209 protein-coding genes, 7 tRNA genes, 1 other RNA gene and 2 pseudogenes are annotated in these 228,593 nt (G+C 53.7%); 82 read left to right on the plus strand and 137 right to left on the minus strand.

Annotated elements, in window-relative coordinates; genetic code table 11:
• On the minus strand, positions 1-62 hold a 62-nt coding region (locus tag FDX22_RS30810; RefSeq protein ID WP_239699016.1), incomplete at its 3' end, for a hypothetical protein.
• Positions 63-214: 152 nt separating this feature from the next.
• Here FDX22_RS30810 and FDX22_RS02470 point away from each other — a divergent pair.
• Both FDX22_RS02470 and rplY read left to right on the plus strand, forming a co-directional pair.
• The gene (locus FDX22_RS02470; RefSeq protein WP_146716667.1) at positions 215-1,975 is read left to right on the plus strand and encodes a DEAD/DEAH box helicase; all 1,761 of its coding nucleotides are present in this window, start codon (positions 215-217) and stop codon (positions 1,973-1,975) included.
• A 124-nt stretch (positions 1,976-2,099) separates the two neighbouring features.
• Positions 2,100-2,384: a 50S ribosomal protein L25 gene (rplY, locus tag FDX22_RS02475; protein WP_045445132.1), complete on the plus strand. Its 285-nt coding sequence runs from the start codon at positions 2,100-2,102 to the stop codon at positions 2,382-2,384.
• A 122-nt stretch (positions 2,385-2,506) separates the two neighbouring features.
• On the opposite strand, the gene yejK is transcribed toward rplY, so the two are convergent.
• Positions 2,507-3,514, minus strand: coding sequence for a nucleoid-associated protein YejK (yejK, locus tag FDX22_RS02480; RefSeq protein WP_005129293.1), 1,008 nt, complete (start codon positions 3,512-3,514; stop codon positions 2,507-2,509).
• A 134-nt stretch (positions 3,515-3,648) separates the two neighbouring features.
• On the opposite strand from yejK, the gene FDX22_RS02485 reads away from it, so the two are divergent.
• The 6 genes from FDX22_RS02485 (at position 3,649) to narP (ending at position 9,980) form a co-directional block, all read left to right on the plus strand.
• Entirely contained in the window at positions 3,649-3,876 is a 228-nt protein-coding gene (locus FDX22_RS02485) for a YejL family protein (protein ID WP_096756447.1), read from the plus strand.
• A gap of 31 nt (positions 3,877-3,907) precedes the next feature.
• A complete protein-coding gene (gene yejM / locus FDX22_RS02490; RefSeq protein ID WP_115258003.1) occupies positions 3,908-5,668 on the plus strand; it encodes an LPS biosynthesis-modulating metalloenzyme YejM in 1,761 nt (586 codons plus the stop codon).
• 73 nt (positions 5,669-5,741) lie between these two features.
• Positions 5,742-5,818 (plus strand) — tRNA-Pro (locus FDX22_RS02495).
• A gap of 366 nt (positions 5,819-6,184) precedes the next feature.
• Complete coding sequence (locus tag FDX22_RS02500) at positions 6,185-6,475, plus strand: Bor family protein (RefSeq protein ID WP_146716668.1); 291 nt, start codon at positions 6,185-6,187, stop codon at positions 6,473-6,475.
• A 322-nt stretch (positions 6,476-6,797) separates the two neighbouring features.
• Entirely contained in the window at positions 6,798-9,062 is a 2,265-nt protein-coding gene (locus FDX22_RS02505; protein ID WP_146716669.1) for a nitric-oxide reductase large subunit, read from the plus strand.
• Positions 9,063-9,332: 270 nt separating this feature from the next.
• Positions 9,333-9,980, plus strand: coding sequence for a nitrate/nitrite response regulator protein NarP (gene narP / locus FDX22_RS02510; protein WP_115257955.1), 648 nt, complete (start codon positions 9,333-9,335; stop codon positions 9,978-9,980).
• 101 nt (positions 9,981-10,081) lie between these two features.
• Here narP and FDX22_RS02515 read toward each other — a convergent pair whose 3' ends face one another.
• From FDX22_RS02515 to napF, 15 genes are all read right to left on the minus strand, one after another.
• A complete protein-coding gene (locus tag FDX22_RS02515) occupies positions 10,082-11,131 on the minus strand; it encodes a cytochrome c-type biogenesis protein CcmH (protein WP_117343445.1) in 1,050 nt (349 codons plus the stop codon).
• Positions 11,128-11,685, minus strand: coding sequence for a thiol:disulfide interchange protein DsbE (dsbE, locus tag FDX22_RS02520; protein WP_096756440.1), 558 nt, complete (start codon positions 11,683-11,685; stop codon positions 11,128-11,130). The genes FDX22_RS02515 and dsbE overlap by 4 nt, the downstream gene beginning before the upstream one ends.
• The gene (locus tag FDX22_RS02525) at positions 11,682-13,637 is read right to left on the minus strand and encodes a heme lyase CcmF/NrfE family subunit (protein WP_146716670.1); all 1,956 of its coding nucleotides are present in this window, start codon (positions 13,635-13,637) and stop codon (positions 11,682-11,684) included. Before FDX22_RS02525 ends, dsbE begins: the two co-directional genes overlap by 4 nt.
• A complete protein-coding gene (gene ccmE, locus FDX22_RS02530) occupies positions 13,634-14,113 on the minus strand; it encodes a cytochrome c maturation protein CcmE (RefSeq protein ID WP_096756438.1) in 480 nt (159 codons plus the stop codon). The genes FDX22_RS02525 and ccmE overlap by 4 nt, the downstream gene beginning before the upstream one ends.
• On the minus strand, positions 14,110-14,322 hold the full coding sequence (gene ccmD / locus FDX22_RS02535) for a heme exporter protein CcmD (protein WP_096756437.1): 213 nt from the start codon (positions 14,320-14,322) through the stop codon (positions 14,110-14,112). The genes ccmE and ccmD overlap by 4 nt, the downstream gene beginning before the upstream one ends.
• Entirely contained in the window at positions 14,319-15,056 is a 738-nt protein-coding gene (locus FDX22_RS02540; RefSeq protein ID WP_096756436.1) for a heme ABC transporter permease, read from the minus strand. Before FDX22_RS02540 ends, ccmD begins: the two co-directional genes overlap by 4 nt.
• Before the next feature lie 82 nt (positions 15,057-15,138).
• Positions 15,139-15,798, minus strand: coding sequence for a heme exporter protein CcmB (gene ccmB, locus FDX22_RS02545; protein WP_045445367.1), 660 nt, complete (start codon positions 15,796-15,798; stop codon positions 15,139-15,141).
• Complete coding sequence (gene ccmA, locus FDX22_RS02550; protein WP_096756435.1) at positions 15,795-16,421, minus strand: cytochrome c biogenesis heme-transporting ATPase CcmA; 627 nt, start codon at positions 16,419-16,421, stop codon at positions 15,795-15,797. Before ccmA ends, ccmB begins: the two co-directional genes overlap by 4 nt.
• Positions 16,422-16,434: 13 nt before the next feature.
• Entirely contained in the window at positions 16,435-17,037 is a 603-nt protein-coding gene (napC, locus tag FDX22_RS02555; protein WP_096756434.1) for a cytochrome c-type protein NapC, read from the minus strand.
• 9 nt (positions 17,038-17,046) lie between these two features.
• Complete coding sequence (napB, locus tag FDX22_RS02560; RefSeq protein WP_096756433.1) at positions 17,047-17,496, minus strand: nitrate reductase cytochrome c-type subunit; 450 nt, start codon at positions 17,494-17,496, stop codon at positions 17,047-17,049.
• Positions 17,493-18,356 (minus strand): quinol dehydrogenase ferredoxin subunit NapH, encoded by an 864-nt coding sequence (gene napH / locus FDX22_RS02565; protein WP_115257950.1) that lies wholly within the window; start codon positions 18,354-18,356, stop codon positions 17,493-17,495. The genes napB and napH overlap by 4 nt, the downstream gene beginning before the upstream one ends.
• The gene (gene napG / locus FDX22_RS02570) at positions 18,343-19,038 is read right to left on the minus strand and encodes a ferredoxin-type protein NapG (protein ID WP_115257949.1); all 696 of its coding nucleotides are present in this window, start codon (positions 19,036-19,038) and stop codon (positions 18,343-18,345) included. The genes napH and napG overlap by 14 nt, the downstream gene beginning before the upstream one ends.
• A gap of 6 nt (positions 19,039-19,044) precedes the next feature.
• Positions 19,045-21,531, minus strand: a complete 2,487-nt coding sequence (gene napA / locus FDX22_RS02575; RefSeq protein WP_096756430.1) for a nitrate reductase catalytic subunit NapA — start codon at positions 21,529-21,531, stop codon at positions 19,045-19,047.
• On the minus strand, positions 21,528-21,791 hold the full coding sequence (gene napD, locus FDX22_RS02580; RefSeq protein WP_096756429.1) for a chaperone NapD: 264 nt from the start codon (positions 21,789-21,791) through the stop codon (positions 21,528-21,530). The genes napA and napD overlap by 4 nt, the downstream gene beginning before the upstream one ends.
• Complete coding sequence (gene napF / locus FDX22_RS02585; RefSeq protein ID WP_096756428.1) at positions 21,781-22,272, minus strand: ferredoxin-type protein NapF; 492 nt, start codon at positions 22,270-22,272, stop codon at positions 21,781-21,783. The genes napD and napF overlap by 11 nt, the downstream gene beginning before the upstream one ends.
• Positions 22,273-22,687: 415 nt before the next feature.
• Between napF and eco the strand changes: the two genes are divergently transcribed.
• Positions 22,688-23,185: a serine protease inhibitor ecotin gene (eco, locus tag FDX22_RS02590; RefSeq protein ID WP_096759370.1), complete on the plus strand. Its 498-nt coding sequence runs from the start codon at positions 22,688-22,690 to the stop codon at positions 23,183-23,185.
• A 100-nt stretch (positions 23,186-23,285) separates the two neighbouring features.
• On the opposite strand, the gene mqo is transcribed toward eco, so the two are convergent.
• Positions 23,286-24,947, minus strand: coding sequence for a malate dehydrogenase (quinone) (gene mqo, locus FDX22_RS02595; protein WP_135911709.1), 1,662 nt, complete (start codon positions 24,945-24,947; stop codon positions 23,286-23,288).
• Positions 24,948-25,225: 278 nt separating this feature from the next.
• Here mqo and FDX22_RS02600 point away from each other — a divergent pair, with 278 nt between their 5' ends.
• Positions 25,226-26,473: a SulP family inorganic anion transporter gene (locus FDX22_RS02600; protein WP_115257947.1), complete on the plus strand. Its 1,248-nt coding sequence runs from the start codon at positions 25,226-25,228 to the stop codon at positions 26,471-26,473.
• Here FDX22_RS02600 and mgtE read toward each other — a convergent pair.
• From mgtE to FDX22_RS02635, 6 genes are all read right to left on the minus strand, one after another.
• Positions 26,436-27,872: a magnesium transporter gene (mgtE, locus tag FDX22_RS02605; RefSeq protein WP_096756425.1), complete on the minus strand. Its 1,437-nt coding sequence runs from the start codon at positions 27,870-27,872 to the stop codon at positions 26,436-26,438. The genes FDX22_RS02600 and mgtE overlap by 38 nt on opposite strands.
• Before the next feature lie 151 nt (positions 27,873-28,023).
• Entirely contained in the window at positions 28,024-29,667 is a 1,644-nt protein-coding gene (locus FDX22_RS02610; RefSeq protein ID WP_146716671.1) for a multidrug ABC transporter permease/ATP-binding protein, read from the minus strand.
• Positions 29,668-29,742: 75 nt separating this feature from the next.
• Positions 29,743-30,393 (minus strand): DNA oxidative demethylase AlkB, encoded by a 651-nt coding sequence (gene alkB / locus FDX22_RS02615; RefSeq protein ID WP_096756423.1) that lies wholly within the window; start codon positions 30,391-30,393, stop codon positions 29,743-29,745.
• Positions 30,393-31,457 (minus strand): bifunctional DNA-binding transcriptional regulator/O6-methylguanine-DNA methyltransferase Ada, encoded by a 1,065-nt coding sequence (gene ada, locus FDX22_RS02620; protein WP_117343438.1) that lies wholly within the window; start codon positions 31,455-31,457, stop codon positions 30,393-30,395. Before ada ends, alkB begins: the two co-directional genes overlap by 1 nt.
• A gap of 79 nt (positions 31,458-31,536) precedes the next feature.
• On the minus strand, positions 31,537-32,592 hold the full coding sequence (gene apbE / locus FDX22_RS02625) for an FAD:protein FMN transferase ApbE (RefSeq protein ID WP_117343437.1): 1,056 nt from the start codon (positions 32,590-32,592) through the stop codon (positions 31,537-31,539).
• Positions 32,593-32,708: 116 nt separating this feature from the next.
• Positions 32,709-33,824, minus strand: coding sequence for a porin OmpC (locus tag FDX22_RS02635; protein WP_135911705.1), 1,116 nt, complete (start codon positions 33,822-33,824; stop codon positions 32,709-32,711).
• A gap of 740 nt (positions 33,825-34,564) precedes the next feature.
• On the opposite strand from FDX22_RS02635, the gene rcsD reads away from it, so the two are divergent.
• Together rcsD and rcsB are read left to right on the plus strand one after the other, a co-directional pair.
• Positions 34,565-37,234, plus strand: a complete 2,670-nt coding sequence (gene rcsD / locus FDX22_RS02640; protein WP_115257941.1) for a phosphotransferase RcsD — start codon at positions 34,565-34,567, stop codon at positions 37,232-37,234.
• A 16-nt stretch (positions 37,235-37,250) separates the two neighbouring features.
• Entirely contained in the window at positions 37,251-37,901 is a 651-nt protein-coding gene (rcsB, locus tag FDX22_RS02645; RefSeq protein WP_045445418.1) for a response regulator transcription factor RcsB, read from the plus strand.
• A 113-nt stretch (positions 37,902-38,014) separates the two neighbouring features.
• Here the strand turns inward: rcsB and rcsC are convergent, their stop codons facing one another.
• Positions 38,015-40,861 (minus strand): two-component system sensor histidine kinase RcsC, encoded by a 2,847-nt coding sequence (rcsC, locus tag FDX22_RS02650; RefSeq protein WP_137399816.1) that lies wholly within the window; start codon positions 40,859-40,861, stop codon positions 38,015-38,017.
• Between the two features lie 167 nt (positions 40,862-41,028).
• On the opposite strand from rcsC, the gene atoS reads away from it, so the two are divergent.
• The 6 genes from atoS (at position 41,029) to FDX22_RS02680 (ending at position 48,292) form a co-directional block, all read left to right on the plus strand.
• Positions 41,029-42,867 carry a two-component system sensor histidine kinase AtoS gene (gene atoS / locus FDX22_RS02655; protein ID WP_146716672.1) on the plus strand — a complete coding sequence of 613 codons (1,839 nt, stop codon included), beginning with the start codon at positions 41,029-41,031 and terminating at the stop codon, positions 42,865-42,867.
• On the plus strand, positions 42,864-44,249 hold the full coding sequence (gene atoC, locus FDX22_RS02660) for an acetoacetate metabolism transcriptional regulator AtoC (RefSeq protein ID WP_146716673.1): 1,386 nt from the start codon (positions 42,864-42,866) through the stop codon (positions 44,247-44,249). Before atoS ends, atoC begins: the two co-directional genes overlap by 4 nt.
• Positions 44,250-44,445: 196 nt before the next feature.
• A complete protein-coding gene (gene atoD / locus FDX22_RS02665; RefSeq protein WP_135911701.1) occupies positions 44,446-45,105 on the plus strand; it encodes an acetate CoA-transferase subunit alpha in 660 nt (219 codons plus the stop codon).
• Positions 45,106-45,107: 2 nt separating this feature from the next.
• The gene (locus tag FDX22_RS02670; protein WP_146716674.1) at positions 45,108-45,758 is read left to right on the plus strand and encodes a 3-oxoacid CoA-transferase subunit B; all 651 of its coding nucleotides are present in this window, start codon (positions 45,108-45,110) and stop codon (positions 45,756-45,758) included.
• A complete protein-coding gene (locus tag FDX22_RS02675; protein WP_115257935.1) occupies positions 45,755-47,077 on the plus strand; it encodes a TIGR00366 family protein in 1,323 nt (440 codons plus the stop codon). The genes FDX22_RS02670 and FDX22_RS02675 overlap by 4 nt, the downstream gene beginning before the upstream one ends.
• A 30-nt stretch (positions 47,078-47,107) precedes the next feature.
• The gene (locus FDX22_RS02680) at positions 47,108-48,292 is read left to right on the plus strand and encodes an acetyl-CoA C-acetyltransferase (protein WP_115257934.1); all 1,185 of its coding nucleotides are present in this window, start codon (positions 47,108-47,110) and stop codon (positions 48,290-48,292) included.
• A gap of 43 nt (positions 48,293-48,335) precedes the next feature.
• On the opposite strand, the gene gyrA is transcribed toward FDX22_RS02680, so the two are convergent.
• Positions 48,336-50,972 (minus strand): DNA topoisomerase (ATP-hydrolyzing) subunit A, encoded by a 2,637-nt coding sequence (gene gyrA / locus FDX22_RS02685; RefSeq protein ID WP_146716675.1) that lies wholly within the window; start codon positions 50,970-50,972, stop codon positions 48,336-48,338.
• Positions 50,973-51,130: 158 nt separating this feature from the next.
• Between gyrA and ubiG the strand changes: the two genes are divergently transcribed.
• The 4 genes from ubiG (at position 51,131) to yfaE (ending at position 56,011) form a co-directional block, all read left to right on the plus strand.
• On the plus strand, positions 51,131-51,859 hold the full coding sequence (gene ubiG / locus FDX22_RS02690; RefSeq protein ID WP_096756409.1) for a bifunctional 2-polyprenyl-6-hydroxyphenol methylase/3-demethylubiquinol 3-O-methyltransferase UbiG: 729 nt from the start codon (positions 51,131-51,133) through the stop codon (positions 51,857-51,859).
• A gap of 369 nt (positions 51,860-52,228) precedes the next feature.
• Positions 52,229-54,514, plus strand: a complete 2,286-nt coding sequence (gene nrdA, locus FDX22_RS02695; RefSeq protein WP_096756408.1) for a class 1a ribonucleoside-diphosphate reductase subunit alpha — start codon at positions 52,229-52,231, stop codon at positions 54,512-54,514.
• A 112-nt stretch (positions 54,515-54,626) separates the two neighbouring features.
• Positions 54,627-55,757 (plus strand): class Ia ribonucleoside-diphosphate reductase subunit beta, encoded by a 1,131-nt coding sequence (nrdB, locus tag FDX22_RS02700; protein ID WP_096756407.1) that lies wholly within the window; start codon positions 54,627-54,629, stop codon positions 55,755-55,757.
• On the plus strand, positions 55,757-56,011 hold the full coding sequence (gene yfaE / locus FDX22_RS02705) for a ferredoxin-like diferric-tyrosyl radical cofactor maintenance protein YfaE (RefSeq protein ID WP_096756406.1): 255 nt from the start codon (positions 55,757-55,759) through the stop codon (positions 56,009-56,011). Before nrdB ends, yfaE begins: the two co-directional genes overlap by 1 nt.
• A gap of 3 nt (positions 56,012-56,014) precedes the next feature.
• Here yfaE and FDX22_RS02710 read toward each other — a convergent pair whose 3' ends face one another.
• Complete coding sequence (locus tag FDX22_RS02710; RefSeq protein WP_117343430.1) at positions 56,015-57,205, minus strand: MFS transporter; 1,191 nt, start codon at positions 57,203-57,205, stop codon at positions 56,015-56,017.
• A gap of 218 nt (positions 57,206-57,423) precedes the next feature.
• Here FDX22_RS02710 and FDX22_RS02715 point away from each other — a divergent pair, with 218 nt between their 5' ends.
• On the plus strand, positions 57,424-58,302 hold the full coding sequence (locus FDX22_RS02715) for a LysR family transcriptional regulator (protein WP_096756404.1): 879 nt from the start codon (positions 57,424-57,426) through the stop codon (positions 58,300-58,302).
• 60 nt (positions 58,303-58,362) lie between these two features.
• Here FDX22_RS02715 and glpQ read toward each other — a convergent pair whose 3' ends face one another.
• Together glpQ and glpT are read right to left on the minus strand one after the other, a co-directional pair.
• Positions 58,363-59,430 (minus strand): glycerophosphodiester phosphodiesterase, encoded by a 1,068-nt coding sequence (gene glpQ, locus FDX22_RS02720; RefSeq protein ID WP_146716676.1) that lies wholly within the window; start codon positions 59,428-59,430, stop codon positions 58,363-58,365.
• Positions 59,431-59,433: 3 nt separating this feature from the next.
• Complete coding sequence (glpT, locus tag FDX22_RS02725) at positions 59,434-60,792, minus strand: glycerol-3-phosphate transporter (RefSeq protein ID WP_096756402.1); 1,359 nt, start codon at positions 60,790-60,792, stop codon at positions 59,434-59,436.
• Positions 60,793-61,066: 274 nt separating this feature from the next.
• Here glpT and glpA point away from each other — a divergent pair, with 274 nt between their 5' ends.
• The 3 genes from glpA to glpC are packed head-to-tail and all read left to right on the plus strand — an operon-like array spanning position 61,067 to position 65,131.
• The gene (gene glpA / locus FDX22_RS02730; RefSeq protein ID WP_146716677.1) at positions 61,067-62,695 is read left to right on the plus strand and encodes an anaerobic glycerol-3-phosphate dehydrogenase subunit A; all 1,629 of its coding nucleotides are present in this window, start codon (positions 61,067-61,069) and stop codon (positions 62,693-62,695) included.
• Entirely contained in the window at positions 62,685-63,944 is a 1,260-nt protein-coding gene (gene glpB / locus FDX22_RS02735) for a glycerol-3-phosphate dehydrogenase subunit GlpB (protein WP_117343427.1), read from the plus strand. Before glpA ends, glpB begins: the two co-directional genes overlap by 11 nt.
• The gene (glpC, locus tag FDX22_RS02740) at positions 63,941-65,131 is read left to right on the plus strand and encodes an anaerobic glycerol-3-phosphate dehydrogenase subunit GlpC (RefSeq protein WP_096756399.1); all 1,191 of its coding nucleotides are present in this window, start codon (positions 63,941-63,943) and stop codon (positions 65,129-65,131) included. The genes glpB and glpC overlap by 4 nt, the downstream gene beginning before the upstream one ends.
• Positions 65,132-65,256: 125 nt before the next feature.
• On the opposite strand, the gene FDX22_RS02745 is transcribed toward glpC, so the two are convergent.
• The gene (locus tag FDX22_RS02745) at positions 65,257-66,453 is read right to left on the minus strand and encodes a nicotinamide mononucleotide deamidase-related protein YfaY (RefSeq protein WP_115257928.1); all 1,197 of its coding nucleotides are present in this window, start codon (positions 66,451-66,453) and stop codon (positions 65,257-65,259) included.
• A 124-nt stretch (positions 66,454-66,577) separates the two neighbouring features.
• Positions 66,578-67,120, minus strand: a complete 543-nt coding sequence (locus tag FDX22_RS02750; protein ID WP_115257927.1) for a YfaZ family protein — start codon at positions 67,118-67,120, stop codon at positions 66,578-66,580.
• A gap of 316 nt (positions 67,121-67,436) precedes the next feature.
• On the opposite strand from FDX22_RS02750, the gene nudI reads away from it, so the two are divergent.
• From nudI to arnF, 8 genes are all read left to right on the plus strand, one after another.
• Positions 67,437-67,862: a nucleoside triphosphatase NudI gene (gene nudI, locus FDX22_RS02755; RefSeq protein ID WP_115257926.1), complete on the plus strand. Its 426-nt coding sequence runs from the start codon at positions 67,437-67,439 to the stop codon at positions 67,860-67,862.
• A 288-nt stretch (positions 67,863-68,150) separates the two neighbouring features.
• A complete protein-coding gene (gene arnB, locus FDX22_RS02760) occupies positions 68,151-69,290 on the plus strand; it encodes a UDP-4-amino-4-deoxy-L-arabinose aminotransferase (RefSeq protein ID WP_146716678.1) in 1,140 nt (379 codons plus the stop codon).
• A 2-nt stretch (positions 69,291-69,292) separates the two neighbouring features.
• Positions 69,293-70,276, plus strand: a complete 984-nt coding sequence (gene arnC, locus FDX22_RS02765; protein WP_135911694.1) for an undecaprenyl-phosphate 4-deoxy-4-formamido-L-arabinose transferase — start codon at positions 69,293-69,295, stop codon at positions 70,274-70,276.
• Positions 70,273-72,255, plus strand: a complete 1,983-nt coding sequence (gene arnA / locus FDX22_RS02770) for a bifunctional UDP-4-amino-4-deoxy-L-arabinose formyltransferase/UDP-glucuronic acid oxidase ArnA (RefSeq protein WP_146716679.1) — start codon at positions 70,273-70,275, stop codon at positions 72,253-72,255. Before arnC ends, arnA begins: the two co-directional genes overlap by 4 nt.
• The gene (gene arnD, locus FDX22_RS02775) at positions 72,252-73,154 is read left to right on the plus strand and encodes a 4-deoxy-4-formamido-L-arabinose-phosphoundecaprenol deformylase (RefSeq protein WP_146716680.1); all 903 of its coding nucleotides are present in this window, start codon (positions 72,252-72,254) and stop codon (positions 73,152-73,154) included. Before arnA ends, arnD begins: the two co-directional genes overlap by 4 nt.
• Positions 73,151-74,806, plus strand: a complete 1,656-nt coding sequence (gene arnT, locus FDX22_RS02780; protein ID WP_146716681.1) for a lipid IV(A) 4-amino-4-deoxy-L-arabinosyltransferase — start codon at positions 73,151-73,153, stop codon at positions 74,804-74,806. Before arnD ends, arnT begins: the two co-directional genes overlap by 4 nt.
• Positions 74,803-75,123 (plus strand): 4-amino-4-deoxy-L-arabinose-phosphoundecaprenol flippase subunit ArnE, encoded by a 321-nt coding sequence (gene arnE, locus FDX22_RS02785; RefSeq protein WP_146716682.1) that lies wholly within the window; start codon positions 74,803-74,805, stop codon positions 75,121-75,123. The genes arnT and arnE overlap by 4 nt, the downstream gene beginning before the upstream one ends.
• Positions 75,123-75,521, plus strand: a complete 399-nt coding sequence (arnF, locus tag FDX22_RS02790) for a 4-amino-4-deoxy-L-arabinose-phosphoundecaprenol flippase subunit ArnF (RefSeq protein WP_146716683.1) — start codon at positions 75,123-75,125, stop codon at positions 75,519-75,521. Before arnE ends, arnF begins: the two co-directional genes overlap by 1 nt.
• Here the strand turns inward: arnF and menE are convergent.
• From menE to FDX22_RS02830, 8 genes are all read right to left on the minus strand, one after another.
• Positions 75,469-76,881 (minus strand): o-succinylbenzoate--CoA ligase, encoded by a 1,413-nt coding sequence (gene menE, locus FDX22_RS02795; RefSeq protein ID WP_146716684.1) that lies wholly within the window; start codon positions 76,879-76,881, stop codon positions 75,469-75,471. The two genes, arnF and menE, sit on opposite strands and share 53 nt — an antisense overlap.
• Positions 76,878-77,840, minus strand: a complete 963-nt coding sequence (gene menC / locus FDX22_RS02800) for an o-succinylbenzoate synthase (RefSeq protein ID WP_096756387.1) — start codon at positions 77,838-77,840, stop codon at positions 76,878-76,880. Before menC ends, menE begins: the two co-directional genes overlap by 4 nt.
• Positions 77,840-78,697, minus strand: a complete 858-nt coding sequence (gene menB / locus FDX22_RS02805) for a 1,4-dihydroxy-2-naphthoyl-CoA synthase (protein ID WP_096756386.1) — start codon at positions 78,695-78,697, stop codon at positions 77,840-77,842. Before menB ends, menC begins: the two co-directional genes overlap by 1 nt.
• Before the next feature lie 14 nt (positions 78,698-78,711).
• Positions 78,712-79,470, minus strand: a complete 759-nt coding sequence (gene menH, locus FDX22_RS02810) for a 2-succinyl-6-hydroxy-2,4-cyclohexadiene-1-carboxylate synthase (RefSeq protein ID WP_146716685.1) — start codon at positions 79,468-79,470, stop codon at positions 78,712-78,714.
• The gene (gene menD, locus FDX22_RS02815) at positions 79,467-81,137 is read right to left on the minus strand and encodes a 2-succinyl-5-enolpyruvyl-6-hydroxy-3-cyclohexene-1-carboxylic-acid synthase (protein WP_117343414.1); all 1,671 of its coding nucleotides are present in this window, start codon (positions 81,135-81,137) and stop codon (positions 79,467-79,469) included. The genes menH and menD overlap by 4 nt, the downstream gene beginning before the upstream one ends.
• An 84-nt stretch (positions 81,138-81,221) precedes the next feature.
• Positions 81,222-82,520 carry an isochorismate synthase MenF gene (menF, locus tag FDX22_RS02820; protein ID WP_117343413.1) on the minus strand — a complete coding sequence of 433 codons (1,299 nt, stop codon included), beginning with the start codon at positions 82,518-82,520 and terminating at the stop codon, positions 81,222-81,224.
• A 104-nt stretch (positions 82,521-82,624) separates the two neighbouring features.
• On the minus strand, positions 82,625-82,930 hold the full coding sequence (gene elaB / locus FDX22_RS02825; protein ID WP_096756382.1) for a stress response protein ElaB: 306 nt from the start codon (positions 82,928-82,930) through the stop codon (positions 82,625-82,627).
• Between the two features lie 53 nt (positions 82,931-82,983).
• Positions 82,984-83,445 (minus strand): GNAT family N-acetyltransferase, encoded by a 462-nt coding sequence (locus tag FDX22_RS02830; protein WP_096756381.1) that lies wholly within the window; start codon positions 83,443-83,445, stop codon positions 82,984-82,986.
• 67 nt (positions 83,446-83,512) lie between these two features.
• Between FDX22_RS02830 and rbn the strand changes: the two genes are divergently transcribed.
• Positions 83,513-84,430, plus strand: a complete 918-nt coding sequence (gene rbn, locus FDX22_RS02835) for a ribonuclease BN (RefSeq protein ID WP_117343411.1) — start codon at positions 83,513-83,515, stop codon at positions 84,428-84,430.
• Positions 84,431-84,494: 64 nt separating this feature from the next.
• Positions 84,495-85,499: a chemotaxis protein gene (locus tag FDX22_RS02840; protein WP_096756379.1), complete on the plus strand. Its 1,005-nt coding sequence runs from the start codon at positions 84,495-84,497 to the stop codon at positions 85,497-85,499.
• A gap of 58 nt (positions 85,500-85,557) precedes the next feature.
• Here the strand turns inward: FDX22_RS02840 and nuoN are convergent, their stop codons facing one another.
• From nuoN to lrhA, 14 genes and pseudogenes are all read right to left on the minus strand, one after another.
• Positions 85,558-87,015 carry an NADH-quinone oxidoreductase subunit NuoN gene (gene nuoN / locus FDX22_RS02845; protein WP_115257911.1) on the minus strand — a complete coding sequence of 486 codons (1,458 nt, stop codon included), beginning with the start codon at positions 87,013-87,015 and terminating at the stop codon, positions 85,558-85,560.
• A 6-nt stretch (positions 87,016-87,021) separates the two neighbouring features.
• Positions 87,022-88,551 carry an NADH-quinone oxidoreductase subunit M gene (gene nuoM, locus FDX22_RS02850; protein WP_117343410.1) on the minus strand — a complete coding sequence of 510 codons (1,530 nt, stop codon included), beginning with the start codon at positions 88,549-88,551 and terminating at the stop codon, positions 87,022-87,024.
• Between the two features lie 251 nt (positions 88,552-88,802).
• Positions 88,803-90,644, minus strand: a complete 1,842-nt coding sequence (nuoL, locus tag FDX22_RS02855) for an NADH-quinone oxidoreductase subunit L (RefSeq protein ID WP_146716686.1) — start codon at positions 90,642-90,644, stop codon at positions 88,803-88,805.
• Entirely contained in the window at positions 90,641-90,943 is a 303-nt protein-coding gene (nuoK, locus tag FDX22_RS02860; protein WP_006683663.1) for an NADH-quinone oxidoreductase subunit NuoK, read from the minus strand. Before nuoK ends, nuoL begins: the two co-directional genes overlap by 4 nt.
• Entirely contained in the window at positions 90,940-91,494 is a 555-nt protein-coding gene (gene nuoJ / locus FDX22_RS02865; protein ID WP_096756375.1) for an NADH-quinone oxidoreductase subunit J, read from the minus strand. The genes nuoK and nuoJ overlap by 4 nt, the downstream gene beginning before the upstream one ends.
• Before the next feature lie 11 nt (positions 91,495-91,505).
• Positions 91,506-92,048: an NADH-quinone oxidoreductase subunit NuoI gene (gene nuoI, locus FDX22_RS02870; RefSeq protein WP_096756374.1), complete on the minus strand. Its 543-nt coding sequence runs from the start codon at positions 92,046-92,048 to the stop codon at positions 91,506-91,508.
• A gap of 14 nt (positions 92,049-92,062) precedes the next feature.
• The gene (gene nuoH / locus FDX22_RS02875; protein ID WP_003028063.1) at positions 92,063-93,040 is read right to left on the minus strand and encodes an NADH-quinone oxidoreductase subunit NuoH; all 978 of its coding nucleotides are present in this window, start codon (positions 93,038-93,040) and stop codon (positions 92,063-92,065) included.
• Positions 93,037-95,763 carry an NADH-quinone oxidoreductase subunit NuoG gene (gene nuoG / locus FDX22_RS02880; RefSeq protein WP_117343484.1) on the minus strand — a complete coding sequence of 909 codons (2,727 nt, stop codon included), beginning with the start codon at positions 95,761-95,763 and terminating at the stop codon, positions 93,037-93,039. Before nuoG ends, nuoH begins: the two co-directional genes overlap by 4 nt.
• 183 nt (positions 95,764-95,946) lie before the next feature.
• Positions 95,947-97,284: an NADH-quinone oxidoreductase subunit NuoF gene (gene nuoF / locus FDX22_RS02885; protein WP_096756373.1), complete on the minus strand. Its 1,338-nt coding sequence runs from the start codon at positions 97,282-97,284 to the stop codon at positions 95,947-95,949.
• Entirely contained in the window at positions 97,281-97,781 is a 501-nt protein-coding gene (nuoE, locus tag FDX22_RS02890; RefSeq protein WP_003028069.1) for an NADH-quinone oxidoreductase subunit NuoE, read from the minus strand. Before nuoE ends, nuoF begins: the two co-directional genes overlap by 4 nt.
• Positions 97,782-97,783: 2 nt before the next feature.
• Positions 97,784-99,586 (minus strand): NADH-quinone oxidoreductase subunit C/D, encoded by a 1,803-nt coding sequence (nuoC, locus tag FDX22_RS02895; RefSeq protein WP_096756372.1) that lies wholly within the window; start codon positions 99,584-99,586, stop codon positions 97,784-97,786.
• An 89-nt stretch (positions 99,587-99,675) separates the two neighbouring features.
• A pseudogene (nuoB, locus tag FDX22_RS02900) lies at positions 99,676-100,232 on the minus strand (NADH-quinone oxidoreductase subunit NuoB).
• 15 nt (positions 100,233-100,247) lie between these two features.
• The gene (gene nuoA, locus FDX22_RS02905) at positions 100,248-100,691 is read right to left on the minus strand and encodes an NADH-quinone oxidoreductase subunit NuoA (RefSeq protein ID WP_003028077.1); all 444 of its coding nucleotides are present in this window, start codon (positions 100,689-100,691) and stop codon (positions 100,248-100,250) included.
• Positions 100,692-101,317: 626 nt separating this feature from the next.
• Entirely contained in the window at positions 101,318-102,256 is a 939-nt protein-coding gene (gene lrhA / locus FDX22_RS02910) for a transcriptional regulator LrhA (protein ID WP_117343408.1), read from the minus strand.
• Positions 102,257-103,180: 924 nt separating this feature from the next.
• Here lrhA and alaA point away from each other — a divergent pair.
• Together alaA and yfbR are read left to right on the plus strand one after the other, a co-directional pair.
• Positions 103,181-104,398: an alanine transaminase AlaA gene (gene alaA, locus FDX22_RS02915; protein ID WP_096756369.1), complete on the plus strand. Its 1,218-nt coding sequence runs from the start codon at positions 103,181-103,183 to the stop codon at positions 104,396-104,398.
• A 207-nt stretch (positions 104,399-104,605) separates the two neighbouring features.
• Positions 104,606-105,205 (plus strand): 5'-deoxynucleotidase, encoded by a 600-nt coding sequence (gene yfbR, locus FDX22_RS02920; protein ID WP_115257908.1) that lies wholly within the window; start codon positions 104,606-104,608, stop codon positions 105,203-105,205.
• A gap of 120 nt (positions 105,206-105,325) precedes the next feature.
• Here the strand turns inward: yfbR and FDX22_RS02925 are convergent, their stop codons facing one another.
• The 4 genes from FDX22_RS02925 to yfbV all read right to left on the minus strand — a co-directional run bounded on the left by FDX22_RS02925 (position 105,326) and on the right by yfbV (position 108,939).
• On the minus strand, positions 105,326-107,158 hold the full coding sequence (locus FDX22_RS02925) for an SLC13 family permease (RefSeq protein ID WP_135911680.1): 1,833 nt from the start codon (positions 107,156-107,158) through the stop codon (positions 105,326-105,328).
• Between the two features lie 77 nt (positions 107,159-107,235).
• Positions 107,236-107,913 carry a sugar phosphatase gene (locus tag FDX22_RS02930; protein ID WP_117343406.1) on the minus strand — a complete coding sequence of 226 codons (678 nt, stop codon included), beginning with the start codon at positions 107,911-107,913 and terminating at the stop codon, positions 107,236-107,238.
• Positions 107,906-108,400, minus strand: coding sequence for a YfbU family protein (locus FDX22_RS02935; RefSeq protein ID WP_096756365.1), 495 nt, complete (start codon positions 108,398-108,400; stop codon positions 107,906-107,908). The genes FDX22_RS02930 and FDX22_RS02935 overlap by 8 nt, the downstream gene beginning before the upstream one ends.
• Positions 108,401-108,483: 83 nt before the next feature.
• The gene (gene yfbV / locus FDX22_RS02940) at positions 108,484-108,939 is read right to left on the minus strand and encodes a terminus macrodomain insulation protein YfbV (protein ID WP_045445597.1); all 456 of its coding nucleotides are present in this window, start codon (positions 108,937-108,939) and stop codon (positions 108,484-108,486) included.
• A gap of 340 nt (positions 108,940-109,279) precedes the next feature.
• On the opposite strand from yfbV, the gene ackA reads away from it, so the two are divergent.
• From ackA to yfcC, 3 genes are all read left to right on the plus strand, one after another.
• A complete protein-coding gene (gene ackA, locus FDX22_RS02945) occupies positions 109,280-110,482 on the plus strand; it encodes an acetate kinase (RefSeq protein WP_115257905.1) in 1,203 nt (400 codons plus the stop codon).
• A gap of 75 nt (positions 110,483-110,557) precedes the next feature.
• Positions 110,558-112,702 (plus strand): phosphate acetyltransferase, encoded by a 2,145-nt coding sequence (pta, locus tag FDX22_RS02950; protein ID WP_096756363.1) that lies wholly within the window; start codon positions 110,558-110,560, stop codon positions 112,700-112,702.
• A 214-nt stretch (positions 112,703-112,916) separates the two neighbouring features.
• Positions 112,917-114,437 (plus strand): putative basic amino acid antiporter YfcC, encoded by a 1,521-nt coding sequence (gene yfcC / locus FDX22_RS02955; RefSeq protein WP_117343405.1) that lies wholly within the window; start codon positions 112,917-112,919, stop codon positions 114,435-114,437.
• Between the two features lie 81 nt (positions 114,438-114,518).
• Here the strand turns inward: yfcC and yfcD are convergent, their stop codons facing one another.
• From yfcD to yfcF, 3 genes are read right to left on the minus strand one after another with little or no spacing between them, the layout of a single operon-like run.
• Positions 114,519-115,073 (minus strand): NUDIX hydrolase YfcD, encoded by a 555-nt coding sequence (gene yfcD, locus FDX22_RS02960; RefSeq protein WP_096756361.1) that lies wholly within the window; start codon positions 115,071-115,073, stop codon positions 114,519-114,521.
• Positions 115,074-115,129: 56 nt separating this feature from the next.
• Positions 115,130-115,681 carry a phosphodiesterase gene (gene yfcE / locus FDX22_RS02965; RefSeq protein WP_137399793.1) on the minus strand — a complete coding sequence of 184 codons (552 nt, stop codon included), beginning with the start codon at positions 115,679-115,681 and terminating at the stop codon, positions 115,130-115,132.
• A 55-nt stretch (positions 115,682-115,736) separates the two neighbouring features.
• The gene (gene yfcF, locus FDX22_RS02970) at positions 115,737-116,381 is read right to left on the minus strand and encodes a glutathione transferase (protein ID WP_146716687.1); all 645 of its coding nucleotides are present in this window, start codon (positions 116,379-116,381) and stop codon (positions 115,737-115,739) included.
• A 134-nt stretch (positions 116,382-116,515) separates the two neighbouring features.
• Between yfcF and yfcG the strand changes: the two genes are divergently transcribed.
• From yfcG to FDX22_RS02990, 4 genes are all read left to right on the plus strand, one after another.
• Positions 116,516-117,151 carry a GSH-dependent disulfide bond oxidoreductase gene (yfcG, locus tag FDX22_RS02975; protein ID WP_146716709.1) on the plus strand — a complete coding sequence of 212 codons (636 nt, stop codon included), beginning with the start codon at positions 116,516-116,518 and terminating at the stop codon, positions 117,149-117,151.
• A gap of 54 nt (positions 117,152-117,205) precedes the next feature.
• Positions 117,206-117,568, plus strand: coding sequence for a dihydroneopterin triphosphate 2'-epimerase (gene folX / locus FDX22_RS02980; protein WP_096756358.1), 363 nt, complete (start codon positions 117,206-117,208; stop codon positions 117,566-117,568).
• Between the two features lie 19 nt (positions 117,569-117,587).
• A complete protein-coding gene (locus FDX22_RS02985) occupies positions 117,588-118,481 on the plus strand; it encodes a TIGR01777 family oxidoreductase (protein ID WP_096756357.1) in 894 nt (297 codons plus the stop codon).
• A 70-nt stretch (positions 118,482-118,551) separates the two neighbouring features.
• The gene (locus FDX22_RS02990) at positions 118,552-119,070 is read left to right on the plus strand and encodes a GNAT family N-acetyltransferase (protein ID WP_146716688.1); all 519 of its coding nucleotides are present in this window, start codon (positions 118,552-118,554) and stop codon (positions 119,068-119,070) included.
• A 31-nt stretch (positions 119,071-119,101) separates the two neighbouring features.
• On the opposite strand, the gene hisP is transcribed toward FDX22_RS02990, so the two are convergent.
• The 7 genes from hisP to FDX22_RS03025 all read right to left on the minus strand — a co-directional run bounded on the left by hisP (position 119,102) and on the right by FDX22_RS03025 (position 125,188).
• Positions 119,102-119,875 (minus strand): histidine ABC transporter ATP-binding protein HisP, encoded by a 774-nt coding sequence (hisP, locus tag FDX22_RS02995; protein ID WP_096756355.1) that lies wholly within the window; start codon positions 119,873-119,875, stop codon positions 119,102-119,104.
• 7 nt (positions 119,876-119,882) lie between these two features.
• Positions 119,883-120,596, minus strand: coding sequence for a histidine ABC transporter permease HisM (gene hisM, locus FDX22_RS03000; RefSeq protein ID WP_146716689.1), 714 nt, complete (start codon positions 120,594-120,596; stop codon positions 119,883-119,885).
• On the minus strand, positions 120,593-121,279 hold the full coding sequence (locus FDX22_RS03005; RefSeq protein ID WP_096756353.1) for a histidine ABC transporter permease HisQ: 687 nt from the start codon (positions 121,277-121,279) through the stop codon (positions 120,593-120,595). The genes hisM and FDX22_RS03005 overlap by 4 nt, the downstream gene beginning before the upstream one ends.
• A 186-nt stretch (positions 121,280-121,465) precedes the next feature.
• Positions 121,466-122,248, minus strand: a complete 783-nt coding sequence (gene hisJ / locus FDX22_RS03010) for a histidine ABC transporter substrate-binding protein HisJ (protein WP_096756352.1) — start codon at positions 122,246-122,248, stop codon at positions 121,466-121,468.
• A 246-nt stretch (positions 122,249-122,494) separates the two neighbouring features.
• Entirely contained in the window at positions 122,495-123,277 is a 783-nt protein-coding gene (gene argT / locus FDX22_RS03015) for a lysine/arginine/ornithine ABC transporter substrate-binding protein ArgT (RefSeq protein WP_096756351.1), read from the minus strand.
• Positions 123,278-123,564: 287 nt separating this feature from the next.
• Positions 123,565-124,134: a UbiX family flavin prenyltransferase gene (locus FDX22_RS03020; protein ID WP_146716690.1), complete on the minus strand. Its 570-nt coding sequence runs from the start codon at positions 124,132-124,134 to the stop codon at positions 123,565-123,567.
• 40 nt (positions 124,135-124,174) lie between these two features.
• Complete coding sequence (locus FDX22_RS03025; protein WP_117343401.1) at positions 124,175-125,188, minus strand: LacI family DNA-binding transcriptional regulator; 1,014 nt, start codon at positions 125,186-125,188, stop codon at positions 124,175-124,177.
• Between the two features lie 340 nt (positions 125,189-125,528).
• Between FDX22_RS03025 and FDX22_RS03030 the strand changes: the two genes are divergently transcribed.
• Both FDX22_RS03030 and FDX22_RS03035 read left to right on the plus strand, forming a co-directional pair.
• On the plus strand, positions 125,529-126,932 hold the full coding sequence (locus FDX22_RS03030) for an MFS transporter (protein ID WP_146716691.1): 1,404 nt from the start codon (positions 125,529-125,531) through the stop codon (positions 126,930-126,932).
• 7 nt (positions 126,933-126,939) lie between these two features.
• Entirely contained in the window at positions 126,940-128,907 is a 1,968-nt protein-coding gene (locus FDX22_RS03035; protein WP_117343400.1) for a glycoside hydrolase family 127 protein, read from the plus strand.
• Between the two features lie 101 nt (positions 128,908-129,008).
• On the opposite strand, the gene purF is transcribed toward FDX22_RS03035, so the two are convergent.
• The 9 genes from purF to pdxB form a co-directional block, all read right to left on the minus strand.
• Entirely contained in the window at positions 129,009-130,526 is a 1,518-nt protein-coding gene (gene purF, locus FDX22_RS03040; RefSeq protein WP_096756346.1) for an amidophosphoribosyltransferase, read from the minus strand.
• Between the two features lie 33 nt (positions 130,527-130,559).
• A complete protein-coding gene (gene cvpA, locus FDX22_RS03045; protein ID WP_096756345.1) occupies positions 130,560-131,048 on the minus strand; it encodes a colicin V production protein in 489 nt (162 codons plus the stop codon).
• 234 nt (positions 131,049-131,282) lie between these two features.
• Entirely contained in the window at positions 131,283-131,954 is a 672-nt protein-coding gene (gene dedD / locus FDX22_RS03050) for a cell division protein DedD (protein ID WP_115257896.1), read from the minus strand.
• A complete protein-coding gene (gene folC / locus FDX22_RS03055) occupies positions 131,944-133,212 on the minus strand; it encodes a bifunctional tetrahydrofolate synthase/dihydrofolate synthase (RefSeq protein WP_115257895.1) in 1,269 nt (422 codons plus the stop codon). The genes dedD and folC overlap by 11 nt, the downstream gene beginning before the upstream one ends.
• 188 nt (positions 133,213-133,400) lie before the next feature.
• On the minus strand, positions 133,401-134,315 hold the full coding sequence (gene accD, locus FDX22_RS03060; protein ID WP_096756342.1) for an acetyl-CoA carboxylase, carboxyltransferase subunit beta: 915 nt from the start codon (positions 134,313-134,315) through the stop codon (positions 133,401-133,403).
• 149 nt (positions 134,316-134,464) lie between these two features.
• Entirely contained in the window at positions 134,465-135,124 is a 660-nt protein-coding gene (locus FDX22_RS03065) for a DedA family protein (RefSeq protein ID WP_096756341.1), read from the minus strand.
• 23 nt (positions 135,125-135,147) lie between these two features.
• Positions 135,148-135,960 carry a tRNA pseudouridine(38-40) synthase TruA gene (gene truA, locus FDX22_RS03070; RefSeq protein ID WP_096756340.1) on the minus strand — a complete coding sequence of 271 codons (813 nt, stop codon included), beginning with the start codon at positions 135,958-135,960 and terminating at the stop codon, positions 135,148-135,150.
• A complete protein-coding gene (locus tag FDX22_RS03075) occupies positions 135,960-136,973 on the minus strand; it encodes an aspartate-semialdehyde dehydrogenase (RefSeq protein ID WP_115257894.1) in 1,014 nt (337 codons plus the stop codon). Before FDX22_RS03075 ends, truA begins: the two co-directional genes overlap by 1 nt.
• Before the next feature lie 67 nt (positions 136,974-137,040).
• On the minus strand, positions 137,041-138,177 hold the full coding sequence (pdxB, locus tag FDX22_RS03080) for a 4-phosphoerythronate dehydrogenase PdxB (RefSeq protein ID WP_146716692.1): 1,137 nt from the start codon (positions 138,175-138,177) through the stop codon (positions 137,041-137,043).
• Between the two features lie 108 nt (positions 138,178-138,285).
• Between pdxB and flk the strand changes: the two genes are divergently transcribed.
• Positions 138,286-139,293: a flagella biosynthesis regulator Flk gene (flk, locus tag FDX22_RS03085; protein WP_146716710.1), complete on the plus strand. Its 1,008-nt coding sequence runs from the start codon at positions 138,286-138,288 to the stop codon at positions 139,291-139,293.
• Here the strand turns inward: flk and FDX22_RS03090 are convergent.
• Entirely contained in the window at positions 139,290-140,468 is a 1,179-nt protein-coding gene (locus tag FDX22_RS03090; RefSeq protein WP_096756337.1) for an MFS transporter, read from the minus strand. The genes flk and FDX22_RS03090 overlap by 4 nt on opposite strands.
• 236 nt (positions 140,469-140,704) lie before the next feature.
• A complete protein-coding gene (fabB, locus tag FDX22_RS03095) occupies positions 140,705-141,925 on the minus strand; it encodes a beta-ketoacyl-ACP synthase I (protein ID WP_096756333.1) in 1,221 nt (406 codons plus the stop codon).
• Between the two features lie 159 nt (positions 141,926-142,084).
• On the opposite strand from fabB, the gene mnmC reads away from it, so the two are divergent.
• Positions 142,085-144,088, plus strand: a complete 2,004-nt coding sequence (gene mnmC, locus FDX22_RS03100) for a bifunctional tRNA (5-methylaminomethyl-2-thiouridine)(34)-methyltransferase MnmD/FAD-dependent 5-carboxymethylaminomethyl-2-thiouridine(34) oxidoreductase MnmC (RefSeq protein WP_146716693.1) — start codon at positions 142,085-142,087, stop codon at positions 144,086-144,088.
• 53 nt (positions 144,089-144,141) lie between these two features.
• Here mnmC and FDX22_RS03105 read toward each other — a convergent pair whose 3' ends face one another.
• From FDX22_RS03105 to prmB, 6 genes are read right to left on the minus strand one after another with little or no spacing between them, the layout of a single operon-like run.
• A complete protein-coding gene (locus FDX22_RS03105) occupies positions 144,142-144,420 on the minus strand; it encodes a YfcL family protein (RefSeq protein WP_096756331.1) in 279 nt (92 codons plus the stop codon).
• A gap of 32 nt (positions 144,421-144,452) precedes the next feature.
• Positions 144,453-145,001, minus strand: coding sequence for an elongation factor P hydroxylase (locus FDX22_RS03110; protein ID WP_115257889.1), 549 nt, complete (start codon positions 144,999-145,001; stop codon positions 144,453-144,455).
• Positions 145,001-145,810 (minus strand): sulfite exporter TauE/SafE family protein, encoded by an 810-nt coding sequence (locus FDX22_RS03115; RefSeq protein ID WP_096756329.1) that lies wholly within the window; start codon positions 145,808-145,810, stop codon positions 145,001-145,003. Before FDX22_RS03115 ends, FDX22_RS03110 begins: the two co-directional genes overlap by 1 nt.
• A complete protein-coding gene (gene mepA, locus FDX22_RS03120) occupies positions 145,810-146,634 on the minus strand; it encodes a penicillin-insensitive murein endopeptidase (RefSeq protein ID WP_115257888.1) in 825 nt (274 codons plus the stop codon). The genes FDX22_RS03115 and mepA overlap by 1 nt, the downstream gene beginning before the upstream one ends.
• Positions 146,635-146,637: 3 nt before the next feature.
• Complete coding sequence (aroC, locus tag FDX22_RS03125) at positions 146,638-147,723, minus strand: chorismate synthase (RefSeq protein WP_096756327.1); 1,086 nt, start codon at positions 147,721-147,723, stop codon at positions 146,638-146,640.
• A 37-nt stretch (positions 147,724-147,760) separates the two neighbouring features.
• On the minus strand, positions 147,761-148,693 hold the full coding sequence (gene prmB, locus FDX22_RS03130; RefSeq protein WP_115257887.1) for a 50S ribosomal protein L3 N(5)-glutamine methyltransferase: 933 nt from the start codon (positions 148,691-148,693) through the stop codon (positions 147,761-147,763).
• Positions 148,694-148,859: 166 nt separating this feature from the next.
• On the opposite strand from prmB, the gene smrB reads away from it, so the two are divergent.
• A complete protein-coding gene (gene smrB / locus FDX22_RS03135; protein ID WP_096756325.1) occupies positions 148,860-149,411 on the plus strand; it encodes an endonuclease SmrB in 552 nt (183 codons plus the stop codon).
• Positions 149,412-149,518: 107 nt separating this feature from the next.
• Here smrB and sixA read toward each other — a convergent pair whose 3' ends face one another.
• The 4 genes from sixA to FDX22_RS03155 form a co-directional block, all read right to left on the minus strand.
• Positions 149,519-150,004, minus strand: coding sequence for a phosphohistidine phosphatase SixA (gene sixA / locus FDX22_RS03140; protein ID WP_096756324.1), 486 nt, complete (start codon positions 150,002-150,004; stop codon positions 149,519-149,521).
• Positions 150,005-150,212: 208 nt separating this feature from the next.
• Positions 150,213-152,360, minus strand: a complete 2,148-nt coding sequence (fadJ, locus tag FDX22_RS03145; RefSeq protein ID WP_146716694.1) for a fatty acid oxidation complex subunit alpha FadJ — start codon at positions 152,358-152,360, stop codon at positions 150,213-150,215.
• A complete protein-coding gene (fadI, locus tag FDX22_RS03150) occupies positions 152,360-153,670 on the minus strand; it encodes an acetyl-CoA C-acyltransferase FadI (RefSeq protein WP_115257885.1) in 1,311 nt (436 codons plus the stop codon). The genes fadJ and fadI overlap by 1 nt, the downstream gene beginning before the upstream one ends.
• Positions 153,671-153,846: 176 nt before the next feature.
• Positions 153,847-154,131: a YfcZ/YiiS family protein gene (locus FDX22_RS03155; protein ID WP_115257884.1), complete on the minus strand. Its 285-nt coding sequence runs from the start codon at positions 154,129-154,131 to the stop codon at positions 153,847-153,849.
• Positions 154,132-154,502: 371 nt separating this feature from the next.
• On the opposite strand from FDX22_RS03155, the gene fadL reads away from it, so the two are divergent.
• Entirely contained in the window at positions 154,503-155,783 is a 1,281-nt protein-coding gene (gene fadL / locus FDX22_RS03160) for a long-chain fatty acid transporter FadL (RefSeq protein ID WP_115257883.1), read from the plus strand.
• Positions 155,784-155,843: 60 nt separating this feature from the next.
• Here fadL and mlaA read toward each other — a convergent pair whose 3' ends face one another.
• Entirely contained in the window at positions 155,844-156,599 is a 756-nt protein-coding gene (gene mlaA / locus FDX22_RS03165) for a phospholipid-binding lipoprotein MlaA (protein WP_096756318.1), read from the minus strand.
• Between the two features lie 288 nt (positions 156,600-156,887).
• On the opposite strand from mlaA, the gene FDX22_RS03170 reads away from it, so the two are divergent.
• The 3 genes from FDX22_RS03170 (at position 156,888) to FDX22_RS03180 (ending at position 158,628) form a co-directional block, all read left to right on the plus strand.
• The gene (locus FDX22_RS03170) at positions 156,888-157,829 is read left to right on the plus strand and encodes a formate/nitrite transporter family protein (RefSeq protein WP_146716695.1); all 942 of its coding nucleotides are present in this window, start codon (positions 156,888-156,890) and stop codon (positions 157,827-157,829) included.
• A 75-nt stretch (positions 157,830-157,904) separates the two neighbouring features.
• A tRNA-Arg gene (locus FDX22_RS03175) sits at positions 157,905-157,979 on the plus strand.
• Positions 157,980-158,088: 109 nt separating this feature from the next.
• Positions 158,089-158,628 carry a DUF2058 domain-containing protein gene (locus tag FDX22_RS03180; RefSeq protein WP_096756304.1) on the plus strand — a complete coding sequence of 180 codons (540 nt, stop codon included), beginning with the start codon at positions 158,089-158,091 and terminating at the stop codon, positions 158,626-158,628.
• Positions 158,629-158,679: 51 nt separating this feature from the next.
• Here the strand turns inward: FDX22_RS03180 and pgtA are convergent, their stop codons facing one another.
• The 3 genes from pgtA to pgtC are packed head-to-tail and all read right to left on the minus strand — an operon-like array spanning position 158,680 to position 163,095.
• Positions 158,680-159,927 (minus strand): two-component system response regulator PgtA, encoded by a 1,248-nt coding sequence (gene pgtA, locus FDX22_RS03185; protein WP_115257857.1) that lies wholly within the window; start codon positions 159,925-159,927, stop codon positions 158,680-158,682.
• Entirely contained in the window at positions 159,917-161,926 is a 2,010-nt protein-coding gene (gene pgtB / locus FDX22_RS03190; protein ID WP_146716696.1) for a two-component system sensor histidine kinase PgtB, read from the minus strand. Before pgtB ends, pgtA begins: the two co-directional genes overlap by 11 nt.
• Complete coding sequence (gene pgtC, locus FDX22_RS03195; RefSeq protein ID WP_146716711.1) at positions 161,923-163,095, minus strand: phosphoglycerate transport regulator PgtC; 1,173 nt, start codon at positions 163,093-163,095, stop codon at positions 161,923-161,925. The genes pgtB and pgtC overlap by 4 nt, the downstream gene beginning before the upstream one ends.
• Before the next feature lie 391 nt (positions 163,096-163,486).
• On the opposite strand from pgtC, the gene pgtP reads away from it, so the two are divergent.
• The gene (pgtP, locus tag FDX22_RS03200) at positions 163,487-164,878 is read left to right on the plus strand and encodes a phosphoglycerate transporter PgtP (RefSeq protein ID WP_146716697.1); all 1,392 of its coding nucleotides are present in this window, start codon (positions 163,487-163,489) and stop codon (positions 164,876-164,878) included.
• Between the two features lie 114 nt (positions 164,879-164,992).
• On the opposite strand, the gene FDX22_RS03205 is transcribed toward pgtP, so the two are convergent.
• On the minus strand, positions 164,993-165,235 hold the full coding sequence (locus FDX22_RS03205; RefSeq protein ID WP_115257853.1) for a YfdY family protein: 243 nt from the start codon (positions 165,233-165,235) through the stop codon (positions 164,993-164,995).
• A gap of 439 nt (positions 165,236-165,674) precedes the next feature.
• Here FDX22_RS03205 and lpxP point away from each other — a divergent pair, with 439 nt between their 5' ends.
• Positions 165,675-166,595, plus strand: coding sequence for a kdo(2)-lipid IV(A) palmitoleoyltransferase (lpxP, locus tag FDX22_RS03210; RefSeq protein WP_115257852.1), 921 nt, complete (start codon positions 165,675-165,677; stop codon positions 166,593-166,595).
• A gap of 41 nt (positions 166,596-166,636) precedes the next feature.
• Here the strand turns inward: lpxP and FDX22_RS03215 are convergent, their stop codons facing one another.
• Entirely contained in the window at positions 166,637-167,251 is a 615-nt protein-coding gene (locus FDX22_RS03215) for a lysozyme inhibitor LprI family protein (RefSeq protein WP_115257851.1), read from the minus strand.
• A gap of 342 nt (positions 167,252-167,593) precedes the next feature.
• On the opposite strand from FDX22_RS03215, the gene ypdK reads away from it, so the two are divergent.
• Positions 167,594-167,665, plus strand: a complete 72-nt coding sequence (ypdK, locus tag FDX22_RS03220) for a membrane protein YpdK (RefSeq protein ID WP_010723117.1) — start codon at positions 167,594-167,596, stop codon at positions 167,663-167,665.
• Between the two features lie 67 nt (positions 167,666-167,732).
• Here the strand turns inward: ypdK and alaC are convergent, their stop codons facing one another.
• Positions 167,733-168,971 carry an alanine transaminase gene (gene alaC, locus FDX22_RS03225; RefSeq protein ID WP_115257850.1) on the minus strand — a complete coding sequence of 413 codons (1,239 nt, stop codon included), beginning with the start codon at positions 168,969-168,971 and terminating at the stop codon, positions 167,733-167,735.
• 387 nt (positions 168,972-169,358) lie between these two features.
• Here alaC and FDX22_RS03230 point away from each other — a divergent pair, with 387 nt between their 5' ends.
• Genes FDX22_RS03230 through FDX22_RS03240 form a run of 3 tightly spaced genes read left to right on the plus strand, consistent with a single transcriptional unit; the run spans position 169,359 to position 172,859 of the window.
• The gene (locus tag FDX22_RS03230) at positions 169,359-171,056 is read left to right on the plus strand and encodes a sensor histidine kinase (RefSeq protein WP_115259914.1); all 1,698 of its coding nucleotides are present in this window, start codon (positions 169,359-169,361) and stop codon (positions 171,054-171,056) included.
• A gap of 14 nt (positions 171,057-171,070) precedes the next feature.
• Entirely contained in the window at positions 171,071-171,805 is a 735-nt protein-coding gene (ypdB, locus tag FDX22_RS03235; RefSeq protein WP_117343681.1) for a two-component system response regulator YpdB, read from the plus strand.
• Between the two features lie 34 nt (positions 171,806-171,839).
• A complete protein-coding gene (locus tag FDX22_RS03240; protein WP_146716698.1) occupies positions 171,840-172,859 on the plus strand; it encodes a hypothetical protein in 1,020 nt (339 codons plus the stop codon).
• 78 nt (positions 172,860-172,937) lie between these two features.
• On the opposite strand, the gene glk is transcribed toward FDX22_RS03240, so the two are convergent.
• On the minus strand, positions 172,938-173,903 hold the full coding sequence (glk, locus tag FDX22_RS03245) for a glucokinase (protein ID WP_096756277.1): 966 nt from the start codon (positions 173,901-173,903) through the stop codon (positions 172,938-172,940).
• 204 nt (positions 173,904-174,107) lie between these two features.
• Between glk and FDX22_RS03250 the strand changes: the two genes are divergently transcribed.
• On the plus strand, positions 174,108-175,343 hold the full coding sequence (locus FDX22_RS03250; RefSeq protein WP_115257846.1) for an ion channel protein: 1,236 nt from the start codon (positions 174,108-174,110) through the stop codon (positions 175,341-175,343).
• Here FDX22_RS03250 and FDX22_RS03255 read toward each other — a convergent pair whose 3' ends face one another.
• The gene (locus tag FDX22_RS03255; protein WP_135911654.1) at positions 175,344-176,996 is read right to left on the minus strand and encodes an alpha-keto acid decarboxylase family protein; all 1,653 of its coding nucleotides are present in this window, start codon (positions 176,994-176,996) and stop codon (positions 175,344-175,346) included. It abuts the gene before it with no gap.
• A 189-nt stretch (positions 176,997-177,185) separates the two neighbouring features.
• Between FDX22_RS03255 and mgrA the strand changes: the two genes are divergently transcribed.
• Positions 177,186-178,184, plus strand: a complete 999-nt coding sequence (gene mgrA / locus FDX22_RS03260; RefSeq protein ID WP_096756274.1) for an L-glyceraldehyde 3-phosphate reductase — start codon at positions 177,186-177,188, stop codon at positions 178,182-178,184.
• A gap of 128 nt (positions 178,185-178,312) precedes the next feature.
• Positions 178,313-178,651, plus strand: a complete 339-nt coding sequence (ypeC, locus tag FDX22_RS03265; protein ID WP_096756273.1) for a DUF2502 domain-containing protein YpeC — start codon at positions 178,313-178,315, stop codon at positions 178,649-178,651.
• Between the two features lie 31 nt (positions 178,652-178,682).
• On the opposite strand, the gene FDX22_RS03270 is transcribed toward ypeC, so the two are convergent.
• Positions 178,683-179,921 carry an Nramp family divalent metal transporter gene (locus FDX22_RS03270; RefSeq protein ID WP_117343677.1) on the minus strand — a complete coding sequence of 413 codons (1,239 nt, stop codon included), beginning with the start codon at positions 179,919-179,921 and terminating at the stop codon, positions 178,683-178,685.
• A 344-nt stretch (positions 179,922-180,265) separates the two neighbouring features.
• Here FDX22_RS03270 and nupC point away from each other — a divergent pair, with 344 nt between their 5' ends.
• A complete protein-coding gene (gene nupC / locus FDX22_RS03275; RefSeq protein WP_115257842.1) occupies positions 180,266-181,468 on the plus strand; it encodes a nucleoside permease NupC in 1,203 nt (400 codons plus the stop codon).
• Between the two features lie 149 nt (positions 181,469-181,617).
• Here the strand turns inward: nupC and FDX22_RS03280 are convergent.
• Both FDX22_RS03280 and FDX22_RS03285 read right to left on the minus strand, forming a co-directional pair.
• Positions 181,618-181,693 (minus strand) — tRNA-Ala (locus FDX22_RS03280).
• 38 nt (positions 181,694-181,731) lie between these two features.
• Positions 181,732-181,807 (minus strand) — tRNA-Ala (locus FDX22_RS03285).
• 221 nt (positions 181,808-182,028) lie between these two features.
• Here FDX22_RS03285 and FDX22_RS03290 point away from each other — a divergent pair.
• A complete protein-coding gene (locus FDX22_RS03290; protein ID WP_096756266.1) occupies positions 182,029-182,391 on the plus strand; it encodes a YfeC-like transcriptional regulator in 363 nt (120 codons plus the stop codon).
• A 1-nt stretch (position 182,392) separates the two neighbouring features.
• Positions 182,393-182,785, plus strand: a complete 393-nt coding sequence (locus FDX22_RS03295) for a YfeC-like transcriptional regulator (protein WP_096756265.1) — start codon at positions 182,393-182,395, stop codon at positions 182,783-182,785.
• Positions 182,786-182,841: 56 nt separating this feature from the next.
• On the opposite strand, the gene gltX is transcribed toward FDX22_RS03295, so the two are convergent.
• Positions 182,842-184,257, minus strand: a complete 1,416-nt coding sequence (gltX, locus tag FDX22_RS03300; protein WP_096756264.1) for a glutamate--tRNA ligase — start codon at positions 184,255-184,257, stop codon at positions 182,842-182,844.
• A gap of 258 nt (positions 184,258-184,515) precedes the next feature.
• On the opposite strand from gltX, the gene FDX22_RS03305 reads away from it, so the two are divergent.
• The 4 genes from FDX22_RS03305 (at position 184,516) to FDX22_RS03325 (ending at position 185,071) form a co-directional block, all read left to right on the plus strand.
• Positions 184,516-184,591 (plus strand) — tRNA-Val (locus FDX22_RS03305).
• A 46-nt stretch (positions 184,592-184,637) separates the two neighbouring features.
• Positions 184,638-184,713 (plus strand) — tRNA-Val (locus tag FDX22_RS03310).
• Positions 184,714-184,759: 46 nt separating this feature from the next.
• A tRNA-Val gene (locus FDX22_RS03315) sits at positions 184,760-184,835 on the plus strand.
• A 102-nt stretch (positions 184,836-184,937) separates the two neighbouring features.
• A non-coding RNA gene (locus FDX22_RS03325) (RtT sRNA) lies at positions 184,938-185,071 on the plus strand.
• A gap of 146 nt (positions 185,072-185,217) precedes the next feature.
• Here FDX22_RS03325 and FDX22_RS03330 read toward each other — a convergent pair.
• The 4 genes from FDX22_RS03330 to FDX22_RS03345 all read right to left on the minus strand — a co-directional run bounded on the left by FDX22_RS03330 (position 185,218) and on the right by FDX22_RS03345 (position 189,459).
• Complete coding sequence (locus tag FDX22_RS03330) at positions 185,218-186,102, minus strand: LysR family transcriptional regulator (RefSeq protein WP_146716699.1); 885 nt, start codon at positions 186,100-186,102, stop codon at positions 185,218-185,220.
• 100 nt (positions 186,103-186,202) lie between these two features.
• Positions 186,203-187,459: a nucleoside permease gene (locus FDX22_RS03335; protein ID WP_115257840.1), complete on the minus strand. Its 1,257-nt coding sequence runs from the start codon at positions 187,457-187,459 to the stop codon at positions 186,203-186,205.
• A gap of 59 nt (positions 187,460-187,518) precedes the next feature.
• A complete protein-coding gene (gene xapA / locus FDX22_RS03340) occupies positions 187,519-188,352 on the minus strand; it encodes a xanthosine phosphorylase (protein WP_135911651.1) in 834 nt (277 codons plus the stop codon).
• Between the two features lie 180 nt (positions 188,353-188,532).
• Positions 188,533-189,459, minus strand: coding sequence for a LysR family transcriptional regulator (locus FDX22_RS03345; protein ID WP_115257838.1), 927 nt, complete (start codon positions 189,457-189,459; stop codon positions 188,533-188,535).
• 89 nt (positions 189,460-189,548) lie between these two features.
• Here FDX22_RS03345 and FDX22_RS03350 point away from each other — a divergent pair, with 89 nt between their 5' ends.
• A complete protein-coding gene (locus tag FDX22_RS03350; RefSeq protein WP_115257837.1) occupies positions 189,549-190,547 on the plus strand; it encodes a bile acid:sodium symporter family protein in 999 nt (332 codons plus the stop codon).
• Here FDX22_RS03350 and FDX22_RS03355 read toward each other — a convergent pair.
• The 3 genes from FDX22_RS03355 to zipA all read right to left on the minus strand — a co-directional run bounded on the left by FDX22_RS03355 (position 190,544) and on the right by zipA (position 193,840).
• Entirely contained in the window at positions 190,544-190,762 is a 219-nt protein-coding gene (locus FDX22_RS03355; RefSeq protein WP_045445890.1) for a DUF3820 family protein, read from the minus strand. The two genes, FDX22_RS03350 and FDX22_RS03355, sit on opposite strands and share 4 nt — an antisense overlap.
• A 1-nt stretch (position 190,763) precedes the next feature.
• The gene (gene ligA / locus FDX22_RS03360; RefSeq protein WP_146716700.1) at positions 190,764-192,779 is read right to left on the minus strand and encodes an NAD-dependent DNA ligase LigA; all 2,016 of its coding nucleotides are present in this window, start codon (positions 192,777-192,779) and stop codon (positions 190,764-190,766) included.
• 71 nt (positions 192,780-192,850) lie between these two features.
• Positions 192,851-193,840, minus strand: a complete 990-nt coding sequence (gene zipA / locus FDX22_RS03365) for a cell division protein ZipA (RefSeq protein WP_146716701.1) — start codon at positions 193,838-193,840, stop codon at positions 192,851-192,853.
• Positions 193,841-194,070: 230 nt separating this feature from the next.
• On the opposite strand from zipA, the gene cysZ reads away from it, so the two are divergent.
• From cysZ to crr, 5 genes are all read left to right on the plus strand, one after another.
• Positions 194,071-194,832 (plus strand): sulfate transporter CysZ, encoded by a 762-nt coding sequence (gene cysZ, locus FDX22_RS03370; RefSeq protein WP_115257834.1) that lies wholly within the window; start codon positions 194,071-194,073, stop codon positions 194,830-194,832.
• 163 nt (positions 194,833-194,995) lie between these two features.
• A complete protein-coding gene (gene cysK / locus FDX22_RS03375; protein WP_135911646.1) occupies positions 194,996-195,967 on the plus strand; it encodes a cysteine synthase A in 972 nt (323 codons plus the stop codon).
• A 383-nt stretch (positions 195,968-196,350) separates the two neighbouring features.
• Positions 196,351-196,608: a phosphocarrier protein Hpr gene (ptsH, locus tag FDX22_RS03380; RefSeq protein ID WP_002913505.1), complete on the plus strand. Its 258-nt coding sequence runs from the start codon at positions 196,351-196,353 to the stop codon at positions 196,606-196,608.
• A 45-nt stretch (positions 196,609-196,653) separates the two neighbouring features.
• Positions 196,654-198,381, plus strand: a complete 1,728-nt coding sequence (gene ptsI, locus FDX22_RS03385; RefSeq protein ID WP_115257832.1) for a phosphoenolpyruvate-protein phosphotransferase PtsI — start codon at positions 196,654-196,656, stop codon at positions 198,379-198,381.
• A gap of 40 nt (positions 198,382-198,421) precedes the next feature.
• Positions 198,422-198,931, plus strand: a complete 510-nt coding sequence (crr, locus tag FDX22_RS03390) for a PTS glucose transporter subunit IIA (protein WP_049841435.1) — start codon at positions 198,422-198,424, stop codon at positions 198,929-198,931.
• 138 nt (positions 198,932-199,069) lie between these two features.
• Here crr and FDX22_RS03395 read toward each other — a convergent pair whose 3' ends face one another.
• Complete coding sequence (locus FDX22_RS03395; protein ID WP_096756253.1) at positions 199,070-199,309, minus strand: cytoplasmic protein; 240 nt, start codon at positions 199,307-199,309, stop codon at positions 199,070-199,072.
• Positions 199,306-200,172: a pyridoxine/pyridoxal/pyridoxamine kinase gene (gene pdxK, locus FDX22_RS03400; protein ID WP_146716702.1), complete on the minus strand. Its 867-nt coding sequence runs from the start codon at positions 200,170-200,172 to the stop codon at positions 199,306-199,308. The genes FDX22_RS03395 and pdxK overlap by 4 nt, the downstream gene beginning before the upstream one ends.
• An 82-nt stretch (positions 200,173-200,254) precedes the next feature.
• Here pdxK and ptsJ point away from each other — a divergent pair, with 82 nt between their 5' ends.
• Both ptsJ and FDX22_RS03410 read left to right on the plus strand, forming a co-directional pair.
• Positions 200,255-201,547, plus strand: coding sequence for a transcriptional regulator PtsJ (ptsJ, locus tag FDX22_RS03405; protein ID WP_146716703.1), 1,293 nt, complete (start codon positions 200,255-200,257; stop codon positions 201,545-201,547).
• A 13-nt stretch (positions 201,548-201,560) separates the two neighbouring features.
• On the plus strand, positions 201,561-202,277 hold the full coding sequence (locus tag FDX22_RS03410; RefSeq protein WP_146716704.1) for a type 1 glutamine amidotransferase: 717 nt from the start codon (positions 201,561-201,563) through the stop codon (positions 202,275-202,277).
• A gap of 91 nt (positions 202,278-202,368) precedes the next feature.
• On the opposite strand, the gene cysM is transcribed toward FDX22_RS03410, so the two are convergent.
• The 10 genes from cysM to FDX22_RS03460 form a co-directional block, all read right to left on the minus strand.
• Positions 202,369-203,280, minus strand: a complete 912-nt coding sequence (gene cysM, locus FDX22_RS03415; protein ID WP_115257828.1) for a cysteine synthase CysM — start codon at positions 203,278-203,280, stop codon at positions 202,369-202,371.
• Between the two features lie 118 nt (positions 203,281-203,398).
• Entirely contained in the window at positions 203,399-204,496 is a 1,098-nt protein-coding gene (cysA, locus tag FDX22_RS03420; RefSeq protein ID WP_137399772.1) for a sulfate/thiosulfate ABC transporter ATP-binding protein CysA, read from the minus strand.
• Positions 204,486-205,361 (minus strand): sulfate/thiosulfate ABC transporter permease CysW, encoded by an 876-nt coding sequence (cysW, locus tag FDX22_RS03425; RefSeq protein ID WP_115257826.1) that lies wholly within the window; start codon positions 205,359-205,361, stop codon positions 204,486-204,488. The genes cysA and cysW overlap by 11 nt, the downstream gene beginning before the upstream one ends.
• Entirely contained in the window at positions 205,361-206,194 is an 834-nt protein-coding gene (gene cysT / locus FDX22_RS03430) for a sulfate/thiosulfate ABC transporter permease CysT (RefSeq protein WP_096756246.1), read from the minus strand. The genes cysW and cysT overlap by 1 nt, the downstream gene beginning before the upstream one ends.
• Positions 206,195-207,208 (minus strand): thiosulfate/sulfate ABC transporter substrate-binding protein CysP, encoded by a 1,014-nt coding sequence (gene cysP / locus FDX22_RS03435; protein WP_135911640.1) that lies wholly within the window; start codon positions 207,206-207,208, stop codon positions 206,195-206,197.
• Between the two features lie 157 nt (positions 207,209-207,365).
• The gene (gene ucpA / locus FDX22_RS03440; protein ID WP_096756244.1) at positions 207,366-208,157 is read right to left on the minus strand and encodes an SDR family oxidoreductase UcpA; all 792 of its coding nucleotides are present in this window, start codon (positions 208,155-208,157) and stop codon (positions 207,366-207,368) included.
• 198 nt (positions 208,158-208,355) lie between these two features.
• Positions 208,356-209,255 carry a Dyp-type peroxidase gene (locus FDX22_RS03445; RefSeq protein WP_146716705.1) on the minus strand — a complete coding sequence of 300 codons (900 nt, stop codon included), beginning with the start codon at positions 209,253-209,255 and terminating at the stop codon, positions 208,356-208,358.
• Between the two features lie 93 nt (positions 209,256-209,348).
• The gene (locus tag FDX22_RS03450; protein ID WP_146716706.1) at positions 209,349-209,924 is read right to left on the minus strand and encodes an RpoE-regulated lipoprotein; all 576 of its coding nucleotides are present in this window, start codon (positions 209,922-209,924) and stop codon (positions 209,349-209,351) included.
• Between the two features lie 60 nt (positions 209,925-209,984).
• A complete protein-coding gene (locus tag FDX22_RS03455; protein WP_115257824.1) occupies positions 209,985-210,434 on the minus strand; it encodes a DUF2919 domain-containing protein in 450 nt (149 codons plus the stop codon).
• Positions 210,421-210,846, minus strand: a complete 426-nt coding sequence (locus FDX22_RS03460; RefSeq protein ID WP_096756240.1) for a GNAT family acetyltransferase — start codon at positions 210,844-210,846, stop codon at positions 210,421-210,423. The genes FDX22_RS03455 and FDX22_RS03460 overlap by 14 nt, the downstream gene beginning before the upstream one ends.
• Positions 210,847-211,058: 212 nt before the next feature.
• Between FDX22_RS03460 and amiA the strand changes: the two genes are divergently transcribed.
• Both amiA and hemF read left to right on the plus strand, forming a co-directional pair.
• Positions 211,059-211,928: an N-acetylmuramoyl-L-alanine amidase AmiA gene (amiA, locus tag FDX22_RS03465; protein WP_117343548.1), complete on the plus strand. Its 870-nt coding sequence runs from the start codon at positions 211,059-211,061 to the stop codon at positions 211,926-211,928.
• A gap of 2 nt (positions 211,929-211,930) precedes the next feature.
• Entirely contained in the window at positions 211,931-212,848 is a 918-nt protein-coding gene (gene hemF, locus FDX22_RS03470) for an oxygen-dependent coproporphyrinogen oxidase (RefSeq protein WP_135911638.1), read from the plus strand.
• 87 nt (positions 212,849-212,935) lie between these two features.
• Here hemF and eutR read toward each other — a convergent pair whose 3' ends face one another.
• From eutR to eutS, 17 genes are all read right to left on the minus strand, one after another.
• The gene (gene eutR, locus FDX22_RS03475) at positions 212,936-213,988 is read right to left on the minus strand and encodes an HTH-type transcriptional regulator EutR (RefSeq protein WP_115257821.1); all 1,053 of its coding nucleotides are present in this window, start codon (positions 213,986-213,988) and stop codon (positions 212,936-212,938) included.
• A 48-nt stretch (positions 213,989-214,036) separates the two neighbouring features.
• A complete protein-coding gene (gene eutK / locus FDX22_RS03480) occupies positions 214,037-214,582 on the minus strand; it encodes an ethanolamine utilization microcompartment protein EutK (protein ID WP_146716707.1) in 546 nt (181 codons plus the stop codon).
• An 11-nt stretch (positions 214,583-214,593) separates the two neighbouring features.
• Positions 214,594-215,253 carry an ethanolamine utilization microcompartment protein EutL gene (eutL, locus tag FDX22_RS03485; protein WP_096756235.1) on the minus strand — a complete coding sequence of 220 codons (660 nt, stop codon included), beginning with the start codon at positions 215,251-215,253 and terminating at the stop codon, positions 214,594-214,596.
• 9 nt (positions 215,254-215,262) lie between these two features.
• Positions 215,263-216,159, minus strand: coding sequence for an ethanolamine ammonia-lyase subunit EutC (eutC, locus tag FDX22_RS03490; protein ID WP_096756234.1), 897 nt, complete (start codon positions 216,157-216,159; stop codon positions 215,263-215,265).
• A 20-nt stretch (positions 216,160-216,179) separates the two neighbouring features.
• Positions 216,180-217,541 (minus strand): ethanolamine ammonia-lyase subunit alpha, encoded by a 1,362-nt coding sequence (eutB, locus tag FDX22_RS03495; protein ID WP_096756233.1) that lies wholly within the window; start codon positions 217,539-217,541, stop codon positions 216,180-216,182.
• 11 nt (positions 217,542-217,552) lie between these two features.
• Positions 217,553-218,956 (minus strand): ethanolamine ammonia-lyase reactivating factor EutA, encoded by a 1,404-nt coding sequence (gene eutA / locus FDX22_RS03500; protein ID WP_115257819.1) that lies wholly within the window; start codon positions 218,954-218,956, stop codon positions 217,553-217,555.
• The gene (gene eutH / locus FDX22_RS03505; RefSeq protein ID WP_096756231.1) at positions 218,953-220,200 is read right to left on the minus strand and encodes an ethanolamine utilization protein EutH; all 1,248 of its coding nucleotides are present in this window, start codon (positions 220,198-220,200) and stop codon (positions 218,953-218,955) included. Before eutH ends, eutA begins: the two co-directional genes overlap by 4 nt.
• Positions 220,201-220,323: 123 nt before the next feature.
• Complete coding sequence (gene eutG, locus FDX22_RS03510; RefSeq protein WP_115257818.1) at positions 220,324-221,511, minus strand: ethanolamine utilization ethanol dehydrogenase EutG; 1,188 nt, start codon at positions 221,509-221,511, stop codon at positions 220,324-220,326.
• Positions 221,501-222,340 (minus strand): ethanolamine utilization protein EutJ, encoded by an 840-nt coding sequence (eutJ, locus tag FDX22_RS03515; protein WP_096756229.1) that lies wholly within the window; start codon positions 222,338-222,340, stop codon positions 221,501-221,503. Before eutJ ends, eutG begins: the two co-directional genes overlap by 11 nt.
• A gap of 12 nt (positions 222,341-222,352) precedes the next feature.
• Positions 222,353-223,756 (minus strand): aldehyde dehydrogenase family protein, encoded by a 1,404-nt coding sequence (locus FDX22_RS03520; RefSeq protein WP_096756228.1) that lies wholly within the window; start codon positions 223,754-223,756, stop codon positions 222,353-222,355.
• Positions 223,757-223,767: 11 nt separating this feature from the next.
• Positions 223,768-224,055 carry an ethanolamine utilization microcompartment protein EutN gene (gene eutN, locus FDX22_RS03525; RefSeq protein WP_096756227.1) on the minus strand — a complete coding sequence of 96 codons (288 nt, stop codon included), beginning with the start codon at positions 224,053-224,055 and terminating at the stop codon, positions 223,768-223,770.
• A 121-nt stretch (positions 224,056-224,176) separates the two neighbouring features.
• Entirely contained in the window at positions 224,177-224,470 is a 294-nt protein-coding gene (eutM, locus tag FDX22_RS03530) for an ethanolamine utilization microcompartment protein EutM (RefSeq protein WP_005121908.1), read from the minus strand.
• Positions 224,471-224,508: 38 nt separating this feature from the next.
• Complete coding sequence (gene pta / locus FDX22_RS03535; protein WP_146716708.1) at positions 224,509-225,525, minus strand: phosphate acetyltransferase; 1,017 nt, start codon at positions 225,523-225,525, stop codon at positions 224,509-224,511.
• The gene (gene eutT / locus FDX22_RS03540; RefSeq protein WP_137361928.1) at positions 225,522-226,325 is read right to left on the minus strand and encodes an ethanolamine utilization cob(I)yrinic acid a,c-diamide adenosyltransferase EutT; all 804 of its coding nucleotides are present in this window, start codon (positions 226,323-226,325) and stop codon (positions 225,522-225,524) included. The genes pta (FDX22_RS03535) and eutT overlap by 4 nt, the downstream gene beginning before the upstream one ends.
• 9 nt (positions 226,326-226,334) lie before the next feature.
• Positions 226,335-227,048: an ethanolamine utilization acetate kinase EutQ gene (eutQ, locus tag FDX22_RS03545; protein ID WP_137361929.1), complete on the minus strand. Its 714-nt coding sequence runs from the start codon at positions 227,046-227,048 to the stop codon at positions 226,335-226,337.
• Positions 227,026-227,505 (minus strand): ethanolamine utilization acetate kinase EutP, encoded by a 480-nt coding sequence (eutP, locus tag FDX22_RS03550; protein WP_096756223.1) that lies wholly within the window; start codon positions 227,503-227,505, stop codon positions 227,026-227,028. The genes eutQ and eutP overlap by 23 nt, the downstream gene beginning before the upstream one ends.
• Before the next feature lie 12 nt (positions 227,506-227,517).
• The gene (eutS, locus tag FDX22_RS03555) at positions 227,518-227,853 is read right to left on the minus strand and encodes an ethanolamine utilization microcompartment protein EutS (protein WP_096756222.1); all 336 of its coding nucleotides are present in this window, start codon (positions 227,851-227,853) and stop codon (positions 227,518-227,520) included.
• Between the two features lie 123 nt (positions 227,854-227,976).
• Between eutS and FDX22_RS30815 the strand changes: the two genes are divergently transcribed.
• Positions 227,977-228,138, plus strand: coding sequence for a hypothetical protein (locus FDX22_RS30815; RefSeq protein ID WP_186805276.1), 162 nt, complete (start codon positions 227,977-227,979; stop codon positions 228,136-228,138).
• A gap of 100 nt (positions 228,139-228,238) precedes the next feature.
• Positions 228,239-228,593 (plus strand): annotated as a pseudogene (locus tag FDX22_RS03560) (contractile injection system protein, VgrG/Pvc8 family); the annotation flags it as partial.

Here is a 228,593-nt window from a genome sequence, read left to right on the forward strand (position 1 = left end):
TCACGCCCGGCAATAGCGCGGCTGACGCCGAGTTGCTGAGCGATAAATTTATCAAGTCGCATGAGTGTGATTTTGCCTGTAACAATACGGAAATCGAGCGTTATGCCCGAAAAGTGGAGCCGTTTTCCGCTCAGTATAGCGGGCTAACAACTTCCCTCAAGGGAAAAAGATTCGTGGCATACTATTCATTGTTATTGTTTACCCTAGTGAGACCATGACTTTTACACTTCGCCCTTACCAACAAGAAGCCGTGGATGCCACGCTCAACCATTTTCGCCACCACCGCACACCTGCGGCCATCGTCCTGCCAACCGGGGCCGGTAAAAGCCTGGTGATTGCTGAACTGGCGCGTGTGGCGCGTGGGCGCGTATTAGTGCTGGCGCATGTGAAGGAGTTGGTCGCACAGAATCATGCCAAATATTGTGCGTTGGGGCTGGAAGCCGATATCTTTGCCGCTGGCCTGAAGCGTAAAGAGAGCCACGGTAAAGTGGTTTTCGGCAGCGTACAGTCGGTGGCGCGTAATCTGGAAGCGTTTCAGGGTGAATTTTCCCTGCTCATCGTCGACGAGTGCCATCGCATTGGTGACGACGAAGAGAGCCAGTATCAGCAAATTCTGACTCACCTGACCCACGTCAACCCTCACCTACGCCTGCTCGGACTGACCGCCACGCCTTTCCGCCTCGGTAAAGGCTGGATTTACCATTTTCATTATCACGGTATGGTGCGCGGCGATGAAAAAGCGCTTTTTCGCGACTGTATTTATGAGCTGCCGCTGCGCTACATGATTAAACACGGCTATCTGACGCCGCCAGAGCGCCTCGACATGCCGGTCGTCCAGTATGACTTCAGCCGCCTGCAAGCACAAAGTAACGGTTTGTTCAGCGAAGCTGACCTCAACCATGAGCTGAAAAAACAGCAGCGGATAACACCGCATATCATCAGCCAGATTGTTGAATTTGCCCAGACGCGTAAAGGCGTCATGATATTTGCCGCTACCGTGGAGCACGCGAAAGAGATTGTTGGTCTGCTGCCCGCAGACGATGCCGCACTGATCACCGGTGACACGCCTGGCGCAGAGCGAGATGTGTTGATTGAGGATTTCAAAGCCCAGCGCTTTCGCTATCTGGTCAACGTAGCGGTGCTGACCACCGGGTTTGACGCCCCACATGTCGATCTCATTGCGATCCTGCGCCCCACCGAGTCCGTAAGCCTGTACCAACAAATCGTCGGACGTGGGCTACGCCTGTCGCCGGGAAAAACGGATTGTCTGATCCTCGACTACGCGGGCAATCCTCACGATCTTTACGCCCCGGAAGTCGGTGCGCCAAAAGGAAAAAGCGACAACGTTCCGGTGCAAGTATTCTGCCCCACCTGCGGGTTTGCTAACACCTTCTGGGGTAAGACCACAGCCGATGGCACGCTGATCGAACACTTTGGCCGTCGCTGTCAGGGTTGGTTTGAAGATGATGACGGTCACCGTGAACAATGTGACTTCCGCTTTCGTTTTAAAAACTGCCCACAGTGCAATGCTGAAAATGACATTGCCGCTCGCCGCTGTCGGGCATGCGATACCATACTGGTCGATCCGGACGATATGCTGAAGGCGGCGCTCAGGCTCAAGGATGCGCTGGTACTGCGCTGTAGCGGCATGGCGTTACAGCATGGCCAGGATGACAAAGGTGAATGGCTGAAAATAACGTATTATGATGAGGATGGCGCCGACGTCAGCGAACGATTTCGTTTGCACACTCCCGCGCAGCGCACGGCCTTTGAACAGCTGTTTATTCGCCCACACACCCGCACGCCCGGCATCCCTATACGCTGGATAACCGCCGCCGACATCCTGGCGCAGCAGGCGCTGTTACGCCATCCCGATTTTGTGGTCGCTCGCATGAAAGGTCAGTACTGGCAGGTACGTGAAAAGGTCTTTGATTATGAAGGCCGCTTCCGACGGGCACATGAATTGCGCGGTTAATCGTACTTTTGATTGATGTACCCGTCATTTGAGGATAGAATCTCGCCCGCTTTTGCATACGCAAAGCAGATCACTTACCTGTTGCTGGGTCGCCTGTAGCAGGAATTATTAAAGAGAGATTTAAATGTTTACTATTAACGCTGAAGTACGTAAAGAGCAGGGTAAGGGTGCGAGCCGCCGCCTGCGTACCGCTAACAAGTTCCCGGCAATCATCTACGGTGGCGCAGAAGCCCCGATTGCTATCGAACTGGATCACGATTCAATCATGAACATGCAAGCTAAAGCTGAATTTTACAGCGAAGTTCTGACCATCGTTGTTGACGGTAAAGAAGTTAAAGTTAAAGCTCAGGCTGTACAGCGTCACCCGTTCAAGCCGAAACTGGCTCACATCGACTTCGTTCGCGCGTAATCGCCAACAAGTTGAAGAAAAACCCCGCCTCGGCGGGGTTTTTTTATGTCATTTTTAACCGATGACAACGTATGACATGTGGCCGGATAAGGCATTTACGCCGCCATCCGGCATCATCCATGTTATTTCCCGCCAGAAGTACGACGCTGCAACTGATCGCGCAGGTTAGGCGGCGTACCTTTAATGGTTAAGGTGTCCGTCGCCGGATCCCAGAAAATGCGTTCGCCCAGCAGCATGGCGTCGAAATTGATCGTTAACCCACCGCCGCTACCGGCAAACTTGGTTAACTGACGCAGCGTGCTGCGATCTGCCGGGAAGCTCTCTTCCAGCTCATAGCCTTTATCCGCGGTAAATTCACTGAAGCTGACTTCGCTGACGCCGGAAAGTTCTTTTGACAGGGACTCCAGTTCAATCTCTTCACCAGCCTGAAGCTGCTCGTTACAGTAGCTATAAACCTGCTGACGCACGTTCTGGCGTTCAGCTTTATCCAGTTGAGCTTCGGCAGTGAAGTCGTCTACCGCCTGCAGCAGGCCACGGTTTTGCGCTTTCGCATTCAGTCCTTCGCTGGCCCCGAGGAAATCCATAAAGAAATCGGCAACTTTACGTCCTACCCTTCCTTTCAGGAACGTCAGATACCGCGTGGACTCCGGGTTGGTTTCCCACTCGGTTAAATCAATACGCGCCACGATATCAGCATGATTGATATCCAGATAGTGCGTCGGGTTGATATCCAGATTTTCATTCACGCGCATGCTGCTTAAGTTGTTCAGCACCGCCACCAGCAGGTACTCTACCGCCAGGTAACGGTAATGACAGAACAGCACGATCCCGCCGTCAGCAAACGGATATTTCGCCAGCTCATCGCGCAGACGCCCGGTTGCAGCACGACTGAACGCCAGAAAATCCTCTTCGCCCTGACGCTGCAAACGCAGCGTTTGCGCCAGTTCGCTCTCTTCGCTAAACAGGCCATAGGCTTTATTCTTGGCGCTATATACCCGATGCAGCTCAGCCATCATCTCGACAACGGTCGCCGTCGGCTCCAGTAATGAATCGCGCAAGACCAGCTCAAGGTTCTGCTCATCACGCTTGATAAGCTGGTGCAGGGCAATCTGGTTGATATCCAGACTCATGATAAACTCTCCTTTAAGACCGGGCGGTATTCAACCACCTGCCGGGCAGTGACGCAATAGAAGATAAAAAAGCAGAAAAAAAACTGTCGCTACGGTAATATGTTGCCCTTTCATGAACAGACAGATTTCGATTTATGCCACAAATTTCCCGCTATAGTGACGAACACGTTGAACAATTGCTGAATGAAATGCTCAACGTACTGGAAAAACATAAGGCACCGACCGATCTTTCCCTGATGGTACTGGGAAACATGGTCACTAACCTTATCAATACAAGCGTCGCACCGGCCCAGCGCCAGGCGATTGCGAATTCATTTGCCCGCGCATTGCAGTCTTCGATAAACGACGACCAAGCGCACTAAGAGCCTGCTCCGGGGAAACGAACAACAGTTTATGGTAACTCATCGTCAACGCTACCGTGAGAAAGTCTCCCAGATGGTTAGCTGGGGGCACTGGTTCGCCTTGTTCAACATTCTGTTGGCCATGGTGCTCGGTAGTCGTTACCTGTTTGTCGCCGACTGGCCGACAACGCTTGCAGGTCGTGTTTATTCTTATCTGAGCGTTGTCGGGCATTTTAGCTTCCTGGTGTTTGCCGCCTATTTGCTGATCCTGTTCCCCCTGACGTTTATCGTCATGTCCCAGAGGCTGATGCGATTCTTATCAGCCATCCTGGCGACCGTGGGCATGACGCTGCTGTTGATTGACAGCGAAGTGTTCACCCGTTTCCACCTGCATCTCAATCCGATTGTCTGGGAACTGGTCATTAACCCCGATCAGAACGAAACGGCGCGTGACTGGCAGCTGATGTTCATCAGCGTGCCGATTATTCTGCTAATAGAAATGTTGTTTGCGACCTGGAGCTGGCAAAAGCTGCGCAGCCTGACGCGTCGCCGTCATTTCGCGAAACCTTTAGCCGCTTTCTTTTTCGTATCGTTCATCGCATCGCATGTGGTGTACATCTGGGCGGACGCCAATTTCTATCGGCCGATCACTATGCAGCGCGCAAACCTGCCGCTGTCTTACCCAATGACAGCGCGTAAGTTTCTGGAAAAACATGGTTTGCTGGATGCGCAAGAGTATCAGCGCCGCCTGATCGAACAAGGTAATCCGGAAGCGGTCTCCGTACAGTATCCGCTTAGCGATTTACGCTATCGTGATATGGGTACCGGCCAGAACGTCCTGCTGATCACCGTAGACGGTCTGAACTACTCGCGCTTTGAAAAACAGATGCCAGCCCTGGCGGAATTTGCCGGGCAAAATATTTCCTTCACGCGCCATATGAGTTCCGGTAATACCTCCGATAACGGTATTTTTGGCCTGTTCTATGGCGTGTCGCCAAGCTATATGGACGGCATTCTGGCAAGCAGAACGCCTGCCGCGCTGATCTCTGCCCTGAATCAACAAGGTTATCAGTTGGGGTTATTCTCCTCTGATGGCTTTACCAGCCCGCTCTATCGCCAGGCGCTGCTGTCAGACTTCTCCATGCCAAGCGTGCAGACACAATCTGACGAACAAACGGCGAACCAATGGATCAACTGGCTGGGCCGCTACGCGCAGGAAGATAACCGCTGGTTCTCATGGGTCTCCTTTAACGGGACTAACATTGATGACAGCAACCAGAAGAACTTTGCTAAACGCTACGCCAACGCCGCTCAGGACGTAGATGCGAACATTAACCGCGTTCTGGGTGCCCTGCGTGATTCGGGTAAGCTCAACAACACGGTGGTGATTATTACCGCCGGTCGGGGTATCCCACTGTCGCAGGATGAGAATCGCTTCGACTGGTCGCGCGGTCATCTTCAGGTTCCACTGATAATTCACTGGCCGGGTACACCCGCTCAGCGCATTAATAGCCTGACCGATCATACCGACCTGATGACCACGCTAATGCAGCGACTGCTGCACGTCAGCACACCGGCAAACGAATATTCGCAAGGCCAGGATTTGTTTAATGCCACGCGACGCCACTATTGGGTAACGGCCGCCGACAGCAGCACAATGGCGATTACCACTCCAGAAATGACGCTGGTGCTCAACAACAACGGTAATTACCAGACCTATGATTTACGCGGCGAGAAGATTAAAGATCAGAAACCACAGCTGAGCTTACTGCTACAGGTTCTGACGGATGAGAAACGTTTTATTGCTAACTGATTAATTATAAATCAGTTAGTAAACCATCCTCTTGCAATCGTGGTGGAAAGCAGTAGTATTAGCGCCATAGTGTCGGCACGTAGCGCAGCCTGGTAGCGCACCGTCATGGGGTGTCGGGGGTCGGAGGTTCAAATCCTCTCGTGCCGACCAAAATTCCCCAAAAAAACCAATCTTCTACGATTGGTTTTTTTATGTCTGCAATTTGCCGGGACTCAGCGCCCTCTTTCCTGGCCGGTGCCTGGCATAATTCACCCTGCTGACTTCTCTTCCAGCTGCTTGCATCTTTAATATCAACATTGTTTATTATTGCCGCTCATTAAAGTTGATATTTAATTAATGTTGTCAAACAGCAAATCGAGATTACAGTAATGACACAAATATTTTATTAATTTTTCACTTTAATAAACCCTGCTTAAACGTTAAGCATTTCATAGCAGAATGAATCGCTGGTCGGATATGTGCGAAATAAAATAAATAAGAACATGACATTTCTATCCTAACCCTACGATGGTAAAAATGAAAAAGTTAATGATGGCATTAGTGGCAGCTGTAGCGTTATCAGGTTGTGCACAGCAAACCTTTAAAATAAATAACGGCATTGCCGAAAAACCGACCCAAGAGATCAAACAGAGCTTTTTTGTTCACGGCATAGGCCAGTCGCAAACTATTGATGCAGCACTTGTTTGTGGTGGTGCAGACAAAGTTATCCGTACCGAAGTACAGGAATCGGGAATGGATGTTTTCTTGCGTATTATTACTATCGGTATCTACACACCTCGTGAGGCGAGAGTGTATTGCGCTAAATAATACGATGAGCAGGTGTTCGATGGATACCTGCTTAGCAATAATGTCCCTGCCATTATTTAACACGATTGAAAAATAGTGACGTAATAACTGAATAATTTTTGTGTCGTTAAGAAACACATTTAACGCTATCTGTTGATAGTGACACTTCCGTACTCGCCCCATCGACTTACTTATAAATCAAAATCAACGCATAACCCTCTTTATACACACAAAGTTGTATTTAAAATACATGTTTATATGTGTAAAGATATGTCAGGGGAAAGTACCTTCCCCCTCCTGCGTCGCGATGGCTCAGGCTTTGTACAATAAAAAAGGTTAGGTTATGCATTACTCAAAGCGTTTATGGCTAACGCTTCTCGTTATCTGCCTGGCGTCCTTTGGCGTGCTTCTGTGGCTGGGCGGCGAGATTTATCAGCAGGCTCCGCCTATTCCGGCACAAGTTATCACGACGGATAGTGAGCAGGTTTTCACCGGGGAACAAATTCAGGATGGGCAAGAAGCCTGGTTTAAATCAGGCGGTCAACAGCTGGGTTCCGTTTGGGGCCATGGCAGCTACGTTGCGCCTGACTGGTCTGCGGACTGGCTGCACCGTGAAGCGCTTGCCTTACGCGACATCATCGCCGAGAAAAAATATCAGCAACCGTTCGATGCGCTAACGCAAGAACAACAGCTGGTTGCGGGCGGCCTGATGAAACAGGAGATGCGCCATAATAGCTATGACGCGCTGCGTAATGTCATCATTATTACACCGGAGCGCGCCAAAGCCATTCGTGAGGTTGCCGCGCATTATGACGGTCTGTTCAGCGACGCGCCTGATTTCCACGCGCTGCGCGTTGACTATGCGATGAAGGAAAATACACTTTCCTCTTCTCTGGACCGGCAGGATCTCGGCGCCTTCTTCTTCTGGAGCGCCTGGGCTGCCACCACCGAACGCCCAGGTGATACCATCACTTACACCAGCAACTGGCCGCATGAAGCGCTGGTGGGTAATACGCCAAGTGCCAGCTTAGGCATCTGGTCTATTGCCAGCGTCATTCTGCTGCTGGGCGGTATTGGTGCCCTGGTCTGGTACCATTTCCGTAACGAAGAAGACGAAACCATTGTCTCCCCGGCCAGCGATCCGCTGTTCCGGCTGACGCTGACACCGTCGATGCGCGCAACCACAAAATATTTTTACGTGGTTATCGCCCTGTTTATGGTGCAAATTTTCCTCGGTTCGATGACTGCGCACTACAGCGTGGAAGGCCAGGATTTCTTCGGCATCCCGCTATCGAAAATCTTACCGTACACCGTACTGCGTAGCTGGCACACCCAGCTGTCAGTTCTGTGGATTGCTACCGCGTGGCTGGCAACCGGTCTGTATATCGCCCCGCTGATTTCCGGCAAAGAACCCGCATTCCAGCGTCTGGGCGTTAATATTCTGTTTGTTGCGCTGCTGATTCTGGTGGTTGGTTCGCTGGGCTTCGGCTGGTTGGGTGCAATGGGCTATCTGGATGCCAAACAGAACTTCTATATTGGTGCCCAGGGTCTCGAGTTCACCAACATGGGACGCATGTGGCAGTGGCTGCTGTTTATCGGCCTGATGATTTGGCTGGTGCTGGTGGGACGTGCATTATGGCCTGCCCTCACCCGTCCATCAGAAAACCGTGGTCTGATCATGCTGATGTTCCTGGCAGCCATTTGTATCGGCCTGTTCTACTCTACGTCCCTGATTTGGGGCTTTAAGACGCATTACGCCATTATTGAATACTGGCGCTGGTGGCTGGTTCACCTGTGGGTAGAAGGTTTCTTTGAAGTCTTCGCCACCGCCGTGATTGCGCTTATCTTCTGTCGTCTGGGTCTTATTCGTAGTAGCGCGGCGAACAAAGCAACATTGTTCTCGACCATCATCTTCCTGTTTGGTGGCATTCTGGGAACGCTGCACCACCTGTACTTCACTGGTGCACCGATCTCCGTTATTGCCTGGGGTTCAATTTTCTCTGCACTGGAAGTGGTTCCGCTGTCGCTGGTGGGGATTGAAGCTGCACACAGTTACTCACTGGCACGTAAAGCACCGTGGGTACAGCGTTACCGTTGGATGATCTTCTTCTTCGTGGCCGTGGCATTCTGGAATATGGTCGGCGCTGGCCTGCTGGGCTTCGCCATCAACCCGCCGATTTCACTGTACTACGTGCAGGGTCTGAACCTGACGGCAGCGCATGCTCATGCCGCGCTGTTTGGCGTATACGGTATGCTCGGTATTGGTCTAATGTTGTTCTGTCTGCGTGGTCTGCTGCCGGACAACCATTGGGTTGATTCTCTGTTGAAATGGGCATTCTGGTTGATGAACATCGGCTTAACGTGGATGGTCTTTGTCTCGCTGCTGCCGGTAGGGATTTATCAGTCATGGGCCAGCATTGATAAGGGGCTGTGGTACGCGCGCTCTCCGGAAGTGATTCACTCGCATATCGTTGAAACACTGGTCTGGCTGCGTGTCCCGGGCGACATCATCTTCGGTATCGGTGGACTGCTGCTGGCGCTCTTTGCGCTGAAACTGCTTACCAAAGCCAACGCTAAATCGATGACGCTGGCAAACGAGAAAAACTAAGCGCCATTTTTAAGATGACGCTCAGCAATTAAAAGGCAACCGCAGCGCCAGTCGTTGCGGTTTTTTTATTTCGTCTCGCAAACCGGCAGCACCTTGATTCAAGTCATAAAGAGTATTCTTTGTAAAAATTCCAATGAGAGCTTTTTGAGTCAGGATATACTATTTGCACCTGTAAAAAGTAGGGTCACGTTGCCTTATCATCTGCGTGATAAATCAGGATTATCCCATGCCCCGAAATATAACGAAATTAAGAGTGCTCAGGAGAAGAAGATGCCTGAATTAACACCTTTTAAGGTGATGATCGTTGATGACCACCCACTCATGCGGCGAGGAATCAGTCAATTACTGCAGCTGGATAGCGCATTTGACGTGGTTGCCGAAGCAGGCGACGGCGCGAGTGCTATCGATCTGGCAAACCGGCTTGACCTGGATGTGATCCTGCTGGATCTCAATATGAAAGGTATGAGCGGACTGGATACCCTGAATGCGCTGCGCCGGGATGGCATCACAGCACAAATTATCATTCTTACCGTATCGGATTCCGCCAGCGATGTTTATGCCTTAATTGATGCTGGCGCTGACGGTTATTTGCTGAAAGACAGCGATCCGGAAGTGTTGCTCGAAGCTATTCGCAGTGGTGCGAAAGGCGGTAAAGCCTTCAGCGAACGCGTCAGCAACTACCTGCGTGAACGTGAGCTATTTGGCGCAGAAGAAGATCCGTTCAGCATGCTGACCGAACGCGAACTGGATGTATTACACGAACTGGCACAGGGGCTGTCAAACAAACAGATCGCGTCAGTGCTGAATATCTCCGAACAAACAGTAAAGGTGCATATTCGCAATCTGCTGCGCAAACTTAACGTGCGTTCTCGCGTTGCGGCTACCATCCTGTTTTTACAAACACGCGGCATGCAATAACCAGATATTGCCCGATGGCGCTACGCTTATCGGGCCTACAAGTTGCGTGCATCGGTAGGCCGGATAAGACGCTTTGCGTCGCCATCCGGCATCTTCCACGCTTATTTCTCCTGCGGCGACAGCTGTTCCAGCGCTTGTTTAATGCTGCGCTCAATCACCGAGCGGCGGGTATCGTTGGCAGGTAATAATTTCAGCATCATCTCCCACGCGGCGACCGCTTCACCGAAGCGCTGCTGCTCAAACGCATTAAACGCATACATACTCAGCACACGGACGTTGGCATGATCGCTTCTGACTAGCTGGCGCAGCAGTTCTCCTCCCCGGCGGTTATCGTCCGGATCGGAGGAACGGGTCAACGCTTCCGCATAACCCAGCGCGGCATCGCTATTTTTCGGATCCAGCCGGTAAGCGTTAGCGTAGGCTTCGGTCGCCGTACTGGCATTGCCTAATACCATGCCAATACGCCCGAGCATGATCCAGCCTTCAACGTTTCCGGCGTCAGATTGCAGCCGCGTACGCAGCCCCAGCGCCAGGCGCGTCATATCCTCTTCATTCAGCGGCTCGGCTTTCGGATCCAACGCGCGTTCCAGCAACCCCGGAGCCTGGGCGGTGGCCTGCTGCCAAACTTTTACCTGCTTATAATTACCGGTGTGGTAATAGCTCACCGCACCCACCACAAGCGCCACCACCACGCCAGGTGCAAACAGCCACCATCCACCCCGCGTGCCATCCGGTGTGGTATCGTCAGGAAATTCTTCCTGCTTCAGGCGAACGCGACGACGAGAACGGGCGAAGATAATCCAGCCTCCCAGACCAATCGCCACCAGCGGCATCACCCACAGCAGTACGGTCAGTGGTGTCAGCGGCGGATCGTAGGTCACGAAGTTGCCATAACGCGCCACCATGTAATCGACGATCTCTTTCTGGCTTTTCCCTTCTTGCATCAGCTCATACACTTTCTGACGCAGGTCGGTGGCAATCATCGAGTTTGAATCAGCAATGCTGTTGTTCTGACATTTTGGACAACGCAGCTGCTCGGTAAGCTGGCGGAACTGCTGCTCCTGCGCTTCGTCCTTGAACTGCATCACATCGATAGTGGCCAACGCCGAACCTGAGACAATCAGCATCAGCACGCCCAGTAAAAACCTCATTGCGCGGCCTCCTTACTGTACTTATCCCACAACGGTTTGAGCTCGCTCTCCCACACCCTGGCGTTTAAATCACCGGCATGGCGGTAACGAATAATGCCTTTCCCGTCGATCAGGAACGTTTCCGGCGCGCCGTACACCCCCAGATCCAGACCCAGCATCCCGTCGCCGTCAAACAGGCTCAGCGCATACGGATTACCCAGCTCTTTCAGCCAGACGATAGCTTTCTGGCGATCGTCTTTGTAGTTCAGACCCACAACCCGAATGCCCTGCGCTGAAAGCTGGTTCAGATACTGATGTTCAGCGCGACAGGTCGGACACCAGGTCGCCCAGACGTTAAGCAATACCGGCTTGCCCTGCGTAAGCACATCGGCCTGATAATGCTGACCCGGGTTCTCCAGCGACTCCAGACGGAATGTCGGTACCGGTTTACCGATCAGCGCCGACTCCAGATTTGTAGGATCGTCGCCCTGCGCGTTACGTGCCAGCTGCCACAGCAACGCTGCGGCAATCACGAGAAAAATAATAAACGGAATTAACAGTGCGTTGCGCTTCATACAGCCTCCGGCGCTTTTTCTTGCCCGGCAGTGCGGGGACGCGTGCGCTGGCGATAGCGCGGATCAAACAGGCAGAACAATCCGCCCAGCGCCATCAGTAACCCTCCGGCCCATATCCAGCGAATAAACGGTTTGTAATACAGACGCACGGCCCATGCGCCGTTGTCCAGCTCCTCGCCCAGCGCCGCGTACAGGTCACGGGTAAATCCGCCGTCAATGGCCGCCTCGGTCATCATCGAGCTGGTGCTGTTATAAAAGCGTTTTTCCGCATGCAGCGTCGCTTCCGGTTTGCCGTCACGCGTGACGCCAATAATCGCGACACCGCCGCGATAGTTAGGACCGGTGATATCTTTCACTTCACGGAAGGTGAACTGGTAATCATGAATGCCGACACTATCGCCCGCCTTCATGCGCACATCGCGTTCAACGCTGTAGTTCTGGCTAAACGCAATACCGACGATAGTGACGGCAAGCCCTACGTGACCCGACACCATACCCCAGTAACTCGGCGTCAGCTTCGTGCCGCGTGAAATACGCAGAAATGCCTCAGACATGGCCAGCACAAATATCCAGCAGGCCATTGCCATGCCGACGACGGTCATCGCGGCAATGCGATCCTCAAACAACCACGGTAGCAGCACGGACATTACCAGCGTGGTGACAAAAGCGATAATCAGCAACGTTTTTAGTTTGCGCGGCCGGTCGCGTCCCCAGCGCACCAGCGGCCCAATCCCCAGCAACAGCGCGAACAGTGCCATCAGCCAGGTGAACATGGTATTAAAGAACGGCTCACCAATCGAAATACTGCCCAGCCCCAGCTGTTTATGCACCAGCGGCAGCAGCGTGCCCAGCAGGACTACCAGCATGGCGGCAATCAGCAAAACGTTGTTCCCCAGCAGCAGCGATTCACGCGACCACAGTGCGTTATTGACCCGCGAGCGAACCTTATGCCCACGTACCGCAAACAGCAGCAGTGAACCACCAATCACCAGCACCATAAAGGCCAGGATAAACATCCCGCGCGACGGGTCGGAGGCGAAGGCATGTACCGACACCAGCACGCCCGAGCGCACGAGGAACGTCCCCAACAGGCACAGTGAGAACGCGCAGATCGACAGCAGTAACGTCCAGGCCTTAAAGCTGGCGCGTTGCTCCGTAACGGCCAGGGAGTGCATCAGCGCCGTCCCCACCAGCCACGGCATAAACGAGGCGTTCTCTACCGGATCCCAGAACCACCAGCCGCCCCAGCCCAACTCGTAGTAAGCCCAGGCCGAACCGAGCACAATACCCAGCGTCAGAAACACCCACGCCGCCAGCGTCCACGGGCGTGAAAAACGGGCAAAGGTGCTGTCCAGACGCCCGCTCATCAGCGCTGCAATGGCAAAAGCAAAGGCAACGGAGAAGCCGACATAGCCCATATACAGCAGCGGTGGGTGGAAAATAAGTCCCGGATCCTGCAACAGCGGGTTCAGATCGCGCCCTTCTATCGGGAAGTCCGGCAGCGTGCGGGAAAACGGGTTGGAGGTAAACAGAATAAACAGCAGGAAGCCGACGCTAACCATCCCCATCACCGCCAGCACACGGGCGACGATATCCAGCGGCATACGCTGACTAAACAGCGCCACAGCAAAGGTCCAGCCACTCATCAGCAGCACCCACAGCAGCAGCGAGCCTTCATGCGCGCCCCACGTGGCCGCCACACGATACCAGACCGGAAGCTGGGTATTAGAGTTACTGGCGACGTAGGTCACGGTAAAGTCATTGACCACAAAGGCGTTAATCAACACCAAAAACGCGCCAATCACACAGATAAACAACAGCCAGGCAAAGGGCCGCGCAGAGGCCATCATCCGTACATCGCCGCGCGCAACGCCCCACAGCGGATAAACCGAGAGCAGCAATGCGACGCCAAGCGCCAGGCACAGCAGCCCGTTGCCAATTTCAGGCATCATGACGTTTTATCCTTATACACACTTTCCGGGCGACGATGGTTTTCCTGCATCGCTTTTTCGACTTCCGGCGGGGTGTAATTCTCATCATGTTTGGCGAGAACTTCTTTTGCCTGAACATGATTCCCCTCGCCCAGCTCACCCTGAACAACGACGCCCTGCCCTTCACGGAACAGATCCGGCAGGATGCCTTCATACGTCACATCCACCACGCCTTCGGCGTCATAGATGCTGAAATTCACCTTCAGCGATTGCGGGTCACGCTTTACACTGCCCGGCATGACCATGCCACCCACGCGCAGGCGTTGGCCGACTTCTGGCATCTGCTGGGTTTCACGCTTGCCGTAGAGGATTTCGCCCGGCGTATAGAACAAGTCGATATTGGAACGCAGCGCGTAAAGCACCAGCGTGATGGTCAATGCCAGGCCCGCCAGTACCGCACAGGCTATCCATAGCCGATTTTTACGTCGAATATTCACGCCGCCTCCCGCTGTACTTGCGCCGCACGCATGCGCGCTTCTCTTGCCCGCTGCTGCGCCACGCCGCGTAAAATCGCGCGGTGCTGTAGCGCGGAATGCAGTACCAGCACCGTCAGCGGGATAACGCTCATCGCCACGGCCAGCCAGACATACAAGGCGTAACCGCCCATGGCGAAAAAATCACTCCAGGATGCAAATGCAGGGGTCATTGGCGGCCTCTTTTTAAGATCAGTTCACTCACCCACGGGCGGCGTTTTTCCATCAACAAAATCAGGTTACGCATGCGCATCAGCGTCAGCGTGACAAACAGTAACAGGTAACCGACGATCGCCAGACGCAGCGGCGCGCGCATAGCCGGGTCGATACTTTGCTGCATACGGGTTGACCCCTGGTGCAGCGTATTCCACCACTCTACCGAGTAGTGAATGATCGGTAAGTTCACCACGCCAATCAGCACCAGAATCCCCGCGGCACGCCCTGCTACACGGCGGTCATCAAATGCGTGCCACAGCGCAATCGCGCCAACGTAGAGAAACAGCAGCACCAGTTCAGAGGTGAGTCTGGCATCCCACACCCACCAGGTTCCCCACATCGGTTTACCCCATGCAGAACCGGTCACCAGGGCAATAAAGGTAAACACCGCACCAATGGGCGCCATCGCCGCCAGCGCCAGGTTGGCCATTTTCATCTGCCAGACCAGGCCGATAAACGCGGCAACCGCCATCGAGGCGTAAATCCCCATCGACCAGATTGCCGCCGGGACGTGCAAGTAGATGATGCGATAACTCTGCCCCTGCTGATAATCCGCGGGAGCAAAGCCAAATCCCCAGATCCAGCCCGTTACCAGTACCACTGCACTGGCAATGGCCAGCCACGGGATAAACCAGCCACAGATCTGATAGAGCCGTGGGGGCATCGCCAGTTGATGAAGTATTTTCCACATAGTTCAGTCACCAGACTCAAGCAAAACAAATGAAATTACCTTGGTGCCAGATGGTCGCGCTTGCGCCTTATCCGGCCTACAGTTACTGCACGCTAATACGTAGCGCCGCCGCTGTCGCAAACGGACTTAACGTTGCGCTGCCAACCAACAGTGCGCCCAGAATCGCCATGTAGCCTTCAACGGGTAAGTGCATTGAGGCAGCATCCATCGCGGCGGTAGCAAAAATCAGTAATGGAATCGTGAGCGGTAGCACCAGTACACTTAACAATACGCCGCCACGCTTTAATCCCACCGTTAACCCCACGCCCGGTGCCCCGAGAAAACCCAGTGTTGGCGTGCCGAGCAGCAGGGTTAGCGCCATAATTTGCCACCCGTACATATCCATGCCCAGCAGCAACGCCACCAACGGCGAGAGGATCAGCAGCGGCAGGCCAGTCACTACCCAATGCGCCATCACCTTCGCCAGCACCACAGCCGGTAACGGTAACGGCAACAGCATCAGCTGCTCAAGGCTACCGTCCTGCAGGTCATCACGGAATAAGCGTTCCAGCGCCAGCAACGACGCCAGTAATGCCGCCACCCAGATAATCCCCGGCGCAATGCGCGCCAGCAACTGTGGCTCTGGGCCAATGCTCAGCGGGAATAACGTAATCACAATCAGGAAGAACCATAACGGATTGGCGATCTCCGCACTATGACGAAACGCAACCCGCAGTTCTAAACGGAAAATTCGCCACATCATTGTGCTGTCCTCTCGCGGGTCAGCGCGATGCGCCGCACTTTATTGGTTTCTACATTGAGAGGTTGGTGAGTCGTCAGAATAACAACTCCGCCCTGCTCCGTATGCTGAGCCATACGTTGGGTGAGACGCTCAACGCCATTAACATCAATCGCGGTGAACGGTTCATCGAGGATCCACAGTCGGGCGCGGGTTAGCCACAGGCGAGCCAGCGCAACACGACGCTGCTGCCCGGCGGAGAGCTGATTGACCGGAATATCTTCATATCCGGCAAGACCTGCCTGTGCCAGCGCCTCCAGACACTGGGCGATATCGCCATCATGATGGAAAAACCGCAGATTCTCCAACGCCGAAAGCCGGGTTTTTATCCCCGGCTGATGTCCGATCCACAGCAGTTCCTGATGGAAATTGTCCCGCACCTGATGCAGCGGTTGACCTTGCCAGAGAACGTCTCCGGCATCAGGACGAGCCAGCCCGGTAAGCAACCGCAACAGGGTCGTTTTCCCCGCACCGTTACTTCCGGTAATTTGCACCCATTCCCCTGCGTTAACGCGAAATGACAGCTCGCTAAACAGTATTCTGTCATCTCGCTCACAGAGCAGTTCTCTGGCTTCAAGCATCCTGATTATTTACATCCTGTTAAAAGCCCGGTTTGACTTCGCGCATATCAGGCAGCTTGTGTGCAATCCCTTTATGACAGTCAATACACGTTTGCCCTTCTTTTACGGCCTGGTCATGCATTTTAGCCGCCACGCCTTTCTGGGCAGTTAAATCCATAAACTCGAAGTTGTGGCAGTTACGACACTCTTGCGAATTATTGTCTTTCATACGCCGCCATTCATTTTGCGCCATCGTCAGACGATGGTCTTCAAATTTTTGCGGTGTATCTATCAACCCCAGTGCTTTCGCGTACAGTTCTTTGCTGGCCTTGATTTTACGGATCATTTTCGGGCCCCACTCGTGCGGGACGTGGCAATCAGGACACGTAGCTCGTACACCACTGCGGTTGTTGTAGTGTACGGTTTCCATGTATTCCTGGTATACCGTGTTGCGCATTTCGTGACAGCTAATGCAGAACTCTTCCGTATTGGCCTTTTCCATACCGGTATTAAAGCCGCCCCAGAAAATAATGCCGCCCACAAAGCCGATTAACAACAGCGTGCCGAGCGCCAGACGGCTGGGGCGACGCCACCATTGCCAGACGCGCTTAATCCAGCCTGGTTTACGGTTAGAATTTTCCATAATGACCTCTTATTTCCCGTAACCTTTCGAGGGGGTGAAGGTATTTTCGACAATCGGTGCAGCATCCGCCTGCGGGACATGGCACTGCAGACAGAAATAGCGACGCGGCGCGACTTCCGCCAGTACTTTGCCATCGCTATCCATAAAGTGCGTCGGGCTAATGCGCGGCGCGCCGGTGGTGCGATAGCTTTCGACGCCGTGGCATTGCAGGCAGCGGTTGGTGTTGGTCGTTACCTGGTAACCGTCAACGCTGTGCGGGACCATCGGCGGCTGGTTAACATAGTTCAGCGGCATACGCTCCTGCTCTTTCGGCATGCGAATCGCCCCTTCCTGGGTCCCCGAGACTTCCGGTGACTGGCTCAGATCCACTCCGTTTGCAGCCCAAACGGCCCCACTCACTACCAGGGCCAGCGCGGCCGCCATTTGACTCAGCGCTTTAATCAGGTCATGGCTTTTCATGATTTCGCTCCCGAACTCCATCGTGTTGTTATTGTAAAAACATCCTCAGAACAGACATCCACACAGCGACCGCAACCCATGCAATCGCGACTGGTTACCTGCACCGGACTTTGCTCATCCAGCACCGGGGCACGTAGCACATGCGGTTCCGGGCAAACATGAAAACAATCCATACAGCGGTTACATCTCTCGCGTTCTTTTGCTGACACGGTTAACACCCCTTTGCTTCCCAGCACGCTATACAGCGCGCCTAATGGGCAAAGGTGCCCGCACCAGCCATGCTCAACAACCAGTAAATCAAATAAAAACAGTGCAATAATCAGCAGGATACCGCTACCGAATCCCATTACCAGGCTACGTCCCAGCAAAGAGACCGGGTTTATCCATTCCCACAGCAGCGTACCGGTCAGCGCGGATCCCACCAGGATAACGACCAGCAGGACGTACCGTATATGGCGCGGAATAGTCGCAGACTGATTCAGGTCAAACCTTCTGCGTAACACACTTGCCAAATCAGTGACCGGGTTCATTGGGCAGACCCAGCTGCAAAACAACCGCTTACCGGCCAGGGCATACAGCCCCGTAATAAGTGCAGCACCGATTAACGCTACGGTCGCAGGCAGATGTCCACTGGCGAGGCTTTGCAGCGTAATCAGCGGATCGGTGAATGGGATTGTATCCAGCAACAGGCTGCTGCTGTAATTGCCATGCAGGATCCACACCCCTAACCACGGGCCGCTGAGAAACATTGCCAGCACCAAAAACTGCGTCAGACGACGCAGCACCAGCCAACGGTGGCTGCGCCACCAGCCTTTTTTCTCCCGCGCTTCACGCCCGGCATCACGTTTACGATTTGCCATTGTTCCCCTCCAGCCAACCGAAGCGGTAATGGTGTCCCAACTCCCCTTTCGCCAGCGACAGCGGCAGCACTTTTATTGCCGGCTGTTCCAGCACGCAGACCTTTTCACATTTACCGCATCCGGTGCAGGCATCGCTGTGTACGGTCGGAATAAACCGCGCGTGCTTACCGGTGCGCATATTGCGATCCAGTTCCAGGGTGATGGCCTCGTCTATCTTTGGACATTCGCGATAACAGACATCGCAGCGCAGCCCTTGATAGTTGAGGCAGTTCTCGTGATCCAGCAGTACCGCCAGTCCCATGCGTGAATCGTCAATGGATTCGATCTCCCTGTCCAACGCGCCGCTTGGGCAGACTTTGGCGCACGGGATGTCTTCACACATTTCGCAGGGAATGTCGCGCGCGACAAAATACGGCGTCCCCGCCGCCAGCCCAGAGGCCAGCGTCGCCAGTTTCAGCGTGTCGTACGGGCAAGCCTGAACGCACTGTCCACAGCGCACGCAGGCGCTGGCAAAGGCGTCTTCAGCCAATGCCCCTGGCGGGCGCAACCGCACGCCGGTTGCACGTGCAGTTTGCTGTTGCAACCCCAGCACCACGCCAACGGCAGCCAGCCCGCCCGCTGCGCGAACCATATCGCGCAGAAAGCGGCGGCGGCCATTTTGGGGTTTTGCTGACCGGGACATAACGCGTTACACCTTCGCCAGCTTCACGGCGCACTTCTTGAAATCCGTCTCTTTAGAGAGCGGATCCGTCGCATCCAGCGTCAGGTTGTTCACCAGCTGTGCGGCGTCGAAGAACGGCATGTACACCAGCCCCTGCGGTGGGCGGTTACGACCGCGGGTTTCAACAATCGAAATCACTTCGCCACGACGGGAAACCACTTTCACCTTGTCGCCACGACGCAGATCGCGGGCTTTCGCATCCAGCGGATGAATAAACAGGACGGCTTCCGGGAAGGCGCGGTGCAGTTCAGGTACGCGGCGCGTCATGCTACCGGTGTGCCAGTGCTCCAGCACGCGACCGGTGGAGAGCCACAGGTCATACTCTTTATCCGGTGCTTCTGCGGCGGGTTCAAACGGCAGCGCGAAGATGACCGCTTTGCCATCCGGCTTGCCGTAGAACTTGTAGCTTTCGCCCACCTTCACGTAAGGGTCGTTACCTTCGCTGTAGCGCCACTGGGTCTCTTTACCGTCGACCACCGGCCAGCGTAAACCGCGCGCTTTGTGGTAATCGTCAAATGGCGCCAGATCGTGACCATGACCGCGACCAAACCAGGCGTACTCTTCGAACAGCCCTTTTTGCAGATAGAAGCCCAGTTCGCGGGATTCATCGTTCAGCTGATCGTCAGCCAGTTCCGTCAGCGGGAATTTCGTCACCGCAGGCGTGGCGAACAGGACGTCGTACAGCGTTTTACCGCGCAGCTCCGGTTTCTGTGCCAGCAGTTCCTCCGGCCAGACCTCTTCGGTTTTGAAACGACGGGCAAACTGCACCATTTGCCACAGGTCAGACTTCGCTTCACCCGGCGCTTTAATTTGCTGACGCCAGAACTGAGTACGACGCTCGGCGTTACCGTAGGCCCCTTCTTTTTCTACCCACATTGCGGTCGGCAGGATCAGGTCGGCAGCCAGAGCGCTGACAGTCGGATACGGATCGGACACGATGATAAAGTTGCGCGGATCGCGCCAACCCGGCATACGCTCTTCGTTGATGTTCGGCCCGGCCTGCATGTTGTTGTTACACATCACCCAGTAGACATTCAGCTTGCCGTCTTTCAGCGCACGGTCCTGCGCCACGGCGTGCAGACCGACTTTCGCCGGGATGGTGCCGGTCGGAAGATTCCAGTGTTTTTCACAGATATCGCGGTGCTTCTCGTTAGTCACCACCATGTCCGCAGGCAGACGGTGAGAGAACGTCCCCACTTCACGGGCGGTGCCACAGGCGGAGGGCTGACCGGTCAGCGAGAACGGTCCGCAGCCAGGCTGAGAGATTTTGCCGGTTAGCAGGTGCAGGTTATAGACCAGGTTATTGGCCCATACGCCGCGAGTATGCTGGTTAAAGCCCATCGTCCAGTAGGAGATAACTTTCTTCTTCGGATCGGCATACAGTTGCGCCAGCTGTTCCAGCTGATCTTTCGGCACGCCGGTCATTTCTGCGGTTTTATCCAGCGTATAGTCCGCAACAAACGCCTTGTACTCTTCGAAGCTGATCGGCTCAGACGCATCGGAACCTGGGTTTTTCGCGGCTTTTTCCAGCGGATGCGTTGGGCGTAAGCCGTAGCCAATATCCGTCGCACCTTTGCGCAGGTTAACGTGTTTGCTGAAGAAATCCTGGTTTATCGCATTGTTTTGAATGATATAGTTGGCGATATAGTTGAGGATCACCAGGTCGCTTTGTGGCGTGAAGACCATGCCGTTATCTGCCAGCTCAAAGCTACGATGCTGATAGGTAGAGAGAACCGCAACGTTGACGTTGGGATCGGACAGACGACGGTTAGTGATGCGCGACCACAGAATTGGGTGCATCTCCGCCATGTTCGCGCCCCACAGCACGAACGCATCCGCATGTTCGATATCGTCATAGCAGCCCATCGGCTCATCCATACCAAAGGTACGCATAAAGCCCACCACCGCCGACGCCATGCAGTGACGCGCGTTCGGGTCGATATTGTTGGTACGGAAACCGGCTTTGAACAGCTTCGCGGCGGCGTAGCCTTCCCAGATGGTCCACTGACCGGAACCAAACATGCCGATGGCATCAGGTCCTTTCTCTTTCAGCGACGTTTTGAATTTTTCTTCCATCACATCAAAGGCCTGATCCCAGCTAATCGGGGTGAACTCGCCTTCTTTGTGATATTTCCCGTCCTTCATGCGCAGCATTGGCTGCGTTAAACGGTCTTTTCCGTACATGATTTTGGGTAGGAAATACCCTTTAATACAGTTAAGTCCACGGTTAACCGGCGCTTCCGGGTCACCCTGGCATGCCACAACACGGCCTTGCTGGGTGCCTACCAATACGCCACAGCCAGTACCGCAAAAACGGCACGGGGCTTTGTCCCATTTGATCGCTTCTTGCTGACCGACTACCGCGCGGGCAACGCCCGGCACGCTTAACCCGGCAGCCGCCGCAGCGGCCGCAACGGCGTTAGCTTTCATAAAGCTACGACGACTGAGTTTCATGGTGTTTCCTCACCTTGCTCATCCTGCTGGTGATAAACCAGCGACACCGCCAGTACGCCCGCAACGTTGCGCACTGACTCAATTGTTTTCATTAGTGTTTCACTGTGTTCTGCTTCTACCACCACAATCAGTTGGCCGCTTTCCACATCGCTGAGTGCAACTTCACAACCTGGAAATGTACGTAACTGCGTAGCGATATCGTTGATGTGCTGACTTTTGGCCTGAACGACCAGGCTGCAAACCTGCCAGTTAGTGTCCATGGTGGTACTCCGCATTAATGGCTGATACCGGACAGGTCGCGACACACGCACCACATCCGCTACAGGCTTGATTGTCGAGCTGTGGCTGATATATACCGGACAGCGTGGGGCGAAAGGTAATGGCCATGGGTTCACAGCTATCCTGACAGCGATGGCACTCTACAGATTGATTGGCGAGACAGTTTTCACCGATCGTAACATTCAGATCCCAGGCCCTGGTGTGGCGCGGAAGAAAGAGTGATTCGGGACAGGCCTCTGCGCAGGCGTAACAAAAGCTGCACTCGCCGTGTTTGAAATTTACGCTCGGAAAACCGCCCTGGCCTCGCTGCAGGATGCCGGTTTCACACGCCTGGACGCAGGCGTCACAACGCAGGCAATGCGCCAGAAAGTGAGATTCTTCCATGCTCCACGGCGGACGGATCCCCGTACTGGCGTTACGCCAGCTACCTGTCAACATGCCTCGACGGGATAAATCAACCATGACATTGTCCTTCCATAAATGACGCTCTCCCTGAGCGGGTTGAACGACAATAAGTAACCGCACTATTTATGAGTAGTTATTTTTAACAGTAAGATATTTCAGGATGTGTTAGAGGTGCATACCCCAATCGGGGTAAATGCTGTTGCCGGATCAAAAGAGTGTAGGGTTGGTATAAAAAAACGCGCTTTTACTCACATTTCAATGAGTTATATAAACAATTATATAACGAATACATATAAAAGAGAATAATCTTAAAAATAGGATAATTCTTAGCACATATCTCTAGTTAATAATTAAACATTCAATTAATACACCTTAAATATAAGTAAATTTAGATTAATAGCGCATGTGAATATGCTAATCTGCGAAAAACACGTTCAGAAGACAGAAGAAAGGAAACACTGTGAACAATAAGATGAAGACCATCGTCCCTGCCATCCTGCTAGCCACGTTTGCCAGCACCTCTGCATGGGCAGCAACCAGTGATACTCCCGCTCAGCCGCTGGAAAAAGTCGCCCCGTATCCAAAAGCAGACAAAGGGATGAAACGCCAGGTTATCCAGCTTACTCCTGAGAAAGATGAATCTACTCTAAAGGTAGAACTGCTGATCGGCCAAACGCTGGACGTTGACTGCAACCAGCATCGCCTGGGCGGAGAACTGGACAGCAAAACGCTGGAAGGTTGGGGTTACGACTACTACGTATTCGACAAAGTTACCTCTCCGGTGTCAACCATGATGGCCTGCCCGGACGGCAAGAAAGAGAAGAAGTTTATTACCGCTCATTTAGGTGACGACGGTATGTTGCGTTACAACAGCAAATTACCGATTGTGGTCTACACCCCGGAAAACGTAGAAGTAAAATACCGTATCTGGAAAGCAGAAGAGAAGATTCAGGACGCAGTCGCGCGATAAATGAGAATGTGCCGGATGGCGGCGTACCGCCTTATCCGGCCTACGTATAGCGTGTTGTAGGCCGGATAAGCGCAGCGCCATCCGGCATGCAACCATGCGATTACAGTGCGATATCCGCAACCGCTTTCTGCTCTGGCTGCGGTTGAGCCTGAGGTTTTAACTGCGGTTGAGGCGTTTCATCAGCCACCTGCGGTTTATCGTATTTCAGACCCAGAACGCCACTGGTGTACTGCAGCTCTTGTTCCGTGGCCTCGACGTTACCGTTCAGCTTGGTGCCGTAAGACGGAATAATCGTTTTCAGCTTCGCCTGCCATTGCGGGCTGGCGACTTTATCTTTAAACACTTTTTCCATCAGATGCAGCATGATCGGTGCCGCCGTTGACGCGCCCGGTGATGCACCCAACAGTGCGGCAATCGTGCCGTCTTTGTCGCTCACCACTTCGGTCCCCAGACGCAGAACGCCGCCCTTGTCTTCATCACTTTTGATGATCTGCACGCGCTGGCCCGCCTGCCACAAACGCCAGTCTTCTTTCTTCGCCTGCGGGTAGTATTCCTGCAGCGCAGCAAAACGGTCGTCGTCGCTGAGCATGACCTGGCTGACCAGATATTTCACCAGATCGAAATTATCCAGACCCACATTCATCATCGGCATAACGTTTGAAGTGGTGGTAGAACTCAGCAGATCCCACAATGAACCGTTTTTCAGGAACTTGGTGGAGAAGGTCGCAAACGGTCCAAACAGCACCACGCGTTTGCCATCCAGAATACGGGTGTCAATGTGCGGTACGGACATCGGCGGTGCACCGACAGAAGCCTGACCGTATACTTTCGCCAGGTGGCGATTCACCACATCCGGGTTTTCCGCCACCAGGAACTGTCCGCCAACCGGGAATCCGCCGTAGCCTTTCGCTTCCGGGATGTCGGTTTCCTGCAACAGTTTCAGCGCAGCGCCACCGGCGCCAATAAAGACAAACTTCGCCTTGATGTCGCGTTCCGCTGCGTTGTTTTTCAGATCAGCAACCGTGACGGTCCAGCTGTTATCAGCGTTACGCTTAAAACCCCGTACTTCGGTACTGAGTTGCAGCGCAAAGTTAGGCTTTTTCTGTAACGAAGCGATCAGCTGGCGCGTAATTTCGCCGTAGTTGACGTCAGTCCCAATCTCGGTACGCGTTGCTGCCACTTTCTGGTTTGGATCGCGTCCTTCCATCACCAGCGGTGCCCACTCTTTGATCTGGGCGTGATCTTCGGAGTAGCGCATGCCACGGAACAGCGAACTTTGCTGCAGGGCTTTATAACGCGCGCGCAGGAAGTTAACGTTCTCATCCCCCCAGACAAAGCTCATGTGGGGAACGGTAGTGATAAATGAGCGTGGGTCATGCATCACGTCGTTATTGACCTGATAGGCCCAAAACTGGCGGGAAATCTGGAAGGCTTCGTTAATTTCAACGGCCTTTTCAATGCTGACAGTACCGTCGGCTTTTTTCGGCGTGTAGTTCAGTTCCATCAGCGCGGAGTGGCCCGTGCCGGCATTGTTCCAGCCGTTTGAACTCTCCTCGGCCACCCCATCCAGTCGCTCGACCATGGTCATAGACCATTGTGGTTCCAGTTCCTGTAAATAGGTTCCCAATGTGGCGCTCATGATGCCGCCGCCAATCAACAGTACATCCGTTTCCTGCTCTTCCACAGCTTTCGCTTTTGCCGCCATCGAGACAACATTCAGCCCCAGGGCCATGGTGAAGAGCATGGCTGTCACTTTTTTCATAATGTTAATGCCTTACTTTTAGTATCGCTTTTTGCTTTTCATGCAGGTGAAAATCGAACGGCCCAACGGTAACACTTAAGTAAAAAATAATAAAATAATGTTTATAATTTATGTTTAAATTTTAAAAATGTTATTAATAGGTTGATTTTTTATACGGTTATTGACAATCATTTCTGGAAACCTACCCGTCAGGCGGGTACTATGCAGCGCTTTGCTATTCACCGCACGGATGCCTGCCGGTCTGCTGTTATCAGGCCATTTCTGACCTGAGAGTAACTATGTCTGCGACTGATTCATCCCCTGCCGCCGTGGCGGAACATTCCGTCGGCGTTGTGCTGCGTCAACCCCGCCTGCTGATGCGCGAAACACTGGCCGGCGTGGTCACGGCGCTGGCGCTGATCCCGGAAGTGATCTCTTTTTCTGTTATCGCCGGCGTAGACCCCAAAGTCAGCCTGATAGCCTCGGTTGTCCTGTGTCTGGCGATGTCCTTTTTAGGCGGACGTCCGGCCATGGTTACCGCCGCAGCCGGATCGGTGGCGCTGGTGATTGGCCCAATGGTGCATCAGCACGGCGTACAGTACATCCTGCCCGCGGTGCTGCTGGCCGGGGTTATCCAAATCCTGTTTGGTGTATTGGGGATGGCACGACTGATGCGTTTTATCCCTGGGGCCGTGATGACCGGCTTTGTTAACGCGCTAGGCATCTTGATCTTCTTTGCTCAGGTTCCGCACTTCTGGAGTAAAAGCCCGTTGATTTGGGGGCTGTTTGTTCTGACGCTGCTTATCGTGCTGTGGGTACCGCGGTTTATTAAAAGTATTCCCGCGCCGCTGATTGCCATCGTGCTGCTGACGGTCTTCACTGTGACCAGCGGGCAGTTGTTGCCTACCGTCGGTGACGAAGGCTCATTGAGCGGTGGATTACCCGGATTCACGCAGCTGTTGGTGCCTCTCAACCTGCACACGTTGGCGATTATCTGGCCCTGCGCGCTGAGTATTGCCTTTGTCGGCTTGATGGAGTCGCTGCTTACCGCCCGACTGGTTGACGATCTGACGGTCACGCCCTCGAATAAAAATCGTGAAAGTACGGGGCTGGGGATAGCCAATATTCTGGCCGGGTTATATGGCGGTATCGCCGGATGCGCGATGATTGGTCAAACGATTGTTAACGTTGAGATGGGTAAAGGACGCAGCCGCGTCTCCACGTTCGCCGCTGGGCTGGTCTTGCTGCTGTTGGTCACTGCGTTAAGCGACATGATGGCAAAAATCCCCATGTCAGTGCTGGCAGGTATTATGGTCATTGTGGCGGTGAAAACGTTCAGCTGGCACAGCATTCAGCCAGCGACACTGGCGAAAATGCCGGTCAGCGAAACGCTGGTGATGCTGATTACCGTTGCTGCAACGGTGTCGACCGGCAACCTGGCTATTGGCGTGGTTGCCGGGGTATTGACGATGCTGGTCCTGCCACGCATCGTCAGAGGCAAACGCCCGACTACACCAAAAACAGCGTCGCCAGACCGAGAAAAATAAAGAACCCGCCGGTGTCGGTAATAGCGGTGATCATCACGCTTGAGCCGATCGCCGGGTCGCGCCCCAGCTTGACCATGGTCATTGGAATAATCACCCCCATCAGCGCTGCCATTAACAGATTAAGCATCATTGCCAGGGTCATCACGCCGCCGAGCGCCATGTCATCGTACAACCACCAGGTGATGCCGCCCATAATCCCGCCCCAGACCAGCCCGTTAATCACCGCCACGCCCATTTCGCGCAGGATCAGGAACGTCAGGTTTCCTGGCTGAATGTTTTGCAGCGCCAGCGCGCGGACAATCATGGTGATGGTCTGATTACCGGTATTGCCGCCGATCCCCGCCACGATGGGCATGAGCGAGGCCAGCGCCACCAGCTGTGAAATCGTGTGTTCAAAACCGTCGATGACGCGCGATGCGATAAATGCGGTACAGAGATTAACGGCCAGCCAGGCCCAACGGGTTTTTACCGCTTTGGTAACCGGGGCAAAGACATCTTCTCCGGCGCTTAAGCCCCCCATTCGGCGCAGATCGGTGTCCGTTTCTTCATACACCACATCGACGATCTCATCGATGGTTAAACGCCCCATCAGCTTGCCGGTTGGGTCCACCACCGCCGCACTGACCAGGTTATCACGTTCAAAGGTACGCGCGGCGTGCTCGGCGATATCTTCCGGAGCAAAGGTGAGCGGATCGTCTTCCATCACCTCACTGACTTTGCGTTGCACGTCATTGAGCAGAATACGGGTTAACGTCAGCTCGCCCACCAGCACTTTATTGCGGTCGGTGACGAAGAGTTTATCGGTGTTCTCCGGCATTTTACCCAGCCGTCGCAGGTAGCGTTGTACCACCTCCAGCGTCACGTCCGGGCGCACGGTAATGACCTCGAACTCCATGATCGCACCGACGCGATTCTTCTCGTAGTGCATCACCTGGCGCACGCGCGCCCGCTCTTCCGCCGGTAACGTCGCCAGCAGTCGACCGGTCAGGTTACGCGGTAAATGCTGCACCACGTAAATCTGCTCGTCGATGTCGAGGTATTGCAGCGCGTCGAGCAATTCCCGGTCCGACATTTCATCGATCAGATCGTCCCAGACGTTTTCAGACGCCTCCAGCAACACATAACCACGCTTGTCGCTTTGGATCAGCCGCCACAGCGCGTGACGCTCTTCGGAGGGTAATGCTTCGAGGGTATCGGCCAGATCGGGTGGCGGCAAATGCTCCACCAGCGCCCCTACCTCAGCAATATCGTCGGCAAGCGTACCGACGTCATATTGCTCAGCCAGGGTAAGCTTGCCCAACAGCGTTGAAATAATGGCTTTATCAGTGGTCAGCAGCCAGATCAGGCGGGCACGTTCTTCATCACGTAGCCTGGCGCTATTTTTGTTTATTACGGACATCAATCATAAATCCATGATATGAAATATCATTAATCATGATGCCGAATTATGTAAATAACAATAAACGAAGCCGCCGGATGGATAAAAAACCGGCGGCACGCGGAGTTATAGGCCCGATAAGCGTAGTGCCATCGGGTAACAACTCACCGATTCAGGCAGTACGTGCGACGGCATCACGCGAGGCAGCGTCGCGATCGTCGCCCAACAGCTCAGTCAGTTGGCCATTGCGCATCTCAAGCAAGCGATCGGCATGAATAAAGTAGTGATCATCGTGACTAATGGCAAAAATGGTTTTGCCCATCTCTTGCATCAACGGCAACAGCACCTGGTAGAATTCGCGCCGGAAGTGCGGGTCCTGATCGGCAGCCCATTCATCCAGCAGAATAATGTCGCGTTCCTCGGCTAACGCCAGCAGCAGTGCCACGCGTTTTTTCTGCCCTTTCGACAGCTTAAGATTCAGAATGCGCCCGTCGTTCAACTCCAGCTTGTGCGCCATCTGCAGATGTTCCAGCCACTTATCGACCAGCGCCGGGTTGGCCGATTGACCTTCCGGCCCCAGCAGTTTGTCAAACAGCCAGACGTCGGTAAACACGGCGGAGAACAGCTTGCGGTAGTCTTCAGGTTTGTCGACCGCCACCGCCTTACCGTCGAGCAGGATCTCGCCAGACTGCGGCTGGTATAACCCAGTCAGTAACATGGCCAGCGTAGATTTCCCGCTGCCATTGCCGCCAATCAGGAAGATCAGCTCGCCACGGTGAATGGTCAGATTGACCGGCCCAACGGAGAAAGCATTGTCCTGATAGTGGAAAACTACGTTACGTAGCTCGAGCGTTTTCCAGTTTGGGAATGCAGTAGGACGAGGGAATTCAGCCTTAAACGGTGCCAGTGCAAATTTATTCAGTTTATTAAACGCCACCTGGGCGGTGAGCAGCGTGGGCAGCGCGCCAACGGCAGACAGCAGCGGCGTACGCAGGAACAGCAGCGTCAGCGAATAGGTTGCCGCGACGTTGGTATCCGCCCAGCCGAGGCTGTTAGCCATCCAGAACACCAGGCCAATGGCACCCAACATCATAATGTTCGACCAGTTGACCGCGCTCAGGTGGAAGGTATCGGCACGAATAATATGGTGGCGGTACTCTTTGGCATCCGGGACGTACAGTTGATTAAAAATATGCTCAGCACGTTCACGGTTAAGGGTCAGCTCTTTGCGCCCTTCCAGCACCGTCTGGTAATCGCTGTACAGCTTGTCTTCGGTTTCACGCAACGTGGCCATGTGTTTGTACACCCGCGCCACCAGCACAAATCCACCCCAGATGGTGATCGCCATCCAGATTGCCGTCACCAGCAACATTTTGGTCGACAGCATCGCCAGATATGCCGCAGACCCGACGGTCAATATAATCCCCTGCACCAGCTCCGGCAGGCGGACAAAGGCGATGGTGATATTGCGGATATCGCTGGTTAAACCAGCCAGCAACGCGGCGCTACCGAGCTGTTCGATGCGCTCGACGTGAGTATCCAGAATACGTTTGATAAATTCGCTACGCAGACGGTAGACAAAGTGGTGTCCCAGCGTGGTCAACGCCAGCTGTGAACCAAGGGTCACGATCATCAGCAACAGCAGCAGGCCGAGAAACTCCGGCAGCACCATAAGCGTGGTGTCGACCGTTTCAATCAGGCGCTGGTTGATAAACGCAATCAGCCCAATCCCCAACGCAGCACTGGCAAGGCTGAGCGCCATGACGCTGATAAATGGCCAGCGATACTGCCGCCAGACAAGAAGTAAAAGTTCCATGTGTTCAACCCGGACAAGTAATAACAGCCCGCAGTTTAAACATCTCTTCGCCGACAGCAATAATAATTCTTATTTTTATTCTTCTTTACTCGCCCGGCGAAAAGTCAGATTGTAACGGCAGTCCGTTGTCAACGGATGGTAGCCAGTCTTAAGCGGCTGTATACCATGATAAAACAAGCGCGATTTCCCGCCCCACACCACCACATCACCGTGTTCCAGCAGCAGCCGCTTTAACGGATCGTTGCGCTTCAGACCACCGAACTGAAAGATTGCCGGCAGGCCCAGCGAGACAGAAACAATGGGCGCTTGCAGGTCGGGTTCGTCTTTATCCTGATGCAACGACAGTTTTGCCCCTGGCGTATAGCGGTTGATCAAACAGGCATCTGGTCGGAAATCGGGATAGCCCGCAGCGGTCGCCGCCTGTTGACACAGTTCGGCAAAAACGTCAGGTAAACGCGGCCAGGCGCTACCGGTCAACGGATCGACCGGAGAATAGAGGTAGCCATGCTGATCGGTCGTCCACCCCAATTGACCACAGTTGGTCATCGCCACCGACATCGTATATCCGCCGGGGGTCACCATCTGGCGAAACGGCGATTGTCTGACGACAACCGCCATTTCCTGTAATAAAGAAGGCGCGGCATCAAACGCAAAACGGCGCAAAATGACCGCACCGGACGCCAGCGGCTCCTGCCAGGGTTTTGCCTGCGCAAAGAGATCGAGCATTATCTGTCCTCACCTGTGGTTTCACGGTGCAGCAGTTGCGCCTTGCGGGCGACGCCCCAGCGATAACCCGAAAGCGCGCCATCGCCGCGGATCACCCGATGACACGGGATCACAATCGCCAGCTTATTTGCTCCGCAGGCACTCGCCACAGCGCGCACCGCTTTCGGTTTCCCCACGGCATTCGCCAACTGCTGGTAGCTCACCGTTTCGCCACAGGGAATGTCACGCAGCGCCTGCCACACCTGCTGCTGAAACGCGGTTCCCCGAATATCCAGCGGCAGCGACAATGGGGTATTGCGTGAGTTAATGACCGCGATCACTTCGCGCACACGCTGTTGAAAATCGGGATCCGCAGGCACACCACGTGCTGCAGGAAACAGTTCATGCAGCTCAGATACCAGCGTTGCATCGTCGTCGCCGAGTAAAATTGCGCAGATACCGCGTTCACTTTCCGCTACCAGGCAGCGGCCCAGTGCGCAGTCCGCCACGGTATAGCGAATCGCCAGCTTATCGCCGCCTTGACGAAACTGCTTTGCCGTCATGCCCAGCGCTCCATCCGCTTTACGGTAATAGCTGCTGCTGTCGGGGAAGCCGGCATTCAAAATCGCCTGGGTCACCGGTGCGCCTTTCGCCAGCGCGTCACGCAAACGCCTGACGCGCCAGGACTGCTGCCACGCTTTCGGCGTCATGCCCGTCGTAGCTTTAAACAGACGATGTAGATGAAACGGGCTCATCGCCACTTGCTGGGCTAAAGCCTCCAGCGTGAGCGGCGACTCCTGCTCTAACAGCTGGCACGCCAGGCTAATCTTCTCCAGCCGCTGCTGCTGCGCGTTGGCTTTATCCGGCTGACAGCGTTTGCAGGGACGAAATCCTGCCGCTAACGCCTGCCCGGCATCGGCAAAGAAACGGACATTTTTACGCAGCGCATGTTTAGCCCGACATGACGGTCGACAAAAGATACCCGTGGTCTGTACGGCAAAAACAAACTGACCGTCAGCGTCCGCGTCACGCTGTAACACAGACTGCCAACGGTCCTCATCGGTTACGCGTTGAAGATTATTCATAATGGACTCCTTTGTTAAGCATAGTGCTTAGCCTCAGTGTGTCCGCATTGCAGGGCATAAAAACCTGCAATCTTGCTTTTTAATTTTTATCGCTGACCAGAAAGCTTTCGAACTGCGGCGACATCCAGGTTTTAAACCCCTCGCCTTCTTTGAAGATCATATAAACCGCCAGCCCTTCACGACGCACCACCTCTTTGGCTTTATCCGTGCCGAGCACCATCAGCCCGGTATCCCAGCCGTCGGCCTCCAGTGCCGTAGGCGCAATCACTGTCACCGAGACCAGATTATGCTCAATTGGCCGACCGGTTTGCGGATCGATAACATGCGACAGACGCTTTCCGTCCAGTTCGTAATAATTGCGATAACTCCCGGACGTGCTGATGCCATGACCGTTAATATCTACAACCGCCTGCACCGCGTTTTCCCGATCGGTGGGTTTCTGGATCGCTACTCGCCACGGACGTCCCTCGGCGTTCATCCCCCGGCTGTTCAGCGCCCCACCAACGGACACCAGATAACGGGCGATCCCCTCCTGCTCCATCAGTCGGGCCAGATGATCGGCAGCATAACCTTCACCAACGGTAGAGAGATCGACATACAGATCCGGTAGATCTTTCTGCAGATAGTTCTGCCGCGTGTCATTGATTACGCTCAGGTGCTGCAGCCCGGTTTGTGCTTTTGCGGCATCAATTTGTGCCTGCGTGGGGATATGCAGCGGCTGCTTGTCCGGACCAAATCCCCACAGGTTAACCAACGGGCCGACGGTGATGTCCATCGCGCCATCGGTTTTCGCGCCAATACGTAGCGCCGAGGTGATGATATCCGCCATGGCATCGTTGACCGGCCAGGGCGACAGGCTTTTCGACAAGTTAAAACGCATCAGCGCAGAATCGTTTTTATAGGTAGAGAGCAGCTGATCGTCAGCATCAAGCTGCGTCTGGATCTTGACCCGCAGTTCTTCGGCGCGTTTAGCATCAACGTTCACCACGCTAACCCGCCAGAAGGTGCCCATCGTTTTGCCTTCCAGTACGGTGGCCGCAGGCGGTGTGGTCTGAACCGGCTTTGGTGCGTTATCGCAGCCGACAAAAAAGATCGTCACAGCCAACAGGGCTGCGCGGCAAAAATTCATATCCATACGTGATTATCCTCATGCGAACGGACGCAAGAGTACACCAAAAAGGGTTGCCTGTACGCCGGAATAACGGCATTAAAAAAGGCCCCGCAGGGCCTTTTAATAACAATGAACGCAGATTAGAACTGGTAAACCAGACCCAGCGCTACGATATCATCGGTAGAGATACCCGCATCACGGGTGAAGTTGTTGTCATCCAGCAGGTTGATTTTGTAATCAACATAGGTAGACATGTTTTTGTTGAAGTAGTAAGTCGCGCCAACATCAACATATTTCAGGATGTCTTCGTCGCCATAACCACGACCCAGGTCTTTACCTTTGGACTGCAGGTAAGCCACGGACGGACGCAGACCGAAGTCGAACTGGTACTGTGCAACGGCTTCGAAGTTCTGCGCTTTGTTAGCCCAGCCTAAATCACCTGCACGCGTTGCGTTGTAGGTCTGGGTGTACTGTGCTGCCAGGTACACGTTGTTCGCGTCGTATTTCAGACCACCGGTGTAGGTTTCAGCACGATCGCCAGTACCGAAGTTTAAACGGTTCTGCTCGTCAGTACGTTTGGAGCTGGTGACTGCGGTACCCAGCGCGAAGCCTTCACCGATATCATACGTGATCGATCCGCCAACACCGTCGCCATTCTGACGCAGTGCATCACGACCGTTGTTGGTCACGCCAGTGAACGTTCTGCCGTTCTCGTCTTCGCCGCTCACGCTACCGTTTTTGCCCTGGTACTGAATGGCAAAGTTCAGACCATCAACCAGGCCGAAGAAATCGGTGTTACGGTAGGTCGCGAAGCCGTTACCACGCTGCTGCATGAAGTTGTCAGCACCGTAGGTGTCACCACCGAATTCCGGCAGAACGTCGGTCCAGGACGTTACGTCGTAAACCACGCCGTAGTTACGACCGTAGTCGAAAGAACCGGCATCAGCGAATTTCAGACCCGCAAACGCCACACGGGTCCAGGAGTTGTTTTCACTTTCAGCCGCGTTACCTTGAATCTGGTATTCCCACTGGCCGTAACCGGTCAGTTGGTCGTTAACCTGAGTTTCGCCTTTGAAGCCGATACGCATGTAAGTCTTGTCACCATCATCACCTTTGTTATCGGAGAAATAGTGCAGACCGTCGACTTTACCGTACAGGTCTAATTTGTTGCCGTCTTTGTTGTAAATTTCAGCCGCATTCGCGGTACCTGCTACCAGCAGAGCTGGGACCAGGAGGGACAGTACTTTGACTTTCATGTTATTAACCCTCTGTTATATGCCTTTATTGCTTTTTTTATGCCACTGCATACTGATTACGTTCATTAACCAGTCGGCAACTTCATTCTCCGCAAAAACACAGAATAATCCAACACGAATATGATACTAAAACTTTAAAGGTGTTTCATTTATCTACATAGATGTTTCAAAATGTTAGTATCAGGGAACTTTTTAAAAATCAAAAAATGAGCAAAATAAGCACGAATAGTCAAGAAATATACAGATAGCGATATAAATCAACTAATTGCATTCAAAAAACTCATAGCACTGAATGACAAAACAAAATCTTCACTCGCAACTAAAATAGCACTGCTATCATCATTAACTTTATTTATTACCGTCATTCATTCTTGAATGTCTGTTTACCCCTATTTCAACCGAATGCTCTGCGTTCGGTTTTTTTTTACCCTAATTTACACAAAACTGACAGTCCTGTGCTACCAACCAAAAACTATAACAATTATTAACTATTTCTTTGTGTATTAATCACACCTAAGCTTATCTAATAATTTCTTGTTATTTAATGCTAATTTCTTAGGTTCAAAATTTCTATTTGTACCTGACACGGTGGACTGTACAGATTGACCACGCCGTGACGAAGCAAGATGTGCGGTAAACACATGCCATGCGTCCAGTGCTGCGAGAGTATGGCAATTCATCCATTACCCTTTATACTGCCCCTTCATCTTAAGCATCGTTCTAACAGGTCTTAAACACGAATGAGTCAGTCAGACACAACGGCTTCTACCCGATTTTCCCTACTTCCGGGAAGTATTACCCGTTTCTTCTTATTACTGATCGTTGTGCTGTTAGTGATGATGGGTGTGATGGTCCAGAGCGCGGTCAACACCTGGCTAAAAGATAAGAGCTATCAGATTGTCGATATCACGCATGCCATCCATAAACGAGTAGATACCTGGCGGTACGTCACGTGGCAAATTTATGACAATATTGCCGCCACCCCGCAATCCGCCACAGCGGATGGACTACAAGAAACCCGTTTGAAACAAGATATCTACTATCTTGAGAAACCACGCAGAAAAACCGAAGCGCTTATTTTTGGCTCGCATGACAGCTCAACGCTGGAGATGACCCAGCGTATCTCAACCTACCTGGATACCCTGTGGGGAGCCGAGAATGTCCCATGGTCAATGTATTATCTCAATGGCCAGGACAACAGCCTGATCCTGATTTCGACGTTGCCACTGAAAGATCTGACCTCCGGCTTTAAAGAGTCGACGATTGGTAATATCGTCGATTCGCGCCGCGCAGAAATGCTACAGCAGGCCAATGCGCTGGATGAACGTGAAAGCTTCTCCTCACTGCGCCGCCTGGTCTGGCAAAACGGCCATTACTTCACACTGCGTACCACCTTTAATCAGCCGGGACATCTGGCCACCGTGGTGGCGTTTGACCTGCCCATTAATGATCTGATCCCACCAGGCATGCCGCTGGACAGTTTTCATCTGGAACCTGATGCCACCTCAACGGTCGAGCACAGTAATGAAAAAGAGTCGCCTGACAGCGTCAGTATCAGCTTCAATAACGCCAAAATTGAGATTTCATCGGCGCTAAACTCAACGGATATGCGACTGGTCTGGCAGGTCCCGTTCGGTTCATTGCTGCTCGACACCTTGCAAAATATCCTGCTGCCGCTGTTGCTGAACATCGCATTGCTGGCACTGGCGTTGTTTGGCTATACCACCTTTCGCCACCTCCCTGCCCGCTCGACCGACGTAGCGCCAAACCTTGCCGCCAATAATGAATTACGCGTTTTGCGAGCAATCAACGAAGAGATTGTTTCACTGCTGCCGCTGGGCTTATTGGTGCACGACCAGGAGGCTAACCGTACGGTCATCAGCAATAAAATTGCCGACCACCTGCTGCCGCATTTGAATTTGCAAAACATAACTAGCATGGCTGAGCAGCATCAGGGCGTGATCCAGGCCACCATTAATAATGAACTGTATGAAATCCGACTGTTCCGCAGCCAGATATCACCGCGTACGCAGATCTTTATTATTCGCGACCAGGACAAAGAAGTGCTGGTGAATAAAAAACTGAAACAAGCCCAGCGCCTGTATGAGAAAAATCAGCAGGCCCGCGCCGCATTTATGCAGAATATCGGCAGTGCCCTGAAAGATCCGGCCAGAATACTGGCCGTTAATGCCGCCGCACTCAATACGCCTGACAGCCAAAAACTGGCAAATCAGGCCGATGTGCTGGTGCAAATGGTTGATGAAATTCAGTTGGCCAATATTCTCGAGAGCGACAGCTGGAAAAGCGAGTCCACGCTGTTCTCCGTTCAAACGTTAATTGATGAAGTGGTGCCTGACGTTCTGCCGGTCATTAAACGCAAAGGCCTGCAGCTGCTGATTAAAAATAACCTCAGCGCCAGCGATGAACGCCGCGGCGACCGTGACGCCCTGCGCCGTATTCTGCTGCTGTTGATTCAATACGCGGTAACCACCACGCAAATTGGGAAAATTACCCTCGAAGTTGACCAGGATGAATCAGAGGCAGAGCGCCTTACCTTCCGTATTCTGGATACTGGTGAAGGCGTAACGTTGAATGAAATTGATAATCTACATTTTCCGTTCATCAATGAAACGCAGGGCGATCGCTATGGCAAAGCCAACCCGCTGACGTTTTGGCTATGCGATCAGCTGGCCCGTAAACTGGGCGGGCACCTGAATATCAAAGCGCGTGAAGAACTTGGAACGCGTTATATCGTCCATGTTAAAATGCCGCTGCATGACCAACATGCTGACATTGAAGAGCGCCTGTTGGATGACGTCTGCGTAATGGTTGATGTCACCTCCAGTGAGGTACGTAGCATCGTATTACGTCAGTTAGAAAACTGGGGAGCCACCTGCATCACGCCCGATGAACGGTTGAGTAGTCAAGAATATGATCTCTTTTTAACTGATAATCCGTCTAATCTTACTGCCTCGGGCTTGCTTTTAAGCGATGATGAGTCTGGCGTACGCAAAATTGGCCCTGGTCAGCTGCGCGTCAACTTTAATATGAGCAATGCTATGCAGGAAGCTGTCCTCGAGCTAATAGAAGAGCAGCTGGCGCAGGAAGAGATCCAGGAAATCCCCCTCGGCGGAGATGAAAACGCCGAACTTCATGCCAGTGGTTACTATGCACTCTTTGTAGACACAGTACCGGATGATGTTAAGAGGTTGTATACTGAGGCGGAAACCAGCGATTTCGCTGCGTTAGCCCAAACCGCCCATCGCCTGAAAGGCGTGTTTGCCATGCTTAATCTGGTACCCGGCAAGCAGTTATGTGAAGCGCTGGAACATCTTATTCAAGAAAAAGATGCTCCAGGTATAGAAAAGTACATCAGCGACATTGACACTTACGTCAAGAGCTTGCTGTAGCAAGGTAGCCCAATACATGAACACTATGAACGTAATTATTGCCGATGACCATCCGATTGTACTGTTCGGTATTCGTAAATCACTTGAGCAAATCGAATGGGTGAACGTTGTCGGCGAATTTGAAGACTCCACTGCACTGATCAACAATTTGCCGAAATTAGACGCGCATGTGTTGATAACCGATCTCTCTATGCCGGGAGATAAATACGGTGACGGGATCACGTTAATTAAATACATCAAACGCCATTTCCCAAGCCTGTCGATCATCGTCCTGACCATGAACAACAACCCGGCGATCCTCAGCGCGGTGCTGGATCTCGACATTGAAGGGATCGTGCTGAAACAGGGTGCGCCAACGGATCTGCCAAAAGCACTGGCGGCGCTGCAAAAAGGCAAGAAATTTACCCCAGAAAGCGTTTCTCGTTTGCTGGAGAAAATCAGTGCCAGCGGGTATGGTGACAAACGTCTTTCGCCGAAAGAGAGCGAAGTTCTGCGCCTGTTCGCGGAAGGTTTCCTGGTCACTGAAATCGCCAAAAAGCTCAACCGCAGCATTAAAACCATCAGTAGCCAGAAAAAGTCCGCGATGATGAAACTGGGCGTTGAAAACGATATCGCCCTGCTGAATTATCTCTCGTCCGTGACGCTAAGCCCGTCCGACAAAGACTGATTCCTTTTCCATCAACATGCCTGATGGCGCTACGTTTATCCGGCCTACGAACGATACCTCATTGAGGTATGTTCCGTAGGCCGGATAAGGCAAACGCCGCCATCCGGCATTTTTTATCCCCGCGTTTTTCTCACTCTTTCCGCATACACCGTCAGCGTCTGCTTCAGCACATCCAACGTCACCGGCTTGGATAAGCAACTATCCATCCCTGACTCCAGACAACGCTGCTTCTCTTCTGCCAGTGCGTTCGCCGTTACGCCAACCACCGGCAATGTGAGCCCCAGCTGACGAATGCGCTGCGTCAGGCGGTAACCGTCCATATTCGGCATGTTGACGTCGCTCAACACGATATCGATATGATTTTTGCTCAGCACATTGAGTGCGTCTACACCATCATTGGCCGTTTTACACTGATACCCCAACGATCCCAACTGATCGGCCAACAAGCGGCGGTTGATCGGATGATCGTCAACCACCAGAATCATCATGTCATCGTGGGTACTGCCGATTTTATCCGGGGCAGGCAGCGCGCTGGAGAGATTTTCATCCTCCAGCTCAACGCGATATATATGCGCCAGCAGCGCAGGCAGCTCGTGCGGTGAGGCCACGCTGTGCACCCACTCACCCGGCGCTCTCTCCTGCGGAATGCCGATATGTCGGCGACAGAAAATCACCGCGGCGCGTCCCTGCCATGCCTGTTCCTGCACATCATCGGCAATCAGCACGTCATCAGCGTCGGGTTGCTGACCTTCATAGCGCAGCACCGTCATCCCGTTACGCGTCAGGCTGGCTTCGATAAAGCGATACAGTGAAGCATTACGTACCGCCAGCCAGCAGCGGGTATTGGTCAGCCCTTCCACACTTTTCTTCAGTGGATACTGCGCACCATACAGTGGAATACGCACCGTAAACTGGCTGCCCATTCCGGGTTCGGAATCGACGGCTATATCACCATCCATCATGCTGATCAGTTTTTCACAAATCGCCAGCCCCAATCCGGTCCCCTGAAAATTACGCTGAACGCCGGTGCCGACCTGAAAGAACGGATCGAACAGACGCACGACTTCTTTGGCCGGAATGCCCACGCCGGTATCACGTACGCGAATACTGAGATAATCACCATGACGCTGCACATGCAGCACAATGCAGCCGGTATCGGTGAACTTAATCGCATTGCTCAACAGATTAGAGATCACCTGCTGCAAGCGCATGGGATCGCCATTCAACGCCACCGGCACATCCGGTTCGATGAAACAGTACAATCCCAGCTGCTTACGTACCACCAGCGGCAGGTAGTTGGCCGTTATGTGGTTCATCACCTCGCGCGGTGAAAACTCACGCGGCTCAATCTTAAGCTGTTCAGATTCAATTTTTGAGAAGTCGAGAATATCGCTGATAATTTTCAGCAGCAGGCTGGAGGAGTTGTTCATCGCCGTGACCAACCGATCGACACCACTCGGCAACTCTTTGGTTTGCAGCAAATCCAGGTTGCCGATAATGCCGTACAGCGGCGTACGCAGCTCATGGCTGACCGTGGCGAGGAACATCGATTTAGACTGGCTAGCCTGCTCCGCTGCCTGCGCCATCTCCTGCAGCGACTCTTCCATTTTGACACGTGCGCTAACATCAACCAGTACGCAAATCGCCACGTTTTCATTGCGATAGCGCGAATGCACAAAGCTGATTTGCAGATTGGTATTATTGCTGGTGAGCACATCAACGAAATTAACCTGCTGACCGCAGATGATCTGTGTGAGCCGCTGCCTGTCCTCGTGGGTCAACATATTCAGATAGGTATGCGCCAACTCGTTACTCAGGATGTTAATACCGTCGATAGTGCGCAGAATACAAATACCGACTGGCGCAGAGGCAACAATTTTACGGTTAAACTGTTCATGTTCTTCCAGACGCTGGGCATCGCTTTCCGCAGGGATAAAAATACGTCGCTCATACATACGTGCCAGCATAAACAACGCCGCACCCACCAGCACATTCAACAGAATAGCGTTGAGGATCAACATGCGAATACGTTCCAGCACCAGATCGACCGGGACGGAATACACAATACTGAGCGATGATGGCGGCAGATTTTTCTTCAGCACCAGCTCGCGAAAACCCGGCGTATAACCAAACCAGGAACGCTCCTGCATCCAACGCGGTTCAGCTTTGATCGTCCCCTCAGGGCCAGCCAGCGAAATCAGCGCGTGACCATTTTCATCAAGGATAGTCACGCCCATCGGCAGATTACCCGGCGTGAAGAAGTTTTCCATACGAATCGGCTGCTCAACGCCAAGCAGCGCCTGCAGGCGATTAGCCAGATACACCGGCGTCAGCGCATAAAAATAGCCCACGCCCGGACGCGGCCCCTGGCTTATCCAGAACAGGTTATTGCCGTTTTCGTCCTGCGGCGCATTGCGGTACTTAACGATGCGTTCATGCAACGCTTTCAACGCCTCATCGCGTTCCACGGGCATATCACGCAGACCAAAGTTGGCCATACACAGGTTATCGCTGCCGATCAGAAACACGCGATTTAAGTCATAGGCGGCGGAGAAATTGTCGCGCCAGTAGCGCATAAACCACGCCAGCGATTCCAGTGAACCACGCCAGGCGTTGCCCATCACCGCACAGTCGGAATCAGCAAACAGCGGCTCAAAATTGGGCACCACGGTTTTGTCATCCCGCGCCCGCAGCGACATCACGCCGTTTTCCGCTGTTAAGCGGTTCTCTGCAATATATTTCAGCTCTTTGATCACATCAGACGTGCGCTGAATGTAGCGCTGCGCCTGATCGGAGCTAAGCGTAAACTCCTGACGGATCTCCGATTCTCGCTGATGCAGCGCATTCACAATGTAGAACACACTCGCAAAAGCAATCAGAAGCCAGACCAGCAGCGCCAGCGCTCTGAACAGGTAGCGTGAGACTTTTAGGGTTGCATGAACAGAAGCAAGGTATTTCAAAGGGGCGAAGCTCCGCCTCAGGGTATGAATAAGTGTGGTTAAGGTAGCGGTAAATGCCCGGCGTCGCAATGCCCTCTCTTTACGGGAATATGATACACCGCTGAGAAAACATTATCTTAACCCCTGATAATCGTCGTTTGACTTAAATACCTTGTACGGATGTCAGAATGCCCGACCTGAAATGGCTGACGCGTCGTTTAACCCCGCGACGTTTACGCAACCAAATGATCATGATGGCCATTCTGATGGTGACAGTACCGACGATATCCATTGGTTATATCGTAGAAACCGAAGGCCGTTCAGCAGTCTTATCTGAAAAAGAGAAAAAACTGTCATCGGTGTTAGCCCTGCTAAACGATGCCTTGGGCGATCGTTTTAGCGACTATGCAAATTTGCCGCGTGACGCGCGCATTCGTGCGCTTAATCAGGCGCTGGGTCCCATCACCGAGCGCATCACACAGGCGTTTCCCGGCGTGGGCGCGGGCTACTACCACAAAGCCCTCGATGCCGTGATCACCTACTCCCCTTCTGCGCTTTATCAGGGCAATGTGGGACTCACTATCTCACCTGACCACCCAGGACGTGACGTGATGAGCACCCAGTCGGCCATCGTCGTCTCAGGCCAACAGGTGCGCGGCGACATCCTTAATTCAATGCTACCGATCAAACGTCATGGTGAGGTTATTGGCTATATCTGGGCCAATGAACTGACGGAAGATATTCGCCAGCAAGCGAGAAAAATGGACGTCAGAATCGTCGCCGTGCTGGCGGCAGGACTGCTCATCAGCCTGTTGCTGATCGTGCTGTTCTCCCGCCGTCTCAGTGCCAATATCGACATCATCACCGATGGTCTGTTAACGCTGGGACAAAAGACGCCAACCCGACTGCCAGAATTGCCCGGCGAACTGGGGCAAATTAGCCGCAGCGTCAATGCGCTGGCGCAAACGCTGCTGGAAACCAAAACCCTTAACGATCTGATTATTGAAAACGCCGCCGACGGGGTGATTGCTATCGACAGGCAGGGTGATGTCACCACGATGAACCCCGCAGCGGAACAAATTACCGGTTACACGTTGCATGAGTTAGTCGGGCAACCTTATGCCAGGATTTTTTCCAACACCCCATTTTCCAGCCCGGTGCTGGATACGCTGGAACATGGTACCGAACATGTCGCTCAGGAAGTCAGCTTTCCCGGACGCGACCGTGTCATTGAGATAAGCGTCACTTCCAGCCGGATCCATAATGCACACGGTGAACTGATCGGCGCATTGGTTTTCTTCTCCGATTTAACCGCCCGTAAAGAGACCCAGCGGCGACTGGCACAAACTGAACGGCTTGCCACCCTCGGCGAACTGATGGCCGGAGTGGCTCATGAAGTGAGAAATCCGCTGACGGCAATCCGCGGTTATGTGCAGATTATCCGCCAACAAACGACCTTGCCGGAGCATCAGGAATATTTATCCGTGGTGCTGAACGAGATTGACTCAATCAACAGGGTCATTCAGCAACTGTTGGATTTTTCTCGTCCGCGACGCAGCAAATGGCAGCAGGTACAGCTCAATACGCTGATTGCAGAAACGCTGATCCTGGTTCAAACCGCTGGTATTCAGGCGCGCATTAATTTTACCACGGAGTTACACCCCAACCTGCCGGCGATCGTTGCCGATCGCGAGTTACTTAAGCAGGTGATCCTCAACATTTTAATCAACGCGGTACAAGCCATCAGCGCACGCGGTGACATTAAGATCCGTACCTGGCAATACACGGCGTCACAACAGGCGGTGACCATCGAGGATAACGGCTGCGGCATCGATATTGCGCTGCAGAAAAAAATATTTGATCCGTTCTTCACCACCAAAGCCTCGGGAACAGGGCTTGGTCTGGCCCTCAGCCAGCGGATTATTAACGCCCATCAGGGCGATATTCGCGTCGCCAGCATGCCGGGCTGCGGTGCAACCTTCACCCTTATTTTACCGACTCATCCGCAGGAACCCCCGTCAGAATGAAAACCACCTACCGTATTCTCATCGTTGATGATGAAGCCAATGTTTGCCGTATGCTGACTACCGCGTTTTCTCTGCAAGGACATGAGACGCACAGCGCCTGCGACGGTGAGGCTGGCCTGGCGCTGTTTAACGAAAAGCAGCCTGACGTAGTGTTGATGGACATTCGCATGCCGGTCATGGACGGTATTGAGGCACTGAAAGTCATGCGTACTCAGCAACCGCGTATCCCCGTCATTTTGATGACTGCTTACGCTGAAGTCGAAACAGCGGTAGAAGCCTTACGCAGCGGCGCATTTGATTACGTGATCAAACCTTTCGATCTGGATGAGCTTAACCTGGTTATCCAGCGCGCGTTGCAGCTACAGGCGATGAAGCAGGAGATCCGCAACCTGCATAAAGCGCTAAGCACCAGCTGGCAATGGGGGCATATCCTGACCAACAGCCCGCTAATGCAGGATATCTGTAAAGATACGGCGAAAATCGCCCTCTCGCAGGCCAGCGTGTTGGTAAGCGGTGAGAGCGGCACCGGAAAAGAGCTGATCGCCCGGGCGATCCATTACAACAGCAGACGCGCCAACGGTCCTTTTATCAAAATCAACTGCGCCGCCCTGCCGGAATCGTTACTGGAAAGCGAGCTGTTCGGTCATGAAAAGGGGGCGTTTACCGGGGCGCAAACGCTACGCCAGGGTTTATTCGAACGCGCCCATCAGGGTACGCTTTTCCTTGATGAAATTGGCGAAATGCCACCAGGCCTGCAGGCGAAGCTGCTGCGCATTTTGCAGGAAAGAGAATTTGAACGCATCGGCGGGCATCAAACCATTCGCGTCGATATCCGCATTATCGCCGCCACCAACCGTAGCCTGCAAACAATGGTGAAAGCAGGCACTTTCCGCGAAGATCTGTTTTATCGTTTGAATGTCATCCACCTTCAGCTGCCACCGTTACGTGAGCGGCGGGAAGATATCGCCCTGCTGGCCAACCATTTTTTACAAAAATTCAGTTCTGAGAATCAGCGCGATATCATCGATATCGACCCAACAGCAATGTCGATCCTCAGTGCCTGGTCGTGGCCGGGCAATATCCGTGAACTCTCCAATGTGATTGAACGCGCGGTGGTAATGAACACCGGCGCGGTGATTTTTGCCGACGATCTTCCCGACCAGTTCCGTTCACCCATCAGCGCAATAACCGAAGTAAAACCCACTCAAACGGGGGAACGTAGCCTGAAAGAAGAAATTAAACGCGAGGAAAAACGGATCATCGTGGAGGTTCTTGAACAACAGGACGGAAACCGCACCCGCACGGCGCTGATGCTGGGTATCAGCCGACGCGCCCTGATGTATAAACTTCAAGAATATGACATCGACCCGACAGGGGTTTGAGACAGAAAGTTGCTATGCAGAATTTTGCACACTGCGCAAAACTCTGCATAGCCCCCCCATCACTATCACATAGCCTGAGAACAAATAACCTTACAGATTCAACGAATTAACGATATTACTTTCTATTTCACCATTCTGGCATCCCGCTTGCAATTCCCTGATGTACCCAAAATGGACCAGGCAACAGGGAAATAGAATGAAAACAAAACTTCTTACCTTACAAGACGCTACACATTTCTTTCGCGACGGCATGACCATCATGGTCGGGGGCTTTATGGGCGTAGGTACCCCACCCCGTTTGGTTGAAGCTTTACTTGAGTCCGGCGTCAGAGACCTGACACTTATCGCTAACGATACCGCCTTTGTCGATACCGGGATCGGGCCGCTGATCGTCAATGGCCGTGTGAGCAAAGTGATTGCTTCGCACATTGGCACCAATCCTGAAACCGGTCGACGCATGATTGCCGGTGAAATGGAGGTTCAACTGGTGCCGCAAGGTACCCTGATAGAGCAAATCCGCTGCGGCGGCGCGGGGCTTGGCGGTTTTCTGACGCCTACCGGCGTTGGCACCATTGTCGAAGACGGCAAGCAGACCCTGACGCTTGATGGCAAAACCTGGCTGCTTGAACGCCCGTTGCGTGCAGACCTGGCGCTGATTCGTGCGCACCGCGCAGACATGCTTGGCAACCTCACCTATCAACTCAGCGCGCGCAATTTCAACCCACTGATCGCCCTTGCCGCCGACCTCACGCTGGTGGAGCCGGATGAAATGGTCGAAATAGGTGAGCTTCTCCCTGACCAGATAATCACCCCCGGCGCCGTTATCGACCACATCATTTCCCCTCTGGAGGCCTGATTATGGATGCTAAACAACGTATTGCGCGCCGCGTAGCGCAAGAACTTCGCGACGGCGACGTGGTGAATTTAGGTATAGGTCTGCCGACGATGGTCGCCAACTACCTGCCAGCCGATATTCACATTACCTTGCAGTCCGAGAACGGTTTTCTCGGGTTGGGTCCGGTCACCACCGCCCATCCCGATCTGGTCAACGCCGGTGGGCAACCGTGTGGTATTTTGCCCGGTGCCGCAATGTTTGATAGCGCCATGTCATTCGCGTTAATTCGCGGCGGCCATGTTGATGCCTGTGTCCTCGGTGGGTTGCAGGTTGATGAACAGGCTAACCTCGCCAACTGGGTGGTTCCCGGTAAGATGGTGCCCGGTATGGGCGGCGCAATGGATCTGGTCACCGGCGCGCGTAAAGTCATTATCGCCATGGAACATTGTGCGAAAGATGGCGCGGCTAAAATTCTCCGCCATTGCACCATGCCACTGACGGCCCAGCACGCGGTACATATGCTGGTCACCGAACTCGCCGTTTTCCGCTTTATCGACGGCAAGATGTGGCTGACGGAAATCGCTGAAGGCTGCGATATCGCCGCCCTGCGTGAGAAAACCGACGCACAATTTGCTGTCGCCACCGACCTGGTCATCCTGCGAGGTGACGTATGATTGGCCGTATGTCACGCTTTATGACGCGTTTCGTCAGCCGCTGGCTGCCCGATCCGCTGATCTTCGCCATGCTGCTGACGCTGATAACGTTCGCCATTGCGCTGTGGTTGACGCCGCAAACACCGATCAGCATGGTCAAGTTCTGGGGAGACGGCTTCTGGAATCTGCTGGCATTTGGTATGCAGATGGCGCTGATCATCGTCACCGGCCACGCGCTGGCCAGCTCCGGTCCGGTTAAAAGTCTGCTGCGCACCGCCGCTTCAGCCGCTAAAACCCCCACACAGGGCGTTATGCTGGTGACATTCTTTGCCGCGGTCGCCAGCGTCATCAACTGGGGCTTTGGTCTGGTGGTGGGAGCGATGTTTGCTCGTGAAGTCGCCCGTCGGGTACCCGGCTCTGACTACCCGCTGCTGATTGCCTGCGCCTACATCGGCTTTCTGACCTGGGGTGGCGGCTTTTCCGGTTCAATGCCGTTGCTGGCAGCAACGCCGGGCAACCCGGTCGAGCACGTTGCCGGGTTAATTCCGGTCAGCGACACCCTGTTTACCGATTTCAATATTTTCATCACTCTGGCGCTCATTGTGGTCATGCCGTTCATCACACGCATGATGACGCCGAAACCGTCTGATGTGGTAAGCATCGATCCAAAATTATTGCTGGAAGAAGATGATTTCCAGAAGAAACTCCCGCCAGACGCACCGCCGTCCGAGCGTCTGGAAGAGAGCCGTATTCTGACGCTGATCATTGGCGGACTGGGGATTGCTTACCTGGCACTGTATTTCGCCGACAAGGGTTTCAACCTCACCATCAACACCGTCAACCTGATGTTTATGATTGCCGGTCTGCTGCTGCACAAAACGCCAATGGCCTATATGCGTGCTGTCAGCGCCGCCGCCCGCAGCACCGCGGGGATCCTGGTACAGTTCCCCTTCTACGCCGGGATCCAACTAATGATGGAGCATTCCGGTCTCGGCGGGCTGATTACCGAATTCTTCATCGACGTCGCCAACAAAGACACCTTCCCATTAATGACCTTCTTCAGTTCCGCGCTGATTAACTTTGCCGTGCCATCAGGTGGCGGACACTGGGTTATTCAGGGACCGTTCGTGTTGCCTGCCGCGCAGGCGCTCGGTGCCGACCTGGGTAAATCGGTGATGGCCATCGCCTACGGCGAGCAGTGGATGAACATGGCGCAACCGTTCTGGGCATTACCTGCGCTGGCTATCGCCGGGCTGGGCGTGCGCGACATTATGGGCTACTGCATCACCGCCCTGCTTTTCTCCGGCGTCATTTTCGTCATTGGATTGACCTTGTTCTGACGGCAACCACTTATTTAAGGGAACAGAAAAATGAAAAATTGTGTCATCGTCAGTGCGGCGCGTACCGCAATTGGTAACTTTAATGGTTCACTGGCCACCACCGGCGCCGTCGAACTCGGAGCAACCGTGATTAAAGCCGCGCTAGAGCGCGCCCGCCTTGACCCACTCCGGGTTGACGAGGTGATCATGGGCAACGTGCTGCAGTCTGGTTTAGGACAGAACCCTGCACGCCAGGCGCTGTTAAAAAGCGGTCTCGCCGACACCGTATGCGGTTTTACCCTCAACAAAGTGTGCGGCTCGGGCCTCAAAAGCGTGGCGCTTGCCGCTCAGGCAATCCAGGCCGGACAGGCTCAGGCAATTGTCGCCGGTGGCATGGAAAACATGAGCCAGGCACCGTATCTGTTAGACGCCAAAGCCCGATGGGGATATCGCCTCGGGGACGGACAGTTGTCAGATGTAATCCTGCGCGACGGTCTGATCTGCGCCGAGCATGGCTACCATATGGGGATCACCGCTGAAAACGTTGCCAAAGAGTATGGCATTAGCCGGGAGATGCAGGATGAACTGGCGCTGATGTCGCAGCGTAAAGCGGTATCGGCAATAGAATCAGGCGCATTTGAGGCAGAGATCGTCCCGGTGAGTGTGGTATCGCGGAAAAAAGCGATCATGTTTGATCGTGATGAATTCCCCAAAGCCGACTCTACGGCGGAAGGCCTTGCCGCATTACGTCCGGCCTTCGACAAAGCGGGCACCGTCACGGCCGGTAACGCTTCGGGGATCAACGACGGTGCTGCCGCGCTGGTAATCATGGAAGAAGCGGCGGCGCTGGCTGCTGGGCTGAAGCCGCTGGCGCGCATCAAAGCCTATGCCGGCGGCGGCGTCGCACCCGCCATCATGGGCATGGGGCCGGTTCCGGCGACGCAAAAAGTGCTGCAACTGAGCGGGCTTCAATTGTCTGATATCGACCTGATTGAAGCCAATGAGGCGTTTGCCGCACAGTTTCTGGCAGTAGGGAAAACGCTGGGATTTGATGCACAAAAGGTGAATGTCAACGGCGGAGCAATCGCGCTTGGGCACCCTATCGGCGCCAGCGGGGCGCGTATTCTGGTCACGTTGCTTCACGCGCTACAAGCGCGGGATAAAACCCTCGGACTGGCTACACTGTGCATCGGCGGCGGTCAGGGGATTGCAATGATTGTAGAAAGGATGAACTAAAAAAAAGGGCCGGATTTCTCCGGCCCTTCTCATTACGACTTAATTACTCTTCTGCGTCATCCGCCGCATCGTCATCGCTTTCTGCTTCAGGCGCGATATCATCGTCCCCTTCCGCAGCGCTTCCGTCGATGGAATCCAGTTCTTCGTCATCAACCGGTTCAGCTACACGTTGCAGACCCACCACGTTTTCCTCATCCGCCGTGCGGATGAGGATAACGCCCTGGGTGTTACGCCCAACCACGCTGATTTCCGACACGCGAGTACGCACCAGCGTACCAGCATCGGTGATCATCATGATCTGGTCGCTATCGGTCACCTGCACTGCGCCAACAACGGAACCGTTGCGTTCGGTGACTTTGATGGAGATAACGCCCTGCGTCGCACGCGACTTGGTCGGATACTCTTCTGCCGCAGTACGCTTACCATAACCGTTTTGCGTCACGGTCAGGATAGCGCCTTCGCCACGTGGAATAATCAGAGAAACGACTTTGTCTTCGCCCGCCAGTTTGATACCACGTACGCCGGTCGCAGTACGACCCATCGTACGAACGGCGTCTTCTTTGAAGCGCACCACTTTACCCGCGGCAGAGAACAGCATCGCTTCGTCAGACCCGGAGGTCAGATCCACGCCAATCAGTTCGTCGCCTTCATTCAGGTTAACCGCAATAATACCGGCTGAACGTGGACGGCTGAACTCGGTCAGCGCCGTTTTCTTCACGGTACCGCTAGCGGTTGCCATAAAGACGTTCACGCCCTCTTCGTACTCGCGTACCGGCAGAATCGCGGTGATACGTTCGTTGGCTTCCAGCGGCAGCAGGTTGACGATTGGACGTCCACGCGCACCACGGCTCGCTTCCGGCAGCTGATAGACCTTCATCCAGTACAGACGACCACGGCTGGAGAAGCACAGGATCGTGTCGTGGGTGTTGGCCACCAGCAGGCGGTCGATGAAGTCTTCTTCTTTAATACGTGCTGCTGATTTACCCTTACCGCCACGACGCTGTGCTTCGTAATCGGTTAACGGTTGATATTTAACGTAACCCTGGTGAGACAAGGTCACAACAACATCTTCCTGGGTGATCAGATCTTCGATATTGATGTCAGCGCTGTTGGCAGTGATTTCAGTGCGACGCTCATCACCGAACTGCTCGCGAACCAGCTCCATCTCTTCACGGATCACTTCCATCAGGCGATCGGCGCTGCCCAAAATGTGCAGCAATTCAGCGATCTGCTCCAGCAGCTCTTTGTATTCGTCGAGCAGTTTTTCATGCTCAAGGCCGGTCAGTTTCTGCAAGCGCAGATCCAAAATCGCCTGGGCTTGCTGTTCAGTCAGGTAGTACTGACCGTCACGCACGCCAAACTCAGGTTCCAGCCATTCAGGACGGGCAGCGTTATCACCGGCACGTTCCAGCATCGCCGATACGTTACCCAGCTCCCACGAACGGGCAACCAGTCCGGCTTTCGCTTCAGCCGGGGTCGGCGCACGACGGATCAGTTCAATGATCGGATCGATGTTGGCCAGTGCAATCGCTAACGCTTCAAGGATGTGGGCACGATCGCGGGCTTTACGCAGTTCAAAAATAGTACGGCGAGTAACCACTTCACGACGGTGACGCACAAACGCAGCGATAATATCTTTCAGGTTCATGATCTTCGGCTGACCATGGTGCAGCGCAACCATGTTAATACCGAAGGAAACCTGCAGCTGGGTCTGGGAGTAAAGGTTGTTGAGAACCACTTCCCCGACCGCGTCACGTTTGACTTCAATCACGATGCGCATACCGTCTTTATCAGACTCGTCACGCAGCGCGCTGATGCCTTCAACGCGTTTGTCTTTTACCAACTCGGCAATTTTCTCAATCAGGCGCGCTTTGTTCACCTGATACGGAATTTCGTGCACGATGATGGTTTCACGACCGGTTTTCGCGTCAGCTTCAACTTCCGCGCGGGCGCGAATGTACACTTTACCGCGACCAGTACGATAGGCTTCTTCAATACCACGACGACCGTTGATGATCGCGGCGGTCGGGAAGTCCGGGCCTGGGATGTGTTCCATCAGCCCTTCAATGCTGATGTCTTCATCGTCAATGTAGGCCAGACAGCCGTTAATCACTTCTGTCAGGTTGTGCGGCGGAATGTTGGTCGCCATACCTACCGCGATACCGGACGAACCGTTCACCAGCAGGTTAGGAATTTTGGTCGGCATGACGTCCGGAATGCGTTCGGTGCCGTCATAGTTATCGACGAAATCAACCGTTTCTTTTTCCAGGTCAGCCATCAGCTCGTGGGCGATTTTCGACATACGGATTTCCGTATAACGCATCGCTGCGGCGGAGTCGCCATCGACAGAACCAAAGTTACCCTGACCATCCACCAGCATGTAACGCAGGGAGAATGGCTGCGCCATACGAACAATGGTGTCGTAAACGGCGGTATCACCATGAGGGTGGTATTTACCGATTACGTCACCAACGACACGGGCAGATTTTTTATAGGCTTTATTCCAGTCGTTGCCCAATACGTTCATGGCGTAAAGTACGCGACGGTGAACCGGCTTCAGGCCATCTCGGACGTCCGGCAGCGCACGGCCAACAATGACCGACATCGCATAATCCAGATACGAGCTCTTCAGCTCTTCCTCAATGTTGACCGGTGTAATTTCTCTCGCAAGGTCGCTCATCTAACCGCTATCCCTCTACTGTATCCCGGATTCAAAGGTCGCAAATTATAACACATCCGTGCAGATTCAGGTAAATGGATTCCCCCTGAGAGAGGCTTTATTCATCCTGCCAGGCTGATATACTCGTTTGTATTGCTAATTAAGGAGTAGAAGCCCCAATGAATGCCGAAAAAGCCCCGGTGACTCAGAACGTTGACCATGAAGAAATTGCCAAATTTGAAGCAGTCGCGTCGCGCTGGTGGGATCTTGAAGGTGAATTTAAGCCTCTGCACCGCATTAACCCGCTGCGTCTGGGTTATATCACCGAGCGCTCAGGCGGGCTGTTTGGTAAAAAAGTGCTCGACGTCGGCTGCGGCGGCGGCATTCTGGCTGAAAGCATGGCGCGCGAAGGCGCGACGGTCACCGGCCTGGATATGGGTTTTGAACCGCTACAGGTGGCAAAACTGCATGCGCTGGAAAGTGGCATTCAGGTGGAATACGTACAAGAAACTGTAGAACAACACGCCGAAAAACATGCACACCAGTATGACGTAGTGACCTGCATGGAAATGCTGGAACACGTACCGGATCCGCAGTCGGTGGTCAGAGCCTGCGCGCAGTTGGTGAAACCAGGCGGCGAGGTGTTTTTCTCCACGCTCAATCGCAACGGCAAGTCGTGGCTGATGGCTGTGGTTGGCGCGGAGTACATTCTGCGCATGGTGCCCAAAGGCACGCATGATGTGAAAAAATTTATTAAGCCTGCGGAATTGTTACAGTGGGTTGATCAGACAGTGTTAAAAGAGCGCCACATGACCGGCCTGCACTACAACCCTATCACCAACACCTTTAAGCTGGGTCCAGGCGTGGACGTGAACTATATGGTGCACACCACCGCGAAAGCCGAGTAACTTATCTGCACGCCTGATGACGTTTCGCTTATCAGGCGTACAAACTCTGTGCCAGATCATATAACGTAATCGCTCTTCGATGAAGAAATCAGCACTCGATCAAATTTTCTATTTTTTTTCTCAATTATTGACATCCTCGCCAGGCCTTATAAGACGCGCACTTAGCGATTATTACCCTTTTGCAACCTCAATTTAACGCCAAAATCAACTCTTGTACTGAAAAGAATCCCTACTAGAATACTCACCATATAGCGTCTATCTTATCAAACAACCCCTACATATAGTATTTATCCACAGACTTAGTCACAACATGGCACTGTGGATAATACGGGGGATATTTTTTTCTTTCACGGACAGGTAAAAAACCACATGAATCAGAGTCTGCTGGTGACAAAGCGTGATGGTAGTACAGAGCGCATCAATCTCGACAAAATCCACCGAGTTCTGGATTGGGCGGCAGAAGGACTGAATAACGTATCGATTTCTCAGGTCGAGCTTCGCTCCCACATTCAGTTTTATGACGGCATCAAGACTTCCGATATTCACGAAACGATTATCAAAGCCGCCGCCGATCTGATCTCCCGCGATGCACCGGATTATCAATATCTGGCCGCTCGTCTGGCGATTTTCCACCTGCGCAAGAAAGCCTACGGTGAGTTCGAACCGCCAAAACTGTATGACCATGTTGTTAAAATGGTTGAGATGGGCAAATACGACAATCATCTGCTGGAAGACTACACGGAAGAAGAGTTCAAGCAGATGGACTCGTTCATCGAACATGACCGCGATATGACCTTCTCCTATGCTGCCGTGAAGCAGTTAGAAGGCAAATATCTGGTACAAAACCGCGTCACCGGTGAAATTTACGAAAGCGCTCAGTTCCTCTATATTCTGGTAGCAGCTTGCCTGTTCTCGAACTACCCGCGTGAAACCCGTCTGGAATACGTTAAGCGTTTCTACGACGCCGTTTCGACGTTTAAAATTTCGCTGCCAACGCCAATCATGTCTGGCGTGCGTACCCCAACCCGTCAGTTCAGCTCTTGCGTGCTGATCGAGTGCGGCGACAGCCTGGATTCCATTAACGCGACCTCCAGCGCCATCGTGAAATACGTTTCCCAGCGCGCTGGTATCGGCATCAACGCTGGACGCATTCGTGCGCTGGGTAGCCCGATTCGCGGCGGTGAAGCGTTCCACACCGGCTGTATCCCGTTCTATAAACACTTCCAGACTGCGGTGAAATCCTGCTCTCAGGGCGGCGTACGCGGCGGTGCGGCCACGCTGTTCTACCCGATGTGGCATCTGGAAGTTGAAAGCCTGCTGGTACTGAAAAACAACCGTGGCGTCGAGGGCAACCGCGTACGTCACATGGACTACGGCGTACAGATCAACAAGTTGATGTACACTCGCCTGCTGAAAGGCGGCGACATCACCCTGTTCAGCCCGTCTGACGTTCCGGGCTTGTACGACGCGTTCTTCGCCGATCAGGACGAATTCGAGCGCCTGTACACCCAATACGAAAACGATGACAGCATTCGTAAACAACGCGTAAAAGCGGTTGAGCTGTTCTCGCTGATGATGCAGGAACGCGCCTCTACCGGTCGTATCTACATTCAGAACGTTGACCACTGCAACACCCACAGCCCGTTTGATCCTGCTATCGCACCAGTGCGCCAGTCCAACCTGTGCCTGGAAATCGCGCTGCCGACCAAACCGCTGACCGACGTTAACGACGAAAACGGTGAAATTGCCCTGTGTACGCTGTCTGCCTTTAACCTCGGCGCTATCAACAGCCTCGACGAACTGGAAGAGCTGGCCGTGCTGGCGGTACGTGCACTGGATGCGCTGCTGGATTATCAGGATTATCCGATCCCGGCAGCTAAACGCGGTGCCATGGGTCGCCGTACGCTGGGTATTGGCGTGATCAACTACGCTTACTGGCTGGCGAAGAACGGTAAACGTTACTCTGACGGCAGCGCCAATAACCTGACCCACAAAACCTTTGAAGCCATTCAGTATTACCTGCTGAAAGCCTCGAATGAGCTGGCTAAAGAGCAAGGCGCGTGCCCGTGGTTTAACGAAACCACCTATGCCAAAGGTATTCTGCCGATCGATACCTACAAGAAAGATTTGGATGCCATCGTCAACGAACCGCTGCACCACGACTGGGAAGCGTTGCGTGAATCGATCAAGACTCACGGTCTGCGTAACTCCACACTCTCTGCTCTGATGCCGTCTGAGACCTCTTCGCAGATCTCCAACGCCACCAACGGCATTGAGCCACCGCGCGGTCACGTGAGTATCAAAGCCTCGAAAGATGGCATCCTGCGTCAGGTAGTACCGGATTACGAACACCTGAAAAATGCCTATGAACTGCTGTGGGAAATGCCCAATAATGACGGCTACCTGCAACTGGTTGGCGTGATGCAGAAGTTTATCGATCAATCGATTTCAGCCAATACCAACTACGATCCGTCCCGCTTCCCGTCAGGGAAAGTGCCGATGCAGCAATTGCTGAAAGACCTGCTCACCGCCTACAAATTTGGTGTCAAAACGCTGTATTATCAGAACACCCGCGACGGTGCTGAAGATACTCAGGACGATATGGTGCCGTCTATCCAGGACGATGGCTGCGAAAGCGGCGCATGTAAGATCTGATGAATAATGCCGGGTGGCGCTACGCTTACCCGGCCTACGATTGCACGGTTTGTAGGCCGGATAAGGTGCTTGCACCGCCATCCGGCGCTCATCCCACAAAGGATTCACATCAATGGCATACACCACTTTTTCACAGACGAAAAATGACCAGCTTCTGGAACCGATGTTCTTCGGCCAGCCGGTGAACGTCGCGCGCTATGATCAGCAAAAATATGACATCTTCGAAAAACTGATCGAAAAGCAGCTCTCGTTCTTCTGGCGTCCGGAAGAGGTCGATGTTTCTCGTGACCGCATTGACTTTCAGGCGCTGCCAGAACATGAAAAACACATTTTTATCAGCAACCTGAAGTACCAGACCTTACTGGACTCCATTCAGGGGCGCAGCCCGAACGTGGCGTTGTTGCCGCTGATCTCGATCCCTGAGCTGGAAACCTGGGTGGAAACGTGGGCCTTCTCCGAAACCATTCACTCACGCTCTTACACCCATATCATCCGTAACATTGTTAACGATCCGGCGGTGGTGTTTGACGATATCGTCACCAATGAGCAGATTCAGAAGCGTGCGGAAGGCATCTCCAGCTACTACGACGAGTTAATCGAGATGACCAGCTACTGGCATCTGCTGGGCGAAGGTACGCACACGGTCAATGGTAAGACGGTTGTCGTGAACCTGCGCGAGCTGAAGAAGAAACTGTATCTGTGCCTGATGAGCGTTAACGCACTGGAAGCGATCCGCTTCTACGTCAGCTTCGCCTGCTCTTTTGCTTTTGCCGAGCGCGAACTGATGGAAGGCAACGCGAAAATCATTCGCCTGATCGCCCGTGACGAAGCCCTGCACCTGACCGGGACCCAGCATATGCTGAACCTGTTGCGCAGCGGCGTAGACGATCCGGAAATGGCAGAGATTGCCGAAGAGTGTAAACAGGATTGCTACGACCTGTTCGTACAGGCCGCTGTGCAGGAAAAAGAGTGGGCTGATTACCTGTTCCGCGACGGTTCAATGATCGGTCTGAACAAAGATATTCTGTGCCAGTACGTCGAGTACATCACTAACATTCGTATGCAGGCCGTAGGGCTTGACCTGCCGTTCCAGACGCGTTCGAACCCCATTCCGTGGATCAACACCTGGCTGGTGTCCGATAACGTGCAGGTTGCACCGCAGGAAGTGGAAGTCAGCTCTTATCTGGTCGGGCAAATCGATGCCGAAGTCGATACCGACGATCTGAGTAATTTCCAGCTCTGATGGGCCGTATTACCCTGCGCATCTCTGGCACGCAGCTGCTGTGCCAGGATGAACATCCTTCCCTGCTGGCCGCGCTTGAATCGCACAATGTTGAGGTCGAGTATCAATGTCGTGAAGGCTACTGCGGCTCCTGCCGTACCCGCCTGGTAGCGGGTCAGGTTGACTGGATTGCAGAGCCTTTGGCCTTTATTCAGCCGGGTGAGATACTGCCCTGCTGTTGCCGGGCAAAGGGTGATATTGAGATTGAGATGTAACGCCTAGTGAACTTCATGCGCGGAGACCAGCACCACGTCTCCGCGTTTTTTCATCTGCATGATGTACAGCGCTCCGGCAAGAACCACCAGCACGGCACCGACCAGATAAATCGCCCGATACCCCACGCCTTCTACCATCATCCCCATAATAAATGCCCCAATCGCCATTCCCGCATCCATTGCGTTGAAAAAAAGCGAATTGGCGATGCCAATTTTATGCGGCTCTACCGCGCTAATAATTTGCGTCTGGAACACCGGTGTCACCGAGCCGTAGCCAATGCCAATCAGCCCTCCGGCAATAATCATCATGATGCTGCCGTGGGTATATCCGAGCACCACAAGCCCTACGGTAAAGGCGACCAGGCACGGGTAAACCACGTATTTCGGTCCTTTTTTATCACAAATATTGCCGGTAAACGTTCGGCAGATCATCAGGCAGACAGCGTAGCAAAGCAGGAAGTTACTGGCGGCGGCCATCAGATCCAGCTCGCGTGCATACAGCGCCAGGAAGGCAGATACCCCGGCGTAGGAAAAGGTCATGAAGAAGGTCACCATGGCAAAAGGCAAGGCGGCACGGTCAAACATGGCGGCAAACCCCAGCTTAGGCTGCGAGCCATCGGCATGACGAATCACCGGCGGCACGGCAACAATCAATGACAGCACAATGCCCACCGCCGCTACCGCTGTACAAAGCCAGAACGCGGAAGTAAAGGCCTCCCAGCGCGCCATGTTCAGACCCACCCATGGCCCAACGACCATCGCCAGTCCCATAGCTAAAGAGAAAAAGCTGATGCCCTCCCCACGTCGGGAGGCCGGTATCAACCGCGCGGAAATCGTCCCTTTTACCGTAGTAATAACGCCAAACGTGACACCATGAAGCACCCGAATAAACAGCAGTGATTCAATTGAATGGCAGACAGGATACAGCGCAGTGACCACCAAAAAGGCCAGAGAAGAGAGCACCAGAATCGTTTTATTCGAATATTTTCCCACCCATTGTCCGGCAAACGGACGTACCACAATGGCGGCCCCCAAAAAGAAGGTGACTAATAAACCCGCCTTATCAGGGGTCGCATGGAGACGCTCCAGGATATAAATCGGCAACAGCGTCAGCAGGACATAAAAAACAAAAAAGATAATAAAGCTGATAATCGTGATGGCCCAAAAATCTTTCGTCCACAATTTTTCTTTCATACTCGGCAACCTGTCCCGACGGCGCACGCAGGCAACGCTCAGAGCGACTGAACAACGGACAGGTGCGTCAAAATGTGATTGTATCCCCGTCATAGTTCACATTGCTTATATGTCGGCTACGCAAATTATTTTGGGTATTTAAGGTAGAAAGTCAGTATAAACAGGCTTATTTTATTAGAGAAATTAATCATTTTAATGGCATTAATTAGGGATAACTAATGACACTAACCCAGATCCACGCCCTGCTGGCCGTGCTTGAGTACGGTGGTTTTACCGAAGCCAGCAAGCGGCTATACACCACCCAGTCCGCCGTCAGTCAGGCTATTTCGGCGCTGGAAGAAGAGTTAGGGGTTAATATTTTGATCCGCGAGCGGCGCAAAGATATTCAACTTACCCCGGTAGGTATCCGGCTGCTCCCGCATTTACGGACCATCATTGGACAAACGAATGCCGTAAAAGAGATCGCCGAACAGGAGAAACAAAACCCCGCCCGAACCTTGCACATCGGCTGTTTTCCCAGCGCCTGCGCCTGCATTTTGCCCGGTATCATCCGCTACTTTGAACAGCATCACCCCAACATCAAAATCATTCCCTATGAAGAGAACAGCAGTGCCATTATTGATTCGCTGCAGAGTGGGGGTATTGATGCGGGTTTTGTGCATTTTCCGGTCAGTGGCATGTACTGCGTGCCGGTTTATCGGGACAAATTCACCGTTGTTGTCCCCGAGGCTCACCCGCTGGCGGCCAAAGCCACAATCTCAGTAGAAGAACTGGTGGGAGAACCGCTGATTATCAGTAAAGGGCGCTATGAATTAAGCATCATGACGTTATTTAAAGAACAAGGTATTGAGCCAATCATTAAGTACGAGTTCAACCACCCGGATACGGCAATCAGTTTTATTCGTCAGGGGCTGGGGATCGCATTGTTACCGGAGCTCACATTAAAGGCGGTTGGCGGGCAAATACGTTCGGTGGCGCTGGAGCCAACGTTTTATCGGCAAATATCATTATTGGCAAAAGAGCCGCCGGTAGACGGCAGCCCTTTATATTTACTGCAGGCATGTATGGAAACACTGACCGCAGACGGTCTGATCTAACCGTCGGGAATGCGCCGGTGAAAAGGCCTGCAATATCATGCTATCGCAGGCCTGATACCGTTACTGCTTATGCAGGAACATCACCGCTTTGTCGGGGAAGTCGGTGAACAACCCCTCAACGCCCGCCTTGTTATACAGGATGTCATACAGCTGATTCACATCCGTCGCGTAGTCCGGCAGCTGATCGGCCCGCACAGTATAAGGATGCACCGTCATCTTGTTCTGATGCGCATCCTTCACCATCCCGGTCAACACGATGTTGCCTTTCTTCGACTTCTCATCGACCAGCATGTGATAGTCCGGGCCAATGCCATCCGCGTACTCAGCAACCTGCTTCATCGCGCCCGGTTTAAACATCCAGTCATAGTTGTAGTTAACCCAACTGCCGTCCGGTTTTTTCTCCTGGGTTTCATTCCAGTCGGTATAGGCAATCAGCTGCACCAGGTTGAGGTCCATCCCCATTTTAGGTTCCAGCTCATTCTTGATGCGCTTGAGTTCGGCCACATCAAAACTTTGCAGATAGACCTTATCCTGTTTGTCGCTGTAGCCGTACTTTTTCAGCACTTCCAGCGTCTTCGCAGCAATGTCCTTCCCTTCCTGGTGATGGAACCACGGCGCTTTAATTTCCGGATAGATACCGATGTTCTTACCGGTGGAATGATTTAATCCCTGAACAAACTCGATCTCTTCTTCGAACGTATGCACACGGAAATCAGATTTACCCATCGGGAAGCGCCCTGGGTAGGTCTGCACCTGTTTGCCATTTTCGATATCGAAACCTTCGGTAAATTTCAGCGATTTGATCTCATCCAGCGTAAAGTCGATGGCGTAGTAGCGACCATCTTTACGAGCGCGATCCGGGAAACGCTCGGCGACATCGGTGACCCGGTCAAGATAGTGGTCATGCAGAACGACCAGATGGTCGTCCTTGGTCATCACCAGATCCTGCTCGAGATAGTCCGCGCCCTGCGCATAGGCCATCGCTTTTGCTGGCAGCGTATGCTCCGGTAAATAGCCGCTGGCCCCACGGTGAGCAATCACAATCTTGTCTGCGGCGATGGCTGCGCTGCTGACCACCATACCGGTCAGCATTAACGCGACGCTAAGACTTTTCAATGTGGTTTTCATCTATTATCCCCCGTTACGCTTCAGTTCCATCTCTGCGTGATGGCGCTTTTCACCAAACATGACGACCACCAGCAGAATAACCGCCAGCACGCTGCCGCCAATCATCACCATAAAGCCACCGTCCCAGCCGAAGAAGTCAACGGTGTAACCGACAATGGCGCTCGCTGCCACAGAGCCGCCCAGGTAACCAAACAACCCGGTAAAGCCTGCCGCCGTACCCGCCGCTTTTTTCGGTGCCAGTTCCAGCGCGTGCAGACCAATCAGCATGACCGGACCGTAGATCAGGAAGCCGATGATAATCATACATGCCATATCAACGTTCGGATTGCCCGCCGGGTTCATCCAGTAAACGATCGTTGCAATGGTCACCAGCGTCATGAAGAACACGCCGGTTGCGCCACGGTTGCCACGGAAGACTTTATCCGACATCCAGCCACACAGCAGGGTGCCCGGGATACCCGCATACTCATACAGGAAGTAGGCCCAGGAGGATTTATCCAATGCGAAATGCTTCACTTCTTTCAGGTAGGTCGGCGACCAGTCGAGGATGCCGTAACGCAGTAAATAGACAAACACGTTGGCGATCGCGATGTACCACAGCAGTTTGTTTGGCAGCACGTACTGCATAAAGATCTGCTTCGCAGTCAGCTCTTCTTCGGCTTTTTCGCTGTAATCATCCGGATAGTCGTTCTTATACTCTTCAATCGGCGGTAAGCCACAAGACTGCGGCGTATCGCGCATCAGGGCAAAAGCAATCAGGGCGACAACAATCGCACCGAATGCCGGCATGTACAATGCCGCTTTCCAGTCGTTAAACCAGGCCATACCCAGCAGGAACAGCAGCGGAGGCAGACCACCACCGACGTTATGCGCGCAGTTCCACACGGACACAATACCGCCACGCTCTTTCTGCGACCACCAGTGCACCATGGTACGACCGCACGGCGGCCACCCCATCCCCTGGAACCAGCCACACAGGAACAGCAGCACAAACATCACCGCGATACTGGACGTCGCCCACGGCACAAAGCCCATGAACAACATCACCGCCGCCGCCAGAATCAGACCGGCAGGCAGGAAAACGCGCGGATTCGAGCGGTCCGAAATGGACCCCATGATAAATTTCGAAAAACCATAGGCAATGGAAATACCGGATAACGCAAAACCCAGATCGCCACGGGAGAAACCCTGCTCAACCAGATACGGCATAGCCAGGGCAAAGTTCTTACGTACCAGATAGTACGCCGCATAACCAAAAAATATCCCCAAGAAAATCTGCCAGCGCAATCGACGATAGGTGGGATCGATTTCCGCTGCAGGTAAGCGCGCCGTATGTGACGCGGGTTTAAAAATGCTCAACATAGTATGTAGCCTCCGTGGCCGTCTTTTGTTCGAAGGAAACACTGTAAGTACGTCATCACGACGCAACCTCCCCCAGTGTGGCCGCGATGTTAAGGAAAGATTCAGCACAAAAATGTGAAACACAGCACAGATTGTTACAGATTTATGACAAATGTTCATAAAGGCGCACGAAATCACGTTTCATTTTCGAAAAATGAGCGATTATGCGCGAAATCAAACAATTCATGTTTTTTATGTGGCTAAATGATAAAAAAACGAACTGTGAGGAAAAACAATGAAAACTCGCGACTCGCAAACAAGTGACGTGATTATCATTGGTGGGGGAGCAACAGGTGCCGGGATCGCACGCGACTGTGCTCTGCGCGGATTGCACGTCATCTTAGTAGAACGCCACGATATCGCTACCGGCGCAACGGGACGTAACCACGGCCTGCTGCACAGCGGTGCGCGCTATGCCGTCACTGACGCAGAATCTGCGCGTGAATGTATTAGCGAAAACCAAATTCTGAAACGTATCGCCCGCCACTGCGTAGAGCCTACGGACGGTCTGTTTATCACACTGCCGGAAGATGAACTCTCCTTCCAGGCCACCTTTATTCGTGCCTGCGAAGATGCGGGCATTCGTGCAGAAGCGATCGACCCTCAACAAGCGCGCATTATCGAGCCCGCGGTGAACCCGCAGTTGATTGGCGCAGTCAAAGTGCCAGACGGTACCGTGGATCCCTTCCGTTTAACCGCTGCCAACATGCTGGATGCCAGAGAGCATGGCGCGGTCATTCTGACAGCCCATGAAGTGACCGGGCTGATTCGTGAAGGTGCAACCGTCTGCGGCGTGAACGTTCGCAATCATCTCACCGGCGAGATGCAGTCCCTGCATGCGCCGGTGGTGGTGAACGCTGCCGGGATCTGGGGCCAGCGGATCGCGGAATATGCCGATCTGAGCATCCGCATGTTCCCGGCAAAAGGCTCGCTGTTGATCATGGATCATCGCATTAACCAGCATGTCATCAACCGCTGCCGTAAACCGTCGGATGCCGACATTCTGGTACCTGGCGACACCATCTCGCTGATCGGCACCACCTCGCAACATATTGATTACGATGATATCGACAGCAACCGCGTCACCGCTGAAGAGGTGGATATCCTGCTGCGTGAAGGGGAGAAGCTGGCGCCGATTATGGCGAAAACGCGCATTTTGCGCGCCTACTCCGGCGTGCGTCCGCTGGTGGCCAGCGACAATGATCCAAGCGGTCGTAACGTCAGCCGCGGCATTGTGTTGTTCGATCATGCTGAACGCGACGGTCTGGATGGCTTTATCACCATTACCGGCGGCAAACTGATGACCTACCGCCTGATGGCTGAATGGGCCACCGACGCTGTTTGCCGCAAGCTGGGCAACACTCGCCCTTGCACCACGGCGGACGTCGCGCTGCCAGGTTCGCAGGAATCAACCGAGCACACGCTTAAGCGCGTGATCTCGTTGCCCGCACCGCTACGCGGCTCGGCAGTCTACCGTCACGGCGATCGCACCCCGGTCTGGCTGAGCGAAGGTCGTCAGCATCGCAGCCTGGTCTGCGAGTGCGAGGCGGTCACCGCAGGCGAAGTCCAATACGCCGTGGAAAATTTAACCGTCAACAGCCTGCTGGACTTGCGCCGCCGTACTCGCGTCGGGATGGGGACATGCCAGGGCGAACTGTGCGCTTGCCGCGCCGCAGGGTTACTGCAACGTTTTAATGTTACCACCGCCGCGCAGTCCATCACCCAGCTCTCCGAGTTTCTCAACGAACGCTGGAAAGGCGTGCAGCCGATTGCCTGGGGAGACGCACTGCGCGAAAGCGAGTTCACGCGCTGGGTGTATCAGGGGTTATGCGGTCTGGAAAAGGAGCACCAGGATGAAATTTGATACCGTCATTATCGGCGGCGGTCTCGCCGGACTGCTGTGCGGTCTGCAACTACAAAAAAGCGGATTACGCTGCGCGATTGTTACCCGTGGCCAAAGCGCCCTGCATTTTTCCTCCGGCTCGCTGGATTTACTCAGCACGCTGCCGGATGGACAGCCGGTGAGCGATATCGAGGCAGGCCTGAACGCACTGCGCACTCAGGCCCCCTTGCACCCTTATAGCCTTATCGGTACGCAAAACGTCCTGTCACTGGCGCAGCAGGCGCAAACCCTGTTGAAAGAATCCGGTGCCCAGTTGCAGGGCGAGGTGCATCAGGTACATCAGCGCGTAACGCCGCTGGGGACCTTGCGCTCAACCTGGCTCAGTTCGCCGGAAGTACCGGTCTGGCCGCTGTCTGCTCAGCGTATCTGCGTGGTGGGCATCAGCGGGTTACTGGATTTTCAGGCACACCTCGCGGCGGCCTCGCTGAGCCAGCGTAACCTCAGCGTCGACACCGCAGAAATCGAGCTGCCGGAACTGGATGTTCTGCGCGACAACCCCACCGAGTTTCGCGCGGTTAACATCGCACGCCTGCTGGATAACGAAGATAAATGGCCACTGCTCTGTGACGCGTTGCTGCCAATAGCAAAAACTTGCGACATGATTATTATGCCAGCCTGCTTCGGTCTCGCCGATTCCCGGCTCTGGCAGTGGCTCAATGAGCGTCTGCCCTGCTCGCTGATGTTGTTACCCACCTTACCGCCTTCTGTTCTCGGCATGCGCCTGCACAATCAATTACAGCGTCAGTTTGTACGCCAGGGCGGCGTGTGGATGCCCGGTGACGAGGTGAAAAAAGTCACCTGTCAGGACGGTGTGGTAAATGAAGTGTGGACCCGCAATCATGCTGATATTCCATTGCGTCCACGTTTTGCCGTGCTCGCCAGCGGCAGTTTCTTCAGCAGCGGACTGGTGGCAACACGCGAGGCTGTCCACGAGCCGATCCTCGGCCTGGATGTCCAGCAAACAGATACCCGTGCGCAGTGGTATCAGCGCGACGTCTTCGACCCGCAGCCGTGGCAACAATTTGGTGTGAATACTGATGACACCCTGCGCCCAACGCTTGCGGGAAAAACGGTAGAGAACCTGTTTGCCATCGGGTCGGTGCTTGGCGGTTTTGACCCTATCGCCCAAGGTTGCGGAGGCGGCGTGAGCGCAGTCAGCGCCTTGCATGCCGCACATCATATTGCGAAACGAGCAGGAGGCCAGCAATGAGCGACACACGTTTTGAAAGTTGTATCAAATGCACTGTGTGCACCACTGCCTGCCCGGTCAGCCGCGTCAATCCGAGCTACCCAGGACCCAAACAGGCCGGGCCGGACGGGGAACGTCTGCGTCTAAAAGACGGTGCGTTATACGATGATGCGCTGAAATACTGTATCAACTGCAAACGCTGCGAAGTCGCCTGCCCGTCAGATGTTAAAATTGGCGATATCATCCAGCGCGCGCGCGCCAAATATGACACCACGCGTCCGTCGCTGCGCAACTTTGTCTTAAGCCATACCGATTTGATGGGCAGCGTTTCCACACCGTTCGCGCCGATCGTCAATACCGCCACCTCGCTGAAGCCCGTGCGTCAGCTGCTCGATTACGCGTTAAAAATCGATCATCGCCGGACGCTGCCAAAATACTCCTTTGGTACCTTCCGCCGCTGGTACCGCAGCGTTGCCGCACAGCAGGCGCAGTATCAGGATCAGGTCGCCTTTTTTCACGGCTGCTTTGTGAACTATAACCATCCGCAGCTTGGCAAAGACCTGATTAAAGTGCTGAATGCGATGGGGACCGGCGTACAGTTGCTGAGTAAAGAGAAGTGCTGCGGCGTGCCGCTGATCGCCAACGGTTTTACCGATAAGGCACGTAAGCAGGCGGTCAGCAACGTGGCGTCACTCAGAGAAGCCATTGACGGGAAAGGTATTCCGGTGCTTGCCACCTCATCAACCTGTACCTTTGCGCTTCGCGATGAATATCCCGAAGTGCTGGATGTCGACAACACGGGTCTGCGTGAACATATTGAGCTGGCCACCCGTTGGCTGTGGCGCAAACTGGACGGCGGGCAAACGCTGCCGCTAAAAACACTGCCACTGAAGGTGGTCTACCACACCCCCTGCCATATGGAGAAAATGGGCTGGACGCTCTACACGCTGGAGCTGCTGCGTCAAATTCCTGGTCTGGAACTGACGGTGCTGGATTCCCAGTGCTGCGGCATCGCCGGGACCTACGGCTTTAAAAAGGAAAACTACCCCACTTCGCAATCCATTGGCGCCCCGCTGTTCCGCCAGATCGAAGAAAGCGGAGCCGATATCGTCGTCACCGACTGCGAAACCTGCAAATGGCAGATTGAGATGTCCACCAGCAAGCGCTGTGAGCATCCAATAACCCTGCTGGCACAGGCGTTAGGCTAACTAACCAAGCCTACATCCCAATTGTAGGCCGATAAGCGAAATGCCATCTGGCAAAACATCTGCCGGATGGCAGCGTAAAACGCCTTATCCGGCCTACAAAATCTTCGCCATCAGGCAATAACAAACTATACGGTCAGTGATTCAACCACTTCAATCCAGCCATGCTCGGTGGCAATATCCTGATCGTTAAGCCAACGGCGCAGCATATTCAGAGCCATCATGGCGCACACTTCCTGACGCACCGGCAAGCTGTAGCGATTAGCGCTAAGTCGTACGCGTAATGCATGCGTGCCCTCAGACGTTGCCAGCGCAAAGTTAATATGTTCGTTTTCGAAACCCGATACCGCCAACGCCAAATCTGCGTAATGATTGCCGCGTCGCTCGGTTATCCAGTGCGCGGTTTGCGCCAGCGTTTCCTCCTGAGAGGGCACCACTTCACTGGCCAACAGCGGGGCGTTGGCGCGAGAAAGCTGGAGGGCGACCAGCCCCGCGGTAAACTGTTCGCTGAGTGTCAGGCTGTATTGCCGTTCCTGCAACGTGCGTGCAATTTGCGCGGGCAGCCCTTCCGTGCCTTCAAAAATCATATTCTGCCCGGCAACCCGCTTCACCTCCGGCCAGAGCGCCAGCATCGCTTCACGTTGGGAATCCGGCCCGGTAAGCTTCAACTCGATAATCGGCATTGATGAGCGATACCCCATCGTGACCCCGGCAGGCAAAGGCAGCGGATCCAAACTTTGCGCCAGCTCGCTTTCAGAACGGCCAAAGGTGGTTAGTCGCAGGCATAGCGGGGGTTGGGAGAGTGAGAATCGCTCCCGCAGACGCGGTAGGATCTCATGTTCGATCATCACTTTAAACTCTGACGGAACGCCCGGCGTAAAGAACATCAGACAGCGGTTGAGCTTCACGGCGAATCCACAGGCGGTACCCACTGGGTTATTGATAAACTCGGCGCTGGCAGGTAATTCAGCTTGCTTACGGTTGCTCGGTGCCATAATACGACCGCGTTCGCGGAAGTAATGCTCCATCTGAGCAAGCCATGCCTCGTGCAGCACCAGCCCTTCACCTTTTGCCGTTGCCGCAGCCAGCGCGCTCAAATCATCGCTGGTTGGCCCTAAGCCACCGTTCACAATTAATACATCAGCATGTTCGCTGCGTTCGCGCAAAATGGCGACCAGGTCGTCGAGATTGTCGCCCACCGTGTTGCGGCGTGTTAACGGTAATCCCTGATTGAAGAAAAAATCAGCCAGCCAGGCGGCATTGGTGTCGACGATCTGGCCGTGCAACACTTCATCCCCGGTGGATAGCATCTCCACGTTTAACATTGTGTTCTCCTGCTTATGCAATCAAAACACTATAACGCAATGGCGAGGGAACATGGAGGATGGAGGGAAAGAGAATGAGTAAGAGAAGGAAAAACAGGCGCAGCTGAACGCCGCGCCAGGGACATCAGAAACTGGCGTTAACCCCAACATACGGGCCGTCAGCAATCGCATTGTCACGGTTGCCATCTTTACCCGCCAGGTTCAGGTAGCGATAACCGGCTTCGATACTCAGTGGGCGAATAATGGTCAGACGCGCGCCCGCATTGGCTTCTTCGTAGCTATCAATACCGCTGGAAAGCGAATCCGGAGAGTAGTAGTACTCGCCAAACAGACGGAAGCTGTCGCCAATCGGCCACTGCAAGCCACCACCAACCGCCGCCGCATAGCCTTCATCGCCGTCGTTTGGGTTGGTATAAACGCCTTTCCCGCCAACGGTGGCCAGCAGAGGACCAATCGGGATATTCAGGCCAAGACCGACGCCGGCAACATCACCATCATCGTCGTTATGCATCCAGTTGCCGCTGGCTGCCAGCCCGGAGGACTCGGTACCGAAACCGAAGCCAAGGTTGGTGTAATCTTCACCCGCCTGGCCGCTGATGCTTACCGCGTTCGCCGACGCAGAAACAAACAGCATTCCAGCAAGGCCCAATAAAATACTTTTTTTCATTTTCTATCCTTTCCAGCAAGAAACTAAACATAGCCCCAAAACCGCTGGATTGTACTGCCTGATGGCGAGGAATCAATGAGCTAAAAAGGCGATGCAATAACATATTGTAACTAAATACTACTCAGAATGTTTAGCAAAGGTTAAGTTAACGGCCAACTTACGCCACAGCAACGGCCTGAGGCGTGTTTTCTGTTATCGCATTCATTTAATCCCGCTTCTCCTTTAAATCGGCCTGGGCGCATTTTTTCTGCGTCTGGTAACAGGTAAGATGAGTGAAAGATGGACTCACTGAACAGACACACTAAGGAACAGACTTATGCGTCAAAGAACGATTGTTTGCCCATTAATTCAAAATGAAGGGTGTTATTTACTGTGCAAAATGGCCGACGATCGCGGCGTGTTCCCCGGTCAATGGGCACTTTCAGGTGGCGGCGTTGAGCCGGGTGAGCGTATCGAAGAGGCCTTGCGTCGCGAAGTGCGCGAAGAATTGGGCGAGCAGCTGGTGCTCACAGAGATAACTCCGTGGACCTTTAGTGATGATATCCGCACCAAAACCTATGCTGATGGTCGCCAGGAAGAGATCTACATGATTTATCTGATCTTCGATTGTGTTTCAGCCAATCGTGAGGTGAAGATTAACGAAGAGTTTCAGGACTTCGCCTGGGTTAAACCGCAGGACCTCGCCCATTACGACTTAAACGTCGCCACCCGAAAAACGTTAAAACTGAAAGGACTACTGTAGTTTTTGTCACGATGAAATTGGCTGTATGTGTACCGGCATTGCTTAATTTTTTAATAAAATGGAGTAATGTCGGTAGCTCGCGACGAAAAATAAAATATAAAAACATTTCACTTTCAAAGTGATAATCACAAAAATCAAAACACTCCACATTATTTCTCAACCTTAAACTCTTAAGGATAAATTAACCTTCAATCATTAATCTTTGCAGCCTGATGAAATAATTAACGACACCTCTATTTATCATCCTAATAAATATGCGATGGCGTTTAATGGCTTGAAGGAATAATGATGTCTGACTTTTTGCCTTTCTCTCGCCCGGCCTTCGGTACTGAAGAGCTTGCCGCCGTCAAAACCGTTCTGGACTCAGGATGGATAACCACCGGCCCTAAAAATCAGCAACTGGAAGAGGCATTCTGTCGGCTGACAGGAAACCAACATGCCGTTGCCGTCTGCTCAGCTACAGCAGGTATGCACATCACGCTGATGGCGCTGGACGTAGGCGCAGGTGATGAGGTGATCACCCCGTCGATGACGTGGGTTTCCACGATCAATATGATTGTCCTGTTGGGTGCGACGCCGGTGATGATCGATGTCGACCGCGATACGCTGATGGTCACTCCCGAACAAATTGAAGCCGCGATAACCCCACGAACCAAAGCGATTATTCCGGTGCATTACGCCGGTGCCCCAACTGACCTTGATGCAATTTATGCCATCGGCGAGCGTTATAGCATCCCGGTCATCGAAGACGCCGCACATGCGGTGGGAACCTTATACAAGGGCCGTCATGTTGGCGCGCGCGGTACGGCGATTTTCTCCTTTCACGCCATCAAAAATGTTACCTGCGCGGAAGGTGGTCTGATTGTTACCGACAACAGCGCGCTCGCGCAACGGCTTCGCAGTCTGAAATTCCACGGTCTGGGCGTGGATGCCTATGACCGGCAAACCTTTGGTCGTGCACCGCAGGCGGAAGTTCTGGCCCCAGGATACAAGTACAACCTGACCGATATCAATGCTGCCATCGCCCTGGTGCAACTGGATAAACTGGGTCGAATAAATGCACGTCGCGCTGAAATTGCGCACCACTATCAGCACGCGCTGGCCGATACACCTTTTCAGCCGTTGAGCTTGCCGCAGTGGTCGCACGTTCACGCCTGGCATCTGTTTATTATTCGTGTTGACGAGGCACGCTGCGGCCTGAGTCGGGACGCCTTAATGGAAGCACTGAAGGCTGAAGGTATCGGTACCGGTCTGCATTTTCGCGCGGCGCACACGCAAAAGTATTATCGCGAACGCTTCCCCACCCTGTCGCTCCCCAACACAGAATGGAATAGCGCCCGCATCTGTTCACTGCCTTTATTTCCCGACATGACCGCCGACGATACCCAGCGCGTCATCACGGCACTTCGCCGGATAGCAGGACAATGACCATGTTTGAAGCCACACCGATTAAAAAAGTCTCGGTAGTCATTCCCGTTTTTAACGAACAGGAAAGCCTGCCGGAGTTAATCAGACGTACCTGTGCCGCCTGCGAAAAACTGGGGAAAGACTATGAAATCCTGCTGATCGATGACGGCAGCAGCGACAATTCCGCACAGTTGATGATGGATGCCTCACAGGCCCACAACAGCCATATTGTCTCTATTCTGCTGAATCGCAATTACGGGCAGCACTCGGCGATTATGGCCGGTTTCAGCCACGTCACCGGTGATTTGGTCATCACGCTGGATGCCGACTTGCAGAACCCACCAGAAGAGATCCCACGGCTGGTCGCCACCGCAGACCAGGGCTTTGACGTGGTCGGAACGGTGCGCCAAAACAGGCAAGACAGCATCTTTCGTAAGACGGCCTCGAGGATGATCAACCATTTGATTCAACGTACCACCGGTAAAGCGATGGGGGATTATGGCTGCATGCTACGCGCCTATCGCCGTCACATCGTTGATGCCATGCTCCATTGCCAGGAGCGCAGCACCTTCATTCCCATTCTGGCCAACATCTTTGCCCGTCGCGCGACGGAAATCCCGGTGCACCATGCAGAGCGTGAATTTGGCGACTCTAAGTACAGCTTTATGCGTTTGATTAACCTGATGTATGACCTGGTGACCTGCCTGACCACCACGCCGCTGCGCATGCTGAGCCTGCTGGGCAGCGTGATTGCCGCCACGGGTTTCACCCTGTCCGTTCTGCTGGTCGTTCTTCGTCTGACGCTGGGTCCGCAGTGGGCAGCTGAGGGGGTCTTTATGCTGTTTGCCGTGCTGTTTACGTTTATCGGCGCACAGTTCATTGGTATGGGTTTACTCGGCGAATATATCGGTCGCATCTATAACGATGTCCGCGCCCGCCCCCGCTACTTTGTTCAACACGTTATTCGTCCACACACCACGCAGTCAAACGAGGAAAACCACGCATGAAAGCCGTCGTATTTGCTTATCACGATATGGGATGTCAGGGAATTCAAGCTTTGCTGGATGCGGGTTATGACATCGCTGCTATTTTCACGCACACCGATAACCCCGGTGAAAAAGCGTTTTTTGGCTCCGTCTCCCGGCTTGCGGCCAGCGCAGGGATCCCGGTCTATGCGCCGGACAACGTCAATCATCCGTTGTGGGTTGAGCGCATCAGCCAGCTGGCACCTGATGTTATCTTCTCCTTCTACTATCGCAATTTACTCAGCGATGACATTCTTAATCTCGCACCGGTAGGCGCATTTAACCTGCACGGCTCGCTATTGCCGAAATACCGTGGCCGCGCACCACTGAACTGGGTGCTGGTCAATGGCGAAACGGAAACGGGCGTCACGCTTCACCGTATGGTCAAACGCGCAGATGCCGGGGCGATTGTTGCCCAGCAGCGTGTGGCTATTTCACCCGATGACATGGCATTAACGCTGCATCATAAACTGTGCCAGACGGCCCGCCAAATGCTGGAACAAACGCTGCCTGCTATCAAAACGGCTGACTTTCAGCAGCGCCACCAGCAGGAAGCCGATGCAACCTATTTTGGTCGTCGCACGCCGGACGACAGCGTCCTTGACTGGAACAAACCGGCCGGGCAGTTACATAACAGGGTACGTGCCGTCTCCGATCCCTGGCCTGGCGCGTTTAGCTATGCAGGAACACAAAAATTTACCGTCTGGTCATCACGCCCGTGTACGAATACCATCGGCGCACAACCGGGCACCGTGATAAGCGCATCGCCATTGCAAATAGCCTGTGCCGATGGCGCACTTGAAATTATTACCGGGCAAGCGGGCGATGGCATTGCCATGCAAGGTTCACAGCTGGCACAGGTTCTGGGTCTGGTGGTGGGGTCTCGCCTGAACGGCCAGCAGGTTTCCGCCAGCAAACGTCGTACCCGTGTTCTGATCCTCGGCGTGAACGGTTTTATCGGTAACCACCTGACCGAACGCCTGCTGCAAGAAGAAAACTACGAGGTTTATGGGCTGGATATTGGCAGCGATGCGATTGGACGTTTTTTGTCACACCCCCGCTTCCATTTTGTCGAAGGCGATATCAGTATTCATTCTGAATGGATTGAATACCATGTGAAAAAATGCGACGTCGTGCTGCCGCTGGTGGCGATTGCCACGCCGATTGAATACACCCGCAACCCGCTGCGTGTCTTTGAGCTCGATTTTGAAGAAAACCTGAAAATCATTCGCTACTGCGTGAAATACCAGAAACGCATTATTTTCCCGTCAACGTCCGAAGTGTACGGCATGTGTAGCGATAAGGTCTTTGATGAAGACAGCTCAAACCTTACAGTCGGCCCGGTCAATAAGCCGCGTTGGATCTATTCCGTTTCTAAGCAGCTTCTGGATCGCGTTATTTGGGCGTACGGCGAAAAAGAAGGACTGCGCTTCACGCTGTTCCGTCCATTTAACTGGATGGGACCACGTCTCGACAGCCTGAACGCTGCCCGTATTGGTAGCTCACGCGCCATTACTCAGTTGATCCTCAATCTGGTGGAAGGTTCGCCGATTAAGCTGATTGAAGGCGGTAAGCAGAAGCGTTGCTTTACTGATATTCGCGACGGTATCGAGGCGCTGTTCCGCATCATAGAAAACGCCGGTGGACGCTGTGACGGCGAGATTATCAACATCGGTAACCCGGATAACGAAGCCAGCATTCAGGAACTGGCAGAAATGCTGCTGAGCTGCTTTGAAAAACATCCACTGCGTCAGCACTTTCCGCCGTTCGCCGGCTTCCGTGACGTTGAAAGCAGCTGCTACTATGGTAAAGGTTATCAGGACGTTGAACACCGTAAACCGAGTATTCGTAATGCCCGACGCTGTCTGAACTGGGAGCCGACCATCGACATGCGGGAAACGGTAGAAGAGACCCTCGATTTCTTCTTACGCAGCGTGGACATCACGGAACACACATCATGACCAAAGTGGGCTTGCGCATTGATGTCGATACCTTCAGGGGGACGCGCGAAGGCGTGCCCCGCCTGCTGGAGACATTGAACCGACATAACGTTCGGGCAAGTTTTTTCTTTAGCGTTGGACCTGACAACATGGGACGCCATCTCTGGCGTCTGGTGAAACCGCAATTTTTGTGGAAGATGCTGCGCTCAAACGCAGTCTCTCTCTACGGGTGGGATATTTTACTGGCCGGGACCGCGTGGCCAGGAAAAGAAATAGGCCACGCGAATGCTGCCATTATTGCGCAAGCCGCCCGGGTTCACGAAACCGGCCTGCACGCCTGGGATCACCATGCCTGGCAGGCGCGAAGTGGCACCTGGAATGACAAACAGCTGATTGATGATATTTCTCAAGGTATTACCGTGCTTGAGGCCATCACCGGACAGCCTGTCACCTGCTCAGCCGCTGCCGGATGGCGTGCTGACGAACGCATCGTCCACGCCAAAGAAGCCTTTAACCTACGCTACAACAGCGATTGTCGGGGCTCTTCACTATTTCGCCCGCTGCTTGCGACGGGGAAAGCCGGCACGCCGCAGATTCCCGTCACTTTACCGACCTGGGATGAAGTGATTGGCCGGGAAGTGCAGGCTGTCGACTTCAATGGCTGGATCCTCTCCCACATGCTGATGAACACAGCAACGCCGGTGTACACCATTCATGCGGAAGTTGAAGGGATCGCCTGCCATCACGATTTTGATGACTTGCTGACTCGAGCCGCTGATGCGGGCATTACGTTTTGCCCGCTTGGTGAACTCCTGCCAGACGATATCTCTACGCTACCAACAGGCCAGGTCGTTCGCGGCAAAATACCCGGCAGAGAGGGATGGCTCGGCTGTCAGTACCCGGTGAGTGTGTCACGATGAAATCTCTACGTTATACCGTGGCGTTTATCGCCTTTATTGCGCTGTATTATATTGTTCCCATCAATAGCCGCCTGCTGTGGCAGCCTGACGAAACGCGCTACGCGGAAATTAGCCGGGAAATGCTCAGCTCGGGCGACTGGATAGTCCCGCACTTTCTCGGGTTACGCTATTTTGAAAAACCGATTGCCGGATACTGGTTAAACAGTATCGGGCAGTGGTTATTTGGTGCAAACAATTTTGGCGTCAGGGCGGGCGCTATTTTTTCCACCCTACTCACCGCGCTACTGGTGGCCTGGCTTGCCATGCGACTCTGGCAGGATAAACGCACCGCCGTACTCTCCTCAGTAATTTTCTTAACGTTTTTTTCCGTTTACAGCATCGGCACCTACGCAGTTCTCGATCCTATCATCGCCCTGTGGCTGATGGCGGGCATGTGCTGTTTTTGGCAAGGCATGCAGGCCACCACTAAAACCGGCAAAATCATCGCCTTTTTGCTGTTGGGGCTGGCCTGCGGCATGGGGGTGATGACCAAAGGTTTTCTCGCACTGGCGGTCCCGGTTCTCAGCGTGCTGCCGTGGGTATTAGTACAAAAACGATGGAAAGATCTCTTTCTCTACGGTCTGCTGGCGGTGGTCGGTTGCATTGCCATTGTGTTGCCATGGGGAATAGCGATTGCCCAGCGCGAGCCGGATTTCTGGCATTACTTTTTCTGGGTCGAACATATTCAGCGTTTCGCACTGGCGGATGCCCAGCATAAAGCTCCGTTCTGGTACTACCTGCCCGTCCTTATCGCAGGCTGTTTGCCCTGGTTTGGTCTTCTGCCTGGTGCACTGCAAACGGGGTGGCGTGAGCGGGATACTCCGCGTAGCGCACTCTATCTGCTCGGCTGGATTGTCATGCCGATTGTGTTTTTCAGCATCGCTAAAGGAAAACTCCCCACCTATATTCTTTCCTGCTTCGCGCCGCTGGCTCTCCTCATCGCGCGTTTCGGTATGCAGGCGGCCAAGGAAGGATCCGTTGCCCTGCGCGTCAATGGCGGGATCAACATTCTGTTTGGGGTGATCGGCATTGTCGCCACCTTTGTGGTGTCTACACTGGGGCCGCTGCCGTTTCCCGTGTGGACGCATATCGAAACTTATAAGGTTTTTTATTCGTGGGGCATCTTTCTCATCTGGACTTTTTTCGGCTGGTATACGCTGACCAATAGCCAAAAAACCTGGAAATATGCCGCATTCTGCCCATTGGGGCTGGTGCTGTTGTTTGGATACGCGATACCCGACAGGGTCATGGAAGCGAAACAACCGCAGTTTTTTGTTGAGATGACCAAAGAGGTATTACAACCGAGTCGCTACGTGCTTGCGGACAACGTTGGCGTCGCCGCAGGTCTGGCCTGGAGCCTGAAACGCGATGACATCATCCTGTACGGGCAAATGGGCGAGCTAAAATATGGCCTGAATTATCCCGATGCCCAGGGCCGCTTTGTCAGTCAGACTGGCTTTCCCGACTGGTTAGCCCAACATCGCCAGGAGGGTATTATTACGCTGGTGCTGTCGATTTCGAAGGATCAGGATATGACCCAACTTGCCATTCCCCCCGCGGATTACGTTGATAATCAGGGGCGTCTGGTCTTGATTCAGTACCGGCCCCAATGATCTGGCTGGCGTTAGTCCTCGCCAGTCTGCTCAGCGTAGGCGGGCAACTGTGCCAGAAGCAGGCCATCCGCGCGCGCAAACGCCACATTGCGTGGTGGATGAGTCTGGCTCTGGCAAGCCTCGGTCTGGCGATGCTGTTATGGCTGGCAGTGTTGCAGAATATTCCGGTTGGCCTGGCCTATCCGATGCTGAGCCTTAACTTTGTCTGGGTCACGCTGGCAGCCTGGAAAATCTGGCGAGAGCCCGTCACAAAGCGCCATTGGCTGGGCGTGGGGCTGATTATCACCGGTATTTTTATTCTCGGGAGCGCGGTGTAATGGGGATATTCTGGGGGCTATGCAGCGTCATGATTACTTCGCTGGCTCAGTTGAGTCTCGGCTACGCGATGGACAATCTGCCGCCGATACTGCATCCGTTGCGATTTATGGAAGCGATATTTTCCGCAAGCGTCGGGACGTTAACGCTGTACGCGGGACTGGTGGGGTATTTACTGTCGGTTATCTGCTGGCACCAGGCCCTGCACCGACTGGCACTGAGCAAGGCCTACGCCCTGCTCAGCCTCAGCTACGTGCTGGTGTGGCTCGCCTCAATGTTCTTACCTGGCTGGCTGGGTTCATTTTCATGGCAGGCGCTCATCGGCGTGCTGTGCATTATGGCAGGGCTTATGACGATTTTTCTCGGACCCAGTCCAGCAATGCGCGGCGAGAAACCTTAATACCGCCACTTTTCAGCTCTGGCGGTAATTCCAGCCAGCGTACCGGTTGTTGAAAACGGGCCAGTTTATCTTTCACCCATTCAGCAAGATTGGCGTCATCCGCACGGGTATCGTATTCAACGACCGCCACCGGACGATGGCCAAACTCATGGTCTTCCAGCGGAACAACAAAGGCTTGCAGCACGTGCGGATGGGCGGCGATCACGCGTTCCACCTCTTCCGGCTGAATACCTTCCCCGCCGCTAAAGAACAGGTTGTCCATGCGACCGACAATCGTGAGCTTACCGTCGTTTAACACTCCGCGATCGCGGGTAGCAAACCAGCCTTCGCCATTAACCAGCGGAATAAGCTGCCCGTTGCGCCAGTAACCTGACGCCATGCTGGCAGCGCGCAGCCAGACTTCATCATCCACGATCCTGACCTCTCTGCCCGGCAAGGCAGAGCCGACATCGCCCAGGCCATCGGCCTCTTTCGCGCAAACCGTGGAAGCAAACTCCGTCAGCCCGTAACCACACCAGCAGCGAATCCCCTGCTCACGCGCCTGCTCGGTCAGCTCAACCGGAATGGCCGCGCCCCCCAGCAGTACCGCTTTCAACGTGATCGGTGCGTTGTTTACCAGCAAACGCCAAAGCTGCGTCGGTACCAGCGAGGCATGAGTGCAGCCTGCCAGCATCTGTTCCAGCGGTTGCTTGTCACGCACGGTCATGCGCGCACCGGCCAATAACCAGCGCCACAAAATACCCTGACCGGAAACATGAAACAGCGGTAGCGAGAGCAGCCAGTCATCCTCTGTGTCAAACGGCATTAATGACAGCACCCCCTGCGCACTCGCCAAATGTGCCTGACAGGTATGCACCGCTGCCTTAGGCAACCCGGTTGAACCGGATGTGAGTGTCATTGAACTCAATCGCAGAGGCAGCCAGTCGGCTGCATGCTCGCCAGACAGTTGCTGGATCTGCAGCGGCATCAGCCCCGAAAAGGGGTCATTGCTTTGCAGATCCAGCGCAAAACGCAGCGTTAAATCAGGGATCAACGCATCCAGCAGAGGCTGCGGCAGCTGCGGGTTCACCGGTAACACCCGCGCCCCGCACTGCAACAATGCCAGCCAGGCAAGCGCAGATGAAGGGTGATTCCAGGCACGCAACAGCACGCCGTCGCCCTCTTTCACCCCCTGAGCAGCAAACCCCGTGGCCAGCGCGTCGACGCGCGTACAGAGCTCGCGCCAATTCAGCACCTCATCATTGAGGCGTAACGCTGGCGCCTCTGCCCGAACCTGCCGCCAGTGACGCCACGGCCAGTCGGTAAACGCCGTCGCCAGGCCCGATATGCTTGTGACATCGGGCATGTCCTGCACGGTCATAGCAGTCGTTCCAGCGCATCCACGTTAATACATGGCAGCACACTGCCGGGCCAGCTGCGAACCTGCTGACACTGCATCAGGCTCAGCGTGTCCAGACCCGGTATGGTCTGCGGCGTCAGCCAGGCGGCAATCCGCGCCAGTTGGGTTAACCCCAGGCTTGACTCAATAGACGAACTGATTACCGCAGTGAGTCCGAGCGCATGCGCGGCTGCAACCTGCTCGCGAACCTTATCCAGACTACCGGTGAGCGTAGGCTTGATGATCACCGCACTCACGCCTTCTTCCGCCATAAAGGTAAAGTCGGCTTCGCGCAGGCTTTCATCCCAGGCAATGGCAATCCCGGTTTCCCGCGCAAAGGCGCGAGAATCATCACGGGTTTTGCACGGCTCTTCGAGGAAGGCAATGCGCCCGCGATAATCCGGATTGACGTACTTCGCAAACTGCTGCGCCTTCAGTGGCGTCCAGGCACGGTTAGCATCAAGACGTAAATGCAGATCGGGGATCGCCTCCAGCAGCAGGTTGGCCACCATGCCGTCACGTACAGCTTCATACAGGCCAACTTTGATCTTCGCGACTTTTTCGCCCGGCATGTCCGCCAGTTGCAGCACCAGATCGTCAGGGTCGCCGGTACACAATGGCGCGGCGCGATAATTCGCCGCCTCCGGCAATGTCCCGTCAAGCTCGGCGAGTGCGCAGCTAGCACCAAAGGCCACCGAAGGCAGCTGTGGTAAAGAGGTTTCCCCCTGCAGCCAGCCGTTTACCCAGGCCAACAGAGCCGTTTGCGCCTCTTCCCAGGTTTCCTGGCTGAAGCCCGGCAAGGGGGAGATCTCTCCCCACCCTTCACGCTCGCCGTCACGAAGACACACGTACAGCCCATCACGCGTTTTTAACCGCCTGTCACGCAAAATCACCCCCGCGTCCATGGGGATCTGCCAGCGGTATACCTGCGCGCTACGCATTACGGATTCCGTTTGAATTTGCTGAAGTCAGGCTGACGTTTCTGGTTGAACGCATTACGGCCTTCCTGACCTTCTTCCGTCATGTAGAACAGCATGGTGGCGTTACCGGCCAGCTCCTGCAGCCCCGCCTGACCATCGCAGTCGGCGTTCAGCGCTGCTTTCAGGCAGCGCAGCGCCATTGGGCTGTTTTGCAGCATTTCACGACACCAGCGCACGGTCTCTTTTTCCAGATCCGCCAGCGGAACCACGGTGTTGACCAGGCCCATATCCAGTGCCTGTTTCGCATCGTATTGACGACACAGGAACCATATTTCACGCGCTTTCTTCTGACCAACGATACGGGCCATATAAGACGCACCCCAACCGCCGTCAAAGGACCCCACTTTCGGGCCTGTCTGACCAAAGATGGCGTTTTCAGCCGCGATAGTCAGGTCACACATCATGTGCAGCACATGGCCACCACCGATGGAATAACCCGCAACCATCGCCACAACCGGCTTCGGACAGGTACGGATCTGACGCTGGAAGTCCAGCACGTTCAGGTGATGTACACCGGAGTCATCCTGGTATCCGCCGTAGTCGCCGCGTACTTTCTGATCGCCGCCCGCGCAGAACGCTTTGTCGCCTGCGCCGGTCAGGATAATCACGCCGATATTGTCGTCATAGCGCGCATCAGACATCGCCTGAATCATCTCTTTGACGGTTACAGGACGGAAAGCATTGCGTACCTGCGGACGATTGATGGTGATTTTTGCGATACCGTCGGTGGATTTTTCATAGCGAATGTCGGTATAGCCTTCAGAGCAATCGAGCCATTCTACCGGTGCGTAAAGCATTGTTTCATCAGGATAGATCATAAAATGTCCTTTAGTCAGCGACGCAGAATCTGAGCCAGACAGTCTACTACGCCCGCGGGATTGTCCCGATGCGCGTTGTGTCCGGCGTGAGGAATCACATGGTTCGGTACAGACATTTCCGTCGCCAGAGCGCGGAATTTATCGTCACGTTCACCACATAAATAATAAAACGGAAATGTGCGCGTGGTGAGCGGCGCACGTAAATCGGGTTGACCCGCCAGCGAGGTGGCCTCCAGCATAGCGGCAAGCGTAACGCCATTGTTCTGGCTACGCAGCTCAACCAGCACCTGCCGTTGCGCAGGGCTTAGCGAGGCAAAAACCGGTTGTTGGTACCAGTCGTTAAAAACATCACGTAGCGGCTCGTGGCGAAAACGTGCGGCCCAGCGACTGTCGGACAGGCGACGCTGCGCGCGCTCGTCTTCACTTTGCAGCCCCGGATGCCCGCCTTCGACCACCAGGCCGCAAAGCCCTGACATCCCCTGGCAAGCCGCCATCATCGCCACTCGGCCGCCAAGAGAATATCCCACCAGCCAGTAGTTAAGTATGTTGTAACTAAATAAAGTATTACGCAGCAGTTCGCTGACGTCATCAAATCCGCTGACGTGAATATCCGCAGAACCGCCGTGTCCGGGCAAATCAATATACAGCCGTGAACAGTCCGCAAACTGCTCCCCGACCGGCTGCCATTCCCGGCAATCGCCGGAGAAGCCGTGCAGGAAAACCAGCCAGGGGGCATCCGCCTGGTCCTTGTTCGCCTGCGCGTGCAGGATCATAGATGACTCACCTGCGCCAGCAGCTGCTGCAGGGTTTGTGCCCCGTCAGTCTCATTGACCACCAGCTCAATCACCGTGGCGGCCGGAGTACGCCAGGCTCCTGCCAGTGCACTTTCCAGCTGTTCCCAGTTTTCCGGGCGGTGATATTTGAGGTTAAACATCGCTGCCGCATGATCAAAATGGACGTTCTGCGGCATCAGATAGAACCGTTCACGCTCACTTTGCGGCGTCGGCAGCAGGGAGAAAATCTGCCCGCCGTTATTGTTCACCACAATCAGGACAAACGGTGCGGAGACCTGGCGCAATAAGGCCAGCGCATTCAGATCATACAGCGCCGATAAGTCGCCGACGATGGCCAGCGTCGATTTCGCGCTGGCTCGCTGTACACCTGCCGCGGTTGACAGTAGACCGTCGATACCGCTGGCCCCGCGATTGCTGTACACCGGATACCCTGCCGGAAGCTGAGACAGTGCGTCAATAAGACGTACCACCAGACTATTGCCGACAAACAGCTGGCCCTGTTCAGGCAGATACTCGCGAATGCGGTGCGCCAGCTGCGCTTCACCAAACGCCTCGCGACGCGCTGCCACCGTCTGCCACGCCTGTTCCGCAAGGCGTGGAACATCGACGCACCAGGGCTGGCGTTTCTCTGCCGGATGCAAATCCAGCCAGTCGCTAACCTTCGCGACTAACCTGCGTCCACGATGATGAGCGGGATCCAGCCGTCCTTCGATATTGTCGACAATCCAGTATTCTTGCGGGTTACAGGTAGCCTGCCATTGCAACAGACGTTTTCCGGTCAGGCTGCTGCCCAACTGCACCACAATCTGTGCCTGCTGTAATTCGGTCACCGCTTTCGCATTGCCCAACCACAGGTCGGCACACGGCAGCGGCTGTCCGGTTTGCGACAGCACATCGCCAATCAGCGGCCAGCCTAACGTCTGCGCCCACAGCGCAACTTTCTTACCCTCTTCCGCCGTCATACGCCCGGCAATCACCACGCCGCGCTTTTGCCGCCAGAAGAACCAGTCGCGCTGTTTGTCACTTTCCAGCCGACGCGCTTCGCGCAGCCAGGGTTTATCATCCTGCCACCAGTCACCCAGCCGCTGCTGCCACTCAATGCCTGTGTCGTCCATCTCGCCATACAGCGGCTCTGCAAACGGGCAGTTAATGTGTACCGCACCGCTGTGCAGTGAAGCCATGGCATTATCGAGGGTGGAAACCAGCCAACTGGCGGGAATATCCTGCGTCGGACGCGGTAAAGAGAGCGTTTGCGATGGATGAGAAGCAAACATTCCCGGCTGACGAATCGCCTGATTCGCCCCGCAGTCGATAAGCTCAGGCGGTCTGTCCGCCGTGAGTAAAATCAGTTTTTCACCGGTGAGACCGGCTTCGATAAGCGCCGGATACAAATTCGCTACCGCCGTACCGGAGGTCACAATCACCGCAACCGGCTGCCGACTGACCTTGGCCAGACCTAAGGCCAGATGCCCCAACCCGCGCTCGTCAAAGTGGGTATGGTGGATAAAGGCAGAATTCTCCGCTGCGGCCAGCGTCAATGGCGTCGAACGAGAGCCAGGCGCAATGCAAACATGCCTGACGCCGTGGCGAGTGAGTGCTTCCAGTATGACCGCCGCCCAGCGTCGGTTAAATGCGCTTACTGACATAAGATTGTCCGGTATCAATATTGCGACACAGTATAAAGAATCGAATAAATGGATTTTTGATATGAGTCGATAATGTGTGACTCATTAGGCTTCCATCTGTAATAAAGTACGTAAACCCGCCGCTTTATTGTCTATTTCCTGCCATTCTTGTTCGGGATCGGAGCCGCGCACAATCCCGGCCCCAGCGTACAGGCGCACCACATTGCCGCTAATTTTCGCCGAACGTAGCGACACGCAAAACTCACTTTGTTGCAGGGAGAGATATCCCGCAGAGCCGGCATACCATTCTCGTTCAAAAGGTTCATTATGCTGGATGAATGCGCGCGCCCGTTCACGCGGAATGCCCGCCACTGCCGCGGTCGGCTGGAGCTGCATCAGGCAAAGCGTATCGTCCGGTTGATTCAGCGCAGTCCAGATACAGCGGCGCAGATGCTGCACTTTGCGCAGTCTGAGCACCTGCGGTGGCAGCACGTCGAGGGTTTGCGTACAGTTTTGCAGTCGCTGACAGATATCTTCCACCACCAGCATATTCTCACGCTGGTTTTTATCGTCCTTCATCAGCCACTCGCCGAGCTGCCAGGCCCGGTGGTCGTCAGGATGATTAGCGACGGTTCCGGCCAGCGCTTCGGTACGCAGCGCCGTGTCACGCCGCCGATACAGACGTTCAGGAGACGATCCCAAAAAAGCGCACTCGGCGGAAAACGCCATAAAGAAATGGTAGCAGTTAAGGTTTAAGCGACGACTGGAGGCCATCACCGACGCGGCGTTCACCGGCTGTGAGAACTGTAAGTCGGTTGCCCGCGCCAGCACCACTTTGTCGAGCGCTTCCCCGGCAATGGTTTGGGTGGCCAGTTCAATCAGGCGCGTCCAGCCCGCTTTATCCGGCCAGTGCTGCTCAGCGGTTAAATTCAGGCGCAGTGCGGGAAGCGGCTTCACGTTGGCAAGCGTTGAAAGGAAGGCGCGCGCGTGCACGGCATCGTCTTGCAGCGACACGTCGCTATACAGGTGTAACCGTAAGGTTGCCACGCCTGCGCAACGCCGCCATTCCAGGCGAGGTAGCAGTAAATTACCGCGCTGGGGTTCAAACGCATTCAGGCCCCAGATGCGCAGTTCAGGATGGTCTTCATGCTGGTGTAAAAACTGCTGAGCGACGGCCAGAGAGGAAAACGTGGCCACGGCACCCAGCACGGCGGCTTCTTCATCACCGTTACGCTGTTGCCAATAAAACTGCGGCCAGACGGGTTGACTGGCCAGCCAGCCCAAAGCGTCGAAAGCATCATTCAGAGGGAAAGGGATGTCGTAAATACGAATGCCAGGTGCTGCCGGTATCTCTTGCGTCAAAAGGCGCATCAGATTTTCCAGCGCAGTAGTAATTGAATGCACGCAGACCTCTCCCTGTTAAAAACCTCTCATTATACGGGGTACTGACGAGAAAAAGCAGTACCCCCGTTTAGGGAGTACTGACAAATGCGATGAAGGTGTCGAATTTATCGCCGTGCTAACAATAAACCCATCACTAAACCGACCGTTGCACCCACGCCGATCCCGCGCCACGGTTTATCATGCACATAGTCATCTGCCCGGCAAACGGCCTTTTTCGCGCGATAATAATAGCTGTCCGAAGCGTGGCTGACGCGATTTCTCACCTCTTCTAACGCCTGTTCGGCTTTCGCTTTTAACTCCAGGTACTTCTGGTCGGCAGGATCGCCCGACGAGCGCAGCACTTCTTCCAGCGTTTCACTGAGTAATTCCAGGTCATCATCAATACGTGATTCATAAGAATGAAAAGACATTATTTTCTCCCTTTCTATTTACGTACCCGCTAACTATAGACGACCTGAGCTGTTTACGCTTGATGTCCCTCACGCGCCATGCCGATGTGCGGAATACCATCTTCATCATAGATATCCGTCACCGGAACGAAACCAAAGCGCGCGTAGAAAGGTTGCAGATGCGCCTGCGCGCCCAGATACAACGCCTTGTGCGGCCAGTGCTGAGCACAGGATGCCAGCGTCTGCGTCATCAGCTGCTGCCCCAGTTTTTCCCCGCGTAACGCAGCGCTGACAATCACCCGGCCGATAACCACCGGCTCGAGATCGTCGTCGCTTTTCAGAATCCTCGCATACGCCACCAGCCGATCATTATGCCATCCCAGAAGGTGTCGGTTTTCACCCGTCAGGTCATCGCCGTCCACATCCTGATATGGACACTGTTGCTCAACAACAAACACCGCACAGCGCAGCTGAAGAATGGCATACAGTTGCTGGACGGTCAGTTCTGTATGGTGGAGATCTTGCCAGTGAATCATTGTCTGCCCCTTGGTTGTGATAACCTGAACACCCTGCCTTATTGACGGCGAAAAGTGTAATACTAAGATGGAATTAATTTTTTTAGGCACGTCTGCGGGTGTCCCCACGCGCTCCCGCAATGTAACGGCAATATTACTCAATCTGCAACACCCTACTCAGGCGGGATTGTGGCTTTTCGATTGCGGCGAAGGAACGCAGCACCAGATGCTGACCACGCCATTCAATCCGGGAAAACTCGATCGTATTTTTATCAGCCATTTGCACGGCGATCACCTTTTTGGCCTGCCGGGACTGCTGTGCAGCCGCTCGATGGCCGGAAACGTCCAGCCGTTGACGCTGTACGGGCCAAAAGGGTTACGTGAATTTACCGAGACTGCATTACGCCTGAGCGGCTCCTGGACCGATTATCCGCTGGAGATTGTGGAAATTACCGCCGGAGAAATTCTCGACGACGGTCTGCGTAAAGTAACGGCTTTCGCGCTGGCGCATCCGCTCGAATGTTACGGTTTTCGCGTTGAGGAACATGACAAACCCGGTGCGCTTGACGCCAGCGCGCTGAAGGCAGCGGGCGTTAAGCCAGGGCCGTGGTTCCAGGATCTCAAAGCCGGTAAAACCGTCGTGCTGGAAGATGGTCGTTCCCTTAACGGTGCTGATTTTCTCGCCCCGGCGATTCCGGGCAAATCCGTGGCGATATTTGGCGATACCGCGCCGTGCGCCTCCGCCCTCGAACTGGCAAAAGGGGTGGATGTGATGGTACATGAGACCACGCTGGACGCCTCGATGGAAGAAAAGGCCAACAGTCGGGGACACAGCTCCACCCGCCAGGCTGCGATGCTGGCACGGGAGGCAGGTGTGGGCCGATTGATTATGACTCACGTCAGCTCGCGTTATGATGAAAAAGGCTGCCAACGTTTGCTCGAAGAGTGCCGGGCGCTGTTTGCGGACACCGAACTGGCGCACGATTTCGCCGTTTTCACGGTTTAACGCTCTATTTTTCCGCCTCAGTGCCGATAACAGTGAAAAGGCTGGCGTTCACACTGAGGACAGGATGAATAATATTCAGAAAGACATTGATGACAGGACAAACCTAACCCTGTCTAACCGCTTTGAACTGCTGCTGTTTCGCCTCGGCACATCGCTGGATGAGCAGAAATCAGAGCTGTTTGGCATCAACGTATTTAAGCTGCGCGAAATTGTCCCCATGCCCGCATTTACGCGTCCGGCGGGCATGAAAGCCCCGTTGCTGGGCATGGTGAACATTCGCGATCAGGTGATCCCGGTGATCGACCTGCCCGCCGTTGCCGGATGCAAGCCTGAGACCGGCCTGAACATCCTGCTGATCACCGAATACGCCCGTAGCGTACAGGCGTTTGCGGTAGAGTCAGTGGAAAACATTATGCGCCTGGACTGGCAGCAGGTGCATACCGCCGAGAAAGCCGTCAACGGTCGCTATATCACCAGCATCGCCTGTCTGGATGACAACAAAGAAACCAACAACCTGGCGCTGGTACTCGACGTCGAACAGATCCTGTATGACATTGTGCCGTCAAACCACGATCTGCGCGCCACCCACCTGGAGACCAGTAAATTCAATATCACCCCAGGTGCTGTGGCGATTGTGGCAGAAGATTCTAAGGTCGCCCGCGCGATGCTGGAAAAAGGGCTTAACGCCATGAACATTCCGCACCAGATGCATGTCACCGGCAAAGACGCGTGGGAAAAAATTCAGCAGCTGTCCCTGGAAGCGCAGGCGGAAGGCAAGCCCATCAGCGAGAAAATTGCGCTGGTGCTTACCGATCTGGAAATGCCGGAGATGGACGGCTTTACGCTGACCCGCAAGATTAAGACCGATGAACGCCTGAAGAAGATCCCGGTCGTCATCCACTCGTCCCTTTCCGGCAGCGCCAATGAAGATCACGTGCGCAGAGTGAAGGCCGATGGCTACGTGGCGAAATTCGAGATCAACGAGCTGTCTTCCGTAATCCAGGAAGTGATGGAGCGCGCGGCGAAAGACATTAATGGGCCACTGGTGAGCCGCCAGATTTCAGCCTGACTGAACTCAGCACATAAAAAAACCCGCCGCGGCGGGTTTTTTCGTTTTAGCGTATCGCTTACATCAGCGGCGTCGCTAACTGCACTATGCTGATCAGCGGTTGCGGGTAGATACCCAGCACCAGCACCAGCAGCGCAGAGATCAGCACCACGATGCCGCCCGCGCTGTACTGCCAGTTAGACGGTGCATCACGGTTCAGTTGCTGCGGTGCGCTCAGGTACAGGCTCACGGCAACGCGCAGGTAATAGTACAAACCAATCGCGGAACCGACCACCACGGCGGCAACCAGCCACCACAGGTTAGCCTGCACACCGACGGCCAGTACGTAGAACTTACCGATAAAGCCCAGCGTCATCGGGATACCCGCCAGAGACAGCATCATCACCGTCATCACAGCCGCGAGGATCGGACGATGCCAGAACAGACCGCGGTAGGAGAACAGTGAATCCGCATCCGGACCACGATACGGGCTGGACATCAGGCTGACCACACCAAACGCGCCGAGGCTGCTGAACAGATAACCGGCCAGGTACACGCCTACTGCTTCCATCGACATCTCGCCACTTTGCAGGGCAATCAGCGCCACCAGCAGGTAGCCAAGGTGAGAGATAGACGAATAACCAAGCAGACGCTTGATGTTGGTCTGGCTCAGCGCCATCAGGTTACCGAAGATGATAGAGGCAAAGGCAATCACGCCCAGCACAATACGTACTGCTTCGCTGTCGCCAACCGGCGCGTACAGGAACAGACGCATCACCACGCCGAAGATAGCGATTTTGCTCGCCGTCGCCAGGAAGGTGGACACCGGAGCCGGTGCACCCTGGTAGACGTCTGGCGTCCACAGGTGGAACGGCACCAGAGAGAGCTTAAAGCCCAGACCGACGATCATCATCCCGAAGCCGGCCAGCAGCAGCGGTTCGTTCAGCATACCGTCGCCGAGGCTCTTACCGAGTGCCACGAACGACAGGTTGCCGGACTGCGCGTACACCAGCGCCATACCAAACAGCAGGAATGAAGACGCTGCGGCAGACAGAATGGTGTATTTGATACTGGCTTCCAGCGAGCGTTTCTGACGAAACGCATAGCCCACCAGACCAAACAGCGGCAGAGAGATCAGTTCGATACCGAGGAACAGCGCCGCCAGATGGTTAGCGTTAGCCAGCAGAATACCGCCCAGCGCGGCAATCAGCACCAGCAGGTAGAACTCTTCCCGGTTGTCGTCATAGCCTTCCAGCCATGGGTAGGCAAAGGTACAAGTAGCAAGGCTCGCCAGCAGGACCATCCCGGTGTAGAGCATCGCGAAACCGTCAACCCGCATCAGCGGGGTGACGTCCATGGCGCCTGCCTGGCCAACAAACCAGAGCGAAACCAGCGCGGCGTTAAGCCCAATGACCGACAGCGTGGCATTGAGGAAGTGATTGCGTCGCCACGCAATGGAGAGCATCACAACCACCACCGTCAAGCCGACGATCAGCAGCGGTAGCAGCGCAATCAGGTGTTGTGGAGTTATTGTCATGGCGATTTACGGCCTTGTAGTAGTAACGGAATTAACAAACCACTGCTGGATGTTGCTCATCGCAGAATGCGAGGTATCCAGAATCGGCTGCGGATAGAAGCCAAGCAGTACCAGAAGCACGACCAGCAACAGGATGATAAACAGCTCACGCAGCGACATCCCTGGCAGTTCAACACTGGCAATCTGGCTTTTCGCTTTACCAAAGTAAGCGCGATGCAGCATCGCCAGCGAGTAAACAGAGGCAAACACCAGACCGAAGGTCGAGATCACGGTAATGACCGGAACCACCTGGTAGCTGCCGAACAGAATCATAAATTCGCCAACGAAGTTACCGGTTCCCGGCATACCCAGCGTACAGACCGCGAAGAACATCGACAGCGCAGGCAACCATTTCATTTTGCCCCACAGGCCGCCCATCATACGCATATCACGCGTGTGCAGACGTTCGTACAGCTGACCACACAGAATGAACAGGCCGGCCGCAGACAGACCGTGCGCAATCATCTGGATAACCGCACCCTGGTACGCCAGCTGGCTACCGGTGTAGATAGCAATCAACACGAAGCCCATGTGCGAGACGGAGGTGTAGGCAATCAGACGCTTGATATCGTACTGATTAAAGGCCATCCACGCGCCGTAGAAAATACCGATAACACCCAGCCACATAGCGATAGGTGCGAACTCCGCAGACGCGTTCGGGAACAGCGGCAGGGAGAAGCGCAGCAGACCGTAGGCCGCGGTTTTCAGCAAAATCCCCGCCAGGTCAACGGAACCTGCGGTCGGTGCCTGGGAGTGCGCATCCGGCAACCAGCCGTGCAGCGGAACCACCGGCATTTTCACCGCAAAGGCGATGAAGAAGCCCAGCATCAGCAGATATTCCACGCCGTGGGACATCGGTGTGTTCAGCAGTTCTTCATAGTTGAAGGTCCAGACACCGGTGGCTTTATAGTGCACAAATACCAGCGCCAGGATGGCAATCAACATCACCAGACCACTCGCCTGGGTATAAATGAAGAACTTGGTGGCCGCCGTGATACGCGTTTTACCGTCGGACGCTTTATGCCCCCACAGCGCGATCAGGAAGTACATCGGCACCAACATCATTTCCCAGAAGAAGAAGAACAGGAACATGTCGATGGCCAGGAACACGCCGATCACGCCGCCGAGGATCCACATCAGGTTCAGGTGGAAGAAGCCCTGGTACTTTTCAATTTCATTCCAGGAACACAGTACCGCCAGAACACCGAGCAGACCGGTCAGCACCACCATCAGCAGCGACAGACCGTCGATAGCTAAATGAATAGAGATGCCAAAGCGCGGGATCCACGGCATGACGAACTCAGACTGCCACTGCGGAATACCAGCGGATTGCGTCAGTGAATAACCGCCCTGCAACCACAATTGTAGGCCAAGCGCCAGCGTCAGTCCCATGGTAATCAGCGCGATCCAGCGCGGTACCTTCACGCCAAAGCGTTCGGTCTGCCAGCACAGGAAACCACCGATAAAGGGGATTAATATCAACCAAGGTAATAACATAGCTAAGTATGTCCCTTATATTTATTCCTGCTCAGGCTATCTCACTCGTCAGCCCAAATCCCGGCAGTGCTCGCAATCCTCACGTACTTCAGTACGCTCCGGTTGCTCTGCGCTGGCGGTATTCGGTCTGACTTCGCCGATGACGCCTGTACTTCAGGAACAGATTTTCAACGAATTCTAAAAATTATTTTTGGGTTTGTAGGCCGGATAAGCACAGCGCCATCCGGCAGTCGTTCATCCGGCCAACAAACTCAACGCAGTACCATCAGCAGTGCCAGCACGACAACCGCACCGATGCTCATTGACGCGACATACCAGCGCAGATACCCGTTCTCACTGAGCAGCAGACCTTTGCCTGCAAAGCGGGAGAGGATCGCCGGAATGTTCATCATTGCGTTCATCGGATCGCGTTTAAGCAGCCAGGCAACGCCAAGGAACGGCTTGACGAACACTTTGTCGTACAGCCAGTCAAAGCCCCAGGCGTTATACCACCAGGTGCCCAGCAGACGGCCCGGCGCACTGTTGGCAATCGAGGTCACAAGCGTACGTTTACCCAGCCACAGCCATGCTGCAATCAGGATCCCCGCAATCGCGACGATGCCAGAGGTAATTTCCAGCGTCATCACGCTACCATGCGGCAGCTCGGTGGTTGCCGGAAGCACGCCATGCAACGGAGGCACAATCAGCGCGCCAACGAAGGTGGACAGGATCATCAGCACAATCAGCGGCAGATGGTGGGTAATCCCCTTCCCTGCGTGCGCGTGAATTTGTTCTTTACCGTGGAACACGATGAAAATCATACGGAAGGTGTACAGAGAGGTCATAAACGCACCGACCAGACCTGCCACCATCAGATTGATATGACCGTTCGCCATCGCACCGGCCAGAATCTCATCCTTACTGAAGAAGCCTGCGGTAATCAGCGGCAGAGCCGACAACGCCGCGCCGCCAACCAGGAAGCTGAGATAAACCAGTGGGATTGACTTACGCAAGCCGCCCATTTTGAAGATGTTCTGTTCGTGGTGGCAGGCCAGGATCACCGAACCCGATGCCAGGAACAACAGCGCTTTAAAGAAGGCGTGCGTCATCAGGTGGAAAATCGCCGCATCCCATGCCTGAACGCCAAGCGCCAGGAACATGTAGCCAATCTGGCTCATGGTGGAATACGCGAGAACGCGTTTGATGTCGGTTTGTACCAGTGCGGCGAAGCCTGCCAGAACCAGCGTGATCGCCCCGATAATCCCCACCAGGTGCAGGATTTCCGGCGTCAGCAGGAACAGGCCGTGGGTACGCGCAATCAGGTACACACCGGCAGTAACCATCGTTGCGGCGTGGATCAGCGCGGAGACAGGCGTCGGGCCAGCCATCGCATCAGCAAGCCAGGTCTGCAACGGCAACTGCGCCGATTTACCGACCGCACCGCCCAGCAGCATCAGGGTTGCCCACATCAGCATGTCATTGCCCGCGGCAAAGTGCGCCGGTGCCAGTTCAACCATTTCGCGGAAGTTCAGCGTGCCCAGCTCGTTGTAGAGAATGAACAGCGCGAACGCCAGAAATACGTCGCCGACACGGGTTACCACGAAGGCTTTCATTGCCGCTGCGCCATTCTTCGGATCGGTATAGTAGAAACCGATCAGCAGATAGGAGCACAGGCCCACGCCTTCCCAGCCGAGATACATCAGCAGCAGGTTATCCGCCAGTACCAGAATCACCATGCTGGCGATAAACAGGTTGGTATAGGCGAAGAAACGGGAGTACCCCTCTTCCCCGCGCATGTACCAGGAAGCGAACATGTGGATCAGGAAACCAACGCCGGTTACTACCGAGAGCATGGTCAGCGACAAGCCGTCCAGCACCAGATTAAAACCGATGTTAAAGTCGCCAACAGACATCCACGTCCACAGCGGAACGCTAAATGCCTGTTTACCGTTAGCGAAGAAATCGACGCCAACAAATGCAGTGACCAGCGCCGCCAGGCCAATCGACCCGACGCCCACGGTAGCGGACAGATTTTCTGACCAACGACCACGAGAGAACGCCAGTAATACAAAGCCAAGAAATGGCAGAATAATGGTTAAGGCAAGCATGTTCATCCACGCATCTCACTTACTGAATCGATGTTCAGGTTCTGGCGGCGGCGATGAAGTTGCAGCAACAGCGCAAGTCCAATGCTCGCTTCCGCAGCCGCAAGGCTGATGGCGAGAATGTACATCACCTGACCATCGGTCTGGCCCCAGTAGCTTCCGGCGACCACAAAGGCCAGCGCAGAGGCGTTAATCATGATTTCCAGCCCAATCAGCATAAACAGCAGATTGCGGCGGATAACCAGACCGGTTAAGCCCAGTACGAATAAGACAGCCGCGAGGATCAGTCCATGTTGTAAGGGGATCATGCGTGCTCCTCCGTTTTTCTTTTCGCGCGGTCATCCGTGCGGTTGCTCAGCACTTCGCCAGAACGCTCTTCGCGACCGACGTGGAAGGCCACAACCAGACCCGCCAGCAGCAGCATTGACGCCAGCTCAACCGCCAGGACATAAGGTCCGAACAGCGAGATGCCGACCGCTTTCGCGCTAATTGGCGTCCCGTCGATGCCCTGATCGTTAACGCCAAGAATCGCGTAGACAATCACCGCCAGCATGATGGCCGACAGAATCGCCGGACCAATCCACACCTGCGGCCTCAGCCACTGACGTTCCTGTTCGATTTCAGCACCGCCCAGGTTGAGCATCATGACCACGAACACGAACAGCACCATAATGGCGCCCGCGTACACGATAATTTCCAGCGCACCGGCAAAGTAAGCGCCCAGCGAGAAAAACACCCCAGAAATCGCCAGCAGCGAAATAATCAGGTACAGCAGTGCGTGTACCGGATTGGTGTGAGTGATGACCCGCAAGGTTGCGAGAATGGCTATCAGGCCACAGATATAAAAAGCGAACTCCATTGCCCCTCTCCTTACGGTAACAGGCTCTTGACGTCGATAGGCTTGGCTTCGTTCTCTGCTTCGCCCTTATCTTTGCCGTCGATTGCCATACCTGCCATCCGGTAGAAGTTATATTCCGGATATTTACCCGGACCGGAGATCAGCAGATCCTCTTTCTCGTAAACCAGATCCTGGCGCTTATACTCACCCAGTTCGAAATCTGGAGTAAGCTGAATAGCCGTTGTCGGACAGGCTTCTTCGCACATACCGCAGAAAATGCAGCGTGAGAAGTTGATGCGGAAAAACTCCGGATACCAGCGACCATCTTTAGTCTCTGCTTTTTGCAGAGAGATACAGCCGACCGGACAGGCTACCGCACACAGGTTACAGGCAACGCAGCGCTCTTCGCCGTCCGGGTCGCGTGTCAGTACGATACGACCACGAAAACGGGGCGGTAGATAGACCGGCTCTTCCGGGTACATCTGCGTTTCGCGTTTGGCGAACGCATGCAGGCCGATCATCCAGATACTACGAAGCTGGGTGCCTGCGCCTACAAGTAATTCTTTTAAGGTCATGGTCTTTGTGTCCCTTATTGCGCCTGCCACAGAATGACAGCCGCCGTTACCAGCAAATTGACGAGCGTCAGCGGCAGACAAACTTTCCAGCCGAAGGACATTACCTGGTCATAACGAGGACGCGGTAACGACGCACGAATCAAAATGAACATCATCATAAAGAACGCGGTTTTCAGCGCGAACCAGACGAATGGCGGTAAGAACGGGCCATGCCAGCCACCGAAGAACAGGGTAACCATCAGCGCAGAAATGGTGACGATACCGATGTACTCCCCCACGAAGAACAGGCCGAATTTCATCCCGGAATATTCAATGTGGTAACCATCGGCCAGTTCCTGCTCGGCTTCCGGCTGGTCAAACGGGTGACGGTGACAGACCGCGACGCCCGCGATAGCAAAGGTGACAAAACCAAAGAATTGCGGAATAACGTTCCAGATATCAGCCTGGTTATTGACGATGTCGGTCATGTTAAATGAACCGGCCTGCGCCACCACGCCCATCAGGGAAAGTCCGAGGAACACTTCATAGCTCAGGGTCTGCGCAGACGCACGCATTGCGCCGAGCAGCGAGTATTTGTTGTTGCTCGACCAACCGGCAAACAGCACCGCGTACACAGCCAGACCGGCCATCATCAGGAAGAACAAGATCCCGATGTTAAGGTCAGCGACCACCCAGTTCGGGCTGACCGGCACAATGGCGAAGGCCAGCAGCAGCGAAGTGAAGGCGATCATCGGTGCCAGCGTAAAGATGACGCGATCCGAGAATTTCGGGATCCAGTCTTCTTTAAAGAACATCTTGATCATGTCCGCGACCAGCTGGAGCGAACCGCCCCAGCCTACACGGTTCGGTCCATAACGGTTCTGGAACAGACCCAGCAGACGACGTTCGCCAAAGCTCATGAATGCCCCGCAGGTGACCACCACCAGCAGGATCACCACCGCTTTGAGAATGCTCAGCAGGATCTCAATCAGATCGGGTGTAATCCAACTCATTGTTGTGCCTCCTGCAGATCCTCAAGACGCGCACCAGCCAGAACCGGCGCGATACCCGGCATACCCATCGGCAAACCAACCTGCCCCGCCGTCAACCCTTCTGCGATTTCAACCGGTAATGTGACCGTGTTGCCATCGTAGCTAAAGGAAACGCGCGTACCCGCATTGACGCCCAACTTCTCGGCATCAGCCGGGTTGAGTTTAATGTACGGCTGCGGCATGCGGGTCTGGATAACCGGCGCGCGCTGGGACATTTCGTCGCTACCAAACAGATGATAGTACGGCGCGATACGCCACTGACCATCCTGCGCCTGGAAGCTCGCCGGAACGGTAGTGAAGTAGTCCAGACCGCCTTCGGAGGCTTCAATCAGACGCACGCCCGGATCGCCATGGCGCAGTTTGCCGCCCACTTCATCCTGGAACTTGTTCCACGCTTGTGGTGAGTTCCAGCCTGGTGCCCAGGCAAACGGAATTTGTGAACGCGGCGCAGACGGCTGGTTGTTCCCTTCCATCGAGAAGGCAAACATAGTGTCTTTGTCCTGCGGTTGACGCGGTTCATGCACGCTAATGTTGGCACGCATGGCGGTACGACCACTGTAACGATGCGGCTCACGTGCCAGTTTCTGCCCACGAATACGGAAGCTCGCGTCCGGCGCGGCATCTTTAATGCCAGCCAACTGCGGCAACGCGGCTACGGCGGCGTCGATGACGTGATCGAGCTGCGTCCAGTCCACTTCACGGCTCTGCACGGTGCTGTGCAGCGAGTGCAGCCAGCGCCAGCTTTCCAGCATCACAATGTTGCTGTCGTAGTAGCTTGGGTCATATACCTGGAAGAAACGCTGTGCGCGGCCTTCGTTATTGATAACCGTACCGTCGCTTTCGGCAAAACTTGCTGCAGAAAGGACCAGATGGGCATTGTCCATAATCGCGGTACGCTGATGGTCAACGACCAGTACCAGCGGTGCTTTCGCCAGCGCAGCGTTAACGCGAGTGGCAGACGCATGGCGATGCAGGTCATTTTCCAGTACCACCACGGCATCAGCACGACCTGTTTCCAGTTCGGTCAGCGCATCATCAAGTGAACCGCCGCCAATCATGCCGAGGCCCATGCTGTTAACAGAGCGGGCAATCATGGTGATGCCGACGTCTGCGCCACGACCTTTCAGCGCCTTCGCCACGTTGGCAGCGGCCTGAATCACTTCAGCGCTACCGGCGTTGGTACCGGAGATAATCAGCGGTTTCTTCGCGCCAGCCAGGGCCTGAACGATGACGTCGATTTTGTTCTGCAGGTCACGGTCAATACCGTCAACGGCCGGAGCGGTGTTATCCAGCGCGTGGGCAATGGCGAAACCTAAACGCGCCTGATCTTCAACCGGAGCACGGTAGGTCCATGCTGCGATATCATCCAGACGGGTGTTATCCACGTTGGTCACGAACAGCGGATGCTTGGCACGTTGGCCGATGTTAAGGATCGCGGCAATCTGCCAGTCAGCCACTTTCTGCGCTGCTGCCATTTCGCGTGCTTTACCTTTCACTGCCTGACGTACAGCTAGCGCAACGCGTGCGCCGGTCTGGGTAACATCTTCGCCCAGCACCAGGACCGCATCGTAAGATTCAATCTCGCGCAGTGCCGGGGTATGAATACCGCCGTCACGCAGCACGCTCAGCGCCAGTTGCAGACGTTCCAGTTCGCCTTGAGCGATACCGGTATAGAAGTTTTCCGCACCCACCAGTTCACGCAACGCAAAGTTGCTTTCAACGCTGGCGCGCGGGGAGCCGATGCCGATCACTTTCTTCGACTGACGCAGAATGTCAGCCGCGCCCTGCATCGCCTGCTCGGCGTTGAGGGTGATCAGATCGTCGCCACGACGCTGAACCGGCTGACGCGGACGGTCTTTCAGGTTCACGTAACCATAGCCAAAACGACCACGGTCGCAGAGGAAGTAGTGGTTAACGGTACCGTTATAACGGTTTTCGATACGACGCAGTTCACCGTAACGCTCACCCGGGCTGGTGTTACAGCCAATGGAACACTGCTGGCAGATGCTTGGCGCAAACTGCATGTCCCATTTACGGTTATAACGCTCGGAGTGCGTTTTATCGGTGAACACGCCGGTCGGGCAGATTTCTACCAGGTTACCGGAGAATTCGCTTTCCAGCACGCCGTCTTCCGGGCGACCGAAGTAGACGTTGTCATGTGCGCCATAGACGCCCAGATCCGCGCCGTCAGCGTAATCTTTGTAGTAGCGAACGCAGCGATAGCAGGCGATGCAGCGGTTCATTTCATGAGAGATGAACGGCCCCAGGTCCTGGTTGCGGTGGGTGCGCTTGGTAAAGCGGTAGCGACGGAAGCTATGACCCGTCATCACGGTCATATCCTGCAGGTGGCAGTTACCGCCCTCTTCGCAGACCGGACAGTCGTGTGGGTGGTTAGTCATCAACCATTCCACCACGCTTTCACGGAACTGTTTCGCTTCTTCGTCATCGATAGAAATAAAGGTGCCTTCGGTGGCCGGTGTCATACAAGACATCACCAGGCGACCACGCGTATCTTCCGCGTTTTGATATTGCTTCACCGCACACTGGCGGCAAGCACCGACGCTTCCCAGCGCCGGGTGCCAGCAAAAGTACGGAATATCAAGGCCGAGGGACAGACAAGCTTCTAGCAGGTTGTCCGCGCCGTTGACCTCATATTCTTTGCCGTCTACATGAATCGTAGCCATAGTCAGCATGCTTCCAGTTGGCTTAGTCAGTGACCAAGCGTTAATCGAATTTCTTTTCCGCTTTATCCTTCAAGCTGCCTCGGCGTTGGCTTCTCTCGTTCACCCCAGTCACTTACTTTAGTAAGCTCAGGGATTCTCTCGGTTGCCGCCTTGACGCATCTTGAATGCTTTCGCGTAAAACGTTTACCAGCGCTCTTTCAACAGGTTCGGCTGAATACCACCAATCGCATGGGTATTGCTGAAGGTCTGCTTGATGCCAGCTTCGAATTCTTCGCGGAAATATTTAATGGCGCTCTGCAGCGGTTCGACCGCACCCGGTGCGTGTGCACAGAAGGTTTTACCCGGACCGAGGAAACGACACAGTTGCTCAAGTGTCTCGATATCCCCAGGCTGGCCTTCGCCACGCTCCAGCGCACGTAGAATTTTTACGCTCCACGGCAAACCATCACGGCACGGCGTACACCAGCCGCAGGACTCGCGGGCAAAGAACTCTTCGAGGTTACGCACCAGCGGCACCATGCCAATCTCGTGATCGACCGCCATTGCCAGCGCCGTACCCAGACGGCTACCCGCTTTACCGATGCTTTCGAACTCCATCGGCAGGTCAAGGTGCGCTTCGGTCAGGAAGTCTGTCCCCGCACCGCCCGGCTGCCAGGCTTTGAACTTCAGGCCATCACGCATGCCACCCGCGTAATCTTCGAGGATTTCACGCGCGGTGGTCCCAAACGGCAGTTCCCACAGTCCCGGATTCTTCACACGACCGGAGAAGCCCATCAGCTTGGTGCCTGCGTCTTTGCTCTTCGAAATATTCTGGTACCACTCCACGCCGTTGGCGAGGATAGCCGGTACGTTACACAGAGTTTCGACGTTGTTCACGCAGGTCGGCTTACCCCATGCGCCAGAGCTTGCCGGGAACGGTGGCTTGGAGCGCGGGTTAGCACGACGACCTTCGAGGGAGTTGATCAGGGCGGTTTCTTCACCGCAGATGTAGCGCCCTGCCCCGGTGTGCACAAACAGTTCGAAGTCGAAACCGGTGCCCATGATATTTTTGCCAAGCAGACCCGCTTCGGTCGCTTCAGCAATGGCGCGACGCAGATTCACCGCCGCTTCAATGTATTCACCGCGCAGGAAGATGTAACCGCGGTACGCTTTCAGCGCAAACGCGGAGATCAGCATGCCTTCCACCAGCAGGTGTGGCAGCTGTTCCATCAACAGACGGTCTTTATAGGTGCCCGGCTCCATTTCATCGGCGTTACACAGCAGGTAACGGATGTTCATGGATTCGTCTTTCGGCATCAGGCTCCACTTCAGACCCGTGGAAAAGCCTGCGCCGCCGCGCCCTTTCAGGCCAGCGTCTTTCACCTGATTAACGATTTCGTCCGGTGACAGCCCGGTCAGGGCCTTACGCGCACCTTCATAACCGTTTTTGCTACGGTATTCATCCAGCCATATTGGCTGGTTGTCATCGCGCAGACGCCAGGTCAGCGGATGCGTTTCGGGAGTACGGATAATGTCTTTCATTTATACCGCTCCAGCAGTTCGGGAATGCCTTCCGGGGTCAGGTGAGCATGCGTATCTTCATCGATCATCATGTTCGGCCCCTTGTCGCAGTTCCCCAGGCAACAGGTCGGCAGCAACGTAAAGCGACCGTCAAAGGTCGTCTGCCCCGGCTTGATGTTGAGTTTTTTCTCAAGTGCCGCCTGGATCCCTTGATAGCCGTTGATATGGCACACCACGCTGTCGCAGTAGCGGATCACGTGGCGACCGACCGGCTGGCGGAAGATCTGGCTGTAAAACGTGGCAACACCTTCAACGTCGCTTGCCGGGATACCCAGCACATCAGCGATCGCATAGATCGCCCCATCCGGCACCCAGCCACGCTGTTTCTGAACGATTTTCAGCGCTTCAATGGACGCCGCACGCGGGTCTTCGTAGTGGTGCTTCTCGTGCTCAATCGCTTCACGCTCAGCCGCACTCAGCTCAAAAGCCTCGGTTTGTGGTTGTTGATTCTCGTGCATAATTAGCGGTCCACATCTGACATAACAAAATCGATACTACCCAGATGGACGATAAGGTCGGACACCAGGCTGCCACGTACCGCTACCGGGATCTGCTGCAAATGCGCATAGCTCGGTGTACGGATACGAGTACGGTAACTCATGGTGCTGCCATCGCTGGTCAGGTAGTAACTGTTGATACCCTTGGTCGCTTCCACCATCTGGAAGGATTCCTGCGCCGGCATAACCGGGCCCCACGACACTTGCAGGAAGTGGGTGATCAGGGTTTCGATATGCTGTAGCGTGCGCTCTTTCGGCGGCGGCGTGGTCAGCGGGTGATCCGCTTTGAACGGGCCTTCCGGCATGTTGTTGAGGCACTGCTCAAGGATGCGCAGGCTCTGGCGCAGCTCTTCAACTTTCAGCATCACGCGGGTGTAGCAGTCGGAAACACCACCGCCCACCGGGATTTCGAAATCGAAGTTTTCATAGCCAGAGTACGGACGTGACTTACGCACGTCAAAATCAATACCAGTTGCACGCAGCGCAGCACCGGTACAACCCCAGTCCAGCGCTTCTTTCTTACCGTAAGCGGCAACACCCTGCGAACGGCCTTTCAGGATGGTGTTGCGCAGCGCAGCTTTCTCGTAGGAATCCAGACGCTTCGGCATCCAGTCGAGGAAATCACGCAGCAGCTTGTCCCAACCGCGCGGCAGGTCGTGTGCAACGCCACCGATACGGAACCAGGCCGGGTGCATACGGAAACCGGTGATCGCTTCTACCACGTCATAGATTTTCTGACGGTCGGTAAAGGCGAAGAACACGGGGGTCATCGCGCCGACGTCCTGAATGAACGTGGAGATATACAGCAGGTGGCTGTTGATACGGAAAAGTTCAGAAAGCATAACGCGGATCACGTTGACGCGATCCGGTACGGTAATGCCCGCCAGCTTTTCTACCGCCAGCACGTACGGCATTTCGTTCACGCAGCCGCCGAGATATTCGATACGGTCGGTGTACGGAATGTAGCTGTGCCAGGACTGACGTTCACCCATCTTTTCGGCGCCACGATGGTGGTAGCCGATGTCAGGCACGCAGTCGACGATCTCTTCGCCGTCAAGCTGAAGAACAATACGGAATGCACCGTGAGAAGACGGGTGGTTCGGACCGAGGTTGAGGAACATAAAGTCCTCGTTTTCGGTACCACGCTGCATGCCCCAGTCTTCAGGTTTGAAGGTCAGTGACTCCATTTCCAGATCCTGCTTGGCTTTGGTCAGCTCAAACGGATCGAATTCGGTCGCACGCGCCGGGTAATCTTTACGCAGCGGATGGCCTTCCCAGGTATGCGGCATCAGAAGACGCGTCAGGTGCGGGTGGCCTTCGATATCAATACCAAACATTTCCCAGGTTTCACGCTCATACCAGTTGGCGTTCGGGAACAGTTTGGTGAACGTCGGCACGCGCAGATCGTTTTCAGACAATGCCACCTTGAGCATGATATCGCGATTGCGTTCAATGGAGATCAGGTGATAGAAAACGGAAAAATCCGCGGCAGGTAACCCTTCGCGGTGCGTACGCAGACGTTCGTCCATACCGTGTAAGTCAAACAGCATGACGTAAGGTTTCGGCAATCTCTTTAAGAAATCACCCACTTCCAGGAGTTGTTCACGCTTGACCCAAACAACGGGTACCCCGGTGCGAGTCGCCTGAACGGTAAAGGCATCCGGCCCAAAACGGTTGCGCAGTTCGCCAATGACCGGGTCATCGAGATGATCCCGTGTTTGCCAGGCAGCGTCTTGCGCGGTTAAGTCGGTCATATTGTTCACCATTGCAAATGGTTCGTGGTGACTGTTAAGCCTGGCTTCGCGCTATTTGAATAGTGATATGCGAAGGTAATCCCCAGGCCGACAGGCGCAAATTAAATCTCGTCCGGTGTGCGAAGATTCGTTACAGCAATACGTTCGCCACGCTTACGCTCGCGCTCTGACTGCATATTGGCGCGATAAACGCCCTGATCGCCAACCACCCATGAGAGTTATCAACGCCCTGCACAACGGAGTAAATATCGTACATACCGCCGGAGTTGGCACATGCGCCCATGGAAATAACCCATTTTGGTTCCAGCATCTGATCGTAGAGGCGCTGAATAACCGGGGCCATTTTGGTAAAGCAGGTGCCGGCCACGACCATCAGGTCGGCCTGACGCGGAGAGGCACGCAGAACTTCTGCGCCAAAACGGGCCACGTCATGCACGGCGGTGAACGAGGTCACCATCTCAACGTAGCAGCAGGAAAGGCCAAAGTTGTATGGCCAAATTGAGTTTTTACGGCCCCAGTTAACCATGTCATGCAGTTTGCCCATGAACACGTTTTTGTTAACTTCTTGTTCCAGGGGGTCGGTTACGATCTCCTGTTTTTGCAGGGGGTAACGGTCGTTCTCACCGTTAGGATCTATGCGGGTGAGCGTATAATCCATCTTAATGCCTCGCGGTTAGCGTTGACGATTAGCGATACTGTTCGTTTCCGGGTTCATACGCTCGCGGCGTGAACGCGCGGGCGTCCAGTCCAGCGCGCCAATACGCACCAGATAAACCAGACCTGCCAGTAACACAAAAATAAAAATTGCAGCTTCCACAAAGCCAATCCAGCCGCTTTCACGGATAGATGTTGACCATGCAAAAAGATACAGCGCTTCAACGTCGAAGATAACGAAGAACATGGCTACCAGGTAAAACTTGGCAGACAGGCGCAAGCGGGCGGTGCCGACCGAGTCGATACCTGATTCAAACGGCACGTTTTTAGATCTCGCGCGCGCGCGACCCCCTAAAAACCAGCCGCCGACGAGCATCAGGCAGCACAGGCCAATGGCAACAATAAGAAAGATAGCGAATGCCCAGTGATGAGCGATGATTTCAGTGGATGTTGACATACTCATTGCTTACTCATCAAAAGTAGCGCCAAATTCTCTGCTCTTTACGGCAGATGAACGCCACATCGATTCATGGGGAGGAATAAAAAAAACCTTACAATCACTGTAGAAAACCATTTATACAGCCAATTGATGGGGTTTTTTACTCCTTTCTATAACCTTTTGTCAACTTTAACAAAAGTTTCCTCACATTATTTTACACCAATTCAGTATCATTAACATAAAGTGCTATTTAGACTCATTTCAGTCCTGTCATTAGCCAATTTTAATGTTGTTGAATCGTGTCCGTAGTGAAGTAAAAAAGATAATACACCTCTATTTTGACAGGAATTCGTGCAGATGCCTCCCCCTAAATGTGAGTATTTTCTTGATCTGTGACACGCTTTTGTTAATCCATCATAAAAAACAGCAACAATTTCTCTAGTTTTTTAACATGAAAATAATAGGCCCTTCTTTTGTTTATTTTTTGCTCAATTTAATCAAAAATCTTTTACCTACTGATTTTATTCACTTTTCATTTACAAACAGGCTATAGACTGCCTGTTTTGTATAAAAAAAGAGCCACTGGAAGTTATTTCATCTTTAGTGGCTCTTTTTTGCACTTACATTTTAAAACGATTATTTGTGACGCATTACTCAAAGTCACCTTCAACGATCAGCGAATCATCTCCCCCTTCAGGGGTAAACTGATTGTATTGCCATGGGTTTTGGTACGTTTGCATCGACTTAAAGATAACCTGAGCTAACTCGTTTTGCGTGCTGGTATCGCAGCACAGCAGGTATTCGGTTTCTGGCAACGGTGGCAAACCATCCACCGCACCTAACACGCGCAAGTCCGGACTCATCATTTCTACCGGACGGGCAGTGACGCCCAATCCTGCTTTTACTGCAGCGCGAACCGCAGGCAATGTTGACGCCACATAGGCCAAACGCCACGGGATCTGCGCAGCATTTAGCGTAGACAGCACGATATCGCGAAACGGGCTGGGATCGTCCAGCAGGACCAGCGGCACCGGTTCCCCTTTTTGCAGGATGTATTCAGCCGCACAATACCAGTGCGTCGGAGAGGTACGCAGATTCAGGCACTCGAAATCCCCAGGGCGGTTGGTGGTCACCACCAAATCCACTTCCTGTGACTTCAGCATATCCACCATAAAGGCGTTACGCTTGACCCTCACATCCAGCGCAAGCTTCGGATAAACCGAACTGATGCGGTTGAGCAAAAACGGCAGTATCGTATCGGCGGATTCATCAGAGGCGCCAATAGTTAACACACCCTGAAGATTATTGAACATTAATGATGAGCAAGCCTCATCATTGAAGCGCAGAATTTTTCTGGCGTAACCCAACAGCTGGATACCGTGTTCCGTCAGCAGTTTGTTACGTCCATGGCGCGCGAACAACTCTTTCCCGACAAGTTGCTCGAGGCGTTGCATTTGCTGGCTCACCGCAGACTGAGTGCGACATACCGCAGCAGCCGCAGCCGCGAAAGTATTCAGATCGGCAACAGCAACAAACGTTCTCAGCAGATCGAGATCGAGGTTAATTATCGGACGATTTGCATTTATCATAAATTTTCACTTACTCGCGGGTCATTCCGGGTTAATGCTGTGCATTCAGAAACAAAAATTCCATTTGTAATGTGCCTGCCTCGTAGTTTCACTTAGTGTAACTAAGTGAAAATAAGGATGTATTAGATGTAACAACTGAAACAACCCTCTTACTTCGCTATATAATGCGCCGCATGGCTCATCAGAATATAGCAAAGAGAAAGCGCCATTTTTTAGCTACAGGCAGATTCTTACTAATGGAAAACATGTAAATTTTGTAAATATGAAAAAATAGTTTATGGACGTCAATTTACACATTAAAATCTAATTTTTCAGTATGTTATGGTCAACGTGTCAGCATTAGAATTATCAAAGAACATACGCAACACACCATTTCATGGGACTTATCTTAACCCAAAACCACTATATTTATAAGTGTTATCGTGAATAATCTGATGCGCAAAGGCGTTATGTCAGACTAGCCGTTTTCGTATTATTAACGCATTCAATGAACGCTGTTTAAATATTAAATAATAATTAATTAAAATTTCCACCATTCATTAATTATGCTTAACAATAGATTCACACTGTAGCGCTGACCGATCATGCCGATAACAGGCAGTGGAGATAAGTGTTCCGTATTTCCGAATTCTTCTTTTCACCCCAGAGAACGATTGCTTTCGTGCCCGATACATAACTATTTCTTACCAGATAAACGACCACAACACTGGCATCACATCAAAACAGATAACTACGAAATATATATTAATAAGAATAAAACTCTAAATTATAATGATTTAACAGCCATTAACGGTTGATTATAACTGCATAGTTCATCAAAATCTTCTGCTAAAGACCCTTCAAAATGCACCGTTGGAAGAGTACATTGTTCTGTGCTGACTTCCACGGCAGGGAGTGGCATTCACAGCTAAAAGGTCAAGATTCATGTCCCCTATTGAAAAATCCAGCAAATTAGAAAATGTCTGTTATGACATTCGTGGCCCGGTTCTGAAAGAAGCAAAGCGTCTGGAAGAAGAAGGCAATAAGGTTCTGAAACTAAACATCGGCAACCCAGCGCCATTCGGGTTTGAAGCACCGGATGAAATTCTGGTTGATGTGATCCGTAATTTGCCTACCGCGCAAGGGTATTGTGACTCAAAAGGCCTTTATTCCGCCCGCAAAGCCATCATGCAGCATTATCAGGCACGTGGGATGCGCGATGTTACCGTGGAAGACATTTATATCGGCAACGGTGTTTCCGAATTGATCGTGCAGGCGATGCAGGCATTGCTGAACAGCGGGGACGAAATGCTGGTACCTGCGCCTGACTATCCGCTGTGGACGGCGGCGGTATCGCTTTCCAGCGGTAAGGCTGTGCACTACCTGTGTGATGAATCCTCTGACTGGTTCCCGGACCTCGACGATATTCGCGCCAAAATTACCCCTCGCACGCGTGGGATTGTTATTATCAACCCCAACAACCCTACCGGCGCAGTCTATTCTAAAGAGCTTCTGCTGGAGATTGTTGAAATTGCACGTCAGCATAATCTCATTATCTTTGCTGACGAGATTTACGACAAAATTCTTTATGATGACGCAGAGCACCATTCTATTGCCCCGCTGGCACCGGACCTGCTGACTATCACCTTCAACGGCCTGTCAAAAACGTACCGTGTTGCGGGTTTCCGTCAGGGCTGGATGGTACTGAACGGACCGAAGAAACACGCGAAAGGGTATATTGAAGGTCTGGAAATGCTAGCGTCTATGCGTTTATGCGCCAACGTTCCAGCACAGCATGCTATTCAAACCGCACTGGGCGGATACCAAAGCATTAGCGAATTCATCATGCCCGGCGGACGTCTGTATGAACAGCGCAACCGTGCCTGGGAATTACTCAACGACATTCCCGGCGTTTCTTGCGTGAAGCCGCGCGGCGCACTGTACATGTTCCCGAAAATTGACGCCAAACGCTTCAATATTCATGACGACCAGAAAATGGTGCTCGACTTCCTGTTACAGGAAAAAGTGCTGCTGGTGCAGGGCACAGCCTTCAACTGGCCGTGGCCGGATCACTTCCGTATCGTGACGCTGCCGCGTATTGACGATATCGAAATGTCGCTAAGCAAATTTGAGCGCTTCCTGTCTGGCTATCACCAGCTGTAAGTCGAAAATCAGCAACCATAATACTCTAAATAATTCGAGTTGCAGGAAGGCGGCGACGCAATGAATCCCCAGAAGCTTACAAAAGTAAGTGACTGGGGTGAATGAGGAAAGCCAACGCGCATGCAACTTGAATTATGACAAGTATTTGCATCTGACAGCCTTCTCTGCGCAAAATGACTCTTAGGTTGCCATCATATAAGGGTCGTTATGAAGCAGAGCCATTTTTTTGCCCACCTCTCCCGTCTGAAACTCATTAACCGCTGGCCGCTGATGCGCAACGTGCGCACCGAAAACGTATCTGAACACAGTCTGCAAGTCGCGATGGTTGCGCATGCGCTGGCGGCAATCAAGAACCGCAAGTTCGGCGGTCAGGTTAACGCGGAACGCATTGCCCTGCTGGCGATGTACCACGATGCCTCCGAAGTGCTGACCGGTGACCTCCCGACCCCGGTGAAATACTTTAACTCGCAAATCGCCCAGGAATATAAAGCCATTGAGAAAATTGCCCAGCAGAAACTGGTCGACATGGTACCCGATGAACTGCGCGATATTTTTGCGCCGTTAATTGATGAACACGCCAGCAGCGAAGAAGAGCGCGCGATTGTTAAACAGGCCGATGCGCTTTGCGCCTATCTGAAGTGCCTTGAGGAACTTTCAGCCGGAAATAATGAGTTTCTGCTTGCGAAAACGCGGCTGGAAAAAACGCTGGAATCGCGTCGCAGTGAAGAGATGGACTATTTCTTAGACGTATTTGTACCGAGTTTCCATCTCTCGCTGGATGAAATTAGCCAAGACTCGCCATTGTAAATTTGCGGAGACGTTGCCTTTGTAGGCCGGATAAGACGTTTACGTCGCCATCCGGCATCATGCCTGATGGCGCTACGCTTATCAGGCCTACAAGACCCGCGAAACGACACCAGGGAAGCATTAGAACGGAAACAGCATCGGGATCATCACAATACAGACCACCATGACAATCAGTGTAAACGGCACGCCAATCTTCACGAAGTCGCTGAAGCTGTAGTTACCCGGTCCCAGTACCAGCGTGTTAACCGGTGACGATACCGGCGTCATAAAGGCTGCAGATGCCGCCATCGCAATGACCATCGCAAAAGGATACGGTGAAACGCCCATCGACTTCGCTGCCGCCAGTGCAATCGGCGCCATCAACACCGCCGTCGCGGTATTCGAAATAAATAACCCGATGGTGGCGCACAGTACGAACAGACAGCCCAGCATCATGTACGGCCCGTATCCCCCACCCACGTCCATCAGGCCTTTCACTACCAGATCGACGCCACCGGTTTTTTGCAGGGCCAGCGCAAAAGGCATCATTCCGACAATTAAAATAATGCTCGGCCAGTGAATGGCTTTATACGCACTTTCTGCGTCAATACAGCGGAATTTTCCCATCAGCAGGCAGGCGATAATCGCAGCAACCGTATTGGGGATTTCATCGGTCAGCATCAGGGCAACCATCAGGACCAGGCAGAAAATCGCATGCGGTGCCTGGCTGTGCGCCGGAGACGCTTCACTGACCTCAACGGGCATATTCAACACCACAAAATCGCGTCCCTTTTTCCCCAACGCGGTGATCAGTTTCCAGTTACCCACGACCAGAATAATATCGCCCATCAGCAGCGGCTCATTGACGACCGCCCCGGCTAGCGCCGCGCCATCACGCTTTAATCCGACAACGTTAAGTCCATAGCGGGTACGAAATCCAATCTCCCGCACCGTTTTACCGATCAATTCCGATTCCGGGATCAGCGAAATTTCCGCCATACCCACATCCAACGCCTGCTCGGAGAAATATTCGCCGCGCAGTACCATCGGCTCCAACAACTGCTCGCTACAAAATTCGCGCAGGTCGACATCGGCTGAAGACATATCGATCAACAAAACATCACGGGCACGAAACTCAGAAACACCGTTCACGTCAACAATGACGCGGCGAAAACGACGCCAGCGCTCAACGCCAATGACGTTCGCCCCGTAGCGTTCACGCAGTTTTAAATCATCCAGACGTTGACCAATCATCGGTGAGCCGGGGCGAATAGCCAGTCGGCGCGCGCGTCCCGTAAGGCGATATTCTTTGATCAAATCGCGAAAAGTCCGGCGCTTCCAGACATCGCCCTGCTGACCGGCATCATCGCCCTTCAGCATAAAGCGCATCAGCAGCATATAAATAATGCCGAGCACCAGCACCACCAGACCCAGCGGCGTCACGCTAAAGAAGCTGAAACCGTTAAGCCCTTCGCGCAGGAGTTCACTGTTGACGACCAGGTTAGGCGGCGTTGCCACCAGCGTCATCATGCCGCTGATCAATCCGGCAAAGCTGAGCGGCATCATCAAGCGTGAAGGTGAGGTTTGCATGCGCATGGAGACGCTTAAGACAACCGGGATAAAGATAGCGACAACGCCGGTAGAACTCATGAACGCGCCGAGTCCGGCGACGGTTATCATCAGCAGCACCAGCATTTTAACCTCGCTGCTGCCGGCGACCTTCACCAGCCAGGCCCCCATCACGGTCGCCACCCCGGTGCGCACCAGGCCGTCGCCAATAATAAACAGAGCGGCTATCAAAATAACGTTAGGATCGCTGAAACCGGAGAAGGCCTCAGAAATGCTCAGCGTTCCACTCAAAACAAAAGCAATAATGACCAGCAAAGCGACCGCATCCATACGCACTCTGCCCGTCGCAAACAAGACCACGGCAACTGCCAGCAATGAGAGAACCCAGATCAATTCACCGTTCACAACATATCCTTGTTAAATGAGAGGGATGGACCGATTCTGCCATAAAAAAGCCCCAACAATCTGGGGCTAAATCATGTTCAGGTATTTCTTACAACGACCACATTTCCGTTGGGTTGTTTAGTCACGGAAATATGCTCCAGACTGGTCAGCGCAAAATCGACCTCATCCAGACGCGGCGTATCCGCCGGCGCGTTCACAGCGATGACATGACACCCTGCCGCCAGACCAGAGAGCACCCCGGCTGGCGCATCCTCAACAACGGCACATTCACGCGGCGCAAGACCCAGCAGTTGCGCGCCTAACAGATAGGCGTCAGGCTCTGGCTTACCTCTTTTTACCCGCTCGGCAGTGACAAACACTTCCGGAGCAGGCAGACCCGCAACACGATGGCGCGCCCGCGCCACCGGCATGGATCCCGACGTGACGATCGCCCAGGGGATCCCGGCTTTATTGAGGTGATTGAGTAAATCCACCGCTCCTGGCAGTGCGGTGATGCCTGCGGTCTCCGTTGCCTCTATTTGCTCCAGGCGCGTAAATTCTGCGGCAATATCTGCCTCTGACTTACCCACCATAAAGTGTCGCAAGGAGGTAATCGCCTGCTTACCGTGAATAAAGCCCAGCACCTCATCGTGGTCAAGCCCAAAACGATCGGCCCAGTTGCACCATGCACGTTCTACCGCAGGTAAGGAATCGACCAGCGTACCATCCAGATCAAACAGAAAGCCTTTGCACTGCACGCTCGCCCCCTCAGGCATTAATGATTTGGTTAATTTCATTCGCGCTCAGGTGGTACTGACGCGGGCAAGAATGCCAGACACTCAACATACGCTGATATTTTTCCCACATCGGCGTCTGGGCGTTAAAGCCATGCGTACCGGCATCAAAGTGGGTATAACGCCCTTCCACATTGACCATAAAACGCACGTATCCGAGGAAGCGCGCTTCCGTTGCGGCATCAAAGCCCAAAAATGTGACGCGGCGCTCATCAATGGACTGGGCGTCTTTAAGGTTAGTCCATGAAACGTGTAATGCGTGATACATCTCCATGATATCGATAATGGTGCGGCAGGTTTCTTCTGTCAGCTCACCAAACTCACGATCGAGCTCGCGCATCTGCAAGCCATAACCGCGTTCAATAATCGTCTGTAAACGACGATAACGCTCGGCGTTGGTTGGATCGAGCATAGTCATCATTTTGTACTGGTTAGATAAAATGAGACGTTGAGCGTTGGTCATTTCCATTTGGGACTCCTGTATCACTACTGCTGCGATGAAAAAAAAGAAGGCATCTTATGCCTTCTTTTATATGCGTAATCAGGGGTCAATTACAAATCATCGAGAAAAGTTTTATCCAGTTGTTTGAAGGCGCGCTTAAGCGTGTCAGCTAGCGCTTGATAATCAGGCTTCCCTTCCACCGGAGCTAGTGCCTGGCCGGCCTCTTGTAATTTACCCCGGACTTCATAGAACCAGTTGAGAATCGAGGGCGGCAACGGCGTAACGGAACGTTTACCTAACCACCACATGCCCTGCATTGGCAGGCTGAGCGCAAACAGCGCGGTCGCTACGGCCGGTCCCAGTTGCCCACCCAGCGCGATTTGCCAGCACAGGGTAAAGACGGCAATCGGCGGCATAAAACGGGTCGCGTAACGCGTCATGCGGATTACGCGATTCTCAACAAATACGGGCGCCAGGCGCTTTTCCATCGGCCACGTCTTAGCGTAGTGCTGCCCCCGGCGAAACAAACTGAAAAAATTTACGGAGCGATTATCCGGTGTCGACATGGCGGTTACCTCAACTTCACATATAAAATTTAAAAAATTTGTGCAAAACAACAACTGCAAGGGACATCGTTCAAAACATTTTGTCTTCGATACCCACAATCAGGTATCCTGTGTCGGCCTGTAAGGCCTTTAGTCCAAAATCATTGAGTCGTCAAATTGGCATACAGTATGCCATTGGCTGAAAAATACGCAAAATGACATAGACTCAAAGGTATTTATTCCATCATGCCCAAAAAGACAACGGCGCATGATGTTAATCATAAACGTCGGTGTCATCATGCGCTACGCTCTTTGACTCCATGACGTTTTTTTAGCCACGTATCCATAAATAGGTACTTCCATGTCGAGTAAGTTAGTACTGGTTCTGAACTGCGGTAGCTCCTCACTGAAATTTGCCATCATCGATGCAGTAAACGGTGAAGAATACCTTTCTGGTTTAGCCGAATGTTTCCATCTTCCAGAAGCACGTATCAAGTGGAAAATGGACGGCGGTAAACAAGAAGCGGCTTTAGGTGCAGGCGCCGCTCACAGTGAAGCGCTGAACTTCATCGTTAACACTATTCTGGCACAAAAACCGGAATTGTCCGCGCAATTGACTGCGATTGGTCACCGTATCGTACACGGCGGCGAGAAGTATACCAGCTCCGTGGTTATCGATGACTCCGTTATTCAGGGCATCAAAGATTCTGCCTCTTTCGCACCGCTGCACAACCCGGCTCACCTGATCGGTATTGCAGAAGCACTGAAATCTTTCCCTAATCTGAAAGACAAAAACGTGGCCGTGTTTGACACCGCGTTCCATCAGACTATGCCGGAAGAGTCTTACCTCTACGCTCTGCCGTACAGCCTGTACAGAGAGCACGGTGTTCGTCGCTATGGCGCACACGGCACCAGCCACTTCTTCGTCACTCAAGAAGCGGCAAAAATGCTGAACAAACCGGTTGATGAACTGAACATCATCACTTGCCACCTGGGCAACGGTGGTTCTGTGTCTGCTATCCGTAACGGTAAATGTGTTGATACCTCAATGGGTCTGACCCCGCTGGAAGGTCTGGTGATGGGTACGCGTTCCGGTGACATCGACCCGGCGATTATCTTCCACCTGCACGACACCCTGGGCATGAGCGTTGACCAAATCAACAAAATGCTGACCAAAGAGTCTGGCCTGCTGGGCCTGACCGAAGTCACCAGCGACTGCCGCTATGTTGAAGACAACTACGAGACCAAAGAAGACGCTAAACGTGCAATGGACGTTTACTGTCACCGTCTGGCGAAATACATCGGTTCTTACACTGCACTGATGGACGGTCGTCTGGACGCCGTCGTCTTCACCGGTGGTATCGGTGAAAACGCCGCGATGGTTCGTGAACTGTCCCTGGGCAAACTGGGCGTTCTGGGCTTTGACGTTGACCACGAACGTAACCTGGCCGCACGTTTCGGCAAATCTGGTTTCATCAACAAAGAAGGTACCCGTCCTGCGGTGGTTATCCCAACCAACGAAGAACTGGTTATCGCGCAAGACGCGAGCCGTCTGACTGCCTGATTTCACACCGCCAGCCTAGCTGGCGGTGCTGTTTTGTAACCCGTCGAAATCGACGGTAACGAAAGAGGATAAACCGTGTCCCGTATTATTATGCTGATCCCTACCGGAACCAGCGTCGGTCTGACCAGCGTCAGCCTTGGCGTGATCCGTGCAATGGAACGTAAAGGCGTAAGTCTGAGCGTCTTTAAGCCGATCGCTCAACCGCGTGCCGGTGGCGATGCGCCAGACCAGACTACTGCGATTGTCCGTGCGAACTCGTCTCTGCCAGCCGCTGAGCCGCTGAAGATGAGCCACGTTGAGTCTCTGCTCTCCAGCAATCAGAAAGATGTGCTGATGGAAGAGATCATCGCAAACTATCACGCGAACACCAAAAATGCTGAAGTGGTGCTGGTTGAAGGCCTGGTCCCAACCCGTAAGCACCAGTTCGCTCAGTCTCTGAACTACGAAATTGCGAAAACGCTGAATGCGGAAATCGTCTTCGTAATGTCTCAGGGCACTGACACCCCGGAACAGCTGAACGAGCGTATTGAACTGACTCGCAGCAGCTTCGGCGGCGCTAAAAATACCAACATCACCGGCGTTATCGTTAACAAACTGAACGCACCGGTTGATGAGCAGGGCCGTACTCGCCCGGATCTGTCCGAAATTTTTGACGACTCCTCCAAAGCGAAAGTGGTTAAAGTTGACCCGGCTAAACTGCAAGAATCCAGCCCGCTGCCGGTTCTGGGCGCGGTGCCGTGGAGCTTTGATCTGATCGCCACTCGTGCAATCGATATGGCGCGTCACCTGAACGCCACCATCGTTAACGAAGGCGATATCAATACCCGTCGCGTGAAGTCTGTGACTTTCTGCGCACGCAGCATTCCGCACATGCTCGAGCATTTCCGTGCCGGTTCTCTGCTGGTGACCTCTGCCGATCGTCCTGACGTGCTGGTTGCAGCATGCCTGGCGGCAATGAACGGCGTAGAAATCGGTGCTCTGCTGCTGACTGGCGGTTACGAAATGGACGCGCGCATTACAAAACTGTGCGAACGTGCATTCGAAACCGGTCTGCCGGTATTCATGGTAAACACCAACACCTGGCAGACCTCCCTGAGCCTGCAGAGCTTCAACCTGGAAGTCCCGGTTGACGATCACGAGCGCATTGAGAAAGTTCAGGAATACGTTGCTAACTACATCAACGCTGACTGGGTTGAATCCCTGACTGCGACCTCTGAGCGCAGCCGTCGTCTGTCTCCGCCAGCGTTCCGCTACCAGCTGACTGAGCTGGCGCGTAAAGCAGGCAAACGCGTAGTTCTGCCAGAAGGCGACGAACCGCGTACTGTTAAAGCGGCAGCTATCTGTGCTGAACGTGGTATCGCGACCTGCGTACTGCTGGGTAACCCGGATGAAATCACCCGTGTTGCAGCGTCTCAGGGCGTTGAACTGGGCGCAGGCGTAGAAATCGTTGACCCGGATGTGGTTCGCGAAAGCTACGTGGCCCGCCTGGTCGAACTGCGTAAAAACAAAGGTATGACTGAAACCGTTGCCCGCGAACAGCTGGAAGACAACGTGGTTCTCGGTACCCTGATGCTGGAGCAGGACGACGTTGACGGCCTGGTTTCCGGTGCTGTTCACACCACCGCAAACACCATTCGCCCACCGCTGCAGCTGATCAAAACTGCACCGGGCAGCTCTCTGGTGTCTTCTGTGTTCTTCATGCTGCTGCCGGATCAGGTTTACGTTTACGGCGACTGCGCGATCAACCCGGATCCGACTGCAGAACAGCTGGCAGAAATCGCCATCCAGTCCGCAGACTCCGCAACGGCCTTCGGTATTGAACCTCGCGTAGCGATGCTCTCCTACTCTACCGGCACCTCTGGTGCAGGTAGCGACGTTGAGAAAGTCCGCGAAGCAACGCGTCTGGCTCAGGAAAAACGTCCAGACCTGATGATCGACGGTCCGCTGCAGTACGACGCCGCTGTTATGGCTGACGTTGCGAAATCTAAAGCGCCGAACTCTCCGGTTGCAGGTCGCGCTACCGTGTTCATCTTCCCGGATCTGAACACCGGTAACACCACCTACAAAGCGGTACAGCGTTCTGCCGACCTGATCTCCATCGGGCCGATGCTGCAGGGTATGCGCAAGCCGGTGAACGATCTGTCTCGTGGCGCGCTGGTAGACGATATCGTCTACACCATCGCACTGACCGCGATCCAGTCTTCCCAGCAACAGCAGTAATTTGCTGCGTGTGTCGGATAGTGGCGCTAAGCGCCTTATCCGGCCTACACATCATGCTCATAAAAGCCGGAAATAGCTGATATTTCCGGCTTTTTTATCTCCGCAATTGCAGTCGCAAATTCTGAAAATTTTGCTTAGCTGCGCTGCATCAATGAATAACTATTCTTCTCTTCTCATACTTAGTCTCTTTGCTTTGCAACAGGGATAGTCTGTCATGTCTGCAGTTACAGAATCACAATCCGCGAAAAAATGGGCTATGCCCGATACGCTGGTGATTATTTTTTTCGTCGCTATTTTAACCAGCCTGGCCACCTGGGTTGTTCCCGTCGGCATGTTCGACAGTCAAGAAGTGCAGTACCAGGTTGATGGGCAAACCAAAACCCGTAAAGTGGTCGATCCCCACTCTTTTCGCATTCTGACCAACGATGCCGGCGAAGAGCAGTATCACCGGGTGAAATTTTTCACCACCGGCGATGAAAGTCCCGGGCTGATGAATTTTCCGTTCGAAGGGTTAACCTCCGGCTCTAAATTCGGTACTGCCGTTGGCATCATTATGTTTATGCTGGTGATCGGCGGCGCGTTTGGCATTGTTATGCGCACCGGAACCATTGATAACGGCATCCTGGCGCTCATCCGCCATACCCGGGGTAACGAGGTCTTGTTCATCCCGGTGCTGTTTATCCTCTTCTCATTGGGTGGCGCGGTCTTTGGTATGGGAGAAGAGGCGGTCGCCTTTGCCATTATCATCGCCCCACTCATGGTGCGCTTAGGTTACGACAGTATTACCACCGTGCTGGTGACCTACATTGCCACCCAAATCGGCTTTGCCAGTTCATGGATGAACCCGTTCTGTGTGGTTGTCGCACAGGGCATTGCAGGCGTCCCGGTACTCTCCGGCTCTGGTTTACGTATCGTGGTGTGGGTCGTTGCCACAATGATTGGCCTGACTTTTACGCTGGCCTACGCAACACGCATCAAGAAAAACCCCCTGCTATCCCGCGTTCATGAATCAGACCGTTTTTTCCGCGAACAGCAGGACGAGGTGGTAGAGCGACGCTTCACGCTGGGTGACTGGCTGGTACTGATCGTCCTCACTGCGGTAATGATCTGGGTTGTCTGGGGCGTTATCGTCAACGCATGGTTCATTCCTGAAATCGCCAGCCAGTTTTTCACTATGGGTCTGGTGATTGGCATTATCGGCGTTGTCTTCCGGCTCAACGGAATGACGGTTAACATCATGGCTTCTTCATTCACTGAGGGGGCACGCATGATGATTGCCCCGGCCCTGCTGGTCGGTTTTGCCAAGGGGATATTACTGCTGGTTGGTAATGGTGAGGCAGGCGATGCGAGTGTGCTGAATACCCTGCTGCACAGCATTGCCAACGGCATTAGCGGCCTGGACAATGCCATTGCGGCGTGGTTTATGCTGCTGTTCCAGGCGGTATTTAATTTCTTCGTCACTTCCGGTTCGGGTCAGGCAGCGCTCACTATGCCACTGTTAGCGCCTCTGGGCGATCTGGTCGGCGTAAACCGTCAGGTGACCGTGCTGGCCTTCCAGTTTGGTGACGGATTCAGCCACATTATCTATCCAACATCAGCATCATTAATGGCGACGTTAGGCGTTTGCCGGGTGGACTTCCGTAACTGGCTGAAGGTAGGTGCCACACTGCTGGGCCTGCTGTTTATTATGTCCAGCGTGGTGGTGATTGGTGCGCAGATAATGGGGTATCACTAATTCACAACGCCGGTTGGCGATGTCAAAGCGTGTCACCCGGCCTACCCGATTGCATTACTGGGTAGGCTGGATAAGCGGTGTTTACTCCGCCTCTTCCTGTTTTTCGGCTTTCGCCCCTTCATTCTTGGCGTTGCGGGTCATCCACAGCGCCAGCGCTTTCAGCGAGTCCGGTGTGAACTCATCACAGCGCGCGGTAATTTCTTCCGGCGTTAGCCAGCAGACTTCGCTAATTTCTTCTTCCTGCAGCGCGAACGGCCCGTGGGATACGCAGCTAAACAGCCCTCCCCATACGCGACAGTGTTGGTCCTCAAAATAAAACTGACCGTGTTCAGCAAACGGTACGCCTGCAATGCCCAACTCTTCTTCCGCTTCACGGCGGGCAGATTCAAGCATTTGCTCATCAGCCTGAACAACACCACCCGCGGTAGCGTCCAGCATGCCGGGCAAAAAATCTTTTGTCTCGGTACGACGCTGAACCAGAATTTTGCCCATACCATCATGCACGACGATATACGTTGCGCGATGACGTAAGCGCTGCGCCCGCATTTGTTCACGGCTGGACTGTGCGATGACTTCATTGTCTTCATTCACAATATCCACCCATTCCGTACTTGCCAAACGATGCTGTTCCACCATCAGGAAACCTTCTTTTTTCTAGCGCTCTTACGGCGCGTTTACGTTTGTGGGGTAACTTACGGATTAATCTCGATCTGCGCAATGATACTTTGATCATTGAGTGCCATTACGCTGAGAACATTATCATCCAGAATCCCGTAACTTGCCGTAAAACCCCCTTTCGGAATACTGACCGAGCCGGGGTTAAAGTGGTAAATATCACCACGCTTCTCGGCAACCGGCAGATGCGTATGCCCATAAATCAGCACATCACCCGCATTCAGCACCGGGAGGTTTTCCGGGCCATAAAGATGCCCATGCGTCAAAAAGAGCCGCTGATTATCCATCAGAACCTGCTGCCATGGCGCAGTTATTGGAAAATGCAGGAGCATCTGATCCACTTCGCTATCGCAATTACCACGTACCGCAATAATACGTGACGCCAGCGCGTTCAAGCGGTCAGCAACCTGCGCAGGTGCATAACCTTGTGGCAGCGCATTACGCGGTCCGTGGTTTAAAATATCACCCAATATCACCAGCCATCGCGCCCCGCTTTGGGCAAACAGTTCAAGTACGCGCTCCGTGGCTGGCAACGACCCATGAATGTCCGATGCGAACATCAGCTTCATCACTCACTCCTCGTCGTATAATACCGTTTAATGATACTGGATTATCGCTCGATTATCAGCAGGAACGCTTCGCTGAAAGCGCGATAAAACGTTGTACCGAAGCCCGCTGCCACTGGAAGGTGGCGTAGTCTGCTAACGCCTGTGGAACGTCATCTCCGTTTAGCACCAGACGATTAAGCATTAGCGCTAAATCACAATCTGCGATACACCATTCGCCAAATAAATTTTGTTTCCCATGAGCAAGCAAACTTCCCGCCGTGGCGAACAATTTTTCTGCGCTGGCTTTACCCGCTTCACTCAACGGCGCTTTCTTCACCCCGGCAAACACAACGTCCGTGGAACGTTCTTCACGAATAGGCATCAGGTCGCTGCGGATCCACGCCTGAACCTGGCGGGCACGCGCGCGTTTTTGCACATCATGCGGATAGATGCGTTCCCACTGCGGCGGCGAGAAGGTCTCTTCCAGGAACTCGGCAATCGCCGATGATTCGCTCAATTCAAAACCGTCAATCTCAAGAACCGGGACGCGACGCGTCAGCGCATATCCTTGCCAGATGGGTTGTAAATGCTCGCCCGCACTGAGATCAACGGTTTTCAGCGTAAAAGGCAGCCCTTTCTCCTGTAGCGCAACGTAAACGGACAACACATAGGGGGAGAAAAAGTTGGCATCTGACCACAGCGTAATTGCAGGTTTGCTCATAATGACCTCGGGATTGGATTGGCTAGCTTTCAAAATATAGAGTCTTTCTCACCCTGTCACTTGATGAAAACTCACGCACGCCAACAGGCTCTATACTTGTCATGACCCGGTTCATCACTCAACGGACGCTGAAAATGATCGACCTCTACTACACACCAACGCCCAACGGTCACAAAATCACGCTGTTTCTCGAAGAGGCGCAGTTGAAATACCGTCTGATTCCTGTCGATATCAGCAAAGGGAATCAATTTCATCCGGATTTTCTGCAGATCTCGCCGAACAATAAAATCCCGGCCATTATCGATAACGCCCCGGAGGACGGCGGTAAGCCGCTCAGCCTGTTTGAATCGGGTGAAATTTTGCTGTATCTGGCGGAGAAGAGCGGCAAGCTGCTCAGCGGTGAATTACGCGAACGCCACACCACGTTGCAGTGGCTGTTCTGGCAGGTGAGCGGTCTGGGTCCCATGTTGGGCCAGAATCATCATTTTAATCATTTTGCCCCCCAAACCATCCCTTACGCCATTGAGCGCTATCAGGTTGAAACTCAGCGTCTGTACAACGTGATGAACAAACGTCTGGAAATGTCCCCCTGGTTAGGTGGCGATCACTACAGCATTGCGGATATTGCTTGCTGGCCGTGGATTCATGCTCATCAGCGTCAGCGTATCGACCTCGATACCTATCCGGCGGTTAATAACTGGTACGAACGCATTCGTACCCGTCCCGCCACGGAACGTGCGATGCAGCACGCGCCGAGTGAGAACCGGTAACGCGATTCGATTCTCGTGTATCATTAAGAGGTTCATACATGGAGGAAACCTGCAATGTCACAACCTGACGCAATTATTCGTATAAAAAACCTTCGTCTGCGCACGTTTATTGGCATCAAAGAAGAGGAGATCCTGAACCGTCAGGATATCGTCATTAACATCGCCATCCACTACCCGGCAGACAAAGCCCGCGCCAGCGAAGATATCAACGATGCGTTGAATTATCGCACCATTACCAAGAGCATTATTTCGCACGTAGAGAGTAACCGCTTCTCATTGTTAGAAAAATTAACCCAAGATGTGCTCGATATCGCACGCGAACATCACTGGGTCACTTATGCTGAAGTAGAGATCGATAAACTTCACGCATTGCGTTACGCCGACTCCGTGTCCATGACGCTGAGCTGGCAGCGCTAATCGTTATCCGGGAGGCAATATGCAGATTCTGATTACCGGTGGTACTGGCCTGATTGGACGCCATCTGATCCCCCGCTTGCTGGAATTGGGGCATCAGATAAGCGTTGTAACACGTACCCCTGATAAGGCCCGTCAGATTCTGGACTCCCGGGTTACGCTGTGGAAAGGGCTGGAGGACAGGCCCAACCTCAATGGCATCGACGCGATTGTTAACCTTGCCGGAGAGCCCATCGCCGATAAGCGCTGGACGGCTGAGCAAAAGGAGCGTTTGTGCCAAAGTCGCTGGGGTATCACCCAGAAACTGGTCGATTTAATCAACGCCAGCGATACGCCACCGACGGCGTTGATCTCAGGTTCGGCTGCCGGATACTACGGTGACTTAGGTGAAGTCGTCGTCACGGAAGAAGAACCGCCGCACAATGAATTTACCCATAAGCTCTGCGCCCGGTGGGAGCAAATTGCCTGCGGCGCGCAAAGCGATAACACGCGCGTATGCCTGCTGCGTACCGGTGTCGTACTGGCACCTGCGGGCGGTATCCTCGGAAAAATGGTTCCGCCGTTTCGCCTTGGTCTGGGCGGCCCCATCGGTAACGGACGTCAGTATCTGGCCTGGATCCATATTGATGATATGGTCAATGCGATCATCTGGCTGCTGGATAACGATTTGCGTGGCCCGTTCAATATGGTCTCGCCGTACCCGGTGCGTAATGAGCAATTTGCCCATGCGCTGGGCCATGCGCTGAATCGCCCTGCTGTCTTACGCGTTCCCGCAACCGCAATGCGCTTGCTGATGGGGGAATCCTCGGTGCTGGTTCTCGGCGGTCAGCGCGCATTACCTAAGCGGCTGGAAGCGTCTGGTTTTGCGTTTCGCTGGTATGATTTAGAGGAAGCACTGGCCGACGTCATTCGATAAGCGCGAAGACTGTTCACTGTCGCCATTACGGTGGTAAGGTTATAAGCCTGACTTCTGTAATGGCGAATTTATGGCGATAATTACCACCCCGCGACTTATCCTCTCCCCGTTTCAACCGACTGACTGGCCGTTTTTCCTGCGACTACGCGAAAACCCGGACATCATGCGCTTTATGGGCACTATCTCCCCGGTAAAAGAAACACGCCTGCTGTTCGCCCGGCGTCTTAATGCACCCCATACGTTTGTCATCCGCCAACATCATGACGCGACTCCGCTCGGTGATATTGGCTTGCAGATTAGTCATCACTTTCCGCAAGAAGCTGATATTGGCTATTGCATTATTTCACGCGCTCAGGGAAAAGGGATTGCCAGTGAAGCGGTACGCGCTGTGTGCGACTATGCCTTTGAACACGCTGGCGTAACGGCGATAAACGCGTGGGTGCTGGCGGACAACAAAGGCTCGGTACGCATACTGGAAAAGACCGGCTTTGTGCGCACACAGGTGCTCGAGCAAGCCTATGAAGTGAATGGTGTGCATTATGACGACTGGGGTTATCGTCTGGAGTGCGGGAAGTCGAAGGCCCGGTAAGCAACAAAAACGCCACCGGGCAATCAAGCGCTTATTTCAGCGATCCTTTAAGGAACTGCTGTAAACGTGGACTTTGCGGATTACCGAAGACCTGCTCCGGATCGCCTTCTTCTTCAATTTTCCCCTGATGCAGGAAAATCACGTGCGTGGAGACATGACGGGCAAACCCCATTTCGTGGGTGACGACCACCATGGTTTTCCCCTCTTCGGCCAGCTGTTGCATGATACGCAATACTTCCCCCACCAGCTCTGGGTCAAGCGCTGACGTCGGTTCATCAAACAGCAGAACCTCCGGCTCCATAGCCAGCGCGCGCGCAATGGAGACACGCTGCTGCTGACCACCGGACAGGTGCACCGGATACTTACCCTGAGCGCGTTCATCAATACCCACTTTAGCCAGATATTTCACCGCACGCTCGCGGGCTTCCTGCTTGTTCAGCCCTAATACCTGAATCGGCGCTTCCATGACGTTTTCCAGCACCGTCATGTGGCTCCACAGGTTAAAGTGTTGAAAGACCATGGTCAGGCGCGTACGCAGCAGGCGCAGCTGATTTTTATCCGCCACCTTAAGCTGACCGTCTTTGTCACGGACCAGGCCAATGTTCTGACCGCTGACCACAATCGACCCGGCGCTCGGTTTTTCAAGAAAGTTAATACAGCGCAGGAACGTACTTTTGCCAGAGCCTGACGAGCCGATAATACTGATCACATCACCCGCATTGGCCTGCAGCGATACCCCTTTCAGCACCTCATGTTCGCCGTAGTGTTTGTGTAAATCGATAACGTTTAATTTATTCTCAGACATCATGTTCTCAGTGCGTCGAAGGTTTTACATGCTGCAACCAGCGTTTTTCCGCTTTACGGAACAGACTGATCAGGACATACGAAATCATCAAATACAGCACGGCGGCAATACCGAAGGCGGTAAACGGCTGGTAGGTCGCCGAGTTGATATCGCGGGCAATTTTCAACAAATCCGGTACCGTGGCCGTAAAGGCCAGCGCCGTTGAGTGCAGCATTAAAATAACCTCATTGCTGTACGCAGGCAGCGCAATACGCAATGCGGAGGGCAAAATAATGCAGCGATACATCTTGAATGAAGAAAAACCGTAAGCGCGTGCGGCTTCAATCTCACCATGAGGCACCGAACGAATCGCCCCGGCAAAGATCTCGGTGGTATAGGCGCAGGTATTCAGCGTTAATGCCAGCACGGTGCAATTCAGCCCGCTGCGGAAAAACGCGTTGAGAAGGTCCGTCCCTTTGACAATTTCCAGCGTGTACATCCCGGAATAAAACACCAGTAGCTGAACGTAAAGCGGCGTGCCACGGAAAATATAGGTAAATAGCCAAATGGGGAACTGGATAAACTTATTGCTGGATACGCGACCAATCGCCAAAAACAGCGCCAGAATGCCGCCCATCACTACGGATGAAATCAGCAACCACAGGGTGATCGCTACGCCGGTAAAGCGATAGCCGTCGGTCCACAGCAGGGATTTCCAGTACTCCTGAATAATATCAATCACAGGTCAGCCCTCTTCACACCCACAGAGTAGCGGCGCTCAAGGTACAGCAGCACACCATTAGACACGGTGGTAAACACCAGATAGATAAGCCCGCACACGACGGCAAAATAGAATGGCTCCCAGGTGCTCTTCCCGGCAAGCTGTGTCGCTTTCACCACGTCTTCCAGTCCGAGCAGCGAAACCAGCGCCGTCGCCTTCAAAATGACCTGCCAGTTATTGCCAATCCCCGGCAGCGCGTAGCGCATCATCGCCGGGAACATAATCCGGCGAAAAATCTGCGAAGAGGTAAACCCAAACGCCGTCGCCGCTTCAATATGGCCTCTTGGAACCGCCATAAACGCGCCACGGAACGTTTCAGTAAAATAGGCCCCGTAGATAAAACCGAGCGTAATAATCCCCGCCACCATCGGATCAATATCAATCTGGCTGATACCAACCGCGTCAGTGACCGTGTTCAGTGCGATTTGTAATCCGTAGAAAATGAGCAACATCAAGACGAGATCGGGTACCCCACGGATCAACGTCGTGTACCCTTCGAAAATCAGCGCCATTGCCCGGCTTTGCGACAGCTTTGCGCCCGCGCCGACAAGGCCTATCAGAACCGCCAGTACCACCGAGCTAAGAGCAAGCTCAAGCGTCACGATTGCGCCCTGTAAAATAACACCTGAAAAGCCATACAACATGCTGCCTGTCCTGTCGTGTGTGGTGAAGTAAGAAGCCTCTTTTGATTTCAGACAAACTGTTAAATGCCGGATGGCGGCGTTGCCTTATCCGGCCTACAAAATCGCTGTAGGCCTGATAAGCGCAGCGCCATCAGGCATAAATTCAACACGTCAAAAATCTACGGGCTTTATCAGCACCAGCGGTGATTAACCGCCATAAACATCAAAATCAAAGTACTTTTTCGCCAGCTTCTCGTAAGTTCCGTCAGCGCGCATTTCTGCAAACGCTTTATTCAGTGCTTCGCGCAGTTCGTTATCCTCTTTGCGCAGCCCCATACCGGTACCCACTCCGAACAATTTCTCGTCTTTCACAGACGGGCCGCCGAATTTGTAATCTTTGCCTACCGGCTGCTTCAGGAAACCTTCGCTGGCCGCAACTTCATCCTGGAACGCGGCGTCAATACGCCCGGCCGTCAGGTCAGAGTAGATATTGTCCTGCCCCTGATAGGAGACAATTTCAATACCTTTCGGCGCCCAGTGTTCATTGCCAAACGTTTCCTGAGTCGTGCCCTGCAGTACACCGACACGCTTGCCTTTCAGCGATTCAATGGTCGGCTGGATAGCCGAATCTTTCGCAACCACCAGACGAGAGTCTGCTGCATAAAGCTTGTCGGTAAAGGCGATTTCCTGCTGACGTTTTTCAGTGATCGAAAGTGACGACATGATGGCATCAATTTTCTTCGCTTTTAACGAAGGGATCAGCGCATCCAGCGGGTTTTCAACGAAGGTACATTGTGTATTAATACGCTTGCACAGTTCTTTTGCCAGATCGATGTCAAAACCGACTAATTCACCCTGCGAATTTTTCGATTCAAACGGGGCATAAGTGGGGTCGGTACCGATCCGCACTTTTTGCGGAATAGCGGCAAATGCTGCGGTAGCACTGGAGAACGCCAGAACCAGAGAAAGAGACAACACCAGTTTTTTCATAACTATCCTCAACAGACTGTCTTATATAGGGGATCTTTACAGGACCAGGTGCAGTTATCGTGCCATTAATCAGGCCAACATGGCAAAGCATTCTGCCCTGTTGGCGGTATTTTTTTGCATGAAAAGCGCTTAAGTATGCATTCATGCTCATTATGTCAGCGATAAAAGCACCAAAATAGTGCACTGTAACTATCATGCACCGTAATCGCTCCCCGTTACGGTGCAATCGCTTCCCGTATTGGCGTATTAGTCGCCGTAGACATTAAAGGCAAAGTACTTTTTCGCCATTTTGTCGTAAGTCCCATCCTGACGCAGTTCGCCGAGCGCTTTATTAAAGGCCGCTTTCAGCTCTGCGTCATCTTTGCGTAAGCCAATCCCGGTTCCGTCACCAAAGTACTTTTTGTCTTTTACCGAAGGACCCGCAAAATCGTAGTCCTTGCCCGCAGGCTGTTTCAGGAATCCTTCGCTAGCCGCAACTTCATCCTGCAACGCGGCATCCAGACGTCCTGCCGTCAGGTCAGAATAGATAAGATCCTGGTTCGCATAGGCCACCACATCCACGCCTTTGCTGCGCCAGGTATCGTTAGCATAGGCTTCCTGGGTTGAGCCTTGCAGTACGCCAACATGTTTTCCCTTCAGCGAATCAAGGGTCGGTTGGATCGGGGAACCCTTCGCAGCAATCAGACGTGAGTCTGCGGCGTAAAGTTTGTCTGAGAACGCGATTTCTTGCTGGCGCTTTTCGGTAATAGACAGAGAGGAGATAATGGCATCGATTTTCTTCGCTTTCAGAGAGGGGATCAGCGCATCAAAGTCACTGGCAACCCAGGTACATTTGATCTGCATACGCTTACACATCTCATTGCCGAGATCGATATCAAACCCGACAAAATCCCCTTTGGCATCTTTAGAGGAAAAAGGGGCGTAGGTGGTATCTGTACCAATACGAACTGTCTGCGGAAGCGCTGCGTAGCTGGCCGCGGTGGCGGAAAGTCCTACCAGCAATGACAAAGCAAGTACCGTCTTCTTCATACATAACCCTCAAGTGGCGAAATTTTATTATGTTTTACGTTGTGTTGTGTGTTTGCAGACTTTTTCATGCAGGTCTTATGCCATTTTCGCGTCGATGAGGATATTCGACGTTAAATATGTTAATAAAACGTTGCAATATTGTCCTGATTTTGAAGATAGCAGGTATGACGGTTGAACCGCAGCGTTTCGTTACGTTTTAACGAATTAAATGTTGAGGATATGATCGCGGTTACAAAATTGCCCTGAAACAGGGCAAGGAATGCAGATATGCACGCTGGCTGAGCGGCTTATGCCCCCTGCCAGCGGGTAAACAGATCGTGCGGGAGAGCAATGTCGAACTGGTCAAGTACACGGTTAACCGTTTGATTAATCACATCATCAAGCGTCTGGGGACGATGATAAAACGCCGGAACCGGCGGCATAATTACCGCGCCTATTTCCGCCGCCTGGGTCATCAATCGCAGATGCCCCAGATGTAGCGGTGTCTCACGTACGCATAGCACCAGTGGACGACGCTCTTTCAGCACCACGTCAGCGGCGCGGGTCAACAGCCCATCGGTATAACTGTGGACGATACCGGAGAGCGTTTTAATGGAACAAGGCAGAATGACCATCCCCGCCGTCTGGAATGAGCCAGATGAAATACTGGCGGCGATATCACGCGCGTCGTGATTCACATTGGCTAATGCCTGCACCTCACGTACGGACAGGTCTGTTTCCAGCGCCAGGGTCTGACGTGCCGCCGCACTCATTACCAGATGGGTTTCCACATCAACAACGTCACGCAAAACCTGTAACAGCCGCACGCCATAAATTGCACCGCTGGCGCCAGAAATACCAATGATGAGTCGTTTCACTGTGAGAGCCCTTTGTTCTTCATGGCGTGACTGTGCCGGATTACCGCGTAGGGTGCAACTGTGAATGTGCGGTCGCACTCAGCGAGCTTTCGCGGATCACAAGCCGCACCGGCAGCAGTAAATTTCGCTCATGTTGCTCGCTGAGCAGTAAACGAAACGCATCTCGCCCAAGCTCGCGCTTATCTACCGCCACGGTGGTTAACGCCGGATGCGCCCAGGCAGCGGCATCGATGTCATCAAAGCCAACAATCGCGATATCTTGCGGCACGTTGATCCCCTTACGCGCGCAGACGCGCATCGCCACCAGCGCGGCAATATCGTTATAGGCAAAGATAGCATCCGGCGGCTGCGGCAGAGCTAACAGTTTGTCCATGCCCTCGACCAGCGCCTGTTCAATATCTTTGACCGGCGGTGCTTCAACACGATATTCCGCGGGTAAAGACAGCCCGGCGTCAAATAACGCCTGCTGATATCCTTCTACGCGCTGGCGGATACTGTAATGGCGTTGCGAATGGCCGAGAAACGCAATGCGTTTGCGCCCTTGTTCAAGCAGATGCCGTGTCGCAATGAAGCCCCCATGAAAGTTATCCGGATTGACGCAGGGAAAATCCGCTGCCCACAGATCCACCAGCGTGACCGGCAGTGCCAGTTTACGCAGCTCGACCAGAGTTTCCGTTTCCAGATACCCTGCGGCAATCAGCGCGTCAGGCTGATGCAAATTAATGAGTTCAGCCAGCGAATCTTCCGGGCCAATCGGCAAGAAACTCATCGCAATATCGTTTTCCCGGCAGGCGTCAGCCACCCCAAGCATCACGCTGGAATAGAACGGCAATGCACTGGCTATATTGTGCTCGCGGTGCAGCAGAAACAGCAGCCGCTTAATGCGGCCACTGCGCAAACGACCGAAATCGTAACCTTCAGACTCGGCAATCGCCAGTATCCGCTGTCGGGTCTCTTCGCTCAGTCCTGGCTGCCCTTTCAGGGCCCGGGACACGGCGGCAATCGACACACCGCACGCCATTGCAATATCTTTGATTCGGGTCTTGTTTGCCATTCCGTTCGTTTTTACCTGTCACGCGTGGTTAAGCCGATGTCGGGTTCCTTAAGCGCTAAGAATACCACTAACGCGCCAATGATTAACTCTCCCTCATTTCCCTACAGAATAACTAACAGAACCACTAATGGCGCCTCCCACCGCCACTATCGTGACGTCGATCACTATAAAATAATTATTTCTAGTAAAAACCAGGATCATTTTCACAGAGAAAGAAAACCGTCATATACCGAAATACCCGTACAGCCCTATGCTCAGAACCGTTACATCTTTAGTAAAAACTGTCAGAGATAAGCCGTAATGACTTTTTAAATCATCCCCCCTTGTTCGAGGATTGGTTATGACAATTGCTGATAACCTGGAAACTGACGCACAAACCGTTGATGCGGGAGAAACGCTCTCAACCCGCGAAAAGATAGGCTATGGATTAGGCGATGCTGGTGGACACTGCATCTCAGATTTAATAAGCGGCTTTTTACTTTTTTTCTACACCGACGTGTTCGGGCTTAGCCCGGCCATCGTCGGGGCAATGTTTTTTGTTCTACGCATATTCGACGCCGTCTCTGACCCTGTGATGGGCGTGGTTGCCGACCGAACCCGCAGTCGCTGGGGGCGCTTTCGTCCGTGGCAATTATGGACAGCCGTTCCCTTGGGCATTATCGGTATCCTGACCTTTACCGTCCCGGATATCAGCCCCAACATGAAAATCGCCTGGGCATTCGGTACCTACTTCCTGCTTTCCCTGGGCTATACCGCCAACAATGTGCCCTACTGTGCGCTGATAAACGCCGTCACGAACCGCCACGATCAGGTGATGTCGTGTCAGTCCTGGCGTTTTGTATTAAGCGGTATTGCCGGCTTTCTGGTTGCGGTCGGTCTGCCGTGGATGGTGGAATTCTTTGGTCAGGGCAATCTGGCCAAAGGTTATCAATATGGCGTCACCGTACTGTGCTGCGTGGGCATGGTGATGTTTTTACTGTGCTTCTTGTGGGTGAAAGAACGCGTACCGCTGTCGCTGGTCGGCAAATTTACCCTGCGTGAGCATCTGGCCGGGCTGCGTAAAAACGATCAGTTACTGATGATGCTGGTGATGTCCTTCCTGCTGGTGAATATCCTGTGTATTCGCGGCGGCGGCTACATGTACTTTATCTCGTATGTTCTGCAGGGCAGCGCCGGGTTTATGTCGCTGTTTTTCGGTGTACTGACAGTGGCGGGCATTTTAGGCGCGATCATCGTTAATCCCCTCTCGCGGCGTTTCGATATGGTGCGCTTGTATATCTGCACCAACCTGATTCTGGTGGTATTTGGCATTGCGATGTGGTTCCTGCCAACCGGAGCTGATTACCGTATGCTGTGGCTGGGCTGCATTGCGCTAAACGGCGTGATCCTCGGCTTCACCCTCCCCCTGCACTTCTCAATCATGGCCTTCGCCGACGACTACGGCGAATGGAAAAACGGCGTGCGCTCATCCGGGATGAACTTCGCTTTTAATCTGTTTTTCATCAAGCTCTCGTGGGCATCTTCCGGCGGCATTATCAGTATTCTGCTGATCATGGTGGCCTACCAGCCAGGTCTTGAAAATCAGACCGCAGCCTCTCTTCAGGGCATCACCCTATTGCAAAGCATTGTGCCGGCCATTTTCCACCTCGCACTGGCGCTGTGCCTGCTCAAATGCCGCCTCAATGGCCCGATGATGCAGCGTATTTCAACCGATCTTCACCAACGACATTCACACATTTCCTGAGGTATACATGATGCAGTCTGCTGTGATTGAAGCCGATCTCAACCGAATCACCATCACCGATCCATTTCTGGGTGAATACCAACGCTTGATTCGCGACGTAGTGATCCCGTACCAATGGGAAGCACTGAACGACACGATTCCCGAGGCAGAACCCAGCCACGCGCTGGCTAACTACCGCATCGCCGCCGGTCTGGAACACGGCGAGTTTTACGGCATGGTCTTCCAAGACAGCGATGTCACCAAATGGCTGGAAGCCGTAGCCTGGTCGCTGTGCCAGAAGCCAGATGCAGTGCTTGAAAAAACTGCCGACGAGGTGATTGAGCTGCTGGCTCAGGCGCAGTGTGACGACGGCTATCTCAACACCTGGTATACCGTAAAGGAGCCTGGGTTGCGCTGGACCAACGTCGCCGAATGCCACGAGCTCTACTGCGCCGGACACCTGTTTGAAGCGGCAGTCGCCTTCTTCAACGCCACCGGAAAACGTCGACTGCTGAACATCGCTTGTCGCTTTGCCGATCACATCGACACGGTGTTTGGTCCCAAAGAAGGCCAACTGCGCGGCTATCCTGGGCACCCGGAAATCGAGCTGGCGTTGATGCGTCTGTATGAAGTCACTCAGGAACCGCGCTACCAGGCGCTGGCCTGCTATTTCGTCGAGGAACGTGGCAAACAACCCTACTATTACGATATTGAGTTCGAAAAACGCGGCGGTACCCGACACTGGGTTGGTTGGGGCGACGCCTGGCCGGGAATGATCAAAGACAAAACATACACCCATGCGCACAAACCGCTCGCTGAACAGCATGAAGCGGTCGGTCATGCAGTGCGGTCGGTGTATCTGATGACCGGACTGGCGCACATTGCCCGTATCACCCAGGATGAAGAGAAGCGCCAAACCTGCCTGCGCATCTGGAACAATATGGTGCAGCGGCGGATGTACATCACCGGCGGTATCGGCTCGCAGGGCATCGGCGAGGCCTTTACCAGCGACTACGATTTACCGAACGACACCGCTTACGGCGAAAGCTGCGCCTCCATCGGCCTGATGATGTTCGCCCGCCGCATGCTGGAAATGGAAGGTGATGCGCACTACGCCGACGTCATGGAGCGTGCGTTTTACAATACGGTGTTGGGTGGAATGGCGCTGGACGGGAAGCACTTCTTCTACGTCAATCCGCTGGAGACGTACCCGAAAAGTATTCCACATAACCATATTTACGATCACATTAAGCCGGTGCGTCAGCGCTGGTTCGGCTGCGCCTGCTGCCCACCGAATATCGCCCGCACGCTGGTCGCCATTGGTCACTATATTTTCACCCCTCGACCGGACGCGCTGTTTATCAACTTCTACGCCGGGAGCGAAGCGCAGTTCAGCGTAAAAGACCAGACCCTGGCGCTGAACATTAGCGGTAACTATCCATGGGATGAGCGGGTCACTATTCACTTTAGCCAGCCAAAGACCGTTGAACATACCGTCGCGCTACGTCTACCGGCGTGGTGCGAAACACCGCACGTGCAGGTCAACGGAGAAACAGCACAAGGCAGAGTGATTAAGGGCTATCTGCATCTGCGTCGTCAGTGGCAGCAAGGTGACATCATTACCCTGAACCTGCCGATGACGGTCCGTCGCGTTTACGCCAACCCACTGGTGCGCCACGCTGCGGGCAAGGTCGCTATTCAGCGCGGGCCGCTGGTGTACTGTCTGGAACAGGCGGATAACGGCGCTGAGTTGCATAACCTGTCGCTGCCAAAAGCAAGCGAGCTGCGTGAAATTCAGGGCGTCGGAGTGCTGAAGGGCAAAGTGTTGCTGCAAGCTGAAGGGCTGCGCGTGTTGACCGCTGAGAGTGACAAGCCGCTGTACAGCTTTGATAACCGTCAGACAACGGTCGAAAAGCAGACCTTAACGTTTATTCCGTGGTTTAGCTGGGCCAATCGTGGCGAAGGTGAAATGCGGATTTGGGTCGACGAGGCGTAACATAAAAATGCCGGATGGCGGCTACGCCTTATCCGGCCTACAACGATGGTGGACTATAGGCCGGATAAGACGCAAAGCGTCGCCATCCGGCATGCCCTGACTTACCCTTCGTTGTGCATCTCGAGGTTTTCCGCTTCATTCTGACGCAATACCGCTTTAGCGTCATCATTGCGCAGGGAATCGAGGAAATCGAGGTACTGTTGGTCAACGTCTTTGGTGACGTACACGCCGTTGAACACGGAACATTCAAACTGCTGAATATCCGGATTCTCTGCGCGGACGGCTTCGATCAAATCGTTCAGATCCTGGAAGATAAGACCGTCAGCGCCGATGATTTGGCGGATCTCGTCAACTTCGCGGCCATGAGCGATCAGCTCCGTCGCCGTGGGCATATCAATACCATAGACGTTCGGGAAGCGTATTTCCGGTGCCGCAGAGGCCAGGTACACTTTCTTCGCCCCGGCTTCACGCGCCATCTCAATAATTTGTTCAGAGGTGGTCCCGCGCACGATGGAATCGTCTACCAACAGCACGTTCTTATCGCGGAATTCAGCACGGTTGGCATTCAGCTTACGACGCACGGATTTACGACGCAGTTGCTGACCCGGCATGATAAAGGTACGGCCGACGTAACGGTTTTTCACAAAGCCCTGACGGTACGGTTTACCGAGAATCCGGGCAATTTCCAGCGCGATATCGCACGAGGTTTCCGGAATAGGGATCACCACATCGATGTCCAGATCTTCCCACTCACGAGCAATTTTTTCGCCAAGCTTGGTGCCCATATTCACGCGGGCGCTGTAGACGGAAATCTTGTCGATGAACGAATCAGGACGCGCAAAGTAAACGTACTCAAACAGGCACGGGTTGCTGACCGGATTATCCGCACACTGACGGGTAAACAAGTTGCCTTTTTCAGTGATATAGACCGCTTCACCCGGCGCAACGTCGCGCAGAAATTCAAAGCCAAGGGTATCCAGCGCCACGCTTTCAGAAGCCACCATATACTCGGTGCGGCCATCACCAATATCGCGTTTACCCAGCACCAACGGACGGATACCGTTAGGGTCGCGGAAGGCAACCATACCGTGGCCGATAATCATTGCTACACAGGCATAGGCACCACGGATCTGGCGGTTCGTCGCGGCGATCGCGGCAAAAATATTGTCCGCTTCCAGCGGGTAGTGGCGGAAGTTATCCAGCTCACTGGCGAAAATATTCAGCAGGATTTCTGAATCGGAAGTGGTGTTGATGTGGCGGCGCTTTTCTTCAAACAGCTTTTTACGCAGCTCATGGGCGTTGGTCAAGTTACCGTTGTGGGCAAGCGTGATACCGTACGGTGAGTTGACATAAAAAGGTTGAGCTTCGGAGGCGCTGGAGCTGCCAGCAGTTGGATAACGCACATGACCGATGCCCATATTGCCCTGCAAACGCTGCATATGGCGAGCTTCAAAAATGTCGCTCACCATGCCGTTCGCTTTTCGCAAGCGGAAGCAGTTGTTGGCATCAATGGTGATGATGCCAGCGGCATCCTGGCCACGATGCTGGAGCACCGTTAACGCGTCATAAATCGACTGGTTTACCGGCATAACACCGGCGATACCGACAATACCGCACATACGTCTTTTCCTCGTTCAGCAACGACCCAAAATTTATACTTTGGGCAAGAAACTTGACGAGCTTTGCAGATAGTCAAAGAACCATCTGATGATGAAACTGAACTGCGGGATCAGCTGCGACTTACTCCAGTCTTCACTTTTCGACACACCGGTAAACGTATCGAGAAAGAACAGTATGGCGGCGACGATCAACGCTCCGCGCAAAGCACCGAAGCAGATCCCCAACACCCTGTCGGTACCCGACAGACCTGTTTTCTCCACCAGTTGGCCTATCACAAAGTTAACGATAGCGCCGACGATAAGTGTCGCGATAAACAGTATCGCGATAGCAATCCCATTTCGAACCAGTTCGTCTTCAAAGCCCGTAAACCAGACAGACAGGTAAGTGTAGTAATGGCTGGCGACAAAGAAAGCACAACCCCAAGTCACCAACGATAATGCTTCACGAACAAAGCCACGGATCAGGCTAACCAGACAGGAAAAACCAATCACCGCGATAATGGCGTAATCAATCCAGACCATATATGTCCCACGATTTTACGCCCTGTCGTCCTGTTCGGGGCGCATTCTAACAGAAAAAGAAAACGTTTGCGTAGGGATTTCCTTTCCACGCGTAAATAAAAATGGCGCTGAAAAAATCTTCAACGCCATCTAACTTTTTGCCTCTTTGGGCACTGCCGGATGGCGGTGTAAACACCTTATCCGGCCAACCTAAGCGTAGCGCCGTAGAGCGCAGCGCCATCAGGCAACGTCCCATTAATTAGGGGTATACCCCATCACGACCCCACTCAAGCCGGAGATCTTCTGCAGTTCGCCAAGCGAATTTTTCAGCTTATCTCTGGAGGCGTCAGGCCCAACGAGAATACGGGTTATTTTACCCTGTACCGGCGTGGACGGGGAAGTAAATACCCGGAAACCCGCACCGCGAAGTTTACCCACGATCTCATTGACCTTGTCCGCATTTTTCAGCGCACCCAGTTGCACAACATACGCTTTGCCGGTCGGTGCCGGCGCTTCTGCGACAACCGGTTTCGGTGCAGGTGCAGGGGCGGCCGGTGTTGGCACTGGCGTCGCAACAACAGGTTGTGGCTTCGGTTTAGGTTTAGGTTGCTCGACCGGCGCAGGAATAGGATCAAACTCCGCGCCGTTAGCCACCGGCAGGCGCGACGGATCCAACGACGGCGCGGCAGCATCGCCCGCACGCACCTCTTCTGCTGCACCTTCCGGCGGCTGCGTCGGCAGCGCCTGCGTGGCAGCAGGCATCATATCCGGCTCATCGCGGTCACCAGGTTTTGGCACCAACGGAATGGCCGCGAACTCATCCTGATAATGTTTTTTCTGCCCGTCAAGCAGCCCAGGAAGCACAATCACCCCGAGCGCAACCAGCACAATTGTGCCGACTAATCGATTCTGAAACTTACTCGCCACCGCTTCTCCCCACGTCTATCACTTCCATGACATGTGCGACAGTGTGAAACGATCCACACACCAACACGGTATCTTCTGGTTTTGCATCTGCCAACGCCGCACGCCATGCCTGCGCCACGCTATCATAGGCTTCACCTGTTCCCAGATGTTCCAGCAGTTGTTCTGCCGTCGCGCCTCGCGGCCCTTCCAGGGGCGCACAATACCACGCGTTTACCACACTTTTCAGCCAGGCCAGCGTACCGGCAATGTCTTTATCATGTAGCATACCGATAACCGCAAGCACGCGCCCGTTTTTCACTAACTTTTTCAGACGCCCGGTCAGATATTCTGCTGCATGAGGGTTATGTGCGACATCAAAAATAACGCGCGGCGATTCGCTCACAATCTGGAAACGCCCCGGTAAAATGGCCTGCTCAATCCCCTCACGAATCGCTTGCTCGCTAACATCAAGTCCGCTTGCCCGTAGCGCAGCCAACGCCGTGGCGGCATTCGGTTGCGGCACCTGAGGTAACGGAAGATGCATCAGCGTACCGTGACTGTCGGTAAAGGACCAGTCGCTTTCCGTCACCGTATAGCGCCAGTCGACGCCACAGCGCTGCAAAATAGCCCCGGTCTCTTGTGCCACATCGGCAATGGTGTAAGGCATTTCCGGTTCACCGACAATGGCCGGTTTTTCAGCGCGGAAGATCCCGGCCTTCTCACGACCAATGCTTTCGCGATCCGGCCCCAGCCAGTCAGTATGGTCAAGCGCAATACTGGTGACTACGGCGACATCAGCATCAACGATATTGGTAGCATCAAGGCGCCCGCCCAGGCCGACTTCCAGAATCACCACATCAAGCTTAGCCTGCTTAAATAACCACAGCGCCGACAGCGTACCGTATTCAAAATAGCTCAGCGAAATATCACCGCGTGCGGCTTCAATCTCGGCAAACGAGGCAGTATGGGCAGATTCCGCGAGTTCACGCCCCTGCACGCGAACACGTTCCGTGTAGCGCACCAGATGAGGAGAACTGTATACCCCGACTTTATATCCCGCCGCGGTCAGTACGGATTCCAGCGTACGGCAGGTTGTACCCTTACCGTTGGTGCCTGCCACCGTGAAAACAAACGGCGCGGGTTTCAGCACACCCAGATTTCGTGCAACCTGGCTGACGCGCTCGAGGCCGAGATCGATGGTTTTACTGTGCAGGTTTTCCAGATAAGAAAGCCACGACGCCAGGGGCGACGCGGCTTGGGGAATACGTTTATTGTCCATGATGCCTGTCAATTCGTCACGTTAATAAAAGCAAAAGGGCAGCGCCAACCGGCCTGCCCTTTTCTACTCGTCGTCTTTCACGTTGCAGGCGCGTTGGCTGTGCTCGCTCCCCCGAATCACTTAGCGGTGTAAGCTCATCGGGAATCACTCACCGTCTTCCTGCGACGCGAAATCCATAGAGTCCGTTATCAGGCCTCTGATTCCTGATCGGGTACCGGAGGTACCACTACGCCTTCAGTCGGCTCATCCGGATTCGGCGCCGGAAGATTCATCAGCTTCGCCAGAACGCTCGCCAGTTTCAGGCGCATTTCCGGACGGCGGACGATCATATCGATAGCGCCTTTTTCAATCAGGAATTCACTGCGCTGGAATCCCGGCGGCAGTTTTTCACGTACGGTTTGCTCGATAACACGTGGACCGGCAAAGCCAATCAGTGCTTTCGGTTCAGCAATGTTGAGGTCGCCCAGCATCGCGAAACTTGCGGAAACACCGCCCATGGTTGGGTCAGTCAGTACAGAGATATACGGTAAACCGCGTTCCTGCATTTTTGCCAGCGCCGCAGAGGTTTTAGCCATCTGCATCAGCGACATCAGCGCTTCCTGCATGCGCGCCCCGCCGGAAGCGGAGAAGCAGATCAGCGGACAATTGTCTTCCAGCGCCTGCTCAACGGCACGAACAAAACGTGCGCCAACCACAGAACCCATGGAGCCGCCCATAAACGCGAACTCGAATGCGGCTGCAACGACCGGCATACCGTGAAGCGTGCCTTTCATTACTACCAGCGCATCTTTTTCACCGGTTTCTTTCTGTGCAGAAGCCAGTCTGTCTTTGTACTTCTTGGAGTCACGAAACTTCAGCAGGTCTTTCGGCTCAAGCTCGCTACCCAACTCCACAAGAGAACCTTCATCTAACAGGCTATGCAGGCGATTGCGCGCCGACATGCGCATATGATGGTCACACTTCGGACAGACCTCAAGATTACGTTCCAGCTCAGCACGGTATAATACCTGACCGCAGCTATCACACTTGGTCCACACCCCTTCAGGAATGCTTGCCTTGCGGGTGGGAGTAATATTGCTTTTAATTCGTTCAATCCAGCTCATTGGTGACCTTTCTGCCTGAACCTTAGTCAGCTTTGTTATAAGGGGCGCATAATGCCATTTTTGCCCCCAACAGACCATGAATGTTGCACATTAAAACATAACAGCCCGAAACTTTGGACAAAAAAGTGGTCGAACCGCTGAGTTACTTTCTATTTTTGCGCCCTTGATGCTGCGCGTTTGTGACGAATCACTTCGATAACACCAGGCAATACGGAGAGGACGATAATCGCCACAATCAATAATTTCAGGTTTTCCTGCACCACCGGCAGATCGCCAAACAGATAGCCTGCGTAGGTGAACAGTAATACCCACAGCAGCGCGCCCGCTACGTTAAACAGTGCAAAATGACGGTAGGACATGTGTCCCATACCGGCAACAAACGGTGCAAATGTGCGTACGATAGGGACAAAACGCGCCAGAATAATGGTTTTACCGCCATGACGCTCATAGAACGCGTGGGTTTTATCCAGATAGCTGCGACGGAAAATTTTCGAGTTCGGATTGCTGAACAGCCTTTCGCCGAACACCCGACCGATGGTGTAGTTCACCGCATCGCCCACTATTGCCGCCACGATCATTAACGCCACCATCAGATGGACATTTAAATCATTAGTGGGCAATGCAGAAAGCGCGCCTGCGACAAACAGCAGCGAATCTCCCGGCAGAAACGGCGTAACCACCAGTCCGGTTTCACAGAACAGGATCAGAAACAGAATGGCATATACCCAGACACCGTATTCTGCGACCAACTCCGCCAGGTGCACATCAATGTGCAGGATAAAATCAATAAGAAAGTAAATCAGTTCCATAGTATGCCTTTATACGACTCAAATTAGTCCGCCAGAAATAGCGGGCCCATCGGCGGTTTTGGCAGGTCAAACCGGTCGGGGTAATCTACCGCCACCAGATACAAACCTTCCGCTTTCGCCGTTGCCGCTGCCAGCGTTCTGTCCTTCGCCGCTAACAGTTCTGCTATCCAGCTCTCCGGCTGGTTGTGGGCACCTACTTCCATCAGGCTGCCAACAATATTCCTGACCATATGATGTACAAAGGCATTCGCTTTAATATCTACCACCACATAAGGACCATGACGCGTCACGTTAATGTGCATCACGTTACGCCACGGTGTGCGCGACTGGCACTGCACTGCCCGAAACGAGGTGAAATCATTCTCCCCAATCAGGCATTGGGCCGCGCGATGCATACGTTCAGCATCCAACGGCTCATAGTAATGCGTCACGCCTTTACCCAGAACTGCTGGGCGCAACCGATGATTGTAGATGATATAACGGTAGCGGCGCGCCGTGGCGCTAAACCGCGCATGAAAATCATCCGGTACAGCTTTCACCCAACGCACGGCAATGTCACCAGGTAAATTCGCATTTACCCCCAGCGTCCATGCCGCATCTTTACGTTGCGCGGTGGTCTCAAAGTGCACCACCTGGCCCGTACCATGAACGCCAGCATCGGTACGCCCGGCACAAAATACCGTGATGCGTTCATTGGCGACCTGCGAAAGTGCTTTTTCCAGCTTTTCCTGAACGCTGCGAACTTCGTTCTGGCGCTGCCAGCCATAATATTTGCTGCCATCATACTCAATACCCAGCGCAATTTTATGGACGGGCAGCTGTTGCAGGTCAGACATTAGTACATATACTCCTGCACCAGTTTTTCAGCGATTTTCACCGCCATCAACGCGCCGCCAAAGCGTACGTTGTCTGCTACAGACCAAAACTGTACCTGTTCTGGCATACCGTAATCATTGTGCACGCAGCCTACCGAAAGATGTGGGCTACCCGACGCATCGCTGACCTGGGTTGGGAAATCGGTCGCTTCTGACAGCACAATGTCCTCGCCGCGCTCAAACGCATCGCGCGCTTCTTCTGCTGCCAGCGGACGTAATGCTTCAAAGCTCACCATTTGCGCATGTCCGTAGAACACCGGCGACTGTACGATGCTGGCGGAGATCATCAGCCCCTCGTCCTGCATGATTTTGCGCACTTCATCAACGATACGACGCTCTTCACGCACACTGCCTTCGCGGTCTGGCAGCAACGGCAGCATGTTGAACGCCAGTTGACGGCCAAAGAAATCGTCGTCATCAATCGGAATACCGTTGAGCAGTTTCGCACTTTGCCCGGCCAGCGCATCTACCGCTTTTTTGCCATGAGCGGAAGCTGAGATAATATTGGTCACCGTAATACGCGAAAGGCCACCGTCGTCAATCAACGGTTTCAATGCAGACAACAGTTGGCTGGTCAGGCTGCCAGGGACCGCAATCACGTTGCGGTTGCGGTAATCTGCCAGTACGAACGGGTTCACGTCCGGTACCACCAGCGGAACGTCCGGCTCAAGCGCAAACAAACCGCTGCTGTCAATCACCAGGCAACCCGCATTGGTGGCTTCTTCTACCCATGCTGCGGTGGCTTCCACGCCCGCGACAAAAAAGGCCAGCTGCGCTTGAGTCCAGTCAAAGTCAGCGACGTCCTGGACAATGATTGATTTACCGTTAAAACGCAGGTGCTCACCCGCGCTTTCATTACGAGCCAGCGCATAGATCTCACCGACCGGGAACTGGCGTTCCGCCAGCGTGTCGAGCAGGGCTTCGCCTACGGCGCCCGTTGCGCCCAGAATGGCAATATTCCAGCCTTCAGACATGGTGATTTACTCCAGAAATACGTAAGCGTCCCTGTCGTATTATTCGACAGGGAGCATTAATAAGACATTAATGTGCCGGGTGATGAACGGCGTTAAAACCCAGCTTACACAACAAGGTAGCGGCAGCGGCGTCGTCACACATGACGTACAAAGACGACCATTCACGGCGCTCAAGGTAATTTTTACGCAGTTTATCAAACTCACCCGGAATTCCAGCGACTTTACGCAGCGGCGCATCGTCGCGGCGCACATCATACACTAAATGCACCAGCCTTTTCAGCGTTGGCTGATCCAACGGGCCATGCAACGTGATGCGTCCAAATTCCGGGGCAGGTAACAGGGTGCTCAGTGCAACGTGCTGTTCGCGGCCAATAAACTTGCTATAGGCCTCAAAGACCTGCGTGGTTCCCCGAGCCTTCCCTTCAAGGGTGTATCCTGCAATATGCGCCGTACCGATATCCGCTTTCTCGAGCAACGCGACATTCAGGTCCGGCTCGCCCTCCCAGACATCCAACACTACGCTCAGATGTTGCCCGGCATTAAGGCGGGACAGCAACGCGGTATTGTCGATGACCGGCCCACGGCAGGCGTTAATCAGGATGGTGCCCGGCTTCAGTCGGCCAATTAGTGCTTCATCAGCCAAATGCAGAGTCTTGTACGGACCGTCTTTAAACAACGGCGTATGGAAAGTCAGTACATCGGCGTGCTCAACCAGTTCATTCAGCGAGCGGAAATCGCCCTCGTCTCCCCGGTCAGCACGCGGCGGATCGCAAAGTAACGTGCGGATCCCTAATGCTTCCAGTCGCGCCTGCAAACGCGCGCCCACATTGCCGACACCAACAATACCCACGGTGCGATCGGCTAACGCAAAACCATCGCGCTCCGCCAGCATCAGCAGTGCTGAAAAGACATACTCGACAACCGCAATCGCATTGCAACCGGGCGCGGCAGAGAAGCCAATCTCAGACTGTGCAAGCCAGGCTTCATCCACATGGTCAGTGCCCGCAGTTGCCGTCCCGACAAACTTAACCGGTTTTCCGCCAAGCAGTGCTTCATTGACCTTCGTCACCGAGCGCACCATTAAGGCGTCCGCATTATCCAGTTCTGCGACGGGAATCGGACGACCGGGAACCGCTTTTACCTCCCCCAAACGACTGAACAGTTCGCGGGCATAGGGCATATTTTCATCAACGAGGATTTTCACGTCTTTCGCACCTGTTTGAGAACGAGAGTTAACCGGGCAAGTGTGCCATAATCTCGCCGCCAGGCATACTGCGAGACCTGGCTAGCACAGTTTTAAGGAACAGAGATGATGCAGCCCATTTCAGGTACGCCCGCGCGCCCTCCCGGTGAAGGCCAAAACGCCCCTTCCGTTGCGGGCGAACAACCGTTATCCACGCAACAACGTACCGTGCTGGAACGACTGATTACCCGTCTGATTTCACTTACCCAACAGCAGAGCGCTGAGGTGTGGGCCGGAATGAAGCACGATCTGGACGTCAAAAGTGATACGCCGTTACAGTCACGTCACTTTCCTGCTGCAGAACAAAACCTGACCCAACGACTTGGGGTTGCTCAACAAAAGCATGTCAATCGTCAGGTGCTGGCGCAGCTTACGGAACTGCTGAGTCAGGGGAATAATCGTCAGGCAGTGAGCGATTTTATCCGTCAACAGTACGGACAAACGGCCCTCAGTCAACTCACGCCCGATCAGTTGAAAAATGTGCTGACGCTATTGCAGCAGGGGCAGCTTTCTATTCCGCAGCCGCAGCAACGCCCGGCAACCGCTCGCCCTCTGCTACCCGCCGAGCACAACACGCTGAATCAACTAGTTACAAAAGTAGCGGCCGCTACAGGAGAATCCGGCAAGCTGATCTGGCAGTCGATGCTGGAACTGTCTGGGGTAAAAAGCGGTGAGCTGATCCCGGCAAAACAGTTTACGCACCTGGTCACCTGGCTACAGGCACGCCAGACGCTGAGCCTGCAAAATGCCCCGACGTTGCAAACGTTGCAGGCGGCGCTCAAGCAGCCGTTAGAGCCAAATGAACTTGTGGCCATCAAGGACTACGCGCAGCAAACGTATCAGATCCAACCGCAAACGATTCTTACCACCGTGCAGATACAGGATTTGCTCAATCAAATCTTCCTGCGCCGCGTTGAGCGTGACAGGGAGCAGGAATTAAGCGATCCGCGCCACCTCCAGCCGATTTACAGCCCGTTCACGCCAGTGATTGAAACCGTTAAATCACTGTCGGCGCGACCGGGACTGCTATTTGCGGCGCTACTGGTTGTGTTAGCTATATTCTGGCTCGTCGTTTAGCTTTTGCGCAACGTCAGCAGCGTCACAACAATCCCCACCACCGCGGAAATCGCCCCGGCAAGGAATACCGAGGAATAGCCGTACGCGGTGGCCAGAACACCCGCGACAGGACCGCTTACGCCGTAGGAGATATCCTGAAATGCGGCGTAACCACCGAGTGCAGTACCGCGTACCTGTGCAGGAACGCGCTTCACCACCTCCACGCCCAGCGCCGGGAAGATCAGCGAGCATCCGGCCCCGGTTAATGCTGCACCCAGCAGCGCAATCCAGGCCGTTGGCGCCTGCCAGAGCAGCAGCAGCCCCACGGTTTCAACCAACAATGAAACCACCGCCACCTTCACGCCGCCAAACCGATCCGGCATCCAGCCAAATAGAATGCGCATGAGCACAAACGCACCGCCGAACGCGGTCAGGGTAAAACCTGCCATCGTCCAGCCGTTGCTGACAAAATAGAGCGAAATAAACGTGCCGATCACCGCAAACCCCACGCCCTGCAGCGCTAACCCCAGCCCCGGTTTCCAGATAAGCCCAACCACGCTCCATAGCGAAGGACGTTCCCCCGCATGGGCGGGCACTTTACGCACGGTGCCGTTGAATGCCCATGCCAGCAGCGGCAATGCCATGGTGGTCGCCGCCAGCGCTGCAAAGCCAAAATGGCTGTGGATCAGCAGACCCAACGGCGCACCGGCCGCCAGGGCGCCGTAAATCGCCATCCCATTCCACGACATCACCTTGCCAGAACGCGTTGGCCCAACCAGCCCCAATCCCCAGGTCAGGGTGCCGGTCAACAACTGACTTTCACCAAAGCCGAGGATCAGACGTCCGACAATCAACAACGCAAACTTTACTGGAACGGAAACGGGTAAAAGTGCCGCTAATAGCCACGCGACTCCCGCCAGTGCACAGGCCAACATCCCCTGCAGCGCCGAACGTTTGGCACCGTATTGATCGGCTAAGCGCCCGGCGTAGCCACGTGTTAAGACCGTTGCCAGAAACTGGATGCCCACGGCAATGCCGACCATGGTGTTGCCATAGCCTAGCTCCTGGTGCACAAACAGTGGGATGACGGGTAAAGGTAGCCCGACCGTCATATAGGTCAGGAAAACGGCAAAAGCGATACGAAACAGCGACACATTCGCCGACGGTGTTTTTTCTTGTTGGGTTACTGCTGTCATGCGTTACTCCAGAATGCAGAGTAAGGCGAGGAATGCCCACGCCCCCTCTACCTGACGATCAGGATTAAGGTGCGTTGGATAACGTTAAACGCTTACGCATTATCATGAGGATAATGTTGAACCTGGAGTCTGCCTGTAAACCAGATTAATTGTCAACGATATAAAAAAGGGGAGCCAGGCGGCTCCCCTTACTGTATAGCATGGACCGGATAACAAATCCGGCCTGTTCTGATCTCTTACGCTTTCAGCTTACGCATAACCAGCGTGGCATTCGTGCCGCCAAAGCCGAAGCTGTTGGACATGACGGTCGTCAGCGCTTTTTCAGTCGGTTCGGTCACGATGTTCAGACCCGCCGCCTGCTCGTCCATCTCTTCGATGTTGATGCTTGGTGCGATAAAGCCGTGTTCCAGCATCAGCAGGGAGTAGATAGCTTCCTGCACGCCAGCCGCGCCCAGAGAGTGACCAGTCATCGCTTTGGTTGCGGAGATCGCCGGGCTGTTGTCGCCGAAGACTTCACGGATAGCGCCCAGTTCTTTCACGTCGCCTACCGGAGTAGAGGTACCGTGGGAGTTCAGGTAGTCGATTGGCGTATCTACGCCGTTCATCGCCATCTGCATGCAACGCACTGCGCCTTCACCTGATGGAGCCACCATGTCTGCGCCATCGGACGTTGCGCCGTAGCCAACGATTTCAGCATAGATATGCGCGCCACGTGCCAGAGCGTGTTCCAGCTCTTCAACCACAACCATACCGCCGCCGCCTGCGATAACGAAACCGTCACGGTTCGCATCATAAGTACGGGATGCTTTTTCCGGGCAGTCGTTATATTTGGTAGACAGTGCGCCCATGGCGTCGAACTCACAGGCCATTTCCCAGCACAGCTCTTCGCCGCCGCCAGCAAAAACGATATCCTGTTTGCCCAACTGAATCTGCTCAACCGCATTACCGATACAGTGCGAAGATGTCGCACAGGCGGAGCTGATGGAGTAGTTCACACCGTGGATTTTAAACGGGGTTGCGAGGCAGGCAGACACACCTGAGCCCATCGCTTTTGTGACCACATACGGGCCAACCGCTTTCAGGCCACGCGGGCTACGCATTGCGTCAGCGCCGAACACCTGAAAACGTGGGGAGCCGCCGCCGGAACCTGCAATCAGGCCAACGCGCGGGTTATTCTGGTAAACTTCTGCAGAGAGGCCGGCGTCAGCCACTGCCTGCTCCATAGAAAGGAATGCATAGATGGATGCGTCGCTCATAAAGCGCACAACTTTACGGTCAATGAGTCCAGTGGTATCCAGTTTTACGTTGCCCCAAACGTGGCTACGCATGCCGGAGTCCTTCAGCTCCTGAGAGAAAGTGATCCCTGAACGTCCTTCACGCAGAGATGCCAGGACTTCCTGCTGGTTATTACCGATGCTGGAAACGATGCCCAAGCCAGTAATCACTGCACGTTTCATTCAATACCTCTGTAAGTCGCACTATTTTAAAGTTTCGAGTGGCACAATAGCGTACACTTGTACGCCGAACAAGTCCGATCAGCCATTTTATGTGGAAATTTGCGCACTCAGGCACTCATCGTTAAGATCGAGACACAGCAAGCCAGACGAGTAACTTACGTGAAACAATACGCGATACAACCTGCCAACCTCGAATTCAACGCTGAGGGTACACCTGTTTCCCGAGATTTTGACGATGTCTATTTTTCTAACGATAACGGGCTGGAAGAGACGCGTTATGTCTTTCTCGGCGGCAATCATCTCGCGGACCGATTTCCCACCCATTCACGCCAGTTATTCATAGTGGCGGAAAGTGGTTTTGGCACTGGGCTAAACTTCCTCACACTCTGGCAGGCATTTACGATTTTTCGCACTGCGCACCCTGACGCTACCCTGGAAAGATTACATTTCATCAGTTTTGAAAAATATCCGTTGACGCGTGACGACCTGAAGTTGGCCCATCAGCATTGGCCGGAACTGGCTCCGTGGGCTGAGCCATTACAGGCTCAGTGGCCGCTACCGTTAGCAGGTTGTCATCGACTGCTGTTGGATGAAGGTCGGGTTACGCTGGATTTGTGGTTCGGCGATATTAACGACCTCACCAGTAAGTTGGATGAATCCCTGAACCAGCAGGTCGACGCCTGGTTCCTTGACGGTTTCGCGCCGGCAAAAAATCCCGATATGTGGACGCCAACGCTGTTTAACGCCATGGCCCGGCTAGCCCGTCCGGGCGGCACGCTGGCAACCTTCACCTCCGCAGGTTTTGTCCGGCGGGGCTTGCAGGACGCCGGTTTTACAATGCAGAAATGCAAAGGCTTTGGGCGCAAACGTGAAATGCTGTGCGGCGTGATGGAACAACACCTCACGTTCCCGTCACCCGCACCGTGGTTCTCACGCGCCAGCACGGAAAAACGGGAAGCGGCTATTATCGGGGGCGGTATTGCCAGCGCACTGCTGTCGCTGGCTCTCTTACGTCGTGGCTGGCAGGTAACGCTGTATTGCGCTGACGATAAGCCTGCGCAGGGCGCATCCGGTAATCGTCAGGGCGCACTTTACCCTTTACTCAGTAAACATGACGCCGCAATTAATCTCTTTTTCCCCACCGCATTTACCTTTGCCCGACGTCTGTATGACGCCCTGCCGGTGGATTTTGCCCACGACTGGTGCGGCGTAACGCAACTTGGTTGGGATGAAAAAAGCCAACAGAAAATCACCCAGATGCTGTCGCTTGCCTTACCCGACGACCTCGCGCTGGCCGTTGATGCTGAGCAGGTTCTGCAAACAACCGGCGTCGCAACCAACTGCGGCGGGATTCAGTATCCTGGCGGAGGATGGCTGTGTCCGGCGCAGCTCACCGCCGCCGTACTGGAATACGCCACGACGCTGGGATTACGCACCCATTACCAACATACACTGGCATCACTTGTACAGCAGGAAAACAGCTGGCAGCTTCAGTTTGCGACTGGCGAAACCGTCGAACACGAGGTAGTGGTGCTGGCGAATGGTCATCGCATAAATCGCTTTGATCAGACCCAACCGTTACCGGTTTATTCTGTCGGCGGTCAGGTGAGCCATATCCCCACCACGCCTGCACTATCGGCCCTACATCAGGTGTTGTGTTACGACGGCTACCTCACGCCGCAAAATCCGGCCAATCAGCATCATTGCATCGGTGCGAGCTATCGTCGTGGTGAGGAAGAGACAACGTATCGCGAGGAGGATCAGCAGCAAAACCGCCAGCGTTTACTCGACTGCTTCCCGCATGCCGCATGGGTAAAAGAGGTGGATGTCAGTGGGCAATCGGCACGCTGTGGCGTTCGCTGCGCCACCCGCGATCACTTACCGATGGTCGGCAATGTGCCGGACTATGAGGCAACGCTCAGCCAGTACGCCAATCTGTCAGAACACAAAGAGACCGCCGCGCGCGCACCGGTTTACCGTGACGTCTTTTTGCTGGGCGCGCTGGGCTCGCGCGGACTGTGTTCCGCCCCGCTGTGTGCAGAGATCCTGGCCGCGCAAATGAGTAATGAACCCATCCCAATGGATGCAGAAACCCTTGCCGCGTTAAATCCGAACCGTTTATGGGTGAGAAAATTAGTGAAGGGAAAAGCGGTAAAATCCTGAGGTCATCATTGCGGGCCGCATGAGTCGTTAACGGCATCCGGCCCGCAAGGCAATTATTGTTGTGTCGCCTTCTGGAACAACGTGTCCCACATCTCTTTTACTAACGCCTGGTCACGCGGCGAAAGTTCGCCTGCGCTGATGGCTTTTTCCAGGCTGCTGGTAACATTGGCGTACAGTGCCTCAGCGGAATGGTCGTCGCCGCCGTCCAGTTCTGCCACAGCCAGCGTCAAGTGTCCACGCAAGTACCCACTGGCAAACAGCTCATCATCGCTGGCGTGTTCTACCATATCGTCGATTAGTACCAGAATGCGTGATTCAAACTCCGCGATCATCTTATTTCCTCATTGTAAACGTGGCAGCCGCTTCAGTTGAGCGCTTCGGGCCACGGGAATTGTTCCGCCTTAAGTTCAGGCGTGTGATAATAATTCTGTAACGCACGAATAAAACGCGCCGGACGTTCAGGAATGCCGTTTTCCAGATACGCCATCACCTGAGCATGAACACGCCGCTGGAACACCACGCGATCCGGTTCAAAGTCCCCTTCCAGGTTGTCGCAGCTAACGTTAAACGGATAGCCCGCCGCCATGCAGAACAGCCAGTCAAATGCCTGGGGTTTCACTTCCACGTCTTCAAACTGACATTGTGTTTTAGCGTCACGCCCGTCCGGGCAGTACCAGTAACCAAAGTCGACCAGTTCACGGCGCGCTTTACCGGCAATGCACCAGTGTGAAATTTCATGTAGTGCACTGGCGTAGTAGCCATGGGCAAAAACGATCCGGTGATACGGCAATTCTGTATCTGCAGGAAGGTAGATCGGTTCGTCATCGCCTTTAATCAGACGGGTATTAAATTCATCGGCAAAGCAGCCGTTAAAAATATCAATTAACTGTTCATAGTGATGGGTCGTATTCATTAGTTCATCCCCAGCCAGTGGAGAATCTCCTGTCCATGATTATCATAAAGTAGCTTGGCGCTCATCACTGCGGAGACAATGACGATCATTGGCCGAATCAGTTTTTGTCCTTTGCTGAGGACCAGTCGTGACCCCATTCGTGCGCCAATAAATTGGCCGATGAGCATCACAAAACCGGTGGCCCAAATCACTTTGCCCCCCAGCGCGAACAGCAGCAGCCCGCCGATATTCGAGGTGGCATTCAAGACTTTGGCGTGCGCCGTGGATTTCGCCAGGTTGTAACCGCACAGCATGACAAAGGCCAGCGCGTAAAACGATCCGGCTGCCGGGCCAAAAAAGCCATCGTAAAAACCGACGCAGCCCCCGGCGACCAGCGCAAAAGGCAGGCCGTACAGCCGACGCTGTCGGTCTTCTTCACCCAGCTTAGGCATTAACAGAAAGTAGAGACCGATACAGATAACCAGAATCGGCAAGATCTGGCGCAAAATGTCCGACTGCACATGCTGGACAAGCAGCGCGCCGCTCATTGAGCCGATGAAGGTCATGGCGATATTAAGCTTCTGGTCGGCCAGGTTCACCACGCCACGGCGGATAAAATAGAGCGAAGCGGAGATGGACCCACCGCAGGCTTGCAGTTTATTCGTTGCCAGCGCCTGAGCTGGCGGCATGCCTGCTGCCATCAGCGCAGGAATGGTGAGTAAGCCGCCGCCACCCGCCAGGGAATCAATAAATCCCGCCAGAATGGCCACAAAAAAAAGAACGCCCAACAGCAGCGGAGACACCATAAACAGATCGGCAAAATTATCCATTAAAGTACATGCTCATCCAGTAGCGCCTGGCAGGAAGGCGGCAACGGAGGCGGTGTCTTCTTCTCAGGCTTAGTGGTTCCCGGTTTAGGAGGTTCGAACCAGCTTTGCAGCTCCGCGCCACAGCCATCACCCGGTGGAGGTAACGGTTGATCTTCGCACTCAAGACTGTCGGCAGGACAACGTAACCGGACATGCATATGTGCACGGTGTTGGAACCATGGCCGCACTTTACGTAACCAGTCCCTGTCGCTCCCTGCATCCAGACAAAGTTGCTGTTTAATTGCCGGATTCACGAAAATACGCGTTACATCATTATCTTTTGCCGCCAGCCTGATCAGACTGAAAATCTCCGGCTTCCACAGTGACGGTACGACACGTTTGCCATCCTGAGCGACCAGATCCAGCGCCTGTGGTCGCAGCAGTTGCGACTGCGTCCAGCGCGTCTTTGGCAGTTGCAGGAAAATATCGACATCCAGCCCCGTCTGGTGGCTGGCGTGTCCGCCGTTGAAACGTCCACCGGCCGGCATACCCATATCGCCGATTAACACCGTCCCCAGTCCCAGATTATTGGCCTGGGTACTCAGACGCTGGATGAACGTCACCAGGTCAGGATGACCAAAATAGCGACGTTGATCGGTGCGCATCACCTGATAGTGTTCGGACTGTACGGGCAGCGTATCTGCCCCCACAATGCAGCCATTGGAAAACGCGCCGATAGACTGCGCGCTACCTGCCACCGGGTGGGTAATTTTCTGCCAGGGCGTCGCCGCCAGGCAGGCCGAACTGGCAAACAGTGCCAGCGCCGCAAGTGCCGTTTTTTTCATTTCTTACCAGCGTGGAATGTCAGTCTTTACATCCGCATTCTGCGCCCGCTGACGCAGCAGGTGATCCATCAGCACAATCGCCAGCATGGCTTCTGCGATCGGCACCGCGCGGATCCCAACGCACGGATCGTGACGTCCTTTGGTTATCATCTCGACTTCTTCGCCAAAGCGGTTAATAGTGCGCCCGGGAACGGTAATACTGGAAGTCGGTTTCAGCGCCATATGTGCAACAATTTGTTGCCCGCTGCTGATGCCCCCCAGAATGCCGCCAGCATGGTTACTCTGGAAACCCTCTTTGGTGATTTCATCACGGTTCTGACTACCGCGCAACGCAACAACGTCGAAGCCGTCGCCAATCTCCACGCCTTTCACCGCATTAATGCTCATCAACGCATGGGCGATGTCAGCATCCAGACGGTCAAAAACAGGTTCGCCGAGACCGGCCGGTACACCGCTTGCAACCACGGTCACTTTTGCACCGATGGAGTCACCCTCTTTCTTGAGTGCACGCATCAGTTCATCCAGCGCGGTGATTTTGTCCGGATCCGGGCAAAAGAACGGGTTTTGTTCGACCTGAGACCAGTCTTTAATTTCCAGCGGTATATTGCCCATTTGGGTCAGGCATCCGCGGATTTCGACGCCGAATTTTTCCGCCAGGTATTTTTTGGCAATCGCCCCGGCCGCCACGCGCATTGCCGTTTCGCGCGCGGACGAACGCCCGCCGCCACGGTAGTCACGCACGCCGTATTTCTGCTCGTAGGTGTAGTCGGCATGGCCTGGACGAAAAACATCCTTAATGGCGCCGTAATCCTGCGAACGCTGATCGGTATTTTCAATCAACAGGCCAATACTGGTGCCGGTGGTGACGCCGTCAAACACGCCGGAAAGGATTTTCACCTGATCCGGCTCGCGACGCTGCGTGGTGTAACGCGAGGTTCCCGGACGACGTCTGTCGAGATCGTGCTGCAGATCAGCTTCTGTCAGCGGAATACCCGGCGGAACACCATCAACGATACAGCCGAGCGCCAGCCCGTGTGATTCACCGAAGGTCGTTACGCGAAAGAGTTGTCCAATTGTGTTTCCTGCCATCACCGCTCCGTTATCGTTGTTGTGTGTGCGCGTGTCGTTAATCTTTATAGATGCTGAAATGTTCACGAGCGGCAATCAGCTGCGCTTTGGTCAGCATGAATACGCCATCACCGCCGTTGTCGAATTCCAGCCACGTAAACGGCACGTCCGGATATTGTTCCATCAGATGTACCATGCTGTTACCGACTTCACAAATCAGAATACCGTTGTCTGACAGGTAGTCCGGCGCATTGCCAAGAATGCGACGGGTCAGCTTCAGCCCATCACTTCCGGACGCCAGGCCCAGTTCAGGTTCGTGGCGATACTCATTCGGCAGATCGGACATATCTTCCGCATCCACATACGGCGGGTTGGTCACAATCAGGTCATACTGTACTTTCAGCAGGTCACGGAACAGATCGGAGCGGATCGGCGTCACGTGATTGATCAGACCATGCTCTTCAATATTGTGCTCGGTCACCGCCAGGGCGTCAGTGGAAATATCCACCGCGTCCACTTCGGCTTCCGGGAAGGCATACGCGCAGGCAATAGCAATACAGCCGCTGCCGGTACACATATCGAGAATGTGCTGCGGCTGCTCGCTGATAAGACCGGCAAAGCGATTATTGATCAGCTCGGCAATCGGTGAGCGCGGCACCAGCACGCGTTCATCAACATAGAATTCGTGACCGCAGAACCAGGCTTTGTTGGTCAGGTAGGCAACCGGGATACGCTCGTTAACGCGGCGAATTACGCGCTCAACAATACGGTGGCGTTCGCTGGAGGTCAGGCGCGCAGTGCGCATATCTTCAGGAATATCCAGCGGCAGGTAGAGTGACGGCAGCACCAGTTGTACCGCCTCATCCCATGGGTTATCCGTCCCGTGACCATACCAGATATTCGCCGCGCTAAAACGGCTGACCGCCCAACGCAACATGTCCTGAATGGTATGCAGTTCACTCACTGCTTCATCAACGAAAATTTTATCCACGTATTCCTCCAGGGCATGCTCGTATTAAATTCGGCGGCTAGTTTGCCACGAAGACGGCGATAAATCAGCATTCACGCCGAGCCTGAGCGCGAAAATTGCGTTTTAAGCGATCGGATGCCCATCGAGTCGGGTTAAACTAACGGAAAATAAAAGATGAGACGCTCAAATGAAAAAGAAAACATCGCTCAGCGAGGAGGATCAGACGCTGTTTCGCCAGTTGATGACCGGCACTCGTCAAATTAAGCAGGACACGATTGTCCATCGACCGCCGCGTAAAAAAATCACCGAGGTGCCGGTTAAAAGGCTGTTGCAGGAACAGGCTGATGCCAGCCACTATTTCTCTGATGAGTTTCAGCCGCTGTTGAATACAGAGGGTCCGGTCAGATATCTGCGGGCCGACGTCAGCCACTTTGAACTGAAGAAAATGCGCCGTGGTGACTACTCCCCGGAACTGTTTCTTGATTTACACGGGCTGACGCAACAGCAGGCTAAACAGGAACTCGGGGCGCTGATTGCCGCCTGTCGTCGTGAACACGTCTTCTGCGCCTGCGTCATGCACGGCCACGGAAAGCACGTTCTGAAACAGCAAACGCCGCTTTGGCTGGCGCAACATCCGCACGTGATGGCTTTTCATCAGGCGCCTAAAGAGTACGGCGGCGACGCCGCGCTGCTGGTGCTGATTGAAGTGGAAGAGTGGTTACCGCCCGAACTTCCCTGAGAACGGAAAACAGAAAGAGCCGCAGTTGCGGCTCTTTTTATTGCAGGCTCATGTCAAAGACGTTTTACGGATGGCTGCGCTCGCGCTTGATCCGGCCAACGAAACGACTATATCGCTTTCGCCATCTTCAGATTACACGGGCTCATCTGCCAGTTGAAAACGCCCTTTCCGCTCTCATCAAGCGTGACGCTGGCAATCGCAGATGTGGTAAACATCGGCGGCGTTTCACCCGGACACAGCTCGGACACCAGATATCCCACCAAAGGCAGGTGAGAAATGACCAGCGCCGTAGCGACACCTTCATTGGCCAGTGCCTGTAAATAGGCGCTGACCAGACCGACATCGCCGCAGGGAGTCAGCTCCGGCAAAACATCCACACCGGTTGGCAGGTTCATACATTCCCCGACCACATCCAGCGTTTGTTCGGCTCGCAGGAACGGGCTCACCAGAACACGTTCGATATCCACTTTTTGACCTTTCAGCCAGTTCGCCATCAGGCGAGATTCGTCACAACCGCAGGAGGTTAAGGGACGAACCGAATCACTGGCGGCATCGAGGGCCGCGTCGCCGTGACGCATGATAAAAACTTGCATATTGCACCGCTTTTGTTAACCAGAAACACCAACACCTTTAGCCAACGCCCCTATTGGCGAGGGTAAATGTGTGGTGGCCGGCATTGTGCCTTATCCATTCACCGAATGAAACGCTGTTTTTTACCTTAATGGCGTAAGTATAGTCAATCTCTGTTTACATTTTGAGCTTAACTCGTACATTCGGTGCGGATTCATCTTACCTTTGACCTCATGAATTCAGGTCAGTTTCCCCGTGCTTCCAGAAACTATCTCCGCGTTCCGCCATCTGCAGTAACGGTTCACACGGCGTAAACCGGGAACCATACTGTGTAGTCAGTCGTTGCAGAACCGCAACCACTTCACCCGCCCCGAGGGAGTCCATATACCGGAACGGGCCGCCGAGGAATGGCGGAAAACCAATACCAAACACAGCGCCGATGTCACCATCGCGTGCGCTGCGGATAATCTTCTCATCGAAACAGCGTGCCGCTTCGTTGAGCATTAACATGACACACCGCTCTGCAATCTGCGGGCCACTGAGTTTGCTCTGCCCCTGGACGCCAATAAGCGTATAAATTGCAGGGTCGACCTGTTTTTTGCTTTTACGCCCTTTCGCACCATAAAGATAGAAACCCCGACCATTTTTTCTACCTTTGCGATCATCATTCAAAATTGAAGCAACAACATTTGCAGGTGCGCTAAAACGTTCACCGTAAGCGGCTTCCAGTACAGGTATAATTTTAGTGCCTGTATCAATTCCGACCTCATCCAAAAGTTGGATTGGCCCTACCGGAAAACCAAACTTTACCAGCGCAGCATCAATCTGCTCAACGCGCTCGCCCTCGGTCAATAAGCGGATAGCTTCGTTGATGTACGGAGCAAGAATGCGATTTACATAGAACCCGGCCTTATCCTGCACCACAATCGGCGTTTTCCCCTGTTTTTTCGCCAGTTTAACCGTGGTGGCAATAGTGCGTTCAGACGTAGTTGTATGAGGAATAACTTCCACTAGCGGCATTTTTTCTACCGGACTAAAGAAGTGCAAACCAATGACCTGCTCAGGTCGCGCCGCATTGGCCGCAATGTCGCCAATGGGTAGAGATGAGGTGTTGGAGGCAAAAATGGTATGAGGCGCACAATTGTGCTCAACATCTGCCACCATCTGTTGTTTCAACGCCAGATCTTCAAACACCGCCTCAATTACCAGATCTCGATGCGCAAAACCGCGAAAATCGGTGGTGCCTGAAATCAGCGCCAGCTGTTTGTCACGCTCGCCGGCTTTGAGATGGCGGCGGCGAACTTTTGTTTCAAGCTGATCCCAACTGTATTTCAGCGCGTGGTTGATTCCCTTAGCATTGATATCTTTGATACGCACCGGCAAGCCGCCTTTGCAGGCCGTCACGTAGGCAATCCCCCCGCCCATCAGCCCCCCGCCCAGAACCCCGACGCTGTTTAGCGGACCGGGTTGTACCTCGCTACCGGGATCTTTTTTCACGTCGGTGTTTGCAAAAAAGACGTTACGCAGAGCCTGAGACTGCGGCGTCATCGCCAGCTCACCAAACGCGCGGGCTTCGGCGTCATAGCCGCTGCTGCTGCCCTGCGCCAGACCAGTCTCGATCACCTCAAGAATACGGTGGGTTGCGGGGTAATTTCCCTGCGTTTTCTGTGCGGTCTTTTTACCGACCATACGGAACAGCAGCGCCCGCCCCAGCGGTCCGGCCAGAATGCGTTCCCGTACCGGCAGGCTATGGTGTACCGAACTCTCCTTTTTAGCCAGTTCCACCGCCGCTTCCAGCAAAATGGTCTGCGGCACAACCTCGTCCACCAACCCCACTTTCAGCGCCTGTTTAGCGCGTAATTGTTTGCCGGTCAGGATCATGTCCAGCGCAGTGCTAACGCCAATCAGACGGGGCAACCGCTGCGTGCCGCCAGAGCCGGGTAACAGACCAAGCTGTACTTCCGGCAGACCCAGCACGGTTTTAACGTCATCAGTACAAATACGGCTATGACACGCCAGCGCCATCTCCAGACCGCCGCCCAGACAGGCACCGTGAATGGCAGCGATAACCGGGATCGGCAACGCATTAATTTCCGCCATCATCTGTTGCCCCTGACGAGCCAGGGTTTCGGCTTCCTGCGCACTGCGGCAGTTGCCGATCATATTGATATCCGCCCCGGCGATGAAATTATCCGGCTTCGCCGAAATAAACACCACGCCACGCAGATCTTTGTTATCGCGAATTTGTTTCAAAATAGCCCGCACCTGAGAAGCAAACTCTGCTTTCAGGGTATTCATTTTCTCTCCGGGCACATCAATGGAGACCACCGCCACGTTATCCAGACGCACGTGTAGCGTAAAAGCCGATGCCATTTCCATTATTCCGCCTCCAGAACCATTGCCGCACCCAGACCACCCGCCGCACACGCGGTGACCAAACCAAACCCACCACCACGACGCCGTAATTCATGCAGCGTTTGGGTGATCATGCGCGCGCCGGTCGCGGCGAAAGGGTGTCCGTAGGCAATCGAACCGCCCAGCACGTTAAATTTGCTGTCATCCACTTCGCCAGTGGCATGTGCCCTACCCAGAACGTCACGAGCAAAACGTTCGCTGCCAAGCAGTTGAATATTCGCCAGCGTCTGCGCGGCAAAGGCTTCATGCATATCAATCAGCGTGAGATCGGCCAGAGTCAGGCCCGCGCGCTCCAGAGCCAACGGCGTCGACCATGCCGGGCCCAGCAGCATATCCTGCCAGACGTCGATGGCAGTAAACGCAAAACTGCGTAGATAGCCCAGCGGCACCAGTCCCAGCTCTTTCGCCCGGGACTCCGTCATCAAAATCACCGCAGCGGCGCCGTCGGTCAACGGTGTACTGTTTGCCGCCGTGACGGTGCCGTGTTTACGGTCAAACGCCGGGCGCAGTTTGGCGTAATCCGCCAGCGTAGAGTTTCCGCGAATATTGTTATCTTCTGAGAAGGGATCTTTAAACGGCGGAGCATAGGTGGTCATCACCTCGTCTGCCAGTTTGCCTTCGGCCCAGGCCTGAGCGGCTCGCTGATGCGAACGGTACGCCAGAGCATCCTGCTGCTCACGCGTGATGCCGTAGGTTTTCGCCATTTGCTCTGCCGTATCCCCCATACGTAAGCCGGTGGAATACTCAGCAACTGCAGGTGGGACCGGCATCAGGTCGCGCAAACGCAGTCGGGAAAAAAGCTTCAGCCGCTGACCGGTGGTGCGGGCTTTATTGACGTCCACCAACACCCGCGCCAACTTTTTGCTGACGCCAATTGGCAGCACGGAAGAGGAGTCAGCCCCGCCAGCAATACCCGCACGGATGGTTCCTGCCATCAGGCTTTCCGCGACATTCGCCACCGCCTGAAAACTGGTGGCGCAGGCTCTGCTCACGCTGTAAGCATCGGTATGTACGTTCATCCCGGTGCCCAGCACAATTTCACGGGCGATATTGGGCGCTTCCGGCATTTGCACAACCTGGCCAAAAACCAGTTGTTCAATGGCATCGGCAGGAATTTCACTGCGCGCCAGCAACTCACCGACGACCATTTTTCCCAAATCAACGGCGGGAATGCCATGAAACGCGGTTGCCTGACGGGCAAAAGGCGTACGCAATCCGCTCACAATGGCGATGCGATCGCCCTGACGGGTAACCAGCGGTAAAGCCTGACTCATAACACTCCCCTGTTAAAAAATAAAATAAGTGGTCTGACCTGATCACAGTCTTAACCAATTTTTTACATTTAGCCAAGTGGAGAGAAATGAAAGTGGGAGCTATGGCACAGTGAATAATCACTGATTGTTACGAAAATGCCCTTGTCAGAAGGTGGCAAGGGCACTGAAAGAAGGGATTAACGCAGACCCAGCTGGAAGATCAGGGTTTCGGCTTCACAGGCGAAAACAAAATCGATATCCAGACGAACACCCTCAGCTTCTTCAGTAAAGGTCGGGGTGATTTGGCAAGGCTCAGATTCTACGCCACGCGCCTTCTCGGTGAGAGCGGCCAGCGTTTCTTCTGCCTGTGCGCGAGTCGCGAACACACGGCTGTATGACGCGGTGCAATCGGTGTTGTCCATGATGGTACCAACATCCATACAGCAGCAAACCGGGGTTTCATCAGCACTGCATTTACTCATTGTAGATTTCCTCTGTATTCGCACCAAGGGTGCCAGATAAACGTTGGGGATATTTTACGCTCCCATTATCCTCCTCTCCAGTCGTTAATTGTGCGAAATGCGATAAGCGACCGAAATCACACTTAAAAATGATCCAAAACAAAAATCGCCCGAACAGGTGAGTGCGCATCCCCGCAATTTTGCCAGCTGGATCGCGTTTTTAAGATCATATTTGAAAAAACTTATAAACATACTTGCAACATTCCATCTGGTCGGACCTATACTCTCGCCACTGGTCTGATTTCTATGTGGTACCTCAGACCCTACACTTCGCGCTCCTGTTACGGCATGTAACATTGTTTGTATAAAAATAAATCGATGAGGTTATGGTCATGAGCCAGAAAACCCTGTTTACAAAGTCTGCTCTCGCAGTCGCAGTGGCAATTATTTCCACACAGGCCTGGTCTGCAGGCTTTCAGTTAAACGAATTTTCTTCCTCTGGCCTTGGCCGGGCATATTCGGGTGAAGGCGCTATCGCAGACGACGCAGGTAACGCCAGCCGCAACCCGGCACTGATCATGATGTTCGATCGCCCTACTTTCTCAGCAGGTGCGGTGTATATCGATCCAGACGTTAATATCTCCGGTAAATCGCCATACACCGGGCGCAGCACCAATGCGGACAACATCGCCCCGACGGCATGGGTTCCGAATGCGCACTTCGTGATGCCTATTAACGAGCAGTTTGGCTGGGGCGCGTCTGTCACCTCTAACTATGGTCTGGCGACCGAATTTAACGACAGCTACATTGTCGGTGAATACGGCGGCAAGACCGACCTTAAAACGGTCAACCTTAACCTCAGCGGCGCCTATCGCCTAAATGATAGCTGGAGCTTCGGCCTTGGTTTTAACGCCGTTTATGCTGACGCCAAAATTGAACGTTATTCCGGTGAAATGACCGCAGCATTACCGAAGGTCAGCCCTAAAATTGCAAGCATGGAAGGTGATGAATGGGGTTACGGCTGGAACGCGGGTATTTTGTATGAGCTGGATAAAGATAACCGCTGGGGCTTAACCTATCGTTCAGAAGTTAAAATCGATTTCGACGGTGATTATAAGAGCGGCATCAGAAGCCAGGCCAACGGCTTACCGGGTGCTGGCGTGACGTTCCCATGGGGTACAACCAACACGACCGTTCCGGGCGCATTGACGCTTAACCTGCCGGAAATGTGGGAACTGTCTGGCTATAACCGCGTAGCACCGCAATGGGCCGTTCACTACAGCATCGCTTACACCAGCTGGAGTCAGTTCCAGGAGTTGAAAGCAACGGGCACCAACGGACAAACATTGTTCTATAAAGAAGAAGGCTTCCGGGACTCTTACCGCCTCGCGCTGGGTACGACCTACTATATGGATAAAAACTGGACGTTCCGTACCGGTATCGCCTACGACGATAGCCCGGTTCCTGCGGATAAACGCTCCATCTCCATTCCAGACCAGGACCGCCTGTGGCTGAGCGCGGGTACGACCTACGCGTTCAATGAAGATGCGTCTATCGACATTGGTGCTTCTTATATGCACGGGCAGAACGTGACCATCAAAGAAGGTCCATATACCTTCGAATCTGAAGGTAAAGCCTGGCTGTTCGGTACCAACTTTAACTACGCATTCTGATTTTCTTCAGGCGTAAAAAAGGTGAGCTTTTTAGCTCACCTTTTTATTTGTACCTCTTCCTTATTCGGAATCGATATCTTTTAAATCATCCTGAATAGCTTGCGCGTTCGGGTTTTCTTCTGGTTTGAGTTTCCCGCCGTTCGCGATGAAGTCATGACGCTGGAAGTAAGCTTCACGCACCATGATGTACGGATCGGAAGATTGACGCAGCAGACCGTCGGAGTCGAGCAGTTGTGCGCGGGTTTCAATCCCTTCAATGGTCCATTTACCGACCGACAACGGCCAGGTCAGCCACGACAGAACCGGATACAGCGTATCCACCATATCACCACCGTCATCACGTACCGTGAAGCTGCCGTAGAACGGAAGCTGCATATACGGACCGTAACCTACATCATAGTGACCTAACGTACTGCCGAAACGATGTGGTTCAACGCGCTGCAGTTTTGGATTCGCCATGCCCGCAACATCGATAAAGCCGCCCATACCTAGCAAGGTGTTCAGGAAGAAACGGGTGAAATGCACCATCCCCTGATAAGGATCGCCCTGAAGGAAATAGTTGACCATTACGGCCGGCTCTTCGAGGTTGCCCGTAAAGTTGCTCAAACCGTTTCTGGCCGGCTGCGGAACATAATCACGCCAGGCTACAGCCACCGGTCGAACAACATACGGATCCAGCACATTAAAGTTGAAGTTGTACATGGTGCGGTTGAACCCTTCAAACGGATCCGAGCGCCCCTGCTGTTCTGTACCGGAGCTCGCACACCCCACCAAAAGTGTGGTTCCCAGCGCAAGCGCCGACAGGCGAAGCTTCATAAGTGTCTCCCTGTGTATTATGGCTATCGCTGATTGCCATCCATGACGGAACAATAAGGTATCCGCCGGTTTAGATGTGAGCGATTGTAACAGCACGTCAAACGATGTCTATATACCCTAACTTACTGATTTGATCATAGCCTGGTAAGGTAGACCTCGCGGTTTTTCTATTTTACCGAATCCGATAAATACAAACGTTACCATTTTTGCGATTTCAGAGTTTCTCCCGCCAGTTCCTGGATAAAAACCGCTACGCTTTAGCAATACGTGCTTATTCAGGACTCAAAAATGAATGACATCGAAAAAGAAAAAATTGATCAACACAGCGACGAACTCGAAGTAGAAAGTGAAGAGAAGTTGCAGGGTAAAAAGATAGAGGTCGACGAGGACCGACTTCCTTCCCGCGCCATGGCGATTCACGAACATATTCGCCAGGACGGGGAAAAAGAGATGGAACGCGATGCGATGGCGCTGCTGTGGTCAGCTATCGCCGCTGGGCTATCGATGGGAGCCTCTTTACTGGCAAAGGGTATTTTTCACGTACAGCTTGAGGGCGTTCCCGGCGGATTTTTACTGGAAAACCTCGGTTATACCTTCGGGTTTATCATCGTCATCATGGCCCGCCAACAGCTCTTTACCGAAAACACCGTAACCGCTGTCCTGCCAGTCATGCAAAATCCAACCCTCGGCAATTTTGGTTTACTGATGCGTCTGTGGAGCGTGGTCTTGCTGGGTAACATTATCGGCACCGGCATTGCGGCATGGGCGTTTGAATATATGCCAATTTTTGATGAAGAAACTCGTGACGCCTTTGTCAAAATTGGGATGGACGTTATGAAAAATAGCCCGACGGAGATGTTTTCCAACGCGATTATTTCCGGTTGGCTGATCGCCACTATGGTGTGGATGTTTCCCGCAGCGGGCGCGGCAAAAATTGTCGTCATTGTTCTGATGACCTGGCTTATTGCGTTGGGTGATACCACGCACATCGTCGTCGGCTCGGTTGAGATTCTCTACCTGGTCTTTAACGGCACGCTGCACTGGAGCGACTTCTTCTGGCCGTTCGCGCTTCCAACACTTGCCGGGAATATTTGCGGTGGGACATTTATCTTCGCGTTGATGAGCCATGCGCAAATTCGCAATGATATGAGCAATAAACGCAAAGAAGAGGCCCGATTAGAGGCTGAGCGGGAACAAAAAGAGCAGAAAAACCAGAAGAAACAATCCTGAATGGCGACTGTTTGAGCAGTCAGGCGGACACAGACTTACCGTTGCAGGTAAAAAACGCTATACTCGTGCCGCTTCGTCCCCTTAGTTAAATGGATATAACGAGCCCCTCCTAAGGGCTAGTTGCAGGTTCGATTCCTGCAGGGGACACCATAGCCTTCCATTTTATCCCCGACGCTTTGCAACTCCCCGCAATCTGGCATCCCCCCGGACGTTAAGGGTATAATCCTGAGAACTCTTTTTACTGGATTTAGAAACGAACATGACAAAACTCACCCTACAAGAGCAGATGCTTAAAGCTGGCTTAGTCACCAGTAAAAAAATGGCGAAGGTGCAAAGAACGGCGAAAAAGTCGCGCGTTCAGGCGCGTGAGGCCAGAGAGGCGGTTGAAGAAAATAAAAAAGCACAGGTTGAGCGTGATAAGCAACTCAGCGAGCAGCAAAAGCAAGCAGCCCTGTCGAAAGAATACAAAGCTCAGATTAAGCAGCTGATTGAAATGAATAAAATCACCATTTCAAGAGGCGATATTGGTTATAACTTTACCGACAACAATCTGATTAAAAAAATCTACGTTGATAAAGTTACCCAGACTCAGTTAATCAAGGGGCGTCTTGCCATTGCGCGTCTGGCCGCTGAAAGTGATCGCGAGAGCGAATACGCCATCATCCCGGCGGTGGTTGCCGATAAGATCGCGCAGCGTGACGCCAGCTATATTGTCTTAAATTGCGAACTGAGCCAGGAAGATAAGGACGAAGATGACCCGTACGCTGACTTTGTCGTACCTGATGATTTGATGTGGTAAGAGATATGGCCAGATGATTTTCTGGCCTCTGTTCGAATATTTCGATGAGCGCTAGAACTTATAGTGCTCTTTACTCAGCCCGTATTTTCGCATTCTCAGATACAGCTTCTTACGCGGAATTTGCAGATACTCTGCCACCTCATTAATCCGCCCCTGATGGATATTGAGCGCTTCCGTGATGATTTGTCGTTCATACTCTTCTACCCGACGATCCAGCGGGGTCGGCTCGGGCATATGCATCTGCGGGTTGGCAGTTTCAGCCAACGGGAGTAACCCGACGGCAAACAACTCTGCGGCATTTGCCAGTTCCCGTACATTGCTCAACCATACTCGTCGCCGCATGCCTTTTAGCAATTCCCCGTCGACTTCAGGCACGGGATGGTTTAACCGCAGACAGGCTTTATGCAGGTAGTGATGAAATAACGGCTCAATGTCGTCCGGGCGCAGAGACAGCGGTTGGCAGGCGATTTGCGTCATGGCAAAGCAATAATAGAGTTCTGCCACAATTTGGTGGGTTGCCGCCAGCTCCACCAAGGACGTCTCCCCGATCCCAATCAAGCGAAAAGGACGCCGCTCTTGACTTTGCAACTGCACCAGATGGTGCTGCTGCTCGCGCGTCAGGCATTCAATATGGCTCAGTACCAGCGTTCCCCCTTGAGCCTGATCAATGAGCGCGTTGAGCTGAACCGCATTTCCGGATGTCAGGTCTGCACGTATAAATGGCCCGTGGACGTTACGTCCCAGCTGATGCAGATACCGCGCGCCCGTCATGCGTCCTGTTCCGGGTTCACCATAAAACCAGACGGCGATATCCGTTTCTGCCAGTTGCTGTAGTCGCTGGCGGAATTGCGTTGCCCAGTCACTGTATCCGACCAGTTCAACCTGTAATTTCTGCTGGCAGTAATGACGACGCGCAATTACGGACTGCCTCTGACGCAGGGCATCCTCAACCTGCGCCAGCAGCTTGCCAGGATCGACCGGTTTTTGCAGAAAGTCCCATGCGCCTTTCTTCACTGCATCCACCGCCATCGGGACATCGCCGTGCCCGGTGATCAGCAGGATCGGCAGTTGATTATCATCCTGATGAAACAGAGTCATCAGATCGATCCCCGAACAGCCTGGCATACATACATCGCTTAATACGATCCCTGGCCAGTCGGCAGGCATCAGATTTCTGGCGTCAAACGGATTGTTACAGGCCAGGACGCGATATCCTGCCTGCTCCAACAATAACGTGTAAGCATCGAGCACATCGGCATCGTCATCAATCAGCAGAACAGAACATTCATCACTCAACATCATTTACATCCGTCAGGTTGAATTGCAGGACTACGCAGGCATTGCGCTCCAGCGTTGACGCCAGGCGTAACTCACCGTTCATTTGCGTCATTAACGATACACAAATCGACAAACCAATGCCGAGACCCACATCCTTACTGGTCGTAAATGGCTTCAATAGCGACGGTAACAACGCCTGAGGCCAACCGGGTCCGTTATCAGCGATCAATACGCACAGCGTTTTGCCCTGAGCCCGCCAGCTCACCTCAATTTCAGCCGTAGCCGGACAGGCGTCGAGCGCGTTTGCCAGCACATTAACCAGTACCTGCTGGATCCTAACCTCATCACCGAGGACCCATACGGTCTCCGGCAGGAGCGTCAGCCTGCCCTGCTGTGGCTTATGACGCATGGCTAACAGTTCCCAAGCCGCACTAAAAGTTTGCCGCAAATCAACCGGATGCAACGGCGCCCCCGGCTCGGCCCGACGCGCAAACTGGCGCAGCGAGCGAATAATGGCATCAATGCGGGTAATCAGCCCTTGCGCTTTGGTTAAAGTGCTTCTTGCCTGCGCTGGTTGTCCCTGTTCAATGGCCCTTCCCGCCGTAAACAAGTACATCGATAGCGCGTTCAGCGGTTGGTTTATTTCATGCGCCAGAGTGGTCATGGTCTGGCCGACCACCGCCAGTTTCGCCGTCTGAATCAGCTCATCCTGCGTGGCGCGAAGATCGGACTCAATCTCTTTACGCTCAGCCACTTCCTGCTCAAGCTGATTTTTTTGCGTATTAAGCTGCCCCAGCGTATGGCGTAGCAAGCCCGCGATGCGCCCTAACTCATCGCGACCATACACCGGGATAGTTGCATCCGTTCTACCGAGACCGATCTGCACCACGGCCTGATTCAGTGCGGTAAAACGCTTCACCAGTCGGGAGCGGATAAAGTAGTGGTTGAGCGTCCAGGCGAGAAGCAGCGCCAGTAACGTCGCCAGCAGAATCAGTCCACCGCTGACGCGAACAATCTGCTCCAGGCGCTGATTAAACATCTGCATTTGCTGATGACTGCTGCCCAGTTGCGCCTCAAGCAAGGTACGAAAGCGCCCAAGCGTCGCTTCTCTGGCGTGATTAGCATCAACAAGGGCCTTTTGCGCCGCCACGTAGTCGCGCATTGTGTCGGGCATTTTATTTTTCATCATGCCAATTTCCAGCAACTCATCGATAGTTTGGCGCAACGTTATGGTACTGGGCCAGTCATCCAGCGTACGGATATTTTCATCCGCCGTTGTTTTCAAATTCGCCAGATAACGAATGTGGGTCTCCACCAACATACCGTCATCGCTACCGGACTTCAGCTCGTTCAGCCTGTCACGCAGATCGTCGACGATTTGATTCTCAATTCTCGCCAGTGTGTAAACCTGCTGCTGTTCGTTTTGCACTTCCCGGGCACGTTTCAGGTATTGCGCCGCATCACCATTTTTGGCCTCAATTTGATCCAGCAGAGTTCCCTGTTGCCAGGTAAAATCCTGCACCAGTGAGTTCAACTCGGTCGTAAAATCATCATGCAGCCAATCTATGCGCGCAGACAATTCACTTACTTTTTCTCGCACCAGAAACATGTTGTAGAGCACCCTGTCCAGCTCCGTCATCAGGGTACGGCTGTCTTGCAAAATGACCGCCAGTTGCTGCTGTTCCGCGGGCTGCAATCCACGGCTTAACGCCTCAATCTTATCCAGATGCTGGATTATCTGGTTGCGCAGTTGCAGTCTTACCGTGGTATTGGGAGCCAACAGGAACTCATTGAGCTGATCCACCACCAGGTTGAGATTGCCTTCAATTAAAAAAGCGGAATGGACGCGCGGGAAGTAGTCATCCAGCGAATAGCGGATCTGCGAGCTCTGCTCATGCCAGGAATACAGACTGACGCAACTCACGCTTAACGTCAGTAACGCCCCTGTCAGGAAGGCCCCGCGCAGACTGCTGCTAATGCTAAGCTGACGAAGACGTTGCAGTAACGACCCGCCCTTCATTTTAATTCTTCCAGTTTGGCGATAGCCTGGCGCTGGTTTTTGAGAAACCATAGCTGCCATTCCATCATCTGCTGTTCAGCAACGCTTTTATTCTCGAATTGCGCAAGCCAGGCCTCATCTTCACTACTGCTGGCGTCTATCGGGACGCTGGTCAATAACGCTCGTATTTCAGGGAGTGGCCGTTTTAGCCGCGCTTCGGCGCTATACAGCGCTCGCCAGGCATCCTTCAATTGCGCGAGACGAAAACTGATAGCGGTATCAAACATCCGCTGCACCAGCTGCTGCCGCTTGAGGATCAGGCGATAATTTAGTGGTGGCTGGTCCATCAGTATGGCCTGCTGAGCAGCACGCGGATTATCGGCGGGCAACCGCGTGACCGGATATTTCCCGGTATTCGCATCGGCAAGGATCCGCTGCCCTTGAGGACTCAATAAATAGCGAATAAAACGACGGGCTTCACCGGCATGCTGGCTATTGTTCAACACCGCCACATAGGTTGGCGACACTGCGGAATGCGGAAAATAGTTAAACGCCAGATGCGGGTCGTTGAGCAGCAGATTGGCGTAATTATCAATCACCGGCCCAGCGACGCCTAATCCACTTTTAATTTTGTCAGCAACGCCGAAACTGCGCGAGGAAATCGTCACCAGATTGCCGGCACTTGCCAGCAGCGTCGCCCATCCTTGTTCCCACCCTTTTTGCTGCAGCAGTGATTCCACCATCAAATGGTTGGTATCCGAACGTGACGGGCTACTCATCAACAGCGCGCCCTGATACTGGGGGTGCGTTAAATCCCCCCAGTCAGTCGGAGCCGGTAAATGCCGCGCCGCCAGCGCAGAACGGATGGACTCCGGCACCAGGCGTTGACTCTCAGGCAGCGCATTATCAAAGGGAGCCAGCTTCTGATGTTCCTGCAAATGCTGCAACAGCATGGGAGAGGAGGTCAAAATCAGATCAACATTGTCCGCGTTCGCCGTATCGAGCAGTTGTTCCAGAGAGGCACTGGTGCGGTTTAGCGTACGAATCATTACCGACCCTGGCTCGGTTTGCCATTGCTGGATAATCCATGCCGTCGCGCCAGGGGAGAACGTCGTGGCCATGACGAGCTCTTTACCCTGTGCCTGGCTGGCCGTAGACAGCAACGTAAAACAAAGCGACAGGATGATCATCCGCCCCTGGTCGCAAAGCCTGTTTGTGATCCCGTTCATAAATACCAACATGTTCGAAAAATAATATTGAGACAAAACTTACCCGTTTACCCCAACTCAGGGGAAAGGTAAGGTGGTTATAAAAATAACCAAGCTGAAAGCGAAAGCATGGGTACAGAATACCTTAAATTACCGATTAAAATTGTTAGTATCCGCACATGCTGGCTATAAATTCCCGCTAAAAATAAAAAACACACACGTCTGTTAATTTAAAAGAGTCAAAATTAGTCATTCTTTGGTTAAGTTGAGTCAATACTGACACATTTCATTGAGTTGAATTCCATCACCGTTTATTTCACCCTGCACAACGAAAACTCCTGATATTCACATCAATATAAATTTAGGTGATGATATGCTTTCAATATTTAAGACAGGACCATCGGCAAATAAAGTCCCGCCGGAGCAAGTCCAGGCGACATATGGTCGATACCGGATGCAGGCGCTACTTAGCGTATTTCTCGGCTATCTTGCGTACTATATTGTACGTAATAACTTCACACTCTCTACGCCGTACCTGAAAGAACATCTGGATCTCAGTGCCACCCAAATTGGTCTGCTCAGCAGTTGCATGTTGATTGCCTACGGGATCAGTAAGGGTATTATGAGCAGCCTGGCCGATAAGGCCAGCCCCAAAGTCTTTATGGCATGCGGTCTGGTCTTGTGCGCCATCGTGAACGTCGGGTTAGGTTTCAGCACCGGATTCTGGATATTTGCCACACTGGTAGTATTCAACGGCTTATTCCAGGGGATGGGCGTTGGCCCCTCATTTATAACTATTGCCAACTGGTTCCCACGTAAAGAACGTGGACGCGTTGGCGCCTTCTGGAATATCTCACACAACGTTGGCGGCGGTATTGTCGCCCCGATTGTAGGCACCGCTTTTGCCATTCTGGGTAGCGAACACTGGCAAAGCGCCAGCTATATTGTCCCCGCCTGTATCGCCGTGTTATTTGCCTTTATTGTTCTAATGCTGGGTAAAGGTTCGCCACGTAAAGAAGGTTTACCACCGCTGGAAGAAATGATGCCGGAAGAAAAAGTCGTGCTCAACGCCCGACAGGTCACCCAGGCACCGGAGAATATGAGCGCCTACCAGATCTTTTGCACCTATGTGCTGCGTAATAAAAATGCCTGGTATGTCTCTCTGGTGGACGTGTTTGTCTATATGGTGCGTTTTGGCATGATCAGCTGGTTGCCGATTTACTTGCTTACCGAAAAACACTTCTCAAAAGAACAAATGAGCGTGGCATTTCTGTTTTTTGAATGGGCGGCCATTCCTTCCACATTGCTGGCCGGTTGGCTTACCGACAAGTTGTTTAAGGGCCGCAGGATGCCGCTGGCAATGATTTGTATGGCGCTGATCTTCGTCTGTCTGATCGGCTACTGGAAAAGTGAATCCCTGGTGATGGTGACTATTTTCGCCGCCATTGTCGGTTGCCTGATTTACGTTCCTCAGTTCTTGGCATCCGTGCAGACCATGGAAATCGTCCCCAGCTTCGCCGTCGGTTCAGCCGTAGGGTTACGCGGATTTATGAGCTACATTTTTGGTGCATCACTAGGAACCAGCCTGTTTGGTGTGATGGTCGACAAAATGGGCTGGCACGGGGGATTTTACCTACTGATGGGGGGGATCGTCTGCTGTATCGTTTTCTGCTACTTGTCTCACCGCGGCGCGCTGGAGTTGGAACAACAGCGAAAAGATGCCCAGCAAGAGGAAGCGACTTTAGAGCTTGCTGATGCCCGGTAATCTGTTCCAGGTCGATAAAAAAGTGCCAGCATCGCTGGCACTTCAGGATATTCCTATCCTGGATGAAAAAACGTGTGACACTCATTTTGTTATCATCATTAATGACACGTCGATTTAATGCTTCCCGTCACCGACCATAAAGCGGATGATCAGCCCACAGGTCGGAGCCAGAAAAAGAAATATTCCCGTGACCATTTCATCACCATGAGTCAGCCACAGAGTAGTGAAGTAAATTAATGCCGCCAGGATAGCCATGCCGATTAAAGAACTGATTGATGCCAACGCGCCCAAAACCTGCCAGATATAGCAACTAACGCACAGAATGCTCAATATGAGAAAGGTCCAGAAATAGAGCATAGCGGTACCTCCTGTCTGCCGTAAAACGTCATGTAAGTCCTTACACTCCTTGAATTTATAGTCTAAGACAATTCCTATACACAGGCAATCCAGGCAACATTTTTGTTACAATAAATACGGCTATGGCGGCGAACCTCGACATTCGATGGACAGTTAACCAGCACAAAAACAACAGGTTATACCCCTGTCCCTATTTCAGTTTCTCTCCCGCATAAACATTTACGCTTATTGAGGATTTATCTCTGGCTGACATTAATCTCTAGGTGGTAAAGTATAAGCCCGATCATTCATGCCCCCCCGTGGTTTTGTCCTGACTAAGTTTTACACTCTTTACAGGAACCATTGTCCTTCATGGTGGCCTAACGATCAGTATCAGAGTGTAACGCTGTCGACAAAGAATCTTCGCGATACATCTTATTAGTATCAACAACAGGTGCTTATGTTCCCCCAATGTAAATTTTCACGCGCGTTTTTGCATCCGCGCTACTGGCTCACATGGTTTGGTGTCGGTGTGCTCTGGCTCTTGGTGCAACTCCCCTACCCCGTATTGTGCTTTTTGGGTACGCGTACCGGAACGCTTGCTCGCCCGTTTTTAAAACGTCGTGAATCTATTGCCCGTAAAAACCTCGAACTGTGCTTCCCGAATCTGCCACAGGCAGAACGAGACAGACTGGTCGAAGAAAACTTTCGTTCTCTTGGCATGGCGCTGCTTGAAACCGGCATGGCCTGGTTCTGGCCTGACCGTCGCGTGCGTAAATGGTTTGACGTCGAAGGTCTCGACAACCTGAAGCGTGCACAGTCGCAAAACCGCGGCGTGATGGTAGTAGGCGTACACTTTATGTCTCTGGAGTTGGGAGGCCGCGTGATGGGGCTTTGCCAACCCATGATGGCAACCTACCGCCCGCATAACAATAAGTTAATGGAGTGGATCCAGACCCGTGGTCGGATGCGCTCAAACAAAGCCATGATCGGCAGAAATAACCTGCGTGGCATTGTCAGCGCCCTGAAAAAAGGGGAAGCCGTATGGTTTGCTCCCGATCAGGACTACGGTCGCAAAGGCAGTTCGTTTGCACCCTTTTTCGCCGTCAAGGACGTCGCGACAACTAATGGTACCTACGTACTGTCACGTTTATCAGGTGCTGCGATGTTGACCGTCACCATGGTGAGAAAAACGGACAATTCTGGCTACCGTCTGTTTATCACGCCGGAGATGGAAGGTTACCCTACTGATGAGGGCCTGGCTGCGGCTTATATGAACAAAATAATTGAAAAAGAGATTATGCGTGCACCCGAGCAGTATCTCTGGATCCATCGTCGTTTCAAAACCCGCCCGATGGGTGAAGCCTCGTTATATACGTAAAAAGAAAGGCCAGATGGCCTTTCTTTTTTTCTGCGGCTGAATTACTTAATGCCCCATTTGCTCTGTAGTTCAGTCATCCGTTGACTGTATTCGCGGGAAAGACAGGCAGGCTTATCCTGCTCTTTCCAGCACTCGTTGCGGCCTTTGATCCAACCGCGCTGCTCGGCTTTCAGCGTCGAATCATTGTTTGATTTCACCAACGCCTGCTTGTAGATGCCATTCAGTTTCAAGTCCATTGCGGAAAGTGACGGGCTCTGACAAATAATGTCCTCCATACTTCCCTTGTCGACAGCGGCACAGGAGAAAGACGGGCCAGCATTCACCGATTTTTTCGCTGGTGCATAGCTCTTCTCATCGTCAGGCTGGCAAATCCCGTGCTTACGATTAGGGCCAGTCCAGGAAACGGCCGGGCTACCGTCATCATTACGGGAAATAGAAACGGTATTTTTACCGCTTTTCGCTTCCCAGTAATTTTCGTTGAATGTCTTAACGGTGGCTTTCTCTCCATCAATCCAGACATTACCTTTACCATCACTATTCACACCACCAATACTTGCACAGCTGAAATTCAACGCCTGCGGAGCTGCCGCCATCGACGTCAGTGGGGTAAGAACGAGTGCTAACATCATTAATCTGGTCATTTTTAACCTTTTCATTATCAATTTTTGCGCAAAATTAGCCGCATTATGAGCATGGTGATATGAGAATTCTCTGAGTAATCAGCGCGTCGCTCAGTGGCGATTCATTGCTGAAGGAAATCAAACTGTCGCCGATTCACGACACATGTAAGTTATTAAAATTAAATAAAAAAACGCCTCTTGTCTCGCTTCATTTTTAGGCGTACATTAGCGCCGTCTGGAGCATTACAGCTCAGAATTCTGAGATGATGCAGCGAAACAAACGCGGGGTATTCTCCCTTTCGTTGACGCTGGCGTCAGCTCTCTATCAGGTAAGTGTATGTTCATTTAGGCGTGCTTTAATACGCGGAGTGATGAAAAGTGAAATATTTCTTTATGGGCATTTCATTTATGGTCATCGTTTGGGCCGGTACATTTGCCCTGATGATCTAAATTAAAAGATGCAGAAAAAAACAGGAGCCCTCAGGCTCCTGTTTGCTTTTGTGGGTTAACCATTTGGTTAATCGGCGCTTTCAGAGGCTGATTTCGTGCTGGAGGGCAGTAAACCATCTGCACGGAACATGGCTTTAATGCCTCGGATCGCCTGGCGAATACGGTCACGGTTCTCAATTAACGCAAAGCGCACGTGGGTATCGCCATAATCACCAAAACCCACCCCCGGTGACACACAGACCTTCGCGTCATTCAGCATTTTTTTAGCAAACTCAAGCGAGCCCATTGCAGCATACTGCTCAGGAATTTTTGCCCAGACATACATCGATGCCTTCGGCATCTCTACCATCCAGCCCGCTTCATGCAGCCCTTTGACCAGCACATCGCGTCGACGCTTATACTGCTCTGCGATATCCCGTACGCACTGCTGATCGCCTTCCAGTGCGGCAATGGCCGCAACCTGCAACGGTGTAAAGGTTCCGTAATCGTGGTAGCTCTTAATCCGCGCCAGCGCATTAACCAGCGTTTTGTTACCCACCATAAAACCAATACGCCATCCCGCCATGTTATAGCTTTTCGACAGCGTAAAGAATTCAACCGCCACATCGCGGGCGCCAGGCACCTGCATGATCGACGGCGCTTTCCAGCCATCGTAGACGATATCGGCATAGGCGAGGTCGTGAACCACCAGCACGTCGTAGCGTTTAGCCAGCGCGACCACTTTCTCAAAGAATTCCAGCTCAACGCACTGCGCGGTAGGATTGGATGGGAAACCTAAGATCATCATCTTTGGTTTCGGGTAGCTTTCACGGATCGCCCGCTCCAGCTCATTAAAGAAGTCGACCCCTTCAACCAGCGGTACAGAACGCACCTGAGCCCCGGCAATTACGGCACCGTAAATATGAATAGGATAACTTGGGTTAGGCACGAGGACCGTGTCACCGTGATCGAGCGTAGCCAGCATCAGATGCGCCAGCCCCTCTTTAGATCCGATGGTCACAATGGCTTCGGATTCAGGGTCGATCTCGACATCATAGCGGTCCTGATACCAGCGGGAAATCGCCCGACGCAGACGCGGAATACCGCGAGAGGTTGAATAACCGTGGGTATCCGGGCGCTGGGCCACGGTACACAGTTTTTCGACAATGTGAGGAGGCGTAGCCCCATCCGGGTTCCCCATGCTGAAATCGATAATATCTTCGCCGCGCCGACGCGCAGCCATCTTCAGTTCAGCAGTGATGTTAAAAACATAAGGGGGAAGACGATCAATACGCGTAAAGCGACGTTCAGGGCGGGAGTCAGCCATAGTATCCTCAGATTCACGTTAGCGCCCGGACCGTCCGAGCGACGCTGCCACGATGGTGGCACGTTTAGAAAATAGCCTGAATAAATTCCTTCTGTCGAGAGGCAACGCAAAATATTTTCTCCTGCTTTAAAAGAGGATCAATAAAAATAAACAGGGAAATAAACATTTTACGCGGTCTGCAAAAATCACCATTCATTAACATATTGAAGTCATAAATTTTACTCTGAAAATCAATCAATCCTGGAAAATTCGGAGAAACACACTTTTCCTTTACAATCCCCTTTTAATTATATGGTTTTTCCTCATTATCCCGGCGCAATGGGGATGCTGGTCATCCTTGCTCAGGTTACCTATCATAGAGGTTTAATCTATTCGCAAGAGTCACCCGTGCACGAAATATTCAATATGCTGCTGGCGGTCTTTGATCGGGCAGCGCTGATGCTGTTCTGCCTGTTTTTTCTGATTCGTATCCGCTTGTTTCGAGAACTGTTGCACAAGTCAGCCCACTCCCCGAAGGAACTGCTCGCCGTAACGGCCATTTTCTCTATGTTTGCCCTGTTCAGTACCTGGTCCGGAGTACCGGTCGAAGGTTCTCTGGTAAACGTGCGTATTATTGCGGTGATGTCGGGGGGGATCCTGTTCGGCCCGTGGGTTGGCATCATTACCGGCATCATCGCAGGTATCCACCGCTATCTGATCGACATTGGCGGCGTCACCGCCCTGCCGTGCTTTATCACCAGTATTTTGGCGGGCTGTATTGCCGGCTGGATCAACCGTAAAATCCCCAAAGCACAGCACTGGCGTGCCGGTATTTTAGGTGGGATGCTGTGCGAAACATTGACCATGATTCTGGTGGTCGCCTGGGCCCCCACCACCGAACTGGGGCTGGATATTGTCTCCAAAATCGGTATCCCGATGATCCTCGGCAGCGTCTGTATTGGCTTTATTGTGATGCTGGTACAAAGCGTCGAAGGAGAGAAAGAGGCCAGCGCCGCCAAGCAGGCCAAACTGGCACTGGATATTGCCAACAAAACCCTGCCGCTCTTTCGCCATGTCAACAGCGAGTCGTTACGTCAGGTATGCGAAATTATTCGCCATGACATTCACGCAGATGCGGTTGCCATCACCAATACCCAGCACGTTCTGGCCTATGTTGGCGTCGGGGAACTCAACTATCGCAATAACGATGACTTCGTCAGCCCCACTACGCAGGAAGCCATCAATCACGGCAAAATAATAATAAAAAACAATGATGAAGCGCATCGAACGCCGGAAATACACTCCATGCTGGTGATCCCGCTCTGGGAGAAAGGCGTCGTGACCGGCACGCTGAAAATCTACTACTGTCACGCCCATCAGATCACCTCCTCGTTACAGGAAATGGCGATCGGTTTGTCGCAGATTATCTCTACACAGCTTGAGGTTTCCCGTGCAGAGCAACTGCGGGAGATGGCAAATAAGGCAGAGCTACGTGCGCTGCAAAGTAAAATCAATCCCCATTTTCTGTTTAATGCGCTAAACGCTATTTCGTCATCGGTCAGGCTTAACCCAGATACCGCCCGCCAGCTGATTTTTAATTTGTCGCGTTATCTTCGCTATAATATTGAATTGAAAGACGATGAGCAGATCGATATTAAGAAAGAGCTGTATCAAATTAAGGACTACATCGCCATTGAACAGGCTCGCTTTGGCGATAAGCTAACGGTTATTTATGATATTGATGAAGAGGTAAGCTGCTATATTCCCAGCCTGCTGATTCAGCCGCTGGTAGAAAACGCCATCGTTCACGGTATCCAGTCGTGCAAAGGAAAAGGCGTGGTCACTATCAGCGTCGCAGAGTGCGGTAACCGGGTACGCATCGCCGTCAGGGATACCGGTCACGGTATCGATCCAAAAGTCATTGAGCGGGTCGAGTCCAACGAAATGCCGGGCAATAAAATCGGCCTGTTGAACGTGCATCATCGTGTGAAGCTACTCTACGGCGAAGGGCTGCATATCCGCCGCCTGGAACCTGGCACCGAGATTGCGTTTTATGTGCCCAATCAGCACTCCCCCGCTGCCGCACCGGCGACCTTATTGCTTTAACCAGGAGTGAAGTAGTGAAAGTCATCATTGTTGAAGATGAATTCCTGGCCCAACAGGAACTAAGCTGGCTGATAAAAGAACACAGCCAGATGGAGATTGTCGGCACGTTTGACGACGGTCTGGACGTGCTGAAATTTCTGCAGCACAACCGCGTCGACGCCATTTTTCTCGATATTAATATTCCCTCGCTGGACGGCGTATTGCTGGCACAAAACATCAGCCAGTTCGCGCATAAACCCTTTATTGTGTTTATTACTGCATGGAAAGAACACGCAGTTGAGGCGTTTGAACTCGAAGCGTTTGACTACATTCTGAAGCCGTACCAGGAGTCACGGATTGTCGGAATGCTGCAAAAGCTGGAAGCAGCCTGGCAGCAGCAACAAACGGGAACCCCACACATAACCCCCGTCACGCGAGAGAATGACACTATCAATCTGATCAAAGATGAGCGAATCATCGTGACTCCGATCAACGATATCTACTACGCTGAAGCACATGAAAAGATGACGTTTGTCTACACACGACGGGAATCGTACGTCATGCCGATGAACATCAGCGAATTTTGCAGCAAACTGCCGGCTTCACATTTCTTCCGCTGTCACCGTTCGTTCTGCGTGAATCTGAATAAAATCCGTGAAATCGAGCCGTGGTTCAATAACACCTACATTCTGCGGTTAAAAGACCTGGAATTTGAAATCCCGGTTAGTCGAAGTAAAGTGAAAGAGTTTAGGCAGTTAATGCATTTATAACACTTACCCCACAAAGAAAGAGCGCTGAGATTTAATGGCAAAGCTGACGGAAAAATATCAACGTGCATATCAACGTGAATACGCGAAAGAAGCTGATCAAAATGCCCGGGTATGGATGGATACCGATGATTATTTAGCAGAATGTCTGGATACCCAGACGCAATGCCATAAAGATGCGTCACTGCAAGAGCAGATAAGGCTATGGCTTTTTATGCTGCGCATTAATCACAATCCTGATTTATTAGGATTTAAAACGGCCATCCTCGCCAACGATATGGCATTACTGCATGCTGCGCTGCGTCAGTCAGCCATGATCAAACATACAACACTCGGCGTAGATTCCGGATGCGACCACAGTATAAACATCTGGACGACCCTCGATATTCTTGCTGCCGGCCTGTTTGCCCGCGTACCGCTGCTGTTACCTGAAAAATGGGGTCTCAGTGACAACGGTCACCCTGTTACTATAGCGATTGCTAATTTAGTCATGGCGCTGTGGTACAAACGAACTGATTTTGCGGCTGAAGCCAGTAAACGAGCGCAAAAGGTACTGGCGACGAAGCAGGCAGCCAGCGATGTGTGTATCCTCCGTTATCTGATGGCGCTCCTCGAGGAGGATGTGACAGAAGCGGGCGTGCAGCTCGATTTATATTGTAAAAGCGTACCAAAGTTGAGGGACGCGGGTCTTACTAAGCTCAATAAAATGTTCTGGCCATACGCACATGGGTTATACAACCTGGCGAGTGTGGTGTGGGGCAGCGAAAAAGCCAGCACAATGTCAAAACCAGAAGCTGACTGTTTTCTGGATGACCTGGCAGAATGGCAAATTAAGCATAACTACCATCCCGGCGCGCTTTTTTTTGAATATCCTCAGCCAATCGACGTCATTAATACTCTTATTTCGTGTACGCCACCTGAATGCGTTTTGCATCAGCCTTATCTCGAGACAGATAAAAAATACAGAGAAAAAAGATACCTGCACAGCGAAATGTTTGAACAGCAGATGATAGCGATAGTACTGAACGAGATTGCGAGTAAAACTCACGGGACATAATGCGTTACCCTGACGGCGGCAGGCATATTATTTATAGTGTGCCGGATAGGTGTTAATAGACACCATCCGGCAGGGATCTTACAGAATATGCCCCAGCGTCTGGCGCAGGTGCGCACCGGAGCCCAGCAGACCAGGGTTATCATGCACAATCAAATACACCGGAATATCCTGTACGTAGGCTTTAAAACGACCTTTATCTTCAAAGCCACCGCGGAAACCCGATGCTTTAAAGAATTCAAGGAAGCGCGGCACAATCCCGCCGGCAATATAAACACCGCCAAAGGTCCCCAGCGTTAACGCCAGATCGCCACCAAAGCGTCCCATGATCACGCAAAACAGCGACAGCGCCCGACGACAGTCAGTGCACGAGTCTGCCAGCGCACGTTCGGTGATATCCTTCGGCTGCAGGTTTTCCGGCAGACGTCCGTCGGATTTGACGATAGCGCGGTACAGGTTCACCAGCCCCGGACCGGACAACACGCGTTCTGCAGAAACATGGCCAATCTCAGCGCGCAGAACTTCAAGAATAATCGCCTCTTCTTCGCTGTTAGGTGCAAAATCTACGTGACCGCCCTCTCCCGGCAGGCTCACCCAGCGCTTATCGACGTGCACCAGATGCGCTACGCCTAAACCGGTTCCCGCACCGTACACGGCAATCGGTTTACCTTCTACCGGCTCCGTGCCACCAAATTGGATCAAATGCTCTTTTTTAAGCATCGGGATCGCCATCGACACGGCGGTGAAATCATTGATGATTTCCAGATGGCTAAAACCGAGATTCTTTTTCATTTCAGCAATAGAAAACGCCCAGGTATGGTTGGTCATTGCCACCCAGTCGCCGGTAATCGGACAGGCAATCGCAATACACCCGTCTTCGACGCTGACGCTATGCTCATCCAGGTACACGCGAACCACGGCCTCAAGGCTGGGGTAATCCAGTCCTGAATAGGTCTTAGCCTGCGAAATTTCACCGCTGGCAATGTCGCACAGAGCAAGACGCGCGTTGGTGCCGCCAACATCACCTACTAAAGCATATTTTGTCATTCTTCTACTGCTCCGCTAAAGTCAGAATAAATCTTTGCCACACTGTAAATTCATGGGGGCATAACAACAACGGCCTGAAGGCTGATGCCGGTAAAATATCGACCCAGATCACAGAATTACTTTATCGTTTCAGCACCATTTGCAGCGATGTCAGCAGGCAGGCTGTGCAAACTATGCTTATGACTCTATTTGAGGGAATAGAAAATGCTCCATCCGCGAGCCAGAACGATGCTGTTGTTATCCACTCCCGCACTGATCATTGGCGTTGCCTCAAGCCTGGTGCTGATCATCGTCATGAAAGTGGCCGCCGTTTTACAGCAATTTTTATGGGAGCGCCTGCCCGCCAGCATCGGCATTGCTCATGACTCTTCGCTGTGGATAATCGGTATGCTCACGTTGACCGGGATACTGGTCGGACTCGTCATCCGCTACAGCCACGGGCATGCGGGACCGGACCCAGCCTGTGAACCGCTAATCGGAATGCCGGTCCCCACGTCAGCACTGCCGGGCCTGCTGGCTGCGCTGATCCTCGGCCTGGCCGGCGGCGTCAGTTTGGGGCCTGAACACCCAATAATGACCGTGAATATCGCGCTGGCGGCGGCGATTGGCGTGCGTCTGTTCCCTCGAATTAATAAGCTGGACTGGACCATTCTCGCCTCTGCGGGCACCATCGGAGCGCTATTTGGTACGCCTGTCGCCGCGGCACTGATATTTTCACAAACGCTGAATGGCTCCAACGATGTGCCGTTATGGGATCGCCTGTTTGCACCACTGCTGGCTGCTGCTGCCGGTGCACTGACCACTGACCTGTTCTTTCATCCGCATTTTTCATTGCCCATCGCCCAATATACTCAGCTACAGCTGACCGATATTTTTAGCGGCGCGGTGGTTGCCGCCATTGCCATTGCGGCAGGCATGGTGGCGGTGTGGTGTTTACCCCGTTTACATCAGTTGATTCATCGCCTGAAACACCCGGTACTGATTCTCGGCGTTGGCGGCTTTCTGCTTGGGATTCTGGGCATTATTGGGGGACCACTTACCCTGTTTAAAGGGCTGGATGAGATGCAGCAAATGGCGTTTAGCCAAACGCTGGGGGCATCAGACTATTTCATGCTCGCGGTGATCAAACTGGCGGCGTTAGTGGTTGCTGCCGCCAGTGGTTTTCGTGGAGGACGTATTTTTCCGGCGGTATTCGTTGGCGTGGCACTGGGATTGATGCTGCATGCCCATGTCGAAGCGGTTCCGGCAGCAATCACCGTCTCCTGCGCCATTCTGGGGCTGGTGCTGGTTGTCACCCGCGACGCCTGGCTAAGCCTGTTTATGGCGGCAGTGGTGGTCCCCGATGCCACCCTGCTGCCGCTGCTGTGCATCGTCATGCTCCCCGCCTGGCTGCTGTTGGCAGGTAAACCGATGATGATCGCCAACCGCCCCGATCAATAACTATCCCCCGTTACGGGCTTCCAGCGCACGGGTCACCGTGCGCAGAAGCTCAGGCAGATCGGCTTTCGGCAGCATCACTTCAATTAACGAAAGCCGCTGCGGGCGCGCCAGCCGGGCCAGAACTTCCTCCAGCTGTACAGCCTGCGTCACGCGCCAGCACTCCGCCTGACACTCGCGGCTCAGCGCCTGTGGCACCTGCGTCCAGTTCCATCCGGCAATGTCGTTATAACGCTGGTTTGCCCCGTGAATAGCCCGCTCCACGGTATAGCCGTCATTATTGAGCAGCAAAATAACCGGCGTTTGTCCGTCTCTGAGCATCGTACCCAATTCCTGAATGGTAAGCTGGGCAGCGCCATCGCCAATAATCAGGATCACCCGCCGATCCGGGTATGCCGTTTGCGCTCCCAGTGCGGCGGGTAAGGAATAACCAATCGATCCCCACAGCGGCTGTACCAGTACTTCCGCCCCGGAAGGTAACGAAAGCGTAGCGGCACCAAATGCCGCAGTCCCCTGATCGACGAGGATAATGTCGTCAGGTGCCAGGTATTGCTGCACCGTGTACCAGAAATTTTCCTGTGTCAGCGGCCCCTTTTCAACCTGACGTCGCCCGACAGGCGGGCGTTCTGGAGGCAGAGAAAACGACAGCTCCAGGCACAGCTCCCGTAGCGTGGTAACCGCCTGCTCCATCGGGATGTTAAACCACTGGCTTCCCACACGTGAAGCATGCGGTTGAACCTCAATCGTGCGCTCCTGCGGCAAGCATTGCGTAAAACCGGCGGTTAGCGTGTCGACAAAACAGGTACCCACGCAAATAACGGTGTCGGCATCTTCTATCGCCCGGCGCACATATTCACTGCTGGCCCCCGCGCTGTAGGTGCCAACAAACGCAGGATGACGTTCATCAAAAAGCCCTTTACCCATTAACAATGTGGCATGAGCCATCGGCGTTTCTGCCATCCAGCGCTGCAAAACAGGTTGCAAACCAAAGCGCTGCGCAAGAAAATCCGCCAGCAACGCCACGCGCGAGCTGTCCAACAAGCGCTCACGGGCCTGATAACGAAACGCCGCAACGACGCTACTTTCCGATTCACTCAGAGGAATAATCAGTCTGTCCTGTGGGGGCGTGGCGGGCTGTTTGGCGACATCGGCAGGCAACATCAGATACCCAGGCCGACGTTCGGTTAACATGACCCGTAGCACACGGTCAATTTCATAGCAGGCGTTTTGGGCATCAAGCACCGCGCTGGCCGCCGTTACCGCTTGATGCATGCGATAAAAATGCAGAAAATCGCCGTCGCCCAGGGTGTGATGCATCAGCTCCCCACGCCGCTGAGCGCCGCTGCACGGCGCACCCACTATCTGCAGCACGGGTACATATTCTGCGTAACTGCCTGCGATTCCATTAATGGCGCTTAACTCCCCAACGCCAAAGGTGGTGAGAAGCGCCCCTGCCCCGGCGACCCGGGCATAGCCATCCGCCGCATAAGCCGCATTTAATTCGTTTGCGCAGCCAACCCAACGCACGTCGGGGTGGTCAATCACGTGGTCAAGAAACTGCAAATTATAATCTCCCGGCACACCAAAAAGATGGCCAACACCACACCCTGCCAGTCTGTCCAGCAGGTAATCAGCAACGGAATACGCGGTTTGCATGACAGCTATCCTTCTGACGGTAACCTCATGTTGAGTATCGAAGAACTGTGATGACTGTCCAGAAAACACGACGTGGGGGGGTGGAAAGCAGGATTTACAGTTTTGCCGGTGAAATACCATTGAAGAATCGACCGTGTAACCGTATACACTAAAACATATACGTCATCTTGTTATCAGGAAGGGGTCTACATGGTTTATCACGCGGATGAAAATCGCTATCAGACAATGGAGTACCGCCGCTGCGGTCAGAGCGGACTCAAGCTACCGGTTATCTCTCTGGGCTTATGGCACAATTTTGGCGACACCACGCAGGTAGAAAACAGCCGAAGCCTGCTACAGCGCGCGTTCGATCTGGGGATCACCCATTTTGATCTCGCCAATAACTACGGCCCACCGCCGGGCTCTGCCGAGCGAAATTTTGGCCGTATTTTGCAGGAAGATTTTTTACCGTGGCGGGACGAACTCATTATTTCCACCAAGGCGGGCTACACCATGTGGGATGGCCCCTACGGCGACTGGGGTTCGCGTAAATACCTGATTGCCAGCCTCGACCAGAGCCTGAAACGTATGGGTCTGGAGTACGTGGATATCTTCTACCACCATCGTCCCGATCCCGAAACGCCGCTCACAGAAACCATGAAGGCGCTGGATCACATTGTTCGCCAGGGAAAAGCGCTGTATGTCGGGCTGTCTAACTATCCCGCCGACCTTGCCAGACAGGCGATTGAGATCCTCGACGACTTAGGTACCCCGTGCCTGATTCATCAGCCGAAATATTCCATGTTTGAACGTTGGGTTGAAGGGGGATTGTTGTCACTGTTGCAGGAAAAAGGCGTGGGCAGTATCGCTTTCTCTCCGCTGGCGGGCGGGCAGTTAACCGACCGTTACCTGAACGGGATCCCGGCGGATTCTCGTGCGGCAAGCGGTAGCCGTTTTCTCAACCCGGATCAGATAACGCCAGAGAAACTGGAAAAAGTCCGCCAGCTGAACGCAATGGCTGAGCGTCGGGGACAAAAGCTCTCCCAAATGGCCCTGGCCTGGGTGTTGCGAGAAGACAAAGTCACCTCAGTGTTGATTGGTGCCAGTAAAACAGCGCAAATTGAAGATGCTGTTGGCATGCTGGCAAACCGTCATTTGTCTGCAGAAGAATGCGCAGAGATTGACGCCATCCTGAATTGTTTGAAATAAAGACACATTTATTAACAAAAAGTGCTCTCTTTCATGATTTAAGAGTTCAGGCGATTAAACGGGGCTTTACTGCCCCGTAATATTGCATTAACAGGCCGGCTACGGCTCGATCGTGAAGGAGAGAAAAAATGTTCAGGTCACTGATTCTGGCTGCAGCCTTATTGGCTTTCACGCCGCTGGCCGCAAACGCTGGTGAAATCACCCTGCTGCCATCAATAAAATTGCAAATTGGCGATCGCGATAATTATGGTAACTACTGGGACGGCGGCCACTGGCGCGACCGGGGTTACTGGCACAATAATTATGAATGGCGCAAAAATCGCTGGTGGCGTCATGATAACGGTAATCATCGTGGTTGGGATAAGCGCAAAGCGTACGAGCGCGGTTACCGTGAAGGCTGGAACGATCGCGATGACCATCGCGGTCGCGGCAAAGGCCACGGACGTGGTCATGGCCACCATCATTAATGTAACAAAAGAGCCTGCGGGCTCTTTTTGCTTACAACCCGAGCGCAGTGCCTACCAGCAGCCAGAGATTTAGCGCCACCACCAGTACCACAATCATCCAGCCAACATATTTAACCCAGACGGTGTTAACTAAATCCCCCATTAACGTACCGTTACTGGTGAATATCAGGAGTGGTACCAGCGCCAGCGCGATACCGAAACTCAGCAACACCTGGCTCATGACCAGAATACGGGTGGGATCCAGTCCCATCAGAATGACGATGAATGACGGCATCATAGTAACCGTACGACGAACCCACAGCGGGATATGAAAACGGATAAACCCCTGCATCACAACCTGTCCGGCCAGCGTGCCGACAACCGTTGAAGAAAGCCCCGCCGCCACCAGGCTGAGACCAAATACCGTCGCCGCCGCATGACTCAACAACGGTTCCAGCGTCAGATAAGCCTGATCGAGATCGGTAATGCCGGTATGACCACTGAAGTGAAAGGCTGCGGCAGCAGTAGCCATCATTGCCAGATTGACAAACCCGGCAATGGTCATGGCGATAGCCACATCCCACTTAGTTGCCGCGTAGCGCTGTTGCCGTGTCCCGCCATGCAGATGCTGAGTTAAAGAGGAGTGCAAATAAATGACGTGCGGCATAATGGTCGCGCCGAGTACGCCGGCTGCCAGAAAGACCGCCTCAGAGTTCGGCAGACTGGGAATGATCATGCCCTTACTCAGCTGCGCCAGATTCGGCTGCGAGAAGATCAGTTCGACAATATATGCCGCGGCCACAAACAACAGTAATCCACCAATTACTTTTTCCAGTGGTTTTTGCCCGCGACGTTGCAGCATCAGGATTAAAAATGTAGCTATACCGGTCAGCACCGCCCCCTGTAACAGCGAAACGCCGAGGATCAGCTTAAAGCCAATCGCAGCACCGATAAATTCAGCAAGGTCGGTCGCCATGGCAATGATTTCAGCCTGCACCCAGTAAAACCACACCACCGGACGTGGGTAGTGATCGCGAATTTGCTCGGCGAGATTTTTTCCAGTAGCAATCCCCAGCTTGGCCGACAATACCTGAATCAGCATTGCCATCAGGTTGGCCCAGACGACGACCCACAGCAGTTTATAGCCAAAGCTAGCCCCTGCCTGGATGTTGGTGGCAAAGTTACCGGGGTCGATATACCCGATAGCCGCGATGAATGCAGGTCCCATTAACGCAAGTTTCAGCTTGCGTGCTGCCCGTCCACTGCTTGTCTCAACGCGATCGTTCGTCATTTTCGTGCCTCAAAAACATAGCCTTTGCTATGTTTCAAACTACGCCAGTTGAGAATGATTATCAAATTCATTTTGATGGATAAAAATGATTTCTTTGATAGCGTTGGTCTATAAATAGATCAGGGAACTGGAAACGCAGATGAGATGTTTAATTAATGTTATGAGATTAGCACAATGACATAACTTTTCACTTCCATACTAAACATCACGGAAGTGTATTACCGATCACTAATTTTGAATCTCGTCACAGGTCCTTATTATAGTGTGTGTTTGATCTCGTTTTCTTTGGTGTTGTTGCATAGAATGTGCACGGAAATTAAACCTGCCTCATGTTTGGAGCAAATATGGACCGCGTTCTTCATTTTGTCCTGGCCCTTGCCGTGGTTGCGGTACTCGCACTGCTGGTAAGCAGTGACCGTAAACAAATTCGCATTCGTTATGTTATTCAATTACTTGTTATCGAAGTGTTACTGGCGTGGTTCTTCCTGAATTCTGATGTCGGGCTGGGCTTCGTGAAAGGCTTCTCCGAGATGTTTGAAAAACTGCTCGGTTTTGCTAATGAAGGGACAAACTTTGTCTTCGGCAGCATGAACGATAAAGGCCTGGCATTCTTCTTCTTGAAAGTACTGTGCCCAATCGTCTTCATTTCCGCCCTGATCGGTATTCTGCAGCATATCCGCGTTCTGCCTATTATCATCCGCGCAATTGGATTTTTGTTATCCAAAGTCAACGGTATGGGCAAGCTGGAGTCCTTCAACGCCGTCAGCTCGCTGATCCTGGGTCAGTCTGAAAACTTTATTGCCTATAAAGATATTCTGGGCAAGATGTCACGCAACCGCATGTACACCATGGCAGCGACGGCAATGTCCACCGTTTCCATGTCCATCGTCGGCGCGTACATGACCATGCTGGAACCAAAATACGTTGTTGCTGCATTGGTTCTGAACATGTTCAGCACCTTTATTGTACTGTCGCTGATCAACCCTTACCGCGTGGATGCCAGCGAAGAAAATATTCAGATGTCTAACCTGCATGAAGGACAGAGCTTCTTCGAAATGCTGGGTGAGTACATTCTGGCAGGCTTCAAGGTCGCGATTATCGTGGCAGCAATGCTGATCGGTTTCATCGCGCTGATTGCCGCGCTGAACGCCCTGTTTGCCACCGTCACCGGCTGGTTTGGCTACAGCATCTCCTTCCAGGGCATCCTGGGCTACATCTTCTACCCGGTCGCATGGGTAATGGGTGTGCCGTCCAGCGAAGCGCTGCAGGTGGGCAGTATCATGGCGACTAAACTGGTTTCCAACGAATTCGTGGCCATGATGGACCTGCAGAAAATCGCGTCTACGCTCTCTCCACGCGCGGAAGGTATTCTGTCTGTGTTCCTGGTCTCCTTCGCTAACTTCTCTTCCATCGGTATCATCGCAGGCGCAATCAAAGGTCTGAACGAAGAGCAAGGCAACGTGGTATCCCGCTTTGGTCTGAAGCTGGTATACGGCTCTACGCTGGTGAGCGTACTGTCCGCATCCATCGCAGCACTGGTGCTGTAAGACAGTAGCATCGCAATCGTAGTGACTCGGCCGGGGAGATTCTCCCCGGTTTTTTTATGTCCGTCATTTGGTGATCTGACAGAGGAAGCAGAGGATCGTGCAGGAAGTAGAAACAAAAAACCCCCGCTTTTCAGCGAGGGTCTTAATTTTGGTGGAGCTAAGCGGGATCGAACCGCTGACCTCCTGCATGCCATGCAGGCGCTCTCCCAGCTGAGCTATAGCCCCACGATGCCTTTACGTACCAAATTTAGTGGGATTAAATTTGGTGGAGCTAAGCGGGATCGAACCGCTGACCTCTTGCATGCCATGCAAGCGCTCTCCCAGCTGAGCTATAGCCCCGTCACGTAAAGCTTGTCGAGTTGACGGGCGGCATAATATGAATTCCCTTCGCGCGTGTCAACGGCAAAATTAACTCACTGAATTCAATCGCTGAAAAAGCAGGCAAATGAAGAACATTGCGCAACAACTCGCATTCAGTAGTTAAACGCGTCACGGTTTCTAGTAAAATGGTGCTATAAACTGAACCACTAATTAACCCCACGACTACTCAGGGAATCGTTATGTTCAAGGAACGGATGACGCCAGAAGAACTTGCTAATCTGACCGGTTACAGCCGGCAGACCATTAATAAATGGGTGCGCAAGGAAGGCTGGGCTACGTCACCAAAACCGGGCGTTCAGGGCGGAAAAGCTCGTCTGGTTCACGTCAACGAACAAGTTCGCGAATACATTCGCAGTGCAGAGCGTTCAGCTGAAGGTTTATCAGACAACTTATCTTTAGCTGGCGACTCTTCTATTGAAACACTGCTGATCACCCTCGCGAAAGAAATGACGCCAGCAGAACAGAAAATGTTTACGTCATTGATCCTGCGTGAAGGCATTACCGGTTTGTTACAACGCTTAGGGATCCGCGACAGCAAATAATATGAAAAAATTACGCAGCAAAATGACCACCGAAGAGCTGGCTGAATGTCTCGGAGTCGCGAAACAAACGGTCAATCGTTGGATCAGAGAACAAAACTGGAAAACCGAAAAGTTTCCCGGTGTGAAGGGCGGTCGCGCAAGGCTTATTCATATTGATGCCGGCGTGCGGGAATTTATTCTCAATATCCCAGCTTTTCGCAAAATCCCGGAATTTTATCAGGCTGAAGAACCCGTTGCAGAATACACGCACGTTGTCCGTAGCCACGCCTGTCGCCAGATAATCAGTGCGTTGGATAACATGTCACCAGCGGAACAAGAAAAACTGGCGCTGTTTCTTTCGCGCGAAGGTATCCGTAGTTTTCTCACCCGTCTGGGCATTGATGAATCCGAATAAATGCCAAAAAAAACGGCAGGATCTGCGCCTGCCGTTTTGTTGTCTCTCTGACAGTCTTACTGCTGCTTTTCACGCTCAGCAATAAACGCCAGCGCTTTGTTAATACGTTCAATGCTGCGGGATTTACCAATCGCATGCACCGTAACGTCTAATCCTGGAGACTGGCCTGCACCGGTAACCGCAACGCGCAGCGGCATACCGACTTTACCCATCCCCACTTCCAGCTCATCAGCGGTAGACTGAATGGCGTGATGAACGTTTTCAGCGGTCCATTCGGTGATGGCAGCAATTTTATCACGCACCACTTCCAGCGGCTGACGCGCAACCGGGCGCAGGTGTTTCTTCGCAGCATCCGCATCGAACTCAGCAAAATCTTCATAGAAGTAGCGGCAGCTCTGCGCCATCTCTTTCAGGGTTTTGCAGCGCTCGCCCAGCAGTTTTACCAGCTCGGACAATTGCGGACCCACGCGGGTATCGATATTTTCCTGCTCAATGTGCCACTGCAGATGCGTTGCCACATATTCAGGTGCCAGAGTGTTAATGTAGTGATGGTTCAGCCACTGCAGTTTTTCGGTATTGAATGCGCTCGCCGATTTGCTTACCGCACCAAGAGAGAACAGCTTGATCATCTCTTCGCGGGTGAAGATTTCCTGATCGCCGCTGGACCAGCCCAGACGCACCAGATAGTTCAGCAGCGCTTCCGGCAGGTAACCATCGTCGCGATACTGCATCACGCTGACCGCACCGTGACGTTTGGACAGTTTTTTACCGTCGTCGCCGTTGATCATCGACACGTGCGCGTAAACCGGCACCGGCGCGTTCAGCGCCTTCAGGATGTTGATCTGACGCGGGGTGTTGTTGATATGGTCTTCACCACGAATAACGTGGGTAATTTCCATATCCCAGTCATCAACAACCACACAGAAGTTATAGGTTGGAGAACCGTCGGTACGGCGGATGATCAGATCGTCGAGTTCCTGGTTGCTGAATTCGATCGGTCCACGGATCTGGTCGTCAAAAATAACGGAACCGTCCTGCGGGTTGGCAAAACGCACCACGCAAGGTTCGTCATCGGCGTGATGTTCGTGGCCGTGGCGGCAGCGACCGTCATAACGTGGCTTCTCACCTTTCGCCATCTGATCTTCACGCAGCTGTTCCAGACGCTCTTTGGAGCAATAGCATTTATACGCTGTACCCGCTTCCAGCATCTCATCAATAACGGCGTTGTAGCGATCAAAACGTTTGGTCTGGAAGTACGGACCTTCATCCCACTCCAGATTCAGCCAGTTCATGCCATCCATAATGGCTTCGATAGCTTCCGGCGTGGAGCGTTCGAGATCGGTGTCTTCAATACGCAGCACAAACTCACCGCTATGGTTACGTGCAAAAAGCCAGGAATAAAGAGCAGTACGCGCACCGCCGACGTGCAGATAACCTGTCGGGCTAGGCGCGAAGCGAGTTTTGATTTTCATGAAATGGCCTTACGTTTATAAAGATGCCGACAACCGGCAAATCCTGGGAAGATTATCAGGCCCGTATTCTATCACCGTGGTCTGATTCCTCAATGTTGTTCAGGTTGGAACATCACGCTTTGCCATTTTCGTATACAAATCATGCCGCATGGACTGTTTTGCGATCGTTTTGTTTAAATTTACGACGAACGAACAATTTCTTTAGAAAATGCGTTGACTCATTTTCAACTCTCCCTATAATGCGACTCCACACAGCGGGGGTGATTAGCTCAGCTGGGAGAGCACCTCCCTTACAAGGAGGGGGTCGGCGGTTCGAACCCGTCATCACCCACCAACTACTTTATGTAGTCTCCGCCGTGTAGAACAGAAAATTGAGAAGTGGGTGATTAGCTCAGCTGGGAGAGCACCTCCCTTACAAGGAGGGGGTCGGCGGTTCGATCCCGTCATCACCCACCACTTTCTCGCCAGCTGGATTTTCTGTCAAAATATGAAGTACCGAAGTGGGTGATTAGCTCAGCTGGGAGAGCACCTCCCTTACAAGGAGGGGGTCGGCGGTTCGATCCCGTCATCACCCACCACTTCCGGGCGTTAGCTCAGTTGGTAGAGCAGTTGACTTTTAATCAATTGGTCGCAGGTTCGAATCCTGCACGCCCCACCAATGTAAAAAGGTGCCCTAAAGGCGCCTTTTTGCTATGCACGGAATTCAAAGATTCGAACCTGCAGCAGGTTCGGGTCGAACGCAGTGAGATAACGGAGCCGTTCACGGCGACGGCCCGAAGGGCGAGCGAAGCGAGTCATCCTGCACGCCCCTCCAATGTAAAAAGGCGCCCTAAAGGCGCCTTTTTACTATGCGTAGAATTTAACAATTAAGCCATTCTCTGCCTGATGCGCTGCGCTTATCAGGCCTACAGTCTACGTCGTTGTAGGCCGGATAAGACGTCAGTCGCCATCCGGCACACATCACATCGTCAATGCCCCAACCAGTTTCTCCAGCGCAGGTGTTGCCTGCTGTTGGTCATACACAATATATAAATCAGCAGGAATGCGTTCTTCCAGCGGGCGGAATACCACGCCAGGCCAGTTCATCTGCGCATAACTATCTGCAATTAACGTAATACCAATCCCCATACTGATCATCGCCAGCACCGTTTGTGGCTCCCTCACCTCACGAATAATCATCGGTGAAAATCCGGCGCTCTGGCACACACGCTGCAAAAATGCCCAGTCAGTATGAATGGAAGGCATCGTGACAAAATATTCATTACGCAGCGCTTCCAGCGGCACGGTGTCACGAGCGCTCAGCGGATGTTCTTCCGGCATCGCCACCAGAAATGAAGACTCATGCAAGCGCAGGCTGGTAAATCCGGGCGAGGGTGCTGTTGCCATCCGCCAAATCCCCGCATCCAGCTCACGCCGCTCCAGCAGCGTCATCTGCATTGCCGGCATGTTTTCGCGAAACAGAACCTCAACGTTCGGGTTCTCTTTCAAAAATCGCCGCATCACCGGGCGCATTTTTCCCCACATCGCCGTGCCTATTACGCCCAGTTCGACTCGCCCTGCCTCACCGCGGCCAATCTGCTCCACGCGTGCCAGCGCCTGGTTAGCGCTGGATAACAGGCGGCGTGACTCTTCCATCAGGATTTTTCCGGCGTGGGTTAACGTCACGCTACGGGAATGCCGGATAAACAACAGTGTGCCGAGCTGCTGCTCCAGCTCTTTGATATGAATACTTAGCGGGGGTTGTGACATATTCAGGCGAGCAGCCGCACGTCCAAAATGCAGTTCTTCTGCGACTGCCAGAAAATAACGCAGTAACTTCAGATCGATACGATGCGTGCGTTCCATGAGTAATGCGCTCCAGCGGAGAAGGATAATGCGCAAAGTTACCACATTGCATCGCAAGAACATAAAACGGCGGGCAGCATTAGCCCGCCGCAGGTAAGGATTAATGTGCCAGCGATTTCTGCACGGACCTTTCCGGCTCATGCTTGTATTTGAAGAACAGCGCAAAAATGACGGCCAACGCCAGCGCATAAGCCGCAAACACCAACCAGATGGTTTGCCAGTCCTTCACGCCATCGACGGAGAAATAGTCCACCGCCATGCCGCTCAGGATTGAACCTACCCACGCCCCGACGCCGTTCACCATGGTCATAAACAGCCCCTGTGCGCTGGCGCGAATGTTGGAGCTGACTTCCTGCTCGACGAACACCGATCCGGATATGTTGAAGAAATCAAACGCGCAACCGTAAACGATCATCGACATCAGTAACAGCACAAAGCCAAACGGTGACGGATCGCCAAACGCAAAGAAACCAAAACGCAGCGTCCACGCCAGCATGCTCATCAGCATCACCGTTTTAATCCCAAAGCGTTTGAGGAAGAACGGAATGGTGAGAATGAAGCCCACTTCCGCCATCTGCGACACCGACAGCAAAATAGAGGGGTATTTCACGACAAAGCTGCCAGCAAATTCAGGGTTACGGGCAAAATCATGCAGGAACGGATTACCAAAGACGTTGGTGATTTGCAGTACCGCCCCCAGCATCATGGCAAAGAGAAAGAATATCGCCATACGCGGATTTTTAAACAGCACAAACGCATCCAGTCCCAGCTTACCGGCAAGCGTCGTTGCCACTTTCTTCTCAGCAACCGGGATTTTCGGTAAGGTAAACGCGTACATCGCCAGCAGTAATGAGGCGCCGGAGGCGATATACAGCTGAGCGCTGCTCAGTTCCAGTCCCATCAGGCTTACCGTCCACATAGCCACAATAAAGCCAATCGTGCCAAACACGCGAATCGGCGGGAAAGCCGTAACCGGATCCTGGCCGGATTGCGCCAGGCAGGAGTATGAGACGCTGTTCGACAACGCAATCGTCGGCATATAAGCCATGGCGTTAATCAGCATCACCCAAAACATGGTATCTGCATCGGTCACGGTGGTGGCATACAGCAGCACACCCGCGCACACCAGGTGACACAGCATGTAGGCGCGTTCGGCGCGCAGCCATTTATCAGCGATGATCCCCATGATGCCAGGCATAATAATCGCCGCCAGCCCTTTCGAGCTATAAACCATACCCACGTTGGCACCGGTAAAATGCAGGGTGTTGATCATGTAAGAACCCAGGGTCACCAACCAACTTCCCCAGATGAAATATTGCAAAAACGACATGAGCTTTAAGCGTGAGGCGATACCCATTTTTCCGTTCCTTGCCAAAAAAGTAAGACCCCGCAAGCGGGGTCAGTTATCGTTTTTATTCAGGCCAGCTTGCGCAAAAAGCCGCAGATCAAATTGATGAAGTTCTGTCGGGAGAGTTCCGCCGCCGCTAATGTTTGGGCATGGGATAACTTCACATCCCCCAGCCCTTCTGCCAGGTTGGTGATGGCAGAAACCGCAACCACCTTCAATTCACAGTGACGTGCAGCGATAACTTCAGGGACCACCGACATACCAACCACATCACCGCCAATAATCTGCATCATGCGAATTTCTGCCGCCGTCTCAAAGTTCGGTCCTGGATAGGAGACAAATACGCCTTCGCTCAGCGGGAATCCCTCTTCTTTCGCTACGGTTTGCAGGATCGCACGGTAGTCTGCATCGTAGGCGTTCGCCAGCGAGAAGAAACGCTCGCCAAAACGCTCATCGTTGAGTCCAACCATTGGCGTGCCTGGCATGGTATTAATGTGATCGCTGAGCGCGACCAGGCTGCCCGGACCGACTTCAGGACGTAAAGAGCCCGCCGCGTTGGTGCAAAATAGCAGTTCGCAGCCCAGCAGTTTAAGGGTACGAATAGCATCGGTCATCACCGTCATACCGCGACCTTCGTAAAAGTGCCCACGCCCTTTCATGCAGGCCACAGGAACGCCAGCCAGATTCCCCAGCACCAGTTCCCCCGCATGTCCATGTACGGTGCTGACCGGGAACCCTGGCAGCTTCTCGTAAGAGATCGCCACCGCATCCTCGATTTGCTCGGCCAACGCGCCCAGCCCGGAGCCGAGAATAAACGCCACGCGTGGCGTGAAGTTAGGTTTATAACCACGAATGATATCGGCGCTATACCAGGGATTCTGAGAGAAAAGAGTGTGGCTCATGAGATGTCCTTAAAACTGAGTAATCGAAAATAACGTAGCGTACCCCGATGTTATAACGAGACTACGCAATCGATTACCAATACAGTTTTTCCCGTCGATCGATAGTAAATCGGTATTGATGAGTTGCGCTAAACCCGCCCAACTTCACATTATTCTCCTGCCGTAAATGGCATGGGGCGCTTATAACTGATACAGCGGATCCCGCGCACGACCGGCGGTTAATTCACTGGCCTGTGTGCGCACGACGTCCCACAATGCCTGAGCGGCGGTCGATAAAGAGCGATTTTTACGTCGAGCCAGCATCAGCTGTCGTTCAACCACCGGCGTCAGACGTTTGACCTGCAAATGGCTGCCCTGCGGCAGGGGGAGCGCCAGCGCGGGCAGTACGCTGATACCAATCCCCGCTTCGACCATCGGAAAGAGCGTTGCCGGGTGGCCTATCTCCTGCACAATGTTGGCATCAATGGAGAAATGGGCCAGTGCCGCATCAATCAGCGGTCGGCTACCAGAGGCGTAATCCTGCAACACCAGACGTTCGTGCAGGAGATCCTGCCAATTAACCCACTCCCGCTCGGCTAAAGGATGATCCTCCCGACACAGCAGCAGGAAGGGTTCCGACAGCACCGCTTCACACTGTAGGTCCGTTGCCGCACCCGGATCGATAACAATGCCGAAATCCACTTCCCCCTGACGAATACTTTCCAGTACCCACTGCTGCGGCCTGTCATGCAGGACAAAATCGATCGCGGGATAAAGCGCATTACTCTGGGCAATACACTGGGGAATAAGATGGGCAGAGATGGTCTGGCTGGCCGCGACACGAACTGTACCGGTGAGCTGCGTGCCAACCTGCCCGGCTTCGCGCAGCGTGCTGTGCAGCTCATCCAGGATACGCTCAAGGCGTGCTGCCAGCTGTTGTCCGGCATCGGTAAGCACCACCTCTCGTGTGGTCCTGTCCAACAGACGCACGCCCGTCTGCCCTTCCAGCTCTTTTACGCTGTGGCTCACCGCCGACTGGCTTAAGCCGATGATATCCCCCGCCCGACTAAAGCTTTTGGCCCGAGCGACGGTGACAAAAATACGCAGTTGACGCAGAGAGTAATTCATCGATTTAATTCATATATGGATGCAATAAATCAATTTTATTTCTCAAACAGAAAAACGCAAACTAGTACGACCGAATTCCAGGAGCTTTTATGAAACTTTTTCGTATCCTCGATCCGTTCACGTTGACGCTGATTACCGTTGTGTTACTGGCATCTTTTTTTCCCGCCGAGGGTGGATTTGTCCCTTTCTTTGAAGGGTTAACCACCGCAGCGATTGCCCTGCTGTTCTTTATGCATGGGGCCAAACTCTCACGAGAAGCCATTATTGCCGGCGGTAGCCACTGGCGGTTGCATCTGTGGGTGATGTGCAGCACCTTTGTCGTCTTCCCAGTGCTGGGCGTGTTGTTTGCCTGGTGGGCACCGGTTAACGTCGATCCGATGCTGTACACGGGTTTCCTGTATCTGTGCATTTTGCCTGCCACGGTGCAGTCGGCGATTGCCTTTACCTCGCTGGCCGGTGGTAACGTGGCCGCCGCCGTGTGCTCTGCCTCCGCCTCCAGCCTGTTGGGTATTTTTCTCTCACCGTTGTTGGTCGGTCTGGTGATGAATATGCATGGCGCAGAAGGCAGCCTTGAGCAGGTGGGTAAAATCATGCTGCAGCTGCTGCTGCCGTTCGTGCTGGGGCATCTTTCACGCCCGTGGATTGGTAACTGGGTGTCACAACATAAAAAATGGATCGCTAAAACGGACCAGTCTTCGATTCTGCTGGTGGTTTATTCTGCCTTCAGCGAAGCCGTGGTGAATGGGATCTGGCACAAAGTCGGGGTAGGTTCACTGTTGTTTATCGTGGTAGTCAGCGTCGTACTGCTGGCTATTGTGATCGGGATAAATGTCTTTGTGGCGCGTAAATGCGGTTTCAATAAGGCCGATGAAATCACCATTGTATTCTGCGGGTCGAAAAAGAGCCTGGCGAACGGGATCCCCATGGCAAACATTCTGTTCCCGACGTCGGTGATCGGCATGATGGTGCTGCCGTTGATGATATTCCATCAAATCCAGCTGATGGTCTGCGCGGTGATGGCTCGTCGCTATAAGCGACAAACTGACGCCTTGCAGGCGCAGCAGGAAGGCCGCGCCGCAAAGGCTTAAAGCGGACGTTTTAGGGGCTGTACCAGCTGCGTCAGCCCCTCAGTTTTAATCAGCAACGTAATTTGCATCAGCTCGCCCAGTTTGCCCGGTGGAAATTCATCCTTACGGGCAAACCACAGCAGATACTCTTCCGGCACATCAATCAACCGACGCCCTTTGTATTTGCCAAAGGGCATGACGGTATTAGCGATGTCAATCAGTTGCTCTTTTTCCATCTCAGGCGCCCAGTAAGCGGATCATCTCCGCTTCATCAATCACAGCGATACCCAGCTCCTGTGCTTTGGCAAGCTTGGAGCCTGCGGCTTCACCGGCAATCACCAGATCGGTTTTCTTCGACACGCTGCCCGCCACTTTCGCCCCCAGTTCGGTCAACCGGGCTTTGGCGTCATCGCGCGACATCTGGCTCAGGCTTCCCGTCAGTACCACCGTTTTCCCGGCAAACGGGCTGTCGATCTCTTCGGCGTTGATGACCACCGGCGCAGGCCAGTTAATGCCCTGTGCCAGTAGCTGGCCAATGACCTCACGGTTGCTCTCTTCGGCAAAGAAGTTAAACACGTGAGTGGCAACCACAATGCCGACGTCAGGGACTTTTTGTAGCTCCTCAATAGACGCCACTTCCAGCGCATCCAACGTACCGAAATAGCTTGCCAGACCTGCGGCCGTGGCTTCGCCCACTTCACGGATACCCAACGCATAGAGAAAGCGGGCAAACGTGGTTTGTTTGGCTTTTTCCAGCGCATTGACCACGTTTTGTGCCGACTTCGGCCCCATGCGATCCAGCCCCGTCAACTTACCGGCTGTTAACTGGAACAGATCGGCTGGCGTATGGACATACTCTTTCTCGACCAGCTGATCGATAATCTTATCGCCCATGCCGTCCACATCCAGCGCCCGACGCGAAACAAAATGCTTGAGGGATTCTTTACGCTGTGCACCGCAAATGAGACCACCGGTGCAGCGGGTAACGACTTCACCTTCCACACGCTCAACGTCAGAACCACACACCGGGCAATGGGTTGGGAAGACGATTTCACGCGTCTCTTCGGGGCGCTCGGAAAGCACCACGTTCACCACCTGCGGGATCACATCACCCGCGCGGCGAATCACCACCTTGTCACCAATGCGTAAACCCAGACGATCGATTTCATCGGCGTTGTGCAGCGTGGCGTTACTGACCAGCACCCCCGCTACCTGTACCGGTTCAAGGCGAGCGACGGGCGTAATCGCCCCGGTACGTCCGACCTGAAACTCAACGTCGCGCACAAAGGTCATCTGTTCCTGTGCCGGGAACTTAAACGCCACCGCCCAGCGCGGTGCACGGGCCACAAAGCCCAGTTGCTCCTGCAGCGCCAGCGAGTTGACCTTAATCACCACGCCGTCAATGTCGAAGCCGAGCGTTGGTCGGTCTGCTTCAACCTGATGATAGTAAGCAAGTACTTCCTCCGGAGAGTCGCACAACGTGACTCTGTCGCTGACCGGAAGTCCCCACGCTTTGAATTGCAGCAAACGGCCCAAATGGGTATCCGGCAGTTCACCCCCTTCCAGCACGCCGACGCCATAGCAGAAGAAGGTCAGCGGTCGCTTCGCAGTGATACGCGGATCGAGCTGGCGTAATGAACCGGCTGCCGCGTTACGTGGGTTAGCAAACACTTTATTGCCAGTACGACGCGCGTCTTCATTGATTTTTTCAAAACCCGCCTGCGGCAAAAAAACTTCGCCACGTACTTCCAGACGCGTTGGAATATTGTCGCCGCGCAGCTTGAGCGGGATCGCGCGAATAGTACGCACATTCGAGGTAATGTCTTCACCGGTCGTGCCATCACCGCGCGTTGCCGCGCTGACCAGCACGCCGTTTTCATACAGAATGCTTACCGCCAGACCGTCCAGCTTCAGTTCACAGCACCAGGTCAGCTTATCCGTACTCTTCAGTCGGTCCTGTACGCGTTTATTGAACGCGAGAAAACTCTCTTCATCAAATACGTTGTCCAGCGACAACATCGGCACTTCATGACGTATCTGACTGAAGGACGCCAGCGGAGCCGCACCGACGCGTTGCGTCGGCGAGTCGGGCGTAATCAAATCCGGGTGCTGAGCTTCCAGTTCACGCAGTTCGCGCATCAGGCGATCATATTCCGCATCGGGAATGTCCGGTGCGTCCATCACATGGTAAAGATACTCATGATGGCGAAGCGTGGTTCGCAGTTCTGTCAGTTGTTGTTCGATTGATTCCATATCGCACCATCAATGATAAAAAACCCCCGACAGGCGGGGGTTCAGAAAGGAGATGTCACGCCAGAGGGCAATCAGGCGTGAGATTCTATAACGTCGCGGATGCGGTCCTGATACTCGCGCAGTTTCTGCGGCGTCATCATGCGACGTTGATCGTCGAGCACCACACCACCCACTTCATCGGCGATGTGCTGCGCTGACTGCAGCATCAGCTTAAAGTTTTGCAGCTCATCCCCGTAGGACGGCACCTGCATAAAGATAGTCACGCCAGGCGTAGTGAAATCGCCGGTCATCTCAGGGTCGAATGTCCCCGGATTCACCATATTGGCCAGACTGAACAGTGACGGGCCGCTGCCATCGGGGCTCAGATGACGATGGAAAATATTCATATCGCCAAATTTAAAGCCTGCCTGCTGAATGCTGTTGAGCAGCACTTCGCCATTGAGTTCGCTGCCATGATGTGCCGCCACGTTCATAATAATGACCGTTTCTTTAGGCTGCGGTTTTTCCACAACGGGCGCTGGCTCAACGACCGGCTCTGGCTGCGGTTGCTCAACGACAGGCTCGGCTGGCTGGAAGGCCTGCGGTGCAGGCTGTGGCGCATGCTGCACCGGCTGCTGAACTTGCGGCGCGACCGGCTGGTGCTGCATCGGCTGCTGTGGTACAGGCTGATGCGACACCGGTTGTACAGGCTGCTGCACAGGCTGAACATGCGGCGGCGGTACCGGCGCTTCAGCGGGCTGCTGCGCGGGTTGACGCGGCTGAGCAGACGCATAAGGCGGCTGGTACTGGTGTTGCGGCGACTGAGGAGGAACACCATGTTCCTGACCGCTGCCGGGAGCATGATTCACACGATGTACGCGGACTTCGCCCACGCCTTCGTCTTCCTCGACGTTATCGCCGATAGAATCCTCGTCATCACGTTTAGACTTCATGCGTTTCAGTGGGCGATCGCGGAATATAGAAGACCGCTCTTTACGGCTAGTCCAGAAACCATGTACCAGTAAAGCGATTATGGCGATCGCGCCAACAATGATTAATATCAGACGCAAATCCTGCATCATTATATTCTCTGTTGTTCTAACACCTTGCCACCACGGCAAACATTTACTCACTAAGAGTATTTGCCGATTACGTCTAGTGCAAGTGTACTCTTGGCTTTCACAGCATAAAGATGAATAAAATCGTGCTTTTTGCTGTTTTTTCGAACATTTCTGAACAGCCTAACGCTCAACAACCCGGTAATATACGCGAAGTTGACCTGGACTTAGACCACAAGGAGCATGTCCCGACTATGGTTTCATCATCTGCAAGTGTACCACGCAGCGGTTTTTATTATTTTTCTCAGGGATGGAAGCTCATCAGCCAACCGGGGATCCGTCGCTTTGTTCTCCTGCCGTTGCTGGTGAACATTTTGCTGATGGGGGGCGCGTTCTGGTGGTTATTTAGCCAACTGGATAGCTGGATACCCGCTCTAATGAGTCATGTTCCGGACTGGCTACAGTGGCTCAGTTATTTGCTGTGGCCCATTGTGACATTCTCCGTGCTGCTGGTATTTGGCTATTTTTTCTCCACGCTTGCCAACTGGATCGCGGCACCGTTTAACGGCTTACTGGCTGAACAACTGGAAGCGCGACTGACCGGCGCAACGCCACCCGACACCGGCGTGCTCGGTATTATGAAAGATGTTCCGCGTATTATGAAACGTGAATGGCAAAAGCTGGCCTGGTACCTTCCGCGCGCAGTCGTACTGCTGCTGCTCTATTTTATCCCCGGCATTGGACAGACCGTTGCGCCAGTACTGTGGTTCCTGTTTAGCGCGTGGATGCTGGCTATCCAATATTGTGATTACCCGTTTGATAACCACAAAGTGCCGTTCAAAGAGATGCGTACCGCCCTGCGCACGCGCAAAGTCACCAATATGCAGTTTGGCGCGCTGACCAGCCTGTTCACCCTGATCCCTGTGCTCAACATGTTTATCATGCCGGTTGCCGTTTGCGGTGCCACCGCGATGTGGGTAGATTGCTATCGTGCTAAGCACGCGTTATGGAAGTAATGCAAAAATGTGTAAATGCGGGCCGTCTTATGCCCGCTCTTATTCCATACTGCAAGGCATTATTTCTCATCAGCATATAGATATGCGATTTCCTTACTTCCCCATACTTTCTCAACAGGTATGCTGATGCGGTATCCCAATTTCATACAGTTAAGGACAGGCCATGAGTAAGATTTTTGAAGACAACTCGCTGACTATCGGTCATACGCCGCTGGTTCGACTGAACCGTATCGGTAACGGACGCATTCTGGCGAAGGTAGAATCACGCAACCCGAGCTTTAGCGTCAAATGCCGTATCGGTGCCAATATGATTTGGGATGCCGAAAAACGTGGTGTGCTGAAACCGGGTATTGAACTGGTTGAACCGACCAGCGGTAACACCGGTATTGCCCTGGCCTACGTTGCTGCCGCGCGTGGTTACAAGCTGACCCTGACGATGCCGGAAACGATGAGCATTGAGCGTCGTAAGCTGCTGAAAGCGCTGGGTGCAAATCTGGTGCTGACTGAAGGCGCAAAAGGCATGAAGGGCGCGATTCAGAAAGCAGAAGAAATTGTTGCCAGCAATCCGGAAAAATTCCTGCTGCTTCAGCAATTCAGTAACCCGGCTAACCCGGAAATTCACGAAAAAACCACCGGCCCGGAAATCTGGGAAGACACCGATGGTCAGGTGGATGTGTTTATCTCCGGCGTTGGCACCGGCGGTACGCTGACCGGCGTTTCCCGCTATATCAAAGGGACCAAAGGCAAAACGGATTTGATCACCGTTGCCGTGGAACCGACAGATTCTCCGGTCATCGCTCAGGCGCTGGCGGGTGAAGAACTCAAGCCCGGCCCACATAAAATTCAGGGCATTGGCGCTGGTTTCATTCCGGGCAACCTCGATCTGAAACTGATTGATAAAGTGGTCGCCATCACTAACGACGAGGCTATCTCTACCGCGCGTCGCTTGATGGAAGAAGAAGGTATTCTGGCAGGTATCTCTTCAGGAGCCGCGGTTGCTGCCGCGCTTAAACTCCAGGAAGATGAAACCTTTACCAATAAGAATATAGTGGTTATTCTACCGTCATCGGGTGAGCGTTATCTGAGCACTGCACTGTTTGCCGATCTCTTTACTGAGAAAGAACTGCAACAGTAATGCCAGCATGTTAAAAACGCGTAAAAAAGCACCCTTTTGGGTGCTTTTTTGTGGCCTGCTTCAAAGTTTCGCCCCACCTGGCATTGATTCAACCCGCCGGAACTGGTATTTAACCAAACTAATTATTTTGATGCGCGAAATTAATCGTTACAGGAAAAGCGCGAGCTGAATCGATTTAATGATTTGGTTCAATTCTTCCTTTCGCGGCATAATGTTTAATGACGAAAGAAACGTCAGTGGCAAGAAGTTGCTCGCAACGGATTGCACCGAACTCCTTTTGTGTCGCGACCTGTTTAGGTCGACGCTAACAATACAGGCTAAAGTTGAGCCGCCAGGCTAGACTTTAGTTCCACAACACTAAACCTATAAGTTGGGGAAATATAATGTTCCAGCAAGAAGTTACCATTACCGCTCCGAACGGTCTGCATACTCGCCCTGCTGCTCAGTTCGTTAAAGAAGCAAAAGGCTTTACGTCTGAAATTACTGTGACTTCCAACGGCAAAAGCGCTAGCGCCAAAAGCCTGTTTAAACTGCAGACTCTGGGCCTGACTCAGGGTACCGTTGTTACCCTTTCCGCAGAAGGCGAAGACGAGCAGAAAGCAGTTGAGCATCTGGTTAAACTGATGGCTGAACTCGAGTAAGTTCAACGAGTTCTTTTCAATATCAGTCACAAGTAAGGTAGGGTTATGATTTCAGGCATTTTAGCATCCCCGGGTATCGCTTTCGGCAAAGCACTGCTGCTGAAAGAAGACGAAATCGTCATTGACCGGAAAAAAATTTCTGCCGACAAGGTTGATCAGGAAGTTGAACGTTTTCTGAGCGGTCGTGCCAAGGCATCTGCGCAACTGGAAGCGATCAAAACCAAAGCTGGTGAAACGTTCGGTGAAGAAAAAGAAGCCATCTTTGAAGGGCATATCATGCTGCTCGAAGATGAGGAGCTGGAGCAGGAAATCATAGCCCTGATTAAAGATAAGCACATGACGGCTGACGCAGCTGCGCATGAAATTATCGAAGGTCAGGCCACCGCTCTGGAAGAGCTGGATGATGAATACCTGAAAGAACGTGCGGCTGACGTACGTGACATCGGTAAACGCCTGCTGCGTAACATCCTGGGTCTGGCAATTATTGACCTGAGCGCTATTCAGGACGAAGTTATCCTGGTTGCCGCCGATCTGACACCGTCAGAAACCGCACAGCTGAACCTGAATAAGGTGCTGGGTTTCATCACTGACGCGGGTGGACGTACTTCCCATACCTCAATCATGGCGCGTTCTCTGGAACTGCCTGCCATCGTGGGTACCGGCAGCGTCACCTCTCAGGTGAAAAACGACGACTATCTGATTCTGGATGCCGTAAACAATCTGGTTTACGTCAATCCAACCAACGACGTTATTGAGCAACTGCGCGCCGTTCAGGAGCAAGTTGCTACCGAGAAAGCGGAACTCGCTAAGCTGAAAGATCTGCCAGCTATCACGCTGGACGGTCATCAGGTTGAAGTGTGCGCCAACATCGGTACCGTGCGTGACGTTGAAGGCGCTGAGCGTAATGGCGCTGAAGGCGTGGGTCTGTATCGTACCGAATTCCTGTTTATGGACCGTGACTCGCTGCCAACTGAAGAAGAACAGTTTGCTGCGTATAAAGCCGTTGCTGAAGCCTGTGGCTCGCAGGCGGTCATCGTGCGTACTATGGACATCGGTGGCGATAAAGAGCTGCCGTACATGAACTTCCCGAAAGAAGAGAACCCATTCCTGGGCTGGCGTGCTATTCGTATCGCGATGGATCGTAAAGAGATCCTGCGTGACCAGGTTCGTGCCATCCTGCGTGCTTCTGCTTTCGGCAAACTGCGCATCATGTTCCCGATGATCATCTCTGTTGAAGAAGTACGCGCACTGCGCAAAGAGATCGAAATCTACAAACAGGAACTGCGTGACGAAGGCAAAGCATTTGACGAAACCATTGAGATTGGCGTGATGGTGGAAACACCGGCTGCGGCAACCATTGCACGTCATTTAGCCAAAGAAGTTGACTTCTTTAGTATCGGCACCAATGATTTAACGCAGTACACCCTGGCAGTTGACCGTGGTAATGATATGATTTCCCACCTTTACCAACCGATGTCGCCATCTGTTCTGACGCTGATCAAGCAAGTTATTGATGCTTCTCATGCTGAAGGCAAATGGACCGGCATGTGTGGTGAGCTTGCAGGCGACGAACGTGCTACACTTCTGTTGCTGGGGATGGGTCTGGACGAATTCTCTATGAGCGCCATTTCTATCCCGCGCATTAAGAAGATTATCCGTAACACGAACTTCGAAGATGCGAAGGTGTTAGCAGAGCAGGCTCTTGCTCAACCGACAACGGACGAGTTAATGACGCTGGTTAACAAGTTCATTGAAGAAAAAACAATCTGCTAATCCACGAGATGCGGCCCAATTTACTGCTTAGGAGAAGATCATGGGTTTGTTCGATAAACTGAAATCTCTGGTTTCTGATGATAAGAAAGACACCGGAACTATTGAGATTATAGCTCCGCTCTCTGGCGAGATCGTCAACATCGAAGACGTGCCGGATGTAGTTTTTGCTGAAAAAATCGTTGGTGATGGCATCGCTATCAAACCAACCGGTAACAAAATGGTTGCCCCTGTAGACGGCACCATCGGCAAAATCTTTGAAACCAACCATGCGTTCTCTATCGAATCTGATAGCGGCATTGAGCTGTTCGTTCACTTCGGTATTGATACCGTTGAACTGAAAGGCGAAGGCTTCAAGCGTATTGCTGAAGAAGGTCAACGCGTTAAAGTGGGCGACCCGGTTATTGAATTCGATCTGGCACTGCTGGAAGAAAAAGCCAAGTCTACCCTGACGCCGGTTGTTATCTCCAACATGGACGAAATCAAAGAACTGATCAAACTGTCCGGTAGCGTGACCGTGGGCGAAACCCCGGTTATCCGCATCAAGAAGTAATTCTGCGTAGGCCGGATGAGGCGTTTACGCTGCCATCCGGCAATCAGGCAGCACTTTACCGGATGGCGCTGCGCTTATCCGGCCTACAAAGAAACTCTCACCGTAGGCCGGATAAGACGTTCACGCCACCATCCGGCATTAAATCTGCGAGGTCATCGGGCGGTAACACGCTTCTCGCATCAAAATTTTCATCCCTTCAGGCCCGCTTTCCAGCATCCGTCTTTCTGAATCCGCCACCAGCAGTTCACAGTCATATCCGCCGGCAATACCAAACATCGCGCGCGCCACGCAGATATCTTCCAGCGCCTCGGTGCCGCTGGTATCGAAATGCCCCACTAAACGTCCATGCTGGCGAACCACCAACCGATAACTCTTCATCGCGCCTCCCCTGCCGGTGGCAGAATTAATTCATCACACCCGCACAGGTGGGTCCAGGTCATCACTTCCAGCACACGCTGCGCAGCATCATGTGTGGCGGCGGTAAGCGCTTTTCCTGCAACGATACCGCTTATCAGTTCAGCGCAAAACAGAACGCCGGTTCCCTTGAGGTCCGTTTTCACCCGCGGGTGGGCTAACACCTCAACCGTTTCAGCCGTCACCACCGCCACGTTGATCACCTCCTCGACATCAGCTGGTGCACTGGTGATTACCACCCATTTCAGCGTGTCGGTGAGCAGAGATTTTGCCGCCAAAATCGCCTCATCGAGCGTGCGACACGGTTTTCCACTCAGCATTTGCAGTTCAAACACGTTCGGCGTCACGCCCTGCGCCAGCGGGAGCAGGTGCGTGCGGTACGCCTCCGGAATCTCGGCCTTCACGTACATCCCGCTGTCGATATCACCCATCACCGGATCGACCAGAATACACAGCTCTGGATGCGCGGCGCGAACGGTTTCCAGCCACCGTGCGAGCAGCGCTATCTGCTCTGCGCTTCCCATATAGCCGGTCGTTACCGCCTTGAGTTCACGTAAGGCATCGCGCTCATGTAAAGCAGTGAGATAACCATTAAACCAGTCGCCGGGGATAATCCCGCCATAAAAGGTTTCATAATGTGGGGTGTTACTGAACAGCACCGTCGGTACCGCCGTCACCCGTAACCCATGCGCTTTAATGGCCGGCACGGCAATACTGTTGCCTACGCTGCCATACACCACCTGTGACTGGACGGCGACGATATCGGTTTGTAACGCTCGATGCTTGTCGTCGAAGAGCACTGACTGTATTTCACTCTCCTGCTCCATAAACCTCTCCTCTCGCTGGACAGCGGGCTGATGCCTCACTATTATCGTCATATGATAAAATTCATTTTGTCATAGGTCAATAATGATCGACGGAAAAACCGCTAACGAAATTTTTGACAGTATTCGTCAACATATCACTACAGGCGCACTTGTCGCAGGAGATACGCTGCCGCCGGTCAGGGATCTGGCAACGGTATTAAACGTTAATCGCAATACTGTCGCAGCGGCCTATAAACGCCTGGTCACTACCGGACTGGCACTTAGCCAGGGACGTAACGGTACGGTAATCAAGGGCGTATCCTCGCCCGTTGCGCTGGAAGGGGGGAATCCGGATACACCGCTAACCGACCTTTCCGGCGGCAATCCTGCGCCTTCACGCCTCCCCGACCTGAGTCACTATTTCGCGAAAATAAATAAACACCCCCGCTTGTATGGCGACGAGGTTGTCTCCCCTGGGCTTAAGACGTGGGCGACGCAATGGATGCAGGATGTCCTGCCCGGCCCAGGTGAAATTGATATTACCAGCGGCGCCATTGATGCCATCGAACGGCTACTGTGCGCCCATTTGCTGCCGGGTGATAGCGTCGCCGTCGAAGATCCCTGCTTTTTAAGCAGCATCAATATGCTGCGTTATGCCGGGTACTCAACAAGCCCGGTCAGCGTGGACAGCGAAGGCATGCAGCCAGACATGCTGGAGCTGGCGCTACAGAAAGGAGCGCGGGCGGTGATCATCACCCCGCGCGCGCACAATCCAACCGGCTGTAGCCTCAGTGCTATCCGCGCCGCCCGGTTGCAGGATATCCTGTCACGCTACCCGCAAACGCTGGTGATTATCGACGATCACTTTGCCCTGCTGTCCGCATCCCCGTTGTATCCGGTGATTGCGCCGCAGACAAAACACTGGGCAGTCATCTGTTCGATGTCAAAAACATTAGGCCCGGATCTACGCCTCGCCATCGTTGCCAGCGATCCCGATACCTCGGCAAAACTGCGTCTGCGGCTTAACGCCGGCAGTCAGTGGGTCAGCCATCTGTTGCAGGATTTGGCCTGCGCCTGTCTGAGTGATGAGAACTATCAGCGCACGTTGGTGCAGACTCAGCAGTTTTACGCCGCTCAGCAACAAAAGCTGACCCAGGCCCTTCAGCAACAGGGTATTGAACTTGCCGCTGGCGATGGTCTGAATCTGTGGCTGCCGCTACAGACCCACAGCCAGTCGCTCGCTTTCGCGTTGGCGAAAGCCGGCTGGCTGGTACGAGAAGGCGAAGTATTTGGCATCAATGCGCCGTCACACGGCCTGCGTATTACGCTGTCAACATTAGACGACCACGACATTACCAGGCTGGCGGCTGATATTCATCAGGCGCTGAAGCGCTAACCGGAGAGAATACATGCGAGTTCATTTTGTTATTCATGAGTCATTTGAATCTGCTGGCGCCTATCTGCCATGGGCCGAAGAACGCGGTTACGCCATCAGCTGGTCGCGCGTTTACGCCGGAGAGTCCGTTCCCGCCAGTGCCGACGATTTCGATATGCTGGTGGTCTTCGGTGGCCCGCAATCACCGCGTACCACGCTGGCAGAGTGCCCATATTTTGATGCTCAGGCTGAACAGCACCTGATCAACCAGGCGATTGCGGCGCGTAAGATTGTGGTCGGTATTTGTCTCGGTTCGCAGCTGATCGGTGAGGCTCTGGGGGCGAGAGTGTGTCAAAGCCCGGAAAAAGAGATTGGTCATTACCCCATTACGTTGACCGACGCAGGTAAAACGCATCCGCTGATCGCCCACTTCGGTTCACCGCTGATGGTCGGGCACTGGCATAACGATATGCCGGGGTTAACCGATCAGGCCACGGTTCTTGCCACCAGCGAGGGTTGCCCACGACAAATTGTGCAGTACGGTAATTTTGTCTATGGTTTCCAGTGCCATATGGAGTTCACTGCCGAAGCGGTTGAAGGGCTGATCCAGCACTCAGAGCAGGAACTGGCGGATGCCAAAGGTAAACCGTTTATTCGATCCGTTACAGAAATGCGTGCATGGAACTACGCGCAGATGAACGAGAAGTTGTGGCAGTTCCTTGATTTTCTGGTAGAAAAACGTAACGATTGAACATTGCAGGCCGGATAACACGCTTTACGTCATCATCCGGCGATCGTGTCGTATGTTTGCCTGATGGCGCTTCGCTTATCAGGCCTACAAATTAGATCCCTAATCCCTGGTTGAAATGCTCTTCACCGAACACGCCGGTCGAGAGATAGCGATCGCCGCGATCGCAAACGATCGCCACCACAACCGCACCAGGGTTTTGCTCTGCTATACGGCGCGCACCGGCTACCGCGCCGCCGGAACTCACACCACAAAAAATACCCTCGCGAACCGCCAGTTCACGCATGGTTTTCTCAGCGTCGTCCTGATGAATATCCAGTACTTCATCCACCAGCGAAGCGTTAAAAATCCCCGGCATATATTCCGCGGGCCAGCGACGTATCCCCGGAATACTGCTGCCCTCTTCCGGTTGTAATCCGACGATGGTCACGGGTTTATCCTGCTCGCGTAGAAAACGTGACACGCCAGTAATGGTGCCGGTGGTGCCCATACTGGAAACGAAATGAGTGATACGGCCTGACGTTTGCTGCCAGATCTCCGGCCCGGTGGTGGTGTAATGCGCATACGGATTATCAGGGTTGTTAAACTGATCGAGTAGCGTGCCCTCACCGCGCTGAGCCATCTCCAGGGCTAAGTCGCGCGCCCCTTCCATGCCCTGCTCTTTGCTAACCAGAATCAGCTCAGCACCGTAGGCGCGCATCGCGGCACGACGCTCCTGACTCATGTTGTCCGGCATCAACAACTTCATACGATAGCCTTTCAGCGCAGCAATCATCGCCAGCGCGATCCCGGTATTGCCGCTGGTCGCCTCGATCAGCACATCACCAGGCTTAATTTCTCCACGTTTTTCCGCTTCGACAATCATTGACAGCGCGGCGCGATCTTTCACCGACCCTGCCGGGTTATTGCCTTCCAGCTTGACCCAAATTTCACTGCCGTTATCCGGCGCCAGACGTTGCAGTTTTACCAGAGGCGTATTGCCAATTGTTTGTTCTAATGTGTTCACGTTTTCTGCTCAATAAAATGCCGGGTGGCGCTGCGCTTACCCGGCCTACAGGTCATGATTTAGCCCGTAGGCCCGGTAAGCATAGCGCCACCGGGCGATAACTATGCGAATTAACCTATCAGGCGGATTGTGCCAGAGCAAGTTCGGTTTCACGCGTTTCAATCCGCTGTTCACCGTTATACAGACGCGCATTTTGCAGTCCCACAAACAGACGTTCACCGCGGCTTGGGGGGTTATCGCCCTGCATCACCACCGTCAGCGGCTCGTTATACCACCCCAGTGGCTGGACAACTAATTGGGTGTAGTGACCTTTCGGACTGGCTTCCAGCACCTGTACCGGCAGCGGCGAATCGAGGCTGGTACGGCGGCTCACATCGACTTCCCACGGACGCAGGAACAAATCGACCGGTCCCTGATACGCGGGCGTATATCCCAGCGGCCAGCGATGCGCGCCAACGTGGAACTGCCCACCGCGTACGGTGCCCTGTAGGCGGTTTACTTCGCCCATAAACTCCAGCACAAAGCGGGTAGCCGGTTCACGCCATACCTGATCCGGCGCATCGGCCTGCTCGATATGACCCTGACTCATCACCACCACGCGGTCAGCCACTTCCGTCGCTTCTTCCTGATCGTGGGTAACGAACACGCTGGTGAATTTCAGTTCTTCATGTAACTGACGCAGCCAACGACGCAACTCTTTACGCACCTGGGCATCAAGCGCGCCAAATGGTTCATCGAGCAGCAGGATCTGCGGCTCTACCGCCAGCGCACGCGCCAGCGCCACGCGCTGCTTTTGACCGCCGGAAAGCTGCGCCGGGAAGCGTTCTGCCAGATGGGCCAACTGTACCATTTCCAACAGTTTGGTGACTTTTACTTTGATCGCCGCCGCATTCGGACGCTCGCGACGTGGTAGTACCGTCAGACCAAAGGCGATATTGTCGAAGACGGTCATATGCCGGAACAGCGCGTAGTGCTGGAATACAAACCCCACCTTACGCTCGCGAGCGTGCAGACGACTGACGTCCGTACCGTGAAAGCGAATATGTCCGCTGGACTGATGCTCCAGCCCGGCAATAATGCGCAGCAGCGTAGTTTTTCCTGAACCGGACGGCCCCAGCAGCGCGACCATCTGACCTGAAGGAATATCCAGTGAGATATCGTTCAGCACCTGGGTGCGACCAAAAGACTTCTTAATATTGGCAATCTCAATGCTCATGATTTTCCTCCTGCTGCGCGCGTTTTTCCTGGTTCTCCAGACGCCATTGCAACATGCTCTTCAAAAACAGGGTAACAATCGCCATCAGCGTTAATAACGCCGCAGCGGTAAAGGAGCCGACGGTGTTGTAGTCCTGCTCCAGTAATTCAATCTGCAGAGGCAGCGACAGGGTTTCGCCGCGAATAGAGCCGGACACCACCGATACCGCGCCAAACTCGCCAATCGCGCGGGCGTTGGTCAGCACCACGCCGTACAGCAGCGCCCAGCGAATGTTTGGCAAGGTCACGCGGCGGAACATCTGCCAGCCGGATGCGCCAAGTAGAATAGCCGCCTCGTCCTCATTGCTGCCCTGGCTCAACATCACCGGTACCAGCTCACGCACCACAAACGGACAGGTGACGAAGACCGTGACCAGCACCATTCCCGGCCAGGCGAACATCACCTGCAGGTTGTGCTCATCCAGCCAGCCGCCGAGCGGGCCGTTGGAACCATAAAACAGCAGATAGACCAGACCGGCGACCACTGGCGACACGGCAAACGGGATATCCAGCAACGTCAGCAGCAACTGGCGACCGGGGAAGTTAAAGCGCGTGACCAGCCACGCCAGCAGCACGCCAAACACCAGGTTCACCGGTACCGCGATCAGCGCAATCAGCACCGTTAGCCAAATGGCGTGCAGCATGTCCGGGTCGGCCAGGTTCTGTAATACCGGCATTAATCCCTTGCTGAACGCCTGCACGAAGATATAAATCATCGGCACCAGCAAAATGAACGCGGAGACCAGCATACCGGTGCCGATCAGAAACCATTTCCCCCAGTTGATGCGGGGCGCGCCATAGCGTTTCAATTGGGTAATCTCTGCCATCAGTGACCTACCACGCGTCGACCAAAGCGACTCTGCAGGGTGTTAATCGAAAACAGCAGCAACAGCGATGCCCCGAGGATCACCGACGCAATCGCGCTGGCGGCGGGATAGTCAAACTCCTGCAAGCGGACAAAAATCATCAGCGAAGTGACTTCCGTTTTCCAGGCGATGTTCCCGGCGATGAAGATAACCGCACCAAATTCCCCCAGGCTGCGGGTGAACGAAAGTGCGATCCCGGCAACCAGCGCCGGAGATAATTCCGGCAGCACCACTTTACGAAAGCTCTGCAAGCGCGTGGCGCCAAGCGTTTCCGCAGCTTCTTCATACTCCGGGCCTAACTCTTCCAGCACCGGCTGTACGGTACGCACTACGAACGGAATGCTGGTAAACGCCATGGCGACCGCAATACCGAGCCAGGTGTAGGTTACTTTAATATCCAGTTTCGCCAGCCACTCGCCGTAAAAACCGTTAACCGAAAACAGCGAGGCCAGCGTCAGGCCCGCCACTGCCGTAGGCAGCGCAAACGGCAGGTCCATTAACGCATCCAGCAGCGTGCGACCTGGAAAGCGATAGCGGGTTAAGATCCACGCCATCAGCAGGCCGAACACGCCGTTAAAGATCGAGGCCACAAACGCGGACAGCAGCGTTACCTTATAGGCTGCCACCACCTGCGGATTGGTAATCACTTCCCAGTATTGCGCCCAGCTCATTTGCGCCAGTTGCATCACCAGCGCACTGAGCGGCAGCAGCAATATCAGGCAGACAAACAGTAAGCTGGTGCCCAGGCTTAAGGTAAAGCCGGGCAGCACGCGTCGGGAGGAAACAGCAAACATTTACTTACGCCCCGCCGCCAACAGTTTGTCCAGCTCACCGCCGCTGACAAAGTGCGTTTTCATCACCTCAGGCCATGCGCCAAACTGATCTTCCACGCGGAACAACTCGGTCTGCGGGAATTTATCTTTCAGCTTGTCCATCACCTGCGGGTTATTCACACGGTAGTAGTAATCCGTGATGATGGTCTGCGCCTGCGGGCTGTACAGCCAGTTCAGATAGGCTTTCGCCGCTTTCTCAGTGCCATTGGCCTGCACGTTTTTATCGATCCACGCCACCGGGAACTCGGCGAGGATATTGGTCTTAGGAATAACGACCTCGAAACCCTGCGCTTCATACTGCTTACGAATGTTGTTCACTTCTGATTCGAAGCTGATCAGCACGTCGCCCAGCCCACGTTCCGCAAAGGTGGTGGTGGCACCACGACCGCCGGTATCAAAGACTTCAACATTTTTCAGGAACTGGGTCATGAACTGTTCGGTTTTAGCTTTATCGCCGCCGTCCGCTTTTGCCGCCGCACCCCACGCCGCCAGATAGGTATAGCGCGCGTTACCTGAGGTTTTCGGGTTTGGGAAGATCAGTTTGACGTCAGAACGCACCAGGTCATTCCAGTCATGGATGTTTTTCGGGTTCCCTTTGCGCACCAGGAAGCCCATTGTGGAATAGAACGGCGAGCTGTTATTTGGCAGACGGCTTTGCCAGTCGGCCGGAATCAGCTTTCCTTTGTCATGCAGAATCTGCACGTCAGTGACCTGGTTATAGGTGACGACGTCGGCTTTCAGCCCCTGCAGAATCGCCAGCGCCTGTTTTGATGACCCGGCATGAGATTGTTTAATCGTCAGCTTGTCACCGCCGTTATCCTGCGCCCATTGCTGTTCAAACGACGGGTTAAGGGCGGCAAACAGCTCACGAGACACATCATAGGAACTGTTCAGCAGTTCCGTTGCCTGCGCCTGACCGACCAGCAGCAGCGCCGCCAGCGTCAGGGTTCTTTTTTTCAGTAAGTTAACGGCCATTGCGCACCCTTATAAATTTAATGACTTTCTTATGGCCATCATATTTATAACGGGAGTAAAAGGAGTAACGGTTTTATATACCGTTTGATGATTTGAAAGTTGAAAAGAGAATAAGAGGTAACTCCTCCCCTGTTCGCGGGGAGGAGACAGGCATCACTCAGACGCCGACGCTAACGCTTTCTGGCAGGGTACTGCCGCCATCGATCACGTTCTGCGTGCCGGTTAAGTAGCTGGACTCATCAGACGCCAGGAACGCCGCCAGTTCACCGACTTCAAGCGGACACGCCAGGCGACGCAGCGGAATGGCTTTTGCCATTTCAGTCAACACTGATTCCGGATCGTCCGGGTTAGACTGACGCGCGATGTTTTCCGCCATTGGCGTGCGGACATAGCCGGGGCAAATCGCATTAACGCGGATGCCGGATTGCGCGTATTCCACCGCCAGCGATTTGGTTAAGCCGATAATCGCGGCTTTTGACAGTGCATAGGCCGTTTCGCCCGGATCGGCGACCATATCGCCGGTGACGGATGACATCATCACGATGCGCCCATCCTTGCGAGCAACCATCTCCGGCAGAACGGCTTTCGTCACGTTCCAGACACCTTTGATGTTGATATCAATATGGAAGTCGCGATCTTCATCGCTCATTTCAAGGAAGCTGCCGAGACGGCATACGCCTGCGTTGTTGACCAGAATATCGATTTTGCCCTCAATGTTCTTCGCGCGTTTTACCGCCGCGGTGACAGAAGCAAAATCTCTGACGTCCGCATGAACTGCCGTACAACGGTGACCGCGTCCAACAAGCTCATCCGCCAGTTTTTCAATCTCATCGGAGATATCCAGCAAGATCAGGTTCGCACCGTGGCGGGCAAATGTTCTGGCGATCCCTTCGCCAATACCCTGAGATGCGCCCGTAATCAATGCTGTTTTGCCCGTGAGTTTTCCCATTTCAATATTCTCCTTTTGAATATGAAGCATCCGCTTCATTCACGCAGAAGATACAGCATTAACAAATCAGTGCTGCGAAATGGCTCACTAAATCAGGTTAATTTCAGGTAAAAAAAATCCCCGACGGTGCGGGGAGATGTATTTTACGCCAGCGTGTAGGCCGGAGTAGGCATTATGCCACCATCCGGCAACTCACTCTCACAGCGCCATTAAGCGGTCCAGCGATGGCGCAAAATAATAGCCGCCGGTCACCGGCTTGGTGAAGCGCAGCATGGCGTCACGTTTACCGTCGGTGTCGCCGAACATGCTCAGCAGTTGCTGCTCAATATTGTGCAGGTGCGCGCAGTAAGCGCAGAAGTACAGACCGTGCGTACCGCTGGCGGTACCGTATGGCAGGCTCTGGCGGACAATTTTCAGCCCTTTACCGTCTTCTTTCAAATCCACGCGGCTCAGGTGAGAGGTGGCCGGGCGATCGTCGCCGTCGATCTCTTCGTTGGCTTCTTTGGTACGACCAATCATCATTTCCTGATCGTGGATGCTCATGCGGTTCAGCTGCTTCAGGTTGTGCTCCCAGCGCTGCACGAACACATAGCTACCACCCGCATCCACGCCATCTTTGATAACCGCAACGTCACGACGCGTCTCTTCCCCGGCCGGGTTTTCCGTACCATCAACGAAGCCGCTCAGATCACGCTCTTCGACCCAACGGAAACCGTGGATCTCTTCTTTCACGTCGATGCAATCACCAAAGGCGTCCATGGCCGCCTGCGCAACAGAGAAATTCACGTCATGACGCAGAGAAAGAATGTGGATCAGCACGTCATACTGCGTTGCCGGGGCCAGACCTTTACCGTAAGGGATAAAGTCCTTTAACTCTTCAGCCCCTACGCCACCGCTCAGCGTGCGCCAGGTTTTGTTACCGAAAGCCACAACCGCGCCCAGATGTGCATCCGGGAATTTTGCTTCAAAGGTCGCCAACTTATCAGCAAATGTTTTGCTGGCAGCGCGCAAAGCCTCAACGTCGCCTTTTACATTGGCTTCAATCCAAATCGCCGCACGGCAATGTTCTGGCAAAATGCCACTCTGAACCTGAGACATTGTTCCTCCTGAAAAAAAGATGCCACGACCTCGTGGCATTGATGGGCGTTATTCTACCTGTTTTTTTAGTCTGTCGATTTGTTCAGACGCAAATTAACGCCGCCAGATAATTTTGCTTACTTTCCAGTCTTTCAGCGTATCGTCAGACGGCATTATGCCTTCAGGACCGCTCCACTCACCGGAAAAAATGTAGCTAATATGCTGACTTCCCTCAGCTTTACACTCAACACCTGCACTATCATCGCCGGTCGCTTTCTGGCAATTACCGAACGCTTTGGTGTAAAGGTCACTAAACGGTGTACCGATTTCTGCACCGGACGCTGACTCAATATCGCCGTCCAGTACATCAATACGGCTGATGGTCCCCCCATCGCCAGTGATCACCATCGCCAACTTATCTTCTTTCATTGCTTCAAAAAAGCGCACAACATTGCCGTTGTCGGTCTTCATCCCGCTGCGCAGGCGATAATCTCCGTCCAGCGCATCGGCAATGGCTTTCTCATCCAGCGGCGTCGCAGCAGTGAGTTGTCCCACCCCCTGCTCGGTGACTTCCGTCGAAGAACCAAACCAGTTCCACGGATTTGCGGCGGACCAGTTCACCGACGAGAGCGTCGAGCAGCCGGTCAGTACCAGCGGCATCGCGCATAACATCAAACGCAGCGATTTCATCTCACATCCTTTCTTTATTAATTAACGTTGCTTGGAGTCCGGCTTCATAAAAAAGTGCCGTTATTCTTTTTCGATGGCAAAACAGGCACGTAAACGCGGGTTAGTCAGTAGCCAGACCAGGGCGACAACATCGGCTACCAGCAGCGCCAACCCAACGCCATTGACCGGATCGCCCCCCAACCACAGCAGTGGCTGCCAGCAAAGCAACGCCAACTGGGCCAAAATCAGTAATCCGCGCAGCCAGCGCCACAGCGCAGGAAACGCAAAACGCCGCCCGCTGAGTAAAAACGCCAGCACTGCCGGAACGCCTGGGAGCAATCCCAGCCAGAACGCATCGTGATCGGGGTAAAACAAATTCAGTAAGGTATTGCCCTGCTCGCGAGAAGATCCCGCAATCACAAACAGCACCCACGTGCGCGCCTGAAGCAGCAGCACGCACCAGAACAAAACAGGGAGGCGCAGACGCCCGTGACCGTCATAGTCGGCGGGATGAAACTCAGTACTCTTCATCTTCAATCAAGCGCTTGCCCAGATTGAGTACGTCAGCATGTTCATATCCCAGACGTTCATACATGCCCAGCACGATGTCATTGTCGTCACGCACCATAATTTGAATCTTCGGACATCCGCGGGCAATGAGCTTTTTCTCCAGCCGGCTGAGCAGTGCATTCGCAATGCCACGAGCACGAAATTCAGGGTGTACGCCAAGATAGTACGCTGAGCCGCGATGACCGTCGTAACCCCCCATCACCGTGCCAACGACTTCACCGTTCACCTCAGCGACCAGGAACAAGCTGACGTCGTGATTCACCTTGCGCTCAATATCCATTTCCGGATCGTTCCATGGACGCAGCAGGTCGCAGCGCTCCCAGAGGGTGATAACCTCTTCGAAATCTTCCTGGCGAAATACGCGTATCTCCATGGTATTGAGACCCTTTTTAGCCCTAAAAATAGTGATTATGGCGTGAACAACTGATTAAGCCAATATCTGACGCGAAGCGGCGTAAAAAATGGCATAATAGGCAACTGTCACGTATTGAAATGAAAAGTAAAACAATTATTATCCCGATCCGTCGCAACGGACTACGCGATACGATATAACATCTGGAACTTATTTATTACAACTCAGGCCGTATGAGCACTTTTAAACCACTAAAAACTCTCACATCGCGCCGCCAGGTGCTGAAAGCCGGGCTGGCTGCCCTGACGCTGTCAGGTATGTCGCCAGCTATCGCTAAAGAAGAAGCGCTAAAAACCAGCAATGGTCACAGTAAACCGAAAGCGAAAAAATCAGGCGCAAAGCGTGTTGTGGTTCTCGATCCGGGTCACGGTGGCATTGATACCGGGGCAATTGGTCGCAACGGTTCGAAGGAAAAACACGTGGTGCTGGCTATTGCCAAAAACGTGCGATCCATCCTGCGTAGCCAGGGGATCGATGCCCGGCTGACCCGCTCCGGCGATACCTTTATTCCGCTGTACGACCGCGTCGAGATCGCCCACAAGCACGGTGCCGACCTGTTTATGTCTATCCACGCTGACGGTTTTACTAACCCCAGCGCGGCGGGGGCGTCGGTCTTTGCTCTGTCTAACCGCGGCGCCAGTAGCGCCATGGCAAAGTATCTGTCCGATCGTGAAAACCGCGCGGATGAAGTCGCCGGGAAAAAAGCCACCGACAAAGATCATTTGCTGCAGCAAGTGCTGTTCGATCTGGTTCAGACCGACACCATTAAAAATAGCCTGACCTTAGGGTCGCACATCCTGAAGAAGATCAAGCCAGTACACCGTCTGCACAGCCGCAGTACAGAACAGGCCGCCTTCGTGGTACTAAAATCGCCGTCCATTCCTTCGGTGCTGGTAGAAACCTCATTTATTACCAACCCGGAAGAAGAACGCCTGCTGGGCACCACGGCATTTCGGCAGAAAATTGCCACCGCCATCGCCAATGGCGTTATCAGCTATTTCCACTGGTTTGATAACCAGAAAGCCCACTCGAAGAAACGTTAATCATGAAGCCCGATGCCCAGCGCGTTAAACAGTTCCTGCTCAGCCTGCAGGATGATATTTGCCAGCAACTGTCTACCGTAGACGGCGCTGAATTTGTTGAAGATAGCTGGCAGCGCGAAGCGGGTGGCGGCGGACGCAGCCGGGTGCTGCGTAACGGTGGGATTTTTGAACAAGCGGGCGTGAATTTCTCCCATGTCCATGGTGACGCGATGCCAGCCTCAGCGACAGCACATCGGCCAGAACTGGCCGGGCGCAGTTTTGAAGCGATGGGCGTGTCACTGGTGGTGCACCCGCTCAACCCGTACATTCCCACCAGTCATGCTAACGTGCGGTTTTTTATCGCCGAAAAACCCGGTGCCGATCCGGTCTGGTGGTTTGGCGGTGGCTTTGATTTAACGCCCTACTACGGCTTTGAAGAGGACGCCGTTCACTGGCACCGTACGGCGCTTGAGCTGTGCCAGCCGTTTGGCGATGACGTTTACCCGCGTTACAAAAAGTGGTGCGATGACTACTTTTTCCTTAAGCATCGCAACGAACAGCGCGGCATCGGCGGACTGTTTTTCGATGATTTAAATACCCCGGACTTCGACCACTGTTTCGATTTTATGCGAGCAGTTGGCACAGGCTATACCGACGCGTATCTGCCGATCGTTGAGCGGCGCAAAGCGATGAGTTGGGGTGAGCGCGAGCGCAACTTCCAGCTTTATCGTCGTGGACGCTACGTGGAATTTAACCTGGTGTGGGATCGCGGCACGCTGTTTGGTCTACAGACTGGCGGGCGTACGGAATCCATTTTGATGTCGATGCCGCCGCTGGTGCGCTGGGAGTATGACTGGCAGCCGGAAGCGAACAGCCCGGAAGCCGCCCTTAGCGAGTTTATTCAGGTGCGCGACTGGGTGTCATTGCCTGATGGCGGCTAACGCCTTATCCGGCCTACAACTTCAATAATGGCACCGTCCCGTAGGTCGGATAAAACGCGAAGCGTCGCATCCGACTCAATAATCTCATCACGCCCACTGACGCATACGCTGATGCAGCGTGAGCGACGGTTTCTCGGCAAACAGCTGCTGGTAATCGGTGGCAAACTGCCCTAAATGCCAGAATCCCCACTGCATCGCGGCATCTTTTACCGTCGTACTCTGCGACCACGGGCTGATAAGCTCACGGCGGACTGCGTTCAAACGAATGCGTTTTAACCAGGCATTCGGCCCGATCCCCAGGATCGCATGGAAGGCATTTTGCAAGGTTCTTCGGCTGACATGCAGCTGATTGCACAGGTCGAGCACGGTCAGCGGCTCCGACATATTTTCCAGCACATATTCGCGCGCACGCGACAGCAACCGACGGTAACTCTGATGGCTGATACTCTCGGCGGTGATGATCGGCTGGGCTTCATCCAACATGGTACCCATCGCCAACAGCAGATTATCCCCTAACACTTTGCGCACCGCAGGCTGGCGAAGATTTTCAGGATTCTCGCTAAACGTCGCCAGCGCCTGTTGCACAAAGCCCCACAATGCGGCTTTGTGTTGTTCTTTTACTTCCAGCGCCGACTGGTTGCGCAGCATATGCAGCACCCTTTCCGGGTTGTGCAGGAAGTTAGCCTGACGAGCGATCGCCTCTTCAGAGATCACGACGCCAAGAATGGTGTAGTCATCCGGCGTACTCAGCTCAAATTCCGTCCCGCCCGGACGGGTCGCAATTTCAGCGCTACCCAGACATTGGGTGCCAATAAACCCCTGTTCGCCGCGCGTAGCCGGAATGCCAAACCAGAATGAATTTGGCCAGACGAGACAGGACTGACGCAGCGCCAGACCGGTGTATTCACGGAACACCTGAATATCATCAAGCAGGATTTCAGTGAACTCGCCATGAAATTTACCTGGATGCAGCTGGTCGTAGATCTGCTGCCAGGCGGTAATGGTCAGCGCGTGCTCATACACATCCGTTGTTCGCCGCTGATGAACATTGTCCACTTCCACTTTCGGCGTAAGTTTAACGTCTTCGGGTAATACTTCATGATAAAGATGGTGCAGGTTTGCAGTACGTTTCTTTTTCATGACCTTTGAAGCCGGAAGCTTCACTGAAGCCCCCGGCCCTCCGACAGGTTAATTTTTTAAGCGATAGCGACTACTGCGTTTACGCAACGCTCCGGCAGAAAAGAGCTGTTCCAGCGCAATTCTGGCTTTATCAAGTGACCAACCAAAGTGCGCGGCCACTTCCCCTGCCGTCATTCCTTGACGGACCGATGTTAACAGCGCCAGTAATTCGTCAGAGGATTCAGAGGACACCGGTGTTTCCTGCGTCTTCTCTGTTTTCACGTCTGATGTCACTTCCGGCTTCGGTTCTGATTTCTTCGGTTCTGGTTTTTTCGGCTGGCGCGTAAAACCGCCGATCAGCCACTGGGTGTCATCATCCGGCCGTCCTATCTCCTTGCGGCTGATAACACGTCCTGTACGCGCAGCAGCAGCACAACCGGCATCCAGCGCTGCACGACACGCCGCCAGATCGCCTTCCACCACCAGCGTTAGCCTGCCAGGATCGAGCACCTGGTGGCTAAGCAGACGCACGTTCGCGGCTTTCAGCATGGCATCCGCCGCGTCTACAGCAGCCACCATGCCATCCACTTCCAGTAATCCCAGTGAATTGATCATTGCAACCTCTCTTACGCGCGCTGGACAGGATTACGGGCAATATCCAGAACAGCATCAGCGAAGGCGTTACAGGCTGCTTTACAGGCTGCCTGGCTACCGGTTAAAAACGCCGCCGAGTAGTTGGTTTCTGACGGTGGCGGCACGTAGGTAACAATCTGTACATCGGCAGATTTCAGCGCAGCATCAATCCCGTAGGTTGCTTCTAATGGCGGAGCCACCAGATAAGCCATCGGATCGCCCAGTACGCATCCCGCCGTAGCAGAAAGGTATGAACCGGTACGCGATACCACGTGTGCCAGGAAAGCCGTATTTTCTGCATCATTGGCCCACTGGAACGCGGCGCCATTTTCAATATTGGCCACCATCGCATCCAGACCCGCGCGAACTTCCGCCGGGTTAGGTCCACCGAGCATAATCAACACTTCACCTGCCGTTGGAGAAGGTCCGTGCGCCGCACCGGCATACAGCGAGCGGCCATAAACCACTTCGACCATTGCCTGTTTTGTCGCTTCGTCTGCGGCAATATACGCCACGTCATCAGAGTCTGCTGTGATGAGTCCGAGGCTACGTATATGTGGCGGTAATTTAAGTTCGCGGGCAAAACCGTCATTTACCGAGGCAATCACGCGCATGGCGGTAACTGAAGGTCTAATCAAATCTAATGCTGGCATGATGCCTCCTTAACGGGTCATGTTGATGCCGGACGCTTTTTGCTCCAGCATGCGTTTGGCCAAATCCACGATTACCGCAGCCGCTTCGACCGGTGGCGTACCGCCCTGGTGAATGTTGGAAATACAGGTTCTGTCGGCCTCAACGGTAGTCGCCACGCGCGGTGAATAGACCGCGTAGCAGGAAAGACTTTCCGACTGGCCTAAGCCCGGACGTTCACCGACCAGCAGGATCACCGCTTTCGCACCCAGCAGCTCGCCAATCTGATCTTCGATTTTCACGCGGCCATAGCGGACAAAGAACGGCGTGCCAACCTTCAGCCCAGCCTGTTTTAATCCAGACAACAATGGCGGCAGAATCTCTTCGTAGTTGGCGGTGATGGCATCCGTAGACAGCCCATCAGAGACAATCACCTGGACATCCGGGTTCGCCACGCACTGGGATTTCAGCGCTTCAATCGCTTCCGCACTCAGACGACGGCCCATGTCCGGGCGGGTCAGGTACAGATTTTTGTCACTGATTTCCGAGCGCACTTCCAGCAAGCCTTGTGCTTTCACCCACTCTTCCGGCACCTCTTTCAGCACGGTATCTTTCGAGCGTGAGTGGTCAGCCAGGAAGCGCAGCAGCGCCTGGGTACGCGGACGCGGGCCAGCACGACCGGTACAGACACGTGCAGCGGTGCTGCGACGCAGCTCCGTCAACACTTCTGCGCGGTGCGGGTTTTCAACGCCAATCCACGCTTTCGCTTCCGGCGATCCTAAATCCATGGCACAGCTTTCGCCCGTTGGTGCGGCGCACTGCGTGGTGCTGCATTTCACTTCCGCTGACGGCGCTTGAGCCTGCGGTTGTGACTCACCCATTGACGCCATTACGCTGCGTACAATTTCTTCAATCTGTTTTTGATCCATCGTGTGTCATCCCCGCGTCATCAGAAGAACAGTGACGGATCGCCCGCCCGTTTGGTCAGGCGACCGTTTGCCATAATGCCCATGTTTTCCAGCCAGCGTTCAAACTCCGGCGACGGACGCAGGTTCAGCAACTGGCGCACAGTCGCGGTGTCGTGGAACGCGGTGGTCTGATAGTTGAGCATGATGTCGTCACCGAGCGGCATGCCCATGATGTAGTTGCAGCCTGCGGTGGCGAGCAGAATCATCAGGTTTTCATTGAGGTTCTGGTCAGCATCGGCATGGTTGGTGTAACAACAGTCACAGCCCATCGAAATGCCGCTCAGCTTGCCCATGAAGTGATCTTCTAAACCGGCGCGAATAATCTGGCGGTCATTGTAGAGATACTCTGGCCCGATAAAGCCGACAACGGTATTCACCAGGAACGGATCGTAGTGGCGTGCCAGCCCGTAGTTACGCGCTTCCATCGTCACCTGATCGGCACCGAAGTTAGCGCCAGCAGAAAGCGCAGACCCCTGCCCGGTCTCAAAGTACAGGCAGTTTTCCCCGGCGATACGGTTGAATTCAGCGCCCACTGCACGCGCCTCGTCCAGCATCGCCAGCTCAACGCCGAACTCTTTCAAGCCTTTCTCGCTACCGCAGATACTCTGGAAAATCAGCCCGCCCGGCGCGCCGCGACGAATCGCTTCGATCTGGGTAGTAACGTGCGCCAGCACGCAGCCCTGAGTAGGAATGTTATATTTGTCGATCACGCCATACACGGTGTCGAGTACGCGGCTTAAGTTCTCCACGTCATCGGTTACCGGGTTAACGCCGATCACCGCATCGCCCGCACCGAAAGAAAGCCCTTCGTAGATTTGCGCGGCAATACTCTGCACATCGTCACGGGTGTCGTTCGGCTGCAAACGGCAGCTGAAGGTGCCCGGCAAGCCGATCGTGGTGTTGGCTTTTTTGATCACCGGCATTTTTTTGCCGCCGTAGATCAGGTCCGCGTTGGAGCAAATTTTTGCCACCCCAGCGACCACTTCTGACGTTAACCCTTTGCGCATAAACGCAATGTCATCGACAGAGGTTTCATCACTCAACACGTACTCGCGCAGCTCACTGATGCTCCAGTTTTTGATGCGGTTATAGGCTGTTTCGTTGACGTCATCCTGAATCAGACGCGTGACGCAGTCCTCTTCATAGGAAATCACCGGGTTGTTGCGAATATCCGCCACCGTCATTTCCGACAACACCTGTTTGGCCGCCACGCGCTCCTGTGAGCTTGTCGCGGCGACACCTGCCAGCACATCCCCCGAACGCAGTTCGTTGGCTTTGGCCAGCACCTCTTTTACATCCTTAAACTGATAAACATTGCCGAACAATGTGGTCTTTAGTTTCATAAGTCGTTCCCTCAGGAAGGAAATGCGAGTGATTTCACCGTCACCGGCACAACCGATCCGCCAAAAAGAGGCGTACCAATGTCGATATAGTCCCCCGCCCGGACAATCACCTCATCGATGACCGCCAGCGGGTGTTGCTGTAACTGTGGGCGTAACAGCATGCCCAGGGCTTTACCAAAATCCTGCTCGGCTACCACCAGCAGGGGATGCGGATTCGGATAACGCGCGACAAAGGCCAGCAGCGCGTCGATGACCGTTAATAGCGCGGCGTAGCGCACCGGCAGCGACCCGGGCAGCGCCAGCACATAGGCGTCTGTTTTCGGATCAAGATCGAGCTGCACCAGCGCCAGCTGCCAGGCCGCCACCAAATCAGCGTCGTCAACCGGGATCGCCACCGGCAGATTGCGCAGCGGAAGTGCCACGCCTTCCAGCCAGATGGTGCTGCCCGACAGCGACAGCGTATGCGCCCCGGCGCCAATCACCGTGGCGCGCACGGTTTGCGCCGGGAACTGCACGTTCATCTCACGCAAGCGCGGATGTTCATGCAGCGCTGTCGCCAGCAGCGGTCCAATGTCAGAAAAACAGAACGGATCGGCAGGCTGGTTGCGGTAGCACTCGCCCACTCCTCCGGAAAGCGTAATCACATCCGGTTTCACGCCCGCAGGCAGTAAACCGGTTTGCATCAGCGCCTGCGCCAGGGCAGAAGGCGTGCCGTCAATCACTTCCACGATCAGATTCGCCATTCGCCGCGCGACCTGGACAAGCTGTGCGGCATTGAGCGTTCGGGCGTCGGTACCGGCACCAAACACCTCGTCGACGATCATCTGTCCCGGCTGGTGCGCATGGACCACGCGCCCCTGACCGTCAGTTTCCAGCAGTCGTCCCCCGACGTTCAGGCACGCAGAGCCGCTGACCTTTCCGGCATCAAACAGTACGTAGTTTGACGTCCCGCCGCCGATGTCGATATTCAGCACGCTGCACAGACGCTGCTCAGACAGCGTTTGTGCACCGGCACCGTGACCGGCAATCACCGATTCCAGGTGCGGACCGGCACTGGCCACCACGAAGTCACCCAGCGACTGGGAGAGCGTCATCACCGCCGGACGGGCGTTGCGGGTTTTCGCGCTTTCTCCGGTAATGATGATCGCGCCGGAATCAACCGTTTCCGGCGCAATACCCGCCGCCTGATACTGGGCCAGGATCAGCGCTTTAAGTTCAGCCTCTTTCAACCCGCCCTGCTTATCGACGGGTGTGAAGAAGACCGGGCTTTGCCAGCTAATTTCGCGTTTGATAAATTCGTAGCGCGGCACCTGCGACACTGCCGCACGGTTAACCAGCTCAAGGCGGGAGAAGATCACCTGAGTGGTGGTGGTGCCGATATCGATACCGACGCTCAGTAGCTGGCGAGTATTCACGATTGCGCCTCCGCTTTTGCTTCTGCAGTTTCCGCGTCAACAACGGCCGGAACATTTTCGTCTTTTGGCACCAGCATCATCGCTACGCCAATCGCCGTCACACCACCAATCAACTTGCCGACAATCATCGGGAAGATCATGGCGTTCATGTTCGCGGCGGCAAAACCTAAGTGGTCACCCAGAGCGAAGGCTGCAGAGACCGCGAACGCGCAGTTGATCACTTTGCCGCGGGTATCCATATTTTTCATCATGCCGAACATCGGGATGTTGTTCGCCAGAGTTGCCACCATACCCGCAGCGGCGATATTGTTGATTTTCAGCAGGTTGCCGACACTCATTAGCGGTTTTTCAAACCAGCGGGTCAGCAGCAGTACCATCGGGTAGGCACCCAGCAGCACGCAGGAGATAGAACCGATCACTTCGATGGCGCGCATCACTTCGCCGGGCTTATCACCCGCAGACATGAAGATAGGATCGAGACCCGGGATCAGCTCCCAGCCAAGCAGGAACTTAATGACCGCCGCCGCCAGGCCGATAGTGATCAGCGCCACCAGGAACTTGGCGAAGATCTGGAAGCCGTTAATCATTTTTTCCGGGATAAATTTCAGCCCCAGCGCCACCAGGATGGCGACGATCAGCACCGGAATCATGTTCATCAGAATCAGCGCGAAGGTGAACTCCACCGGTTGCCCGTTGATTTCAACCCCGGAGTACATTGCCACCAGGCCGCCAGCGATACAGCCAACCGGAATGGTCACGATACCGGCCAGTACGCCCAGAGCCAGATAACGACGGTCTGACGGTTCAATAATTCCCAGCGCAACTGGGATGGAGAAGACCAGCGTCGGCCCCATCATTGCCCCGAGGATCAGGCCAGAGTACAGCCATGCGGCCACGTCGCCACCCGCCAGTTCTTTCGCCAGGAAGAAGCCGCCCATATCACACGCCAGCAGCGTTCCGGCAAACATTGACGGGTTCGCGCCCAGCATTTCATACAGCGGAATAATTACCGGTCCGAGCACATGCGCCAGTACCGGTGCCAGCGCAGTCATACCGACCATCGCCAGACCCAGTGCGCCCATCGCCATAAAACCTTCTTCAAACTGACCGCCCGATCCCTCGATGCTCTTACCAAACTTACCGAGGTAACGCGCTGAACCACCGAACTGCGACAGGATCCTGTCCACGGCGGCAATCAGCATAAAGAACATCATGATGTACATGATGATTTCGTTAATTCCCATAGCCCTATCTCCATTTGCCAGGTGCTTAGTAGGCCTGATAAGCGCAGCGCCATCAGACAATGATGTCGCGTTGTTGCCGGATGGCGGCGCGAACGCCTTATCCGGCCTACGTCCTGGTATGCCTTATTGTGCCGCCGCGTACAGGTCGATAATCTGTTCCTGCGTGGCGGTTCGTGGGTTGCTGCGTATACAAATATCGTTCAATGCGGCTTGCGCCCAGGTACTGTAATGCTCAGGTTTCGCGCCCACGTCAGCGAGCCGTTTGGTCTGGCCCACTTCAGCGATCAGCTCAATTACCGCGCTGATAGCGTCACGATCGTCTGATTTCTTATTGGTTAACGCTCTGCCGATATGGCTGAAGCGTTCACGGCACACCATGCGGTTAAAGCCCATTACCGTAGGAAGCAGCATGGCATTAGCCTGCCCGTGCGGGATGTGCAGCGCAGCACCTGGCTGGTGAGCCATCGCATGACACAAGCCCAAACCTGCGCTGGAAAAAGCCATCCCCGCCATACAGGAAGCCAGTAACATGCTTTCGCGCGCCGCCAGGTCATGGCCGTAACCCACCGCTTTAGGCAGCGACTTGCCGATCATCGCAATCGCGCCAATTGCCAGGCTGTCGGTAAACGGTGTCGCGTTCAGCGCGCTGTAGGCTTCAACAGCGTGGGTGAGTGCATCGATGCCAGTCATTGCCGTCACGTGCGGCGGTACGCCTTCCGTTACCGCCGCATCGAGAATGGCGACGTCCGGCATCAGCGTGGCGTGGGCCAGCACTTTTTTCAGTCCGGTAGCGGCATCGATAATCACCGTGACGTTGGTGGTTTCTGACCCGGTCCCGGCGGTGGTTGGCACGGCAATCAGCGGTAAACGAGGACGCAGCACGCTGTTTTCCGTCATATCAGCCAGTGTCTGCGTTGGGTTGGTTACCAGCAACGCGACGGCTTTGGCGGCATCCAGTACCGAGCCGCCGCCGAAGGCCACAACGCCGTCACATTTTGACTCGCGCAACTGTGCGACCGCCGCGCAAACGTCAGTGATGCACGGCTCACCGACCGGGCACGGCCACAGCGTCATCGCTACGCCTTTCATCGCCAGGCTGCGTTCCAGTGAGGCGGTCATTCCCGCTTCATGCAGGAAGCTATCTACCATAACGAACATGTGCGTCAGCCCGCGCGTTTGCGCTTCCTGTCCGCAGGTGCTGAGCGCTCCCAGTCCGCATAGCGTGACCGGTGGAACGCTGAACGTTTTTACGCGTTGTAGATTCAGGGCATCGAATGCCTGAAAGAGCGCGGTCTGCAATTCAGCTTGCATAGATTCCTTCCGCTTTTACTTTTCCGCTATTGGCAATCGCCAGCGGGGTCATAAACAGACTGTGCTGCGGTAAATGCACCTGCAGCTCCGGGAAACGCTTACGGAACAACTCATCAACCCCCGGCTGCATACAGGACCCACCGGCCAGCCATAAATCCATGACGCCCTGCCCGGCAATATGGTGGGCGACAATTTCCGCCATCTTTTCGTAAACCGGCTTCACTACCGGCCAGATTTCCTTGCCGTTGCTGCGCTTGTACTGCTCGGCTTCTTCCAGTTGAATACGACGATTCCCAGCCAGCGTCAGAGAAATGTGATGCCCACCGGTCGCTTCGTCGGCGGAATAGGTCACTTTGCCCTGCTTCACGATGGCAATACCGGTCGTCCCACCGCCGATATCCACCACGCCTGCGTTATCCAGCTGAAGTAGATCCGCCACGGCGGTGGGCTCATCCAGCACATGGCTAACCTCAAGTCCGGCAGACTCCAGCACGTTAATGGAGATACGCGGGTCCGTTCCTGGCGGGAACGAGGTTGCCGCGTGGGTAAAGCGGCAACCCAGTTGTTGTTCGAGCGTATCGAGATGGCGACGAACAATGGTCACGGCACCGAAAAAATCCCAGACGATGCCGTCACGCACGACGTCGGCCCAGTCCAGACAAACCGCAACCGGCTGTCCTTCACTGTCGACAACCATCGACACCACATCACAGGTCCCCAAATCAACGCCGAGCCACAGCGGTGAATCACTCGCGGCCGGCGTCTGGTTACACAGCGTTGCTGCTTTTTGCAGTCTGGGTGTGAGCCAAAGTTGTTCGTCATGCGCCATCTCTTTCACTCCTTATACGATGCGAAACGCATCCACCAATACACAGCGACGCAGGCGGACAAACGTGCGCGCACTGGTCACCCCTTCCCCGGTTGGCGTAGTAATGGTCATGGTGGTCCAGCCTTCACCGCCAAGCCCAAGACCGGCAATGCACGGTCCGTTCTTGACGAAAATGCTGGTGTCGATGGCGTTAGCCATACGGTTCATGTTATCGATGTTGCGTGAGTGCATCGCCGCCGTATGGTGGCAACCACCTTCAAGCGTGACCGCCAGCGCAATGGCTTCGTCAACGTTAGCCACCCGCACCACCGGCAGCACCGGCATCATCAGTTCAGTTACCGCAAACGGATGTGTGGCTGAGGTTTCGACGAACAACAAGCGGGTTTGCTCCGGGACATTCAGGCCGATCGCCGCGGCGATTTTGGCCGCATCGCGCCCGACCCAGTCACGGCTAACCGTGCCTTTACCGCGTTCATCGACGTTTTTCATCAACACCGGCTGCAATTGCTCAGCCTGAGCTGCGGTGAGCTTGACCGCGTGCTGACCTTCCATCAGACGCATCAGCTCGTCGGCAACGCTATCCACGACGATCAGGACTTTTTCATCGGCGCAGATGATGTTGTTATCAAACGACGCACCTTTAACGATGGACTGCGCGGCGCGCGCCAGATCGGCGGTTTCATCCACCACCACCGGTGGGTTACCCGCACCTGCGGCAATCAGACGTTTGTTGGTGTGCTTACGCGCAGATTCCACCACCGCTTCGCCGCCGGTCACCACCAGCAAGCCGATGCCTGGGTACTTGAACAGACGCTGAGCGGTTTCGATATCCGGATTGGCAACGGTCACCAGCAGGTTTGCCGGACCACCCGCAGCGACTACCGCCTGGTTAAGCAGACCGATCGCACGCTGAGAAACGCCTTTTGCAGCAGGATGCGGCGCAAAGACCACGCTGTTACCCGCCGCAATCAGGCTGATGGCGTTATTAATGACGGTCGCGGCCGGGTTGGTGGACGGCGTTACCGATGCCACCACGCCCCACGGCGCATTTTCAATCAGCGTCAGGCCGTTATCGCCGGTCAGTACCTGTGGAGACAGGCATTCCACGCCCGGCGTGCCGCGTGCCTGCGCCACGTTTTTGGCAAATTTATCTTCAACGCGTCCCATGCCGGTTTCACTGACGGCAAATTCCGCTAATTCTCTGGCGTGTTTTTCGCCTGCTTCACGAATGGCGTGAATGGCCAACTGGCGCATAGCGACGCTTTTCAGCTCCTGCTGTGCCAGTTTTGCTGCCGCCACTGCGTCATCCAGGGAGGCAAATACGCCCATTTCTTGAACGGCACTGACGGGTTGGCTGCTGTCTTTCATTTTCAGCAGCACCGCTTTCACGACCTGTTCAATATCCTGTTGATTCATGATTTTCTGCCTTATTTATGGAAGATCACCTGACCACCTGCCACCACTTCATCGACAATGCCAATCACGCACAGATCGACAGGCGATGAGTCACTACTGTGCGCCTGGCGGGCAGAGCTTCCACTGACCAGCAGCACCCACTCTCCGGTTCCCGCCCCGATGCTGTCGGTAGCAACAGCACACTGCCCGTCGGGATTTCCCTGAGCATCAATCATTTCCACCATCAGCAACTTGTCGTGCGCGAGCCCCTGATGGCGTACGGTACAAACAATTTGTCCTGTGACGATTGCCAGTTTCATACCCGCCTCCGTGGCATATTTCAGGTAAAACCTCCCCCTACCCTCCGCAGAAGGTAATGTGAAAAGGAGAGAGGGTGACGCCAGCTTTTTCTTAACAATCCAGTGGCGTCACATGGACGACTTACATATCGTTGCTGTCGCCTTTGAAGCTGATCGGGAATACTTCTTCCAGATCGCCATGCGGACGCGGGATAACGTGTACAGAAACCAGTTCGCCAATACGCTGCGCAGCAGCAGCTCCGGCATCCGTAGCTGCTTTGCAAGCGGCCACATCACCACGAACCATGGCAGTACACAGGCCGCCACCGATCTGCTTCACGCCAACCAGTTTCACGCGTGCCGCTTTAACCATTGCGTCAGAAGCCTCAATCAGTGCAACCAGGCCCCGGGTTTCAATCATTCCTAATGCTTCCATTGTGTTTTCCTCTTAGTAGAAGGGGTCCAGAACGGGACCTAAACAACCAGTGTTTGCGAGGCGCTTTCACGACTCATTTCAGTCTGGCGCGGCACAGCTGCCACCAACGCCAGTTCGATAATTTCCTGCACGCTACAGCCGCGAGAGAGGTCGTGAAGCGGTGCGGCAAGTCCCTGAATTAAGGGGCCGACTGCACGATACCCTCCCAGGCGCTGGGCGATTTTATAACCAATATTGCCTGCCTCCAGCGACGGGAAAACCATCACATTGGCATTGCCCTGTAGCGGACTGGCGGGCGCTTTTTGCGCGGCGACATCCGGTACAAAAGCGGCATCAAACTGCAGTTCACCGTCGACGGTAAGCTGCGGCGCGCGTTCACGAACGATGTCCGTTGCCTGCTGCACGTTAGCGACGTTGGGATGACGGGCACTGCCATTACTTGAAAACGACAGCATGGCCACTCGCGGCTCTTCACCGGTAATCGCCTTCCAGGTTTCCGCGCTGGCGATGGCAATATCCGCCAGCTGTGCGGCGGTCGGCTGCGGCACCACGCTACAGTCGGCAAATCCTAATGACGGTCCGAGATACTGCGGCAGCATCAGGAAAATCGACGACAGCGTTTTGCAACCCGGCTGTAAGCCAATGATGCGCAACCCTGCGCGCAGCACGTTTGCCGTTGACGACAGGTTGCCGGCAATACAGACATCGGCTTTACCGGCACTGACCATCGCGGCGGCAAACATCAGCGGATCGTTGAGTTTTTCCCGCGCATCCGGCGGCGTTTTTTCGCCCGCACGGGCCAGCCATCGCAGGGCAAATTCTTCACGCATTTGCACATTGCTTTGCGGATCGACAACCTGAATACCGTCCATTGCCACGCGGTGACTGAGGGCAAACTGGCGCAATGCAAATGGGCTGGCGACGAGAATAGGGCGAGCCAGACCGTGCTGATGCAGGTAGTTCGCCGCTTTCAGCACTCGGACATCCAGCGCATCCGGGAACACCACCCGAGCAGGTGAACGTTTGGCGAGTTGGCGAGCGCGTTCAATGATCATGACTTCTCCCCTAATCGCTGTTGGATTTGGCTGACGCTCAGTGGATGCTTCGCCACGCTCAAAATCATCATTACGTAAACCGTACTCGAAAGACGGTTTAGCGCCTGCAGGATGTCTGGTCGCAACACATCAAAACCACGGGTGATAAACACCTGCGCCGCCACCGTTTCCGTTTCACGGACTTTGGTGCGCAGCAAATTAAGCAGTGCAGCATCACGACCGTGGCTGGCTTCCGGTACCAGATGGTCGTGGTCCAGGTAGCGCAGCGGTTGATGCGAGAGCCGGTGTAAATCTCCGTCGCTTAAGCCAACAATGGCCTGCGCATCCAGAGGTTCGTCCATGGCGTCGGCGCGCATAATGTTGCCTAAGCGCGAGCGGATATCCGCCAGCCACGGCTGCCACGGTTCGGCCAGCTCAATCTGTAACCACACGGCCAGCGCAATGGTGCTGTCCAGCGCCGCGCGAAATCCCAGGCGCGGGTCACTTTTGGCGACCATTTTGTCCGCTGTCAGATGCGTCAGCGTGTCAGGTTTCTTCGCCACCGGTTGATGACACAGCTCGCAGCTTGCCTGCGGGTGTGCATCGCTGCTGGTTAAACCATGCACCGGCTGCGGTTGCTGCTGCTCGTCGTCGATAAACAGGCTTCCCTGCTCATCGATAAACTTAATGCGCAGTCGACGACTGTCCAGCAACTCCCGGGCAGACGGCGTCAGGCGAGCATCAGCGGGGAGATGAATTTCAGCCCCTTCGCTAAGCGTATGATTCGCTCTGAGCCATGCTTCGGTAATGAAATCCTTCATACATCCGCCTTAGCAGGACTGCCAGTTCGCAGGCCAGGCCACATACAGGAACTTCACCGTCGTCGGCGTACCAAACTCAATGCTGGAACCTTTCGGGATAAACATCACATCCCCGGCCTTCGCAATCATGGTTTCGCCTTCATGACGAACGTGCAGCTCGCCTTCCAGAATCATGTCAATTTCGTCGTAGTTCAGCGTCCATGGGAAAAATGCGTTATCCCACTGCATAAACCCGGCGGCCATGCTGCTCCCGTCCTGGTCAGTAACTAAGTCGGTTAAGCCGACACAGTGCGGCTGGGCGCCATCAAAACGGCCAAACTTGACGCTGCTGCCGTCAATGACTTTGACGCCACCTTTGCCGGTCACCGAGGCAAAGCTGGGCTGCATTCCGCCCTGCTCCAGCGACTGTTTCTCCTTCATCACTTTGTCCATCAGCTGCGCGACCAGGCTTTCGGTAAACTGTCCTTCCGGTAACTGCGCAATGATGGTTTCGCGAATACGCTGGCTTTCCGTTTTGCCGTCATCCGCAGCAGCAGGTGCTGCCGTAGACGTTGATACGGCTGCCGGCGCGGATTCATCGCATTCAGTGATAGTGACGCCCAGCAGCGCCGCAACTTCGCGTGCTTCCGGGGTGATGATACTGGCGCGCAGAACAACCGATACGTCCTGTTCACCGCGTGCGTGGGCCGCACGAATATCGTTAGCTGTGATGAGTTTTTTCACCTGCCCTTTCCTCCTTTTGGCTGAGCTCAGTCAGATAATCCACCAGGTGCTGCACACTGCTTGGGTCATGGCTATTGAGCTCAAAAATCGGCTCCTGAAACCCTATCCCGCGAAGTAATTGTCGCGTTGCGGCGACATTGGCATCCGGCACATCCGTTTTGCTGATAACGGCGATTTGTCGTTTACTGGCGCCGATATCCAACAGCCCGGCAGGTAAGCGACTTTCTAAATCATTTGCCGCGTGTATATAAATCAACGTATCAACATCCTGCAGCGTGGTAATTAAGGCGTGATACCAGCGCGGATGGCTAAAATATTCTCCCGGAGTGTCGATATCGCCGTTTTCATTAAACTCGACAGCCTGTGTTTTTCTGGCGAGGGAATAATTCCCCTGGAGCGCATTAAAGAGCGTGGTTTTTCCCGCCCCCACCGTACCGACAAACGCAATACGTTTCATCGCCGCCTCTGATTAACTTTTTGTCAGGTTGCACAAAGTGAAATTTAATAACCGACCCAGACCGCTCACCGTCTGGAGCAACGCCTCTTCCACTGCACCTACAGAGCCGTAGATCACCAGCGCGCCGCTGAATCTATCGAGAAAGCCGATATGTACATCCGCCGCCTTCATGGCTAAATCACCGGCAATCATCGCCGTTTCACCCGGCGTTAAGGTCATGATGCCGATCGCGCCAGACTCGGGAACGCCGATCTTTTTCGCCAACTCTTCGCCGGGGTGCGCTATCAGATGCGCCAGCGTGACCTGTTTCCCCGGCACAAATTCCTGGATGATGCGTTCTTTTTCCATTGCTCACCGCCTCTGCTAAAACTGACCCCATCGTGGCAATTTTTCGTCAGAGTAAATAACAAAATTCGGCAACCAGGTTTAAAAGGTGAGGGAGATCACTAAGAAAGGGAAAATACAGAGAAGATGAAGATTGCTCGTTTAATTCAGGAATTAAAAACACACTCACTAAATGAAATCATTAACTTTAAGGAAAATTTAATCGAAGTATTTACAATAGTTCGTTTAAAAGGTGGATTCAGCAGTAAGCAACGCAAACTCGTAATGATGCTTTATCACCCAACCTAAACGTTTTCCGAAACTCAGCCAGACGACCCTTTCTGTTCTACCTGTACTGACTTTACTGGCGTATGGTGCCTCCCGGATGATATTTCGCGGAGAGATACTTATGTCACAGCAGGGACTGCGCTTTACGCTGGATGTGGATGGATTAGCGGAGACGGCAACCGCCGTCGTCAGCTTCACCCTCTACCAGAGTCTCTCCACCCCTTTTTTTACTCCGTGTCGATATTGCCAGCGACCAGTCTGACCTCACCGCACCTGATTTTCTTGAAAAGAGCGCCACCCTCACCGTCTGGCAGGGGACAGTTGCGCAGCGCTACCTTCACGGCATCATCACCAGGGTGGAAAGCGGGGAAAACAACCGCTGGCAGATGAATTACACCCTGACCCTTTCTCCCCCGCTCTGGCGGGCAGGCCTGCGCCAGAACTTCCGTATCTTTCAGCAGCAGGATATCCAGGCC

Source organism: Citrobacter sp. TBCS-14 (assembly GCF_005280805.1).
GTDB classification, from domain to species: Bacteria; Pseudomonadota; Gammaproteobacteria; order Enterobacterales; family Enterobacteriaceae; genus Citrobacter; species Citrobacter gillenii.

What these genes read in the sequence shown, in the direction of transcription:
- nudI (WP_115257926.1), top strand. Translation starts at nt 67,437, where the DNA reads ATGCGTCAAAGAACGATTGTTTGCCCATTAATTCAAAATGAAGGGTGT.
- nuoJ (WP_096756375.1), bottom strand. Translation starts at nt 91,494, where the DNA reads ATGGAGTTCGCTTTTTATATCTGTGGCCTGATAGCCATTCTCGCAACC.
- nuoF (WP_096756373.1), bottom strand. Translation starts at nt 97,284, where the DNA reads ATGAAAGACATTATCCGTACTCCCGAAACGCATCCGCTGACCTGGCGT.
- mlaA (WP_096756318.1), bottom strand. Translation starts at nt 156,599, where the DNA reads ATGAAGCTTCGCCTGTCGGCGCTTGCGCTGGGAACCACACTTTTGGTG.
- fabB (WP_096756333.1), bottom strand. Translation starts at nt 141,925, where the DNA reads ATGAAACGTGCAGTGATTACTGGCTTGGGCATCGTTTCCAGCATCGGT.
- FDX22_RS02830 (WP_096756381.1), bottom strand. Translation starts at nt 83,445, where the DNA reads ATGATTCACTGGCAAGATCTCCACCATACAGAACTGACCGTCCAGCAA.
- alaC (WP_115257850.1), bottom strand. Translation starts at nt 168,971, where the DNA reads ATGGCTGACTCCCGCCCTGAACGTCGCTTTACGCGTATTGATCGTCTT.
- napB (WP_096756433.1), bottom strand. Translation starts at nt 17,496, where the DNA reads ATGAAAAGCCATGACCTGATTAAAGCGCTGAGTCAAATGGCGGCCGCG.
- eutS (WP_096756222.1), bottom strand. Translation starts at nt 227,853, where the DNA reads ATGGAAAAAGAACGCATCATCCAGGAATTTGTGCCGGGGAAACAGGTC.
- fadJ (WP_146716694.1), bottom strand. Translation starts at nt 152,360, where the DNA reads ATGGAAATGGCATCGGCTTTTACGCTACACGTGCGTCTGGATAACGTG.
- FDX22_RS30815 (WP_186805276.1), top strand. Translation starts at nt 227,977, where the DNA reads ATGAAGATTGCTCGTTTAATTCAGGAATTAAAAACACACTCACTAAAT.
- rplY (WP_045445132.1), top strand. Translation starts at nt 2,100, where the DNA reads ATGTTTACTATTAACGCTGAAGTACGTAAAGAGCAGGGTAAGGGTGCG.
- hisP (WP_096756355.1), bottom strand. Translation starts at nt 119,875, where the DNA reads ATGTCTGAGAATAAATTAAACGTTATCGATTTACACAAACACTACGGC.
- FDX22_RS03090 (WP_096756337.1), bottom strand. Translation starts at nt 140,468, where the DNA reads ATGACAGCAGTAACCCAACAAGAAAAAACACCGTCGGCGAATGTGTCG.
- FDX22_RS02500 (WP_146716668.1), top strand. Translation starts at nt 6,185, where the DNA reads ATGAAAAAGTTAATGATGGCATTAGTGGCAGCTGTAGCGTTATCAGGT.
- FDX22_RS03355 (WP_045445890.1), bottom strand. Translation starts at nt 190,762, where the DNA reads ATGGAAAAAGAGCAACTGATTGACATCGCTAATACCGTCATGCCCTTT.
- ypeC (WP_096756273.1), top strand. Translation starts at nt 178,313, where the DNA reads ATGTTCAGGTCACTGATTCTGGCTGCAGCCTTATTGGCTTTCACGCCG.
- glk (WP_096756277.1), bottom strand. Translation starts at nt 173,903, where the DNA reads ATGACAAAATATGCTTTAGTAGGTGATGTTGGCGGCACCAACGCGCGT.
- cysZ (WP_115257834.1), top strand. Translation starts at nt 194,071, where the DNA reads ATGGTTTCATCATCTGCAAGTGTACCACGCAGCGGTTTTTATTATTTT.
- nuoN (WP_115257911.1), bottom strand. Translation starts at nt 87,015, where the DNA reads ATGACAATAACTCCACAACACCTGATTGCGCTGCTACCGCTGCTGATC.
- eutH (WP_096756231.1), bottom strand. Translation starts at nt 220,200, where the DNA reads ATGGGAATTAACGAAATCATCATGTACATCATGATGTTCTTTATGCTG.
- gyrA (WP_146716675.1), bottom strand. Translation starts at nt 50,972, where the DNA reads ATGAGCGACCTTGCGAGAGAAATTACACCGGTCAACATTGAGGAAGAG.
- FDX22_RS03240 (WP_146716698.1), top strand. Translation starts at nt 171,840, where the DNA reads ATGGCAAAGCTGACGGAAAAATATCAACGTGCATATCAACGTGAATAC.
- pgtB (WP_146716696.1), bottom strand. Translation starts at nt 161,926, where the DNA reads ATGAAGGGCGGGTCGTTACTGCAACGTCTTCGTCAGCTTAGCATTAGC.
- nuoM (WP_117343410.1), bottom strand. Translation starts at nt 88,551, where the DNA reads ATGTTATTACCTTGGTTGATATTAATCCCCTTTATCGGTGGTTTCCTG.
- FDX22_RS02525 (WP_146716670.1), bottom strand. Translation starts at nt 13,637, where the DNA reads ATGATGCCTGAAATTGGCAACGGGCTGCTGTGCCTGGCGCTTGGCGTC.
- FDX22_RS03295 (WP_096756265.1), top strand. Translation starts at nt 182,393, where the DNA reads ATGAAAAAATTACGCAGCAAAATGACCACCGAAGAGCTGGCTGAATGT.
- nupC (WP_115257842.1), top strand. Translation starts at nt 180,266, where the DNA reads ATGGACCGCGTTCTTCATTTTGTCCTGGCCCTTGCCGTGGTTGCGGTA.
- nuoL (WP_146716686.1), bottom strand. Translation starts at nt 90,644, where the DNA reads ATGAACATGCTTGCCTTAACCATTATTCTGCCATTTCTTGGCTTTGTA.
- nrdB (WP_096756407.1), top strand. Translation starts at nt 54,627, where the DNA reads ATGGCATACACCACTTTTTCACAGACGAAAAATGACCAGCTTCTGGAA.
- flk (WP_146716710.1), top strand. Translation starts at nt 138,286, where the DNA reads ATGCAGCCCATTTCAGGTACGCCCGCGCGCCCTCCCGGTGAAGGCCAA.
- napC (WP_096756434.1), bottom strand. Translation starts at nt 17,037, where the DNA reads ATGGAAAATTCTAACCGTAAACCAGGCTGGATTAAGCGCGTCTGGCAA.
- eutR (WP_115257821.1), bottom strand. Translation starts at nt 213,988, where the DNA reads ATGAAAAAGAAACGTACTGCAAACCTGCACCATCTTTATCATGAAGTA.
- yfbR (WP_115257908.1), top strand. Translation starts at nt 104,606, where the DNA reads ATGAAGCAGAGCCATTTTTTTGCCCACCTCTCCCGTCTGAAACTCATT.
- FDX22_RS02985 (WP_096756357.1), top strand. Translation starts at nt 117,588, where the DNA reads ATGCAGATTCTGATTACCGGTGGTACTGGCCTGATTGGACGCCATCTG.
- eutC (WP_096756234.1), bottom strand. Translation starts at nt 216,159, where the DNA reads ATGGATCAAAAACAGATTGAAGAAATTGTACGCAGCGTAATGGCGTCA.
- napD (WP_096756429.1), bottom strand. Translation starts at nt 21,791, where the DNA reads ATGGACACTAACTGGCAGGTTTGCAGCCTGGTCGTTCAGGCCAAAAGT.
- FDX22_RS03290 (WP_096756266.1), top strand. Translation starts at nt 182,029, where the DNA reads ATGTTCAAGGAACGGATGACGCCAGAAGAACTTGCTAATCTGACCGGT.
- menE (WP_146716684.1), bottom strand. Translation starts at nt 76,881, where the DNA reads ATGACCGTGCAGGACATGCCCGATGTCACAAGCATATCGGGCCTGGCG.
- FDX22_RS02840 (WP_096756379.1), top strand. Translation starts at nt 84,495, where the DNA reads ATGAATAATATTCAGAAAGACATTGATGACAGGACAAACCTAACCCTG.
- eutL (WP_096756235.1), bottom strand. Translation starts at nt 215,253, where the DNA reads ATGCCAGCATTAGATTTGATTAGACCTTCAGTTACCGCCATGCGCGTG.
- FDX22_RS03460 (WP_096756240.1), bottom strand. Translation starts at nt 210,846, where the DNA reads ATGGAGATACGCGTATTTCGCCAGGAAGATTTCGAAGAGGTTATCACC.
- FDX22_RS03255 (WP_135911654.1), bottom strand. Translation starts at nt 176,996, where the DNA reads ATGCAAACCGCGTATTCCGTTGCTGATTACCTGCTGGACAGACTGGCA.
- FDX22_RS03105 (WP_096756331.1), bottom strand. Translation starts at nt 144,420, where the DNA reads ATGATCGCGGAGTTTGAATCACGCATTCTGGTACTAATCGACGATATG.
- accD (WP_096756342.1), bottom strand. Translation starts at nt 134,315, where the DNA reads ATGAGCTGGATTGAACGAATTAAAAGCAATATTACTCCCACCCGCAAG.
- alaA (WP_096756369.1), top strand. Translation starts at nt 103,181, where the DNA reads ATGTCCCCTATTGAAAAATCCAGCAAATTAGAAAATGTCTGTTATGAC.
- glpT (WP_096756402.1), bottom strand. Translation starts at nt 60,792, where the DNA reads ATGTTGAGCATTTTTAAACCCGCGTCACATACGGCGCGCTTACCTGCA.
- cysT (WP_096756246.1), bottom strand. Translation starts at nt 206,194, where the DNA reads ATGTTTGCTGTTTCCTCCCGACGCGTGCTGCCCGGCTTTACCTTAAGC.
- FDX22_RS03205 (WP_115257853.1), bottom strand. Translation starts at nt 165,235, where the DNA reads ATGCTCTATTTCTGGACCTTTCTCATATTGAGCATTCTGTGCGTTAGT.
- ptsH (WP_002913505.1), top strand. Translation starts at nt 196,351, where the DNA reads ATGTTCCAGCAAGAAGTTACCATTACCGCTCCGAACGGTCTGCATACT.
- FDX22_RS02670 (WP_146716674.1), top strand. Translation starts at nt 45,108, where the DNA reads ATGGATGCTAAACAACGTATTGCGCGCCGCGTAGCGCAAGAACTTCGC.
- menB (WP_096756386.1), bottom strand. Translation starts at nt 78,697, where the DNA reads ATGATCTATCCTGATGAAACAATGCTTTACGCACCGGTAGAATGGCTC.
- FDX22_RS02750 (WP_115257927.1), bottom strand. Translation starts at nt 67,120, where the DNA reads ATGAAAAAAAGTATTTTATTGGGCCTTGCTGGAATGCTGTTTGTTTCT.
- FDX22_RS03330 (WP_146716699.1), bottom strand. Translation starts at nt 186,102, where the DNA reads ATGGAACGCACGCATCGTATCGATCTGAAGTTACTGCGTTATTTTCTG.
- nuoA (WP_003028077.1), bottom strand. Translation starts at nt 100,691, where the DNA reads ATGAGTATGTCAACATCCACTGAAATCATCGCTCATCACTGGGCATTC.
- glpB (WP_117343427.1), top strand. Translation starts at nt 62,685, where the DNA reads ATGAAATTTGATACCGTCATTATCGGCGGCGGTCTCGCCGGACTGCTG.
- yfcC (WP_117343405.1), top strand. Translation starts at nt 112,917, where the DNA reads ATGTCTGCAGTTACAGAATCACAATCCGCGAAAAAATGGGCTATGCCC.
- xapA (WP_135911651.1), bottom strand. Translation starts at nt 188,352, where the DNA reads ATGAGCCACACTCTTTTCTCTCAGAATCCCTGGTATAGCGCCGATATC.
- pta (WP_146716708.1), bottom strand. Translation starts at nt 225,525, where the DNA reads ATGATCATTGAACGCGCTCGCCAACTCGCCAAACGTTCACCTGCTCGG.
- nrdA (WP_096756408.1), top strand. Translation starts at nt 52,229, where the DNA reads ATGAATCAGAGTCTGCTGGTGACAAAGCGTGATGGTAGTACAGAGCGC.
- arnD (WP_146716680.1), top strand. Translation starts at nt 72,252, where the DNA reads ATGACCAAAGTGGGCTTGCGCATTGATGTCGATACCTTCAGGGGGACG.
- FDX22_RS03445 (WP_146716705.1), bottom strand. Translation starts at nt 209,255, where the DNA reads ATGTCTCAGGTTCAGAGTGGCATTTTGCCAGAACATTGCCGTGCGGCG.
- elaB (WP_096756382.1), bottom strand. Translation starts at nt 82,930, where the DNA reads ATGTCTTTTCATTCTTATGAATCACGTATTGATGATGACCTGGAATTA.
- FDX22_RS02990 (WP_146716688.1), top strand. Translation starts at nt 118,552, where the DNA reads ATGGCGATAATTACCACCCCGCGACTTATCCTCTCCCCGTTTCAACCG.
- FDX22_RS02610 (WP_146716671.1), bottom strand. Translation starts at nt 29,667, where the DNA reads ATGGAACTTTTACTTCTTGTCTGGCGGCAGTATCGCTGGCCATTTATC.
- truA (WP_096756340.1), bottom strand. Translation starts at nt 135,960, where the DNA reads ATGTCTGACCTGCAACAGCTGCCCGTCCATAAAATTGCGCTGGGTATT.
- glpQ (WP_146716676.1), bottom strand. Translation starts at nt 59,430, where the DNA reads ATGAAAACCACATTGAAAAGTCTTAGCGTCGCGTTAATGCTGACCGGT.
- yfcG (WP_146716709.1), top strand. Translation starts at nt 116,516, where the DNA reads ATGATCGACCTCTACTACACACCAACGCCCAACGGTCACAAAATCACG.
- FDX22_RS03455 (WP_115257824.1), bottom strand. Translation starts at nt 210,434, where the DNA reads ATGAAGAGTACTGAGTTTCATCCCGCCGACTATGACGGTCACGGGCGT.
- ubiG (WP_096756409.1), top strand. Translation starts at nt 51,131, where the DNA reads ATGAATGCCGAAAAAGCCCCGGTGACTCAGAACGTTGACCATGAAGAA.
- rcsD (WP_115257941.1), top strand. Translation starts at nt 34,565, where the DNA reads ATGAGTCAGTCAGACACAACGGCTTCTACCCGATTTTCCCTACTTCCG.
- fadI (WP_115257885.1), bottom strand. Translation starts at nt 153,670, where the DNA reads ATGAGTCAGGCTTTACCGCTGGTTACCCGTCAGGGCGATCGCATCGCC.
- apbE (WP_117343437.1), bottom strand. Translation starts at nt 32,592, where the DNA reads ATGGATATGAATTTTTGCCGCGCAGCCCTGTTGGCTGTGACGATCTTT.
- atoD (WP_135911701.1), top strand. Translation starts at nt 44,446, where the DNA reads ATGAAAACAAAACTTCTTACCTTACAAGACGCTACACATTTCTTTCGC.
- ligA (WP_146716700.1), bottom strand. Translation starts at nt 192,779, where the DNA reads ATGGAATCAATCGAACAACAACTGACAGAACTGCGAACCACGCTTCGC.
- ada (WP_117343438.1), bottom strand. Translation starts at nt 31,457, where the DNA reads ATGAATAATCTTCAACGCGTAACCGATGAGGACCGTTGGCAGTCTGTG.
- nuoI (WP_096756374.1), bottom strand. Translation starts at nt 92,048, where the DNA reads ATGACCTTAAAAGAATTACTTGTAGGCGCAGGCACCCAGCTTCGTAGT.
- eutM (WP_005121908.1), bottom strand. Translation starts at nt 224,470, where the DNA reads ATGGAAGCATTAGGAATGATTGAAACCCGGGGCCTGGTTGCACTGATT.
- arnE (WP_146716682.1), top strand. Translation starts at nt 74,803, where the DNA reads ATGATCTGGCTGGCGTTAGTCCTCGCCAGTCTGCTCAGCGTAGGCGGG.
- sixA (WP_096756324.1), bottom strand. Translation starts at nt 150,004, where the DNA reads ATGCAAGTTTTTATCATGCGTCACGGCGACGCGGCCCTCGATGCCGCC.
- FDX22_RS03350 (WP_115257837.1), top strand. Translation starts at nt 189,549, where the DNA reads ATGAAACTTTTTCGTATCCTCGATCCGTTCACGTTGACGCTGATTACC.
- nuoG (WP_117343484.1), bottom strand. Translation starts at nt 95,763, where the DNA reads ATGGCTACGATTCATGTAGACGGCAAAGAATATGAGGTCAACGGCGCG.
- eutK (WP_146716707.1), bottom strand. Translation starts at nt 214,582, where the DNA reads ATGATCAATTCACTGGGATTACTGGAAGTGGATGGCATGGTGGCTGCT.
- FDX22_RS02635 (WP_135911705.1), bottom strand. Translation starts at nt 33,824, where the DNA reads ATGAAAGTCAAAGTACTGTCCCTCCTGGTCCCAGCTCTGCTGGTAGCA.
- pdxK (WP_146716702.1), bottom strand. Translation starts at nt 200,172, where the DNA reads ATGGAGCAGGAGAGTGAAATACAGTCAGTGCTCTTCGACGACAAGCAT.
- cvpA (WP_096756345.1), bottom strand. Translation starts at nt 131,048, where the DNA reads ATGGTCTGGATTGATTACGCCATTATCGCGGTGATTGGTTTTTCCTGT.
- mqo (WP_135911709.1), bottom strand. Translation starts at nt 24,947, where the DNA reads ATGAAAAAAGTGACAGCCATGCTCTTCACCATGGCCCTGGGGCTGAAT.
- atoS (WP_146716672.1), top strand. Translation starts at nt 41,029, where the DNA reads ATGCCCGACCTGAAATGGCTGACGCGTCGTTTAACCCCGCGACGTTTA.
- FDX22_RS02745 (WP_115257928.1), bottom strand. Translation starts at nt 66,453, where the DNA reads ATGTTAAACGTGGAGATGCTATCCACCGGGGATGAAGTGTTGCACGGC.
- cysW (WP_115257826.1), bottom strand. Translation starts at nt 205,361, where the DNA reads ATGGCAGAGATTACCCAATTGAAACGCTATGGCGCGCCCCGCATCAAC.
- FDX22_RS02715 (WP_096756404.1), top strand. Translation starts at nt 57,424, where the DNA reads ATGACACTAACCCAGATCCACGCCCTGCTGGCCGTGCTTGAGTACGGT.
- napH (WP_115257950.1), bottom strand. Translation starts at nt 18,356, where the DNA reads ATGGCAAATCGTAAACGTGATGCCGGGCGTGAAGCGCGGGAGAAAAAA.
- lrhA (WP_117343408.1), bottom strand. Translation starts at nt 102,256, where the DNA reads ATGATAAATGCAAATCGTCCGATAATTAACCTCGATCTCGATCTGCTG.
- FDX22_RS03410 (WP_146716704.1), top strand. Translation starts at nt 201,561, where the DNA reads ATGCGAGTTCATTTTGTTATTCATGAGTCATTTGAATCTGCTGGCGCC.
- FDX22_RS03180 (WP_096756304.1), top strand. Translation starts at nt 158,089, where the DNA reads ATGACAAAACTCACCCTACAAGAGCAGATGCTTAAAGCTGGCTTAGTC.
- menD (WP_117343414.1), bottom strand. Translation starts at nt 81,137, where the DNA reads ATGTCAGTAAGCGCATTTAACCGACGCTGGGCGGCGGTCATACTGGAA.
- arnB (WP_146716678.1), top strand. Translation starts at nt 68,151, where the DNA reads ATGTCTGACTTTTTGCCTTTCTCTCGCCCGGCCTTCGGTACTGAAGAG.
- pgtA (WP_115257857.1), bottom strand. Translation starts at nt 159,927, where the DNA reads ATGTTGAGTGATGAATGTTCTGTTCTGCTGATTGATGACGATGCCGAT.
- FDX22_RS02930 (WP_117343406.1), bottom strand. Translation starts at nt 107,913, where the DNA reads ATGCCTGAGGGGGCGAGCGTGCAGTGCAAAGGCTTTCTGTTTGATCTG.
- dsbE (WP_096756440.1), bottom strand. Translation starts at nt 11,685, where the DNA reads ATGAAGCGCAACGCACTGTTAATTCCGTTTATTATTTTTCTCGTGATT.
- fadL (WP_115257883.1), top strand. Translation starts at nt 154,503, where the DNA reads ATGAGCCAGAAAACCCTGTTTACAAAGTCTGCTCTCGCAGTCGCAGTG.
- rbn (WP_117343411.1), top strand. Translation starts at nt 83,513, where the DNA reads ATGGAATTAATTTTTTTAGGCACGTCTGCGGGTGTCCCCACGCGCTCC.
- FDX22_RS03065 (WP_096756341.1), bottom strand. Translation starts at nt 135,124, where the DNA reads ATGGAACTGATTTACTTTCTTATTGATTTTATCCTGCACATTGATGTG.
- hemF (WP_135911638.1), top strand. Translation starts at nt 211,931, where the DNA reads ATGAAGCCCGATGCCCAGCGCGTTAAACAGTTCCTGCTCAGCCTGCAG.
- amiA (WP_117343548.1), top strand. Translation starts at nt 211,059, where the DNA reads ATGAGCACTTTTAAACCACTAAAAACTCTCACATCGCGCCGCCAGGTG.
- purF (WP_096756346.1), bottom strand. Translation starts at nt 130,526, where the DNA reads ATGTGCGGTATTGTCGGTATCGCCGGTGTTATGCCGGTAAACCAGTCG.
- zipA (WP_146716701.1), bottom strand. Translation starts at nt 193,840, where the DNA reads ATGATGCAGGATTTGCGTCTGATATTAATCATTGTTGGCGCGATCGCC.
- FDX22_RS02710 (WP_117343430.1), bottom strand. Translation starts at nt 57,205, where the DNA reads ATGAAAGAAAAATTGTGGACGAAAGATTTTTGGGCCATCACGATTATC.
- nuoE (WP_003028069.1), bottom strand. Translation starts at nt 97,781, where the DNA reads ATGCACGAGAATCAACAACCACAAACCGAGGCTTTTGAGCTGAGTGCG.
- nuoC (WP_096756372.1), bottom strand. Translation starts at nt 99,586, where the DNA reads ATGGTGAACAATATGACCGACTTAACCGCGCAAGACGCTGCCTGGCAA.
- pgtC (WP_146716711.1), bottom strand. Translation starts at nt 163,095, where the DNA reads ATGATCATCCTGTCGCTTTGTTTTACGTTGCTGTCTACGGCCAGCCAG.
- FDX22_RS02470 (WP_146716667.1), top strand. Translation starts at nt 215, where the DNA reads ATGACTTTTACACTTCGCCCTTACCAACAAGAAGCCGTGGATGCCACG.
- FDX22_RS03270 (WP_117343677.1), bottom strand. Translation starts at nt 179,921, where the DNA reads ATGACGAACGATCGCGTTGAGACAAGCAGTGGACGGGCAGCACGCAAG.
- smrB (WP_096756325.1), top strand. Translation starts at nt 148,860, where the DNA reads ATGAAAAAGAAAACATCGCTCAGCGAGGAGGATCAGACGCTGTTTCGC.
- eutT (WP_137361928.1), bottom strand. Translation starts at nt 226,325, where the DNA reads ATGAAGGATTTCATTACCGAAGCATGGCTCAGAGCGAATCATACGCTT.
- pgtP (WP_146716697.1), top strand. Translation starts at nt 163,487, where the DNA reads ATGCTTTCAATATTTAAGACAGGACCATCGGCAAATAAAGTCCCGCCG.
- FDX22_RS03030 (WP_146716691.1), top strand. Translation starts at nt 125,529, where the DNA reads ATGACAATTGCTGATAACCTGGAAACTGACGCACAAACCGTTGATGCG.
- mepA (WP_115257888.1), bottom strand. Translation starts at nt 146,634, where the DNA reads ATGAAAAAAACGGCACTTGCGGCGCTGGCACTGTTTGCCAGTTCGGCC.
- FDX22_RS03075 (WP_115257894.1), bottom strand. Translation starts at nt 136,973, where the DNA reads ATGTCTGAAGGCTGGAATATTGCCATTCTGGGCGCAACGGGCGCCGTA.
- menH (WP_146716685.1), bottom strand. Translation starts at nt 79,470, where the DNA reads ATGATCCTGCACGCGCAGGCGAACAAGGACCAGGCGGATGCCCCCTGG.
- FDX22_RS02680 (WP_115257934.1), top strand. Translation starts at nt 47,108, where the DNA reads ATGAAAAATTGTGTCATCGTCAGTGCGGCGCGTACCGCAATTGGTAAC.
- FDX22_RS02600 (WP_115257947.1), top strand. Translation starts at nt 25,226, where the DNA reads ATGTCTGCGACTGATTCATCCCCTGCCGCCGTGGCGGAACATTCCGTC.
- ucpA (WP_096756244.1), bottom strand. Translation starts at nt 208,157, where the DNA reads ATGGGAAAACTCACGGGCAAAACAGCATTGATTACGGGCGCATCTCAG.
- rcsB (WP_045445418.1), top strand. Translation starts at nt 37,251, where the DNA reads ATGAACACTATGAACGTAATTATTGCCGATGACCATCCGATTGTACTG.
- argT (WP_096756351.1), bottom strand. Translation starts at nt 123,277, where the DNA reads ATGAAGAAGACGGTACTTGCTTTGTCATTGCTGGTAGGACTTTCCGCC.
- FDX22_RS02505 (WP_146716669.1), top strand. Translation starts at nt 6,798, where the DNA reads ATGCATTACTCAAAGCGTTTATGGCTAACGCTTCTCGTTATCTGCCTG.
- hisJ (WP_096756352.1), bottom strand. Translation starts at nt 122,248, where the DNA reads ATGAAAAAACTGGTGTTGTCTCTTTCTCTGGTTCTGGCGTTCTCCAGT.
- aroC (WP_096756327.1), bottom strand. Translation starts at nt 147,723, where the DNA reads ATGGCAGGAAACACAATTGGACAACTCTTTCGCGTAACGACCTTCGGT.
- ptsJ (WP_146716703.1), top strand. Translation starts at nt 200,255, where the DNA reads ATGATCGACGGAAAAACCGCTAACGAAATTTTTGACAGTATTCGTCAA.
- ackA (WP_115257905.1), top strand. Translation starts at nt 109,280, where the DNA reads ATGTCGAGTAAGTTAGTACTGGTTCTGAACTGCGGTAGCTCCTCACTG.
- eutB (WP_096756233.1), bottom strand. Translation starts at nt 217,541, where the DNA reads ATGAAACTAAAGACCACATTGTTCGGCAATGTTTATCAGTTTAAGGAT.
- arnA (WP_146716679.1), top strand. Translation starts at nt 70,273, where the DNA reads ATGAAAGCCGTCGTATTTGCTTATCACGATATGGGATGTCAGGGAATT.
- nuoH (WP_003028063.1), bottom strand. Translation starts at nt 93,040, where the DNA reads ATGAGTTGGATTACACCCGATCTGATTGAGATCCTGCTGAGCATTCTC.
- FDX22_RS02935 (WP_096756365.1), bottom strand. Translation starts at nt 108,400, where the DNA reads ATGGAAATGACCAACGCTCAACGTCTCATTTTATCTAACCAGTACAAA.
- FDX22_RS03345 (WP_115257838.1), bottom strand. Translation starts at nt 189,459, where the DNA reads ATGAATTACTCTCTGCGTCAACTGCGTATTTTTGTCACCGTCGCTCGG.
- FDX22_RS03170 (WP_146716695.1), top strand. Translation starts at nt 156,888, where the DNA reads ATGAATGACATCGAAAAAGAAAAAATTGATCAACACAGCGACGAACTC.
- eutP (WP_096756223.1), bottom strand. Translation starts at nt 227,505, where the DNA reads ATGAAACGTATTGCGTTTGTCGGTACGGTGGGGGCGGGAAAAACCACG.
- eutJ (WP_096756229.1), bottom strand. Translation starts at nt 222,340, where the DNA reads ATGGCGCATGACGAACAACTTTGGCTCACACCCAGACTGCAAAAAGCA.
- gltX (WP_096756264.1), bottom strand. Translation starts at nt 184,257, where the DNA reads ATGAAAATCAAAACTCGCTTCGCGCCTAGCCCGACAGGTTATCTGCAC.
- yfcF (WP_146716687.1), bottom strand. Translation starts at nt 116,381, where the DNA reads ATGAGCAAACCTGCAATTACGCTGTGGTCAGATGCCAACTTTTTCTCC.
- FDX22_RS03155 (WP_115257884.1), bottom strand. Translation starts at nt 154,131, where the DNA reads ATGAGTAAATGCAGTGCTGATGAAACCCCGGTTTGCTGCTGTATGGAT.
- napF (WP_096756428.1), bottom strand. Translation starts at nt 22,272, where the DNA reads ATGGTTGATTTATCCCGTCGAGGCATGTTGACAGGTAGCTGGCGTAAC.
- yfaE (WP_096756406.1), top strand. Translation starts at nt 55,757, where the DNA reads ATGGGCCGTATTACCCTGCGCATCTCTGGCACGCAGCTGCTGTGCCAG.
- yejK (WP_005129293.1), bottom strand. Translation starts at nt 3,514, where the DNA reads ATGAGTCTGGATATCAACCAGATTGCCCTGCACCAGCTTATCAAGCGT.
- napG (WP_115257949.1), bottom strand. Translation starts at nt 19,038, where the DNA reads ATGTCCCGGTCAGCAAAACCCCAAAATGGCCGCCGCCGCTTTCTGCGC.
- narP (WP_115257955.1), top strand. Translation starts at nt 9,333, where the DNA reads ATGCCTGAATTAACACCTTTTAAGGTGATGATCGTTGATGACCACCCA.
- FDX22_RS02540 (WP_096756436.1), bottom strand. Translation starts at nt 15,056, where the DNA reads ATGTGGAAAATACTTCATCAACTGGCGATGCCCCCACGGCTCTATCAG.
- mgrA (WP_096756274.1), top strand. Translation starts at nt 177,186, where the DNA reads ATGGTTTATCACGCGGATGAAAATCGCTATCAGACAATGGAGTACCGC.
- menC (WP_096756387.1), bottom strand. Translation starts at nt 77,840, where the DNA reads ATGCGTAGCGCGCAGGTATACCGCTGGCAGATCCCCATGGACGCGGGG.
- arnC (WP_135911694.1), top strand. Translation starts at nt 69,293, where the DNA reads ATGTTTGAAGCCACACCGATTAAAAAAGTCTCGGTAGTCATTCCCGTT.
- FDX22_RS02515 (WP_117343445.1), bottom strand. Translation starts at nt 11,131, where the DNA reads ATGAGGTTTTTACTGGGCGTGCTGATGCTGATTGTCTCAGGTTCGGCG.
- FDX22_RS03450 (WP_146716706.1), bottom strand. Translation starts at nt 209,924, where the DNA reads ATGAAATCGCTGCGTTTGATGTTATGCGCGATGCCGCTGGTACTGACC.
- yfcD (WP_096756361.1), bottom strand. Translation starts at nt 115,073, where the DNA reads ATGGTGGAACAGCATCGTTTGGCAAGTACGGAATGGGTGGATATTGTG.
- yfbV (WP_045445597.1), bottom strand. Translation starts at nt 108,939, where the DNA reads ATGTCGACACCGGATAATCGCTCCGTAAATTTTTTCAGTTTGTTTCGC.
- ccmD (WP_096756437.1), bottom strand. Translation starts at nt 14,322, where the DNA reads ATGACCCCTGCATTTGCATCCTGGAGTGATTTTTTCGCCATGGGCGGT.
- ptsI (WP_115257832.1), top strand. Translation starts at nt 196,654, where the DNA reads ATGATTTCAGGCATTTTAGCATCCCCGGGTATCGCTTTCGGCAAAGCA.
- FDX22_RS03005 (WP_096756353.1), bottom strand. Translation starts at nt 121,279, where the DNA reads ATGTTGTATGGCTTTTCAGGTGTTATTTTACAGGGCGCAATCGTGACG.
- FDX22_RS03025 (WP_117343401.1), bottom strand. Translation starts at nt 125,188, where the DNA reads ATGGCAAACAAGACCCGAATCAAAGATATTGCAATGGCGTGCGGTGTG.
- FDX22_RS03215 (WP_115257851.1), bottom strand. Translation starts at nt 167,251, where the DNA reads ATGAAAAGGTTAAAAATGACCAGATTAATGATGTTAGCACTCGTTCTT.
- FDX22_RS03335 (WP_115257840.1), bottom strand. Translation starts at nt 187,459, where the DNA reads ATGGGTATCGCCTCACGCTTAAAGCTCATGTCGTTTTTGCAATATTTC.
- FDX22_RS03250 (WP_115257846.1), top strand. Translation starts at nt 174,108, where the DNA reads ATGCTCCATCCGCGAGCCAGAACGATGCTGTTGTTATCCACTCCCGCA.
- FDX22_RS03110 (WP_115257889.1), bottom strand. Translation starts at nt 145,001, where the DNA reads ATGAATACGACCCATCACTATGAACAGTTAATTGATATTTTTAACGGC.
- folC (WP_115257895.1), bottom strand. Translation starts at nt 133,212, where the DNA reads ATGGACAATAAACGTATTCCCCAAGCCGCGTCGCCCCTGGCGTCGTGG.
- cysA (WP_137399772.1), bottom strand. Translation starts at nt 204,496, where the DNA reads ATGAGCATTGAGATTGCCAATATTAAGAAGTCTTTTGGTCGCACCCAG.
- folX (WP_096756358.1), top strand. Translation starts at nt 117,206, where the DNA reads ATGTCACAACCTGACGCAATTATTCGTATAAAAAACCTTCGTCTGCGC.
- FDX22_RS02675 (WP_115257935.1), top strand. Translation starts at nt 45,755, where the DNA reads ATGATTGGCCGTATGTCACGCTTTATGACGCGTTTCGTCAGCCGCTGG.
- FDX22_RS03520 (WP_096756228.1), bottom strand. Translation starts at nt 223,756, where the DNA reads ATGAATCAACAGGATATTGAACAGGTCGTGAAAGCGGTGCTGCTGAAA.
- arnT (WP_146716681.1), top strand. Translation starts at nt 73,151, where the DNA reads ATGAAATCTCTACGTTATACCGTGGCGTTTATCGCCTTTATTGCGCTG.
- FDX22_RS02485 (WP_096756447.1), top strand. Translation starts at nt 3,649, where the DNA reads ATGCCACAAATTTCCCGCTATAGTGACGAACACGTTGAACAATTGCTG.
- lpxP (WP_115257852.1), top strand. Translation starts at nt 165,675, where the DNA reads ATGTTCCCCCAATGTAAATTTTCACGCGCGTTTTTGCATCCGCGCTAC.
- crr (WP_049841435.1), top strand. Translation starts at nt 198,422, where the DNA reads ATGGGTTTGTTCGATAAACTGAAATCTCTGGTTTCTGATGATAAGAAA.
- mgtE (WP_096756425.1), bottom strand. Translation starts at nt 27,872, where the DNA reads ATGTCCGTAATAAACAAAAATAGCGCCAGGCTACGTGATGAAGAACGT.
- eutG (WP_115257818.1), bottom strand. Translation starts at nt 221,511, where the DNA reads ATGCAAGCTGAATTGCAGACCGCGCTCTTTCAGGCATTCGATGCCCTG.
- glpC (WP_096756399.1), top strand. Translation starts at nt 63,941, where the DNA reads ATGAGCGACACACGTTTTGAAAGTTGTATCAAATGCACTGTGTGCACC.
- FDX22_RS03395 (WP_096756253.1), bottom strand. Translation starts at nt 199,309, where the DNA reads ATGAAGAGTTATCGGTTGGTGGTTCGCCAGCATGGACGTTTAGTGGGG.
- ccmB (WP_045445367.1), bottom strand. Translation starts at nt 15,798, where the DNA reads ATGATGTGGCGAATTTTCCGTTTAGAACTGCGGGTTGCGTTTCGTCAT.
- arnF (WP_146716683.1), top strand. Translation starts at nt 75,123, where the DNA reads ATGGGGATATTCTGGGGGCTATGCAGCGTCATGATTACTTCGCTGGCT.
- eutN (WP_096756227.1), bottom strand. Translation starts at nt 224,055, where the DNA reads ATGAAACTGGCAATCGTCACAGGACAAATTGTTTGTACCGTACGCCAT.
- FDX22_RS03115 (WP_096756329.1), bottom strand. Translation starts at nt 145,810, where the DNA reads ATGGATAATTTTGCCGATCTGTTTATGGTGTCTCCGCTGCTGTTGGGC.
- cysP (WP_135911640.1), bottom strand. Translation starts at nt 207,208, where the DNA reads ATGGCCGTTAACTTACTGAAAAAAAGAACCCTGACGCTGGCGGCGCTG.
- alkB (WP_096756423.1), bottom strand. Translation starts at nt 30,393, where the DNA reads ATGCTCGATCTCTTTGCGCAGGCAAAACCCTGGCAGGAGCCGCTGGCG.
- FDX22_RS03035 (WP_117343400.1), top strand. Translation starts at nt 126,940, where the DNA reads ATGATGCAGTCTGCTGTGATTGAAGCCGATCTCAACCGAATCACCATC.
- yfcE (WP_137399793.1), bottom strand. Translation starts at nt 115,681, where the DNA reads ATGAAGCTGATGTTCGCATCGGACATTCATGGGTCGTTGCCAGCCACG.
- yejM (WP_115258003.1), top strand. Translation starts at nt 3,908, where the DNA reads ATGGTAACTCATCGTCAACGCTACCGTGAGAAAGTCTCCCAGATGGTT.
- cysK (WP_135911646.1), top strand. Translation starts at nt 194,996, where the DNA reads ATGAGTAAGATTTTTGAAGACAACTCGCTGACTATCGGTCATACGCCG.
- nuoK (WP_006683663.1), bottom strand. Translation starts at nt 90,943, where the DNA reads ATGATCCCCTTACAACATGGACTGATCCTCGCGGCTGTCTTATTCGTA.
- napA (WP_096756430.1), bottom strand. Translation starts at nt 21,531, where the DNA reads ATGAAACTCAGTCGTCGTAGCTTTATGAAAGCTAACGCCGTTGCGGCC.
- atoC (WP_146716673.1), top strand. Translation starts at nt 42,864, where the DNA reads ATGAAAACCACCTACCGTATTCTCATCGTTGATGATGAAGCCAATGTT.
- eco (WP_096759370.1), top strand. Translation starts at nt 22,688, where the DNA reads ATGAAGACCATCGTCCCTGCCATCCTGCTAGCCACGTTTGCCAGCACC.
- glpA (WP_146716677.1), top strand. Translation starts at nt 61,067, where the DNA reads ATGAAAACTCGCGACTCGCAAACAAGTGACGTGATTATCATTGGTGGG.